A 230,686-nucleotide genomic window follows, 5' to 3' on the forward strand; every position below is an offset into this window, starting at 1 on the left:
AGATTGCACATATCTATCAAAACGATAGTGAGCTGCCTGAGTTGGCTGCGCCGCTGGCAAAGGTGGATGTGAATGCCAAGGTGGGCGATCTCATCCTTGCGATTAATGGTAAGCCGGTGACTAGCGTTGCCGATGTGGCGCGTTATCTGCGCAATCAGGCTAGTAAGCAGGTGTTGCTGACGCTCAAGCGTGGACGCAGTGAGATCAAGACCATAGTGTTGCCTGTATCGAATCGCAACGATGCCAAGCTGAGATACCTGGATTGGGTCAGTAACAATAACCAGAAGGTGACTAAGGCGGGTGACGGCGAGATAGGTTACCTGCATCTTTATGCCATGGGCGCGGGTGATATAGCCAGCTTTGCCCGCGAGTTCTACGCCAATATCGATAAGAAAGGCCTAATTATTGATGTGCGCCGTAATCGCGGCGGCAATATAGATAGCTGGGTGATCGAAAAACTGCTGCGCCGTGCCTGGATGTTCTGGCAGCCGACCCAAGGCACGCCAAACACCAATATGCAGCAGACCTTCCGTGGTCATCTTGTGGTGCTTACAGATCAGCTAACCTATTCAGACGGTGAGACCTTCTCTGCTGGCATCAAGGCCTTAGGCTTGGCGCCGCTTATCGGTAAGCAAACCGCAGGCGCAGGCGTTTGGTTGTCTGGACGTAACGCTCTGACCGATAAGGGGATGGCGCGAGTTGCCGAGTATCCGCAATATGCGATGGATGGTCGCTGGATTGTCGAGGGACGTGGTATCAGTCCGGATATCGAGGTGGATAACCTGCCCCATGCCACCTTCAAGGGACAAGATGCCCAGCTGACCAAGGCGATCAACTACCTTAAGCAGAAATTGGAAGTTGAACCTGTGTTGCCGATCAAGGCACAGCCTATGCCTGCAAAAGGGATGGCCCAAGACATTAAATAAACAGTGCATTAACGCCTTGTGTTAACTAAGTAAGTTTTAGGGGGTTACCGACCAAGCAGTTCCCAGGTCGGTAACCTCCATTTTTATTGAAAGATGGCTTGATTTGAAACGATTGGTTGTCGCGTGGCAGATATCAATCGAAAAGAGCGAAGGCCAAATGAATGGCTAATGGATTGCCATAGCCTCGCTTATCTGCCTGTCTTGACTCGATGTATCGGGGGATGGAACTCAATCCGGACAGCAATGCTGGTTATGTGGATTCTAGCTAGGTGTTATCTTTATCATCAGCTCTTTGGTTAAGGAGTTGGCAATAAAGCAATGTTTATGAGCCAAAGCATGCAGCTTGGCTAACGTCTCTTCGCTCTGCTCTGTGTTAAATATCACTTTAGGATTTAGCGTGATTTGCGTGATTGCCGTGCGCCCCTGGCTATTGCGGCCAAGCTCGGCGCTGGCACAGTCTTGGTAGCTAATTACCTCAAGGCGTTTCTTCTGCGCTATGGTTAGAAAGCTCAACATATGACAGGCAGCAAGTGCGCTAAGCAGGCTCTCCTCTGGATTGACCTTATCCTGGCTGCCTTGATACTCAGGAGCCGCAGAACCTTCAAGTGTTTGGCCACTGGCAAAATCGAGTTGATGATCTTTGCTGCGTTGAGCTTGATCTCTGGTTTGCGGCCAAGAGATGGTGACTGAAAAAGACATCTGGCTTGGGAGTTAGTGACTGAGATGGCCAATATAGCAAAGATTGCTGGCTTTGCCCTCAGCAAAATCTATTGAACCTAAAAGGTTAGATTTGCAAGGCGCCTTTGCGCTGCCAGAGCTCGCTTGGGTTCTCAGTTTTTTTGATGTGCCTGAGCACTTAACTGCAGCGCCAATGGCGACAGTGTGACTTTGTCTTGGGTATGGTCTGCGGCGTTAGCCAATTGCCGATAAAGCCCTACTTGAGCCTTGGACTTAGTTTTTCCATTTGCGCTGGAATCGTGACGCATCCACTTTTGGTAAGCCGTCGCTTTTGAAATTCGCACCTAGATGCCTGTTAATATCTGCCTGAGTATAAGCAGATGATAAACAACAACGACTGAATCCAGGCTGAATGAAATTTGTGCAAACAGGCGATTTAAGTTTAGAGGCTTAAGTTAATCGGCTTAAGTTAACAAGCTTAAGTTAACCGGCTTAAGTTAATAGCTTTAGTTGAAGTGTCTATCAATCGAAACTGATTCTGTGCACTCTGCTTTGTAAACTCAGCTTTGTAAACTAATCCCCTAGCTCCTTTTTAACCTAGCTTGTTATCTCAGAAAACGAGGTTACCTAACGCAATAACTGTCGCGGTTATCATGGCGGTGGGCAGGGTTTTGGCTTGATAGCTGAGTAGCAAGATAACGCCCAGCGCTGCGCCGCTCATGACACCAAAGAAGGTGATACTGGCATAAGCGATATCATACTCTTGAATCAATAGGCTAAAGCTGAGTGCTAATAAGCCCCAGCCCAGCAAGGTGAATATCCTTTGCTGTTTACTGCTGGGGGCCTTATTAAAACAGCTCTTAAAATGAGTGAACATGGCCAGCGCCAGTGCGCCAAAGGCGGTAAAAGTCAGTGACAGCGCTGCGATCATGGGCGTACCTCCTTCATCTTGCCAGTGTGCTTAGCAGGCATAGAGCGCTCAATCAGACCCGGAGCTTGAGATACTCGCTTGGCGGCAAAGCCAGCGATTAGGGCAAACAGCAAACAAGCGATGTCTACTCCGGCCAAGGTCCATTGACCGGCGACGATGTTGCCGACAAGATGCTGTCCTGAGGTCACCGCGTTGAGTAGTGGCACTGCCCCAAACGCAAAGGCGGTCAGCATTAGCCATTGTCGCCAGCGTGCCAAGGATTGTTGGTTTCGTATTGCGTCCCAGATGGCGATACAGGCGATAACCGCTATGGTGATAAAGAAGCTATCGACTTCGCGCTGGGCTCTGTCGCTCAGGTCGACGGACAGTAAACGGTTAGCGTAGAGAAACACAGCACTAGCCAGCGGCAACCCGCAGATGACGCTGATATTGAGGACATTGACTAGCTTAAGACCCACCGAAGGCTTGGCGCCTGCCAGTATCGCTTTTTGCTGTTTCTGAGCAATCTTTACCGCCCAAAGCAGTGTGCCTGTGGCGATCATGGCGCAGCCCATCAGTCCGCAGAGGAAGAACAGCCCCCTTAGTGCCCAGTCGGCAAAGCGCGCGGTATGCAAGGCCATCAGGGTATCATAGGTCTGATAGGTCGCCGTTTTGAGATCTTCTTTAAAGAGTGGCTGGCCGGTGACGCCATCGAAGCTAAGCATAGTGCGGCTGTCTGTCACCTTATGGGCGCTATTGAGGGTGAAGCTGATGCGGCTGTTATCACGTCCTGGCGCGTTTATGGTCACCTGCTTTAATGGCGCCAAGCCCCACTGCTGCTCTACTTGTGGTAATAGCTGCTTTGCTTGAACCAACTCGGCGGATACTTGGCTTGGTTTAATCTGCATGCGGGCGGGATTGAGGTCGGCGCGAAAGGCGCGTACATCGCCATCATATTGAGTTAAGGCGCCCCAAGGCATGAACATAAACATCAGGGTGATGAGGCCTGTATAGGTGATGATCAGGTGGTAGGGCAGCGCCATGACGGCACTCACATTGTGGGCGTCTAGCCAGGAGCGGCTTCCCTTGGCACGTCTGAAACTGAAGAAGTCTTTAAAGATGCGTTTATGGATCACCACGCCGCTGATCAGGGCGATAAGCATCGCCATAGTGGCCAGGCCTACAATCCAGCGCGCAGTCGCTACCGGAAGGTAATGAAGATCAAAGTGTAAGCGATAGAAGAAGTTGCCCCCTTTCGAATCGCGTATTTCGGTGATCATCTGCTGACTATTCTGACTGACCACATGTTCGTGATATCTGCCGCGGCGCTCGCCTTTAAGCGGGGCATCTTGCCAGGCAAAGCTTAGGTAAGGTTTACGCTCGGTAGGCAGACTGATGATCCAGCTATTAGCATCGGGTGCGACTTCGGCCAAGTAGTTCTGGCCTTGTGCGATCTGTTTGTTTAGTAGCTTTTGAGAGTAGCTTTGAAATACTTCCTGGTGTAGCTCAGGTTTGCTCCAAAGGGTGATCTCATGGCGAAAGTAGCTCAAGCTACCCGCAAAGAAGATAAGCAAGAGTAGCCAGCAGACGGCTAAACCCGCCCAAGTATGCAGCCAGGTCATAGAGCGGAAAAAGGTTTCTTTCATGGTATCAACCCAAAGCTAAGGTGAGGCAATAGAGCGCTAAGCAAACTGTCAGGGGTTCCAGTACCACGCGTTTGTGGGATCTCAGGCTAAAAAGTCGAATGATCATGGCAGCAAACAGGCTAAAAGAACTCATGGTTGCAATCAGTACCGCATCGATTCGGCTAAGGGGTAATAACTCTGTCAATAAGACGCAGGCGAGTGCTGCAGTGCCGTAACCGCCGAGAAGAGAGCAGAGTAAACGTATAATGACGGAAGCTGTGGGAGAGAGGTCTCGCTCAAACAGCGACTGATACTTGGCTATGGCGCTATTCACTATCGGTTATGTCATGGTGTGTTAGGTATCCGGTATCTTACCCTTGTTGACATGAATTCTCATTCGCATTTACATGTAAAGCTAACAGATCATCATGAGTGTGGTAGATAAAAGACAAATTGATTAAATTTTGTTTACTTTGTGGGATTTATGCTCGATATACCCCATTTGTGCCTGATATTCTGTTTTGCCTGCTTGCTTTTAACCTCTATGGGGAGTACACATTAGTAGACACTGAATGGATATTTACTTGGATTTCGCCCATGCTTAAATAGGCGTTAAATGAAAAAAAAAGCGTTTCACCCCTTGTTTTTTCTTTCACTCATCCCAAGTTCATTATTGAAGTCATCCTAAAAAGGAAAACCTATGAAAATAAATCTTTCTGGTCACCACGTAGACATTACCGATTCAATAAAAGAGCATGTGAATCAAAAGTTTTCCAAAATCGCGACCCATTTCCCCACGTTAATCTCACTCGATGTCATCATTGCCAAAGAGCATGGAGAGTATCAGGTCGAACTTAGTACGAATTATGAAGGTAGTCGGATATCAGCCTCTGGGAGTGACGATGTTATGTATCCGGCTATAGCGGCTGCAGCCAAAAAACTTGATGCGGCGCTAAAGCATAGAAAAGGTCAGTTGAAGGCAGATTTACATCAAAAGCCAGTAAGTACGACACCAGAGATAGCCCATGAGATCATCCAAGAGATGAAATTGGTCTAATCGGTGTCGAGTTTCATTGATAAAAAACCACCCTCTGGGTGGTTTTTTTATGTCTGAAGATCAGGGCAGACTTATTAATAAGCTGGGGCATTCAAGGTAAGTTGCATCTTCTTTATGGGCCAAACTTTGGATTAGATGCAAAGTCTTGAGCGATATCCGATACTCGCCAGGTGCGATAACGTAGGCCTGAGAAAGCTGCAGCGATGCGGTTAACGGTTTATCCGTTGGTAACAGCAGGTATTCATCGTCACTGGGCTGGCCGCGCTTGGCCAGTGCGCCTTGATACTCGAGAACTGTCTGGCGCTGAGTATCGGTTAGGGTCAAAAATTCACTAAACCAGGCATCGAAAGGTGTGGCACGGCTAAGCAGGTACCATTGGCTATCTGGCGGCGCGCTGATCTCAAAGGTGAGGCTATTTGCCTGGTCTGCCTTATATAGGCGACAGCTGGGCATGGCTTGCTGAGCAAGACTATTCATACTGACCATCCAAAGCATCAAGAGGCTAACTGATAAGTATCCTAAGGGATTTGACATAAGCATTTATCGAACAGACATCTATTGAACTTAAGTTTATTGGAACTGGTGAGAACAAAAAAGGGCGGAAACTTCCGCCCATAATGACAAGAAAGAGTACAACCAGATTAGTTCAAGTTAGGTGTGTTTTCAGCAAAATATTCATGGCTGTCAGCATTTTGTATTGCTTTAGCTGGATCGCTGATCGCCAATGATTTTGCACCACTTTGGCCATAGACAATATCGTCGGTACCGGCCACGACATTAAAATGGCTGGTTTCATGGATAATAGTACCGCCTTTAGAGTCGGTACCTGTTGTCGGGGCAGACCAGAAGGCATTACACATGTAGATCTTATATGGCTGCGTTGGGTAAACATAAGCAAAGTATTGCTTCTTACAGCTGCAGTCGAAGGTGAGGGGCTCGTTGTTTAGCGCGTTATCAATTTTGCTGAAATTGTTGCTCACCGTGTTCCAGCGAGATGAGCTGTAAGCTCCAAACCAGGTGCTGTAACGCTGTGAATTGCTGCTGGCAGTGGCTAGGTGCTGGTTCGCATCGGCTGACATGTTTTTTGCCGCGGCTAGACCCGCCAGAATATCGCTTTGTTGTGAGTTGCTGCAGCGTCCAGTGAAAGAGATGCCGTCTGGCGTCGTACCACCGCCATCACCAGTGCCGGGTTTACCTTTATTGGCACCGCCCTTAAACTCACGACCTTCCAAATAGAAACTGGCAGATTCAGACTGTATCCCTTCGATACCGAGACGAGCCAGTTTTTTCGCCTGACCAGGGTTAGGAGAAAACAGTTGCATAGAGCTGACATCATAACTGATCTCATAGTTGGCGGTTGCCGACATGTCATATAGTGAAGACAGCTCTACTTGGTAAGAGATACTCTCACCCGCTTTTAGCTTGATGTAGTCCTTATGGCTTGGTGCTGGGCGCTTGTAGTGAGCGCCTAAATAAGGACGAGCTTGACCATCTGCTGTGACTTTAAAGAGCGACTCTTCAACACCCTCTGCCGCCGTAAACCACTTAAGTAGTTTTACCGGTACATTCTCTTCGTTGGTTAACGTCAGGGTCACCATGACGTCTTGATCGCTACTAAAGCTGTCTTGGCTCATTTGAAGTTTAGCGGCGATCCCATCGGCAAGAGCCGATTGACTTAGTAAGGTGGTTGCGATGGCGAGTGTTGATAATTTGAATAGTTTGCTCATCAATTTTTCCTTTTGATTGAGGTTATTTTTATTGGTGTTAACAAATGTTACTCAGTTGTTACAATTTCGGAGTTTAATCTTATTAAGGTTTGAATAGCAAGCATTTATTGGTGCTTTATTTTGTATAACACCAATTGGGTAGAGTATTGGTCTTTATCTTTTGGGGTGGGGAGAGGTTCAGTTTGAAGTCAGCTAACTTTTAGAGGTATGGGATGGTTTGCGGTGGGTTATGAAGGTGAGGTTAGTGGTCATTAGCGCCTGTTATCGTTTTCTCTCACAGTACGGTTTTTAGGTTTTCATATTCATCTCATTCAGGGCATCGACTGGGTCTTTCAACTTGGCGTTGTGCAAGCGCTTTGTCGCAGGAATTATAATTTAAGTTGCACACAACTTAATTTGGGGGTATAACTTGGGTCAAATGAATTGCGCGCAATTTAAATTTATCTTTTGAAGTGATCTTAGGAGTTAACATGAAAACCTTATATGAAACCCAAGCAACAGCCAGTGCAGGGCGTAATGGCCAGGTAGCAACCGATGATGGCAAGCTATCTATTGCTCTTAGCTACCCTAAAGAGATGGGCGGAACTGGCGAGGCGAGCAACCCGGAACAGTTATTTGCGGCGGGCTACAGCGCTTGTTTCTCAAATGCCATTTTGCATGTTGCCAAAGAAGCAAAAGTCAAATTGTCTCAGGCGCCAGTCACCGCTAAGGTCGGTATAGGGCCTCGCGCCGAAGGCGGTTTTGCCTTGACTGTGGCCCTAAGTGTCGAGCTGGATTTGCCGCAGGAGCAAGCTTCTGAATTGGTTAAAACGGCTCACCAGATTTGTCCTTACTCTAACGCCGTACGCAACAACATTGACGTAGGACTAATGGTTAATGGTGAGTCTTTGTAAGTGCAAGTTATGAATACTCATTCGATGGATGAACGATTCGCTTCTGCGGGTATCATAGTTGGGCGTATCATGCTTGCGCTCTATTTTCTTGTCCCTGGGCTCATGAAGTTTGTCAGTTGGGATATGCATGTAGCCTTAATGGAGCGACATCAGATGGTGCTAATTCCGCTGCTGCTTGCCAGTGCCGGCGTTAGCCAGATTGTGGCGGGCATTTGTTTAATATTAAACCGTTATACGTCAGTGATTGCTTCGCTGTTAGCTATGATGGTGTTACTGATTAACGTTACACTGCATGATTTTTGGCATTTCGAAGGGCTTGAAGCGGCACATGAGATGCAAAATTTCATTAAGAATCTAGGTATATTCGCAGGTTTACTGGTGTTGGCTGGCCACAGTCACCTTAAGCACCGGGGTAACAAGGGGTTTCGCTAGGTCTAGTATAGATAATCCGTAAGCCTGAATTTGTCAGCCATTGCCTATGGGGGTCAGTTATTGTAACGTTCCCTAATGACCTGGCTTGTATAAATGTCTGCAAAATGGCGCATAGATAAGCTAGATCTTCACCAGGACACAATGAAAGGCCCCATCCTATGGGGCTTTTTTATAGCTTGTGTTTGGCGAGCTCGGTCAGCAACATTTCGCGTCCCTCGCTTTCCACATGGGTCAAAAAGGCCTGGGCGATTGCCGAGGGACGTTTAGATTTTAGCCAGAGGAAATACCAGTTGGAGTTGATCGGCAGCTCCTTAACATTTAGCTGAGCCAATCCGGTATTACCACCAAAGGCGAGGGTATGGGCCGAGAGTATGCTGACGCCTAGCCCTGACATTACAGAGTGCTTGATCGCTTCGTTGCTCTCTATGGTCATCTTGACGTTGAGTTTAACGCCCTGTTTAGCCATAAAGCGCTCGATGGCCAAGCGAGTGCCCGAGCCATTTTCACGCATCAAGAAGGGCGCCTCGCAGAGCTCTGCCAGAGAGACGCCTTCCTGACTGACGAAGGGATGATTCTCGGGGGCTATGGCCACCAGGGGATTGTTGAAAAATTCTATGCTCTCGGTATTGAGCTCTCCTGGCGGGTGACTGAACACATAAAAGTCATCAATCCCTTGTTTGAGTCGCTCGATGATCTGTTGTCGGTTACCCACATTTAGCTGAACGGCGACATTGGGGTAACGCTCGCAAAAGGGGCCCAGCAGATGGGGAATAAAGTACTTTGAGGTGGTCACCACGGCCAGACGCAGGGTGCCCGACTTTAACTCTCCCATATCGGAAAGGGACATTTCTAGCCGCGCAAAACTGTCGAGGATTTCGGTCGCTGCCTTAACGACCTCCAATCCCGCTTCGGTAAATACCACCTTACGCCCGACAATGTTATACAGCGGAAAACCTATCACTTCAGCCAGTTTTTTTAGCTGCATAGAGATGGTGGGCTGAGTGAGGTGCAGTGTTTCTGCCGCGCCACTGACACTGCCACAGTCATAGACAGCCAATAAGATCTCCATCTGTCTGAGGGTGCCTAAGTGTGCCTGTAGCCTAAGAGACATAGTCGTCACTCCATGTATAGATTTTTATCTATATAAAAACATAAAAATATCTATTTTTATATATAAATTATTTTTGGCAAGATCGTCTCTATTGAAAGAACACCGAAAACATTGCGGTATCAGTCGTAAACGGGGGATCTTATGAAACACCTATTTCAATTTGTTTTGGCAGAGAAACAATCACTTTTCAGTATCTTTGTTGGCTTAATGGTTGCGGCACTCGCCTTTGCCACCATGAATGAAGGTCACAACGGTATGGGACTGCTTATTGTTGGCATCAGTCTGATTTCACTGAGTCTAGTGTCAATTGCCATCAAGATGTCATCTAAGCGTCGTGCCGTAAAACCTGCGCCTAGCCTGCAAGTCAAGGGCGCATAAGATGCAGCTCGATATCACGATAGCCTTTTTTATCCTCGGCGCCTTGGCAACGTTATTGAGATCTGACATCCAGTTTCCAAAGGCGCTGTATCAGAGTCTGACTCTATTTCTTATGTTGGCCATCGGTCTTAAAGGTGGCGTGGCGTTGTCTAAATACGGCTCGATAGCCCTTTTGCCTCAGTCACTTTTGGTGATTGGGCTTGGTTTGGTTCTTCCTCTGATCGCCTTTCCCATTCTGCGTTTTATCGGCCAGCTTAAGCTTGAAGATGCGGCCTCTATCGCCGCTCACTACGGCTCTGTCAGTATAGGCACCTATGCAGTGGCCGTGGCCTTTCTCGAGACGCAAAACATCAGTTATGAAGCCTATTTCCCGCTATTTGTGGTGTTGCTGGAGGTCCCAGCCATTGCGGTAGGTATCGCCCTTGCTAGACGTTCGGGTACTAATGTTAAGTGGCGCGAGCTGATTCATGAAGTGTTTTGCAATCAAAGCTTAGTACTGCTCGTCGGTGCCCTAATCATTGGCTACTTGTGGGCTGAGCGTATTGAAGGGATCACGCCGCTCTTCTTCAACCTGTTTCATGGCATATTGGCACTCTTCTTACTTGAGATGGGCATGCTCGCGGCCAGCAGGCTTAAAGATCTCAAGCATATGGGCAACTTTATGCTGGCGTTCGGCGTATTTATGCCGCTGCTCGGCGGTTTATTGGGCTGTATTTTAGGTTTGCAGATGGGGCTGTCGAACGGCGGCGCAACTTTACTGGCTGTACTGGGGGCTAGCGCGTCTTATATCGCGGTGCCGGCGGCCATGCGGGTCGCTATTCCCGAAGCCAACCAGAGTCTGTCGATCACCTATTCATTAGCAATTACATTTCCGTTCAACGTATTGGTGGGCATACCTACCTATGCGCTGTTCACAAATTGGTTATCAAATTAAGAGGCACGTATGAGTAAAGCAAGAGTAGCAATCATCATGGGTTCACAGAGCGATTGGCCGACCATGAAAAATGCCACCACAGTCCTGGATGCCCTGGGTATCGCTTACAGTAAACAGGTGGTTTCGGCCCATCGCACGCCTGAGCGTCTGGTGAGCTTTAGCCATGGCGCAGCAGACGAGGGGATTGAGGTGATTATCGCTGGTGCCGGCGGCGCGGCGCATCTGCCGGGCATGACGGCGGCCATGACACATCTCCCGGTGATCGCTGTACCCGTAATGAGTAAGGCCCTAAAAGGAATGGATAGCCTGCTGTCTATCGTGCAGATGCCAAAAGGAGTCGCGGTAGCCACTCAGGCAATTGGCGATTCAGGCGCCTTTAACGCCGGCCTAATGGCAGCGCAAATCTTGGCGCTGGGCGATGCAGAACTGACCAAGCGTCTATGTGACTGGCGCGCTAGCCAAACCTCAGGTGTGCCGCTGGAGGTAGAATAATGCGCATTGGCATCATAGGTTGTGGTCAGCTGGCGCGTATGATGGCACTAGCGGGCATTCCCTTAGGCCTTAAATTTAGCTTTGTGGCCGATGGTGGCCCTGATACGGATCTCAGTTGTGTCGAAGGCCTGGGTCCTGTGGTTCCCTGGCAGCCAGGACAGAGTGTAAGCGAACTCTTTAAGGCCTTGGGAAATCCGGACGTTATCACGGTCGAGAAGGAGCAGGTGGATCTGGATTTAGTGCGAGCACTCGAAGCACATTGCACTATTAGGCCCAATGTTGACAGTATTGCCAAGTGCAAGAGTCGTATTCATGAAAAGCAGCTGTTAGCCCAGCTTGATATTCCTTGCGCGCCTTTTACCTATGACGTCAGCCTCGAAGAGAGTGCCAAGACATTAGGTTACCCCATGGTGATCAAGTCGCTCGATGAAGGTTATGACGGCAAAAATCAGTGGGTAGTGCGTAGCGATGAGGATCTTGCCAAGGTGTCGCCTGAGCTGAAAGCAGGTCATTATTTGGCTGAGCAATGGATCCCCTTTGACGCCGAGGTATCTATTATCGGTGTGCGTAGTGCAAGTGGTGAGGTGAGCTGTTATCCCCTAACCGAGAACCAACATCAGAACGGTATTCTGGTGCGCTCAATGGCACCGGCTAGAGGGTTAAGTGCCGAGATGGTGCTGCAAGCGCAAACTTATATGAGCAGGTTGCTGGAAGCACAGCAGTATGTGGGCGTACTTGCCATGGAGCTGTTTGTGGTGGGTGATAAGCTGCTGGTCAACGAGTTGGCGCCAAGGGTGCACAATAGCGGTCACTGGACCCAGCTCGGCGCTCAGACTTGCCAGTTTGAGAACCATATACGCGCCGTCGCCGGACTCGCCCTAGGGGCCACTTCGGCCATAGGTAAGACGGGCATGCTCAACCTGTTAGGGGTTGCTGCACCACCTATGGACGCCCTGAGTGCCAACGCTAGCCTGCACTGGTACAACAAGGTCGCCAAGCCCAACCGCAAGCTAGGACACATCAACTTCATGATGGATGATTACGGTCAACTCGCTAGCCAGATGCAAAGCGTCGAACAGTCGCTGGTGAAGTGCTAAGTTAAGTGCCAACGGCTAGCTAAGTGGATTAGGATTGAGAGTCTTAAACCGTTAATGTCAAAAGCCCCGACAAAATATGCCGGGGCTTTTTTGTGTCTTAACATCTGAATTTAAATACTTTATTTGGCTTTAGTGGGTAATGTAAAAGCCGACAGATACAAAAAAGCCGCTAAACCCGTCTGGTAAGGGTTTAGCGGCCTTTGAAGGTCATTGCTAACCTTTGTATTGGTGGGGCGGCGTCACCTGAATTTGAATGATATTTAATTGATATTTAATATTTTTAACGCCAATAAAAATAAAATGTGTACCAATTGGTGTATCTAAAATTTTAATTGCATGGGAATTGCGCTAAATGCGCGCAAACATCTTATTAAAATTTTTGCCCTCCTGATGGAATCTTAGGTGACCTTTGCGATTCAGTTTAACCTTACCTGTAAACGGGTGAGTGATATAGCCCCATTGACCGAACCTGGAAAAGTACAGCACATAATCGATATCGACCCCATCCCACTGTGATTGAACTAGGACGTTTTCATCACAAGTATCGAGAGACTTTACTTGGATTCGATAAAATGAGTTCCCATCCGAAATAAGCAAGTCTGTCTTACTGCCATGGTCGGCCATAGGGAGAAACACTTCCCAACCATCCATCTGGAACCACGAGGCTGCAAGTGTTTCGAAAGAGATGCTTTTGTAAAATTTAGCGGTTTCGGGTTTAGCCTGAGTTTGTTTGATAGGCATAATTATGATCCTGAATTTATGCCACTTGTCTGCTATTGGCTGCATGACTAGGGCCGAAAGCTTCCACGTGGAAATGCTTTCAATCAGGATTCACAACTACTCCATGTGGAATGTAGTCCATAGCAAAGCGGCCAAGCTTGGTTTTCGGACTTTTGCCCATACTACCCATTAATGCCAATTCAGTATATTTTACTGGTGAATCGCGTTCAGATATAACCTAGTTATTGCTTAGCCCTTTGTCAATTACTTGTGATTGCTTCAACTAATCATCTATTCAAATCTACCTAGCATAACTTCCGCGCAAGTTCGCGCAGGTACGTTAAGTGCTATTGCTGTCTTATTCTTTTGTTACTAAAACCGCTAGCTAAAAATATGCTTAGCTTACCTTCGATGCCGGTAACTGTTTGTTCGACTTATCTTGATCCAAATCCTGTGTTTTCTCACATCGTTGTGGCACAATCCTGAGAGGTATTAAACCGTCTGTAAGTGTTTGTTATCTTCTAAGAAGGACCTGGATTGACAATGAGCATCAACAAAGCAAAACTGACTGAAACGGACATCATCACCAAATTCATTATGCCAGCCATTACCAGTGCGGGTTGGGATGATATGACGCAGATACGCCAAGAGGTGAAATTGCGTGATGGCAAGGTGATTGTACGTGGTCAATTAGGCGTCCGTAAGACCGTAAAGTCAGCCGATATAGTGCTCTATCATAAACCCAGTATGCCGCTTGCCGTTATCGAGGCGAAAGCCAATAAGCATGAAGTGGGTAAGGGGATGCAGCAAGGGCTAGATTATGCCCGTTTGCTAGAAGTGCCCTTCATCTTTGCATCAAACGGTGATGGCTTTATCTTTCACGATAAGACCAAGCTTGGAACGTCCGAAGAGCACAACCTAGAGTCCGAAATCCGTTTAGAAGATTTTCCATCACCACAAGATTTATGGGCTAAATACTGTGCCTGGAAAGGTTATACCCAAGCGCAGCTTCCAATAATCAATCAAGAATACTATGACGACGGCAGTGGTAAACATCCTCGTTATTATCAACTGCAAGCTATCAATAAAACCGTAGAAGCAATTTCATCGGGTAAAGACCGCGTGCTATTGGTCATGGCTACTGGAACGGGTAAAACCTATACCGCATTTCAAATCATCTGGCGTTTATGGAAGTCTCGCGCGAAGAAACGTATTTTGTTCTTGGCCGACCGCAATATTCTGGTTGATCAAACCCGTATAAATGATTTTCAACCCTTTGAAACATCAATGACCAAGGTAACAGGTAGAACTGTTGACCCAGCCTATGAGATTCACTTAGCACTATATCAAGCGCTCACTGGCCCAGAAGAAAGCCAAAAAGCCTATAAACAAGTCGATCCAGACTTCTTTGATTTAATCATCATCGATGAGTGCCATAGAGGAAGCGCCGCTGACGATAGCGCCTGGCGTGAAATTCTCGAGTATTTCAAAAGTGCGACCCAAGTCGGATTAACGGCTACCCCCAAAGAAACTGAGGAAGTGTCAAATTCAGACTATTTCGGTGATCCTGTTTATACCTATTCATTAAAGGAAGGTATTGAAGATGGCTTCTTGGCACCCTACAAAGTTGTACGGGTAGATATAGATATCGATCTACAAGGCTGGAGGCCTACTAAAGGCCAAATTGATAACAATGGTGAAGTGATTGAAGATCGTATCTATAACCAAAAAGATTTCGACCGCACCATGGTTATTGATGAACGTACTCAGCTAGTGGCAGAGACCATTACTAACTACTTAAAGCGCACCGACCCCATGGCAAAAACCATAGTGTTCTGTAATGACATTGACCATGCAGAGCGTATGCGCCGCGCGATTGCTAATCTCAACCCAGATCAGATGGCTAAAAGCGACAAGTACGTGATGAAAATTACAGGGGACGATGAAATAGGAAAAGCTCAGCTTGATAATTTTATAAACCCTAAGAAGGCCTATCCTGTCATTGCCACAACCTCAGAGCTCATGACAACTGGAGTCGATGCGAAAACCTGTAAGCTGGTGGTACTTGACCAAAATATTCAGTCAATGACGAAGTTTAAACAGATCATAGGTCGCGGCACCCGTATCGATGACAAATATGGCAAGCTTTGGTTTACCATTCTTGATTTCAAAAAGGCCACTGAGCTATTTGCTGACGAACGATTCGACGGCAGCCCCGAAAAAGTCATTAAAGTCACGCCGACCGATATTGAAGATGAAGATGTTGATATCGATACAATTGGCGATGAATTTCCTAGCGACGATACTGATATTTCTGATGAGGTGCCTGACGATACCATTAATGATTCCATTGACGAAAATGACACTGGCAATGCTGGTTTTGACGATGGTGAATGGAGTGAGGGCGATGATGAGCCACGCAAAGTACATAAATACCGTGTATCAGGTGTTACTGTCAGTAAAGTTGCCGAGCGAGTGCAATATTATGATAGCGACGGCAAATTAGTTACCGAATCTTTTAAAGATTACACTCGAAAAACCATGGCGAAGCAGTTTGCTTCACTCGATGAGTTTGTAAAGCGCTGGAATGAATCTGACCGTAAACAAGCCATCATAGATGAGCTCGCCAACGAAGGTATCATCTGGCAAGCACTAGAGGAAGAAGTAGGCAAAGAGCTAGACCCCTTCGATATGATTTGTCATGTGGTTTACGGCCAACCACCATTAACGCGCAAGGAGCGCGCAAACAACGTCAAAAAGCGTAATTATTTCACTAAATACTCTGAAACAGCGCAAGCCGTATTAGATAATCTTCTGGTAAAGTATGCCGACGTTGGCGTGCAAGAAATCGAGTCCATGCAAGTGCTTAAAGTGCAGCCATTTAACGAAATTGGAAGCTTAAGCGAAATCGTTAAAAAAGGCTTCGGTGGTAAAAAACAATACGAGCAAGCCATTAGTGAATTAGAAGCTGAGATTTATCAAATCCAACAGAAATCTGCTTAACATTACAGCAGGTAAAGCGCCAACCAAAGTCGATATTTTATAGGGCTGATTAACCACTAACTCAGCCAGTTTTTAAATAAGAGAATACTATGTCAATCAGTTCAGTTATCAAATCTATCCAAGATATTATGCGTAAAGATGCCGGTGTCGATGGCGATGCCCAGCGTCTGGGGCAAATGTCATGGTTGCTCTTCTTAAAAGTGTTTGATGCCCAGGAGGAAGAGTTAGAGCTTGAACTGGATGATTACCGAGAGCCAATCCCAAGCCAATACCTATGGCGCAATTGGGCGGCAGATAGCCAGGGCATTACCGGCGATGAACTACTTGAGTTTGTTAACGATGACCTATTCCCAACACTGAAAAACTTAACCGTACCAAGCGATACCAACCCTCGCGGTTTTGTGGTGAAAGAAGCCTTTAGTGATGCCTTCAACTACATGAAAAATGGCACACTGCTTCGCCAGGTGATTAACAAGCTCAACGAAATCGACTTTACTGACTCTAAAGAACGTCACCTGTTTGGTGATATCTACGAGCAAATCCTACGCGACCTGCAAAGTGCAGGTAACGCGGGTGAGTTCTATACCCCTCGCGCGGTGACTCGCTTTATCGTCAATCGTCTTGACCCTAAACTGGGTGAGCAGATTATGGATCCCGCCTGCGGTACGGGCGGATTCCTGGCTTGCTCGTTCGATCACGTCAAAGATAACTACGTAAAGAGCGCTAGCGACCACCAAACACTGCAAAAGCAAATTCATGGTGTAGAGAAGAAACAGCTTCCACACTTACTGTGCATCACCAATATGATGCTCCACGGCATCGAAGTCCCTGTACAAATCAAACACGGCAATACGCTTAACAAGCCGCTTTCAAACTGGGACAGCAATATCAATGTGATTGCGACTAACCCACCGTTTGGCGGCACAGAAGAGGACGGGATTGAAAAGAACTTCCCTGCCGAAATGCAAACTCGTGAAACGGCTGATCTATTCTTGCAGCTTATTGTGGAAGTATTGGATAAAGATGGTCGCGCTGGCGTGGTGTTGCCAGATGGCACACTGTTTGGTGAAGGAGTTAAGAGTAAGATTAAAGAAAAGCTCACCGACGAGTGTAACCTGCACACAATTGTTCGTTTACCAAATGGCGTTTTTAATCCATATACAGGGATTAAAACCAATATCCTATTCTTCACCAAAGGCCAACCAACACAAAATATCTGGGTATATGAGCATCCTTATCCCGAAGGCACTAAGAGCTACAGTAAAACTAAGCCGATGAAGTTTGATGAGTTCCAGCAAGAGATAGAGTGGTGGGGAGATGAGGCTACAGGCTTCGCAGAGCGTCAGGAAAATCAGTTTGCATGGAAGGTAGACTTTCAGGCTATGAAAGACGATGCCAACATGAAAGCAGAACCACATCGTCAAAAAGCCATAGAATTTAAGCAGCAAGAAGATCTACTGAAGTACGATATTGCGAGCTTGAAGGAACGGCGGACAAAGGAACAACTGGATGACAAGCAATTAGAACATATTGAAAAAGAAATTAAATCTTTGCAAAAGAAGGCTAAAAAAGCGTCTGAGTCAGCTAAGGCTGAAGAAAAATCAGCAAGCGATATCTATTACGCCATTTTCAATTTTGATTTTAAAAATCCATATCAGGACGAAGTAGCCAGCCATGACCCTGAAGAGTTGCTGGCGAGCTATCAACAACAGCAACAAGACATTAAAGCACTCCGTGACCAACTGAAAGGCATTCTTGGTGATGCTCTTAGCTCTGCTGTGAAAAGTGGAGAGCAATAATGGCTGTGGACCAATCTCCTATGAATAAGTTAATTACCGAACATCTTGATATTTGGACTTCAGCAGTTAAGACCAAATCAACCTCTGGACGCGGTAGCAGCAAGAAGCTAGAGCTTTACGGTGTTAAAAAGCTGCGAGAGCTAATTCTGGAGTTGGCTGTGCGAGGAAAGCTTGTTCCTCAAGATCCTAATGATGAGCCTGCTTCTATGTTGCTTGAGCGTATCGCGCAAGAAAAGGCTCAATTGGTAAAAGAAAAGAAGATTAAAAAGCCTAAAACACTTCAAACTCTGTCATCAGAGAGTCTTCCGAGACTTCCTGAAAGCTGGACTTGGTCCCACATGCAAGATATCACCGAGTATGTGCAACGAGGGAAAGGCCCAAAGTATGCGGAAGAAGGTAGTGTTCGAGTCATATCTCAAAAGTGCGTGCAAAATTCTGGATTTGATATTGAACCAGCTAGATATATAGAAGAAGAAAGCTTGAAGAAGTATCAAGATGAGCGCTTTTTGAAAGAAAACGATCTACTATGGAATTCAACTGGAACAGGTACTGTTGGTCGAGTTAATGTCCTACCAAGTATCAAGCAAAAGTCTCTTGTTGCTGACTCTCATGTGACCGTTGTAAGACCTCTTATTATGAATAGTCGATATATTTGGTGCATTCTTATGGCTCCTGGAGTTCAAGCGAGAATCGACCCTTTTCATGAACAATCTTTAGTATCAGGTTCAACCAAACAAGTAGAATTAAATACAAGCTCTGTAGTTACGTTGCCTATACCAGTTGCTCCAATCGCTGAACAACACCGTATCGACGCCAAAGTCGATGAGCTAATGGCGCTTTGCGACCAGCTAGAGCAACAAACCGAAGCCAGTATCGAAGCGCATCAAGTGCTGGTAACGACTCTGTTGGACACACTCACCAACTCTGCCAATGCTGACGAGTTGATGCAAAACTGGGCGCGAATCAGCGAGCATTTCGATACCTTATTCACCACTGAAGAGAGTATCGACCAGCTCAAGCAAACCATTCTACAATTGGCGGTGATGGGTAAGTTGGTTCCACAAGATCCAAGTGATGAACCTGCGGCTGAGTTACTGAAAAGAATTGCGGAAGAAAAAGCACAGTTAGTCAAAGAGAAGAAAATCAAAAAGGAAAAAGTGCTACCGCCGATTTCTGAAGATGAAAAGCCGTTTACTCTGCCTAGTGGATGGGAGTGGTGTCGTGTTGGCTCAATTTCTAACTTAAAAGGTGGATTTGCTTTTAAGAGCAAAGACTTCGTTACAAATAGTATCTACCAGGTAATCAGAATGGGAAACATTCGTCCTGATAACTTGAGGCTAAGTGAATCCCCAGCATATATACCTCAGCAAATAGCCGAGGAGGCTAAAGATTATAAACTTGTATCAGGTGACATTTTATTAACCATGACGGGTACTAAAGGAAAAAGAGATTATCTGTATTCTTTACTAATTAATGAGAAGGATATTGTAAGTAATCAGCTATTTCTAAATCAGCGGCTATGCAATATACAACCTATATTTGTGGCACCTAGCTTCGTTAATATGGTAATAAAAGCAGATATAGTCTTAGATGCTATTTTTACTAAATCCACAGGCACAGCAAATCAAGCAAATATCGGTATGGATGCAATCAAGAACTGGGTTTTACCAGTAGCTCCATTAGCTGAGCAGCATCGAATTAATGATATGGTCAACGAACTTATGGATGTATGTGATCATATTAAAACTCGGTTAGTTGATTTACAGGCTACCCAATTGAAGCTAACTGACACTATTATTGAACAGGCTGTGTAGTCATGAGCCTATACAATATCGCCAATAAAAACCTCACCGCACTGACACCAACCACCTTTGCAGCCGAAGGGCTGCAAGAACGGCACGATTTACAAGAAGCGCTGAAAGGCTGTATTGATGCCATCGCACCTGATTGTTTGGTGATATCAGAAGAGTTTTCAGACTGGGAAGACAGCCGTCGCCGTATCGACCTGTTAGCCATCGACAAGAATGCCAACTTAGTCGTCATCGAGCTTAAACGGGATGAAATCGGTGCGCATATGGAACTTCAAGCGCTACGCTATGCCGCAATGATCTCTACCATGACTTTCGATAAAGCATGTGACTACTATGCCCAGTACCTGAAGAAAGAAGGTCAAGAGATTGATGCCCACGAAGCCATTCTGGAGTTTGTTGATCTTGATGAAAACAGCTTGGATGACTTTGGTAACGATGTTCGAATCGTTCTAGCCTCAGCAGACTTCGGTAAAGAACTCACCACTTCTGTCTTGTGGTTGCGTGACAAAGGCATCGATATCAGTTGTGTGCGCCTCACACCCTACCGTTTCAAAGAAGATGTACTGATCAATGCTGAACAGATCATCCCTGTACCCGAGGTGGAAGAGTACCAGGTGAAGTTCCGAGAAAAGCGGGCTGAGCAACGGAGTAGTCAGGCTGGGGGGCGTGATTATTCTCGATTTATGTATAGAGGGCAGGTGTACAACAAAAGAAACCTCGCTTTGGCGTTACTGACTGATTGGATTAAAGCTCATAATCCAAATGCTCTTTCCGATTTATTTGAGGTATTTGGGAAGGGGATTCATCGTAGAATAGCCTTGTCTGTAGCAGACATCAGTGATGGGCAAATAAAGCGATATCATATCAGTGATGATGACCTCATAGAGCTTGACTCTGGTGAAGTAATTGCCATATCTAATCAATGGAGTATTGGTAGCATTACTCGTTTAATAGAGTTGGTTAGGCAGTATGGTTTTGAAGTCATTAAAGCTGATATCTAACACTTAAGACAAAAGACGCATTTAGGAAAAGTATCCATGGTTGGATTAGGTGATATTGAGGCATTCTTTTCATCAATAAAACGCTTCAAGAAGTGGAAATCCTTAACTTGAAGTTATTGCGTGTTATTAGGTTTTTGTAACGTACAGTGTCTTTCGAGCGTGTTGTTATGGTAATAAAAATGGATATTAAAGAACAAATGGATTTTTCTTATTATATTAAATTGCAAGAAGATGTTATCAGTCAAAAAGTAAAACCTATTTATCACCAATATATTCAAGAAGGCATAAGGCTGACTGATGCGGTTGATGACAAGGATTCATTGAAAAAAACGTTACGGTACTTTGAAAAGGCTTTAGCGTTAGCGTCTAAAAATGAATATACAAAGGCTTCTGCATGCCATGAGTTAGGAGTATTTTATTTTACTCATTTTGCGCATTTACCCGGAGCACCTCACTCTAATTTAAATAAAGCGGTTTCATTTTTTTCTCGTGCAATTGAAAGCAAGCAACGACAACAATTTCCAGACAAACATGCATCAAGTTTGTCGCAATTAGGGGCGGCATATCGAAGAGCTGCAAATGAGCATTTGTTTTCTTTAAGCAAGCAGGCTTGCCTAATAAAGTCACAACAGTTACATGAGTCTGCTATTAGGGTATTAGAGGGAGATATCCCGTTATTTTTTCGATTAAATCAGCTTTCTATCGCCTACTATAATTTAGCTGCAACTCTAATCGATGCCGAAAAAGTTGCTGAAGCTTGTGATACTCAAGCTAAGGCTTTCCATTGCTTCATAGGGGCTATTGAGTGGGCTCAAGAAAATGCCCCTCATCTCGGCTTAGAGGGCTCAATGTCCTTAAAACTTGATCAAATATTACCTATGACCTTTGCTCGCTTGTTTCATTTTTCCAACAATGAGGAGCACAAACAGCTTTGTCATTTTATTGGAGAAATAGCACCGTCGTTTGGCCTAGACCCTTTAGATTTTATGAGGGTAAATCCATATTCAGATCTCTCAAATCCTATTGTTGAAATTCAACAACTTGTAATTGAGGCAGAGAGAAGCTGCACTGCTGCTAATATTGAAAAGTTACAAGTAAAGCTACATTCATTGATGGCGAGTAGGCAGTCTACCGAGACGGATCAGGAGTCTGATAGAGTCAGTGTGCTAATTCAACAGGCAAGCTCAGGCTTAGCTCGTATATTAGTAAACAGAGAAGACTATTTACGAGCATTTATCACGCTTGAAAATACCAGTGGAATGCGATTTTGCGAAAGCGCCAGTTCGTGCTGGCTCCATTCTAAAAATCCAGTCAATCAAGTGTTATTGGATGCTTTGAGAAAACTGGGTAGTACGTATTATAGTTTGAATGAACTTGCACTTATGGTTGGTGTTGTGGACAAGGAAAAATTACATCAATCTCTTGCTGAGAGTGCTCATTTACTTAAATCACAAGGCATCCCAAAACTGACTAATATTAATGAGCATGTATTTGATGAAAATCGATATGCAAGAATCGTTGAAATGGCGAGTCAAGCCAGAGACCCAATTAATTATTTACACGAACAAGCAAACTTGTGTTTAGATGATTTCAAAACATTAGGTGAATATACAGACAGATTAGACCCTGATTACTTCAACGCTAGGCAACGTACTTATCAAATTACCTTTGATGATTTAACCGAGGCCGTTCATGCCCATCCCGAGCAAGTACTCGTTAAGATAGATATTGAAGATCACTATGATGATGCTCTGATTATCGTTGTCTATTTGCAAAATGAGGAGATAATTGCTAACGGTTATTCCTTCAACCTACCCCAAAATCTTATTAATAATGTTGCAGCATTTGTGGCTAATAACAAAGAAGCCAATACAGAGTGGGAATTAGATTTTATCGATTGGGCATCTATTATTCCTAACCATTTGGATAAAGTTTCTCTACTACCTTCATTTTTTGCTTCGCATATACCTTGGGTAGCAACTGGTAAAGCGGGAGAGAAGCTGTATCAATTAGTCAGCGAGATCAATTGGCTACCTTCGCTGATATATTTATATCAACAAGTAAAATACTCAGATGAAAAAAGCCAGCGTACTAGCATATGTGGTGGTGACACGTTATTTGAAAAACTCGCGGTGCAAGCCTGTTCAGAAGTTAATGTTACTCAATCTATGGATGACGTTGTTAATCAGTTAACTCACTCTAGTGTTTTTAGTTTCTATGGGCACTGCGAACATAAGCATCCAGACAGACCTTCGTTATTATTTAAAGATTTTGTTATTCGGGACGTTGAGATGCGTTTTGGTGTGAGAGGGGCTGAGCGCATTGAGTTGTGGGCGTGCCAAAGTGGTTCAAACATTCCTCTGCACTTTTTACCCAGCCAAGTGAATGAAGCCTTCGGTATGGATATGAGGATGCTAGAGTATGGCGCTAAAACTGCTATTGGTTCGTTGTGGGCTGTTCCCGAGCTAGTGACGGCACATATTAAGGCTGAATACGATAAGCTTGTTATAAGCGGTTTAGGGGCATCTGAAGCACTGCTTAGCGCTCAATGTTGGTGGGTTGAAAGTGGTGCCGATGAGGAGTTGCGTAAAATCACGGCTGTTGGTGAAAAAGAGTATCTTAAAACGCTTGGTTGCCATTATACCAAAAAACAAGCATTGGAAGCGCTTATGGGTCCAGTGCTTGCGAGTAGTGCTAATAAATCCAAGTTTGATGTAAGTGTTTTGGAGGGTTCATTTAAACATCCTTCAGCTTGGTCAGGCATGCGTTTTTGTGGTTTAAGCGAGCAGCAAAACGTTTTTATTCCTAGAGTAGAGTTGTCTTCGGCTCAAAAGCAGGAGATGAGAGATTTAATTTTAAAAATGAATTTACAGTCAGGCTTTGTAAAAAATGCGTGATAGCGACTTACCCATTACTGATTGGTCTATGATTGGTCGTCAAAACTATGTTGATGAAAATCGATTAGTTATTGAATTGGTCATTGAACAGGCGCTTGAGGAGTTTGAAGAGAAAACAATCTCTGTTACGTTTGGTCATCAAGACACAGCTGTAGATAAGATTATAAACTTATTTTTGCTTAGTCATTTTTGTGTTGAACGGTTGCCAACAGCGATACCCAAAGATATTACATTGTTTAGTGAGTTGTCATTCTGGGTTAGCTTAAAAACAGCAGGGAATGTCAATGCTGGGGGGAAGGCTTATAAGCAAGCTTTCGTTGAAAGCGAGCATGAACTTCCGGATTCTAAAGTCGCTGATATCGATAGGCATGTGCAACCGTTGGCAAGAAACCTGAAAAAACTTAGTAAAAAGGTTGCCCCTGATTTGATTGGTTATTGGCTACAAGCTAATAAAAAACTTTTAAATGAATTAGCTGTATCTGATGATTTATCGTGGGACATCGAAATAGAAAACGAGGTGTCAGCCCCTCAAATAACCCGCTATAAGGTAGATGCCTCCTTTCGGTACTTGTATCAGTTCCTCAATATTAAAGAACACATAAATTCTGTGGAACTCTATGAAAATAAATACTTTGTCAAAGGCCTTAATCGTCCCCAGTATGTCGCAGAACAGTCAGAGACCCATCAAACTAAGCATCAAGTCAGGCAGAAAATTAAGCAAATAATCAATCGATTTCATTCAATCCACACTCAGACAGGTGATAATGATTTTCTAACTCGAGCATTGTTTAAGGCCATTGCCAAAAAAGCAGTGCTTGATGTGTATGAGATAAATAAGAATGAGCCATACTATTCAGATTATGCTCACAAGCTGAAGCAACTAAAAAATAAGCCATCAACAATATTGGAGCAAGTATCATGACATTGGATAAGTTATCACTCGATGAAATGGTCCAAGGTGTAGATAGTTCTGATGAAAACTGGGTTAAGTTGTTACAACATCCAGATGCTGAAAGGGTTTGGGCTGATGCAGTTAAGCGGCGGGAGAGTTTGAATGCGTTTTGCAGTCTAGCGGCAAGATGGCCTGCGATAGTTCATCAATATAAAAAATTAAAATCTTTTACTAAAAAAAGCACCACCTCCCCACAAATTAGTCTTTTTAGTGATAGCTACCAACCATTTAGTGCTGCTTTGAGTAGCAAATCAGATGAAGATCAAGCCTTTTCACTTGACGTTAAATGGGGGGAACAACAGATAGTGGAGCTAGATAAAGACATTCTGATTCAGTTCAATGGGGGCAGGGATATTAATGTCTACTACTCTTTTACTGGCGGTGATGGAGTTATTGGTATGGGTGACTCATGGGCCTTTAAGCTTGACGAGGGGGCTGTATTGCTCACTTTTGTTGAAGGTGAGCGTTTAAGCAATGATTTTGAGTCGATGTTAAGCAATGCAGAATCAGTTGGGAGTGTTGTACTGCTACCGTCAAAATAAAAAGCGAAAAAAAATTAATTAACCTGCGTATAGAAGCACCCATAACAAAAAAGGTGCTTCAAAATGTCAACAAAACAATATGCTTTTCCCTTCACAGAACAGTCTGCTCAAGCGAATACAATTTCATCGCTAGTGTGTCGTATAAACGCTAGAGTGTGGCAAAGTTTATCTTCGAATCAACAGGTTCAAACTATGAGCCTGATTAATGAGATTGCATCAGGTAAACCTTATCCGCTTTTAGGTGGTCGAAAGGTTAAATGTAACAACTCTCTAGTTCGTTTTCGTATAGGCCGAAATCATCGACTTATATTGAGCCTTACTTCAACGAATTTCATTTTTCAGCTATTTAACCGACAAAATTATGAGCGAAACTTTAATAAAAAGTTCAGTTCATTAACTGTTGAAGGTTAAGGGGCTGAGTCATGACATTTATCAATGAAGAAAATAAAAATATTAAAGAATTGGTCATCAACTGGCATATCACAGAAGTGTGCAACTATGACTGCAAGTACTGCTTTGCAAAGTGGGGCCGCCCCAAAGAATTGCATCGTTCTCTTGAGGAACTTGAAAAGCTGCTTGATAACTTAGCTTCATATTTTATCAAAGGCCACTCACCGTTAAAGAGTGAACTCGGTTACGACACTGTACGCCTTAATTTAGCTGGCGGAGAGCCAATGATGCTTGGCAGTACGTTTTTTATTGTACTGATGCTGGCGAAACAAAAAGGCTTTAAAACCTCAATCATTACTAATGGGCATTACCTAATCAATAGCCGCTTAGATTTCCCTAAAAATGTGCTGGATATGGTTGGTATCAGCTTTGATAGTCAGGACTTAAGCACTCGAAAGGCGATTGGCCGAATTGATCGTAAAGGCAATTCGCTGAGCGCTGATGATTTAAAAATTGCGTTAGGGGGTCTAATAGGAACTCAAAAAGGCATCAAAACCAAGATCAATACTGTTGTTAATAGCTTAAATTATGAGGAGGACTTTTCATCACTGATTGGCGAGTTAAAACCTTATAAATGGAAAGTCTTACAAGTGATGCCCTATGGTGATGATGAATTACTGATTTCAGATGACGAATTTAACCAGTTTGTTGAGCGCCACAGTGGTCTGGGGCTCCCAATATTTGCTGAATCGAATTCAACGATGACCGAGTCATATTTGATGATCGACCCTTTGGGACGCTTCTATCAGAACTCAAAAAATGCCAGCGGTTATCAATACAGTAGCAGCATTAACCTGTGTGGTGTAGAAAGTGCGCTTGCACAGATAGCCTTTAATCCTAAAACATTTTTATCAAGATATCGTCCAATTGATATCGATGTTGTTGAGTCTTAGGAGGCCAATGTGAAAAGTGAAACTTGTTTTGGAAAGGCCTCCGGTAAGCCACTAACACAATATTACTCTGAGGAAGAAGCACAAGATGCTGCTTATTTCTCTAAAGAATATTATGGTAATGATTTAAGTCCGTATCATTGCAGTAAATGTGATTTATGGCACTTATCACCCAAAAGTAGACAAACGCCGAGCCAAAAATGCACTCGTTGCACTGGTGGGTATGGCGTCGAAAAAGCATCATATCGCTCTAAAAGCGAGGCGCGTTTACGAGCTGATATCATTTATGATGAACAGGGCGTTAGTTTGCGAGTTTATAAATGCAAGTACGGTTTGGGGTGGCATTTGACTAAGAGTCAATTCTAATCAATTCGCGATAGGTATCGATTAAGCATAGAGCAGCTAGCTCGAAAGAATCTGTAATTTAAACGACGACAATACCAGCTCATCAACTAGTTTTTTGCTCACTAGTTGATGAGTTTGGGTGTTGAGATGATCAAAATTAAGTCTTGTAACTGATTTGTTATCGTCAGAAAATGAAGGTTTTTTTGGGCAAGCCCTTTGATGTTGAGTTATCTATGCTATCGAGTAAATGGGCTGGTTTTGATGGATATTTCATACAAAAAACTTAACAAGATTTGTTGCCAATGAGCTTTCATTATTGTTTGTTATCATTGGCTGAAAGCCCCTTGAAAGCCCCTTGAAAGCCCCTTGAAAGCCCCTTGAAAGCCCCTTGAAAGCCCCTTGAAAGCCCCTTGAAAGCCCCTTGAAAGCCCCTTGAAAGCCCCTTTGTAGCGGCGATTTAATCTAACCTTTCCAGTTGTTAGCTTTAATGCCATTGGCGGCTCATCGAGGTTGTCGAGAAGTGTTGTTTTAGAAGGGCCAGATTTCAATTCTAACCCTTGGTAATGCTTTAGTGCTTTGGTAATAATTACGCAGATGTAGCGAGTCATCCTAATGCGCGCGGGTCATATCTTTTAGTGGCGATACTGATTTTGGATTCGCGGCGATTCGGCTTGAACCATAGTTTTTGGTTTGAGGCGACTTTTTATCTTTGCCACGTGTTTTTGCAAGATAACTTAAGCGATAAATTACCTCGCCAATGATTTGATGATTATGTCGGTGGCTTAGGTAAAAGCAATTATCTGGTCGCCAGTATGAACCGCTCATGTTCGCCCAGACTTCTTCACACATAGCCGAAACGGTTGAAGGGTAGTTGACGCACTTGCCGTCGATAAATAGCACACAATGGTAATGCTGTGCTTTAGCGCTATCTTGTTCACGAGTCCAAAAATAACCCAGTTGCTGTAGCTTATACTTTGCTATTAATCGACGATTGAGTCGCCTGAAAAAGCGAGTGATGCGCTGGTTGCAGTCGGTAAAACTGGGTTGTCTTAAATCAAACCTAAAGACTAGAAGTCGTGCGTGGTAGCTGTGCATATTAAAGAAAAGCTGACAGATTGATCTCAGCATTGGTGTGTAACAGCCAGATGGTGCGCTTTGTATTTTCCAGAACATCCCTTGATACTCATAGTACTTAGACGTTGTTGAATACATAGCAATACCTACCTACAAGTATTTGGAAATTAAAAAGCTTAACTAGATATTATCAATATCCCCCAAGCCCAGGCTCTATTTAATAGCGCTAATGCCTATTGAGTCGAGGACCTACTGCAAACGTGTTTGAAATTAGGGGGTGAAAAACCCGCAATTTTCATCCAGCGTCGTCTAGCGTAAGTCATAGAGCGCCAACAATAACTTGGTGTTTGCTAATAAAAGTCACTGATGTGGCCGTTGGGCTACATCAGTGACATAATCGGTTATGCATCTCGTTTTTCTATACGTTGCTGGATCCAATCTTGGATTTCGTGCTCAAGCCAACCAACTGCTCGTTCACCAAGATCTATCGGCTTAGGGAATTGCTTTTTGGCTATGTAGTCATAAATTGTTGAACGCGCTAAGCCCGTTAACTGAATGACATCTCTCAATCTTAATACTTTCATGGTCTTCTCCGTATGTTAGCAATTTTGCTTGGACGGATGAAGAATACGCTGGACATATCGCTGATTTCTGACAGTATTTATTTAGTTTCTGAAACTAAATTAGTGTCAGATTTTTAATGCTTTATCTAATATCTTTTAATGCTTTACCTAATAATTTTTCAATGGTTGCTCTTGCAAGAGGAGGTTCAGCAGTGTCAGGCCACTTTAGTTGAGCTTTTTCGTCTATGGTTTGTGCCCATTTTGCCGCAGATTCACATTGGTCAGGAAACTTCTTGATTACGTAGAGTGCGAATTCGAGTACCTCTTCTCGAACTTTATTATTTCGTAGTGCATTGCCATGAGGTTTATGTGAAAGCCCATTATCATCCGTCACACCATTTTTTCCTTGGGGCATGATAAGTTTGGCGTAGTTGGGTTTGTCATTTTGTCTAAAAAAAGTAGCGAGGCTTTGTTTTGATGCTTGAGCATCTGAGACCCCCAAGGTTGGTGGTAGGCTTATCTTAATTATGCTGTTTTCAGCACAATTGATGGCAATTTCATATTCTTCAATTAAACATTCATATAGTTCATGTGCCGTTTTATAATCAGGGTCGTTTCTTAATATTGAGTCGAAGTCTCTATCCAATATTAATTCAACTGCCTGAAGGGCTGTAAGCGTTGTTTTAAGTTGATATCTAGCCATGAAATCCCTCTTTAATTGGCAATTAATCGCAAGTTTGTGTTGTTTTGAGCAAGGCTTAAATTACCTTGCGCAGCTTGAGTGATATGCTCACTCCACCAAGCCATCATGACTTTTCTTCTTTCCAAATAAACGCTGCGGTTATAAGCACTGCGAACCTGGTTTTTATCTGTATGCGCTAGTGCGGCCTCTATAACATCAGGATCGAAACCTTGTTCGTTAAGCGTTGTACTCGCAAGCGACCTAAAACCATGAGCGGTTGTGCGACCTTTGAGTTGCATACGAATCAAAGAAGCGTTTGCTGTTTGCTCGCTGTAATGAGTTTTGGGATTACGAGCTGCCGGAAACAGATATTCGCGATGCCCACTTATTGGTCTGAGTATTTCAAGTAACGTAATGGTTTCATCGGTTAGTGGGATTTGATGAGCACGGCGCATTTTCATTTTGCTGGCAGGAATAGTCCAAAGCCGATTTTCCAGGTCAATTTCATCCCATCTTGCGCTAGCGGCTTCGTTAGGTCTGGTCATAGTATGAAGTTGCCATTCAAGTAACAGCCTAGTTAACCTTTGAATACTCGCGTTTGCTATGGCTTGCATTAGCTCGGGTAGTTCATGAGGCTGCATCGCCGATAGGTGATTTTTCTTCGGCTGCTTAAATACCGCTTTAATACCACTTAACGGGTTCGCGTGGATCAAGCCTGTGTTTACTGCAAATACCATTATCTCATTAAGCCTCTGGCATAAGCGTTTCACTGTATCTAAATGTCCTTTGGCTTCTATCGTCCGAAGGATTGTAATGACTTTCGGTGCCGTAATTTGACTGATGGGTAATTTGCCAAGATCGGAAAAAATATGCAGTTCGAGAGAGCTCCAAGTCTTCGCTGCATGTTTTTCAGTTACAGCTTCTTTTTTACACTCCATCCAATCTTTGGCGACATTGATAAGTGTGTGCTCTATGATTGCTGCTTTTTTAGCTATTTGGTCTTCGCGATGAGCTTTTGGATCTATATCTTCAGCTAGCAGTTCTCTGGCTGAAACGGCTTTTTTTCGCGCAAGAGCAAGCGACACTGTGGGATAGGAGCCTAGGCCTAAATTATTACGTTTCTTAGTAAGAGGGTGGGTGTAGTTGAAAAGCCAAAGTTTCGAGCCGTTCGGTTTAATGCGCAATCTTAAACCATGACCATCGAATAGGTGATATTCCTTATCTCGAGGTTTCGCGTTCTTAACTTCTGTGTCACTTAATTGGGTAGTCTGCTTAGCCATATTAGGTACACCGTAGAGTGTGTGTACCTTCAGTGTACCCGCCGATGTATCTATTGCAACCGGATATAATCGGACTAAAAAAGTCCTTACTGGAAGGGCGGGTATTGATAAGTGGTTGATTTTACTTTCTTAAAGGCAGAAAAAAAGACGTCCTAGGACGTCTTCGTTTCTGTTATTGGTGGAGGCGGCGGGGCTCGAACCCGCGTCCAAAAAGCCTACATCCTCGGCGCTACATGCTTAGTCTCTCTTTTGGTTAACCAAGTACACTCCGAAAGACAGGATTGCAATTGGCGAGTTCAGTACTGTTTCGCGGTTCACCCCTGAACGTGGTTCCCTCGCTATCAAATGTAAAGGTGACCATCTTAATACTCTGCCCATTTGAGAAACGTGAGCAAGATGGCTAGCTAGCCTAAGCTGCTAGAGCGTAGTTATCGTCGTTTGCAACTATAACTGTGCGGCTTTTTACGAGGCCAACCGCCCCTCGGCATGCTCCTAGGGTTTCGTGAATCTTGTCGAATCCAGAATCGCCCCCAGTACAATGTTGATTGTAACCTGCTAAATCCTCTAACACCAAGGATAAATCATGTTGTTACAATTGATTGTTCGTTATCCGACCATTTTACCTGTTTAAACAGTAAGCTTACGCTAATTACTGTTGAACGGCTTTTTTCATGGTACGAGATTTTTCAATCTTCCACTCGCGCTCTTTGGTATCGTCGCGCTTATCGTGTTCTTTCTTACCTTTACCCAAACCTATCTCAATTTTAACCCAAGCGCCTTTGCGCCAGTACATTGAGATCGGCACAATTGAGTAGCCTTGACGGTCTACCAGACCTTGCAACTTATCCAGCTCTCTGCGGTTAAGCAGTAGCTTGCGATCGCGCATAGGGTCGCACACCACATGGGTCGATGCGGTGTTTAGAGGTGTGATAGTGCAGCCAAATAGGTAGGCTTCACCGTCTCTGAGAAACACATAGCTTTCAGATAGGTTGACCTTACCGACTCGGATCGATTTCACTTCCCATCCCATCAGGGACAAGCCGGCTTCAAACTTTTCTTCAAATTTATAGTCGAAGTTTGCACGTTTATTACGAGCAATCGTTGCCGGTGGGTTCTTTGATTTTTTTGCGTTTTTCTTTGCCATAGGTGGGCTATTATACGCGCGCTTGATCAATTTGGAATTGGCTACCGCGATTATTTGTTTAATTTGCCCACTTTAAGTGGTCGAGGTGGCGTTTTTTTGTTCGAGGCAAGCTTAATGGTTGAGGTGACCCGCCATGGCTAGCATGTTAAAATCATTTTTTTGCTTTATGGTGTAAAGGCCAAGGTTTCAGGTTAAACAGTCATATGCCCAAGATTTCCCGCAGTGTGTTAGTCCGCTTTAGTGCTATGCAGATGTACGAGTTAGTCAATGATGTTGAATCCTACAAGGAGTTTTTGCCTGGCTGTGTCGGTGGTAAGGTGCTCGAGTTTGATGGCAAAACTATGTTGGCTTCGGTCGATGTGTCTAAGGCGGGGATTAGTAAGACATTTACTACGCGCAATCAGGTGATCCCTGGTAAGCGAATTGAGTTGGAGCTTGAAAATGGGCCTTTTAAACACCTACATGGCCGGTGGGAGTTTACTGAATTAACCGAAGATGCCTGTAAGGTGGACTTTGAGCTTAGCTTTGAATTCTCCAGCCCGATTGCAGATATGGCATTTGGTAAGGTTTTTAAAGAATTGATGTCATCTATGGTTACTGCGTTTACCAGTCGTGCCAAAGTGGTATACAGCCAATAGCGATTTTTAAGATTCCTAGGAAGTAAGATGAGCGATCAAGATAAGTTTGCCGTTGAGGTTATTTACGCTTTGCCCTCGCAGCAAAAGCGTATCAATGTGATGGTGGAGCCTGGCACCACTTGTATCGAGGCAGTTAGACAGAGCGGTATGTGTCGTTTTTTCCCTGAGATAGACCTGGAGACGGTCAAATTGGGAATATTTAGCCGCGCGGTTAAGCATAATGAAGTGTTGCACCCTGGTCAGCGGGTAGAGATTTATCGTCCCTTGATCGCCGATCCTAAGGATGTACGCCGTCAACGTGCTGAAAAGGCTAAAAATGAGGGGCGAGCCAATAAAACCACAGGGGCTAAGGTGAGCTAGCCGAGTGAGTTATCATTAAAAAAGGGTCTAAAGCTAAGCTTTAGACCCTTTTTTAATGTATGCGTAACGCTTCAAGCAATGTTATTCAAACTCTTTGACTTCGTTGAGTTCCTGCGTCTTTTTCTCTTCTACGAGCGGCTTGGTATCTGGACGCTGCTCAGGGTTAAGCGGCACTAGGTCACCTTTGGGGGCGCTAAGTTCAGGTAATTCACTTTGATCAAGCGGCGTATTAAAGTCGGCGGCCAGTTCATAGTCGCCATCGACTTGAGTCAATTTGTCGCCAGTGAAGTGCAGCACGAGTTCTTTGTGGGTAATGCTGGCATCACGTCCATTTTTGTAGTGGTAGACATAGTACCAGGTATCATCTGAGAAGCTGTCTCTAAGAACCGGACGCCCCAAGATATATTCGACCTGCTCTTTGGTCATCTGGATTCTGAGCTTTTCTACTTGCTGGGTTTCCATATAGTTGCCTTGCGGCACGTCAGGTTTGTAAACCAGCCAGTCAAAAGCGCCACATCCGCTTAATGAAAGAGACAGCGCCGCAGCGCCTAATAGAGTCATACTATGTTTTTTTATGGTCATTGAAATGCGCTACTTCCCTAAAAATCTGTCGGCCATGATACCCAAGCATTCCCTATGCTGACAAGCGCTATCGACTTTTTATACGTCTCCTTGCGCTGTCGGTGTCAGCCTGGTGTTAGCCTTGCTAATTGACTAAGGCAGCTTGTGTGAATAGGTCAGACAGATGGTTTGGCATTAAGTTTCTTGTCTAGCGGATAAATTGATATGTAGAAAAGGGCGAGAAGATCAATTTAGTGTTGAAAATTGATTGGGATATTAACTGTTAGTGTTTGTTTTATCCCGAATTGTGGTAAGTTAATTTGGTTTACCCCTCTACGGTATAGCCAGTCGACGCCGTGGTTAAAAAAGGAACAGCAAGTCTGATATCAATGGGTGGTTGTCACAGCGTATGGCACAAGTTGGAAATACATAAATGAATGAAGCCTGTAAAAAAGGTAGTTTAGTTTGTGTCGGCACTGGATTAAACCTAGGCGGTCAGATAACTGTGCTTAGTAAGAGTTATATCGAACTAGCCGATGTCGTGTTTTCCTTGGTACCCGATGCCTTCGCGCTGCAGTGGTTAACAACCCTGAATAGCGACGTCCGTTCATTGCATGGTTACTATGCTCAAGGCGATGAGGTTAAGAGTCGGCGAGATACCTATCAGCAGATGGTTGAGGCAATACTCACTCAGGTGCGAGCGGGAAAGCGAGTAGTGTGCGCCTTGTATGGCCATCCTGGTGTGTTTGCCTGTGTTTCACATCTTGCTATTAAACGGGCTCGGCAAGAGGGCTTTGATGCTAAGATGGAGCCTGGGATCTCGGCAGAAGCCTGTTTGTGGGCCGATGTTGGGATAGATCCTGGTCAATCGGGCCATCAAAGTTTCGAAGCCAGTCAGTTCATGTTTTATTGTCACACACCAGATCCCTCCACCCACTTATTACTATGGCAGATTAGCATTGCCGGTGAGCACACCTTAACCAAGTTTCATACTAACGCCGATTGTTTGCAGGTGTTAGTCGAGCAGCTTAATGAGTGGTATCCCTTAGAGCATGAGGTCATTCTGTACGAGGCGCCGAATTTGCCGGTGCAGTCGCCGAGAATCGATAGGCTATTACTCAAAGATCTGCCTCATGCGAAGTTGACGGCGATAACAACACTGCTGATTCCGCCGTCGCAGTCGTTAAAAGTGAATCATAAAATTTTGGCAAAACTGGGGATTTCTGAAGACTTACTGGGTTAAAAAGCAAATTAAGTTTGATTAGCTGCAAGTGGTCAAACATTTTTCTAGCAACTAGTGTTATTACATAACAATGGAGAATGATATGTCGAAGCTAAGTGATTTTTTTCAAAAATTAGGATCGGATGCCGCGCTATTAGAGGCTTATAAGGCCGATCCTGAAGGGGTGATGCAGGACTATGGATTGTCGGATGAAGAGATTGCAGCTGTTATGTCTGGTGATAAAGAACAGATAGATTCGCTATCAGGTGACAGCAGTGACACGCAAGCTTACTTGATTGTCACTAATCCAGATGACAGCAACTAAGCTGTAGTTAACGGCCATGTATTACCTCAGACTCATATTGGTTTCTCTTTTCGCTCTGTTTGCCAGCTATCAAGCAGTGGCGGACGATGTAGATTATGATGCGGTTATTGATGAGCTAAAAGCCTCGCTGATTGCCGAACCAACCAAATCGTCTGAGGTCATTGCCTACCTCAATGAAAATAGTCAGCACTTGACTAGAGAGCAGCGAGCTAGGGTCTTGACCCTAGAAAGTAATAAAGAAGTTTATAACGGCAACTATCAGCGTGCATTTGAGTTGCTTAAACAGGCCGAACAACTTAGCCAATCCCCTGAGACCCTCAATTCTATCTACCTTTACCAAGCCACCTCACTGATCGCCATGAAAGAGTATCAAGGTGCGTTGGATGCGATGGCAAAAAATCTGGATAGGATAGAACAGATAGATGATGTCACCATCAAGATGACCTCCTATTTAAGATTGGCCAATCTGTACCTGGATCTTGAAGTCTATGATGAATCCAAACGCTATGGGTTAATGGCTTTTGGACTTAGCCAGGGAACATCGCCCAAAGAGCAGTGTTATGCCCAATTACTGTTGGCAGCGGCCGAATTAAAACTTTTAAATTATGAACTTGCAAAACAGCAGTTTACTGACACTCATATTTTTTGTGAAGAGCATAATATTCCATTAATTGTTGCCATGGCAGATAAAGGCAAAGGCACTTCACACCTTAGACTCGGCGAGCTTAAACAGGCACAGACCCTGTTGTTGTCTGCACTCTCTGAATATGAAAAATTTAAATTTAAGCTAGAGATCATCGATGTTAACGCCTTATTGGCGGAAACATATTTAAGTCAGAAAGAGATTGATAGCGCCAAACAATATGCCCAGCGAGTGATTGACGAGCCAGATGAGCCTAGCGTACTTGAAGAGAGAAAACGCGCCATAAAGGTCATGGCCGATGCATTGGCAATGGAGGGGAGCTATCAGCAAGCCTATCAATATCTCGATCAATATATGAAGCTGAGTGAGGCGAGCATAGATGAGACTAAGGCCAAAGCTTATGCTTACCAAATGGCTAAATTTGAAAATGCCGAGAAGACTCGTGAAATTAAGATGCTAAATCAGGATCGGGCACTCTACACCGCACAACAAAAGGTGGTCGAACTCGAAAGATACAATGAAAGTATGGCCTTAACGATCGCCTTGGGCTGTTCCGTGGGGCTTATCATCTTTGGCGCCACCATGTTTGTGCAAAGGCGTAAATATAAGCGTATCTCTCAGCTTGATCCGTTAACCGGGGTGTTAAATCGTGGCACAGGGCAAGATTTTGCTGAGAATCTGTTTATTGATGTGCTAGCCCACCGAAGTGTGTTTAGTGTGATTATGTTCGATCTAGACCATTTTAAGAGCATTAATGATAACTACGGTCATAGCGCTGGAGATTGGGCGCTAAGACGTGTCGTTGAAGCTGTGTCTCCCCACTTGAAGAGCAAAGATCTTTTTGTTCGAATGGGGGGCGAAGAGTTTGCCATTTTCTTACCTTATGTGGGGGAGCAGGAGGCTTTAAAGATCGCCAAGCAGTGCTGCAATGCAATAGAGGCTATTCAAACTCGCCCTCATTATAATGATTTAAGTATCACGGCCAGTTTCGGTGTCTGTAGCAGTCTCGAAGCTGATCTCAGTTTGGATCCCCTGATGAAACGAGTGGATCTGGCTATGTATCAGGCTAAGCGAAATGGTCGAAATTGTGTGGTGACCTATCGTCCTAGTATGGACAGGGTGCTAGAGCAGGCTGCCAACGCTTAACCTTTGGCAGATGAAGCGTAATAAACAAAGTCAAACTGTCACTCTGTCTCGCAGCCGAAATATAAGTCCTAACCTTCGCCTTCTGTTGTAAGCCTTGAGTTTGCTCAAGGCTTACATCTATTCACTTTATTTTTTACTGTGCCTCAGTGATTTTGATTAGGTGGAAAGGGAAATTAAGGTGTTTTAGTTGAGTTAAGTCAGATTGGTGACTCAAGCGTCTAATCTTATTAAACCGTCTCAGATTGATTGCGTTTACCGTTACCATTTTTGCTTTTTCGCTATTAGCTATTAGCTATTAGCTATTGGCTATTGAGGTGAGGGCCTTTGTGCTGACCTTATCACTTACCCTTCTTTTTAAATCACGGCTTTGCTCTGCCGTTTATGCTTCAGACCGTTATATCCCTGGCATGATCTCTTGTTTACCTTGGTTCATTTCTCCCTACCTGCGGGACAGCTTGGATGGAGTTTGTCGCTGAACAGCGGCGATTACCTTTGATGCTATCTATATCGAGCCTCTAAATAGCAACCGGGGAGAGCGTCTCGATAAGAGATTAAGCTCATCACTCGGATAAATATGCAATAACGATGGTTTTTTCTAATTATTTTCGCAGCTAACCAAAAAAAATCGTGATGTTGATCGACAAACGTTACCAATTTGTGACGGACAATTGGAATGGCTTTGAGTGTCGTTAACGTAAACGTAAAATTAAAACGCTTGTTTGATTTTTGTGTTTGTGCATTTTTTGTCAAAGTATTGTTTTTAATGCCTTTTGTGGTGTTGACTGGCGGGGAAAGCAAAACGTAGTAGAGTTTAATTTCTTAGGGGTTAAAGCATTATTTGTGTAATTTTAAATTTACAATACGTATTTAAATTACGTAATAACTTTCAATGGTGGGTGATTGGTTAATTTGTCAGACAACTTTAGTTGCTAGGTGGCGTTTATAAAGTTTGTGATATTTTAAAGTGTTATAAATCAATTATTTAAGTTGTTATTCCTAGCTTGGTATTACCAATTTTTTATCTTGTTTATTGTTATTTTTTGCTGCTTTTATAGACGTTGGTATTGTTGCAATCACAACTGTTTGTTAGTAGGTTTTGTTCAAAACGTACATTTGGAACTTTTAAGACAGTGTTTCAAGGTGTATGACCCACAAGGGTATGGTTCACAGCAGATTAATTGGCTTTATGCGGTAAATAAGCGCTTGGGAGATATCGGGATGACTGAACAAGTAATGAATGAACATCAGCAAGATACGGGATTATCTATCCTAGGGGCGCCTGTCGAGGGTCAAGAGCTTGTGCTTAATGAAGGTGCACTGAGTCTGCTCGACGTCTTGTGTAGCCAGTTTGCGGCAGAGGTTCCGAAACTGCTTGAAATGCGTAAGCAAAAGCAAGCGCTGATCGATGCAGGCGCCTTGCCTGACTTTTTACCAGAAACCCGTGCTATCAGAGACGGTGAATGGCAGATCCGTAGCATCCCAGAGGATCTACAGGACAGACGGGTAGAGATCACCGGACCTGTCGACCGCAAGATGATCATCAACGCGCTCAATGCCAACGTAAAGGTCTTTATGGCCGATTTTGAGGATTCTCTTGCACCTAGCTGGCCTAAGGTGATTCAGGGGCAGATCAATTTGCGTGATGCTGTACGTGGCGATATCGAATACACAGCGCCTGAAACAGGTAAGCACTACGCCTTGAATGACGATCCCGCAGTGCTTATTGCGCGTGTTCGTGGTCTGCACCTTAAAGAAAAGCATGTGACCTTCAATGGTGAAGCGATTCCAGGGTCACTGTTCGACTTCTGCCTCTACTTTTACCACAACTACCGTCAGTTGTTGGAGAAGGGTAGCGGCCCATACTTCTATATTCCTAAGTTAGAGAGCCATGTTGAGGCGCGTTGGTGGGCCAAGGTATTTGCCTTTGTTGAAGAACGCTTCTGCCTTGCACCTGGCACCATTAAATGTACTTGTTTGATTGAGACATTACCTGCGGTGTTTGAGATGGAGGAGATCCTCTATGAGCTGCGCTCTAACATCGTCGCGCTCAACTGTGGTCGTTGGGATTACATCTTTAGCTATATCAAAACGTTGAAAAAACATAGTGAACGTATCTTGCCAGACCGTCAGGCGGTGACCATGGACAAGCCGTTTTTAAGTGCTTACTCGCGTCTACTTATTAAGACCTGCCACAAGCGTGGCGCCTTGGCGATGGGCGGCATGGCTGCCTTTATTCCCGCCAAAGATGAGGCGCAAAACGAAGCTGTATTAGTCAAGGTGCGTGGCGATAAAGAGCTAGAGGCGCGAAATGGTCATGACGGCACCTGGGTGGCACATCCTGGGCTGGCCGACACTGCCATGGGGATCTTCAACGAATATATAGGTGAAGATCACGTTAATCAGCTGCATATCACCCGTGATGTGGATGCACCGATTCTGGCCAGGGACTTGCTGATGCCTTGTGACGGTGAGCGTACCGAATCAGGCATGCGTCTGAATATTCGTATCGCGCTGCAATATGTCGAGGCGTGGATTCGCGGCAATGGCTGTGTGCCCATCTATGGATTAATGGAAGATGCGGCGACTGCAGAGATCTCCCGAACCTCTATCTGGCAGTGGATCCAACATGAGCAGAAGCTGTCAAACGGCAAGTTGGTGACCAAGGAATTGTTTAAAGAGATGCTGGTAGAAGAGTTAGCCAATGTGAAGTTAGAAGTTGGCCCAGATCGCTTTACCCACGGTAGATATACCCAAGCGGCGGTGTTGCTAGAAGAGATAACAACGGCCGATGAGTTGGTGGATTTTCTCACCCTACCAGGCTACGAGATTTTGACCCAGGCCGAAGAGGCTTAACACCTGATTGATTACACAATTGAAAAGGGTCTTTGACCCCTACTTATTTAGCGCCTTTGAATGTGAGTGGTATTAAGGGAGCTGGATGTAAACACCTGAGATGGAGAAGATTATGACTAAGGCAACTACACAAAATTCACGTCAAGCACAGATTGATGCGTTAAAAAAGGATTGGGCTGAAAATCCACGTTGGGCAGGCGTTCGCCGTCCCTATTCAGCAGAGGACGTAGTGGCCTTACGCGGTTCAATTGTCCCGGAAAACACCATAGCGACTCGCGGCGCTGAGAAATTATGGCAACTGGTTAATGGCGGTGCCAAGAAGGGCTATGTCAACTCGCTGGGCGCCCTGACGGGGGGCCAGGCGGTGCAACAAGCTAAGGCAGGTATCGAAGCTATCTATCTGTCGGGCTGGCAGGTTGCCGCAGACGCTAACCTGGCCGGTACCATGTATCCCGATCAGTCTCTCTATCCGGCGAACTCAGTGCCAGCTGTTGTACAGCGCATCAATAACTCGTTCCGCCGTGCTGACCAGATCCAGTGGAGCAACCAGGTAGATCCGCAAGATGAAGGTTACACCGACTACTTCTTGCCAATTGTTGCCGATGCCGAAGCGGGCTTTGGTGGTGTACTTAACGCCTATGAACTGATGAAGAATATGATCGATGCCGGCGCCGCAGGTGTGCATTTTGAAGATCAGCTAGCTTCGGTGAAGAAGTGTGGTCACATGGGCGGTAAGGTGTTAGTGCCGACACAAGAAGCTGTGCAAAAGCTGGTATCCGCACGTTTGGCAGCCGATGTAAGTGGCGTAGAGACTCTGGTTATCGCCCGTACCGATGCAAACGCAGCGGATCTGCTGACCTCAGACTGCGACCCATATGATCGTGACTTCATCACTGGAGAGCGCACTTCTGAAGGTTTCTACCGCGTAAACGCTGGCTTAGACCAGGCAATCTCTCGTGGCTTGGCTTATGCTCCTTACGCCGACCTCATTTGGTGTGAAACTGCCAAGCCAGATCTTGAAGAGGCACGTCGTTTCGCCGAGGCGATTCATGCCCAGTACCCAGATCAGTTGCTGGCTTATAACTGCTCACCTTCTTTCAACTGGAAGAAGAATCTGGATGATGCCACTATCGCTCGCTTCCAACAGGAGCTGTCGGACATGGGCTATAAGTACCAGTTCATCACCTTAGCCGGTATCCATAACATGTGGTACAACATGTTCGACCTAGCCTATGACTATGCTCGTGGTGAAGGTATGAAGCATTATGTTGAGAAGGTGCAGGAAGTTGAGTTTGCGGCGGCTAAGAAGGGGTATACCTTTGTGGCGCACCAACAAGAGGTGGGTACAGGCTACTTCGACAAGGTCACCAACGTGATTCAAGGTGGTCAGTCATCGGTGACAGCACTGACTGGCTCGACCGAAGAGGATCAGTTCTAAAGTTTCGACTTGCTGTCCTTTAGCAGCGGTTGTTCCTCGCACTGTGTTCCTACGTGCAGTGCGAGGTTTTTCTTTCCTTTCAACACTTTTTTATTTTGCTTGCCTTGGCGGTCCCTCTTGAGCCGCCTTTTTTATTTTGTGCTCATCAAATTACCTGCAATGTCGATATAAAGGTGAAATCCTCGCCAAGTAACAGAGCATTGTGGACTAAACACGATTTGCGACTGGCGACTGATGTAATTGTTATGTTATAAGTTTTTCTGCCTATAATTCATCAATCGCGCCGTTTTTCGTTGGCGTATTTGCAAACCCTTCATTAAGAGTAAAAACGCATTGAATAGTGCAACGTCAGGAAAAGGTGCCGAATACTGGACTAAACGCATCAGCGAACAGGAGATGCCGGCGCTGAGCTCGACGGTTAAGACCCTGGAGCAGTTGGCTAAAGATGATGTGTCATCTTTGGCGATATTAGGCCGCAGTGTAATGCATGATAATGCCTTGACCTCGCGTATTCTTAAGGTGGCTAACAGCGCCATCTATAACAAGGGGATCTCCCATGTCACTACGGTGAGCCGCGCGGCGGTAGTCTTGGGTTTCGATACTATTCGCAACATCTGTATTACGGCAAAGCTGCTTAGTAGCCTTCTGGAAAACAAAGGTTTGTCTGAACCTGTTTATCATAGACTACTGACCCTGATGGCCAGAGCATTTCAGGCAGCCATGCTCGCTAAGATGATGCTAAGGGATCACGACGAGGAGTTGCAGGAGGAGGTGTTTATTGCCGCGCTTCTGTATCACCTGGGTGAGAGCGCTTTTTGGAGCATGGGGGGCGAGACCACTGAGAGGCTCGATGCCCGCCTGAATCAGGTAGATGCTAAAGAGGCCAGCGCCGTGGTCAGAGAGGTGCTGGGAACCTCCTTTACTCAACTTTCGATGGGGATCGCCAAAAACTGGGGCCTAGGTGAGGTGCTGGTCAAGTCACTGTCTAATCCTAATGAACGAACCCCTGAGATCCGCTCTATATTCCTTGCTAATAAGATCAGCGAGTTAATGGCTAGTGACGCTAAGGATGATATCGAAGAGCTACACCGCAGAATTAAGCAAGCGGCCGATATGTTGGAACTTGAAGTGGATGAATTCAAGGGGCGTATGATCCAGTGCAGTCACGCCACCAGAAAGCTGGCCGATACCTATGGCGCAAAAGTGTTGGTGGCATTTTTGCCCGATACTCATCAACTTACCTTGGCACCATCGCAACAAGATGAGCCGATAAAGGTACGCGAGTTCAATGTGAGTCTGCAGCTTAAAAAACTGCGTGAATTGACCGATTGCGCCATCAACAAGGCGAACTTCAATGAAGTGATCACTATTACCCTAAGTGGTCTACTCGATGGTATCGGCATGGATCGCTGCGCCGTAATGTTGCTGTCGCCAAATCGGAAACGCATACAACCAAGAGTCGTCCTTGGTGATAATGTCGACAAAATGAAAAATGAATTTATTGTCGAGTTGTATCAGGGCAAGAATGTGTTTGCCGAAAGTATAGATCTTAAGAAGCCGCTGTTTATCGACAATCCACAATCTGAAAAATGGCGCTTGTACCTGGATGAAGAGTTAAAGAAACACACCTCATCCCAGGGCTTTATGTTGGCGCCCATATTGGTTGATTACAAGGTGATCGGCTTGTTATATGCCGACAGACACAGTTCTGAGCGTAAGCTAGCCGATGAAGATTTCGAGCGTTTTACTCACTTTGCCCAGCTGACGAATCTCTGCCTGTCGGTGTCGGTACACTAAGGTCATTTACCCTGAGTCGCCTTAATCTGCGCCGTGATCCGTTTGGCCATGGCGTTGGGGATAGGAAAGCTCAGGTGGTATTGCAGTACCTTCCAGCCAGTATCGGTAAGCACTAAGGTGCCTGTACCCCGGCAGTTACCGTAGGAATTGCTGCTCAGATGCTCATCAAACACAATCACATCACCGTGCTGTTGAAGACTTCTAGAGATTAAGCTATAGCGCCAGCCCTTGGTGGGACGGGCGTACTCGGCAAATTGTGTCATGGTCCAATTTTCACTGGCGTCAGTGCCGATGAAGTGGGCATCTTCCGTGTAGAGATCAAAATACCTGTCCCAGTCGGCGCTCGCCGCGTAGCGATGTAAATTATCTAGGGTCTCGGTTGCCGCCGCTGGAATTTCGGCCCGGCACAGGCTGGAAAATAGTAGGGCACAGCTTGCTAAGAGCAGAGAAAAATGGGGTAGCCTTGCGGTCATGGTGCAACTCCTTTTTGCGAATATTAGTGCCAGTTTACCGGATCTAATTTGAAAAAATGACTCATCTGTTGATAAAGCGCTTGATGTTGCTGGTAAAACTCATGGGGACGTTCGAAGAAGGTTTCAGTGATCACCGCAAAAAACTCGGCCTCATTGGTGGCACCATAGTAGTTGAATAAGCTGGGGAGCTGCCATTTTGCATCGTGGCAAAGCTGCTCAAATTCCTGGGTCATGACGACAGACCAGCTTTGATAATCATGGGGGCTTGCCAGGATAGGTGCACCGTTGGAATGACCGTCCTCCTGGTCTAACTGGTGAGCGAACTCGTGGATCACCACATTATGGCCATCATAGGGTTGGGCGGCATCTTCCTTAGTATTATGCCAAGAGAGGATCACCTTGCCATACTCCCAAGACTCCCCCGAGAGAATGTTTTGCCGCTCCCAAAGCACGCCATCACTGTTTTGTTGATGATGAGTGACAATAAATAGGCTGGGATAGACAAGGATCTGCCTTAACTTTGGATAGTAGTCTGTATCGCGGTTAAGCAGCAGCAAGCACGCCTGAGCGGCAATGGTCACTCGAATCTCATCATCTATCTCTATCCCCTGACAGCCGACAAACTCCTTTTCGGCGATAAAGATTTGAATATGGCGCTTGAGCTGCAATTGTAGATCACTTGGCAAGGCGCGAAAGTAGGGCATGCGGTGCTTTAATATTGCTCGCCAACTGGTGGGAAACGGCCGCTTGGCGATCTGGGCGCGTCTGTGCCTGATATAACTTGGTTTAAACAGTATGTAGCCGATGGCCGCACAACTCACCAAGGCAATAATAAAGAGCGCCAACATAAAAATCTCCTAATGATATAGCAAGATATGTGGCCGTGTGGCAGGAATTCAATCGTAAAGCCGTAAGAAAAAAAAGCTGGCAGCCAGTAAATTTGGACAAATGAAATCTGTCGCTGCCAGAAAAGGGTTGGGAGATTGGAATGAAACTTAGGTCGCACTGGGTGATGCGCAGCCCAGTGCGAGGGGGAAGCGAGATCAGTCGACTATGATGGATTGCTCCTTCTGTTGTCGCTCACCTTCCGACAAGGAATAATGGTGCTCAATCAGAAATCTGATCAGCTTAGATTTGGCCACATCACAGCCACTTGCCAACTCAGCGAGGTGCGCAATGGCTGACTCGCTCAAGGTAAAAGTGGCCTTGCGGTAGGGCCCAGTACCTTTTGGCACCACCTTAGGGGCCGCCTTTATTTGATGACGAGCTTTAAACTCGCCGTCAAATCCGGTTTCTAAAGCAATAATCTCGGCCATCTGCTGAACTTGCGCAGGTTGCCCGGCCGCATAGTGGGTCGCATCGTCGATGAAGTCATCGATTAAGGTGTCGAGCGAAATGTTCAGCAGCTTTCGATTCTGCCTTGCTGCGCTAGACTGCGTAGAGTTTTTCTTGAGATCGGCCAGACCCATAATTACCCCTTAACTTATCCATCTGTTTTTCAGCGAGACGATTACGAATCTCAGTGGCATTGGCTGCCTGAAGCATTTCGCAAGCGATTGCTCGGATTTCATCGGCCGCCTTTCCTTTAGGCTGAGTTTCCATCACAGATAAACCCGACTCTTCGCTGTCGTCATAAATGTTACGGCTATAGGTGATAGCGTCGAGTACGTTGATATCATAAGTTTTACAGACTTCTTTCGCTTCAAAAATGCGGTTGGCCTGATTTGGCAAGCTTGGGCATTGAGTGATAACGAAAGAGGCGCGCATCTTAGGGTTAATCATCATACAGGTGGCGACGATGTCATCCATGTGGCTAACAGTCTTTAAATCTCTGCGCTTAGGACGCAGTGGCATCAAGACGTGAGAGGCAACAGACATGGTTGCACGTAGCGCCAGGTTATCCTGACCACCACAATCGACCAGTACATAGTCATAGTGTTGCTCTAGGCTGAGCAGATCGTTGCGGATCTTACCGTAAAGCTGAACACAGTTGATGCTGGCCAGGGTGCCGTTGTTGTTACGTGCTTGAATCCAATCTGAGGTGGTCCGCTGGGGATCGCAATCGACCATGATGACTGAGGCGCCGCATTCTACTGTGAGAAATACCGCTATGTTTTGGGCTAGACAGCTTTTACCGCTGCCGCCTTTTTCACCGCCAACTAAAATGATCATTCTATTTCCTCTCGACTGCCAATGATTGCCGATGTTTGTTATTAGGTTCCCAAGTGATGTACTTCAGTCTTGTGACTTCACCTGTTTGGGTATGTGCTCAATTTAGGTGTTAATTAATTGTTGGTCAACTACATGAAATTTGACGTTTTTTTTGATTATGGCGCTTGTCATTAACTTGACGTTTTTGGTGTTTTGGCAGATATTTGACGCTACTGGCTTTTAATTAAGCAAAAAGATTTTAAGTTTAATAAAAACAATTGGTTATTGTTGTTTTATGAGTTTTTTGGAGGGGGTTTACGTTCCATGACCTTAAAAGCGTAAGACTTTTATCTTATCGTTATTTCATTTATTGATTAAAAATATGTTGTATAGTTAAAAATGTTATAAGTGTAATAACTAAAACTTTGAACTTGGTTGGCCTACCGCAACAGAAAATTGTCTTATGTTTCAAAGGCACTTATAAAAAAATAACAAGTATTAGGCAATGTCCGCTGTCAGGGCTTGGCCTGGTGGACGCTGTCACGTAAGCTTGGGTTAACAGAGTAACTCCCAGCCATTTAGGATGAGCAGATGGATCAACAGGCCTTAATTGAGGCAATTAATCAAAAAATGCCTTTTGGTAAATATGCCGGATTGCGACTCTTAGAGCTGCCTGAGCCCTATTTAGTCTGGTTTCATGGGAAGGGGTTTCCCGAAGGTAAGTTGGGCCAACAACTGGCGCTGATCTATGAAGTGAAGCTTAATGGATTAGAAGGCATGTTAAAGCCGTTATTAGTTCCGCGGACTCAGGGATAAAAGTCGGTAATGAGAGCTTGATCTAAAACTGATTCATTGATTGCTGTTTTAGAGGGTCTTGGTAGAGATTTATGGTTAACGCCATGTTTTAATGCAGGGGTTAAAGGCAAACACTTAAGGAATGACAATGATAACTAAATTAGTTCGTTTAGCCGCTGCGGCTACATTGGCACTGGGGATTTCAAGTGCCTGGGCTGCTGGTGTTGTGCATCAGGGCACTGTGGTCGATACCATGAACGGTGGCGGTTATACCTATGTTCAGATCAAAGAGGCCGATAAGACTTTCTGGGCTGCTGGTCCTCAGGTTGAGGTCAAAAAAGGCGACGTTGTTGTGGTACAAGAGCAGATGTGGATGAATGATTTTACCAGCAAGACGCTTAATCGTACCTTCGATGAACTCTTGTTTGTGGGTCGCATCGACAAGAAATAAACATAGCGCTGATCGTTCAGCCAGGTTGACGAATAAAGATATAGTGCCGCTAAGTAATTATCGGCACTATTTTTTTGCCTAATCAGCCACTAATATAAGCAGCTATTGGCGGGCCGCATTTTTTCGCTGGCTCATAACATTTTCATGCATTTAGCGATGATTAAAATAATTCCCTATCACAAGGGTTATGCGACTGCAGTGAGTCACCTGTATCATCAGGCGGTACAGGCTATAGATGAGACCCATTACTCAAAGGCGCAGAAACATGCTTGGTCACAGGCCCCGCGCTCTGGCTATCATTGGCATAAACGCCTGACGCGTTCGCAAGCCTGGCTGGCTGTGGATACCCAGCGATTGCTGGGAGGGATGCCGCTTTGTGTGGGGTTTGTGAATGTTGAGACTCACTATCGCTCACGAGGTTATATCGACAGTCTTTATGTGCATCCTGACTATCAGGGACTGGGAGTGGGCACCGAGTTAGTGCGTCATCTAGAAGATTGGGCCTACTCCCAGGCGATAGAAACCTTGAGTGTGGATGCTTCCTGCCTGTCACGCCCCCTATTTATCGCCCGAGGTTTTACCCTGCGCCACAAATGTTATCAGGAGAAATTGGGCCAGGTGTTTATGGCCTATTACCTGGTAAAATCCATGAGTCATGGAGTTTAGGCATTATAAGAACTCTAGGTGACTCGTGTACTGGATATGGGGCGGCATGGCGCCGTGCAATCCCTGTTCTCGCTGCATGAAGCGAATAAAAGCCTCTGGTAGGGTCAGCGAGGCTATCGACTGCTGCTCTTCGGCGCTAAGCAGATCTTGATAACCTTCCTTGCCAGATGCCGTGTAGGCCGATGAGACGCCGCAATACAGTCTGTTGGGCACTACGCTGTGCCATTGCATCTCACCGGAGATTTCGGTCAATACCTCCAGCTGTAGGATCCGTGAGCCCTGAGGTTGCCTGCCGTCATAGCAATATTTAAGACCATAAGTATAGGGAAAACTGCCTGCGCCGGTTCCTGTGATGCTGTTGTTGGTGGCAGAGTTAATGGCCGACTCCAGGGTTTGATAGAGGAAACGACCTAAAATCTTATATCTGACCAAAGGCAGGGCAAAAGGAAGCAGACGGCCAAGCACGTCGGCCATGGTGACCGCGCCTTTATTCAGTGATTGTCTCACGCCGCCGGCATTGTGCAGGGCAAAATCGACCTGAAGATCCAGCTGGCGCGTCTCGTGGTAGATGCTCTTACACACCCAGGGCGCAATTTCACTGCCATGGGGAAGTGCCTTACTGGGCAGACGTGTATGAATAAGGTTTCTTGGGACAAAGCCCAGTACCTGATGTTCCAGTGCACTGATAGCGGGCTGGTATTGCTCTCTGATCACTTGGTTGATCTCTGTCAGCTCTTCGTCCCACAAGACCCCTGGGTGTTCACTGAGTTGCTGCTGTAGTGCTGCGTAGGTCGTGCTGGAGATCTGTTGCTCGCCTTCGATAATTAGATGCTTATCGAGCATGAAGTAGTTGTGTCCGGCTAAGTGAGTGACACGGCCTTGCTGGTCAAATTCGATATCGCACAAGCCTAAGGTTTCGGCATATTTTCCCGCATGCAGTATGGGCGTGTGATTGACGCTTTCACCATAGGGCAGGGCGCTGTGGCCAAGCTGGCTAAATTCTCCCTGCAAGGTGTGAGAGTGACCGCCGACGATAAGGCTGATCCCTGAGACCTCACGGGCTAACACCTTATCTTTGTCCCAACCTAGGTGACTCAACACTAGGATATGATCTATCCCCTCAGCTTTGAGCTTGGCCACAGTATTGGCGGTGGTTTCCATTGCGTTGGCAAAGTGGGTATCTTCATCGGGCCGGGCGATCTCCTTCATCTGATCTAAGGTGATGCCTATGATAGCTAATTGCTTGTCGCCAAGGGGTTTAAACAGCACCTTGGCCGTTTGGCTTTGGGAGCAGTAGTCTAAGAGCCTCGGGTGCCCCGCAAGTCTGGCTTGTTTATGAAGATCTTCCTGGCTGAGATCCATATTACCCGCCAGCAGAGGGAAATTGATGTTATCGAGAAACTGCTTAACAGGTTGATTGCCCGCATCTATCTCATGGTTACCGAGTACCATGGCATCTGGCGCGAGGCGGTTGAGCAGATCGGCGTTGGCCACGCCTTTAAACTGGTTAAAGTAGAGGGTGCCTTGAAAGCTGTCGCCTCCATGCAGAAACAGAAAATCTTGCTCGGCATCTGCCGCTTGCTGACGCGCCTTGGCCACCTGATAGCCGATCCTGGCATAGCCACCACTATGGCAGTAGACCTCATAGCTTTGATGCTGGTGAGTCAGCAGAAATTGAACGCGTGAGGGATCGAAGTGGGAGTGGGTGTCGTTGATATGTGCAAGCTTGAGCGAGTATCTGTTGGTCATGTAGGCCTCATATTGTGAAGCGGGCTAGTATACCTCAGCGGCACTAAATGAAAAAGGGAAGCATTTGCTTCCCTTTATAAACTCATCTTAAGTTATTTACTTATTTTACCCAGAGGTTGAGCCTCTGTGACGCTGCTTTCCTGTGGGTCACTTCTTGGGAGATCATCCTCTTCTGCCGAGCCCTCATCAGAGATGCGTATACCCTTGTGGGTCATGCGGCGCTTCCACAAACGTCGAGCTAACTGCTGCATGTCAGTCACAGGATCGTTGCTGTCGACAATTTCAAGTCCCAATAGCGACTCAATAATGTCTTCCAGAGTGACTATGCCCAGACCACTACCGTATTCATCTACCACCATGGCAATCTTAGTATTGCGCTTAATCATCAGCTGAAATAGGGGTAAGATTTTGGCTGTTTCTGGCACTATGACCAGATTGCGTTTCACCGCCGAGATAGGTGCCTGGGGCGTTTCACGCTCAGATAACAAGATAGTATTACGGTTGACATAACCGACTATATTGTCGCGATCACCATCGAAAACCGGAATGCGGGTGAAGGGGCTCTTCTTGTGCGCCTTGGCAAATGCTGACTGGGTCATGCTTGCTGGTACGCTAAACATCACGGTTCTTGGGGTCATGATGGCAGTTACCGGCATCTCTTTTACCGACAGCATCTGGGTCAGAATCATAGATTCCTGCTCGTCCAGCTCGCCTGATTCATGGCCAATCTTTGCCATGGCGCTCATCTCTTGACGAATATATTGCCCCTCATCGCCTTTACCCAATTTATGGGTTACCTGCTGAGACATCCAAATTAGCGGCCTAGTGATGCGCTCCATCCATAGCAGTGCTAAGGACACGCTTGGTGCCAGGCTACGCCAATAGTTAGCGCCTAGGGTCTTAGGGATGATCTCTGAGAAGAAGAGGATCAAGAAGGTGAGCACACCCGAGAAAACACCCAGCATCTCATCACCGAATACTTTCGCAGCTTGCGCACCGGCAACGGCGGCGCCAACGGTATGGGCAATCGTGTTTAGGGTCAAAATAGAGACCAGTGGCGATTCCACATTCTCTTTTTGACGGCTTAAACGCTCGGCCGCAACGGGGTGAGATTCTTTTAGATTCGCAATAAAGCTAGGTGTAACAGATAGAAGCACAGCTTCAAACACACTACATAGGAAAGAGATCCCAATAGCGACAAAGACAATAACAATAAGGGTTATCATGAGGGAGGTAAAACAACTCCGAGTAGCAAGCCAATATTAGCTTGAGGGCGATTCTAGCATAGTCTATTTCGTTACTGGCTAAAATTTATTGATATCTGTATAATTCGCCGCCCTGTTGCAGGTTTTGGTGTTGAGGTTAGTCAAAATGAGTGAAAAAAAGATCAATTTATTGGATCTCGATCGTAAAGGATTGAGAGCATTGTTTACCGAGATGGGTGAAAAGCCATTTCGTGCCGATCAATTGATGAAGTGGCTATATCATTTTGGCGTAAGCGACTTCGAACAGATGACCAACATCAATAAGGTGCTGCGGGCAAAATTAGCAGAGCGTTGTGAGGTGGTGGCGCCTGAGATCTCTAGCTATCAGAAGTCTGCCGACGGTACCATTAAGTTTGCTATCAACGTAGGCAATGGTCAGGAAGTTGAAACGGTTTATATTCCAGAAGAAGACCGCGCCACCTTGTGTGTGTCATCTCAGGTGGGCTGTGCGCTGGAATGTACTTTCTGCTCTACCGCCCAGCAGGGCTTTAACCGTAACCTCACAGTCTCTGAAATTGTCGGTCAAATCTGGCGCGTGTCGCATTTTCTCGGTTTTCAGAAAGAAACCGGTGAGCGACCTATCTCTAATGTCGTGATGATGGGCATGGGCGAGCCGCTGCTTAACCTCAAGAACGTCATGCCTGCTATCGATATCATGCTGGACGATTTTGGCTTTAGCCTCTCTAAGCGCCGCGTGACGGTATCGACTTCGGGTGTTGTGCCTGCCTTGGATATCTTGGGTGATAACTTGGATGTGGCCTTGGCTGTGAGTATTCACGCGCCTAATGATGAGCTACGTGATGTGCTGGTGCCGGTGAACAAGAAGTATCCGCTGCAGGATTTCCTGGCGGCGATTCGTCGTTACTTAGCTAAGTCTAACGCTAACCGCGGCCGTGTGACGCTAGAGTATGTGATGTTAGATCATATTAACGACAGCACAGATCAGGCTCACGAGCTGGCAAAGTTGATGAAGGATACTCCTTGTAAGATCAACTTGATTCCTTTCAACCCCTATCCGGGTTCTCCCTATGGGCGCTCGTCGAACTCTCGTATCGACAGATTCTCTAAAGTCTTGATGGAATATGGCTTGACCGTGATAGTGCGTAAGACCCGCGGAGACGATATTGACGCGGCCTGTGGCCAGTTAGCCGGAGATATTCGCGACAGAACCAAACGTTTAGCGAAAAAACGCATGCAAGATAGTCAGATTTCAGTCACAATAAACTAACTTATTGTATCTGCTACTAGATAGGCTTGCGTATGTTAAGCAAAAAGCCCACATTGACCCTGTTAGTCATTCTGACTTCTGCGCTGATGTCGGGATGTGTAACCGAAAGAACCTATAGCGGCACAGATGTGCCTGTTACCGAGCGCACTTTTGATAACGTGGCCGCTGCGCGTCAACGGGTGCAGCTCGGCTTGACCTATCTGCAAAAAGGCAATAGTGAACAAGCCAAATACAATCTGGATAAGGCGCTTGAGTTTGCGCCCAACATCGAAGATGTACATGTGGCATTAGCCTATTATTATCAATCGGTTGGTGAGTTCGAATTGACAGAAAAGGCATATCGTAATGCCATTAGTGTCAACGACGCCACCGGTGATTCAATGAACAATTTCGGTGTGTTTCTCTGCCAGCAGGGGAAATACGATGAGTCCGAAAAGATGTTTCTTCGGGCAGTAAAGATGCCCAAATATACCCGCTCTGCCTCTAGCTACGAGAACCTAGGGATCTGTAGCCGCAAGTCGGGTGATCTTCAAAAAGCACAACGCTACTTCGAGATGGCACTTAATTATGACCCCCGTCGTGCCAACTCCCTAATAGAACTGTCTGAGATCGAACTGGATCTGGGGAACTACTCCGCCGCTAAGAAAGGCTTGGCGCGTTACCATAGAGTGGTGCCCGAATCGGCTCAGAGTCTGGCGTTGGGAATTAAAATTGAGCAAGGCCTAAATGACCCAGAAGCGGTGAGAAAGTTTGGTATTCTTCTCCTGGCTAAGTTTCCCGCTTCCAATGAGGCTAAGCAGTATAGAGCAAGTTTGCACTAATGACTGAAAATCAAATTGATATGCTCAAGGATGATGCAGAAAAACCAAAGGAAACCAGTGAAACATTGGGCCAGTGGCTAAAGGCTGAGCGTGAAGCACGTCAGATGACGCTGACCAGCGTTGCTGAGCAGTTAAATCTACGTCCCTCCATTGTCAGCGATATCGAAGCTGATAATTATGACAACATCGCCTCTGTCACCTATGTCAAAGGCTATGTGAAAAATTACGCCCGTATTCTTGGCTTGGATAAGGCCAAGGTCGATACCTATCTTGCAGAGAGCTTTCCTGTGGTCGCCGCGCCGACCATGCAGAGCTTCTCGCGTAAGACCACTCGTCAGGCCAGAGATGGTCGCCTGATGTTAGTGACCTATCTAATCGTCTTCGTGTTGCTTGCCCTACTCGTACTTTGGTGGGTGCAGAAATCGGCCTTGGTGGCCGATGTAGATCTCTCTCAGCCATCGGTTGAAGAGGCTGCCGAGTTATCGATGCTGAGCAGTGATTTGCCTTTGGGTGAGGATCCTCAAGCGATGACAGGTATAGAAGAAGATCGCGAGCCGATAGTCCAAGAGCCACAAGGTGATATAGCCCTGGCGTCACAAGTATCGACACAGAGCGCTAAGGTTTTAGAGCCAACGGCGAGTGAGTCATTGCCGCAACTATCTGACGAACAAGTTAAACCTGCCCAAGCGGTGCAGACCGAGCAGGTAAGCGCAGAGGCTGAGTTAGCCTTGAGCCTCAGCGGTGATTGCTGGATAAAAATCACCGATGCCGAGGGCAAAGTATTGGTTAACGGACTTAAGCAGGCTGGCAAGGAGATGAATCTCTTTGGTCAGGAGCCGTTTAAGGTTATATTGGGCGCTCCCCAGTCGCTGACCATGCGACTTAACGGTGAAGATATCGATCTGGCCAAGTACCCCAGTGGCCGTGTTGCCAGGCTGACGGTAAGTTCCGCCAATCTTTGAAGTAAAAGAGTGAATTAAAGATGTACAACGAGTCTCCAATCATCCGCCGCCCTTCGACACGTATCTATGTGGGTGATGTTCCTATTGGTGATGGTGCCCCCATCGCTGTGCAATCTATGACCAACACTCGCACCACGGATGTGGAGGCGACAGTCGCACAGATCCGCGCGCTGGAAAATGTTGGCGCCGATATAGTACGTGTCTCAGTGCCTACCATGGACGCCGCCGAGGCGTTTAAGCTCATCAAGCAACAGACTAAGATCCCGCTGATCGCCGATATTCACTTCGATTACCGTATTGCATTAAAGGTGGCTGAATATGGCGTGGATTGCTTGCGTATCAACCCAGGTAACATAGGTAACGAAGAGCGCATCCGTAACGTGGTGGAATGCGCCCGTGATAAGAATATTCCTATCCGCATCGGGGTGAACGGTGGTTCATTAGAGAAAGATCTGATGGACAAGTATAAGGAGCCAACCCCTGAAGCGCTGCTAGAGTCCGCTATGCGTCACGTGGATATTCTCGACAGACTCAATTTCGACCAGTTTAAGGTGAGCGTGAAGGCGTCAGATGTTTTCCTGGCGGTGGAGTCTTATCGTTTGCTGGCCAAACAGATTAAACAGCCACTGCACCTTGGGATCACTGAGGCTGGTGGTGCTCGCGCGGGCGCGGTGAAATCCGCGGTTGGCCTAGGCATGTTGCTGGCCGAAGGAATAGGCGATACCCTGCGAGTCTCGTTGGCGGCTGACCCGGTCGAGGAGATCAAAGTTGGCTTCGATATCCTAAAATCGCTGCGAATTCGCTCACGCGGTATCAACTTCATCGCCTGTCCATCATGTTCTCGTCAGGAGTTTGATGTGATTGCCACGGTCAACGAGCTAGAGCGTCGTTTAGAAGATGTCGTGACCCCTATGGACGTCTCTATCATTGGCTGTGTGGTCAATGGTCCCGGCGAAGCCTTAGTGTCAGATATCGGTCTGACAGGTGGCAACCGTAAGAGTGGCTACTACGACGATGGCGTTCGTCAAAAAGAGCGTTTCGACAACGAGCATATTGTCGATCAGCTTGAGGCAAAGATCCGCGCCAAGGTGGCCAGTGTTGACGCACGTATTACCGCCAAAGATATCACTGAATAAAGGGTAAGTTGCTGCGCACAAGATGAGGTGAATAACTTCATTTGTGGCGCAGTTCACTGGCGCATAGCGCCGGTTTTGCGTTTATTGATGATGCGCCTATAATGCGAGGCGCTTTTTTATTTTTTACAGCTAAATTCGGACGAGTTGATACAGTGGCAAAACAGATTCAAGCGATTCGCGGAATGAACGATATTCTGCCGACCCAGAGCCCTCTATGGCAAAAATTAGAAGCCGTGCTGCGTGATACCGTAGCCGCCTATGGTTACAGCGAGATCCGTACCCCCATCGTCGAGAGTACCGACCTGTTCAAACGTTCTATCGGTGAAGTGACAGACATTGTCGAGAAAGAGATGTATACCTTTGCCGACCGCAATGGCGACCTCTTAACTCTGCGTCCTGAAGGCACCGCCTCGACCGTACGCGCGGGTAACGAGCATGGTTTACTGTACAACCAAGAGCAGCGCCTCTGGTATATGGGCCCTATGTTCCGTCATGAGCGTCCTCAGAAGGGCCGTTACCGCCAATTTAACCAGTTTGGTGTTGAGGTTTATGGTATCGCCTCGGCCGATATCGATGCCGAAGTCTTGATGATGTCAGCTCGCCTGTGGCAGAAGCTGGGGATCAGCGAGCATGTCAAACTCGAGCTGAATACCTTAGGCGATGCCGATGAGCGCGCCGCCTACCGTGATGCCCTGGTCGCTTTCCTTGAGCAGCATAAAGAGAAGCTTGATGAAGACAGCCAGCGCCGTATGTACTCTAATCCGCTGCGCGTATTAGACAGCAAGAACCCGGATGTGCAGGCGCTTCTGGGAGATGCTCCAGCGCTGATGGACTATCTGGGCGAAGAAAGTCGCGGCCATTTTTCACATTTATGTGAACTACTTGATGCCGTTGGCATCAAATACGAAATTAACCCTCGCCTGGTGCGCGGTTTAGATTACTATAACCGCACAGTGTTCGAGTGGGTCACCGATAGCTTAGGGGCTCAGGGGACCGTTTTGGCGGGGGGGCGTTATGACGGCCTGGTTGGTCAGCTTGGTGGCAAAGATACCCCAGCTGTGGGGTTTGCCATGGGACTTGAGCGCATCGTGCTGATGCTGGAAACACTCAGCCTGACCGATGACGTATCTGGACCGGTTGACGTTTATGTTACCGCCATGGGTGATGATTGCCGCGTTGCTGCCATTAAGGTGGCGCAGCAGTTAAGAGAAGTTGACGGCCTCAAGGTGATGAGCCATTGTGGCGGCGGAAACTTTAAGAAGCAGATGAAGCGTGCCGACAAGAGTGGCGCTAAGCTCGCGATAGTGATCGGTGAAACCGAACTGGCCAATGGCCAGGTGGCGCTGAAATATCTGCGCGAAGATAAAGAACAAGAATTAGTTGCACAGGATTCGTTAGCAGCTTACGTTGCAGAACTGATTTAAAGAGGAAGAGAAACGTGGAAATTTATAGCACAGAAGAACAACAAGTCGATGCTATCAAACAGTTCTGGAAAGACTATGGCAGCTCGATTGTCATAGGTGCAGTAGTGGGCCTGGGTGGCCTGTATAGCTGGAACTACTATTCAGATTATAAAGTGGCTCAGGCCGAACAAGCCTCTGAAGCTTTCCAAACTATTAGCAATTCGGTGAAGGCCGATTCAAGCATGTTGGCTGCGGCCGAGAGCTTTGCTAAAGATCATGGTAGCCAGCAAGGCTATCAAGCTTTGTTACAACTGATTGTAGCTAAAGCGGCTGTAGAAGCCGGTGAGCTGGAGAAGGCTGAGCAGGCGCTTAAGCAGATCCTGGCCGACAAGCCAGAAGAGGGGCTTGTGGCACTGGCGGCTTTGCGTCTTGCTCGTGTACAAGCTGAGCAAGGTCAGTTGGCCACTGCGCTGGCAACCCTTGAGCAGATCAATACCCCAGCCTTTAGCGTACAACGCGACGAGTTAAAAGGTGATTTCCTGGTACGTCAAGGCGAAGCCGACAAGGCCAAGAGCGCCTATCAATCAGCCCTAGATAATGGCGGTGCGACTTCAAGCCCAGCATTACAGATGAAGCTAGATAACCTGAACAAGGCATAAGGAAGCTGCCCATGAAGTCTTGGTGCAAAACATTACTGGCGTGTAGCCTGAGCCTGGGTTTGCTGTCGGCCTGTTCTTCCAATGATGTCGAAGAAGAGCCGGTCAGTCCGCTGCCGGAGATCGAAGCAAGTGTCTTTCCTGAGGTGAGCTGGAGTACCTCTGTCGGTAAGGGAGTGGGAGATTACTACTCCAATATCCGTCCGGCGGTGCGATACGACAAGTTGTTTGTGATGGATCGTCATGGCGAAGTGGCCGCCTATGATGAGGCCTCTGGCGAGCAGGTATGGTCTATTGATATCAGCTCCTGGTTTAAAGAGCGGGCGCTGGCCAAAAATAAAGGCGCGCGTCTCTCTTCTGGCATCACCGCCGCTCGTAACAAGGTGTTTTTTGGCGGTGAGAGTGGTTTGCTCGCTGCTGCCGATGCTGAAACTGGCGAGATGATTTGGCATGTTATTGCTGGCGGTGAGCTGTTATCTGCACCGACCGTCGGTGAAGATGTGGTCGTGGTTCACACCAGTACAGGTAGCCTAGAAGCCTACAATGTCGACAATGGCGAGAAGCTCTGGGTTTATGAGAATAAGCTACCGACACTGACCCTTAGAGGCACTGGTGCCGCGGCTTATGAAGCTGGTGGTTTCTTCGTTGGTACTGCCGATGGCAAAGTTGCTGTGATAGTGAAAGCCAATGGTCAGGCCGCATGGGAGCAGCCTATCTATACGCCCAAAGGCGGTAACGAGTTTACTCGCATGGCTGATGTGGATATGAAGCCGCTGATCGTGGGCGATAACATCTATGCCGTGAGTTACAATGGTAACCTGGTGTCGATGGAACTACGCACCGGACGTATTGTTTGGAGCCGCAAGTATTCAAGCTTCAATGAGCTGGACTCTGCTGGTCTGAACCTTTATCTGGTGGATGATCACAGCCGTATCTATGCGGTCGACAAGCGCAACGGTCTGGAAAGCTGGAGCAACAGCGAGCTGACTAACCGTGAATTGACCTCACCTATGGTCTATAAAGACTATTTAGTTGTGGGAGATTTTGAAGGTTATCTGCATTTCATCGATCGCGCCTCAGGTAAGCTTGTGGGGCGGGTTGAAGTGGATAATTCAGGTTTGTTTAGCCAGCCACTGGTAATAGATGATAAGATCTACGTCCAGAGTCGCGATGGCAAGGTAGCAAGAATTACGCTTCCCTAAGGCGAGCTTTAACAGTTTTTAAAGCCCCTGGACCTTGTGCTGGGGGCTTTTTATTTAAGATATTCAGATAGATTTGTAAATTAGAGGCAAGAAAATGATTCCAGTTGTGGCCTTGGTTGGCCGACCAAACGTAGGTAAGTCGACCCTGTTTAATCGTCTTACGCGCACCAGAGACGCCTTGGTAGCTGACTACCCAGGTCTGACTCGGGATCGTAAGTATGGTCGTGCACATCTATCTGGTTATGAATTCATCGTAGTAGATACCGGTGGTATCGATGGCACCGAAGAGGGGATCGAAACCCGCATGGCTGAGCAGTCGCTGGCGGCGATCGAAGAGGCCGATGTGGTGCTGTTTTTAACCGACGCCCGCGCCGGTTTGACCGCTGCCGATGAGGCGATTGCCGAGCATCTGCGCCGCCGTGAAAAAACCACCTTCGTCGTTGCTAACAAGGTCGATGGTATCGACGCCGATTCGTCTTGCGCCGAGTTTTGGGCGCTGGGATTGGGTGAGGTCTACCAGATGGCTGCCGCTCAAGGTCGTGGCGTGACTAATATGATCGAATATGCTCTGACCCCTTATGCCGAAGCCTTAGGCCTCACACGCGACGATGAGGGCGATGAGGAAAGCGACGAGCGTGAGTACACAGAGGAAGAAGCCGAAGCCGAACAGAAGCGTCTGCAGGATCTGCCGATCAAACTGGCGATTATCGGTAAGCCAAACGTAGGTAAGTCGACGCTGACTAACCGTATCCTGGGCGAAGAGCGCGTTGTCGTGTATGACGAGCCAGGTACGACGCGTGACAGCATCTATATTCCACTGGAACGCGATGGCCAGGAATATGTGATTATCGACACTGCCGGTGTGCGTCGTCGTAGCAAGGTACATGAAACCGTTGAGAAGTTTTCGGTGATCAAGACCCTTAAAGCGGTGGAAGATGCCAACGTGGTGCTCTTGGTGGTCGATGCCCGTGAAGGGATCGCCGAGCAAGATCTTGGCCTGCTGGGCTTTGCCCTGAACGCAGGTCGCGCGCTGGTGATCGCTGTCAACAAGTGGGACGGTATCGATCAAGAAATTAAAGAGCGGGTGAAGAGCGAGCTCGACCGTCGTTTGGGCTTTATCGATTTTGCCCGTATTCACTTCATCTCGGCGTTACATGGCACTGGGGTGGGGCATCTGTTTGAATCTGTGCAGGAAGCGTACGAGAGTGCGACTTGCCGCGTCAGCACTTCAATGCTGACCCGCATCATGCAGATGGCGCAGGAAGATCATCAGCCGCCATTGGTTAACGGTCGCCGAGTGAAGCTTAAGTACGCTCATGCTGGCGGATATAACCCGCCTATCGTGGTGATCCATGGTAATCAGGTGAAGAAGCTGCCGGACTCTTACAAGCGCTTCATGATGAACTACTATCGCCGCTCGCTCAAGGTGATGGGGACGCCAATTCAGGTGCGCTTCCAGGAAGGGGGCAACCCGTTCGATGGCCTCAACACTAAGAAGTTGACTGTGAGTCAGGAGCGTCGTCGTAAGCGTATGATGAGCCACATCAAAGACAAGAAGAAGTAATCTTCCTTGTCGTTATCTAAGGTCAGCCATTGTGCTGGCCTTTTTTATTGGTCATGCCTGATTGTTTAAAATCGTTGTCTGGGTGTTTTGGTATATTTCGCTGCTTTGTGTTTTGTTCTTGGTTTTACATGCTGTATAAGGTGGTTTTGGCGAGTCTTTGTGGTGATGGCGACTATACTTAAAGTGCAGTATTTAAGGTAGTTAAACTCACCTAAGGATATGTTATGAAACACCAACAACCCCTGTTGCTTGCTATTTTTCTGGCATTTTTGGCTAGCGCCGCTCAAGCAGCAGATAAACAGGCCTTATTGGCGGATGCTCTCAGCGCCGCTCCGCCGACCCTGAGGGATAAGGTCACAGTGATGGATTGGGACAAGAATGTCCTGCAACAAGGCAGCAGCAACTATACCTGCTTTCCAACGCCACCAAGCTTAAAAGGTACGGCGCCTATGTGTATGGATGGCCCCTAGATGGAGTGGGCCGATGCCTGGAGTAACAAGAAGCCGTTTCAAGCCAAGGCGGTAGGTATCTCCTACATGCTGGCTGGTGATGGTGGAGCGAGCAACACAGATCCCTACGCCGAAGGCGAAACCCAAGATAATCAATGGATTGTTGAAGGGCCGCACCTGATGATCATCATGCCTGATCCGGCATTACTCGATAGTCTACCAACCGATCCCTATGCGGGAGGTCCCTATGTGATGTGGAAGGGCACGCCCTATGCTCATATCATGGTGCCGGTTGGCCCGAGAAAGTAAAAGACTCACTGTCTGACTCAAACGCCCGCAAGGGCGTTTTTTGATCTTAACCTGACTCAATTGACCGTAGAGTAAACTTCGCCATCGAGCAGCTTAGTGGTGAGGCGATCGCCTGCTTTAACATCTGAGCAGCGCTGTAGTACCTTGCCCTTGGCATCTAAGGTGATGCTGTAGCCACGGCTTAGGGTCGCTAAGGGGCTGACGGTTTCTAGCTGATGGGCGGCATACTCTAGGGAGCGCTGGGCATCGTTAAGCCTTGCCTGCATGGCGCTATGCAGTCTTTGCTCCTGGTTGGTTAGGCGGTTGCTGGCCAAGGCGAGCTGATGGCTGGGTGAGACCCGATGTAATCTAGCGTGTAGCTGTTGTTGGTTACGCTCTAGTTTATGTAATTTTGAATTTAGCGCGGCGCAAAGCTTAAGCTGCATCTCATCGAAGCGCTGCTCATACACTTGTAAGCGACGCTTGGGATCTTGTCGTTGTAGCCTATGCTCGAGTTGCGAAAAGCGCTGCGCCTGTTTGAGGCCGTAATGCTGCCAGCCCTGTCTGAGGCGGGTCATGGCCATCTTGAGCTTATCAGCCTTACTTAAGGCATCTTGGGATAACAGTTCAGCCGCCGCCGAAGGCGTTGGGGCACGTAGGTCGGCCACATAATCGCTGATGGTGGTATCCACTTCATGACCCACCGCCGAGACCACAGGTAGTGCGCTGTTGTAGATGGTATGAGCCAAGGCCTCGCTGTTAAAGCTCCAGAGATCTTCCAGGGATCCGCCCCCTCGGGTAAGCAGCAATACATCGACCTCCATCCTGTCGTTAGCCTGCATGATGGCGTGACATAAAGATTTGTCGGCATACTCCCCCTGTACCTGGCTCGGATAGATAATCACCTCAATGGAGGGATCACGCCGTTTAAGTACATGGAGAACATCTCTGATGGCGGCACCTGTGGCCGAGGTAACCACGCCGATACGCTGAATATTGCTTGGTAATGGTCGCTTAGTGTCGGCAGCAAAGAGTCCTTCAGCGGCCAGCTTCAGCTTAAGGGCTTCATATTGCTGGGCGAGCAGGCCATCACCTGCGGGTAACATGGAGTCGATAATCAGTTGATAATCGCCTCTGGGTTCGTAGACGCTGATGGCGCCCTTAACTAATACCTGTTGACCATTGGCCGGACGAAAGGTGACAGCACGGTTGCGTCCCTTAAACATGGCGGCGCGGATTTGGGCATAATTATCTTTTAAGGTGAGATACCAATGGCCTGAACTGGGGGCCGAAAAATTGGATATTTCTGCTTCAAGCCAGACTTTACCCAGTTCACCTTCGAGCAATTGCCTGACTTCGCCATTGAGGCGCGAGACGGTGTAAACATTATTTTTCGGCATTTTCATAGATATTTTGCAACTAAAGCGACTTTTTTACTATTTTCCATTTACCAAGCCCAATATGCAAGGTATAATCCCGCCGCAATATTTTACCTCTTATATCACCTACATGGGGAGATGTTGCCATGCTACGTTTAAAAAAAGAAGCACTAACCTTTGATGATGTGTTGCTTGTTCCTGCACACTCGACCGTACTCCCTAACACTGCCGTTCTCAAGACTCGTTTAACCCAAAAGATAGAACTCAATATGCCAATTGTGTCTGCAGCCATGGATACCGTGACTGAAGCGCGCCTTGCCATTGCGATGGCACAGGAAGGTGGTATTGGTTTTATCCATAAAAATATGAGCATAGAGCAGCAGGCCGAGCAAGTTCGCCAAGTGAAGATCTATGAAGCCGGTATCGTTCAGCAACCTGTAACGGTCACGCCAAATACCACACTTGAGCAACTGAAAGTGTTGACGGAGAAAAACGGCTTTGCCGGTTATCCTGTAGTCGATGAAGCCAATGAGTTGGTGGGTATCATCACAGGTCGTGATGTGCGCTTCATTACCGATTGGTCTCGTACCGTCGACCAGGTGATGACGCCTAAAGAGCGCCTGGTAACAGTACCAGAAGGCACTCCGCTGGATGAAGTGCAGAAGTTGATGCATGCTCACCGCGTCGAGAAAGTCCTGGTGGTTGACGCTGACTTTAGACTCAAAGGTCTTATTACCGTAAAAGATTTCCAAAAAGCAGAAGAGAAGCCAAACGCTTGTAAAGACGAATTTGGTCGCTTGCGTGTTGGTGCCGCTGTCGGTGCCGGTGCCGGTAACGAAGCGCGTGTCGATGCACTGGTAAAAGCCGGTATCGACGTCTTGCTTATCGATTCATCTCACGGCCACTCTGAAGGTGTGCTACAGCGTATTCGTGACACCCGCGCCAAGTACCCAGATCTACAGATTGTTGGTGGTAACGTGGCGACAGCCGAAGGTGCTCTGGCACTGGTTGAAGCCGGTGTGAACGCCGTTAAGGTGGGTATTGGCCCTGGCTCTATCTGTACTACTCGTATCGTCACTGGTGTGGGCGTGCCGCAAATCACCGCAGTATCAGATGCCGCCGCAGCGGTTAAGCATCTGGATATTCCTGTTATCGCCGATGGCGGTATCCGCTTCTCAGGCGACTTAGCTAAAGCGCTGGCCGCAGGTGCATCATGCATCATGGCAGGCTCGATGTTTGCCGGTACCGATGAGGCGCCAGGTGAAACTGAGCTATACAATGGTCGCGCTTATAAGTCTTATCGCGGCATGGGCTCTCTGGGCGCCATGACTCAAGGCTCTTCTGACCGTTACTTCCAAAGCGATAACGCCGCCGACAAACTGGTACCTGAGGGTATTGAAGGTCGCGTACCATACAAGGGTAAGCTAAAAGAGATCATCCACCAGTACATGGGTGGCCTGCGTTCATGCATGGGCCTCACAGGTTGTCCTACTATTAAAGATCTTAACGAGAAGGCGGAGTTTGTGAAGGTGACCTCGGCGGGTATGGGTGAATCCCACGTCCATGATGTGACCATCAGCAAAGAAGCGCCTAACTATCGTAGCCGTTCTTAATTATTGAAATCAGGCAGTGTCATTGAAAAATACACTGCCTTTTCTTAAGCCAGGTATCGATAAATGTCGAACATTGGCGAAAATTCTGAAAGATAAAAGGTAAAGCATGAGCAACATTCATGATCATAAGATCCTCATTCTCGATTTTGGATCTCAGTACACGCAATTGATTGCCCGCCGTATCCGTGAGATCGGTGTTTACTGTGAGCTTTGGGCCTGGGATGTGTCTGAAGAGCAGATCAAGGGCTTTGCGCCTAACGGTATTATTCTGGCTGGTGGCCCAGAGAGTGTCACTGCCGACAACTCACCTCGTGCTCCTGAATATGTCTTTAATGCAGGCGTGCCTGTACTGGGGATCTGCTACGGTATGCAGACCATGTCAGAGCAGCTGGGCGGCAAGGTGATCCAGGGGATTGGCGAAGGCGAATTCGGTTATGCCCAGATTGAAATACAGTCTCCTTCAGAGCTGTTCAAGAGCATCGAAGATGCGGTCAGCGATAGTGGCAAGGCGCTGCTTGACGTCTGGATGAGCCATGGCGATAAGGTTTCTGAGATCCCTGAAGGTTTCGTGACTGTGGCTAAGACAGACACCTGTCCTTACGCGGCAATGGCCAACGAAGAGAAGCGTTTCTACGGTGTTCAGTTCCACCCAGAAGTGACTCACACCCGTCAGGGTAAGCGTATGCTTGAGCATTTCGCCCTGGATATCTGCCAATGTGAAGCCAACTGGAAACCTTCTTCTATCATCGAAGACGCGGTTGCTCGTATCAAGGAGCAGGTTGGGGATGACGAGGTTATCCTGGGTCTATCTGGTGGTGTTGACTCATCGGTAGTGGCCATGCTGCTGCACCGCGCTATTGGCAGCAAACTGACCTGTGTGTTTGTTGATAACGGTCTGCTGCGCCTGAATGAAGCCGACCAGGTACTAGAGATGTTTGGCGACCACTTTGGTCTCAACATCGTTCATGTAGACGCCGAAAACCGTTTCCTCGACGCCCTAGCTGGTGAAGCCGAGCCAGAAGCCAAGCGTAAGATCATCGGCAAGGTATTTGTCGATATCTTCGATGAAGAGTCACGTAAGTGTGTGAACGCCAAGTGGCTGGCCCAAGGCACCATCTACCCAGATGTTATCGAATCGGCAGGCAGTGCCACCGGTAAGGCCCATGTGATCAAGTCACACCATAACGTCGGCGGTCTGCCTGATGATATGGAGCTGGGTCTGGTTGAGCCGCTGCGTGAACTGTTTAAAGATGAAGTACGTAAGATAGGTCTGGAACTTGGCCTGCCTTATAACATGCTTTACCGTCACCCATTCCCAGGACCAGGTCTGGGGGTACGTGTACTGGGTGAAGTGAAGAAAGAGTACTGCGATCTACTGCGCCGTGCCGATGCCATCTTCATCGAAGAGCTGCATAAAGCCGATCTGTACAACAAGGTGAGCCAAGCCTTTACTGTCTTCCTGCCTGTGCGCAGCGTAGGTGTAATGGGTGATGGCCGTAAGTACGACTGGGTTGTATCGCTACGTGCGGTAGAGACCATCGACTTTATGACGGCGCATTGGGCGCACCTGCCATATGATTTCCTTGGCAGAGTGTCAAACCGCATCATCAATGAGATCGACGGTATCTCTCGTGTGGTTTACGATATCTCAGGTAAGCCACCGGCAACTATCGAGTGGGAATAATCCTGCGATAGCTTGTAAGCAATAATGGAAGGGGCATAGTGATATGCCCCTTTTTTATCTAAGAGACATTTCTGACACAGGCCATTATCCTAATAGCGTTAGTGACTAAAGATCGACAAAGATGAGTAATCCATTGGAAACCCCTGTCAGCCTGGATGAACAGGCGCTAAAAGATGAAGACTATATGCGTCAAGCCATGACGCTGGCGGCCGAGGCTGAGCTGCAAGGTGAGGTGCCGGTCGGCGCCCTGCTGGTTAAGGATGATAAGGTGATAGCGACAGGCTATAACCTCAGCATCTGTCGTCATGATGCCAGTGCTCACGCCGAGATGGAGTGTATTCGCGCCGCGGGGCAGATGGTGGAGAATTATCGTCTGCTCGATACCACCTTGTATGTCACCCTAGAGCCTTGCGCCATGTGCGCCGGCGCTATGGTGCACGCCAGAATCGGCCGTCTGGTGTATGGCGCCGACGATCTTAAAACTGGCGCGGCCGGAAGTGTGCTGGATCTGGTGAGAAACAGCGCCTTTAATCATCAGCTGAGTGTCACCTCAGGGGTACTCGCAACAGAGTGCGGCGAGCAGCTTAGCGCTTTTTTTCGCCGCCGACGTAAAGAGAAGAAGGCCTTGAAGCAGGCAGAAAAGCAACAAGGGCAATAAGCCCTTGTTTTTGTTGTTTAGCTATCGATTGCTTAAGTTAGCCTAGTCCAGTGAGTTATCGCTGCTGGGCTGCTTGATAAAGGTGAAGAACTGCTTCTGTCGGTTTATCGTGTGTTGATGGCGTATCTTAAGTAGCGTGCGTCGCCGTGAAGACAGATTGTTTAAGGATTTTTTTCTCATTTTGAACCTCCTCTAGGCCTATCACTCTTCTATACCACAAGCCTGTGACTTTTACTCGGGCTGTGCTCCGGAAATCTCGCTTTGTGATTGCTTTTCGGCCGTTTGTTGTTGCGCTTCCATTATGTCATCTTGTAATTCCTGATGCTGGTTGTCAATCCACACTAGGGTGTCGTAATAACGTCTGATGTTATCCACATAATGCACCGCTTCGCTGCCTCGGGCATAGCCATAGCGGGTATGTTTGTAATATTTACGCTTCTGTAGCAGGGGTAGAACTTTTTTTAGGTCCCGCCAGGCACTGGGGTTAAGTCCCATAGACTGCGCCAGCTTGCGAGCATCTTCTACATGACCATAGCCTATGTTGTATGAGGCCAAGGCAAACCACATCCGCTGATTTTCCGGGATCGATTCCGGCAGGCGATTGAGGATGTCGCTTAAGTATTTAGCGCCGCCGCGGATACTCTGCTCAGGGTCGAGGCGGTTATCGATCCCCATCTGTTTTGCTGTCGGCAGGGTGAGCATCATCAGGCCGCGTACCCCGGTCGGCGAGCGGGCATTGGGATTCCAGTGGGATTCCTGATAGGCGGTCGCTGCCAGCTTGCGCCAGTCGAGATCGCCAGCATAATGGACAAAGTCGTCGCGATATTTGGGCAGCTTAGTATCTATGGCGCGCAGGAAGGCGCGGGTATCGACATAATCGAAGCGCTTCACATGGGCGAAATATTTCTCATTGAGGTGAGCCAGAGTGCCGGCGCGTTTCTCTTGATGCCAAAAGCTCAGCAGATCGCTCATCAGTTGATCGCTACCTGTGGGCGGTAACAGCCAGACTACCGCCTGTTCCTCTCTTAGCACTGGGCCGGCTCTAAGCTCAGGCATGTAGCGGCGATTGATCTCAAAGGTGGTTGAGTCGGCGATGGTATAGCTGATCTCATCACGGGCGATCATCGCCAGCAGCTCTTCGCTGTCTTTGTCGCCATGCTGATCCCACACCAGCTCAGGGTAGAGCTTTTGCAGATCCGCCAGCGTCTCGATAAAGGAGGAGTCAGAGATCACCGTAATGTTGTCATCAAGCTGGCTGATATCTGTAGGGTATTTTACCCCCTGCTTGTAGACCAATACCTGATTAACATAATAGAGCGGTGGGCCGAGTCTAAACTGTTCGCGTCGGCTTTGGGTATCGCCCAGCCCAGCGGCGATAAGATCTATCTCACCCGCTTGCATGGCGCGGTAGAGCTCACCTATGGTGGAGTAGGGCTGCATGTTGAGCTCAAGCCCCTGATGGTTAGCAAATCGCTCAGCCATCTCATAGTCGAAGCCGGCTACGCCCTGACCCGTGGTGACATAGATCTGCGCGCCATAGAGGGTGCCGACATTAAGTTGCGTTTTCGGTGCAGGCGTAGAGACTTTTGCTGCGTCCACGCGCTCGCCCTGACAGCCAGTCAGTAGCGAAACACAGAATAGAATCAGCAGGAAAACTCTCATTAAGTTACTATTTTTTAATCCGTTTTATAAAACGCGGCCGACGATTATATCACAAGGTGAACAAACGCAATAATGACGATTTTTTCGGCCGTGAATGGCTTATATTTGTTGGATGATTTTTGCTTTCTGGCAGCTTAATTATGGGGCATGAAATTAGGGCCGCGCCAGTTTCTTTGTTACGTAAAGCTGTTTTCGCGCTATGGTGATAATAAATCGAGGGAAACTCGGTTTTGAAGCGACTCTACGGATGATTTGTGCCCCACATTTCCCTATAATAGCGCCAGATCTGACCCTGCAATTATAATTAATAAGGTGAATAGACGTGATGGAGATCATCCGCGGAGCCCCTGCATTATCAGCGTTTAGAGTTCAAAAGTTAATGGAAGCCTGTAAGAGTGCGGCGCTTCCTGTACAGGACATCTATGCTGAGTTCATTCATTTAGCCGATTTGACAGAGGCGTTGGATGCTGGTGAAACCCAGCAGCTAGCCAAGTTGTTAACCTATGGACCTGCAATCGAAGCACATGCGCCTCAAGGCACTTTGTATTTCGTGACGCCACGTCCGGGCACCATCTCTCCATGGTCGTCGAAAGCGACCGATATCGCACATAACTGTGGTTTGAATAAGGTTAAGCGCCTAGAGCGCGGCATTGCCTATTATGTTCAGGCCGATAATCTGGATGAGTCTCAACAAAAACAGTTAGTCGGTTTACTCCACGACCGTATGGTCGAAGTGATCCTGTCTGATTTCGAACAGGCTGCCAGTCTGTTTGCCCGCACCGAGCCTGCGGTCTTCACCAGCGTCGATGTGCTGGGTGAAGGCAAGGCAGCGCTCGAGGCCGCTAACCTTAAGTTAGGCTTAGCCCTGGCGCCGGATGAAATTGACTATCTGGTTGAAAATTTTACTCGTTTGGGCCGTAACCCTAACGATGTTGAATTGATGATGTTTGCCCAGGCAAACTCAGAGCACTGTCGTCACAAGATCTTCAATGCCGACTGGACCATCGATGGCGAAGTGCAGCCTAAATCATTGTTCAAGATGATTAAAAACACCTTTGAAAAGACCCCGGACCACGTGCTATCTGCCTATAAAGATAACGCTGCCGTAATGGAAGGTTCTGTTGCCGGTCGTTTCTTCCCAGAGCCAAATGGTGTTTATGCTTATCACACCGAGCCGATGCATATCCTGATGAAGGTGGAGACACACAACCACCCGACAGCGATTAGCCCATACCCAGGTGCGGCCACAGGTTCAGGTGGTGAGATCCGTGATGAAGGCGCAACCGGTCGTGGTTCTAAGCCAAAGGCGGGTCTGACAGGCTTTAGCGTATCTAACCTTAAGATCCCTGGTTTTGTTCAGCCATGGGAAGGAGATTACGGTAAGCCAGATCGTATCGTGACTGCACTGGACATCATGACCGAAGGCCCACTGGGCGGCGCGGCATTTAACAACGAATTTGGTCGTCCGGCTCTTTTGGGTTACTTCCGTACCTACGAGCAGGAAGTGTCGAGCCACAACGGTGTCGAAGTACGTGGTTACCATAAGCCCATCATGCTGGCTGGTGGCCTGGGGAATATCCGCGAAGAGCATGTCCAAAAAGGTGAGATCACCGTTGGTGCCAAGCTTATCGTACTTGGTGGCCCTGCGATGAATATCGGCCTGGGCGGCGGCGCGGCATCTTCAATGGCTTCAGGCCAATCAAGTGAAGATCTCGACTTTGCCTCGGTACAGCGTGACAACCCAGAGATGGAGCGTCGCTGTCAGGAAGTGATCGATCGCTGCTGGCAGATGGGTGAAGATAACCCGATCCAATTTATTCACGATGTGGGCGCAGGTGGTCTGTCGAACGCCTTCCCTGAACTGGTTGACGATGGTGGACGTGGTGGCCGTTTCGAGCTGCGTAACGTACCGTCAGACGAGCCAGGCATGAGCCCGCTGGAGATCTGGTGTAACGAGTCGCAAGAGCGTTATGTACTGTCTGTTGCGCCGGAAAATCTTGAGCTATTTACTGCCATCTGTGAGCGTGAGCGCGCGCCATTTGCCGTTGTTGGTGAGGCGACCGAAGAGCGTCATCTGACCCTGTCAGACGAGCACTTCGACAACAAGCCGATCGACCTGCCGCTGGAAGTGCTATTAGGCAAGGCGCCTAAGATGAGCCGTGACGTCGTGTCACAAAAGGCTGATTCGCCAGCTCTGGCACAAGAGACCATTGAGCTAAAAGAAGCGGTGCGCCGCGTACTGCGTCTGCCAACTGTCGCCGAGAAGACCTTCCTGATCACCATTGGTGACCGCACGGTTACCGGTTTGGTGAATCGCGACCAGATGGTCGGTCCTTGGCAGGTGCCAGTCGCCGATTGCGCCGTGACCGCATCAAGCTTTGACTCATACACGGGTGAAGCCATGTCTATGGGTGAGCGTACGCCATTGGCACTGCTAGACTTTGGCGCCTCGGCGCGCATGGCGGTGGCCGAGTCTATTATGAACATCGCAGGCAGTGATATTGGTTCGCTTAAGCGCATCAAGCTGTCGGCCAACTGGATGTCAGCGGCAGGTCACCCTGGTGAAGATGCCGGTCTGTATGAAGCGGTCAAGGCCGTGGGTGAAGAGTTATGTCCTGAGCTGGATCTCACCATCCCAGTAGGAAAAGACTCGATGTCGATGAAGACCGCCTGGCAAGATGGTAGCGAAGAGAAGGCGGTAACCTCGCCAATGTCGCTGGTGATCACAGCCTTTGGTGCGGTGCAAGATATTCGTAAGACGGTAACCCCTGAGCTGAGAAGCGATAAGGGTGATACCGAGCTGTTACTGGTTGACTTAAGTCAGGGTGAACAGCGTCTGGGTGGCTCATGTCTGGCGCAGGTTTACGGTCAGCTGGGCGACAAGGCGCCAGATTTAGCCGATGCGGCGCTGCTGCGTGGCTTCTTCGAGGTGACTCAGTCGCTGGTGGCCGATAAGGCGCTACTGGCGTATCACGACCGTAGTGACGGTGGTTTGTTCACGACTCTGGTTGAGATGGCCTTTGCCGGCAACACAGGTTTAGATGTGGATCTCAGCGCGCTTACGGGCACTCACCTAGAGCGTCTGTTTAACGAAGAGCTGGGCGCCGTCATTCAGGTACGTGCCGCCGATAGCGAAGCGATCAAGGCGCAATACCAAGCGGCCGGTGTGGCTTGTCACTTCGTTGCTAAGCCGGTAGCCGGTGACAGCATTATCATTCGCGATGCATCGAATGAGGTATTGGCCGAGTCTCGTACCGAGCTGCGTACCATCTGGGCCGAAACCACTTACCGCATGCAGGCGATGCGTGATAACCCAGAGTGTGCAGAGGAAGAGTTTAAGCTTAAGCAGGTGGCCGACGCGCCAGGTCTGACGGTGGATCTCAAGTTCGATCCAAGTGAAGACATTGCCGCGCCTTACATTCTCAAGGGTGCTGCACCTAAGATGGCGATTCTGCGCGAGCAAGGGGTTAACTCACACCTTGAGATGGCTGCAGCCTTCGATCGCGCAGGTTTCGAGAGCCGTGACGTACATATGTCTGACATCCTCTCTGGCCGTATCAGCCTAGAAGAGTTCCAGGGCCTGGCGGCCTGTGGTGGCTTCTCTTACGGTGACGTACTTGGCGCCGGTGAAGGTTGGGCTAAGTCGATTCTGTTTAATGCCCGCGCCCGTGAACAGTTTAGTCAGTTCTTTGAGCGCAGCGACAGCTTTGCCCTTGGTGTGTGTAACGGTTGTCAGATGCTCTCTAACCTGAAAGATATCATTCCAGGCACTGAGCATTGGCCACACTTCGTGCGTAACCGCTCTGAGCGCTTCGAGGCACGTTTCAGCCTGGTCGAAGTGCAGAAGAGTCCGTCACTCTTCTTTGAAGGCATGGAAGGCTCACGTATGCCGATCGCTGTGTCTCACGGTGAAGGTCGCGCCGAGTTCGCATCGCCTGAGGCGCTAGCCGCCGCAGAAGCCTCTGGTACTATCGCACTGCGTTTCGTCGATGGTCATGGCCAAATAGCGACTCAGTACCCAGAGAACCCTAACGGTTCTCCGAATGCACTGACAGGGATCTGTAGCACTGATGGTCGTGTGACTATTATGATGCCACACCCTGAGCGCGTATTTAGAACCGTTGCTAACTCATGGCATCCTGACGAGTGGGGCGAAGATAGCCCATGGATGAGAATGTTCAGAAACGTCAGAGCTAAATTAGGCTAACCTAAGTCAGCACGGTTTAGTGACACAAAAAGGGCCTCGAAATTTCGAGGCCCTTTTTTTATAGCCATAAAGGGGTAGATTAAACCGTCTTATATACATGCACTTATTTGTATATCACTACATCTTGAACTACTAAATAGCAATAAAAACGACTTTATTAGAGTTTTTACCTTAAGTGCCAGCAAAGTAGGGCATTAGCTAACTAAAGGTGAAAAGGAGGAATTTAGCCCTTCATTTGTTTAGCTTCTGCTAAACTAAATTCAAACCAACAGTAATGATGCGTTAGATAGTAAAAAGCCACCGCTTTCGAGGAGAAAACGGTGGCCGTTTTGCGCTAACAAAACTTCAAGTAATTAGGGCAGAAGCGCTATTTACAACTCTCTTGCAGTATAGAGTTCAACAAAAGTGCGCTTGTAGCAGTTAACTAGACGTTCAAATAGGTTTTTCATATTGGATTCTCCACACAGTGATTAATGATGTGAGCGGAGTCTTGGCCTACTGGGCTACGTCACCGGGTTGATTGAGGCGTCTCCTTAACACAGGGATATAGTAAGCAAATGTGCTCTTGTCGACAAACGATTAAAATTAGAGCTAACCATTAGTTTTTCTAATTAACTGTGCTTGATTTGATTGTGGTGTCAGTTATTTTAATTATTTAAGTGCATATTTTTATTTGTTTATTTATTTGGCTGCTTGTATTTTGTGTTGAGATATATTGACTCAACATTTGTTAAAACTTGTTAAATATTGGGTTTGGTGTGAATTTGGTTTAAATGTGTAGAAACTATTGGTTTTATCTTGGTTATATTTTCCCCTACCACGTTTTTGGTATTTAGGCAAGCGTGTTGCGGGGTGAAGTGTGGCGCTGTCCGCAAAACCCACTATCCCCGCCGGGATTGATTGATTTGAATCAAATTTGAATGGTATAAAATGGCCAGGGTACGTTTGGTACGCCTTAATGTAAGTTTATGAAAAAAATAATTTAAATTGATTGTGCTGGCTGATTTTTGAGACGCGTGTTCAAAAAGTGTTGGGTTTTGTGAGCCCTGTCTCGAAATTGTTGGTAAGCGTGCTTTTTTTGAGCGTCAGAGACGTTTGAGAAAGGCAAAAAGTTTAATTTTGGCGGTTTGTGAGATTCAGGTCTGACAAATTACTTGAATGATAAAATTCCTAATTAGGCATTTTTCGGGGTTGATGGGGATCTTACCTTGAAGAATGATCGCACCACCTAAGGAGTCACTGATGATTGTTGAAGAGGTTGTAGAGCTCTCGCGCTTGCAGTTTGCGCTGACGGCTATGTATCACTTCTTGTTTGTACCTTTGACCTTGGGGCTGGCGTTCTTGCTGGCCATTATGGAATCACTCTATGTGATGACCAATAAGCAGATCTATAAAGATATGACCAAGTTCTGGGGTAAGCTATTTGGTATTAACTTTGCCCTGGGTGTTACTACAGGTTTGGCGATGGAGTTCCAGTTTGGTACTAACTGGTCATACTATTCGCACTATGTTGGTGACATCTTCGGAGCACCGCTGGCTATTGAAGGTTTGATGGCCTTCTTCCTGGAATCGACCCTAGTGGGTATGTTCTTCTTCGGTTGGGACAGATTCAGTAAGCGTCAACACTTGGCGGTTACCTGGCTGGTGGCGCTGGGCTCTAACATGTCTGCGCTGTGGATCCTGGTCGCTAACGGTTGGATGCAACACCCAGTGGGTAGCGTGTTCAATTACGAAACCATGCGTATGGAGATGACAAGCTTCGCAGAAGTCTTGTTTAACCCTGTTGCTCAGGTGAAATTTGTTCACACTGTGGCTTCTGGTTATGTAGCTGGCGCCATGTTTGTACTGGCCATCAGTTCATACTACATCCTCAAAAAGCGTGACCTGCCATTTGCCCGTCGCTCTTTTGCTATCGCAGCAAGCTTCGGTATGGCGTCTATCCTGTCGGTTATCGTACTGGGTGATGAGTCTGGCTATAAGGTGGGTGAGGCGCAGCGCGTTAAGCTCGCGGCTATCGAAGCCGAATGGCACACAGAACCTGCTCCTGCGGCCTTTACTGCCGTTGGTTTCCCAAATCAGGAAACCATGCACACAGATTATGCCATTAAGATCCCATATGCTATGGGTATCATCGCGACTCGTTCTCTCGATGAAGAGGTTACCGGTATCCGTGACCTAATCGTTGAACACGAAGAGCGTATCCGCAAAGGCATGAAGGCGTACGCCATGTTGACCGAGCTACGTGCCGGCAACGAAACGCCAGAGCTTCGTGCAGCGTTTGAAGAGGCGAAAGTCGACCTGGGTTATGGTTTGCTGCTTAAGCGTTACACAGACAATGTAGTTGATGCTACCGAAGAGCAGATCAAGGCCGCGGCTAAAGATTCTATTCCATCGGTTGCGCCTATGTTCTGGAGCTTCCGTGTGATGGTTGGCCTGGGTGTTGTCATGCTGTTCGTGTTTGCTGCTGCCTTCTGGCAGAGTACACGTCATCAGATCGAAGAGAAGCCATGGGTACTTAAGGCCGCGCTATACAGCCTACCACTGCCTTGGATTGCCATCGAGTGTGGTTGGTTCGTCGCCGAATACGGTCGTCAGCCTTGGACCATCTCTGAGGTGCTGCCAACCTTCATGTCAGCTTCTAGCCTAACGGTGGCAGATCTATGGTTCAGTATCATCTCTATCACGCTGTTCTACACAGTCCTGTTGGTGATTGAGCTTTACCTGATGATCAAGTTTGCACGTAAGGGACCGAGTAGTCTTAAGACGGGCCGCTATCACTTTGAAAATCTAGAAGCTTAAGCCGGAGATCTCATTATGTTTGATTATGAAATATTAAGATTTATCTGGTGGGCGCTGATTGGTGTGCTGTTCATCGGATTCGCCGTTACCGACGGTTTTGACATGGGCGTAGGTGCCTTGCTACCTATCATAGGTAAGGACGATACCGAACGCCGTATTATGATTAACTCTATTGCCCCCCATTGGGATGGCAACCAGGTATGGTTGATCACCGCAGGTGGCGCCCTGTTTGCTGCCTGGCCTATGGTGTATGCGGTATCCTTCTCAGGCTTCTATGTCGCCATGATGTTGGTGCTGTTTGCCTTGTTCCTGCGTCCTGTTGGCTTCGATTACCGTTCTAAAATCGAAGATCCAAGATGGCGTAAGACCTGGGATTGGGCACTGTTTGTGGGTGGCTTCGTACCCCCGCTCATCATAGGTGTTGCCTTTGGTAACTTATTGCAAGGTGTACCGTTTAACTTTGACGAGTACCTGCGTGCAACTTACCACGGTGGTCTGCTTGGTCTGCTCAATCCATTCGGTCTGCTGGCTGGCCTGGTGAGCGTATCTATGATCATCATGCAAGGTGCCTCTTGGTTACAGATGAAGACAGAAGGCGAGCTGCGCGTTCGTGCGGCGACAGCTACCCAAGTGGCTGCGGCTTTAGTCGCTGTGCTCTTTACCCTGGCGGGCGTTTGGTTAGCCAATGGTATCGACGGTTATGTGATTACCTCGACTATCGACACCCACGGTGCATCTAACCCAGCTCTTAAGACGGTTGCTGTAGAGGCGGGCGCATGGCTGGCTAACTACGACAAGTATCCAGTGACTATGCTGTTCCCTATCTTGGGTGTTGCTATGCCGATACTGGCGCTTCTGGCGAGCCGCTTTAACCGCTCTGGCTTTGCCTTCCTGTTCAGTTCGCTGGCAGTGGCTATGGTGATTCTAACTTGTGGTGCAGCAATGTTCCCATTCGTGATGCCATCTTCACTTGAGCCTAACGTGAGCCTGACTATGTGGGATGCGACAGCCAGTCACATGACCCTAACGGTCATGACTTGGGCGGCCGCTATTTTCGTACCTATCGTGCTAAGCTACACCATCTGGACTTACTTCAAGATGTTTGGTCGCTTAAGCCGTAGCTACATCGAAGACAACAAGACGTCACTTTACTAATAGGAGCCGACATTATGTGGTATTTTGCTTGGATATTAGGCATTTTGCTGGCGTGTTCTTTCGGTATTATTAACGCCTTGTGGTTAGAGAATACTGAGAACATGGATAGGGATTCAGAGCATAAAGATTAAGCTTTGAATTCGCAGTCGAAAAACCCCGTATGAGAATACGGGGTTTTTTATTGCCCGTGTTTGGGGCGCACGGGCAAGCGGTTGGGGAATCGGCGTTGAGCTTTTGGCTGCATGGGGATTTAGTAGGGGATTGAAGGTCGTACCTTCACTGTTATTTATCGCCTCCCCGGCGGGGGAATGTGTAAACACGTTTTTGGCACGCTGTGAATATATCCCTATACGCTCCACGGCGGCGTCCATGCCGCCGAGGGCCAAAAACCTGTTTACACTGGTGTCTCAACGTCTCTTCGATTTGGCGGTATTTGGTGCTAGTTGTGAGTTAAAGCGCTAAAATTTACACTTTTGACTAGATATTAATACTCGCCTTTCAACTTATTCATACTCGTTTATCTAGGACGACTCTGTTAGAGTTGTGATTAATCAATAGCTTCTTTGTAGAGAGGCTTAAGATATGGGTTTGTTAGATGCGCATGCGCACTATTAAAATTTTAGGCCAATGGAGTCGTACTATTGACTGAGCAACATATTCAAACGGATTTTAACTCACCTCTATTGTTTCGAACTACGTCTGAGAGCTTGTATCTGAGCACTCTTGAAACTGGTGAGCTATGGCTAAGATCTAACAAATACTATCAGCATATTGAGGATGCTGCGCGAGTAGATAAAGGAGAAGGTGTTAATTCATCAAAAGTTGATTTTCCGTTATCATTGAAAACTGACAATGACTTAACTATCAACATTTTTGGTGATGGAAGAGTGGGTCAAGAAATAGTACCTCACTACATTATCTCCTTACATGGGACTAGTATTTCTAATTCACAAAGAATGGATTTTGGAGGCAATACATATGGCATTAGATCACTATCGAAGCTCAGTGCACAAATTCTTTATGAAGCATCAAAAGTAACTGATGTCATTGGTTATAAATATGGGCAAGTAGCCTATCAAAATACAGCTCTCATGCAAACTCAAAATAAAAATGGTGCAATATTAGGCTTAACCGAAGTTCCACCTCATTATTTAAACGCTTTAAATACAGACGTATTAAGAAAAGAGCCAGTGCTACCGTTCATTGAGCAAGACGAGTGGCGTATTGTTATCTTTACAAATGGTTTTATAGATAATGATTTTGACAAGCCATTAATAGTCAAAGTAGATACAGCACACTTTTACCCGTATATCAGAATAACACCTGGTAATCGGTAAGAATTGTGCACACCAGAACTAAAGAATTAGTTTCACTAAGTAACAATTGAGACATGATGAAAATATTAAAAGAGTTTATATCATCCCTAGTTCAAAATTTGTTTATAACTGTGGTTGTTGCTTTAATAACAGTTCCGGTTCTCGTGTCCTGGATTACAGATTCCTTTGACGTATTACTGAGAGTCTTGGGTCAAGAGTCACCCGTCTGGTTGCTAATGCTTTGCACCGGTGGTTGCGTTATTTATACCAAGTACAAAAAAAATAGCAAAATTGACAGATATGTGCCTGAAGTAGATCGATTCCTTATCGAGGATTCAGGTTTCAAGTGGCGTGTTGTTGATCATAAAAATGGGTATGCCTCAGTCGATCAAATTCCACTGTGTAGCGTTCATGAATCAGATTATGTCTTAACTTCCGGTAAACAATACAAATGCAGGGAATCAGTAAATTCAGAGTGTGACTCAGAAGCTATTGATCATTTGCAGCTTACATTTTACTGGGAGTTGGCGAAGTCAAAAGCCAATTCAATTATTAATAAATACGAAACAAAAAGCTAACCAATTCAGTATTTTTACTGAGGTGTGCTGCGAACAGGCTATCCTTGCAAGGACTGTGTTAGCTGCGTTAGTTGTATACCTTGTCTCTGCTCATGAGGTCGAATTTTGACTGATGTCTCGTTTAAAAAAGTCTATTCAGTGGATCAAATAACTGTACCATTGCTGTGTATTCTGGCTTTCTTACCTTTTTATATTTTTTTAGAAAGATTTCCACCAGATCTAGTGGGTAAAGCTATTGTTATCTCTCTCTATATTCCGATTTTTTTTATTTGGTTATCTTACAGAATTTACAGGATGTATAGCGATCCAAGCCTTGTAGTTTTGAAGCCGGATATGAACAGTGTTGAGATTGATGGTGTTTGTCATGGCGTTGAACGCCTTAAATACCTCAATGTTGTCTTTGAAAATGATCATTTTAAGCTGGAATGGGAGCTACGAAGCGCCAAACAAATTTGGCAAGCTCAAATCATGAAAACTCGCGCGCACTATGTTACCGACGCCCCTTTAAGTGAAATCAAGAGTTTGACCGAATCTTCTAACAAACTGTCTTACTTCGATAATTCGAGTAAGCTGCAATACGGCTAACAAACGCATTAGATTGTATGCTTGGGCAGTCTTAGGGTACCAAAAGGCGCCAAATCGAAGAGACGATAGATACTGGTGTAAACACATTTGTGACCTTCCGAGGCATGGATGCCGAGGTAGAGCTCACAGGGAGGTGCTCGTAGCGTGTCACAAATGTGTTTGCACATAAGGCCTGCGGCAGGCAATTGATACACTATGAAGCCATGGTTAAGGCTTCCTTGCCGATGGCTATGCCGGCAAACGTTAAACATCCATTCCAAGCCACAGCGCTTCAATCGTTAAACTACCTGGGCAATAAATTTCCAAGAGTCGACACCTCGCTACGCAAACTCAGCTACTGCTATGTCAGCCAGACATAAAAAAGCCGCTTTGAAGCGGCTTTTTTCGTTGAGATGAGCGTTAGCCAGAAGCTATGACTTAAACACGCTGATCTTCTGTTTGATGTCGGAGGCGATGAGCGAGAGGCTCTGGGCGGCGTCGACGGTGTCGCTGGCGCGCTGATCACCCTCGCGGGCGAGCTCTGTTATCTCGTGAAGGTTGCGGGTGATCTCATCGGCCACGGCGCTTTGTTGCTCGGTGGCACTGGCGATGCTGCTTGAGGCGACAGCCAGTTCACCTATGCTGACGGTGATCTGGTTGAGCTTGGTTGCAGCCTCCTGGCCTTGGGTGGCCGAGGCTGTACCCAGCTGATGACTTTGCCCCATCTGCTCGGCGGTGACCTTGATCTGCTGCTGCAGCTGAGTGATGGTCTGGCTGATCTCTGCAATCGAGGTTTGGGTACGCTGGGCCAGGGTTCTCACCTCGTCGGCAACCACGGCGAAGCCGCGGCCTTGTTCGCCGGCGCGGGCGGCTTCGATGGCGGCGTTGAGTGCTAGCAGGTTGGTCTGCTCGGCAATGCTGTTGATCACTTCGGTGACCTGGCTGATCGCCTCGCTCTCTTTGCTGACGTTTTCAACGCTCAGGTGGCTGGCATCGAGTTGCTCGCTAAGTCTGCCCAGTCCCTGGACCAGTTGATCTAGTTGTTGATGACCTTCGCGGGAGGCATTGTCGACCTGTTGGCTCTGGGTCGCACCTTCGCTGGCATGGTTGGCCACATCCCGCACCGAGGCAGACATCTCTTCGATGGCGGTGGCGATTTGATCTGTTTGTGCCATTAGCGATTGAGCTTCTTCGCCGTTGAGGCGCGCCACTTCCTGGGCATTTTGGGCTTGCTCTTCTAGGGTATCGACCGAGGTGCGCAGCGCATTGACCAGTTCTCTTAGGCTGATGGCCATCTGGCGGGCACCTAGGGTGATCTTATCGACTTCATTGTTGGAGTCGACGCTGACTTCGTCAAATTCTTGGGTCAGGTTGCCTTGACCCAGCTCGGTGAGCTGATGCTGTAGCTGACGCAGTGGTCGCAGGGTTTTGATCAGCACCATAGAGAGGAGTGTGGTAATGAGCAACACTCCCATGGCCGCGACACCCACGTTGATGGTCAAGAGTTTCAGGCTCTCTTCGTTAAGTTCGCTCTTTTTCACTTGGCCAAGCAAGGTCCATTGCCAACCCGGGATGCTGACGGCGTAGCTATACATGGGTTCGTTGTTACTGTTTAAGTATTCGCTTTCCTGGTCGTTGCGCTTGGCTTGCTCTAAAGGTAAACCATCGAGTAGAGCCTCGGTCAGTTGGGTGCCTGACGCTTGATTCGGGCGTGCGATGATTGAGTTGGAGGCAGTGTGGATAAGGGTAAAGAAACCGGTTTCTTCCAGTTGCAGTTGGTTCATCGAGCTTTGCAGCTCGGTTAAGGCTTCAGAGATATCGAAACCGATATAGAGTATGCCTATGATATCGCCCTGAGGTCCGGTAATGGGGCGATAGACTGTCATATAGTCTTTGCCAAATAATCTGGCATATCCTTCATATTCTTTGCCTGCAATTAACGCGGCATAGCCAGGGTGTTTCTTGCCCAGGTAGGTGCCCAGGGCTCGCTTACCATCGGCTTTTTTTAGCGAAGTAGAGATACGGATAAAGTCATCGCCATCACGGACGAAGACGGTGGCATTGCCGCCGGTGAGGTTAGAGTAGCGATCGACTTTACTCTTGGAAGCATTGATCTGCTCGCGTTCATGAGCCAGGGCGGGTGTTGGTTTACCCAATACCATCACGGTTTTATCGGGTTTAAAAAACTGCCCTGGATACATGGCTCTGAGTACGTCAGCGTTGCGTCTGGCTAGAGATAACAGGCTGTTATATTCCAGCTCAATGAGGTCGGCTGTACTGTGCATCTGCGCCTTAACGGCGGTCATGGCTTTTTCTTCCAACACCTTAGCCGCAGTGAAGTAGGATACGCTGCTGATGATGGCGAATACGATTATGGTTAGGATCAGGGCGAGGGTGCCTATCTGCTTGGCTATAGGCCAATTTTTATAATTCATCTTGTTAATCCACCTTGTGGTTATACTGTCGCTAAATGTAACCAAGGCGATGTAAGATTGTTTTGACGTAGGTCTATTTAAGTAAAGGAAAATATGAGGTCGATGTCGGCAATTAGTCTAAATATGCGCTGGATCACCCATAGCTGGGCGAGCCTGCGCATCTAAGTGTTCACGGCTTAGCTTGGCTGAAAAACGGCGGCTGGCGTGGTATGGCGTTTGGTCATCAGCAGCTGATACATAGTAGGTACCCAGACCAGCGAGAGCAGGGTAGTTAGTGCGGTGCCACCTGCGATGGCGATGGCAAATGGCGGCCAAAATCCGCCGCCTGCGATGATCAGTGGCAGGAAGCCGCCTATGGTCGTGATGGTGGTGGAACCTATATGTCGGCCGCAGCTGCTCACGACTGTTACTATGGCATCGATAGGCGCCTCACGTTTATTGGGCATATCTTCCAGTTCGGCCAAGATAACGATGGCGGCATTAATCGCCAGTCCCATAAGGCCTAATAGACCGATGATCACGGTAAAGCCAAAAGGATAGTTAAACAGGTAAACGGCCAGCAGCCCGAGGCCCGCCGACTGCACCGCGCTGAGTAAGATGATGCCGGTGAGACGGAAGGAGTTAAACGATAGCACCACGGTGGCAAGTAGCAAGGTGATCACCAAGACGATGTTTGATAGCAGGTTGCCCACGGCTTCGTTGCGCTTGGCACTCTCGCCGCCCACTTCGATACGATAGCCCGCTGGAAGCGATAGGGCATCGATTCTAGTCTTGGCCTGATCCAGCACTTGCTGCGGCAATACATCACTTTCAAGGTAAGCTTCTACTGTGTTAACACGCTGACCGTCACGCCTAGGAATAGCGCCCAGGCTGACATCGATGCGGCTGGTGGACAGCGCCGATAATGGAATGCCGACGCCACTGGTGGACAATAGATTGAGCTGCGATAGCTGGGTTTGCTGCTCGCGCATCAGATCTTGGGTGCGCACCCGTATCGGCAGCGATTCGGTTTGCTCCAAGATGCTGCCGCCATTGATCCCTGTGGTGGCCATCTGGATCTGGCTGGCGATATCGGTGAGGCTCAGACCACTCATCTTGCTGGCATCTTCGTCGATTTGAAACCATACCTTAGGCGCGCCGGCGCTCAATGTGGCGCGGGTGTGGATCACATGTTCTGTGGTGATCAGTATGCGTCTCACTTCATCGCCAATTTTACGTAAGGTATCTAAGTTGTGGCCATAGATTCGCAGCTCAACGGGGGCATTAAAGGGAGGCCCTTGCTCGAGTTTACGTACCAGGATCTGCGCCTCGGGGAACTCGGCATCGAGCTCAATTTGAAGCCTGGGGATCAGCTGGTTGGCGCGCTCAAAATTGGCCACTTTAATCATGGCCTGGGCGTAATTAGCAGCGCCTTGTTGACGCTGTAGCAAGTTATAGTAAAAAGAGGGCGCATTACCGCCTATCACCCAGTCAAGCCTTTGCATCTGCCCTGTGGCTCTGAGTTTGGCGTCGATACGCTCCACCAGGGCGCGGGTATTGTCTATGCTGGAGTGCGGCGCTAGATGCACCTCTATCTGAAACATATCTCTGTCAGAAGGCGGAAAAAACTGCTCAGTCATCTGCCCCGAGGCGATAAACCCGCTTACCGGTAGGATGCCGATGATCACACCGGCCAGCAGAGGGCGCTTTAGGGCGATATCCAGGGTCTTGCTAAACGCGCTGGCGATAATGGGAAAGTTGATCCCGCGCTGATACCAATGGCTGGCATCTCCTTTGGCGCCAAAACGGCCGGCAAATCCGGCGATCAGCGTATGGGAGATGAGATAAGAACCCAGCAGGGCGAAGATCACCGAAATGGCGATGCCACTGACAAACTCCCCGGCGGCTCCGGGCATAAGGATGATGGGGGTAAAGGCTAGCATGGTGGTGATAGTTGAGCCTGCCAGCGGCAGCCAGAGATGTTTAAGGGTTTCACCAACGGCGCTGAGGCGATCGAGTCCTTGGCGACGGCGCTGGGCGATGGCGTCGACGATGACGATGGCGTTATCGACCATGATCCCAAGAGCCACCACTAAGCCTGTCACCGACATCTGATGTATCGGTAGCCCGACATATTTCATGCAGGCTAAGGTAAAGAGGGCGGTCAGTGGCAGTGAAAGCGAGACGATCACCGCATTGCGCAGTCCCAGGGTCAGCATAAGTACGACGAGAATGATCACAAAGCCCATTAACAGGCTGGCGATAAGATCGCTAAGGCGGGTGGTGGTGTAGCCTTCTTGATCGAACAGCCACTGGATCTCCACATTTGCCGACAGCTCTCCCTGTACCTGCTCGACCACCTGATGGACTTTTTGCAGCCAGAGATCGACCCTAGTGTTATTGAGCATGCGCGCCGCCACCATGATCCCTTGTGCCTGCTCAATAAGGGCAATGCTGGTCGCCGGTGTCTTGGGCTGCCTGAGTACACTGGCTACCTCGCTAAGGCGAATAATTTGGCCATTGGCGTCGACCTTGAGCGGCACCTGTTTGATACGACTAACCGAGTCCAACTCGCCGGACACTTCGACCAGGGCGCGAAAGCTGTCGTTGGTGATCTCGCCCGCAGAGACTTTAGTGTCGGCACTGGCCAAGATCTGGGCGATGGCCGCAGCGCTCAGGCCAATGCGATTGACCTTCATGCTATCTATCTGCACCAAGATCTCTTCGGTGGGCGCGCCGTAGAGTTTCACAAAGTCTGTGCCAGGGATCAGCCTGAGCTGGCTTTGAAGCTCTTTAGCGTAGCGGTTGAGGATATCCTGGCGCGGATCGCCCGGGCCTTGCCAGACTATGCCTAAGATGGCGGTATTGGCGTAGCCGAGCTGATCATCAAGCAGGGCATCTTGGGCGCCGGGGGGAAGAATATTTTTGGCATCGTTAATCAGATCCCTGGCCCGAGACCAGACGGGGTCTGTGTCGGTTATCCTATCTTTTAGCTCGAGCTGGATGACTGAGATCCCGGGGCGCGAGGTGGATTGCACCAGTTTAAGTTCTTCCAGGCGTCTAAGCTGATTTTCCAGTACCTCGGTAACCAAGGCCTCGACCCGCTCTGCCGAAGCGCCAGGGTAATGGGTGACCACAGAGGCGAATCGGTTGGTGATGCTGGGGTCTTCCATACGCGGCAAACTATTAATGGCGCCAAGGCCAGCGACAATCAGCAGGGCGATGACTAGGCTAGCCAGGCGGCCATTTTCCACTAGAGCTTTAATCATCACTTACCTCGTCGCGACTTGCGTGTTGAGGGTGACCAGCTCGCCGACCACTACCTTGTGTAAGCCTTGGGTGACAAAGTGCTCCTGCGCATTGAGGGCGCCTGTGATATAAGCTTGGTCACCATGGGCGTAGAGGATCTCTATATCGCGCCGCTCGATAAGGTATTGATTTGGGCCTTGCTCGACCAGCACATAGAGGTTCCATAGGCCGCGCAGTCCGTCGGTGAGTGACGAGATGGGTACCCAAAAGCCTTGGGCGGTAACGGTTTTGTTGTGGTGCAGATAGGCTAGCTCACCATTGAGCACCTTGGCATCGGGGGGCAGGGTGAGGCGCACAGGCACGGTGCGGGTTATAGGGTTAACCTCGGCGCCGATACCGGCAACGGTGGCGAGATATGGGCTGTCATTGACCGTAAGCTGCAGCTCCTGCCGATCTTGCAGGCTTTGTGCAAGACTCACAGGCACGCCGACAATCGCTTGAGGATTGTTATGCTGGATCAGGGTAAACAGCGGCGCGCCTAAGGCAACCACTTCGCCTAAATTGTTGTTGCGTTTAGCGATAACGCCATCGAAGGGCGCCACCAATGTCGATTTTTCGATGCGCAGCGCGTTGGCTTCGATAGCCGCTCTTAGCCGCTGCTCGGCGGCTTGCAGGCTGCTTAGCTGTCCTTTGAGCTCGTCAATTTGTTGATCCGAGGCGTAGCCTTGTTGCTTCAGGGCTTGAGTCCGCTTAAGTGTACTCTGTGCCAGTTCTCTATCGGCCTTGTTTTGGGCCAGGTTGGCCATTAACTCACGCTTTTCGGCCTCAAGTAGTGAGGTGTCGAGTTTGGCCAGCAGCTCTCCCTGCTTAACATGGTTACCACTGTCGACCGCCAGTTGTTTGATCTTGCCCGCCAGCTCGAAGCCGATGGCGGTCGTGTTGCCCGCGCGTATGCTGCCGGTAAAGACCTGAGTGGTGTCGTATCCATCGGAGGGGATCAGGCGCTGACTGGAGACTTTGGGAAAATGTTCGCTGCTGGCGCTGGGGTCACTGTCAGGCGTCGGCGCCTGCTGACAACCTGTGATGATGGCGGTGAGGCTGCTCCATAACAAGATGCCCGTGAGGGATTTAGCAGAAAACAAAGTCATACTGATACGCTTCCGTGGTTAACAGCTGGTGAATAAAACGTTAAACTAGACTTGTTAGTCTAATTTGATAAAACTGGACTGTCTAGTCTAGTTTGTGTATAAATTATCTTGTAATAAAAAAGAAACCTTATACGGAGTTTCAATGGCACAAGCCCCCCTTAGCCGCAGCGAACAGAAGAAGGCGCAGATCTTAAACGCCGCGATAGATCTCTTCTGTGGGCAAGGTTTTCCCAATACCAGCATGGATGAGGTCGCAAAACTGGCGGGCGTCTCTAAGCAGACCGTCTATTCACATTTTGGTAGCAAGGATGATCTGTTCGTCGCATCAATCGAATCTAAGTGTGTTGTACATCAGGTAACGGCAGAGTTGTTTACCAGCCCAGAACAGCCCGAGCAGGCGCTGTTGAATTTCGGCAACTACTTTGGCGAGATGATTGTTTCACCCGAGGCGATTGAAGTATTTAAGACCTGCGTGGCTCAGGCCGACACCCACCCGGAAATTTCTGAGCTCTTTTTTAATGCCGGTCCCGAATTTTTATTGAAACTGCTGGAAGCGTATTTCGAACAGGTTGAGAAGCTAGGTCAATATCATTTTGGCGATCTGCGCAGTGCTGCGGTAAGGCTGTGTATGATGTTGTTTGGTGAGATGCGTCTTAAGCTTGAGTTAGGCTTACCTGTGGATGATTTAATCGCGAATCGGTCCAGCTATATTCAAGAGACTGTGACTATGTTCTTGCGTGCCTATCGCTGCCAACCTTTTGCTGACAAACGATAGTTGCCAAGTTTGATGCTCAGTTATAAATGGCAGACTAAGTGATCTTTTAAACGCTTTGTTCGTACTAAGCTATAGAGAGTAAATTGGCGCAACGATATCAAATAGATGTTAGCCAAAATTTAATCCCATCTAAGTATCCCCAGGGAGAGGGTATGAAGCATAGTATTAGCTCTATCATTAAGATTAACACCTTGTTAGTGACTGTTGCCCTAATGGCGAGTGTATCAGCCGAGGCGGCAGAGCGCCGCTATTCGCCGCTGACACTGTCAGTATCGGGGATTGGGGTCGGTGCGGCCGATGTGGGTGATAGCGGACTGGATCTGCAGCGTGATACCTGGCTGTTCAGCGCGCAGACAAGTTATCCCTTGAGCCGTAAGTTGTCTATCAGTGCCAGTCTGAATTACGACAGGTTAGACTTTGACTGGGGCGGACGGGGCGCGACCCTACTCGATGGTGTCCAGCCTTGGTCAAGTGTGGACAGATATGGAGTCGGAATAGGGCTTAGCTACCGTCCTACCGATCGTTGGCTGTTACTGTTTGCACCTAAGCTTCAATATGCCTACGCCGATGGTGCGTCCGGCTCTAATGCCCAGAGCTATGGTCTGGTTGCTTCGGGAATGTACCGCTTTGACGGCGGTAGCATGTTGGGGTTAGGGGTTGCCTACCTAAACGATATCTCAGAGGTGAGAACCATTCCTTACTTGGCGGTGAATTGGCAGATAACCGACAAACTGAAATTGGCTAACCCTTTCTCTGCTGGCTTTAGCGGCCCAGCGGGCTTGGAGTTAAGTTATCAGTGGTATGAGTCTATCGATATCGGTATTGGCAGTTCGAAGCGCACTCAGCGCTTTTTGGTAGAAGATGACGATGTCACTATAGAGATTGACGAGTGGGTTGGTTTTGTCAGGGCCGGTTGGCAAGCCAGTAAGCCGCTGAGTTTTAATGCCTACTTAGGTTATTACTTTAACAGCGAGATAGAGCTCTCGGCGCCCCAGACCCAAGAGTCGCTTGATAACCAAGTCGCACTGGCTTTTTCTGCCCAGTACCGATTCTAGTATGTTGATATTTAATATAAAAATGGCCTGAACATTCGTTGCAGGCCATTTTGGTATCTCAAACTTTTTTACTTAACTTTTTACTTAACTTTTTACTTACCTAGCATAGCTTTCTTTAGGCTTTTTTGGGCCGGCTTGTCGCCCAGCCAGATCTTCAGAAGTGCTTGGCGAAAGGCTTCCCCTTCAACCGTGGCTTGTTTTACGCCATTCTTGTAGGCGGTGACGCCAAGATCTTTGTTTGCTTCCAGAGTAAATTGATCGCCTTTTTCGATAGGTGCCGAAAAGAGGGCCATAAAGGCATCGATCTCAGCTTGAATGCCTTGGGGGCTGCCATTTGTAGCATCATCGAATCCCTCGATAATGGCATCTTGCATCTTCTCTGAAGTGATCATGCCTGAGATGATGTTTAAGCGAATGGCCACCTTAGGAGCTTCTAGGACACTTTGTAGCGAGGTGCTAGGACTCGGGGTGTAGAGGCTACCGACATAGAGATCCATAAAAAACTTGCTACGAACCCCTGCGCCATTTAGTTGCAGACTCTGGTCGCTCAGGGTGAGCTGCTCGTCAAGTGAGACATCGGCGACCGTCTTGGCGGCCAGCGGCATGCTAAAGCAAAGTGAAACGAATAGCAGACTGCGGATGAGTGACTTCATAAAACCTCAAGTTATTGTAAAAGATGATTAGCCGCGTTGGCCGACTTGATATTGACCACTTTGATGAAAGAAAGCCGCTTGTTTTTTCTTAGGGGAGATCAGCAGTGGGCCGTCATCGAAGAAGAGAAAACATTTCCAGTTGCGTACGAAAATGTCCCAGCGAGTTTCTATTATCTGATATTTGTCGTAGCAGAAATAAACCTGAGTATCATCACTCCAATCGAAATGGCCTTGAAACAGTTCAGGTAATGCCGGAGATTCGCTGTCCCAGGCGCTTTGCCAGTGGTCGGTTTCCAGCCAAGCATCGCCTTTTGCGGGCCACTCGCCTTTGGTAAATTGATCGCTTCGGCTGCTCTTATTGCTCACCCACTGATTCCAGACCGTCATCGATGATTTTTGATCAAGTGGCTTGATATGCGCCTTATCTTCATCAGTGACAGGCAGATCTTTATGGTTAAAGATCCATTTACGTTTGTATTGTTCGAGTGGGATATAGGTGTGCGCCACAGGACCTCGCTATCGGCAATAAAATTGGTTAACGGGCGCTATTATACGGTTTGCCGGGGACAAGGGAAACGGCGCCTAGGATAAATTTACCCGAGGCGCCTAAATATTCCTTAGGGCTTTATTTGTTTGAGATAACTGAGCGCTGCTTGATTATTCTCATCCAACATGAGTACGTTTTCGAAGCAGGAGGCTGCGCCGTCGATCTGACCCGCCTGCGCCAGAAATATGCCTAACTTCAACATGACAGGAATATCCTGAGGGTACTTGTCCAGGTAGTCGAGATAGATACCCAGCGCCGCTTGCGGATCGCCACTTAGGCTCAATGCATGGGCATATTGCGGCAGATACTCGTCGCTGTACTCGATTATCTTGGCGTAATGCTCAAGCGCTAGGGGTAACTTGTTAAGCTGTAATGAGAGTTGGATAATCTGTTTTAGCTCCGCCTCTTGTCGATCGGCCAAAGGCGTTTCGAGCACGGCATCCAGAGAGGCCTGTAACTGATTCTCTAGCAGATAGCGATAGCTTAGCGCGAGGTTGTGTAAACGGGCTATCTGAGGATCTTCGCCGGTATAGGGGGCCGTATATTGAATCATCTTGGTGATCCCCAGCAGGTGTTTTTGTTGTCTGAGTACCTGTAGTTTCTTAAAGGCGTTTTCCATCAAAGGGGCGGCGCGATCTGTCGAATCATCGATATACTCTTTGACAGTGAAGAGCTCCTCAAACGCCTGTTGACACTCGAAAAGAGTTTGGCGTTCAGATGCCGATAACTTCTGATATTGCTCGGGGTGCCTCTCTTGCCAAAGTAGGGCGCGTCCCCACTGCTTGTCTTCTTTCCATTTTTGACAAAGGGCATTTATGTCTACATTGTCCTCATACTCTGCTAATCGTAATTCGACCCTAGTGAGTGCCGAATGAACCAATTCGAGTAGCTGCTCCCCCATCTCTTTGAAGGCGCCGTAGTAGATACGGGTGTGTTTGTTAATATCTTCTTGAGACCAGTCATCCAATTTTTGTGTGGACAGGAAATGACTGAATTCGTAATAACCGTAGAATTTGATTAGGTTGGCAAGATCTCCATGCTCTTTGTTGATACTCTGTTCTATTTTTTCCAATTTGTTGGCAAGGGTGGCGATTCGCTCACCAGTTGGTTTTTTTTCCAGTTTGCAGATGATATCGAGTGCGTCGGTATTCTTACGATTAAGTTGTATGAACTCTTTCTGAGCGGCTTTTAGTTTCTCATGAGTATCAGTTAAGTGAGCAACCCACTCGTTATCACTTGCTAGGTGTACTTCAGGTGCTAACAGACTTCGTTGGGCGGCATCGATCGGCGATAAGCAGATAGTATCTGCCGGGTGATAATCGACGCCTTTAACCTTGGCGGCATCGGCAGCGAGATTGATATAGTGAATTTTTTGAGTGTGAGAGGCGATGAGATCCTCCGTGGCGCCTATAGCTTGCAATAACTGCATTGGAGTCTCAGCCATCTGCCCCGAATAGGTTTCAACCCATTCCATGATGGCTCCGAGATTCGGCCCTAAGCTGGCGGCATAAGTGCCTGAGGTGTGGCTGGCACCGCTTTGTGAATGACAAAAATCGACGCCGCTGAATAATATCTGACTGAACCCCATTTCCCGCGCTATTTCCATCGCACTATTGGTCACAGTCGGGCCGACAGATTGAATGTTTCTGTTATCTGCATCATCACTCCAGGGATAGCGGGGCCCTGTATATAGTGCTGCACCTCGCCATTGGCTTAAGATTTGAGGGGTCACATGGTATGAGCATACGAGTAGGGTGTCATGGGGAAGCGACATCATATCCTTGTTAACATCGAAACTAACAGACTGAGGGTCAACGGAGACAACAATATCTGGCTTGATGGCCAATCGATGGAGTTTACCTATGATGCGTGATACGGCAATGATGACTAGGTTGTCACTGTTTGCCTTTATCCATTGCGCATGGGAATCCAGCGAGGGGCCACCGCCTAAGATGATGCAGCTCTTGCCGTTAAAGTGGTCTCTTAAAATGGAAGCAGGTTTAAAGGTTTCACCGACATTTTCCAGTTGAGTTTTGACAAAGATTTTTTGGGTAAAACCAATACTATTTTCAAAATAAGCCTGTCTGACTGTGTTGTCTATCTGAGCGTGGAGCCTGCCATAGTCATCGAGATGATTACCGTCTGCTGCAACGGATCTGTGTAATTTAAACTGCTGTTTTACTATGAACAGATTGTTCTCATAGGATTGAATAAGTGTCGAGAACTCATCGATGGAGACCACCTGTATAGAATCGGATAGGGATGAGGGCAGGTCGATAGACAGTAAAGATAAGATCTCGTCGAGTTCGACAAAGATATATTTGCTACCCGAAGGGATGGGCTGCTCCATCACATAGTTTGCCAGTAGGCCTGAGTCTAACCCTGTGATGATATGAAGCGTGTCCTTTGTTGATAGGGCTTTTTTTAGCTTATTATCGTAGAGGGTTGCCGAATCGATTTTTTCGAAGGTGTGTCGGTTGACGCTCGGTAAATAACATTCGCCAAACTGGCTGACGGCAAAGGTCTTGGTAATTTCAGATTGATTGTTCAGCATTTCACCCTCAATTCAATGTTCTTAGACAATTAATTGACACTCTAGCCGACTATTTGCCCATATGATTTGTCCCATGCCATAAAGTCTGACTTAAATGGGGGATGAGTGCGATACTCATCCTGCATAAATCTAATGTGAATGCGATTTTTGTGCCAGTTAGCTTATTGGTAAGTAGCTGACCTTTAAAAGGAATAAAATTTACGCAAAATGAGGCCACTTAAGGCACAGTTGAAAAATAAGGTTAGACATTAGATATTAAGTTACTAAGATTGAAGGTGTTTATTACATATTGATCGGGGCTGGCCTTTTTGGGGGCGAAAGTCAGTTGGATGTCTGAGTTCTGATAAGTATGGTATGAAATTTGCCTTACATGATTGGCTAATTAATTTAGTCGCAGGCTCGTAACCAACGGCGTGCTTAAATAATTCTTTATTTTAGTGATGCTGCTTTTAATGTGAATATGGAGCGTTAATGTTCGATAATAAATCTATCCTGATCACAGGTGGCACCGGTTCTTTTGGTCAGAAATACACTAAGACCATATTAGAGCGATACAAGCCAAAGCGTTTAATCATTTTATCTCGTGATGAATTAAAACAATATGAGATGCAGCAGAGGTTTAACGCACCTTGTATGCGTTACTTTCTCGGTGATGTACGTGATGGCGACAGGTTGATGCAGGCATTTAAAGAGGTCGACTATGTCATTCATGCTGCGGCGATAAAGCAGGTTCCTGCCGCCGAGTACAATCCGACCGAATGCATCAAGACAAATATTCATGGCGCCGAAAACGTTATCCGAGCGGCGATAGCCAATAATGTTAGTAAAGTGATCGCTTTGTCGACGGATAAGGCTGCAAATCCGATTAACCTCTATGGCGCAACCAAGCTTGCTTCCGATAAGCTATTTATTGCGGCCAATAATATGGTTGGGAGTGGTAAGACACGTTTTGCGGCGGTGCGCTACGGTAATGTTGTCGGTTCTCGAGGTTCAGTGGTTCCGTTTTTTAAGCAGCTGATTGCCGAGGGGGCAACGTCGCTCCCCATTACTCATCCGGATATGACGCGGTTTTGGATCACCTTGCAAGATGGGGTCGATTTTGTACTGAAAAATTTCGAGCGCATGCAGGGGGGGGAGATCTTTGTGCCTAAGATTCCTTCTGTACGAATCGCCGATCTCGCTAAGGCTTATGGTTCTGAGCTAGAACACGATATCGTTGGTATCAGGCCGGGTGAAAAGATGCATGAGATCATGTGTCCAGCCGATGACTCACACCATACCTTAGAGTTTGATGATCATTTTGTTATTACTCCAAGCATTCGATTTTTTGGGCGTGAAACCGATTTTTGTACTAATGCCTTAGGAGAGAAAGGCCAGTTGGTTGAGATGGGCTTTGAGTACAATTCAGGCACGAACCCACATTTCCTCAACGGTGATGACATCATTAAGCTGGATAGCCAGGCATGATCCCTTACGGAAGACAAGATATCAACCAACATGATGTTGATGCGGTTGTCGAGGTGTTGTCATCCAATTGGCTGACTCAAGGGCCTACAGTACCAGCCTTCGAGCAGGCTGTATGTGACTATACCGGCGCTAAGTTTGCGGTTGCGGTAAACAGTGCTACTTCGGCTTTGCATATCGCTTGCCTCGCTTTAGGAGTCGGTCCTGGCGACAGGGTGTGGACCTCGCCCATTACATTCGTAGCGTCGGCTAACTGTGCCCTATATTGCGGTGCCCAAGTCGATTTTGTCGACGTTAATCCCGAAACAGGTAACATGTCTCCCGAGGTGTTGAGGGCTAAGCTCATAGAGGCTAAGCGTCAGGGGACCTTGCCTAAGGTGGTGATCCCAGTCCATCTCTGTGGCCACAGCTGCGATATGGCGGCCATCGCCGCGCTGGGTGATGAATATGGCTTTAAGATCATCGAAGATGCGGCTCATGCCATAGGCAGTCGCCACGGTGGGCATAGGTTAGGTAGCTGTCACTACTCGGATATTACCGTGTTTAGTTTTCACCCCGTCAAGGTGATCACCAGCGCAGAAGGGGGGATGGCAATGACCAGCTGCGCAGACATTGCGGCAAAGCTAGTGGCGTATCGCAGCCATGGTATCGTCAAGGGCCCTAATGAAATGGTGCGTCCCGATGAAGGTGGTTGGTACTACGAGCAGCACGAGTTGGGATTCAATTATCGCATGACGGATCTCCATGCGGCGCTGGGCTTGTCACAGCTGAGCCGACTTGAGCACTTCGTTGCCGAGCGTAATCGTCTAGCGGTTTTCTATGACTGTAAGTTTAGTGATCTCCCCTTAACGCCAGTCGATCCCTTACCGGGCTCAGAGAGTGCCCGACATCTCTACATGATACGTCTACATCAGAGTGAAAGGCGACGTGAAATCTTCGATACCCTGCGCGCCAAAGGGATTCAGGTGCACGTGCATTACTTCCCTGTGCACCTGCAGCCCTATTATCTGGAACGCGGTTTCAAGGAAGGAGATTTTGTTCATGCCGAGGCTTTCTACCAGCAAATTTTAACCTTGCCACTCTATCCAACGCTGACAGAAAAGGAAATGGATTATATATGCTCGAGTGTTACCGATATTATGAGGGCGGATAATTTATGAAAGTGGTGATTTTAGCGGGGGGATTTGGTACCCGTCTGAGCGAGGAAACCGCTATACGCCCTAAGCCTATGGTAGAAATTGGTGGTAAGCCATTACTATGGCACATCATGAAAATCTATTCGGCTCACGGTTTGAATGAATTCATCATATTGTGTGGTTATAAGGCAGAGGTTATTAAGCAGTACTTCAATAATTACCATTTGCTAGGGTGTGATCTTACGCTCGATTTTGCCACTGGTGAGCGTATTGTTCATGACGCGGCTCCGGTACCTTGGCGTGTTACTTTGGTTGATACAGGTATAGACACTATGACAGGTGGTCGTCTAAAGAGGATTGCCCCATTATTGAGTGAAGAAGAAGCTTTTTGTATGACCTATGGTGATGGGCTTGCCGATATAGATATTTCGGCAGCAATTAGCTTTCATCGGGAGCATAAAAAGTTGGCGACACTTAGTGCAGTCGTTCCTCCTCCCCGCTTTGGCGGGTTGAGTTTAGATGGTGATCAAGTGACTCGATTCGATGAGAAGCCAGCCAATGAAGGAGGACGTATAAATGGCGGCTTCTTTGTATTGTCCCCTAAAGTGCTGCAATTTATAGAAGGTGATGAGACTTCGTGGGAACAGGAGCCACTTAGACATCTTACGGAAATTGGAGAGTTGATGGCTTATACCCACAATGGCTTTTGGCAACCCGTTGATACGCTTCGAGATCGAATGCATCTGGAAAATTTGTGGAACTCTGGTGCCGCCCCTTGGAAGGTATGGTAGATGGATAGAGATTTTTGGCAAGGGAAACGCGTGCTTGTTACCGGGCATACTGGCTTTAAAGGAAGTTGGTTAACCCTGTTGTTACACTACTTAGGTGCCGAAGTTTTTGGATTCTCGGATAGAGTAGAGCCTGGCGGGCTATTTGATCTCGCTGAATTATCTAGGGTTTGTCATCATCAGTTAGGGAATATCAATGATGAGGAGCTGTTAAGTAAGAGGGTGCAACAAGTAAGGCCTGACGTCGTGTTTCATTTAGCAGCTCAGCCTTTGGTATCCGAGGGATATAAGTATCCCCTCTTAACGTTGGAAACTAATATCCTTGGAACGGCTCGGTTGCTGGAAAACTTCCGTCAATGGCAGTCTAGGCTGGCGATAGTGGTGATTAGCTCAGACAAGTGTTACCGACCGGACAATGAGACTTTAGGGTTTATAGAGTCAGACCCTTTGGGGGGGCATGATCCTTATTCTTGCTCTAAGGCAGGATGTGAGATGGTCGTTGAGTCTTATAATGCCTCATATTTTTCGCAACAACCTTTGATTGGCTTAGCATCGGCTAGGGCTGGAAATGTCATAGGTGGTGGGGATTACGCCGAAAATCGAATTGTGCCTGATGTTATGGCTGCCATTATTGCTAATGAGCCAGTAGCACTTCGTCATCCAACCGCTGTACGCCCCTGGCAACACGTTCTTGACGCCCTTTACGGATATCTATTGCTAGCAGAAAATCTGTATGCAAATCCGGATGAGTATTCAGGCCCTTGGAATTTCGGGCCCTCAGGCAAAGATGCCTGTAGTGTTGGAGAACTTGTTGCTCGTTGCTATTCGCAGATGGGGCTTAGTTTTCGCTCTGAGAAACAAATGCTTGGATTCAGCGAAACCCAGGTGCTGCTGTTGGACAGCGGTAAATCGAGCAGCAAGCTGCAATGGAAGCCGCGTTGGACTCTAGATATGACGATAAAGCGCCTATTAGAATGGTATGTCGGGGTAGCAAATGATATGGAGCCCAGATTACTCACTGAGCAACAGATTATCGATTTTCTTGAAATAGAGGGTACTCAGTATGAGTAGGTTGGATGAGCTACAGAAGAATATCCTGGCGTTGACTCAGGAGTATGCGAAGATCAAGTATCAGGAGCAGTTATTTATTGGCGGTGAAACCTATGTGCCTGTTTCAGGTAAGGCCTTAGATGGTGCTGAAATGAGTGCTATGGTTGAATCTTGTCTCGATGGCTGGTTGACCGCTGGTAGATTTAACGAAGAGTTTCAGTCTCGACTGGCAAATTGGATAGGTGTCGAGCATCTTTTGACAACCGCATCGGGTTCGGCTGCAAATTTGTTAGCGTTTGCAGCCCTCACTTCGCCAAAGTTAGGTGATAGAGCTATTAAACCTGGTGATGAAGTCATAACGGTTGCAGCGGGCTTTCCTACCACTGTCAATCCTATAGTGCAAAATAAAGCCGTTCCCGTCTTTATCGATATCGAACCGGATACATTGAATATTGATGTCGGCTTATTAGAAGAGGCATTAAGCTCTAGGACAAGAGCTGTGATGATAGCTCATACCTTGGGTAATCCATTTGATCTTTCCGCGGTAAGTCATTTTTGTGAGCAACATGGCCTTTGGCTGATAGAAGATTGTTGTGATGCTCTAGGTAGTAAATATCAAGGGCGGCACGTTGGAACCTTTGGAGATCTGGCTACATTAAGTTTTTATCCCGCTCATCACATCACCATGGGGGAGGGGGGAGCCGTTTTTACCCGCTCTAAAAAATTGGCCAAAATAGTCGAGTCTTTTAGAGATTGGGGCAGAGATTGTTACTGTGCTCCTGGGGCGGACAATAGCTGCAAAAGACGGTTTGATTGGCAACTAGGAGAGCTGCCTCATGGTTATGATCATAAGTATATCTATAGTCATATGGGTTATAACCTTAAAATTACAGATATGCAGGCAGCCTGTGGGTTGGCGCAATTGGATAAGTTGGATGCGTTTTGTGAAACACGTCGACGAAACTATACCTTTCTTGCTCAAAAACTGGCGTCTATTCCTGGGATTGAGATTGGTAAGGCGACGGTTGAAAGTGATCCGTCTTGGTTTGGTCTCCCTGTCACGCTAAAAGGCTCCTTATCGGATCGTCGTCAGGAATTTGTGCAGGCGCTTGAAAATGCCAGAATTGGAACCAGATTGTTGTTTGCGGGGAATTTGACAAAACAACCTTATTTTAAAGACGTGAATTACCGTGTTGCCACGAGCCTGAAATATACGGATGAGGTCATGAATAGTACTTTTTGGCTAGGGGTTCACCCGAGCCTTAGTGAAAGCATGCTTGAATATATGGTTGAAACAGTGACAAATCTATCTAGGAGGCTAATTGTCTAAGCGTTTGGTTATCACTGGTGCCAACGGGTTTTTAGGTCGCCACTTGGTCAGTGCAGCTAAGGGGCTAGGATATCAGGTGCTGGCTATTCAGCGTCAGCAAACCTGTGATGCGTTAGCATTTGATTGCCCAGAACTGGAAGTCACCTTGTCTGATTTTTGTCCCGATGTCGTGATTCATTTGGCGGCAGCTTATGGCGAAGAGGCTAAGGGCGTTGGCTTGAATGCCAATTTTCTATTACCTTTGAGGCTCTTGAATTGGGCGAGTACTCAGGTCGACCTCAAATTTATCACCACAGGTAGTTTTTGGCAGTTTGGCGACCAGAAGCACGCAGCACCCGTCGATTATTACAGTGCCAGTAAACAAGCGTTGGCAGTGTACCTGGAATACTTCCGGCAAAGGGAGAAGCTTGAAGTATATCAGTTAGTTTTATCATCTACTTATGGACCGAACGATACCCGAGGAAAACTAGTCGATTATTTGATAGAGCAGGGTCATAGTGACCTTCCGGCCTATTTAGGTGATGCCAGTAAACGTTTTTCGCTGACGGATGTCAGAGATGTGGTTAGCGCTATCATGATGTTGATAAACTCCTCAACCTGCTTACCTCATGTTAGCTATAGGATCAGGCAAGAACACCTTTATAGTTTCGCTGAGTTATCGACCTTGTTTGCAGAGCTGGGTTGTCCTCTTAAGCTGAATTTCAATGTCAACCAAGATGAGATTGTTGGGATCACTCAACCAGTAGACGACTTGCTTCCAACACTTCCAGGTTGGCATCCTCAATATCAGCTTAAAGACTATGTTAAACAAAGGCTTTGGGAGTTGAGCGCTTTAGCGCCATAGGGCAGAGGATAAGGCGCACCAGTACTTTTAGTCTTGGAGTTCGATCCCAGTTCTCGCAGCTGCTTCTCGAGTATGGCTGTTTGGTGTTGATAATGGCTTGCGGCTTTCGTAATTCCCTGCGAGATCATTTGACTGGCGTAGTGTTTAGCTAGTTTGAGGTTGTTTGCACACGCGGCATGAAGAACATCCTTATTTGTAGTTGCGTATTCAGCCATGAAATCCGTTTTCATGGCGATGACTTCTTCTAATGCCACCAAGTCCCGAACACATCTATGAGTTTCATTTGCGGCATGATGACGGTATAGCAATAGTGGTTCTTTTATGTAGAGTACCTGGTTGGCTGCCGCGCTCATGTGCAGCCAGGCGTGCCAATCAGTACAAAATTGCTTGCCCTCATCGAACCAGCCTATTTTTTCTATTAGATCACGTTTAAACATACAGGCTGACAAAGGGAAATTATTCCCTTTGAGGAATATTTCGGCCTGTTGTTTTCCAGAAATGATGGCGCTAGATTCGTAAAAAGGGGTTTTAGTGACTCTTTTTTGATCGATGAGAAAGTCATATTCAAAGAATATGGCTTGTACATCCGGATTCTGTGCAGCCTTCATTAATTTACTTATTGCACCCGGAAGCAGAACGTCGTCTGAACATAGCATTACAATCCAAGGAGTATCAGCCGATTTGGCCACGGCATTCCAATGTGACGCCATGGGGATTGTCGAATCTTGATGTAATACTTTTAATTGCGCTTGACCACTGAATTTGTTGATCTTGGTAACGCTGTTATCGTTCGAGGCATTATCTGATACTAATACCTGTATGCCTTCGAGTTCTTGAGCGAACACTGCATCGAGTGTTTGTTCGAGCAGGTCTCCATGGTTAAAGTTTGGAATGCAGATAGTAAGGCTTGGGGACATTAGATGATACCTGTGCCGATTTTTCGATTTGACGTAGCATAGACAGGGGCGCACCATTGCCTATCATAAGATGAGTAATGTACGCCATTTTCCTGGTTCTTTTGGTTTATTCGAGCACGGATTTTTGAACCGTACTCAAATGCAGCATCTACTAGTGAAGCGGGATAATCAGGTAAATCTACCATAGAGCCGTAACTGCCATCATAATCGGAAGATGTCGCTATGAGCCAATTGGCTTTCTTGGCCTTGTCAAAAAAAGGAGTGCCTTGTAAAGGGGTATTTATTGACAAGGAAAACTCTTGTATATATCCCTGAGCGTGTAATTTTTCTATTGTGTTTAAAGATTCAATATCAGATTGGTAGTTTGCACCGACAGTACCGACAGACATGGTGCCGTATACTTTAATGCCAAGTTCTTTACAATCATGCAAAACATCCAAAAGCCGGCTGACATTACTTTTGGACCTGAATTTAGAAATGTGTTGCATCACCGATTCGTCAAGGCTCTCAAGGCCAATACGGATCTTGTAATAGCCCGCAGCCTTCATAAGCTTAAGTGTTTCGGTATCGAGGGTGTCATAGTTACCCATGCAATTGAATTTCAATGTATCATTTAATCCTTCATCTATAAGACGTTGGCACAAGGCTCTGAGATAATTTCTATTAATCGTATGTGCCTCTTCATTGAAGAAAATACCCTGTAAATTGGGAATGGTTTTCTGCAGGTATTTGATTTCCGCAATCACACTTTCTAGGTCACGAACCCTGTGGTTGGGTTTGCCATAATAAACATTAGCGACGACACAAAAATTGCACATAACTGGACAACCTCGGGTCACCCACATTTCAACTTCATTGTATTCCGAGCCATATAGACGGCAATAATCCCTTCGCTTTACATCTTCGTTTTCGGGAAAGGGCAAGGAGTTGACGTCTAATAGTTTTCTGCGGTTGTTTGGGTAAATACCTTCCACATTTTTGGATAGGCCAGAAATAATAAGCTCTGTAATTGATTCTTCGAACTCGCCTATAGCCACAAAGTCGGCTCCCTGTGCCAAAGCATCTTCGGGAGTCGCTGTGGCTTGGGGGCCACAGATAACAATTTTCAATGACGGTAGGCTCTGTTTCAGTTCCCGAAAGATCGCCATCTGTTTCCGATAGATAATTGAATCGACTTCCACTATCAGAAAATCAGGCTTGAGTTGCTTGACCAGAGCTAGGTATTCATCACTGTCTACACCATAGTAGTTCATATCTACAAAACGGACTCGGTGCTTGCTGTCTCGTTTTAACATAGCAGTAAGGTAGGCTAGGTTAAAAGGATAGAAGGTTGTTACTTTATACTGACCAGAGCTGCCACTCCATCTGCTGGGAAAGTAGTCTATTTGATCTCCTGTTTCGGTTCGGCCCACGGGAGTTGTTACTAGAATGAACATAATAAATCCTCAGATGCGTTGATCAGCAGGTAGCAGTGCTTTGATTTTTTTTATCATAATTGACACTCCATCTACACCAGCAAAAAGTGAGCCAGCTCTCTCGGAGAGCTGTTTGATCTGCTCAGGTGATGATTGCAATCTAGTTAGGGAGTCAACGGCATCCTCTATGGTATTAGTGATGAGGCAGGAGTTCGTTTCGGTGAGACATGCCAATTCATCTTTTTCACAAAGTTGCAGGGTGGGGAGTAGGATAACAGCAGCTTTTCTGCTCATTGATTCGAATAAGGAGAGTCCGTAGCAGGTTACCACTATCTTTGCTCTTGCTATGAGCTCAGCAAGATCGGGCGGGTTAAGAGCGAGCTCTATATTTTCAGTGCCCGTTAAATCAGGTGTCGGTGCGAGAGGCCCTTGAACCCAGATGTAGTGCCACTCAGGTCGCAACGATTTCTGTATCGCTTTTGTCAGTGACTTTCCAAAGCCTAGCGCGTCACTGCCACCCGTTAAAAACAGTACCAAATTCTCCTTTGGTAAATGAGGTACGGATTCAAAGAGGAAATGATCCCAACCGAAACTCAACTTGGGGTCGTTTAAACGAGTGAAAAAACTGGGCACAAATAAAAGTTTGGCAAAGGGAAGTAGGGAAGACATTTTATCCATGGCCACTATAGATTTGCCTCTTTGCTGTAATTGCTGGCAGATAGGTAGTAGCGCTGCTTCATTGATAAAAGATGGGTGAAAGTCCAATATTAATAGCTGGTTGTCATCATTTTTTAGCAGAGACAACATTTGTGATTCGTCTTTTAACCAGCAAACTTTAGTGTGTAGCCAAGGCAATTCACAGGCTTGGCCTATTACGAAAATTTCGGTGCCAGTTCCCAGTTGCTCCTGAAGGGCTTCCGCGATGAGAGCACAGCGCTTTAAGTGGCCTAAACCTATTGATGGCCCTATGTGGCAAAACAGACTGATTTTGGCATAGTGTTTTTCTGGGAGTTTTTGTTGTACATGACTGTTGATTGCTTGCAATTCAGGGGTGTCGAGCAGTAATTGCTGGACCCAAAGGAGGTTGACTATGGAATTGGTATCATGATCTTGGTACCAACGCTGATACGTCTCGCTCATAAACCGATAGTCTGCCTGAGTATCCACAGATATTCTATGTTTCATTTGGGAGTAATCTGCGCTGTCTTCAATTGCAAGCGTATCGAGTATCGGACTTATCTTGTCGGCATAACCGACGTGCTCTCTGGACATGACGCACTGGCTAGCAGCCATTAATTTGCTCCACCCCGCTCGGCTGTAAAAGGCCAAACCTTCATGTAGACTCTCGATTCCTTCCTTTAATTTGATACTGTCTTTGCCAGATGATTTTAGTGCTTTTAGCCCATGATCGATAAATACGGGATCGATCAGCGGGCAATCACCGCAGACGTAGAGAATATAGTCTGGGTCTTGCCTTTGAATGATCTTATCCAGCCTCGCCATCAGGTCGTTGACGTCTCCTTCAAAGGGGTGACAAGTGATCTGCCGCTCTCTTGCCCAGTCGACAAGTGGCTGGTTGAAACTGTCGGCTGTTGTGGCTAGCTCGCTGCAATCTATTTCCTTGCATCGTTCTAGGCGACGCCAGATGTGGGCAATCATAGGCTCGCCAGCTAACGGCAGCAGATGCTTTCCTGCGAGGCGACTCGAATTGAGCCGGGCACCAACAAGGGCGAGAGTCTTAGTCACTACTTAGGCTCCTTTGTGGGGGTGATGCAAAACTTGAAATCGAGTAACTTTCCGTCTGGTTTAAGGGTTTCATCGGCTTCGGCGAGTGAAAACCAGAGGCGATTTAAATACTGAGAATCTATCTGTTTCGAGGAGAACATAGGTAAGGCTGCGCAATGTGCCGGATCCCAGCAAAGTTGTATTCCTCGATTTTGATTGCCAAAGCGGATCATTCCTTTGGTGGCTCCCAGGGCGCTGCAGCTGGAGACGATAGAGGAGATTGGCGCCCCTTGATCTATATCTTGGTTAAGCTGGAAGAACTCTGCATCCTTGCCGCCGAGGTGAGTCTGATACCAAGCGCGCTGCTGACAATCGAGTAGGGTCATGTATCCAAGGCGTATCGAGGCTTCAGGCCTTCCTGTATCGCCGAAATGAATGCCTGTGTGAAGGCTTTCGCCATCGAGACGATACCATTTCAGTATGCTACCACTCTTGAGTGTTTGTCGGCAGAAGATAACCAGACAGCCGTTTTGTTCGCCTAACTGGTACTCCACTCGGTTAAGATCAGCCACCCTGTCGCGATCTCTAAAACGTTCGAGTAGCAGATGATTACTATAGAAATCGGCGCCATAGCTGATGTGATCGAAGTAACCATGGGACAGGGTCCCTATTACGGGGACAAATTGGTGGCTAGCAAATGCAAGAGAATCGATGGTCAATCCCCGGTGACCATTGAGTGTTAATTTGATCCGTGGCGTGGTGACATGCAGCCTACGGCGTTCATCATCGTACTGAATGTCGATATCCGCTTGGGACTGCCAAGGGGCAAACTCGGGCGCGGTACTTTGAACGGGAGGCAAGGGCAATTCCTGGTAGCGGCACTGGGTCAGATGAGTTCGCAGATCGCTTGCCCAGAAGCGACACAAGTCCCGCCATTGATTGTCATCACTTTGGTTTGCTTCTAATTGCTTTAATCGGCGATGACATAAGGTGTTAAGCAGTAGATCGTTACGACCGCTGATGCCCCAACGGCAGATATTGTATTTTGCCTGTTTTTTCACCGAGATCGGGTGTTGGGCATTAGTTATTGCCAGGGGGTCACCGTTACGCCACAGAGACAGTATCTGTGAAGGGGTTTTCCAGCTATAGACTTTCTGGCTCGACAGATAGATAAAGAGTTGTTTTATTCTTTGCCATTCACCACTTATTTTTTCTGCTTCGGTATGGTATCGACCAGGTCTAAAGTCGAAGACTTCGGCGTCGCTGCCGTAGACGGGAAATGCGAGAGTGTCTGGCTGGAGAATTTTCTCAAGATAATGGCCGTAGTCGGCGAGAGTCAATTCACCATGGACATAGCGCTGAAATTTTTGAAAGGCGATGGCATGGTTCCAGATAGCCTTGATCTTGCGACCGCTGGCACTCTTTAAGGTTTGTGGCCTGTGTAGTAGTTCGGCTTGCCAGTCGCTGTTATGGGAGTAGGGGTTATCCCACTCGACGACGACCGCATCAAAGCCCGTATCTATGTATATATCCAATAGTCCTGCCGAGACGGCCTGTTCATTGATATAGGCTATCTTAGGTGTGATACCCAATACCGATTGATAAGCGGCCTGACCCAGTCTGAGGTTGGCTTGATTCACGCTTACCGGGATCAGGGGGCCGATGATTTGGCTATCACCACTGGCGACTAACTCGCACTTGCCTTGATGCAGTAGCTGTTTAAACCTTTCGACCCAAGCTTCATCGACCGCCTGAATCGACTCCAGCGTATAGGCGGTCATCTCTATACCCAGAGGAATACCTGCGTCGACAATTTCGAGCAGCGGCCAGTAACAGGCGGTGACCACCTCTCTATGGCTGTCGGTATCGATGGACGAAAAGGCCAGGTTGAGGTGAAACACTGTGTAAAGTGAAGAACTCATTGAGTGACAGCCTCATATTTTACCTGGATCTTGCTTAGGGCGTCGCAAGCTCTATCTATGGCTGTTTGCTTGTCATCGGCGCAGGCGATGACAAACCCGGCTCTTTGGGTGTGATTGGCCAATGGCTGAATGTTGCTGCCGGGCTCGATAAAGAGTGTTAGCATCTCGATACCTTCAGCATTCCTAGCCTCTGCTTCTCCGCTTATGGTCTCAATTTTTCCTGGAGGTAAATCTAAGTAACGTATGGCGACGGCTCTGTCTTTTGTTGGCGTAACCTCATGTTCACCTAATGCCTCTCCCAGTGCCAGCTTAATCGCTTTCTCGACAAAATTGACTCCTGTTGCCAGTGGAATTTGAGTGGTGGAAAAGAAGCCGCCAGAAAGCCTCCCAGCTATCTCGATTACTTTGGCACCCTGTTGGGTATATACCATGTCTCCCTTGGCCACGCCTTGCTGAATATTGAGTGCTGCGGCCGCTCGCTCTACTGTAGCTATCACTTCAGTCTTAATATTTGGGCTAACGCCAGTGGGGGCATCACCGCCGTTTTCTATGATAAATGGCTTGGTACGTTGCAGCCATTCGTAGTTGCGATCGGCAAAACCTAAGGTGTGGCAATGTCCCTTATCTATCAAGGTTTCTGTGCTGAACTGTGGCCCTGGCAAATATTCTTCTAGCATCACTCTGCCAGTGGGTGACTCCTTGGATGCCAGTGTCCAGGCTTGCTTTAGTGTATTGAGGTCCTCGATTAGCTGAACGCCTCGGGCACCTCGGCTGTCTACTGGCTTGATGATGAGCGGGAAGCCGATGGCCTTAGCCTTTTCGTTCAGTGATGTGATGTCAGATACATCTGCGAAGCGGGGAATAGGGATACCCTGATCGGCGAGTCTTGTCTTCATGGCAAGCTTGTCTGAGACCCAGAACGCGGACTCCAGTGACAGCCCGGGTAACTTAAGGGCATTGCTTATGGTTGCAACGCTGAGTGGTACATCGGCGCACATGGCGATGACACCATCCACGGCAATACCTTGGGCTATCAGATGTTTAACCTTGGCAAGTATTGCTTCACCGTCGTAGGTGCTTGCGATAATGGACCAGTCGGCCATGGCAAGTCCAGGTGCCTTAGGATTTCCATCGGTAATGATGAGTTTAAGACCCATGGACTTGGCAATGTTAATGCCCTCACAGGCTTCGATCCCTGCCCCTATGATGAGCAAATGTTTGTGTGTATTTGACATTAATGAGCCCGGGTATCGTCGACGTTATGTAGTCTGAGGGTAGCAACGCCTTTTTCTCTCAACCAGGTGAGGGCGTCAAAGATCTCTTTTTCAGAGGCATAGGAGGAGATCAGCACAGTATCTCCCGGTTGCCAGTCGATACTTGCCGGATCTTGGCAAACCCAATCTCCCTGTTTGAGGCCCCATTTTAGTGAAGATGTGTCTGTTAAACCTGTTATGTGACAAGAAGTAATTAGGTTGGTATTGGCTACCAACTGACAGGTATGGATCCCGGCCCCCCAAAGGTAGATGCGTCGGCTCTGTTGCAATCTATCAAGTAAAGTATCCAAACAGCCTTGCCAATAGCCGACTTCTTTGGCCCGGTAGTGGCTTAACCACTGGCGGTTAAGATTGGGATCAACCTGATAGTTTCCGTAATGCGGCTGGGATTTAGTACTGGCAAGTATTCCTATGATGGGAGACAGGTTGCTGTTGAAGTGTTCCACCACTGAGACTGGCGAATAGCCAGCCTGTTGCAGGCTTTGGAGTAGGTTTTCTTTGGTGTAATAGTTGATGTGTTCGAAAGAGAAAAAACCCGGGCATAGACTTTCAGGCTGCGCCATAAGTGGAACTTCTACATAGATAAAGCCTTCGTCGACGCCTTGTTGAAGCGCGCGGCATTTTTCTAGTGTGGTTTGAGGTTGGTACAAGTGCTCGAGTACATGGGTCAAGAGTATCAGTTCGAAGGTCTCATCGGTTTGAAAGTCTTCTGCCGAACCGTGAATACAGTCTATCTGATAGAGTCGCTTGGCAAGCTCTACCGAGGCGTTACCAGGCTCTACTCCCAGCACTCGCTTAACCCCCGCATCGCGAAACCGCGATAGGGTATAACCATCGGAGCAGCCTATTTGTAATATTGAATTTGGCAATTGACCTATGCCGCGTTTGATGAACTGGATTTGCTCATCAAGATCTCTGATCTTGGCTTCGGAGGGTTTTTCCGCCCTGCCAGGGTTAGTGTACACCGCCATTGAGCTGTAGAAGGTCATCATTTCATCAAAACTGACCGTGGGACTTTGGCATACAGAACCGCAATCAGGGCAGACGGAGAATCCAATTTCTCTAGGTGCAAGGCCTGGTAGTGCCCAAGTGGTGGAAAAAACAACCTCGGTGGGGGAATTACAGAGAAAACAGTTTCGAATCATGCTAATACCTTTAACCGAAATACATGCCGCCATTGGCATTGATCGTTTGACCACTCAAGTAGTCGCTCTTAGGGGACGCAAGAAACAGCGCTATGCCACCGATATCTTCCGCGGTGCCGAGTCGCCCGACGGGTATGGCGGCTACTTTTTCTTTGCCTGCCTGGGTATCGAGTTCATTGGCGGTCATCTCAGTGGCGACCAGACCTATGGATATGGTGTTGGCGCGGATGCCATCTCCCGAATATATCTTGGCGATGGACTGCGTCAGGTTGATGAGGCCAGCTTTGGCCGCCGCATAGTGCACCTGATTAAAGCCTCCCCATTGGCCACCTATTGAACCTATATTAATGATTCGACCAAAGCCTGCGTCGATCATGGATGGGATACAGGCTTGCGCCAACAGAAAAGGCCCCCTGAGATTCGTGTCCAACATGTGGCTGAAATCTTCTGGGCTGATTTCGGCAAATGGCTTTTCCTGGGCGATGGCTCCATTGTTGATTAGTACATCTATACCTGTGCCAAAATGTGCCTCGACGGCGCTAAGGCACCTTTTGACGCTTTGAGGGTCTGCTTGGTCCAGTTTAAAGGCCTCGACCCGTTCACCGAGTTCTTTAGCCAAGGCCTCGGCCGCTTGTTTGTGATGGCAGTAACTCAGGGCAACCCGATAGCCGTCATCGGCAAAAGCCCTTGCGAGGCCGGCTCCAATTCCGCGGCTACCTCCACTGATAAATACGAGTTTACTCATTGCCCGGCTCCACTGGATTGCCATGCATGTCGAAATAGGGCCACATCTTGTCTGTGGTCTGACCGCCCAGTAGCATGGGTAATACATCGTGCCTAGCGTCAATTTCTAGGTGCAGCAGCATAGGTGCATCAGATTTGACAAATGTGCTGAGGGCAGACTGAATGTCATCTTTTACGCCACAGTGTATGGCCTTTATGCCATAGCCCTTGGCTATGGTGGCAAAGTCAGGTGAGCATTTGTTACCACATGCCGTATCCGTTTCCCAGTTCATTAACTGGAACTGGGAAACTAGCCCCAGCCTGTGATTGTCGAGCACCAGAATTTTCACCTTGAGCCCGAGCTCCGCTATCATACCGAGTTCTTGAATATTCATCTGTAGTGAGCCGTCTCCGGCAACACAGAGTACAGTGCTTTGTGGCGAATGAATCGCGGCGCCTATGGCTGTTGGGAGATCATATCCCATGGTGCCGTGACCTGCTGAGGTCATCAGACGCCGTCCTGGTAAGACAAAGCGGAAATGTCTGGCGACCCAGTGCTGGTGCGCGCCAACGCCTGTGGTCACAATAGTCTCTCTAGGCAGAGTTTCGCTCAGGTATTCCAGTACCGCCTTAGGGGCCGCCCCGGGATATTCTGGGTATGGCCAGCATAGGTTTTTTCGCCAGTTGCAGATTTTCTCCTGCCAAGGGGAAATATCGGCAATTTCGCAGCTCGGCAAGGCCTGCACTAATGCCTGTAACACTGGCGCAAGTTCAGAACATAGCCCCTGATGATGGGCAATACGGCTATGGGCAAGCTCATTTTCATCAAGATCGATCCTGAAAATTTGTGCCTGCTTGGCAAATTCGGATTTCAGCGTGCCCGTTTGGCGAACATCTAGGCGTGAGCCGAGAACTAATAGAAGATCTGACTCAGCTATGGCATTACCCGCAAGCTGGCTGCCGGTGTGCCCATGAAATCCAAGACAGCCTGGATCTTCTGAGTCGAGCGTTCCAACTCCCAGCAGGCTATGACTTACCGGTGCGGGCCAATAGCTACGAATTTTCTTAAGTAAGTCAGCGTGCTTGCCACTGGCCATGCCATTACCACATATGATGACAGGCTGGTGAGCCGATTTGATGGCTTCGAGTAGCTTGTTGAGGTAACTCTCAATCGGCACGCTGGCCGTTGGTAGAGCAGAACGAGGCAGAATAATACTTTCAAATGCGCTTCGTTGAACATCCATTGGAAGGTCAATTGACACAGGTCCCATGCGACCATTGCTGGCAATCTGCCAGGCTTGCGGGAGAACCTCGACTAATTCAGCGACAGTTTTGGGTTGGAACTGCGCCTTGGTTATGGGCTTCATTAGTGAAGGAGTATCTACCTCCTGAAAACCGGACTGGCGCACCGGCTTACTGCCGTTTAAATCACCGGTACCGACCTGGCCGGTAAAGACCAAGAGAGGAATGCCGTCGAAGTAGGCATCAGCAACAGGGGTGAGTACATTGGTAACCCCAGGACCCGAGGTGACGGCCACTATGCCGGGTAAACCTGTTAACTTAGCCTGAGCCAGTGCGGCGTAACCAGCTCCCTGTTCGTGTCTCGAGGTATAAACCCTGACATTAAAACGGCCGCAAGCATCCAGCAATGGTGCTATGGTGCCGCCGGGATAATTGTGCAGCGAACGTATCCCTTGGCTGGCCAAGAACTGAATAACGGCGTCTGCTGCAACCTTGATGACAGGGTGGTTCATTCATTAACTCCAAAAGTATCTCTGATATGTTTTAGCGGTCTCAAACCATCTTTGGGATCGGCGCGCCAGTCACGATCCGGGGCTTCACTGGGTACCAGTCGTTTTTCCGCTTGGCCATCGATAAACTGGGCTTCTCGGCATTCTGCTATTACCGGTTGTATTTGTTGAGGTAACCAGCAGTGCCCGGCGGCATATTCGGCCCCTTGTTCGTCGAGATCGATGTGAAATTCAATGCAATCAGCTTGCCAACGATTGACGGCGCGGCGGATGACGGCCGGCTGCACACTATGATCGGACCAGCCGACCTTGACGCCATAGCGTTCCCGGAAAGTGCCTAGTACGGCAAGGTTACAGTCTGCCATTGGTGTAGGGTAAGCTGAAACGCAGTGAAGCAGGGTGATCTGCTGACATCCTGCCTCTTGTAGGGTCGCGATGGCGTGATCGATCTCCTCTAGGTTTGCCATGCCGGCAGAGATGACCACAGGCTTACCGGTCTTTGCACAGGCGATAAGTAAGTCGTCCCATAACAATTCATAAGAGGCAATTTTGTAAAAATCGACATAGGGTGCCAGTTCTTTGACTGCATCTAGGTAAAAGGGCGTACAGGAAAATTGGATGCCATAGCTGTCACAACACCGTTTAAGCTCGGGTAAAAAACTAACGGGCAATTCCCATTGTTTTCGTGCTCTATGCATCTCGCTTCTAGCAAGAATTTCAGGGGCAAACAGTTGATCGATTTTAAACAGCTGAAATTTTACTGCATCGCAGCCTATGTCTGCCGATGCCTTGATAAATTCGAAACACCTGTCCAGATCTCTATGATGGTTACTCGAAACCTCGGCAATGAATATAGGTGCTTGTGTTGTCATAATTGCCCACAATATCTTGGTTAAAGTTAATAATGTAATTGCTGATAATAACTGCTTTTAAATGGGGGTTAACTATTAAAAGAGTTGAGGTAACTCATATTCTAAATAATCTGCCAGTGCGAGCCAGTCCTGCCTTTCCTGAGCTTGTAGCATAGGTGAGATTATCTGGCCAAATGATGCCTGTCGAATAATTTCAGGATATTGCTTCTCTATCTCGTCGATGCATTGGCGCAGTGCTGCCGAGCCCTCGGCTTCGTGGCCTAATCGGTATAGATGCGCCGTGTTAATAAAAGATTCAATTATATTCATACACTAGGATCCTTGTATTCGGTTCCCTGTATATCGGCCCCTGAGAGGCTGGCGCGATAGAAGGTAATTTCGGGGTGCCTAGCGATATAGAGTTCTAAATATCTCAGATAGGCTCTTAGATTCAGATCAGTTGCTATTCGATTACCATGGCCATCGAGCACCCAGTGTTGGGCGGATTTCCTTATGTTATCGATTGCCGACACCCAAGCTCGCGTTTCACCATCCTCTTGCTTGAATGAGTGAGAGCTCCAAAAAGCATGGCTCTTGCCGTGGCAATAGCCGAAGTCGCAGCCAAATAAGGTGATCTGCTTAGCCTTCAAATTAACCGCTAAATCTATGGCAGGGTGGATTACGCTACCACTGATATAGAGTCTCAATTTTGGATATTGCTGAGCCAAGGCGTCGTAGACACTGCTCTCACCATAGGCAATGAACCTAGGTCCTCGCCAGGTTTCTAAAACCCTTGGGTTTGCCTTGGGAAAATACACCAGCTTAATGTCGTCAGTGTCCTCGAGCGGAAGATGATAGCTATCGATGAGGCTGTCGATGGTGACGATAATATCGGGTCTGATATCGTTGTGGATTAGCCCCTTGAGCGCCGTATCGGCCGCAATCATCACAGGCTTATTGGGCTGTTTACAGAGTGCTCTGAGGTAATTGTAGTGCTCTTCAAGCGAGGGGCCGCTACCTATCACAATAGCCTCTTCGGTTCTCATCGTCTCAATCAGCGAGGCGGCATCGGGATCTTTGATGATCAGCGCCTCGTTGCACTTAAATCTTTCCTGGGTTAAAGGGTCATCAAACCTATGTCGCTTATTGGCAAAATCTTGGTTTAGCTCTATGACCAATAGATCCCTAAGCCTAGCGTGGGCCTCGTCGCAAAGTGATAGTTCGGGGGTAATCGCGACATAGGGATAATCCAGTCTGGCATCGGGGTTAAGGGATAGGCTCACACTTGGGTGATTTAACCATTCACTCTGATCCGTATAGGCTAACACTAAGGCCAATACCGCTAAGTTCAAGATGCAAACTTTGATCTGGCTATATTGAGGATTGTCAATCAGTAAGCTAGGTACATCGCCCATGCCTATACCGTACACAGTGACTTGCTTGCAGTCGTTAGGAAGTTGCTCGATAAATAGACGTGCTTCAGCCATTCTGTTGTGGCGGCTACTGAGCTGTATGCCGTTAACGCTAATGGTTTGATTTTGGCCGGTAACGAGAGCTGCGTCTAAATGATCAAAAGATGCGTGTTGAAGTGCAGAGGCAATAATTGGCCAACGCTGGCTGATGATGTTGAGATTTGCATTAAAAAGCTCAGTCATTGACACTGTCCCTTGAAGTCATGCTTCATATTATAGGTAAGTTCACTAACTGGTCTCCCCACAGGGACTCGAACCCCGATCGATCGCTTAGGAGGCGACTGCTCTATCCTGTTGAGCTATAGGGAGACGCAAGTGATTATACTGTTTTTCATCACGATGAAAAGGCTTTAGATTTAGTTGCTTAATTAGTGCGCTAAACCAAGCTAGATTTTAATCGCGATGTCGTTAATTTGTATGTTGATGGCCCCATTGGCACCTTGCAACAGTGCGGTAGCGCTCTCTTGGGTGACCTGTTCTATGGTTATTTTTGCGCGAGATTCGCTGGCAACCGCGCGCATATTATCCAGGCGGTCTGGCAGATTTTGCTGAAGTACCAATTGGAACTTATCACCGACTTTAACGCCATGGTTACGGCCCAGATTGATGATCACCCGGTTATCGACGCGTGAAACCACTTGTCCCAATAAGGGACGGCAGTTGAGCACCTTGTCGATATCCTCACCGGCTTGGCTCAATAGGGTTTCGATATTCTTGCCATAGCTAGAGGCCCAGAAACGATTGCTTTGGGCCGGTACTGTGGCCTGACGCTCAAATTCCCATGGCGCTGGAGCATCATAGTACTCACTCCAGATTTGTTCGCCGCTGATACCATGGTAAAGAGAAAGCCTTAGCTGAAATTGACGCTGAGGGTAGTTGTTCCACATTCCAAAAAGACCGCTTTCTACAGGCTCTGTTGATATATCAAGAATTTCGGGTAGCAATATATATTGGCTGTCGGTGATCTCGCTGAGCCAGCTGGGGAGTCGGTAGCCACGAATGTCGATCAAAGACTGCTCAATATCGAGTCGCTCATTGGCATGAACATGGGCAAAGCTTGCTTTACCTTCACGATCTATAATGGTGCCAAGTTTTTCAGACAGCGCCTTTTCAAAGTTTCCCAAATTGCCATACCTTAATTGGGTTCGATCGGCGATTTGTGCCTGAGGCACTAAAATTGCAGCTTTAAGCTGTGGTTGACAGCTGGGGAGGTCATTGTTTTGCATCACGTCGACGCGCAGCTTCAGGGTCAGTTTGTCGCCTTGGATCTGCTCGCTGATCAGCTCGACCTGACCCTGCTGGCTCAGGGAAAGCTCGGTTTGAGTGAGTTGACCATTTTGGGTGCGCTGCACGCTGGTAAACTGGCCGCCAGAGCGTAATGTGACATAGCTTAGAGCCTGTGCAATGGCATCTTCGCGGGCCTTAGTAATATTGCCGTTGATGATTTTGGCTTCGCCCTCAGCCTCTAGCCACTGCGCCATCACATGAGTGTGAAAGCTGGCAAGTAACAGCAATATTAAGTGGAGTCGTTTCATTGTATCGTCTCAATTGAGCAGATTAATCCAGTACGGGGTGCCAAAATGCTGACAGTTTCGCACCCTTTTTCATGTTCCTGATTGATGAATAAGCTCAAAGCAATATCCGTGCCTGAGTTTAACCTCTCTGTCGGAGAGGTTATGCCATTCGATAGTACCTAGGCTTATGACTACGTCACTATGGGTTAATCTTGTATGAGCCAAAGTCGAGCAAGTCTTTGCGCGTAAGGAGAGCATCCATAGGTTATGGCATATATATTGCTGCATAATTGCCAATAGGTTTGGCTGGTCGAATATATGACGCCGCCAAGTTGGTATATTGGTTCACGCCAATATCGAGAAACCATGGGACATCAAGATGCGAAACGCTTTGATAATATCTTCCCTCATGCTGTTAGCAGCCTGTGCGGCAAATGAGAGTGATACGCCGACTTTACAGAGCGGCAATAGTTTGCCTGCCAGTTCGGCAGTGATTCATTTGACCCAGCAGCTGGCTAATGAGCTGGTGCGTCAAAACGATCAGCTGACGCCCAAGCAGCCCCTGTTGGTTGCGACACCTGTATTATTGGACAACCTCAAGAGAACCAATGCACTGGGGTTACAGATACAGCAGGGATTGATCGCGGCCATGCACGACCATCAGTTTAATCTGGTGGATATTAACGTAGGTGAGAACCTGCGGGTGACTGAGCAGGGAGAGCTTATCTTGACCCGTGATTGGCGTCAGCTGCCGACGGATCTGCCCGTAGAGCATGTATTGGCCTCGACCATGAGCCTTAACCCCAATGGGGTGGTGATTAATAGTCGCATAGTGAATGTGACCAATAATCGCGTTGTTTCTGTGGCTGGCGCGAGTGTGGGTCAGTCAGAGCTGGCAGATTATCTTAGCCTGTCAGAAAAGGTGACTTCCCAAGGCGGTGTGCTTTTTCGTTACAGCGCCGAAGGGCAGGCTGATGTGCAGATTAAGGGGGTTAACCAATGAGAATCATGATAGTGGCATTGCTGCTTATGCTAGGTGGATGTGCCTCTCAAGATAGATATATCCAATGGGAAACCCAGGCGCCGGAGAGTTTTCCTAAATTAACCGCTATTGGTTATGCGCCGCTGGCGACCCAGCCAGCAAAAGAGGCCTCTCAACGGGTATTGATGGCTATGCAGGCGTCTAAGATAGCTGCCTACCGAGAGCTGGCCGAGCAGGTGTATGGCCAGCAGTTGTCAGCCTCGAGCAATGTAAAAGATTGGATGTTATCCGATGACAATATTCAGGCCTCGGTGAGCGGGGTGATTCGCGGCGCGAAGGTAGTGAAGAGTTATCCGGCTGGCGATCATTATGTCACTGAGCTTGAGCTTGATTTTCAGCAGGTTTGGGCCTTATACCAACAGCAGAATCGGCCGCAAACAGTGAAGGAAGTGACCTATTTTTAAGTGCGATAGGGAACTGAATTAGTCAACTACATCAGCCAAATAAAAAAGCCTCTTTAAAGAGGCTTTTTTATGTCTTCAGATTTACTATGAGCCGAGACTTTTTGGAAATCTGGCTTCAGAGCAATAACTAGGCTTTCAGGTTATTGCCAAGCGTCGAGATGGTCGAGGTCTTCCCCTTACCATCATAGGTCAGGCTGTTGGCGTTGCGACTTGCCTGTAGGGCCTGTGAGAATCGATTGACACTGGCCATGCTGTGTTCGATAAGCGCGGCATTTTGCTCATTAAGCTGTTTACATTCGGCCAATGCCTGCTTGGCGTCGTCAACTAACGCAATAAGCGCAGGCTCTTGAGTGAGCCTGCCTAGTTCAGGATGCGCAGCTAATTCGGTATCACCTAGTTTGATCTCATTTAACAACTCGGCTTTTTCATTAGCCAGACGCAACAGTTGATCGGCATCTTGCGCGATCAAGGCAGCTTTCTCTGACTCAATGGTTTGCTTTAAGTTGTCTAGCAATTTGTGTTGATTGGCGATGATATCGGTTATCTGCGTCATAACGTCTTAGTTAAGATCCTGGAGTTCCTTTTCAAACTGGGCAATATTGCTGGCCAGTTTATCGGCATCTATTTTATAGCGCCCCTCAGCGATGGCGGTTTTGATCTGCTCAACCTTTTTAATATCGATTTCAGGAATATCGTTTAATTTGGCCTGTGCACTCTGGAGCTGCTGCGCCTGAGAGGTGATAGAGACAGAGTCACCCTTTATCGTATTTGATTGAGTGCTAGCAGTTGCAGCTGAGTCTTTGCCCAGTGACGCTTTGCTTGAATTGGCGCTGCCAATTCGACTGTTAGTATTTGTATTTACGTGTTTTATATCTATAGGCATTTTGGGGTCCAACTTACATAAATGAGATCAACATACTTGTCTATCGGCACTCATGGTCAAAGCTTTAGCAATAAGTTTCAAAAAACAGTATAAATTTTTGCGTGTTAAAGGTCATCAAGATCACATCCTGACTTCCACTTCACCAATGCCTATAACGTGTGCATCAACGCTCTTGTGTGAGCGGCTGTTGCGTACTTGAATCCTGTCACCAAGGTTACCATCATTTAGCGCTTCGCCGTTGGTTTTTATCTCGAAATTATCTGAACGCGCAAAAATTGCCACGCTATCGCCTTTGCAGACGAAACAGAGATTACTGCTAAAAAGAGGCTGGTTGATGGGGATTCTGCGTTTAACTCGGGTCCCGGCAACGCTTGCTGGGTCATCAAATTGTTGGCCTCTGAGTTGGCTCTGCTCGACATAGTCGAGGCGGATCTGATCGGCTTCGATGAGCTCGCCCGGTCCCAATGTCTGGTTGGCGACAACCACGGGAAAAAGAATTTCGACCCGAACCGAAATGAATATCTGCCAGGGATAATCGAGATCTGGGCTGCTGCAACTGATCTTGACAGTGTTGTTTTTACTGATGGCGCGATCACTGGCAATCTCGGCCTTAGGCATACCCAGGCAGGCTGGTGGTGATAGCCTGGTGTCCAAGCTTTGTGGCGTGATGATCAGCTTGGCATCCTTGGGTAAGGTGATTTTTTCTTGCACCACCTCTGTTGCTAATCTTGCTATGGTCGAGACGGAGGGTACGCTGGCTGGCTCCGCTGCCATTGTCGGCAGAGAGGTGAGTAACAAAAACAGAAAATATGCAAAATTTACTTTCATATTGAATTGACTAGCTTGATTAGCCAGATTACACCTATACTTCGTTTGAAGGCTCAGACTTTGCCATTTTTTGTGAGAAATTAGAGTCATAAATTTGACAAAGTAGAGGTCTGGTTGTCATATAACTAGATAAAGCAATTACTATGCCTATACTCATACTTATCATGGGAACGGCTTCGCATTCACCCGACAACAGGGCAAAGGCATTATGTCGAGTATTCTTGAATCAGTTAATAAACGCACCCAACTTGTAGGACAAAACCGCTTAGAGCTGCTGCTGTTTAAGTTAAATGGGCGGCAAAGGTTTGGCATTAACGTATTTAAGGTGAAAGAAGTACTGCAGTGTCCGCCGTTAACCGCACTACCTAAGTTGAATCCTTTTGTGAGAGGCGTGGCCCATATACGTGGGCAAACCATTTCTGTGATTGATCTTAGCGCGGCAACAGGCGGCAAGCCGTTAGAGAATACCGAAGGTTGTTTCATTATTATTTCTGAGTACAACCGTAGCGTGCAGGGATTCTTGGTCAAGTCGGTCGAGCGTATCATTAATATGAACTGGGAAGCTATCATGCCGCCGCCACAAGGTGCGGGGCGTTATTCTTATCTCACTGCGGTTACCGAGATAGAAGGTGAGCTGGTGGAAATTTTAGATGTCGAGAAGATCCTTGATGAGATTTCGCCAGTGAAAACCCAGATCAGTCAGGAAGTGGATGAGCAGCTTACTATCGACAGAGATCGCCATTATCACATCATGGTGATTGATGATTCGGCGGTGGCGCGCAAGCAGATCATTCGTGCCCTAGAGTCCTTGAGCCTGCAGATAGATACCGCAAAAGATGGGCGTGAAGCTTTAGAAAAATTGGTGAGTGTCGCGGCGGAGATGGACAATGTCGCAACCGAAATTCCTCTAATCATCTCAGATATTGAGATGCCAGAGATGGATGGTTATACCCTGACGGCGGAGATTCGTGATAACCCTAAACTGAAAGATATTAAGGTTGTACTGCACACCTCGCTCAGCGGTGTATTCAATCAGGCGATGGTGGAGAAGGTGGGCGCTAATGATTTTATTGCGAAATTTAATCCTGATGAGTTAGCGGCTGCGGTTAACAAGCATCTTAGTTTGTAATTTGACCTAAGTCGGTCCTAAGCCTAAGTTTGATAAGTTTAAACTTGTATCAGTGACTTAGCTAATGTATAACGCTGAGCTCTGTCATGCTTGCTATAGTGTATGTTGTAGCCTGTTTTATTTTTTGATATTGGGATATCAAGGTGCCGAATAAATCACTTGCCGAAGCTGAGTACAACCAATTTAAATTGTTTCTGGAGCAACACAGCGGCATCGTGTTGGGTGACAATAAGCAATATTTGGTTCGTAGCCGACTCGCACCTTTGATGGGTAAGTACAACCTTCCTTCCTTGTCTGAGGTGGTTAAGCATTCCATGAAGCCCACCGAGCGTCAGCTTAGGGCTGAAGTGATCGATGCTATGACCACCAACGAAACCTTGTGGTTTCGCGATCGTTATCCTTTTGAGCTGTTAGGCAATAGTTTACTCCCTGAATATGCCCGTTTAGGGCGGCCGCTTAAGATCTGGTCTGCCGCCTGTTCATCTGGACAAGAGCCTTATTCATTGGCGATGACTATCTTGGAATATCAGCAGCGTAAGCCAGGAGCCTTACCTGGCAGTGCGACCATATTAGCGACAGACTTGTCCCCCTCCATGCTAGAGCGTTGTAAAGCCGCGGAATACGATAACCTGGCCTTGGGACGAGGATTATCTGATGAGCGCAAGCGTCAGTTTTTTGAACCAGGAGCCAACGGCTCTATGGTGGTGAAGGCTAATGTTAAGCGTTTGGTGAATTTTAGAGCCCACAACCTGCTGGAAAGCTACACTCTGCTCGGCAAGTTCGACATTATTTTTTGCCGTAATGTGCTTATCTATTTTGCCCCAGAGGCAAAGGCCAAGATATTGCGGCAATTTGCTGCCGCCCTTAATCCTAAAGGGATACTGTTTTTGGGGGCATCTGAGTCGATTGCCGGTTTGACCGACGAGTTTGATATGGTGCGATGTAATCCCGGGATCTACTATCAAAAGCGTACTTAAGACGCTAATTACCTGAGTTAGCAATAAACCTCTCTAATGCCAGCCTCTGCTGGCATTTTTTATGCCTCGCCTTTATCTCTGCTTTTCGTTTGAATGGTTTTTATTGGCACAAGTATTGCTTTGTTTATGGCATTCGTGTGAGGAGGCAATTTTATGGCGATTAGTTTCGATAAGGCATTGGGGGTACATCAGTATACGCTGGGTATACGCTCGGCGCGTGCCGAGGTGATCTCATCTAACATAGCAAATGCCGATACCCCTCATTACAAAGCTAAAGATCTGGATTTTGATAAGGCACTTCAAGCGGCTCGCACGGCTCAAGGTGGGCTGGAGATGAGTCGCAGCGACGTAAAGCATTTCGACTTGGCGGCCTTATCAAAGCAACACATTAGTTATCGGGTGCCTAACCAACCCGACACAGGCGACGGCAATACCGTAGATATCCAGCAGGAGCAGTCTGAGTTTATGCAGAATGCCCTCGAGTATCAAATGTCGTTGGGTTTTCTTGACGGTAAGTTTTCCGGCTTGAAAAAAGCACTTAAAGGAACCTAATCATGAGCCTCTTTAATATATTCAATGTGGCGGGCTCAGGCATGTCAGCGCAGTCGGTAAGACTAAATACCACTGCCAGCAACATTGCCAACGCCGATTCAGTCTCTAGTAGCATAGATAAGACCTATCGTGCTCGTCACCCTGTGTTTGAGGCTGAGCTGGCCAAGGCAAGCCATGAGCAGCAAACCAGTCAGTCCGTTAAAGTCGCCGGCATAGTGGAGAGCGATAAACCGTTACAGAAAGAGTATTCACCCGATCATCCATTAGCCGATGCTGACGGTTTTATTTATAAGCCTAACGTCAATGTGATGGAGGAGATGGCCAACATGATCTCAGCCTCACGTTCCTATCAGATGAACGTACAGGTGGCTGAAGCGGCAAAATCTATGCTGCAACAGACCTTACGCATTGGCAAATCCTAGGGGGTAGGTTGTGAGCCTAGTTAATCCATTAAATAGCCAGGTTTCTCAGAGCTCAGCTGCGCAGAGCAGTAAATCTGTGTCGCCCCAGGCGTCGAGTAGTCAACAGGCTACTCAGACCACGGGTAATCCGTTTCTTGACAGTATGCGTCTGCAAGAGAAGTCATCAATTCCTGAAGCTAAGAGCCAGGAGCTGACTCAAGAGGATTTCTTCTCCTTACTCAGTCAGCAGCTATCGATGCAAGATCCTTTTAAGCCGGTGGATAACGACCAGATGATCGCGCAGATGGCCTCGTTCTCGACCGTAGATGGCATCAGCAAGCTTAATGAAGAGATTGTTAACCTCAATACTGTGATGACCTCGAGTCAGGCACTGCAGGCATCTGGGTTGGTCGGACAGAAGGTATTGATCCCCTCTGATACCGGGCATATCTCAGCCGAAGACCCGGTATTGAAAGGGGTGATCAGTACCCCAGAGCCGATCGAGTCAATCACGGTACGCATCGAAGATGAAAAGGGGCAACTGATTAAGACCTTTACCGTCGATGGCAGTGATGGCGGCAATATCGATGTAGCCTGGGATGGTCTTGATAAGAATGGCGAACCTGTTGCTAGCGGCAATTACGCCATCAAGGCATCGGGCAAGGTAGATGGTAAGAGTGAAGATTTAGCCGTATCGACTTACGCTCATGTGACGAGTGTTTCCCTAGGAACGGCAAGTACCGGGGCGATTCTCAATCTCAGAGGCATAGGCGGTATCAAACTCGGTGATGTTCTGGCCGTGTCTGAAACCTAGACAAAGCAGAGCGTTAGGGCATTCGGTCCAGAACAGATTACAAATTTTTAGTGAGGTGATTTATGTCATTTAACATTGCATTGAGTGGTATCGCGGCGGCGCAAAAAGATCTCAATACCACGGCGAATAACATAGCCAACGTCAACACCACAGGTTTTAAAGAGTCGCGCGCAGAGTTTGCCGACGTCTATGCCAGTTCAATTTTTGCCAACAGCAAAACGACAGTCGGTGGCGGTGTTACTACGGCGCAGGTGGCGCAGCAATTCCAGCAGGGGAGTCTGCAATTTACCAGTAACGCGCTGGATATGGCGATCAATGGCGGCGGTTTCTTTGTGACCTCCTCTGAAGTGGGTTCACAAGATCTCTCATACACACGTGCAGGGGCCTTTAAGGTCGATGCCGATAGCTATCTGGTTAACTCGGCCGGTAATTATCTGCAAACCTTCCCGGTGGATAAAGATGGTAACTCGACGTCGGTGAGTTTAACCACCACTCAGCCGGTTAAGATCCCTGACACTGCCGGCAGTCCGCAGAAAACTGACAACATTGGCATTCAGATGAACCTTAATGCGGGTGAGTCAACCTTAGATCCTGCGGCCTTTGATCCAAACGATCCCGACACCTACAACAACTCGACTTCGGTGACCATGTATGACTCACTGGGTGAGCCACATATTCTGACGACTTATTTCGTACGTCCACCGCAAGCCGCTTATACCGGCACCAGTAACTGGGTGGCCTTCTACGCGGTAGACGGCAAGCAGGTCGACTTGGCAGGCGCTGCGGGTACATACGGTCGTGATACCACTGGTGATGGCGTAGCAGATTCAAGTGGTACAGCCGTTAATGCCGGTGGTTGGAAAGGTTCAGTGCTCTCGTTCAATGATACGGGCGCCTATACAGGTAGCGATCCGGCCGTCATTACCACTGAGCAGCTGGGCGTGAGCGGCGCCAACGTCTTGGGTCCAGGTACTGACGGCACCCAGACTCTCACGCTTAACTTTAACAGCCCGACTCAATACGCATCGCCGTTTGAGGTCACTGAGTTAAGCCAAGACGGCACCACAGTAGGTCGTTTGACTAACGTGGAAGTCGGCGCGGATGGTTTGATCAACGCCAGCTATAGCAATGGTTCTACTGTTCCTTTGGCACGCGTTGCATTAGCGAGATTCTCAAATGAGCAGGGACTGACCCAAGTCGGCAATACTTCTTGGAAGGAGAGCCTGGACTCTGGCCCGGCACTGGCGGGTGAAGCCAACAGTGGTACCTTTGGTAGCATACGCTCATCGGCGCTAGAGCAGTCAAACGTCGATCTGACGACAGAGCTGGTGGACCTTATTTCGGCTCAGCGTAATTTCCAGGCGAACTCACGTACGCTAGAAGTAAACAACACGCTACAGCAGACGGTACTGCAGATCCGTTAATCTTACCCCGAGAAATGTGTTGCCAAGCGGCAACACATTTCCGCCTCTTTTGCCGCTTTCTCTTATTTGTCCTTTCTTTGCATTTAACTGCTTGATCTTCCCCCTACAACGAATCCTATTGCTTGGCATGATGTTTGCTTTGTTCTGTTATTAGACAGTTTTAGTTGAAACATTGACGGAGCAGCAAGTGGATAAATTACTCTACGTCGCCATGAGTGGTGCCAAGCAGAATATGCATTCGCTGGCGGTGCGTGCCAACAACCTTGCTAACGCCAACACAGATGGCTTTAAGTCAGATATGGAGCAAGCCAGATCCATGCAGGCCTTTGGTGAAGGGTTGCCAACGCGGGTGTTTTCCATGACAGAGAATCCGTCGGCCAACTATGCCGCCGGACCGATAAAGACCACGGGGCGTGATCTTGATATCGCGGTAAAAGGTGATGGCTGGATAGCCGTGCAGGCTGTCGATGGCAGCGAGGCTTATACCCGTTCAGGTAGCTTGAGTTTCGATACCACAGGCCTACTACGTAATGACAGAGGCAACCCTATTATGGGTGACGCAGGTCCTATCGTATTACCGCTTCCTATCGAAAAAATCGAGATCGCCCAAGACGGCACTATTTCGGTGAGACCGCTTGGCTCAACGGCCGAGGTGATCGAAGAGGTCGGTCGTATCAAATTAGTTAACCCTGGTAATCAAAACCTGATGCGCGGCGAGGATGGTTTGTTCCGTCAAATGTCTGGCGTTGTCGCCGCAGCCGATCCCAATGTCAGTGTGGAGAGCGGCGCTATCGAAGGCAGTAATGTTAATGCCGTCGATGAGATGGTCTCTTTAATCGATCTGCAACGACAGTTTGAGATGCAGGTCAAGATGATGAAAACCGCCGAAGAGATGGATCGTGCCTCTTCGTCATTAATGCGCATTAGTTAGGAGATAGATTATGCATCCGGCGTTATGGATTAGTAAGACTGGCTTAGATGCCCAGCAAACAGATATCTCGGTGATCTCCAACAATGTTGCCAATGCCAGCACTGTTGGTTACAAAAAAAGCCGAGCCGTTTTCGAAGACCTGCTCTATCAAACTGTGAATCAGGCGGGCGGGATCAGTGCCTCCAATACCAAGTTGCCCAATGGTTTAAACATAGGCGCAGGTACTAAGGTGGTCGCGACTCAGAAGATGTTTACCCAAGGTAATATGCTGACCACAGATAACTCACTGGATCTGATGATTGAGGGCCCAGGATTCTTCGAGGTGCAGTTGCCAGATGGCACAACGGCCTATACCCGAAATGGACAGTTTACCTTAGATGATACCGGGCAAATCGTGACTCCAGGCTCAGGCTATGTACTGCAACCTGCTATCACTATTCCCGATGATGCGACCAGCATTACGGTGTCCGCCGAAGGGGAAGTCTCGGTGAAGACACCCGGCGCGGCTGAAAACCAAGTGGTGGGTCAACTGAGTATGTCTGATTTCATCAATCCGAGTGGCCTGGATCCTATGGGGCAGAACCTCTACTTAGAAACGGGCGCCAGTGGCACACCTATTCAGGGGACAGCATCACTGGATGGTATGGGCGCTATACGTCAAGGGGCGCTGGAAACCTCTAACGTTAACGTGACCGAAGAGCTGGTCAATCTGATTGAGAGTCAGAGAATCTATGAGATGAACTCTAAGGTGATCTCGGCCGTCGACCAAATGCTCTCTTACGTCAATCAGAATTTGTAGAGGTTTGAGATGACTAAGTCGCTTATTTTAGTGGTCGCCATGGCGCTGGTGGGTTGTAGCTCAACCATTCAGAAGCCGATTGCCGATGACCCTTATTATGCGCCAGTGTATCCCGAGGCGCCGCCGACAAAAATTGCGGCAACTGGCTCCATGTATCAAGACAGCCAAGCATCTAGCCTCTATTCAGACATCAAGGCGCTTAAGGTTGGCGATATCATTACCGTGATATTGCAAGAGTCGACTCAGGCGAAAAAGAGCGCCAACAATGAGATCAAGAAGGGCTCGGATCTGAGTTTAGATCCCATCTATGCCGGTGGCGGCAATGTGACCATAGGCGGTACGCCTATCGATCTGCGCTACAAAGACAGCATGAATACCAAGCGTGAGTCAGATGCGGATCAGAGCAACAGCCTGTCTGGTAGCATCTCCGCCAATGTGATGCAGGTGCTTAACAACGGTAACTTGGTGATCCGCGGCGAAAAGTGGATCACCATCAATAATGGCGATGAGTTTGTCAGGGTAACCGGGATAGTGCGCTCACAAGATATTCGCCCCGATAACACTATTGATTCTCAACGCGTGGCCAATGCCCGTATTCAATACAGTGGTACAGGCACCTTTGCCGATGCTCAGAAAGTGGGCTGGCTAAGCCAGTTCTTTATGAGTGACTGGTGGCCCTTCTAAGGAGCGATGCCATGAAGATCAAAATAATTTTGGCCTGTGCCCTGATGGTGTTTTCAAGCGTCAGTTCGGCCCAGCGCATTAAAGATATTGCTAATGTACAAGGGGTGCGTAGCAATCAGCTGATTGGCTACGGCTTAGTGGTGGGTTTGCCTGGTACGGGTGAGAAGACGCGTTATACCGAGCAGACCTTTAAGACCATGCTGAAGAACTTCGGCATCAATTTGCCCGATAACTTCCGCCCTAAGATTAAAAACGTCGCCGTTGTCGCGGTGCACGCTAATATGCCGGCGTTTATCAAGCCGGGTCAGACCTTGGATGTGACCGTCTCAAGTCTTGGTGAAGCCAAGAGCCTGCGCGGTGGCACCTTGCTGCAGACTTTCTTAAAAGGGGTCGATGGTAATGTCTATGCCATAGCACAGGGCAGTATGGTGGTCAGTGGCTTTAGCGCCGAAGGGCTAGATGGCTCAAAGGTGATTCAAAATACCCCCACTGTCGGCCGAATTCCTAATGGCGCCATTGTAGAGCGCACTGTCGCGACTCCATTTTCGACCGGGGATCATCTGACCTTTAACCTACGCCGCGCCGATTTTTCGACCGCAAAACGTCTGGCCGACTCTATTAACGAGCTGTTAGGTCCAGGCATGGCCCGTCCGTTAGATGCCGCCTCTGTGCAGGTGAGCGCGCCGCGTGATGTCTCTCAGCGTGTGGCATTTTTGGCGACACTTGAAAATATCGAAGTAGAGCCCGCCTCTGAGTCGGCAAAGGTGATAGTGAATTCCCGCACCGGCACCATAGTGGTGGGTAAAGATGTACGACTACTCCCAGCGGCTGTGACCCATGGCGGCCTAACCGTAACCATTGCCGAGGCGACTCAGGTATCTCAGCCTAATCCGCTGGCGGGAGGCAATACAGTCGTGACCACTGACAGCACCATAGATGTCTCTCAAGAGGATAACCGTATGTTCCTGTTCAATCCCGGCACTACGCTGGATGAGTTGGTTCGTGCGGTGAATCTGGTTGGCGCCGCGCCTTCAGATGTGTTGGCGATACTTGAGGCGTTAAAGGTGGCAGGTGCTTTGCATGGTGAACTTATCATCATCTAAATTTTGTCACAGACGATTTAGTCGTCGCAAAGGCATCGGGACTCAACATGGATAAGCTGTCAAACGCATCGCATTTCTTGGACATAGGGGGCTTGGACTCCCTACGTGCCAAGGCGCAAAAAGATGACAAGGCAGCGCTTAAAGAGGTGGCGCAGCAGTTCGAAGGTATCTTTGTGCAGATGCTGATGAAAAGCATGCGTGACGCCAATGCCGTGTTTGAGTCCGATAGCCCCATGAATAGCCAATACACCAAGTTTTACGAGCAGATGCACGACCAGCAGATGTCGGTCAACCTGTCGGACAAGGGGATGCTGGGCCTTGCTGATCTCATGGTGCAGCAACTTTCGCCGCAGACCAGTCAGCTGACGCCGGCTTCTGTGCTGCGTGGTGGCATGGTGAGTCCGATTGCCAATAGTACTCAACAAGCAGTGCCTCAACCTGAGCCTCAGAGCAAGGCATCGAGTGCCGACAAGCCTCTGCCTCACATATTTGATGAGCTAGTGAGCGGCAAAGTATTGCCGTCGCAGGCACCGACTGTTCTGGCAAATCAGGGCTTTGAGAGCCGCGAGGCGTTTGTGAAGGCGATTTATCCCCATGCCGAGCAGGCTGCGAAAGCGCTGGGTACCAGCCCAGAGGTATTGATTGCCCAGTCGGCACTGGAAACCGGTTGGGGACAGAAAATGGTGCGCCGCGCCGATGGTCAGCCCAGCAATAATCTATTCAATATTAAGGCCGATCGCCGCTGGGATGGCGAACGCGCCGGTGTGAGTACCCTGGAGTTTGAACATGGGGTTGCGGTGAAACAGCGCGCCGACTTTAGGGTGTACCAGGATATTAAACAAAGTTTTGACGATTTCGTCTCATTCATTTCCGAGGGCGCTCGTTATCAAGAGGCGATGGAGCAGGCCGCTAATCCGGCTGCCTTTATCCGTGGCCTGCAAGACGCCGGTTATGCCACAGATCCAGATTACGCCGATAAGGTGATCAAGGTGATGCAGGCCGTAACCAAAGAACTCGGCGCAGCCATGCTTGGCGAGTAATGAGCGGAGAGTGATAGGTGATGAATTCTCAATTAACAACAGGTGAAACAAGGGGTAAAGCATAATGTCGATGGATCTGCTTAATATCGCCCGTACCGGCGTGCTTGCCTCACAGTCACAGCTGGCGGTGACCAGTAACAATATCACTAACGCCAATACGCATGGTTATCATCGTCAGGTGGCAGAGCAATCTAGCCTGGAATCTCAACGTCTGGGCAATAGCTTTTATGGTGCCGGTACCTATATTACCGACGTGAAACGTATCTATAACGAATACGCTGCGCGTGAGCTGCGCATCGGTCAGACGGCGATGAGTCAGGCGCAGACGACACAGACCAAGATGAGCGAGCTTGATCAGCTGTTTTCTCAGATAGGCAAGGCAGTGCCTCAGAGCCTTAACGATCTCTTTGCCGGGCTGAATAGTTTGGCGGATTTACCTGATGACATGGGTATTCGTGGCAGTTTGCTGGGCAATGCCGATCAGATCGCCAAGGCGCTAAACCAGATGCAGTCGCATCTCGATGGTCAGATGAAACAGACCAACGACCAGATCTCGGCGATGACAGATAGGATTAACGAGATCAGCACTGAGCTTGGTCATATCAACCAAGAGTTGATGAAGTCCCAGGGTGCTGATATGCAGTTGCTCGACAAGCAAGATTCCTTGATCCAGGAGCTCAGCGAATACGCTCAGGTTAACGTGATCCCACTCGAATCTGGCGCTAAGAGCATCATGCTGGGCGGCGCTGTGATGCTGGTGTCTGGTGAGGTTTCGATGCAGATGGGCTCAACCACTGGCGATCCTTATCCTGGCGAGTTGCGCATCACCAGCACCGCTGGCAGCCAGACGTTAGTTGTCGACCCTAGCAAGATGGGTGGCAGCCTAGGGGCATTGTTTCAATTTCGTGATGACACTTTAATTCCGTCTCAGCTGGAGATGGGGCAGTTAGCCTTAGGGATCGCCGACAGTTTTAATCAAGCCCAGTCTCAAGGCTTCGATCTTAATGGTGAGGTGGGGAGCGATCTCTTCTTGGATATCAATGATCCCGCCATGTCCGTGGGCCGTGTCGGGGCTTATGAGAACAACACAGGCAATGCAGCACTTAGGGTCAACATTGATGATGTCAGTGCCCTGTCTGGCGGCAGCTATGAGCTGAGCTTTACTGCGCCAGCTACCTATGAACTCAGGGATCAAGAAACCGGCACTGTGACGCCATTGACCTTAAATGGCACTCAGTTGACCGGCGGCGATGGCTTTAGCATTAATATCGATTCTGGTGCCATGGCGTCGGGTGACAGATTTGAGATACGTCCAACATCAGGCGCCGCAGCCGGTATCAAGGTGGTGATGACAGATCCTAAGGGGATTGCCGCTGCCGCACCCAAGATAACAGAAGATGCCAGTAACTCTGGTAATACTCAGGTGAAACTGGTGAGTATCGATAATCGCAATGCGGCTAATTTTCCGTTAACCGGCAGTGAGCTGACCTTTGCGATAGATACTACGGCAAATACCTTTGAAGTGTTTGATGCAGCGGGAAATTCTCTTGGTACGGCAGCCTTTACTCCGCCGTCTATCAGCGCTTATGGCTTCACCTTTGAGGTGGATGCCAGTGCGCCAGCCACAGATAGATTTACCTTCGATCTCAGCTTTGCCGAAGGGGATAACACCAATGTGGTCGCCATGGCTAAGCTTGCGGAAACCAAGCTGATGAACAATGGCGGTTCGACCCTTGCCGATGTCTATGAAGGCACCAAGTTGCAGGTTGGCGGCAAGGCAAAAGCTGCCGAGGTCGCTCTAGGGTCAGCCGAAGCGGTTTACTCCCAAGCTTATACCCGAGTGCAGAGTGAATCAGGGGTCAACCTGGATGAAGAAGCTGCCAACTTGATGCGTTTTCAACAGTCATATCAGGCATCGGCTCGTATTATGACCACGGCCACTGAAATTTTCGACACCTTATTTAGTTCGGTGAGATAGGAGCTTTTATTATGCGGATCTCAACGGCGCAGATGTTTAATCAAAACATTAATAGCGTGCTTAACAAGCAATCGGCAACCAGCAAGATCATCGATCAGATCGCCAGCGGCAAGCGAGTCAATACAGCGGGTGACGATCCTGTGGCGGCGATTGGTATCGATAACCTCAATCAGCAAAATGCCTTGGTCGATCAGTTTATGAAGAATATCGACTATGCCACCAATCGCCTGGCCTTGACCGAGAGCAAGCTAGGCAGTGCCGAGACATTAACGGGATCTGTTCGAGAGCAAATTTTGCGTGCAGTGAATGGCAGCTTGTCAGAGTCGGAGCGGCAAATGATTGCCGATGAGCTCAAGGGGACATTGGAAGAGTTGATTTCGGTGGCTAATACCCAAGATGAATCGGGCAACTATATGTTTGCCGGTTATGAAACCGATAAGCAGCCTTTTGCTTTCGATGCCGCCGGTAATGTGGTGTATAGCGGTGACAGCGGTGTACGCCAGGCCATAGTGGCATCAGGGGTGACCTTAGGAACTAATATCCCCGGTGATCTTGCCTTTATGAATGCACCTGCTGGCCTTGGAGACTTTGGCGCCAATTATTCGGCGGGTCAGGCCGGGGATTTTCGGGTGCTGAGCGCTACCAACAGTAACCCAGCTGCACTCGATACGTATAGCTTTACCATGAATGGTGCCAATCTTGAAATCCGAGATTCGTCCGCGACCCTGGTAACGACTGTTCCTAATTTTGACGCCGCCGATCCCATTAACTTCAACGGTATCGAGGTGAAACTCGACGGTCAGCCAGCCCCAGGGGATAGCTTTAGCATTATGCCGCAAGCTGAGGTCAGTATTTTCGACACCATCAATCAGGCAATTACTCTGCTTGAAGATCCTAACAAGGTGAATACCCCACAAGGTAAAGCTGAGTTGGCACAGATGTTGAATAATATCGACAGTGGTGTCAATCAGTTGAGCATTGCCCGTGGTGAAGCCGGTAATAGCTTAAAGCAGATCGAGCGTTACAGTTCGACCCATGTGGAAGAGAAGTTAGTTAACAGTTCGGCGCTCTCACTGCTTGAAGATTTAGATTATGCCTCGGCGATAACTGAGCTCGAGAAACAACAGTTGGCCTTGAATGCCGTATCGAGCGTGTTTAGCAAAGTCGGGTCGACGACACTATTTGATTATATCTAAACGGGCTCAGGCCCCTGACTAACTTAACTTTGAATTTATTAGCCAAGCTCAACGTCTTGGCAGTGCAACCAAGAAGAGGAAAACACAATGGCTATTAATGTTAATACCAATGTCACATCAATGAAGGCGCAGAAGAACTTAAATACATCTTCTCAAAACCTGGCAACCTCTATGGAGCGTTTGTCTAGCGGTCTTCGCATTAACAGTGCGAAAGATGATGCTGCAGGTCTAGCAATCTCAAACCGTTTGAACTCTCAGGTTCGTGGTCTTGAGGTGGGAATGCGTAACGCTAACGATGCAATCTCTATCGCCCAGATCTCAGAAGGTGCGATGCAAGAGCAGACCAACATGCTGCAGCGTATGCGTGACCTGGCTATTCAATCTGAAAACGGCGCCAACAGCACTGCCGATTTACAAGCGTTGAAAGATGAGATGGATCAGCTGGCAGAAGAGATCACAGCGATCGGTAACAGCACTGCCTTTGGTAATACTAAGTTGTTAACGGGTGAATTTTCTGCGGGTAAGTTGTTCCAAGTAGGTCACCAAGATGGTGAAGATATCACTATCTCTGTAGGCACATTGAATGCCGGCGTACTATCGGTAAATTCGTTAACGGTATTGACGTCAGCCGGTCGAGATGCTGCTATCGGTCAGATTGATGACGCGATCAAGGTTATCGATACTCAACGTGCTAAGTTAGGTGCGGTGCAAAACCGTTTGGCACATAACATTAGTAACAGTGCTAATACTCAGGCCAACGTTGCCGATGCCAAGAGCCGTATTGTGGATGTCGATTTCGCCAAAGAAACCTCGACTATGACAAAGAATCAGGTACTACAACAAACTGGTTCTGCCATGTTGGCACAGGCTAATCAATTACCTCAGGTTGCCTTGTCATTACTGGGATAAGAACTTGCTCTTAGTCGATAAGAACGGTGCAAACTCTGTTGTTGCACCGTTTTTCTATTGTCTATCTAAAAATAAGCTAATGATTTTTATGGTTTATTTAAAATAGTCTATTTTTTATAAAAAATTTTCTAAAGATCGAAAACCCTCTGCCGCTAAATATACTGTAACCCAGTAAGACCGGCCTGGCTTAAGTAGACAGGCTTAGTTTTAAGCCAGGTATAAAGAGGAATCGATTATGGCTATTACAGTAAACACCAACGTAACATCTCTAAAAGCACAGAAAAACCTAAACGCTTCAGGTAGCAACTTAGCGACTTCTATGGAACGTCTGTCTAGTGGTCTTCGCATTAACAGTGCAAAAGATGACGCCGCTGGTCTTGCGATTTCTAACCGTTTGAACTCTCAGGTCCGTGGTCTGGAAGTGGGTATGCGTAACGCTAACGATGCTATCTCTATCGCTCAGATCTCTGAAGGTGCGATGCAGGAGCAGACTAACATGCTGCAACGTATGCGTGACCTGACTATCCAGTCTGAAAACGGCGCCAACAGCACTGCAGACTTGCAAGCTCTGAAGGCTGAGATGGATGAGTTAGCCCTAGAGATCACCGAAATTGGTGATAACACAGCTTTTGGTAACACTAAGCTGCTAAATGGAGACTTTGCTGCTGGTAAAACATTCCAGGTGGGTCACCAAGATGGTGAAGATATCACAGTTTCAGTGGCTAAATCTGACGCGACATCACTTGGTGTTAATGCATTGAATAACTCAACTGCTGCAAATCGTGGTTCGGCGCTTGCAGCTATCGATGCGGCAATTACCTCAATCGATACACAGCGTGCAAAACTTGGTGCGATTCAGAACCGTCTGTCTCACAATATTAGCAACAGCGCTAACACTCAGGCTAACGTGGCTGACGCTAAGAGCCGTATCGTAGATGTGGATTTCGCGAAAGAAACCTCTACTATGACTAAGAACCAAGTACTTCAACAAACTGGTTCAGCTATGTTAGCTCAGGCTAACCAGCTACCTCAGGTCGCCCTATCACTACTCTAATAGAGTAATGGGATAGACTGAGTTTGATGAAGACAAGGGAGGTTCGGTGACGGATCTCCCTTTCGTGATTTTAAGGATAAATTAACGAAGTAGAGGTATAGGTCATGGATATTAATACTGTTAATTCATCCAATGCTACAGCTGCTAAAATTGATATAGGCATGACGCCTGTTAAAGCAAATGCTGCAGAGGATGTTGAGCTGAGTAAACGTGCTGCGATAAAGGCGGTTGAGCAGAGTAACCAAGCTGAAGCAGAGCAGGCGAAAGAGCAAGAACAGTCGCCTGAAGAGATGCAGAAGTTAGTCGACGAATTATCGAATATGATGGCGGTAATGCGTAAAGGCTTAGCTTTTAAAATTGATGAAGATTCTGGCACAAATATTGTTAGCGTAATGGACATTGATTCGGGTGATATTATTCGTCAAATTCCAAACGAAGAAGCGCTGAAATTGGCGCAGAAACTTTCTGAAGTCACTGGATTATTAATGAAAACTGAAGCCTAGGTTTCAGCTGGCGTTTTAGTAGAGGTTATTATGGCATTAACGGCAACAGGCATAGGTTCAGGGCTTGATATCAACACGATTGTGGGGGTGCTGGTTGATGCTGAAAAGGTGCCTAAAGAAGCGATCTTTAATAAAACAGAAGACACCATAGATGCGAAAGTCTCCGCTATGGGCTCGCTTAAGAGTGCGCTTTCTACTTTCCAAGATGCGCTTGAAAAGCTTAAAGATGGTGAAAGCTTAAACCAACGTCAGGTGTCTACAGGTGATAGCAGTTTCTTTACTGCTACTGCCGATAAGAATGCCCAGACGGGTAGCTATAATATAGTGGTTGAACAACTCGCTCAGCGTCACAAAGTTGCAGGGGCCTTCACGGCCGATGCCAGCGCCGCAGTGGGTGAGGGCAGTTTAGGTTTCACCGTTAATGGTCAAAATTTCTCGGTCGATGTAGCCGCTGGCGATTCTCTGTCAGCCATTGCCGATAAGATTAATAACGCCGATGATAACGTCGGGGTTACTGCAACTATAGTGACTACCGATGGCGGTAGTCGTTTGGTGATCAGTTCCGATACCGAAGGGCCGGACAACAATATCAGTGTCACCGCCACGGATACCACAGGTACCGGCCTTAGCGATATGTTCGGCGCAGGAAATCTGAGCGAAGTTCAAGCCGCAAAAGAGTCTATCGTCTATATCGACGGTCAGAAGTTACAATCTCAAACCAATGAAATCAAAAATGCGATTGCAGGTGTCACCCTAAATTTGACCGATGCCGATCTGAATAAGACCTCTGTGCTTAAGATTGAGTTAGATGAGGATGCAGTAAAAGAGAACGTTCAGGGATTTGTTGACGCCTATAACAGCCTGATGAGCACCATAGACAAGGTGTCATCCTATGATGCGGATAAAGAAAAGGCCTCAGCACTGCAGGGTGACTCTATGATTCGCTCTATAGAATCTCAGATGCGTAATATGATCTCTACGCGCGTCGATCTTGGTGGCGGTCAGTCGGTTGCCCTTTACGATATCGGAATCGAAGCAGATCGCTACGGTAAACTATCAGTCAATAGCACCAAGTTAGATAAAGCTATCAGTGAAGATATGAGCAGTATCGAAGGCCTGTTTGCTACTGATACCACAGGCTTAGCAAATAGATTAGATACTTTAGTCGAAGGGTATGTAAAAAGCGGCGGACTGATCGACTCCCGTAATAATGCCTACACTGCGGATAAGAAACGCTTAGATGCACAGCGGGAAGCTTTTTCTCTGAAAATGGAACAGTTAGAAGCTCGTTTGTTTAAGCAATTTAATGCGATGGATTTAGTTGTCGGCAAGTTAAACCAGCAGTCGATAGGTATAGTTAATGGACTTAACTCCTTACCGGGAGTGGTTTCTCAAAAAGGCTAATGGCCAATTGGATGTAAAGGAAAGGTATTGGAATCCTTAGATAAACTAAATCAAGAAATTAACCAGGTAATGCATCAACTGCAGCAGATGCCTGCTGAACAGGATGATGCAGATGAGTTGGTATCAAAATTGCTTGATTTAGTTGGAAAGCGTCAACTTTTGCTTGATGAGGTGCTTGCCTCGCCCAGTGAGGAAGACAGAGCATTGTTACAGTCTCAACTGGAACTGACCACAAGTTTTACAACGCAGGCAGTTAGCCTGCTGAAACATCGTCAGGAACTGCTGCATTTGGGACGTAAAAGTCAGCGCCAACTTAATGTTTATAAGTCTATAGATTCAGATAGGTAGGTTATTATGAGAAGTTCACTGCAGTCGTATCGAAAAGTGTCATTGGAGAGCGAAATCTCAGTCGCTTCACCGCACCGAATTATTCAGATGATGTTTGAAGGGGCTTTACAGCGCCTCGCACAAAGCCGTTATGCCATTGAAAATAATGATATCGAAAATAAGGGAATCTACATAGGCAAAGCGATTGGCATTATTACCGGATTGAACAACAGCCTGAATATGGAAGCGGGTGGTGAGATAGCCAATAACCTTAGTGACCTCTATGACTTTATGCTGCGCAAGATATCTGAGGCCAATTTAAACAATGATGTACAGGCCATTGACGATGTCAGTGAGATCATTCGTACCATCAAAGAAGGTTGGGATGCGATTCCTCAAAATGAGCATCATTTGGCATCGCACACAGAAGCAATTTAGCCTTAGTTACTACCTTTCTGAACAATAACTTTTTGGCAGGCGTCAATTGATTGGCGCCTGTTGCTTGATACGTTGAGAATTTGCTCTAAAATCAGATGAGTTTGTCAGAAAATGAATCTGATACTTGCTAATATGCTGCTGATAATACACTATTCCGTGTGATAGTCGTTTTTTGCAAAATTGAATTAAAACGATTATCTCGCTTTCGAAGCAACTAACACTAATAATTAATGCGAATAACACTGAGTGCTTTACGGCCTTCTTAAATGATGCATACAGATCAACGAATTCTACTTGTCGGTAATCAGTCAGAGCGAATTAATCGCTTATCTTGTGTTTTTGAGTTTCTTGGTGAGCAAGTCGAATTGCTTCCTGTCGATAAACTCGAATCTCGAATGTCGAATACCCGCTATAGAGCGCTTGTCATTGCACAAGAGGCTCAGTCTAAGACCTTGTTGCAATCTATTGCTACTTCCATGCCTTGGCAGCCGATTTTATTGCTGGGTGCTAACGGTGATGTCTCAGCAAGTAATATTTTAGGTTGTATCGAAGAGCCGCTGAACTATCCCCAGCTGACAGAGTTATTGCATTTTTGTCAGGTGTTTGTGCACACCAAGCGTCCCGATGTGCCAACCAGTGGTAATCAGACCAAGTTATTTCGTAGCTTAGTGGGCCGCAGTGAAGGTATTGCTCAGGTTCGCCATCTGATTAATCAGGTCGCGGGTTCAGATGCCACAGTATTAGTTTTAGGCCAGTCTGGTACGGGAAAAGAGGTCGTTGCCCGTAATATTCATTATATTTCTGATCGCCGCGATGGCCCATTTATTCCAGTGAACTGTGGCGCTATACCGCCAGAGCTGCTGGAGAGTGAGCTATTTGGTCATGAGAAGGGCTCGTTTACTGGCGCTATCAGCGCCCGTAAGGGGCGTTTTGAACTTGCCGAAGGTGGCACTCTATTTCTCGATGAGATAGGCGATATGCCGCTGCAGATGCAGGTTAAGCTGCTCAGGGTTTTGCAAGAGCGCGTGTTTGAAAGGGTTGGTGGCAGTAAGCCCATACATACCAATGTGCGTGTTATCGCCGCGACCCACAGAGAGCTAGAGACCATGATCGCCAATGGCGAGTTTAGAGAAGATCTCTTCTATCGCCTCAATGTCTTCCCTGTAGAGATGCCGGCTCTGTGTGAGCGCAAAGACGATATTCCATTACTGTTGCAAGAGTTAGTCAGCCGCGTCTACAACGAAGGTCGTGGCAAGGTGCGTTTTACCCAGCGGGCTATTGAGTCTCTTAAAGAACATAGCTGGTCGGGTAATGTGCGTGAGCTGTCTAACTTGGTTGAGCGTCTTACCATCCTTTATCCTGGTGGCTTGGTCGATGTGAACGATCTGCCGTTGAAATACCGCCATATTGATGTGCCGGAATATCAGGTGCAGGTCAGCGAAGAGGAGCTGGAGCGCGATGCGTTGGCGTCTATCTTTAGTGATGAGGTAGCGGTCGATATTCCAGAGAGCCGTTTCCCTAGCGAGTTGCCGCCGGAAGGCGTTAACCTTAAAGATCTGCTGGCAGAGCTTGAGATAGACATGATTCGCCAGGCATTGGATCAACAAGACAACGTCGTTGCCCGCGCTGCTGAAATGCTTGGTATCCGCCGCACCACGCTGGTTGAGAAGATGCGTAAGTACGGCATGAGTAAAGATTAATTCCAGCTCGCCACAATGCAACAAACAAAGGCCCATTTCAGGGCCTTTGTCGTTTCTTAACTATAATTCTTTGTTAATTATGATTTTTTAATTGGCATATTATCTGCATTCACTCGGTTAGCAGCAATTTATTGACGGAGTGGTTATGGCCGCAAATCCCAAGGTGGCATATTCAGCACAGGCGCAGGCAACACGGGGACCTTCTATGGTCGCCGGTGTCGTTGCCAATGATGCTATGTCCAGTCGCATGGAGCATATCTTACAGGCCATGCCTTCAGGCGTAGTGATCATCAATGGGGATGGTGTAGTTACCGATGCCAATCCTGTCGCCGTGCAACTGTTGGGACAGCCCTTAACTGGAATTCGCTGGTTGCAGATCATCAATCGCGCCTTTTCTCCACAGGATGATGATGGCCACGAGGTATCATTGAAAAATGGTCGCCGAGTTAAACTGGCTATCACCCCACTAACGCCAGAACCCGGTCAGCTTATTGTTTTGACAGACTTGACCGAAACCCGCTTGCTACAAAAAAATCTCTCCCATCTGCAGCGACTCTCAGCTCTTGGCAAAATGGTGGCCAGTTTAGCTCATCAAGTTCGCACGCCTTTATCGGCGGCGCTGTTATATGCGGCTAATCTCGGAAGTCCTAGTTTGGCACAACCGGCCAGAGAACGTTTCCAAGGTAAGCTGATTGATAGGCTCAACGAGTTGTCACAGCAGGTAGATGATATGTTGCTGATGGCCAAGGGGCGTCAGCAGGAGTTGAGCGAGGTCTGTGATATGCAGCAAGTCATGGGCCCTGTGATGGCAAACTGCGAGCCCATTGCCGAGCGAAAATCTTGTCAGTTGCATTTAAATCTTGCATCCACTCAGTTATTTAAAGCTAATCCTGCCGCGCTTAGCTCAGCGATTAATAATTTGGTGATCAATGCCATAGAAGCCGGCGCCAGTCAGGTATGGCTAAATGCCGTCGATGATGGGCAGGCGATAGCCTTTGAAGTCGTCGATAACGGAAAAGGGTTAGACACTGCAATGCAGGAGAAGGTGCTTGAGCCTTTCTTCACGACCAAGGCGCAAGGTACAGGTCTTGGCTTGGCGGTTGTGCAAACTGTGGTTGCTAACCACCAAGGGCGCCTGCAGCTCAATTGTATTGCGGGGAAGGGATGCCGCGCCTCATTTAATTTGCCAGCGGTCCAAGCCGAGTCGACCCCGGAGGTGAGCCATGGCTGAAGCCAAGATACTACTCGTTGAAGATGATGCTTCGCTGCGCGAAGCATTAGTGGATACTCTGTTACTTGCTCAATATGAATGTGTCGATGTCGAGTCGGCCGAAGCGGCGATAATCGCGCTCAAGGGGCACGATTTCGATATGGTGATCAGTGATGTGCAGATGGAAGGCATAGGTGGCCTGGGTTTAGTGGCTTACCTACAGCAGCACTGCTCACAGATCCCCATCTTGCTCATGACAGCCTATGCGACCATAGACAGCGCCGTCAGCGCAATTAAATTAGGGGCGGTGGATTATCTCGCCAAACCCTTTGCTCCTGAGGTGCTGCTTAATCAGGTCTCTCGTTACCTCAAGCCTAAACTCATTGAGGATCAACCCGTGGTCGCCGATGAGCGCAGCCTAGCGCTACTCTCGTTGGCGCAGAAAGTGGCCCAGTCCGACGCTTCTGTGATGATCATGGGACCAAGTGGATCGGGTAAAGAGGTACTTGCACGCTACATACATCAGCACAGTCAAAGGGCTGAGCAGCCGTTTGTGGCGATAAACTGCGCCGCGATCCCTGAGAATATGTTAGAAGCTACGCTATTTGGCTATGAGAAAGGAGCCTTTACCGGGGCTTATCAGGCGTGTCCGGGTAAATTTGAACAGGCTCAGGGCGGCACCTTGCTTCTCGATGAGATCTCAGAGATGGATCTGGGGTTGCAAGCCAAATTACTGCGGGTGTTGCAAGAGCGTGAAGTTGAGCGCCTCGGTGGGCGTAAGACCATTAAGCTTGATGTGCGCGTTTTAGCAACGTCGAACCGAGATCTCAAGTCGATGGCCACTAAAGGAGATTTTAGGGAAGATCTCTATTATCGCATCAATGTGTTCCCTTTGACTTGGCCAGCCTTGCATCAACGTCCGGCCGATATTTTACCTTTAGCGCGGCACTTAGTGTTGCGTCATGCTAAAACGGCGGGCTTGGCTCAGGCACCAACCTTGGACGATCAGGCGTGTCGGCGTTTGTTAGGACATAGGTGGCCTGGCAACGTACGTGAACTGGATAACGTGGTACAGCGCGCGCTGATTTTACAGTCAGGTGATGCCATTGGTGCCAAGGATATCATTATCGATACACAGGATGTGATGCTGGAACCACTGAGTGACAGTGAGCATAAGCAAACGGAGCCCGATGGTCTCGGAGATGAGCTTAAGGCCCAAGAGCATGTGATCATTCTTGAAACTCTTAACCAGTGTAATGGCAGTCGTAAGCAGGTGGCTGAAAAGTTGGGGATCAGTGCCCGGACGTTAAGGTATAAGATGGCGCGAATGCGTGATATGGGGATTCAGATCCCCGCATGAAGTCGATAAAAGCGTAAAAAGAGAAAAGCGAAATGCTCACCTAGTGCCTGCATTTCGCTTTTCTTGTTGCCCATCATTTTCTCTATTTCTCTCCTTATTGTCTGTTTCATTCTCGCCTATGCCCTTGTTTAAAGGTGCTGGCGTCACGCTATTTCCATTTTTGGCAAACATATTGCATTGGACTGAATAAGAATAGATTTCGTCAAATTCACGACGATAGCGGAGGCCAATATGCAGATAGGTGCCAATTCATTACTGCAAGAGATGCAGTCACTCACAGGCGAGATTAAGCCTGGTGCGATCACGCCCAATATCACTCAACAAGTGGCTAATACCAGTGGCAGTGACTTCGGTAACTTGCTGTCGCAGGCTGTCGGAAACGTTAATGCCCTGCAGGCAGCCTCTTCCTCGTTACAGACACGTCTCGACATGGGGGACACTCGTGTGACCTTGTCTGATACCGTTATCGCTCGCGAAAAGTCCAGCGTTGCCTTTGAAGCGACCGTTCAGGTGCGTAATAAGTTGGTCGAAGCCTATAAAGAGATCATGAGTATGCCTGTCTAGGCATGGCTGGTGACTATCACCCTAAGATGATTCAAAACAGCAGGTATTTATCGTGAGTACAGATATGGTAGTCGGAACAGGCGCTGGCACAGCACAGGATATGTTGGCTGGCGGCGTACAAGAAGAGCATAAGCCAAGCGGCGGCATGTTTGGCGGTGTCGATATGCTTAGGCAGATCACCATGATCCTGGCGCTGGCTATCTGTTTAGCATTGGCGGTTTTCGTCATGCTGTGGGCACAGGAGCCTGAATACCGTCCTCTGGGCAAGATGGATACCCAAGAGATGGTGCAGGTGCTTGATGTGCTGGACAAGAACAAAGTCAATTACCAAATTGACGTCGATGTGCTTAAGGTGCCTGAAGATCAGTATCAAGACGTCAAGATGATGCTCAGCCGCGCAGGCATCGACAACTCGCCTGGTCGTGATGATTTTCTTACTAAAGACAGTGGTTTTGGCGTTAGCCAGCGGATGGAAGCGGCGAGACTGAAGAACAGTCAGGAGCAAAATCTGGCGCGCACTATCGAAGAGCTTAAGAGTGTCAGCCGCGCCAAGGTGATCCTGGCGATTCCTAAAGAAAATGTTTTTGCCCGTAATCGTTCTAAGCCAAGCGCAACTGTGGTCGTCAATGCCCGTCGCGGTGGACTAGGTCAAGAAGAGGTTGACTCGATTGTTGATATCGTCGCTTCAGCCGTTCATGGTTTGGAGCCGACCCGTGTGACAGTGACTGATTCTAACGGTCGCTTGCTAAACTCGGGAAGTCAGACGGCAGTATCCGCCCGAGCGCGCCGCGAACTTGAGCTAGTACAGCAAAAGGAAGCCGAGTATCGCAACAAGGTTGAATCGATTTTGATGCCTATTTTGGGACCAGAAAACTTTACCGCTCAGGTGGATGTCAATATGGACTTCACTGCCGTCGAGCAGACCGCCAAGCGTTATAACCCTGACCTTCCTGCAGTACGCAGTGAAATGACGGTGGAGAATAACTCAACCGGCGCCAGCACTGGCGGTATTGCCGGAGCGCTGAGCAATCAGCCGCCAATGGAAGCCAATATTCCTCAGCAAGCCACTGGAAGCTCTCAGGAAAAAATCCTGCCAGGATCCAGTCATAAAGAGGCAACTCGTAACTATGAGTTAGACACCACTATTAGCCATACCCGTCAGCAGATAGGTGTGGTTAGACGTGTGAGCGTTTCGGTGGCGGTCGACTTCAAGACTGGGCCTGCTGGAGAAGATGGTCAGGTGACGCGCGTTGCCCGTACCGAGCAGGAGCTGAGCAATATTCGTCGCTTGCTTGAAGGCGCTGTGGGCTTCAATACCCAGCGCGGTGATATGATTGAGGTTGTGACAGTGCCCTTTATGGATCAGCTGGTCGAAGAAGCGCCTGCGCTTGCTATCTACGAAGAGCCTTGGTTCTGGCGAGCGATCAAATTGGTGATGGGCGGCTTAATCATTCTGGCGCTTATCCTCTTCGTCGTGAGGCCAATGCTGAAGCGTCTCATCTACCCAGATGGACAGAAGATGCCTGACGCACCAACACTGGGTGATGAATTGGCCGAGATTGAAGATCAATACGCCGCCGATACGCTGGGTATGCTCAATCGTCCCGATGCGGAATACAGCTATGCCGACGATGGCTCGATTTTGATACCGGATCTGCATAAAGACGATGATATGATAAAGGCGATACGTGCATTGGTAGCTAACGAGCCTGAGCTCTCTACCCAAGTCGTCAAGGGATGGTTACAAGAAAATGAGTAATGATAAAGAGATCGACACAGCCAGTGGTGAGTTCAATACCAAAGATCTTACTGGCATCGAGAAGACTGCCATCCTACTACTTAGCCTGAGTGAGGCCGATGCAGCCTCGATTCTAAAACACCTCGAGCCTAAACAGGTTCAGAAGGTGGGCATGGCAATGGCCGCCATGAAAGACTTTGGGCAAAGTAAGGTGATCGGTGTGCACAAGCTGTTTCTGGAGGAGGTACAAAAATACTCCTCTATCGGCTTTAACAGTGAAGAGTTTGTGCGTAATGCCCTTACTGCGGCCCTGGGTGAAGACAAGGCCGGCAACCTGATCGAACAGATCATCATGGGCGGTGGCGCCAAGGGGCTAGAGTCGCTCAAATGGATGGACGCCCGTCAGGTGGCGACTATCATTCAAAACGAACACCCACAAATTCAGACCATAGTGCTCTCATATCTGGAGCCGGATCAGGCCGCCGAGATTTTTGCTCAGGCGCCAGAGAATACCCGTCTCGATTTGATGATGCGTATCGCCAACCTTGAAGAGGTGCAACCGGCAGCGCTGCAAGAGCTTAATGACATCATGGAGAAACAGTTTGCCGGTCAAGGCGGCGCACAGGCGGCTAAGATGGGCGGCTTGAAGGCGGCGGCCAATATCATGAACTATCTCGACACAGGTGTTGAGAGTCAGTTGATGGAGACGTTGCGCGAAAGCGACGAAGAGATGGCGCAGCAGATCCAAGATCTTATGTTCGTATTTGAAAACCTTGCAGATGTTGACGATATGGGTATTCAAACCTTGCTGCGTGAAGTGCAGCAGGATGTCTTGATGAAAGCGCTTAAAGGCGCCGACGACCAACTTAAAGAGAAGATACTGGGTAACATGTCAAAACGTGCCGCCGAGCTGCTTAAAGATGACCTTGAGGCCATGGGGCCAATACGGATCAGCGAAGTGGAAGTGGCTCAGAAAGAGATCTTATCGATTGCACGTCGTTTGAGTGATGCCGGTGAGATCATCCTCGGTGGTAGCGGCGGAGATGAGTTCCTCTAATGAGTAATGCCGACGATAAGAAAACCCCGCATGCTAGTGGCTCATCCCAGGCCGATTTTAGCCATTGGCAGTTGCCCGATGTCACTCCTGTTATCGAAGAGCCCAAAGAGAATATGTTTGGGCGTTTCGATGCACAAAAAGAGAAGAAACCGCTCGATGAGCCTGTGATGCCGCCAACCCTGGAGGAGATAGAGTCGATTCGCGCCGAGGCCGAAGCTGAAGGCTTTGCCCAGGGGAAAGAGGCCGGTTTTGCCCAAGGGCTCGAAGAGGGACGACTGCTAGGGTTAGAGCAGGGGCATCAAGAAGGTTATCGCCAGGGAGAAGAGCAGGGTTTAGCTTCGGGATTGGCGCAGGCGGAGCAAAATGTTGCCCAGTTTGAAGCCATAATGCAGCAATTATCGGCGCCCTTGTCCTTGCTGGATACCGAAATAGAACAAGCCCTGGTGCAGCTCAGTATGACCTTAGCCAAGGCGGTGATAGGTCACGAACTACACACACATCCCGAGCATATTCTCGCCGCCCTGCGTCAAGGGGTTGATGCCTTGCCACTTAAAGAGCAAGGGGCGCATCTGCGTTTGCACCCTGAGGATATCGCCATCGTCGAGCGACTCTACGAGAGTACGCAATTAACCAAGAATCACTGGGAACTAGAGTCCGATCCAACTCTTAGCCGCGGTGAGTGCATCGTCAGCAATAGCCGCAGCAGGATAGATATGGGGCTGGAGCATCGCATCAAAGCCGTATTCGAAGGTTTAGTGCAGAGTGAGCAGCGTCTCGAGCAGCAAAGATTACAACAGATAGCCGCGATGGAGAAAATGCCAGAGGCGGACTCAGCAGAGTCTGGGTCGCAGCCTTCAGTCACTGAGCCAAGCGATAGCGAGTCGGCAGACGATACTGCTTCAAGCGATGCACCACAAGAGACCAGTCAAGATGAAGACCCGCCAAAGCCGACTGCTTGATAAGCTAAGGCAGCACACCCATAGCGTTGTCCCATTTATGCCAGAGGCCAGTGGTCAACTGGTGCGCGTTGTCGGTCTCACCCTTGAGGCGACGGGTTGCAAGGCACCGGTGGGGAGTCTGTGTAGCATAGCCACCATGGCAGGAGATCTTGTTGCCGAGGTGATAGGCTTTGACGATAAATTGCTGTATCTCATGCCCATCGAAGAGCTAAATGGCGTGATGCCAGGGGCCAAGGTCACCCCGCTTGGTGAGCAGGCAGGAATTAATGTCGGTATGGGGCTGCTTGGCCGCGTGCTTGACGGCAATGGCGCCCCAATCGATGGTTTGGGGCAATTGCACACAGATCAGAAAGCGACTCGTCGTGCTCCTATGTTAAACCCTCTGGCTCGCCGCGCCATTAGCGAGCCGTTGGACGTTGGGGTAAGGGCTATTAACGCCATGTTAACCGTGGGTAAGGGGCAGCGTATGGGCCTGTTTGCCGGTTCAGGCGTGGGTAAGAGTGTGCTTCTGGGGATGATGACTCGCGGCACCACCGCCGATGTGATTGTGGTGGGGCTGGTTGGTGAGCGTGGCCGCGAAGTGAAAGAATTTATCGAAGAGATCCTGGGGGAAGAGGGCCGCGCCCGCAGCGTGGTGGTGGCGGCGCCAGCCGATACATCGCCCTTGATGAGGCTAAGGGCTTGTGAAACCTCGACCCGTATCGCCGAGTATTTTCGTGACCTTGGCTATAACGTGTTGCTTCTGATGGACAGCCTGACCCGCTATGCTCAGGCGCAGCGAGAGATCGCGTTGGCCGTTGGTGAGCCGCCAGCAACCAAAGGTTATCCGCCTTCGGTGTTTGCCAAATTGCCTAAGCTGGTGGAGCGTGCCGGTAACGGCGGCGCGGGCCAAGGTTCAATTACCGCTTTTTATACCGTATTAACCGAAGGCGACGATCTGCAAGATCCCATCGCCGATGCAGCGAGGGCGATCCTCGACGGCCATATCGTACTGTCGCGTACGTTGGCCGATTCGGGTCATTACCCGGCGATCGATGTCGAAGCGTCTATTAGCCGTGTGGCACCCATGGTGATCAGCGAGGCGCATCTGGAAGCGACACGACGAGTAAAGCAGATGTACTCTCTGTATCAACAGAACCGGGATCTTATCTCCATCGGCGCCTACACTCAGGGCAGCGACCCGCGTATCGATAACGCGATTCGGTTGCAGCCGGCCATGAATGCCTTCCTACGGCAAACCATGAAAGAGGCGATCAGTTTCGATTCCAGTGCCTTGATGTTGGGGCAGTTAAGTGCCCAGTGTCAGGTTTAGCGCTAAGTTGACCGGAGAGATTAACGCTTATGGCAAAACATGATCCCCTGGAGACTGTGCTTAAGTTGGCGCTTGAGGCCGAAGAACAGGCGGCAATTCAGCTTAGAACGGCACAATTGACGCTCAATAAATGTCGTCAGCAGCTTGATGCCTTGCAGCAATATCGTCTCGATTATATGAAGCAGATGGAAGGTCAGCAGGGGCAAGTGATTGCCGCTAGTAGTTATCATCAATTTCATCAATTTATTCGCCAGATCGATGATGCTATCGAAAAGCAGTTATTTGCCGTGTCAGAGACAGACAAGCAGCGGCTGAAAGCACAGCAGTTTTGGCAGACTAAGCAGCAAAAGCGAAAGGCGGTGGAACTCCTGCTCAGTCACAAGGCGGAAGCGAAACAAAAGTTTGAGGCTAAACAGGAACAGAAGATGATTGACGAATTTGCCTCGCAGCAGTTTTTCCGCCAGTCCAGTCGTTAACCCCATTGGCTTTCGCCTGGCGCAACTCCTAGCGCTAGTCTCCTATCTAATCCCTTATTTCCTGCTTGCTGAGCTTAACTTGGCATTTTTATTGCTTTGTAATTAATAATGAGTTTATCGCGACAGCGAATAATTGACGCTTAGGTGTAGCCGCATAATGTTGGCTCCCGCGACGAGTGTTGGAGGAAGCATGCCACAGATGACCCAAATACTCCTCTCTAAAGCCGAGTCAGGCAGAGACAAAGGTGGAGTAAAGCCTAACCCGTCAGATGTTAGTTTGGTAGGTGAGTCAAAGTCAGAAAATAACGATTTTTCAGAGGCTTTGGCGAAAGCCAGTACAAAAGAGATTGAGCATAGTCAGGCCAAAAAGGGAGCGGATACCCAGGTTGAGCTGAGCCAAGGTGCGGACAATAGCGCCAAGGGTTCGAGTTCCGACCAAGTACAGTCTCAGGACAAGGCCAATGAAAGTGGTGATGTCGCCAATGTGTTGGCGCAGATTGACCTTGCCTCTAAGCTCGGCGTTGATGCTGAAACGGGCTCTGAGATTGCCGCTGGCGGCGCCATTTTGCCGCCGGATGAGAGTGAAGCTGATATGGCTGGCGACGATGAGCTGATGCCCAGCATAGTAAAGGGGCAGGCAGATAAATTTGAGATGAGAGATGGCGAACTGGAAGAGGGGGAGCTGAAAGAGATAGTGGCGCTCGTCCCTCCCATTGTTACACCACCCGAGATCTTACCTGTGATCACACCAAATGGCCAAGGCTTAGGAAGTGAGGCCGGATTAGGCAGCGAGGCCATAGTCGCCCAGTTGCCCGAGGCATCACTCGATCAGATCATGGCGCAAAGCGGATTGACCAAGGAGGAGTTAATCGCCTTGCCGCCGCAGATGCTACAAGCCATTATTCATGGTATTGAAGGTCTTGGTTCACAGGCCGCTAATGGCCAAAGCGCTGCTAGCCAGAATGATAATGCACTGACAAGCGCTCAGCAGGATATTAAAGCTCTGATTGCTCAAGCAAAACAGTATTTGGCAGCCAATAGTGTGCAATCTGGTACTGTTTCCATCGCGCCGAGTTCGCAACATGGTGACTTAGCAGGGCAGGATAAAACCTTTGCTGCAGGTCTTGCCGCCGGTAAAGAGGCGCAATCTATATTGGCTGATGCAAAGCCAGAGATTAAACCAAGCGCAGAGCAGAGTCGTCAGACTGAGTTTATCGCGGCGACTTCAATGCAAACTCGCGGCGTTAAGGCCGCAGTCGATGCGCTAAAGGATGCCAATCTCGCGGTGAGTATGACGCCTAAAGCGGGTGAGGGCTCTGATATCTCTGGTTTGGATAAATCAGGGCTCATTTCTGCTCAGTCGTTAACAGGGCTCAGGGCCGAGAGTGCGCCTCAGTACCAGCTATCCATCAAACCCCAGGGTGAGCCTGCCGCCCAGATGCAGGAGATGATTCAAAAGTTCTCTCCTGTGATGCGGCAGCAGTTGGTGGCTATGGTGAGTCAAGGGGTGCAACAGGCAGAGATCAGGCTCGATCCTCCAGAGCTTGGGCATATGATGGTGCGAGTGCAGGTACAGGGTGAGCATACTCAGGTGCAATTTCATGTGACCCAGACCCAGACTCGGGATCTGGTCGAACAGGCTATTCCCCGTTTACGCGAGATGCTTGCCGAGCAAGGGATGCAACTGACCGATAGTAATGTCTCCCAAGGTGGCCAAGAGCAAGGTGATGGTTCAGAGCAGGGGGAAGCTTCAGGCCAAGGTTTATCTGATATGGATGAAATTTCGGCAGAAGAAAGCCTGCTAGCGTCGAATAACGCAACAAGTTACCGTTCGGGTATAGATTATTACGCATAAGCAGGTAACCTATAGGCAGAGATGATTGCTCAATCGTTTGATATGCGCTAAAAAATCATGACGATGCAGCGTGTTATAGGGATAAGAGATGGCTGAAGAAGAATCGTTAGAACTTGAAGAAAATGTAGAGCCCAAGAGCAAGAAAAAGCTCATTATCTTCGCCGCGATCGGTGCAGTGTTGGTGATCTTATTGGCTGTTGGTGCCTGGTTTATGTTTTCGGGTAGTGAGCCCAGTGAAGAGGTGGGCGCCGAAGGCGAGCAAACCGAGCAGAGTGAGCCGGTCAATAACCGCGAAGCCTTCTATGTGGGGATGCCCAGACCATTTTTGTTTAATCTGCCGGGGCAGAATCGCTCGCGTTTGGTGGAGATCAAGGTGCAGCTCATGGTACGTGGTTCGGACGACGATGTTTTGATTAAGAAACATATTCCGCTGATTGAAGATGCGCTGCTGACTACCTTTAGTAGTGCCGACGTGCAGAAACTCAGTTCCCTGGCGGGTAAAGATGAGCTGCGTCAACTGGCTTTGCTGAATGTACAAAATACCTTGCAGCCAGTGACCGGGCGTAAAGTGGTTGAAAAGGTGCTCTTTACCGGTTTTGTAATGCAATAAGCCGGCGCCATCGAGGGTAATAAGTATGATAGGACGATATTGTGAGTGATCTATTAAGCCAAGACGAAATTGATGCGCTGCTTCATGGTGTCGACGATGTCGAAGAGGAAGAGCTAAGCGATTCCGCTTTAGATGCCCGCTCTTACGACTTTTCGTCACAAGATCGTATTGTCCGTGGGCGCATGCCGACCCTGGAGATCGTCAACGAACGCTTCGCGCGGCATCTGAGGATCAGCATGTTTAACATGATGCGTCGTGCTGCCGAGGTGTCGATTAACGGCGTGCAGATGCTCAAGTTTGGCGAATATGTGCATACGCTGTTTGTGCCGACCAGCCTAAACATGGTGCGTTTTAGTCCCTTAAAAGGCACGGCACTTATCACCATGGAAGCCCGTTTGGTGTTTATCTTGGTGGATAACTTTTTCGGCGGCGATGGCCGTTTTCATGCCAAGATTGAAGGACGCGAGTTTACCCCGACTGAGCGACGTATCGTTCAGCTGCTGCTGAAGATTATCTTCGAAGATTATAAAGAAGCCTGGGCGCCAGTGATGGACGTGGAGTTTGATTACCTAGACTCTGAGGTCAACCCCGCCATGGCTAACATAGTGAGTCCGACAGAGGTGGTGGTAGTAAGTTCGTTCCACATTGAGGTCGATGGTGGTGGCGGCGATTTTCATATCACCATGCCGTACTCCATGATAGAGCCAATCCGTGAACTGCTCGATGCCGGGGTACAAAGCGATACCCAAGACACCGACATGCGTTGGTCCCAGGCCCTTAAAGATGAGATCATGGATGTCGAGGTGGGGCTTGACGCCACCATAGTCGAGAAACAGATCTCGCTAAAAGAGGTGATGAACTTTAAGGCGGGTGACATTATTCCGGTGGAGATGCCCGAATATATCGTGCTGCGGGTAGAGGATTTGCCGACCTACCGCTGTAAGCTTGGCCGTTCACGAGAGAATTTGGCACTCAATATCCGTGAGAAAATTCCAAGACCTGAGACGGTAAAGACAGAATTACAACTGGTGACTAAGAAGAGTAAGTCTCGGGATCTCAACAATATTTAACCAAAGCGTTTAAGGTAAAAATCAATGAGCAAAGAAGATACAGGTGACGATTGGGCCGCAGCCATGGCCGAACAGGCGCTGGAGGAGGCTCAGGCTGTCGAACTCGATGAGCTGGCCGATAGCGGCAAACCGCTGACCGAAGAGGAAGCGGCCAAACTCGATACTATCATGGATATTCCTGTAACCATCTCCATGGAAGTGGGTCGCAGTTTTATTAATATCCGTAACCTGCTGCAACTGAACCAAGGCTCAGTAGTGGAGCTGGATCGTGTTGCCGGTGAGCCATTAGATGTGATGGTCAATGGTACCCTGATCGCCCACGGTGAGGTGGTCGTGGTCAACGATAAGTTTGGTATCCGTCTGACCGACGTTATCAGCCAAACTGAGCGGATTAAGAAACTCAAATAAGGAAGGTCTATGGGGATCTCATCCTTGATGGTCGTTGCGGCCGCCGCGACGACTACTCAGGCGAGCATAGAGCGAGAGCCGGCGTTAACCACCATGACCAATATGCTGGGTGGATTGATCTTGGTCATTGCCTTGATCTTTCTGCTCGCTTATCTGGTGAAGCGCTTGAAGTTGGTTCCTAGTTCACACGGGGTGTTGAAAACCCTGGCCGTTACACCTTTGGGGCAGAGGGAAAAGATGGTGTTGGTCGAAGTCGACGGTCAACAATATCTGTTGGGAGTAACGCCGCAGCAAGTCTCACTTATCGATAAGCTCGATAATCCAATCACCATAGAACAGGACTCCTTTGCCAGCCGTCTGCGCCAGGCAAAGTCATCACAGTCATGAACCTAATTAAAAACATGAAACGGATCTTGACCTCATTCTTGCTACTCCTGGCCGTGATGGCGCCGCAACTGGCGCTGGCGCAGGACGGGATACTCCCAGCGGTAACCGTAACTACAGGCGCCGATGGCTCGACTCAATATTCTGTCACTATGCAGATATTGCTGCTAATGACGGCGCTAAGCTTCCTGCCTGCCATGGTGATCATGCTAACCTCTTTTACCCGCATCATAGTGGTATTGTCGATTTTGCGACAAGCCATTGGTTTGCAGCAGACACCGTCAAACCAGGTGTTGATCGGCATGAGTCTGTTTATGACTTTCTTCATCATGGCGCCGGTGTTTGACAAAATTTATGATCAGGCGGTCAAACCCTATATCGATGACGGCATGACCATAGAGCAGGCCTATGACAAGGGCAAAGAGCCGCTGCGGGCCTTTATGTTGGCGCAGACGCGACTGACTGATCTGGAAACCTTTGTCGAGATCTCTGGCTATCAGAATATTCAGTCGCCGGAAGAGGCGCCGATGAGCGTGTTGATCCCAGCCTTTATCACTAGCGAACTTAAGACCGCCTTTCAGATAGGCTTTATGCTGTTTGTGCCTTTTTTGGTGTTGGATTTAGTGGTGGCCAGTATCTTAATGGCCATGGGTATGATGATGTTGTCGCCAATGATTGTTTCACTGCCATTTAAGATCATGCTATTCGTGCTGGTGGATGGCTGGAGCCTGGTTATGGGCACCCTAGCCAATAGTTTTGGGATTTAGGAGCGCTTATGTCACCCGAAGCCCTCGTCGACATCTTTCGTGAAGCACTCTCGGTTATCGTGACCATAGTGTCGATGATCATTGTGCCTGGGCTGGTGATTGGTCTGGTGGTGGCTGTGTTTCAGGCGGCGACCTCGATCAACGAGCAGACCTTGAGCTTCTTGCCGCGCCTGCTGACGACACTCTTTGCCCTGATGTTCTTAGGTCACCTGCTGATACAGACCATGATGGAGTTTTTCCTAGAGATGGTAAATCTGATCCCTCAGGTGGTGGGCTAGCCATGAATAGCCAGGCGTTGCTGAGCGGCGAGTCTCACTGAGATGGAGATCTTGCTGTCGACCATAATGCAGACGCTGTCGGCCTATATGTGGCCCTTGTTCAGGGTGTCTAGCATGTTGATGGTGATGGCGGTGTTTGGCGCTAACACCACACCGACCCGAGTGCGTTTACTGCTGTCTGTCGCGATCACCTTCGCCATAGCGCCAGTGTTACCCGTTAATACCGAGATAGAGCTGTTTTCCTTGGGCGCAGTTTTCGTGACCGCGCAGCAAATCTTGATCGGTGTCGCCATGGGGTTTGTCACTCTACTTATCATGCAGACGTTCGTCTTGACCGGTCAGATCATAGGTATGCAGACCAGTTTAGGTTTCGCTTCCATGGTCGACCCAGGCTCAGGGCAACAAACTCCGGTGATTGGTAACTTTTTTCTGTTGCTGACCACCATGATTTTTCTGGCAGTCGATGGGCACCTGGTGCTTATCCGGATGCTAGTAGCCAGCTTTGACACCATTCCAGTGTCTCTACAGGGGATCAGCATTGCCAGTTATCGCCGTTTGGCGGAGTGGGGCGCCTATATGTTTGGCGCGGCATTGACTATGTCTATCTCCGCAATCGTCGCTTTATTATTGATTAACCTCTCTTTTGGTGTGATGACGCGAGCATCGCCCCAGCTTAATATCTTCGCCATCGGTTTCCCTGTGACCATGGTGAGTGGCTTGATTATTCTTTGGCTAACGCTCACGCCTATTATGGCTCATTTCGATGAGGTTTGGCGTTCGGCCCAGTTGTTGCTATGCGATCTGGTGCAGCTGCAATGTAGTACAGACGGGAGCTTCTGATGGCAGATAATGATACCAGTCAGGAGAAGACCGAAGAGGCGACCCCCAGGCGACGCGAACAAGCGCGAGAAAAAGGTCAGGTCGCCCGTTCTAAGGAGTTAGGAACCTCTGCCGTATTGATGTCGGCGGCGGTCGGCTTCGCTATCGTAGGGCCCAGTTTGGGTCAGTCGCTGATGGTTGTGATGAGCAACCTGTTTACCATGGACAGAAGCGAGATCTTCGACACCAATAGCATGTTTAATATCTGGCAGATGGTGCTCAGTGAACTGGCGATCCCTATGGGCAGCTTTGTGCTGTTTCTGGCTTTTATTGCCTTTTTGGGGAACGTGGTACTGGGGGGGATCACCTTCTCGGTTAAGGCCTTTATGCCCAAGGGCAGCAAGATGAATCCTGTCAGTGGCTTTAAGCGGATGTTTGGCGTGCAGGCGTTAGTGGAGTTGACTAAGGGGATCGCCAAGTTTTCTGTTGTCGCCATCATGGCTTATCTGCTGCTGAGTTATTATTTTGTCGATATTCTCACGCTCTCCCAGGGCCATCTTCCTGGGAATGTCTATAACGCGTTAGATCTGTTGGTGTGGATGTTTATTATCCTCTGCTCTTCAACGGTCATCATAGTGGTAATTGATGTGCCATTTCAGATCTGGAACCACAACAAGCAACTGAGAATGACCAAGCAAGAGATCAAGGATGAATATAAAGATACCGAGGGTCAGCCGGAGGTGAAAGGTCGGGTGCGCCAAATGCAGCGTGAGATGGCTCAGCGTCGCATGATGGCAGAGGTGCCCAATGCCGACGTGATAGTCGTGAACCCTGAACACTATGCGGTGGCGGTTAAGTATGACGTCACCAAAGCGGCTGCGCCTTATGTGCTGGCGAAAGGAGTCGATGATGTGGCCTTTAAGATCAGGGAGATAGCACGTGAACATGATGTGGCGATTGTGTCGGCGCCGCCGCTTGCCAGGGCTATCTATCATACTACCAAGATAGATCAGGAGATCCCCGAGGGGCTATTTACCGCCGTGGCTCAGGTGCTGGCCTATGTATTCCAGCTAAGACAGTACCAACAAAAGGGGGGCAAACGCCCGACGCCTATCCCGCTTAATCAGCCAATCCCAGACGACCTCAAGTATTAATGGGCGGCTTTCTTGGTTGAACATCATTTTATGGCGACCTGTGTTTAATCTTTAAGCGATTGTTGTTGCCTTGTTTAATCACCTCTTAAGTTGGCGTATTTTTTGCTGAACCATCACTAGATGTCAAAGTTCAGGCGCTAGATTGATGGATTTGAAAGCAACGCTCGGTCAGATTAAACAGGTAAAACCTGCCAACTTCAAAGGTATAGGTACTCCTATACTGGTGCTGGCTGCATTGGCGATGATTGTTTTGCCTATGCCAGCTTTCCTGTTGGATATTCTGTTCTCTTTTAATATTGCCTTGGCTTTAGTGGTGCTCTTGGTGGCCATTTACACCGACCGTCCATTAGATTTTGCCGCATTCCCGACCGTACTTTTGGTAGCGACCTTGCTGCGCTTGGCGCTCAACGTTGCCTCGACCCGTATCGTCTTGCTCGAAGGTCATAATGGTGGCGACGCCGCCGGTAAGGTGATTGAGGCCTTTGGTTCAGTGGTCATTGGCGGTAACTATGCCGTGGGTTTGGTGGTGTTCTTGATCCTCATCATCATTAACTTTGCCGTGGTCACTAAGGGCGCCGGACGAATCTCAGAAGTGAGTGCTCGTTTTACCTTGGATGCTATGCCGGGTAAGCAGATGGCGATCGATGCCGACCTTAATGCTGGCGTGCTGAATCAAGATCAGGCGCGTATTCGCCGCGCCGAAGTGACCAAAGAAGCCGACTTCTATGGCGCGATGGATGGTGCCTCTAAGTTTGTGAAAGGCGATGCTATCGCGGGCATCATGATCTTAGTGATCAATATCTTAGGTGGTTTCGTTATCGGTATGGTCCAGCATGGGCTGGACTTTTCCTCGGCAGTTGAGATCTACACCCTGCTAACCATAGGTGATGGCTTGGTGGCGCAGATCCCAGGCCTCTTGCTGTCGATCGCGGCGGCCCTCATGGTGACACGCCAAAATGAATCTGGGGATATGGGACAGATGGTGATGAGCCAGATGTTCGATAATCCTAAGTCGCTGATCATTGCTTCTGGCGTGTTATTGATAATGGGTATAGTGCCCGGCATGCCCCATTTTGCTTTTCTCAGTTTTGGCTTGATCACTGCGGCAGGCGCCTATTTTCTGCATCGTAAAAAAGATCTCGACAGACAACGCGCCTTGGAGATTGCCAAGACCTCACCTGTCACGCCGGGTGATGCTAAGCCCAAAGAGCTTAGCTGGGACGATGTGCAGCAGGTTGATACCATTGGTCTGGAAGTGGGTTACCGTCTGATCCCCTTGGTCGATAAGGGGCAGGGTGGTGAACTGCTTGGACGTATCAAGGGCGTCCGCAAAAAACTGTCACAAGAACTGGGCTTTTTGGTGCCGGCGGTGCATATTCGCGACAATTTAGATTTGGCGCCAAACACCTATCGCATCTCTTTGATGGGAGTGGCCTCGGGTGAAGCTGAGATCCGTCATGACTGTGAACTGGCGATTAACCCTGGTCAGGTCTACGGCAAGCTCGATGGTGTAGAGACAACAGATCCCGCTTTCGGGTTAGAGGCTGTGTGGATCGCTCCAGAGCTCAGAGAGCATGCTCAAACCTTAGGTTACACCGTGGTAGATGCCGCGACCGTAGTGGCCACTCACCTGAGTCAGCTGCTAACCAATAACGCCTCTAAGCTGCTGGGTTACGAAGAGGTACAACAGCTGATGGATATGCTTGCCAAGCACTCGCCTAAGCTGGTCAGTGGCTTTATTCCCGATGTCTTGCCGCTGGGTACTGTGGTGAAGGTGATGCAAAACCTGCTCAATGAAGGCGTGTCGATACGCGATCTTAAGACCATAGTTCAGACCTTGCTTGAGTATGGGCCTAAGAGCAATGATACCGAGGTGTTGACAGCAGCAGTGCGCATCGCACTTAAACGCATGATTGTACAAGAGATAAGCGGTCCAGAGCCGGAAATCCCTGTCATAACTTTGGCGCCCGAATTGGAACAGATGTTGCATCAGTCTATGCAGGCAACGGGAGGCGAGGGGCCGAATATAGAACCTAGCCTTGCCGAGAGGATGCAAAAGTCGTTACTTGACGCATCCCAGCGTCAGGAGATGGTGGGTCAGCCAGCCATCTTACTGACTTCGGGTATGTTACGTTCGACGCTGTCGCGTTTTGTTAAACATACGATTCCAAACTTAAGGGTGATCTCTTATCAAGAGGTACCCGATGAGAAACAAATTCGTATCGTATCAGCGGTCGGCCAGTAGAGGGTATTTAAGTGAAAATTAAACGTTTTTTGGCAAAAGATATGCGCTCTGCATTGGCCCAGGTTAAAGAAACATTAGGCTCAGATGCGGTGATCATGTCTAACAAGAAGGTCACTGGCGGCATCGAAATTGTGGCGGCGGTCGATTATGACGAGCCTAAGAAAGCTAGCGTAACTAAGCCTAGTGTGTCCTTGGCAAGTGAAGCCAGTGCTATTCCCCCCAGTTTTCTCGACCTGGCTGAAGAGAAGGTTTCTATTGGTCGTCAGCCCATTAAGGCGGAGTCAAAAAAACAACCTGCACCGGTGGCTGATTCGCTGCAGGCTCTATTAGAGCGTCAACAAAATCGCGTCAGTCAGCAATTGAATCAGTCAAGCGACGAGCTCGAGATGCCTGCATGGGCACAAGGTTTGAAGGCGCCAAAAGCAGAGGCTACCGCTCCCTCTCAGGTTGAAACCCAAAGCCGACCTAAGCGTGATAAGCATAGTGTCGCCAGTGGTGAGATTGAATCTATGCGCGAAGAGCTGGCATCTTTGCGTAACCTATTGACCGATCAGGTCACCTCTTTGCTCTCTGAGCAGAAGAGACGTTTGGACCCTGTGGGTGCCATGTTAGAGAGCCGCCTGCTCGATGCTGAGTTTAGTCCAGAGGTCGCCGCTAAGTTATCGGCCTTGAGTGAACATTACACCCCTGCCGATTTGGTGAAAGCGCTGCCCCGTAGTCTGGCTAACCTGCTGGATAACCAGGGAGATGACATTGTTCGTCAGGGAGGCGTCGTTGCGTTTGTGGGTCCTACAGGTGTGGGCAAGACCACAAGTGTTGCAAAATTAGCCGCTCGATTTGCTGCACATCATGGTTCAGATCAAGTTGCGTTAATAACAACGGATCATTATCGCATTGGAGCCTATGAGCAGCTGGCAACCTATGGCAAAATAATGGGGTGCCCGGTCAAGCAAGCACATGATCTCAATGAGTTGGAACAAATTCTTTATCAGTTTCGCAATCGCAAGCTAGTATTGATAGATACGGCGGGAATGGGACAAAGAGATGTGAGATTGTTCCAACAACTTGATAATTTAACTGCAAATAGCAGATTACCTATTCGCAGTTATCTGGTACTGTCATCTACAAGTCAAAGAAGAGTGCTTGAAGATGCCGTCGCGCAGTTTACCCGGATCCCATTGTCCGGCGCGATTTTAACCAAATTAGACGAATCAGTGGCCTTGGCTCCGGCATTAAGTGTTTTGATTCAAAGTGGGTTACCATTGAGTTATGTCACTGATGGACAAAGAGTTCCAGAAGATATGCAAGTCGCCGACACCTTAGCCCTGGCCAACAAGGCGTTGTCGGTACTCGAAAAGAAAGTGCAACCAATACAGAATAACGAAAGGTCATATGAACGGGCCTACGCATTTGAGTAATATAATGAGTCGGGATCAAGCAAGCGGTTTACGTATGATGAATCAACCATATAACGAAAAAGTAAAAGTAATTGCCGTAACCGGTGGTAAGGGTGGCGTGGGTAAAACCAGCGTTTCGATCAATACCGCGGTCTCCCTGGCTGAGAAGGGCAAGCGCGTGCTTGTACTTGATGCTGACCTAGGTTTAGCGAACGTCGACGTCATGTTGGGGCTCAGAGCTGAACGCAATCTCTCCCACGTATTATCGGGCGATGCAGACCTTGACGATATTATCGTTCGTGGGCCTAAGGGAATTGGTATTATTCCTGCCACCTCAGGCACTCAGGCTATGGTCGAATTAACACCAGCGCAACACGCGGGTCTTATTCGTGCCTTTAGTGAGATGAGAACTCAGTTTGATATTCTTGTCGTCGATACGGCTGCCGGGATCTCAGATATGGTGCTAAGCTTTTCTCGCGCCTCACAAGATGTCCTGGTGGTTGTGTGTGATGAGCCTACCTCAATTACCGATGCCTATGCTTTAATTAAGATTCTTAGCCGAGAGCATGGTGTATTCAGATTTAAGATTGTGGCCAATATGGTCAGAAGTTTACGAGAAGGAATGGAGTTATTTGCTAAACTTAGCAAAGTAACCGACCGTTTTCTCGACGTGGCGTTGGAGCTGGTTGCGACAATCCCCTTCGATGAAAACCTTCGCAAATCAGTTCGTAAACAAAAATTGATTGTCGAGGCATTTCCTAAGTCGCCGGCATCAATTGCTTACCATGGTTTAGCTAACAAGATTATTAGCTGGCCAGTGCCGCAACAGCCCGGCGGACACCTAGAGTTCTTTGTGGAAAGATTAGTTCAACGCCCAGAATATCAAGAGGATCGTACGAGTGAGTAAAGCCGCTGCGTATACTTGTTTAGATAACAAAGCTTCTATTGTCGAACAGTATGCACCGTTGGTTAAAAGGATTGCTCACCATTTACTTGCTCGTCTGCCCGCTTCGGTGCAATTGGATGATCTTATACAAGCAGGTATGATGGGCCTGCTTGAGGCCTCAACCAAGTTCGACGGCAGCAAGGGCGCCAAGTTTGAAACCTTTGCTGGTATTCGTATCCGTGGCTCCATGTTGGATGAGATTCGTCGTGGTGACTGGGTGCCCAGGTCAGTACATCGTAATCAGAGACGTGTTGCCCAGGTGATAGATGAGCTAGAACAAGAGCTTGGGCGAGATGCAAAAGACAATGAAATTGCAGATCGACTTGATATGACGCTCGATGAGTACCATCATATTCTTAATGATGTTTCTGTCGGGAAAGTAGTTGGAATTGAAGATCTTGGTGTATCGGTCGATGTAGTAAGAGACGAAGACGATCATCAAGACGATGCTTTTGAAGCACTGGCAGAGACACAGTTTCATGAGGCCCTTGTGGAGGCGATTAAGTTACTGCCAGAAAGAGATGGATTAGTTTTGTCGTTATATTATGACGAAGCATTAAATTTAAAAGAGATCGGTGCCGTACTTGATGTCAGCGAATCCAGAGTTAGCCAGATTCATAGCCAGGCGATGCTCAGACTCAAAGCGAAACTCAAGCATTGGACCAAAATATAACGATTACATGAGCAATATAAAAACAGCTCCGCGGAGGAAACCTTGGACAAGAATATGAAGATTCTCGTTGTTGACGACTTCTCAACAATGAGACGCATCATCAAGAACTTGTTGAGAGACTTGGGTTTTAATAACACTCAGGAAGCAGATGACGGTTCGACAGCCCTGCCTATGTTGCAAAAGGGTGATTTTGACTTTGTCGTAACCGATTGGAACATGCCAGGTATGCAGGGGATCGACCTGTTAAAGGCTATCCGTGCTGATGACGACCTGAAACACATTCCAGTGTTAATGGTCACTGCGGAAGCAAAAAGGGAACAGATCATTGCGGCGGCTCAGGCTGGTGTGAATGGCTATGTAGTTAAACCTTTTACTGCGGCGACATTGAAAGAGAAGTTAGACAAAATTTTCGAACGACTCGGTTAATCAAGGTTGGGCTATGCAGGCAGATACTTCAGGGCTGATCAATCTAGCACAGGCTAAGGAGCTTGTGGACTTCCTAGAAGCTGGTCAACAAGAGCAGGCCGACGAACTCATACGTGATATCGCCAGCCCGATTCAGAAAGAGCTGTTTGATGAGGTAGGTCGTCTTACCCGTCAGCTTCACAGTGCCATTGTGGACTTTCAAGTGGATGGTCGCCTCATTGAGTTGGCGAACAGTGAAATCCCCGATGCAAAAGAGCGCCTCAATTATGTCATTGATATGACAGAGCAGGCCGCTAACAAAACCATGGACGCCGTTGAAGAGTCTCTGCCCCTTGCAGATGCCCTCACCATGAATGTTCAGTCGGTGAAACCCTCATGGGATCGCTTGATGAGACGTGATATTGAGCTGCATGAATTTAAGGCGCTTTGTCACGATGTTCAGCAGTTTATCGAGCGAAGCGAATCGGATTCTAATCGGTTAAAAGAGTTACTCAATAACATCCTGCTTGCCCAAGATTTCCAAGATCTGACCGGACAGATGATCCGTCGGGTCATTGAGTTGGTGCGAGAGGTAGAGAGCAACTTGGTCTCTATGTTAACCGTGTTTGGCGAACAGCCAGCAACGGACAAGCCTCGTGCGTCAGAGAAGTGTGTCGAAGCAGAAGGTCCTATTATGAACGCTGATCAGCGTGATGATGTCGTGACAGGGCAAGATGAAGTCGATGACTTGCTTTCGAGTCTGGGTTTCTAAGTAGGAGTCATATGAATGTCCTTTGATGTTGATGAAGAGATACTGCAGGACTTTTTGATTGAAGCGGGTGAGATTCTTGAGCTTCTCTCTGAACAGTTGGTGGCGTTAGAAAATAATCCTGACGATACCGAACTACTCAATGCCATTTTCCGCGGATTCCATACCGTAAAGGGCGGGGCAGGCTTCCTTAGTTTGACGCCCATGGTAGATGTCTGCCATGAAGCAGAAAATACCTTCGATCTGCTGCGCACCGGTAAGCGCAGTGTTTCTGCCGAGCTGATGGATATCATTCTTCAGGCGGTAGACTCCATCAACTCAATGTTTGCCGAAACCCAAGCGGGTGTTGAGCAGAGCCCTGCCGATGACGCCTTGTTGGCTAACTTAAAGTTATTAAGTTCAGGTGAATTATTGCCTTCAGAGCAGGGCGGTACAGCGTCGCAGGCCAGTAGTGACAGTACTCCTGTCGCTGATGCACCTGTTGACGATGGCATTGAACTGTTTGACCAACCCGTCGATGACGGCGTCGAACTCTTTGACGAGCCAGTTAGCGATACCCCTGTGACTTCCATCGCCGGTGAAGGCGATATCGATGAGATTGACGAATCTGAATTCGAAGCCCTTTTAGATGCACTGCATGGCAGCGGTAAGGGGCCGTCAACGGCATCAAATGGTGAGAGTACGCCAGTAGCGGCCAGCGACAGCGATGACATCACTGACGATGAGTTTGAATCACTACTTGATGAACTTCATGGATCTGGGAAATTTAAGGCACCATCGGCCCCCATTGCCAAGGTCCCAGAGCCAAGCGCACCGCCGGTTGACGCAGATGAGATCACCGACGATGAATTTGAAAAACTGTTAGATGAATTACATGGTAGCGGCGCGGGTCCTGGTAAGGAAAACAGTAAAGCGGTAACCGCTCCTGCGGCGAAAGCCCCTCAAGCGTCCCCAGCCAAAGCCAGTACTCCTCCTCCAAGTGTGCCTAAAGCTCAGCCTGCCGAGGCGCCAGCAGCTAAACCTGTGGTAAAAGAGAAAGTGGCTGCTAAAGCCCCAGCTGCCAACATGCCACAAGCTGAAACCACAGTGCGTGTTGATACGGCAAGACTCGATCAGATCATGAATATGGTGGGCGAGCTGGTATTGGTGCGTAATCGCCTGCTTAGCTTAGGGATCTCCCGTGATGACGAGGATATGTCTAAAGCGCTGGCTAACCTGGATCTGGTGACGGCGGATCTTCAAGGCGCGGTGATGAAGACCCGTATGCAGCCAATCAAGAAAGTGTTTGGCCGCTTCCCTCGAGTGGTACGCGATTTAGCCCGTAGTCTGAATAAAGAGATCGATCTTCGCATGATAGGCGAAGATACAGATCTGGATAAGAATTTGGTCGAAGCGCTTGCCGACCCGTTAGTGCACTTGGTGCGTAACTCGGTGGATCATGGTATCGAGATGCCTGACGAGCGTGAGGCCAACGGTAAATCCCGTACCGGTACCATTACACTGTCGGCGAGTCAGGAAGGCGATCATATCCTGCTTAAGATCGAGGATGATGGCGCCGGGATGGACCCTGAAAAGCTTAAGCAGATCGCCATTAGCCGTGGTGTTTTAGATGAAGACGCTGCTGCGCGCATGTCTGATGCAGAAGCCTACAATCTTATCTTCGCGCCAGGCTTTTCCACTAAGGTTGAGATCTCTGATATCTCGGGCCGTGGCGTAGGTATGGATGTGGTCAAGACACGCATTACCCAGCTAAACGGTACTGTGCATATTGACTCCATGAAAGGTAAGGGAACTTGCCTCGAGATTAAGGTGCCACTCACGTTGGCGATTATGCCGACCCTGATGGTGGAAGTGGCGCAGCAAGTGTTTGCCCTGCCGTTATCCAGTGTTAGCGAAATCTTCCACCTGGATCTTACCAAGACCAATATCGTCGATGGTCAATTAACTGTGATCGTTAGAGATAAGGCCGTGCCGCTCTTCTATCTAGAGCATTGGCTAAGCCGTAAGGCGGTGACCTTTAAGCATGGTGACAAGCAACATGGTCACGTGGTGATTGTTCAGTTAGGTACCATGCAGATCGGTTTTGTGGTCGATGCTCTGATTGGTCAGGAAGAGGTGGTCATTAAGCCGCTGGGAACCTTGTTACATGGAACTCCCGGTATGGCGGGCGCCACCATTACCTCGGACGGTGGCATTGCACTGATTTTAGACGTGCCTGGATTATTAAAGCATTACGCCAAAAACAAAAAATAACAGTTAGTGATACAGTGACGTATAGGAGCAGCGTGATGCCATATGGCGTCACGCTTTGTTTCGGCAAAGGTCCTGCTCTTCATAGGAATTTGAATGGCCATAAAAGTATTAGTTGTCGATGATTCAAGCTTTTTTCGTCGCAGAGTCAGTGAAATAGTCACTAAGGATGCGGATCTTGAAGTCATTGGTACAGCCTCTAATGGCGCCGAAGCTGTCAAGTTGGCGCAGCAACTTAAACCACAAGTGATCACCATGGACATCGAGATGCCTGTGATGGACGGTATCAGCGCCGTACGTGAGATCATGGCAAAATGTCCAACTCCCATCTTGATGTTTTCATCGCTGACCCACGACGGGGCGCAAGCGACACTGGATGCTCTGGAAGCCGGAGCACTGGATTTCCTCCCTAAGCGTTTCGAAGATATTGCCACTAATAAGGATGACGCGATATCGCTGCTGCAGCAGCGCATTAAGGCATTGGGTCGCCGTCGTTTGTTCAGGCCCATTTTGCCGAGAACGCCCCAGCCTAAAGCTACCACGGCACCGACGAGAGAGTTGGCTCAGCCCCAGCGGCCAGCACCGCGTTCGAGCGCGCCGGTAACCAGAGCCAGCGGTAAGAAGTATAAAATGCTCGTCATTGGTACCTCTACCGGCGGACCGGTTGCCTTGCAGCGCATATTGACCAAGTTTCCTGCAAATTACCCTCATCCTATTCTGCTCATTCAACATATGCCGGCAGCCTTTACGCCCGCCTTTGCCACTCGTTTAAATGGCTTGTGTGCCATAGAGGTTAAAGAGGCGCAAAATGGCGACCAACTCAGGGCTGGTTGTGCCTATCTGGCTCCGGGTGGCATGCAGATGATGCTTGAGCGCGGCGGTACCTACGGGCGCATTAAGATAGTGGCGGGCAGTGCCGATATGAATTATAAGCCCTGCGTTGATATCACCTTTGCATCTGCGTCTAAATTGAGTGGCGGCGAGACGCTTGCCGTGGTCTTAACCGGTATGGGTGCGGACGGTCGTGAAGGGGCGCGTATGCTGAAAAATGTTGGCGCAACCATTTGGGCACAAGATGAAGCCAGCTGCGTGGTTTATGGTATGCCTCAGGCAGTGACTGCCGCTGGAATAGCCAGCCAGTCGATCGCGCTTGATGACATGGCCGAGTCTATCTTACGTGAGAGCGGCCGTGGCTAAGCAACGACAGGGCGTCAGTAGCATAGTCTTGCTGCTGTTTTTCTTGTTGTTGGTTTGTAGTTTTACTACTGGCTTGCTTTATCTGGAGTTACGCCACAAAAACGCGCTGCTCGAAGAGAAGATAGCCGAGCTGGAAAAGAGTCAGGTTCTGCTAATGGTACCCGACGAGCAGGCACAGGCACTCGCTGACTGGATGGAGTCTAACCCTGAGTTTACCCAATCTTTGCTTAAACAGGCAGAGCCTGGAGCCGAGGTGAGGGTGCAGATAGGACCTGAGGAGGCTGAAGTGCCAGAAGCGATTGCGCTGACGGCGACGGAGGTTCAGCCCAATCTGTCGCCACTGCTCCCTATGGGAGATGATGAGCAAGCGAGTAATGAAATTAAAGCACCACAAAAGGTGGTGAGCGCCGCAAATAACGGCGATCAGGATAGTCAAACGCCGTCTCAAGCGGTTAAGCTGTCAGAAAATAAAGATGGTGTTAAAGTAATAAGTCTGCCCCATGGCGGCATTCGAGTCACGACTCGCGAAGATAACTAAAACAATAACCTGATGGCGATAAGCTTGCGGATTTAAGGGGTTTTTCTTGAAGATCTGGACCATTGCAAATCAAAAAGGGGGCGTTGGTAAGACGACCACAGTGGCGAGTCTGGCTGGCGCTTTGGCTAAGCGGGGCAAACGTGTCTTGATGATAGACACAGATCCCCATGCTTCCCTTGGATATTACCTAGGTATAGATTCGGAAGAGGTACCAGCGTCACTCTATGATCTCTTTTTGAAACACAAGAGCCTGACCCGAGAGCTGGTGCTTGACCATATAGTGCCGACTAAGGTTGAAGGTATCCATCTGTTGCCAGCAACCATGGCGCTCGCCACACTTGACCGTTCTTTAGGTCATCAAGAAGGGATGGGGCTGATCCTCAAGCGGCTACTTAATCTGGTTGCCGACCAATATGATGTCGCGTTAATCGATTGCCCACCCGTGCTGGGTGTCTTAATGGTCAATGCTTTGGCAGCCAGCGAGCATATCATTATTCCGGTGCAGACAGAGTTTTTGGCGATTAAGGGATTAGATCGCATGGTTAAAACCATGACCCTGATGGGACGATCAAAAAATACCACTTACAGCTACACCATTATTCCAACCATGTACGATCGACGAACCAAGGCCTCTCCGGCGGCTTTGCAACAACTTGGCGAGGACTACGGTGACGTTCTCTGGCCCGATGTTATTCCCGTCGATACTAAGTTTCGTGATGCCAGCTTGGCGCATCTTCCGGCCTCCCATTACGCCAGCCACACTCGCGGTGTAAAAGCCTATGAGAGGTTACTCGATCATCTGCTGAGTAAGGAGTTTGCCCATGTCAAACTCGGCTGATGAGGCGGTTTTTGATTATTTTGCGCTTCTTTTATCAGAAGGTCCTGAAGATGAGGTCAAAGAGGCGCCATCGGTCCAACAACCAAAGAGTGAGCCACAAGTAAAATTGCAGCCGCAATCTCGTCAGGCAGAGGCGCGTCCGGTCAATACCCAGGCATTACCCGCTACGACGTCGTTAAATAAGCGAGCTCTTGAGCAGCTCCTTGCCCCGGTTGCCGAGGCCGATGCTAAGACAGAGACTCAAGTACAGACAGAGACGGCCGCGCTTGAACAGCTAAAGGCTGCAACTCATGTCAAATCGACTCATATCAAACCAACAACGGCTAAACCGACTCAAGTTAAAACCGAAACTAGCACAGTTACATCGACGCAAGTAAAGGCAAAAATAGAAGAAAAATTAGAAACTTCGGCTAATATTAAGCTAAAGGATAAGACAGTCGAAGAACTTGATTTAACCAAGGCGCCACAGACACAAGTTGGGGCGACACCGCCCGGTGTGACTGAGCAGTTGGTTGAGCAGCTGGATGATGAGTTCCAGGTGCTGTTTTTCAAGGTCGCCGGACTGACTCTGGCGGTTCCCTTAGTGAGCTTGGGCGGCATAGTGAAGGTGGAGCGCATCAACCATATTATGGGGCGACCTGCTTGGTATCTTGGGGTGCAGACCCATAGGGATTCACAACTTAATGTTGTCGATTCCGGCGCCTGGGTGATGCCGGAAAAATATGACGATAAACTGGCGCAATCTGTTGATTACCAATATATTGTACTCTTAGAGGACAGCAATTGGGGACTGGCCTGTGAGTCCTTGGTTAATTCGGTAAAAATTTTAAAGTCAGAAGTAAATTGGCGCACCAAAGCGGGCAAACGCCCTTGGCTGGCCGGCGTCGTAAAAGAACAGATGTGCGGCATATTACATGTGCAGGCATTGATTGAGTTGTTAAATTTGGGTTTAGGTAGTCAGGACTCTATTGGCTGAGGTTTATATGGCAGATGCAAAAAACGTCGCGGCAGTTGCCGCAGGTAAAGATGATGAAGTGTTACAGTGGGTCACTTTTCGTTTAGATAACGAAACCTATGGCATCAATGTCATGCAGGTGCAAGAGGTGTTACGTTACACTGAAATAGCGCCTGTACCAGGGGCTCCTCACTATGTATTGGGTATCATCAACCTTCGCGGTAATGTGGTGACTGTGATTGATACCCGATCTCGCTTTGGTCTACCTTCTGCCGAAGTGGATGACTCTACCCGTATTGTGATCATTGAGGCTGAAAAGCAAGTGATCGGTATCTTGGTCGATAGTGTGGCAGAGGTGGTTTATCTGCGCGGTTCTGAGATTGATAATGCGCCGAACGTGGGTACCGAAGAGAGTGCCAAGTTTATTCAAGGCGTCAGCAACCGTGATAATGAGCTGCTCATTTTGGTGGATCTTGATAAGTTACTCTCAGATGAAGAGTGGATGGAACTGGCGCAGCTTTAAACTATCTACTGTTAAGTTGTAAAAAAGCCGTCGCTGGATTCGATGGCTTTTTTAATGGTGAAAGTAAAATATTGCTTATAGCGACCTTTGGCTCAAAGGATATCGGAGTAGCGCATCTATGATAGGTGATGAGATCTTAATTGCGGCATTACTGTATGTGGTTGCTTGTCTTGGTTTGGTGTTGTATCAGCAGAAACAGACCAATAAGCTCAGGGCGAAGATTGACGCCTTAACCTTGCTGGTAAAAGAAAATGATCGCCAGCGCGAGGCTGTTAAACAAGAGTTACAGGAACTAAGATCAGGCACCATAGGGGTGGGGCGTCGTATGCTTGAGCTTGAGAAGCGGGTGACGAAACAAGAGGCCCGCATCGACGAGTCGGTTGCCGACGAGCCTCAAGCCAGGCTCTATACCCGCGCCATGAAGATGGTGGAGCTGGGTGCCGATATCGATGAGTTAGTTAAAGAGTGTGAACTGCCAAAAGCCGAGGCAGAGTTATTGCTAAGACTGCATGGCAAGGGGCGTTAACGCGCACCTAGGCTTGATTATACCTCCTGCATGATACGTTTATGCATGTTATCCCACCGCTCGGGGAATTTTCCATCGAGCATATAAACGAAGGCGATGAGCTCTGCAATGAGCAGATATAACTCCTTGGGGATCTCTTCGCCAATCTCGAGTTTCTGTAAAAAGTTACTCAAGTTAGCATCCTGATGAATATAGATCCCCGCCTCTTTGGCGATGGCGATGATCTCTTCGGCAACTAGGTCTTCGCCTTTAGCGGTGATCTGTGGCGCCGTTTTCCCGTCATACTGTAAGGCGACAGCCTGTGTGGGTCTATGGTCCTTGTCTGATATCGTCATCATTAAGCCTTTACTTTAACCAAATAGTGATCGCCTGGGAGCAGTGACGCCGGGACCTGAGAGGCCTTTGTGTGAATATGCTCTGGTGTTAAGCCGATGGCGATTATCTTCTGTTCCAGGGCGGTAAGCCTTTTCGCTATGCTATCAAGTAGGGTCTGACTCTCTGAGGTAAACCCTAAATTCAGCCTACCTTGCTTCACCTCGGCATTGATCAACAGACTAGCGTCTGACAGGTTAAACTTGAGCTGCAGCCGCCAACGAGTTTGAGTGTCTTTGTCTTGATGTTCTTGTTCAAAATGCCCCTCTAGCTCCTCATGCCTGTGCTCTATCAAATAGGGGAGGGTGAAGTACCAGTTAGTCGACTGAGGTGTATCGCCACTTGCCTGCTGGTATAAAGAGAGGTTTGAGAGCAATTTACCCATTAACTCTAAGCCTCCGGCCTTTTCCAGTATGCCGAGCAGTTGGCTACCCGAGGCAAGCTTTTGTAGTCCCTGTAAACTTGCTGGCGTCTTTGCAGACGTATTTGTTTGTACCTGCCTGCCCAGGAGTAATTGAAACAGCACCCCTATGGTACCCGCATGACTACTAATACTGGATAGTGAGGAGACGGGCGCGGCGCCATTGGTGATGCCCGCAAGGCTATCGATGAGTTCCTGCTTTAAAAAGCTAGGACTTGCTAACTGGCTGAGAGGGCGGGGAAAGGCTAGCGGTAGCATTTGCTGCATTAGATTGAGCAGGGAAAGTTTTCCGCCCATCGCTTTTTGGGCGACCAGCGCCTTATCGGCCAACTGCCCGAGTGCTAGGTTAAGGCCTCTATGATTAAGACCTTTGTCATTAAGTCCCAGTTGGTTAAGGGACATATCCGCTTGGCTCTCTTTTATGCCTACTGCTTGCAGTGAGGTTAAATTGGCATTTTGGCCTAAGTTTGCTTTCACGCCAGTACCTCGCTGGCTGGTTAAATCGGTTTGCAGTTTGATACCGGTTTGCATGCTTGCTATCTGTTTAAAGAGCAAGCTTTGACGGATCTCGCTGACGTTTGCTAATGCCTGAGTATTGATGCGAGTCTCGCTTAACCGTAAAGCGCTTTCAGGGCTGTTGATGGGCATTTTGGCTAGCGCGGTTAATCCCAGACTATCCCTCTTGTTTGGTGTTTGATTGCTAACAGGCCCAAGGGTTTGAAGGGAGCTATCTGGCTGTTTGTTTATTAGCGGCTTTTCAACAAGTGGGGGGAGACTCTGTTGCACAGCTTGTTTAATTGACTCCACAGCTGGCGATTGCGGCGTGGTCGTTGTTTTGATTGAGGTTAACTCTCGCGCTAGTGCTTGATACATCTCCCGGCCTAAGGCTTGCCCAGATAACTTTTGGGTAAGCATCTGGTAAGCACTTGCTAACTCAGGTTTACTCACCAGGGTTTGGGTCAGCAGTGATTCAATCGCCTGAGCACTGGTTGCCGTGGTTGTGTTAGTCACGAGAGCCGATGTAGCTGAAAGCTGCAGATTAGCCTGAGCAAGTTTTGGTGTAAGCGTTAAGGCTAACTGACCTTGGTGCAGCTCTATTTTGGCTATGTACTGGCCTGCGGGTAATTGCGCGCCCATTAACCTGACGAGTTGTGACTCATTAAAATAGAGGTTATTTGCCGATACCCGCACCTCTCCTAACGGATAGCCCTGAGGGCGGGAAGCGAATGCGGTGAGTTGCTCTAGGCTTATTTGATTACCATGAATGTAGGCGAGTAATCCCTTGGGGATTGTCATGGTCTGGGCTTCACCTAAAGCCATGACTTGCCCACTAAATTGGCTGGTTGAATTCGCGGCGGCGCTTAATTGGGTCAATACTGTAAGACGAATGGCATCTTGGCTAAGTCGCTGTTGGTCTTTAGCATCGATATAGGTGATGAGCAGTTCACGACCATTGAGCCTGAGTCTATCGCCAGCGGGGGAGGGCAATATTTCAACGGGGATATTTTGCGCTTCCACCTTAGCCGCAGGCACAGGCGAGGCATTGGCAGCTAGACCATTGGCTGTGGGTAAATCGATACGATTATGAGTCAAGCGTTACCTCAAAATTGATGCGCTGTGAATGTCTTATTACAAATTTCAATTTGACCTACAGTTATAGCTGAGTATCCTTAGCGAACTGAAAAGGAAAACCAAACTGTGTAGTCTAGTATTGATACTTTATCGTCAACCTAGGGTTGGGACTTTAGCCGTGATCAATACTAATTAGGAAACTAATTTATATGAAGTGTAAATGGATTGCGTTGAGTCTGCTATTGGTTGGTCCCCTGGCGATGGCCCAGGCAGAGACAAACAGCGAGGGTGCAACGGACGGCACTACAGCAGATGTGAAGATTATCTACAATGATGAGCGAGATCCCTGGGAAGGTTTTAACCGCGCCATGTGGGATTTTAACTATCTCTATCTGGATAGGTACTTTTACCGCCCAGTGGCTCATGGTTATAACGATATTCTACCTAGGCCGGTAAAGACGGGTGTTAATAATTTTGTGCTCAACTTCGAAGAGCCTAGCTCAATGGTGAATAACGCCTTACAAGGCAAGTGGGGTTGGGCTGCAAATGCCGGTGGACGATTTACCATTAACACCACCATAGGTTTGCTGGGAGTGATCGATGTCGCCGACATGATGGGCCTGCCGCGCAAACAGGATGCTTTTAACGAGGTGTTAGGTTATTACGGCGTGCCCAATGGTCCCTATTTTATGGCGCCGTTTTTAGGGCCTTACGTTACCCGAGAGATCGCCTCGGATTGGGTAGATGGTCTCTATTTCCCCTTGTCTGAGTTAACCCTGTGGCAATCGCTAGCCAAGTGGGGGTTAAAGAACCTGCATAATCGTGCTTCAGCTATCGACCAAGAAAGACTTGTCGATAATGCACTTGACCCCTACACTTTTGTTAAGGAAGCGTATTTTCAGCATCTTGACTATAAAGTGTATGACGGCGATATACCTGAATCGACAGATGACGATGAATTGCTCGACGAGTATATGACTGAGCTTGATTAACATCAGTGTTTCGCATAACCCATTGTTTTATATTAGGCGAGTAAATAAGTGATAAGATGTTGCTTATCTAGGCGTATAGGGATGTACTAGATTTTTCGGCTTAGCCAGAGTGCAAGCCCGGGGAAGCTTAATGGCGTTAGAAGATCTAGTGATTTTGTTGGTGGAAGACGATCCGGTATTTCGGAGCATTGTGGCTGCCTTTCTGGTCAATCGCGGCGCAACCGTGGTGGAGGCCGATGACGGTCAGCAGGGGTTAGAAAAGTTTAGCCAGCAGGATTTCGACATTGTCCTCGCCGATTTGAGTATGCCTATTTTGGGTGGATTAGATATGCTCAAACAGATGATCAAGCGTAAACCGGACACCCTTTCTATTGTGATTTCAGGCAACCAGGTGATGGCCGATGTCGTTGAGGCGCTGCGAGTCGGTGCCAGTGACTATTTGGTAAAGCCGGTCAACGATCTTTGTCTTATCGAAAACGCTATCCGCCAGTGTGTGGGTGGCTCGAGTCAACAAGATGTGCAGCTTGAAGAGTTCGATGAATTATCCTATCAAGAGTTAGAGGAGCACTTGAGCCTTCTTGAGCAAAATGCCGAGGCTGCCAGGAGTGTTCAACAACAGCTTTTCCCCCCATCGGTGATTGATTACCCCAAAGCTAAAATAGATTACAGCTTGTTCAAGCATGATGAAGTGAGCGCCTATTTTATTGATAGCGTCAATGTAGGCGAACAGTATTTGATCATGTATATGGCTCATTTTCATCCTCAGGACAACCGCTGCGCCTTTGCCAGCGTGCTACTGAAGAGCTTCGTCAACCAGAAACTAAAACGTTTTCGCAGTGGTGAAACAGAGACCATCATTGAGCCCTTTAACATGCTCAGTTATCTCAACGAGCGGATGAGTAAGTCGGGTTTAGATATCTATGTCGATATCGTCTACGCCGTGGTTGAATTGACGCACTATCGAGCATCTATTGCTCAGGCAGGTAAGGGACTGAGATGTTATATCCGTAACGAGGAAGGCTTAATGCCTCTGGCATTACCTGATGCGCTGCAACTGGGGATTTTAGAGTGGGGCCAACCCAGTACGCAGTTTCGTAATTTAATGCCGGGAGAGAGCCTGTGTGTGGTTTCCAGTATCGCCGAGCATAGAGACATGTTATTGAATAATGAGTTTGTTGGTTTGAGCTACAGTCCTGAGGTCGCCGCCGGTGGCTATATTCAGATGAGCTTTTAGTCGTCTTCACCAATCGCGAATAGCCGGTTAAGCAATGGGCTGAAAGCATCAAGCTTGTGATTCGAAATTCAAAAATAAAAAAGCCTGGCAAATCATTGCCAGGCTTTTTTAGTAACGTTTGTCTCGTCCTGAAATGTGTTTACACATTGAGGACTAATTATGGCTACTTATCGCTTAATTGCTTCATGTTCAGCAGTCACAGCGATCTCTTCTTCTAAAGCTTCTTCTTCAGTGTGATGTTGGCTATCTTCAGCACCGTGCATCCAGTCAACCAGCTTGTCAGCCATGAAGTAAAGGATGATACCTGATAGCGCAGCTGTGACCGCGATACCTGCGAAGATAGACATAGCGTTAGCTAGCTGCTCTTCTTTCGCGCCGCCATGGCCGATGAAAGAACCGATGATGCCACCAATCTTGTTAGCTGCGGCAACAAACAGGAACCAAGCACCCATCATAAGTGATGCAATGCGAAGTGGAGCCAGCTTGGTCACCATAGACAGACCGATAGGAGACAGACATAGCTCACCCATGGTGTGGAAGAAATAAGCACCAACCAACCACCACATGCTTGATTTAGCATTGGCGTCGCCACCCATTTCAAGTACTGCACCGATCATGAATAGGAAGCCAATGCCCAGTAATACCAGACCTAAGGCGAACTTAACCGGAGAGTTTGGCTCTCTAGCGCCTAAACGTACCCAAATAGAGGCCACGACTGGGGCGAAGATCACGATGAACATGGCGTTCAAAGATTGGAACCAAGTGGTTGGCACTTCCCAGCCGCCTATCATACGGTCGGTGAAGTCGTTGGTGAATAGGTTCATCAGGCCGCCGGCCTGCTCAAAGCCTGCCCAGAAGATGATGGTGAAAAGACCCATTATCATGATCACCTTGATGCGATCACGCTCAACTTTAGTTAGTGGCTCTTTACGGATTTCACCTTTTTCTGCCGCTCTTTGCTTTTCAAGCTGGGCTGCCGGCGTACGACCGATATCGCCAAGTAGCTTTTGGGCAAACATGAACTGAATAATTAGCGAGATAACCATACCGATACCGGCACAGATGAAACCTGCTTGGAAGTTACCATCGAAGTAGGCTACGACTGAACCCACTATGATACCCGACAGGAAAGCACCTACGTTGATACCCATGTAGAAGATGGTGAATGCACCGTCACGGCGATGATCGCCTTCTTCATACAGGTCACCTACCATGGTAGAGATGTTTGGCTTGAATAGGCCGTTACCTAAGATAAGCACACCTAAACCTACATAAAAGACTTCGGTTTCCATGCCCTGCACCCAAGCATGGGGTGTACCTAGGATAAATTGACCAGCGGCCATAAGCGCACCACCAATTATGATGGCTTTACGTTGACCGAGGAAAGCATCGGCTAGCCAGCCACCGATGAGAGGGGTTAAATAAACAAGACCTGTGAATGTTCCGTAGAGGTTAAGGGCGTCGGCCTGGGTCCAACCTAGACCATGGCCCCCTTGGGATTGTACTGCGTCGACGAGATAAAGTACCAAAATGGCTCGCATCGCATAGTAACTGAAACGTTCCCATAACTCTGTTGTAAATAACAGGAACAGTCCCTTAGGATGCCCGAGCATCGTACCTTGGGGTTTTGCTGCGCTCATGTAAGTCTTCCACCTTCAGCTTGTGATTGCCTACATAACAAAAACTATGTAGAAAAATGGTTGTTGCTAATATTCATCGCTTTATGGATAGAACAGCCAGTTTTTACTTAACCATATGATAATGTTGATTAATATGGTTGGCGGCGTTCTACATGTGTTGCGAGAATTTATTATTTTTTAATATTTAGCGTATTAAATTTTATCAAACCCACCTTATATACCCTTTTAATCGCCTAAAAGTCAATTTAGCTGGCCTAAGTGACTAACAAATCGCCACTGGAATTACCACTCGTTGAAAGCCAGGCTGCCTGAATCTATATCAGTCTCTAGTGAAAATTTGCATCTTGAACTGATTACAAAATGGGTACACCAAAAAGAGTGTATTTGCTCTTTTCTTTGCACTAGAGTATTTGCTATGATTTCGGCCGTGAATTGGATGTCACCTGAATTATCTCGTTATCTTTGCATTACGCGTTAATCTGATGCGTCTTGCAAAACACTCTCAGAGTGTAAAGTAAGACCACTGTGGATCCTGCCACAGCGGAAACTAACCTGTTAGCTAACGATAAAACTAGGTCCTTAAGGAAATTATGAAGTCTTGGTATCTTGTATATTGCAAACCTCGCGGTGAAACCCGCGCGCAGCAAAATCTTGCAATGCAACAGATAGAGACTTACTTACCTACGCTTCCCCAACAGATCACCAAGGCCGGCAAAACCAGCGTTAAGCGTTTGCCCCTATTTCCCTGTTACCTGTTTATCTATTTTGATCCACTTGAGGTTAGCGTGAGCAAAATCCACTCTACTCGTGGTGTTTCGCGCATCATTGGCTGCCGAGAAGAGATGACAGCGATCGACGATGCCATCATTCATTCGATTAAGATGCGTGAGGCTAAGATGCTTAACGCCTTACAACTGCCCAGTGATGATCTGCTTGATGAAAATGCTGAACCTAAGTTAGCAGTTGGTGACAAGGTGAAGTTTGTCGAAGGACCGTTTGTAGATCTGGAAGGGATTTTCGAGGAGCAGAACGGCGATAAGCGTTGTCATATTTTGTTTGAAATCATGGGGCAACAAAAAAGGGTGTCAGTACCCAGAGCCAGTATTAAGGGGATTTGATCTAATTTAGGCAAATGAAGCTTCATTTAGCAGTAAGAAGTAGGTTGTTGACGCTAATGTTTGTAAGAGATCTGCCATAAGACTATGCAAAATGCATTTTTATTTGTGGGATTTGTTGACATCTTGCTCTGAAAAGTAACGCAAGAGTAGGACTGAGTGGCAATGTTGTACAGCTTTTGTATTGATACATTTCTCGCAATCACTTTTTAGCGTCGACTGGTGCATATATAAGCAGTATTTGTCTCATCGTTCTATTACAATGAGTCGCTTTGCTACAAGGTAGTACAAAATACTTTGATTAGTATGTCAGCTTTCTGGGCATCTTAATCAAAGTGTTTTAGACAAGACGAAGTTTAAATTTGATGTTTCGCGAGAGCGAAGGGCATGTTGGGAGCCGCAACCTATGGGCGGTAGCGTGCCCGCAGGGCATCGAATGAAAAGTTTCATTCGTTAAGCGATAGCCGAAGGCCTCTGGCCGCCACGCGGGTCGGTAGCGTGCCTGAAAGGCAAAGGACAGAACAGTTTCTGTCCTTTAGTGGAAGCCGAAAATGATTGTCGGGAACAATCATGAACAGCTTAAGCTGGCTCGAAGAGCGAAGTACAGGATGTACTAGTCAGGTCGCCACCACGCGAGCGTCCCTTAAAGCAACTGCTTGGAAGTATGGGGCTGGCACATTGACTGATCGCCAGCGTTGCCTTGAATTCTTGAATTGAGCCCTGAGTCTTAAAACTTATCGCTTCATACGTACAGATTAAAAATTTAAAACTCGAATCAATATTTAAACCTTGCCTTTATCAACGGAGATTATCGGTGTTACAACGAACCAAAAAAATCATAATAACGGCGGTTGCAGCCCTATTTTTGATGGGGACGCAGGCGCAGGCGATCACTCCTTCGCCGCAAATGATAGAGCAGTTTAAAAATCTGCCTGCTTCTGAGCAGCAACGATTAGCACGTCAGTACGGCATAGATCCCTCTATTCTAGGAGGCGCTAATGCTTCGCAGCAGAAGCTTGATAACCCCCAGGTAGTGCAGCCTCGAGCGACCAATGATGTGGTTGACCACTCTGCTGAGGCTGAGAGTGCATTTAACTTTTCACAAGATAAACAGAAAAGTGAGTTAAAGCGCTTCGGTTATGAGCTTTTTCAAGGTGAACCAACCACCTTTGCGCCAGTTTCCGATGTCCCCGTGCCTAGTGAGTACCTAGTGGGTCCTGGTGACGGCATTAAGGTGCAGCTTTTTGGTAAAGAGAATAAAGAGTATGACCTAGTCATTAATCGTGAAGGGGTTATTCAATTTCCCGAGCTGGGGCCTATTTCTGTTGCCGGTTTAAGCTTTGCTGAGCTAAGAGAGACACTCAGTTATCGCATTTCGCAGCAGATGATTGGTATCGAGTCAAATATCACTATGGGTGAGCTGCGTTCTATTCGTATATTTATTGCCGGTGATGCTTATAAGCCTGGTTCTTATACTGTTTCTAGCTTGTCTACTATTACTCAAGCATTATTTGTTGCCGGTGGCGTAAATGAAATTGGTTCACTACGTAACATTCAGGTCAAGCGCAACGGTCAGTTAGTCGGCAGCATGGATCTTTATGATCTCTTGATGCGCGGTGACGCGTCGGGTGATATTCGTCTGCGTTCTGGCGATGTGGTGTTTGTTCCTCCAGTAGGTGGATTAGTTAGCATTACGGGTGAAGTGCGCCGCCCAGCCATTTATGAGTTAAAACGCAATGAAACGATTGCCGATATTGTTGCTATGGCAGCTGGCGTAAAACCCGGTGCCTATCCAAAGAGCAGCAGCATTGAGCGCTACAATAGCAATGGTCTTCGTAGCATCGTTAATGTTGATCTGACTTCCTCAAAAGGAAAATCAACTAAGGCGCAGGCTGGCGATTTCATTCGCGTTAAAAACGCCTCGGGTCAGTTTGAAGAAGCTATTACCGTTGTTGGCGCGGTAGTTCGTCCTGGAAAGTACCAATGGTTTGACGGCCAAAAAATCAGTGATCTTTTGCCGTCTCTTTGGGGTGATCTATCAATATCGGCCGATCTTAACTACGCCATTGTCGTGCGAGAGGTCAATCGCTACGGCAAGGTCAAGGTATTACAGTTTTCGCCAAGTCGCGCTATTGCTGAGAAAGACGTCACTCAAGACTTGCGATTAGCGCCTCGTGATAAGGTGATGCTATTTAACTATAGCGATGACACCCAAAACCGTTATGAGTTAAATAAGTTAGTAAAGCAGAGAGTTAAAAAGGTCACCTCTCTCACGGGTGACAGCCTGGTGGGTAACGATCTGTTTAAAGCGGGATTTTCTCAGTTAGACAAGATGCAGTTATCAAAGCGTAGCCAACTTGGTGGCGTGGTGATTGCTAAAGAAGCACCCGATGATAAAGAGCAATTAATCAAAGGTGAAGTTAGTAAGATGTTGGCCAACTTGTTCGACGACAAGGAGCTTATTAAGCTCAGTGGCGTTATGAACCGCAGTGAACTGTTGTATCCGGTTGTTGCTCAGTTGGCCTCACAAGGCAACTCAGATAACGGCACGCAAGTTGTTGCGATAAGCGGCAAGGTGCGTCATCCAGGTGTGTATCCGCTTACGCAAGGCGCCAAGGTTAAGGATTTAGTTGCCGCAGCCGGCGGACTGGTAGAAGGTGCCTATACTGCGCGAGCAGAGTTAACCTCGACTGTATTGGGTAATGAGGAGTCGACTGTTAGTCATTCGAGTATCAATTTGGATGAAGCTTTAGCTGAAAGTGCTGAAGCCAATGTGCTTCTTAGTCCGAGAGATATCCTCACAGTGATGACAACGCCTGACTGGCAGGAAAGCAAAGCGGTAGAAATCCGTGGTGAAGTGAAATTCCCTGGTGTTTATAGTATTCGCCGAGGTGAGACGCTAGCCGATGTTATCGACCGTGCGGGTGGCTTTACTCAGTACGCCTATCTGCCTTCCTCAGTCTTTGTGCGTGAATCAGTGCGTCAGCAAGAGCAGTTAGAAATTAAAAAGTTAGCCGATCAACTTAGACGTGATATTGCAACCCGCGGAGTATCGAAAGATGGATCTGTGGTGAACTATAGCGATGCTAAGATGATGCTAGATGATCTAGAAAACATCAAAGCAGTAGGGCGTTTAGTTGTTGATTTATCCGCCATATCAATTGGTATTGAACAGGCAGATCTTCAACTTGAAGATCAAGATATTCTTTATGTGCCGTCAGTTAAGCAGACGATTGCCGTAATGGGCGAAGTGCAACACGCTGCTACCCACAGGTTTAAGGAAGGTCTAACGTTAGATCAATACCTTGAAATGTCAGGTGGCGCCAGAGAACGTGCCGATGAAGATAGAACTTATATTGTTAAGGCTAATGGGTCAGTGCAGATCCCTAATCGCTCTGTGTGGTTTAGCAATAAGACTGAGCTTAATCCTGGTGACACGATTATTGTGCCATTAGATACAGAGTATAAAGATAACCTAACACTCTGGACGCAAGTGACAGGTATTATTTATAACAGCGCCGTTGCGTTAGCGACTATTGCCAATTTATAGCCCTTATATATGAGCACTTTGATGAGCATCTCATTAAAGTGCTTAGTTTCTTTTTAGGATAATGAGACTCCGAGACACAAAATCTATGTCCACCGAGATAAAAAACTACGGCGATGCCCAATTTTCCGATATGCGCGCCCAAGTACAACAAGCAGATGATGAAATCGACCTTCGAGAGTTGTTTTCCGTTATCTGGCAAGGCAAATGGCTAATAATTGCGATAACCGCCATATTTGCCATTGGCTCAGTTATTTTTGCCATTAAACAGCCTAATATCTACAAGTCTGAAGCGCTTTTAGCACCAGCCAGTGAGGAGCAAGGCGGCGGCTTAAGTGCTTTAGCTTCTCAGTTTGGCGGCTTAGCGAGTATGGCTGGTATTAACTTAGGTAGCGGTGGTGGTGTTGATAAAACTCAGATGGCCATTGAGGTCATGAAATCACGCCAATTTGCGAGTGATTTTATTAAAAAGCACAATCTTTTACCTGATTTGATGGCCGTAGAAAAATGGAACATGGGCGATAACAGCATTGTATATAACGCTGAGCTTTATGATGCAGCATCAAAAAAATGGGTGAGAGAAGTTAAAGCACCTTTTAAGCCTGAACCATCGATGCAGGAAGCCTACAAAGAGTTTAGTAAGATGGTTAGCGTTAATTCTGCAAAGGATACTGGCATGGTAACCATATCTGTTGAGCATTTGTCGCCAGCTATAGCTCAGCAGTGGGTTAATTGGCTAGTTGAAGATATCAACAAAGTCATGAAAGAGCGTGATGTCGCAGAGGCTATCCGAAGCAGTGACTTTTTAAACAAGCAAATTGCACAAACTAACGTAGCTGATATCCGAACAATTTTGTACAAGCTGATTGAAGAGCAAGCTAAAACCATCATGTTCGCTGAAGTTCGTGACGAATACGTTTTTAAAACAATAGATCCTGCATTGGCGCCTGAAGAAAAGGCTAAACCAAAACGTGCACTCATTTGCGTACTCGGTACCATGTTAGGCGGTATGTTAGCTGTAATGCTGGTTCTTATAAGATATTTTGTAAGAAAAGAAAGTTAGAGCGAAAATTTTAAGGGCCTATTGGGACCGTTTGCGAAAAAACGGTAAAACCTAGGTTCTACAAGGGATAACGAATTTTCGATTGTCTCAAATTGGACGAACAGTGGCTCAGCTAGGTTCAAAAGGCTGAGATGAAAATGTGAAATACAACGATTTGAATATAGTTAAATCGTCAGAAAAAGGCCAGATGTAATGACAAAAAAGAAAGTGCTTACCGTTTTTGGCACCCGTCCAGAAGCAATTAAAATGGCCCCTCTAGTTCATGCTTTAGCATCCGATGACCGTTTTGAAGCAAAGTGTTGCGTAACAGCTCAACACAGGGAAATGCTCGATCAAGTACTTGAATTGTTCGAAATAACACCTGATTACGATCTTGATTTGATGAAAGCGGGGCAGACACTTAATGATGTCACCGCCGGTATTATTCAAAAATTAAAACCAGTCCTTCAAGACTTTAAGCCTGATGTCGTGCTTGTGCATGGTGATACCGCAACCACTTTTGCTGCGAGTCTTGCCGCTTACTATGAACAAATTGCTGTAGGGCACGTAGAGGCTGGCCTTCGTACTGGCAATATTTACTCTCCTTGGCCAGAAGAAGCAAACCGCCGCTTGACGGGAGTGCTGACTAAGTATCATTTCGCCCCGACAGAAACATCTAAGCAGAATCTTCTCAAAGAAAACTTTGAACCAAGCAATATCATAGTAACAGGTAATACTGTTATTGATGCGTTATTGATGGTGAAAGACAAAATTGACTCAGACATAGATCTTAACAATACGATAGCCGAACAGTTTCCTTTCTTAGATGAAAACAAAAAGCTGATCTTGGTCACTGGCCATCGCAGGGAAAGTTTTGGTGGTGGATTTGAGCGTATTTGTGAAGCGTTGGCAACTGTAGCTAAAATGCATCCTGACGTACAAATTCTATATCCAATGCATTTGAATCCCAATGTAAGAGAACCAGTAAATCGTATTTTGGGTGATATCGACAATATTTTGTTGATTGAACCTCAGCAGTATCTTCCTTTCATTTACCTCATGGACAAGGCGCACATCATTCTTACGGATTCTGGCGGAATTCAGGAAGAAGCGCCTTCATTAGGTAAGCCAGTTTTAGTCATGCGGGATACGACAGAGCGCCCAGAAGCCGTTGAGGCAGGGACAGTTAAGTTGGTTGGTACTGACGTTAACCAAATAGTGACTAACCTAGATGAGCTCCTGAGTGATGCAGATGCATACCAAAAGATGAGTTATGCGCATAATCCCTATGGTGACGGTAAAGCCTGCCAAAGAATTTTAGAAGAATTAGTTAAATAAGAATTTAGGAAAAGAAATGTCATTCGAAACGATTTCAGTCATTGGACTTGGTTATATCGGTTTACCTACTGCTGCAATGTTTGCTTCTCGCAAGAAGAAGGTTATTGGTGTTGATGTTAACCAACATGCAGTAGATACAATCAATCAGGGGAAAATTCATATCGTAGAACCTGATTTAGATATGATTGTGCATTCAGCTGTAACTGAAGGCTATTTGAAGGCCGTAACGACTGCTGAACCAGCGGATGCATTCCTTATTGCAGTGCCTACACCATTTCTACCATGTGAAGAAGGCGAGATTCCTGAGCCCGACTTAAGCTATATTCAATCTGCTTGTAATGGAATTGCGCCTGTATTGAAAAAGGGGGATTTAGTTATTTTGGAATCAACTTCCCCTGTTGGTGCGACAGAGCAAGTTGCTGAGTGGTTGGCTGATGCTCGACCAGATTTATCTTTCCCACAAACAGCAGGTAATGAAGCAGATGTAAACGTGGCTCATTGTCCTGAACGTGTTTTACCTGGTCATGTGGTTCGTGAGCTTGTAGACAATGATCGTGTGATTGGTGGAATGTCTTCTCGTTGCTCTAAGCGTTCAGTTGAGCTTTACAAAACATTTGTTCAAGGTGATTGTGTAATCACGAATGCGCGTACAGCAGAAATGGCAAAGCTTACTGAAAATAGCTGTCGTGATGTACAGATTGCATTTGCTAATGAGTTATCGGTTATTTGCGATAAATTAGATATTGATGTGTGGGAGTTGATTGCTTTAGCTAATCGTCATCCTCGTATCAATATTTTGCAGCCAGGTCCAGGCGTGGGCGGTCATTGTATTGCTGTTGACCCTTGGTTCATAGTGTCTAAGACTCCTGATGAAGCCCAATTAATTCATACAGCGCGTAAAGTGAATGATGCAAAACCTGATTGGGTAATTAATAGAGTAAAATTAGCTGTCGCAGATTTTTTACAAGAAAATCCAACTAAAACAGCATGCGAGATAAGAATTACTTGTTTTGGATTAGCTTTTAAGGCAGATATTGATGATTTAAGAGAAAGTCCAGCTCTAGATATCACAAGAAAAATTGCAAATTCACATCCAAGACCTATAAATTGTGTTGAACCAAATATATCAAAGCTACCTAATATAGAAAATGCAGCGCTTATAGATTTAACTGATGCACTAAAGGAAACTGATATAGCGGTACTATTAGTAGATCATAAAGAGTTTAAAGGCTTGAACCTAACGTTTGAATTTTTGATTGACACAAAAGGATGCTGGAAATGAGTGTAAAATATGACTACATTATCGTAGGTTCAGGATTGTTTGGTGCGGTATGTGCAAATGAGCTTAAGAAATTAAATAAAAAAATTCTAGTATTAGAAAAACGCAATCATATTGCTGGTAATATTTATACGGAAAATAACAACGGCATACAAGTTCATAAATATGGCGCTCATATATTTCATACTAACAACGAAAGAGTCTGGAATTATGTGAATTCGATTGTAGAATTCAATAGGTTTACTAATTCGCCATTAGCGAAATATAAAGGTGAGTTATATAATTTACCTTTTAATATGAATACATTTTATAAGCTTTGGGGGCTAACAACTCCTGATGAAGTGAGAGAGAAACTTGAAGAGCAAAGATCGGAATTAGACGGAAAAGAACCTGAAAACCTAGAAGAGCAAGCAATTAGCTTAGTAGGTCGTGATATATATGAAATACTAATTAAAGGTTATACAGAAAAACAGTGGGGCAGAAAAGCTACAGATTTACCGTCTTTTATTATAAAAAGATTACCAGTTAGAATGACCTATGATAATAATTACTTTCAAGATCGTTTTCAGGGAGTTCCGATAGGTGGGTATACAAAACTTATAGAAAAAATGTTAGATGGTGTTGAGGTTCAATTAAATACGGATTTTTTGTTGAACATTGAAAAGTATAAAGCAATGGCCAATAATATTATCTATACAGGTGCTATAGATGAATACTTCGGATATGAATTAGGTATGTTAGAGTATAGGTCTCTTAGGTTTGAATCAGAAACGCTAAGCTGTTCTAACTTTCAGGGTAACGCTGTAATTAATTATACTGAATCAACTATTCCTTACACTCGAATCATTGAACATAAACATTTCGATACTGTTGATACTAAACATACAGTAATAACAAAAGAGTATCCAGTAGAGTGGAAGTTAGGAGATGAAAGATATTATCCTGTTAACGATGAAAGGAATTCAGCTTTGTTCAAAAAATATAGGGAAAAATCAAAATCTGAGAAAAATGTTATTTTCGGCGGGAGGCTAGCTGAGTATAAGTATTATGATATGCATCAAGTCATTGCGTCAGCATTACATCAAGTTGAAAAATTAAAATAAAATAAAATAATAGGATTGGTTTTGAAAGTAATTAACTACTTCGGTTATCTACGTCCTGGTGGAGGACCGTCAGGATATCTTTATAATTTAAATTCAGCAATAGAAAAAAACGGAAGCAAAAAAGTTATTGTCTTGTGTGATTCGATTGGTGATGTTAGAACTGTAAAAAATGGGGCTGTACAGAAGTATAAACTTTTTGCGTCTGTATTTTTTCTGTTTAAAACAATATTAAGACAATTCAGACCCATGTCTGTTGAGTTGCGAAATAAATTAAAATCTTTTGATTCAGATGATATCTTGGTTTTTCATTCAGTTCCGGATGTTACTAAATATAGAGCGACTAGGAAAATTAACAATAAATACCTTTTGATGATTCATTCACCAAAAGAACCGAATTTAGAAACGTTTGATTTGGTTAAAAATACCTACGGTAACAATATATTTATTAGACTTGCGCAGCGATTAGTTAAGCATGAAGAGTTTAATGCTATTAAAAATGCACATGCTATAAATATTCCAGCCGAAGGTGCAATGGATGCTTATTACAGGGAAGATGAAAGAATGAGGGAATTACTTTTATCTAAAAAAATAAATAAGGTTGTTAGCGGTGTACCTAATGTCGAACCAACCGTACATAAAAAAATAGTACGAAAAGAACTTTCTTTGCCTGAAAATAAACGAATAGTCGGCTATTTTGGGCGGTATAACGAAGATAAAGGTTATGACCGCTACTTAAAATATACCGATGCATTTAGTAAAGATGATGATTTGTTTTTTATTTCAGCTGGCGCAGGAAGTTTGAAACCTGTAACAACAAATAGAAACTATTTAGATTTAGGTTGGCGAACAGATGCTATTAACTTAATAAATGCTTGTGACTTTATTCTTGTTCCTAATAAAATTTCATACTTTGACTTGATTATTCTTGAAGCTTTATCTTTAGGCAAAGAAGTGATTACAACTAATGTCGGTGGTGCAAAAGGACTTGTAAGAGATAGTGTTCAATACGTTAATTTAAGTGGTGATATTGAAAATGAAATTCATGAACTGTCAGTAATTCTTCGTGGCGAAATTAGGTGTAGTGAAGAGATAAAAAGTATTTATAATAAAAATTATAGTATGGATGCTTTTTTACTAGAGTACGAGTCTCTGTCAATTAAACTTTCTAAAGAAATTTTAAATGAAGATTAGCGATGTTGTTTACTTATTTATTCAGTATTTTTGCAAGTTAGGAGTCCCTTTAGCTACAATCCCTATTCTTTCTCGTACTTTATCTGTTGAGCAGTTTTCTATAAACTTAACTTTCCAATCAATTGTTTTATGGTTAAGCATAATTGTAGAGTTTGGATTTATTTACACTGCTACACGCGATATAGCACAAAGCAATAGAGTTGAAAATGTTATAAGTAAAGTGCTCTCTGCTCAAGTACTTTTATTTATATTATCGTCCATTCTAATGCTTTTTTGTGTATTTTTAATGGAGAGTGTTCAAGGATTATGGCTTGAAGCATGTTTCGCATTATTGACTTTGTTCTTTTTTTCAATCACACCAAATTATGTATTCCATGGTTTAAGTGATTTTAAACGTATTACGCAGTTTGATATTGTTGGAGCTATAATATTTCTTATTTTAGTTATAGCAATCTACTATTTTAAACTAGATCGTGCTTATTATGCACTTGGGGCTTTCGCTATCGGGAGAATGTTTACATTCCTGTTAAGTTTTTATTCTATTAGGCGGTATCTGAATTTTAAAGAAATATCTATTGCAAATGGTATTTCGCAAATAAAAAGTGGGTTATCAGCATTTTTATTTAAAGCTGGAGCAAGCCTATATGGTAGTGCTGCTGTTATTATCATGGGAGCAAGTTTACCTGTTAAACAGGTTGCTTTATATCTAGCAGCTGAAAGAATGGTAAGGGCTTATCAAGGGTTATTAGGGCCTTTATCTCAGGTTTTGTATCCGATGGTTGTCAAATCAAAAAACGCGACAGATAAAAGCTTCAGTACTGCGCTAGTTATTCAGTTACTTATAGGGTTTATTGGTGTAGTTACTTTTTATTATTTAATTGATAAGGTTATTTTACTTTTCTATGGTGAAGCATTTTCTCATAGTGCCAAAATTGCCATGTTGTTAATATGGATTGTTCCTATAATAGCTTGTAGCAATATGTATGGCATAAATGGGCTACTTGCTAGAGGATTTGACAGGGTTTTTACCAATATAATTCTATTTTGTGGAATAGTTTCAATTCCAATGTCTATAGTATTTGTGAACTATAAAGGAGCATTTGGAATGGCATTATCTATTGTATTAACGGAACTTGTAATTTTACTGCTCTTAAGAGTCAGCTACTCAAAATGTATCAAATGAAGGGAGGCGGATTTGAACAATCTTATTTTAGTTGGTAAAAGTCAGTTTGGTTACCACCTTGATTCATATAAATACTGTCAATATCTCTCTTCAATGTATAATATAACGTTTATATGTTTTGACCTAGGGAAAAGGAAAATAGAGCTTGAAGGAGTAGATGTCATCTATGTTAATTATAAAGGAGGTAAAATATCTAGGATTCTGGATTTGATAAAGATCGTATTAGTTCAAATTGCAGGAAAGAATGATTGCTTCGTCTTTGTTAATTACTTTTTGGGGTGTTCTTTATTACCTCTTATAAGTTTTTTTTCCAGAAATAAATGTATTCTTCATTGCGATATACGAACTTTGCAAGTAAATGCTGGCTGGCTTCAAACTACTATTTCAAATTCTATTCTTAATATTGAGTTGCTTTTATTTTCGTCGAAGTCAGTTATTTCTCAAGGTATAAAAAGAAAACTTTTTTTCATCGGTGATGCATCAATCCTTCCGTTAGGTGGAGATGCTATTAGCCATAAGGTTACTTTAGAGGGGAGACCTACTCTCTGTTATATAGGCACTTTTAATGGAAGGCATCTTATTGAAACTGTTAAAGGCTTTCATAAGCTGATATTAAAAGAAAAAAATCGTGGTTTGACTTATGACATTATTGGTTCTGGGGATCCCATAGAGGAAGAAGTATTAACGAGCTATATATCACAAAATAATCTATCTAATGTTATTAGATTGCATGGCTATTTAACTCATGAAGATTGTTCAAAAATAATTGAAAAAGCTACAATTGGAGTATGTTTTTATCCTATAAATGACTCATATCAACACCAACCTCCAACCAAGCTTTTTGAATATATACTTAGCGGTTTACCATGTGTATCTGTAGAAACTGTTGAAACTAGAAAATATATTAATAAATATAATGGCGTTTTAATAAAAGACAATGCTGAGTCATTTAGTAGTGGAGTCCAGGAAATACTTGATTATCGCGATTGGGATACTGAAGTGATTAAATCATCTCTAAAACACTGTATGTGGAAAAGAATAGTAGAATCTAAATTATTGCCTATATTAGGCTCGGCTTTCAAAAATAGATAAGTTATGACTCCTGCATTTAACCATCAGTATCTCAAGTGGTCAATTTATACTCTCGTTGTTTTTATATTTTTACAAAGTGTATTATCTTTTTCTTTTGGGAATGATTTTTTATCGATACACGGTTTTCTGCATCTATTTGTGCTCGTACTTTATTTTGTTTTGGTTTATTTGTCTTTAAAGTCAAATGTCCAGGTTTCAATATTTTATATAGTAATCTATCAAATATATTTTACTTTAGCCTTATATTTCTATTACTCCGCTTTAGGTACACCTTTAGGTATCGGAATACCTGATGCACTTTTTTATGACCAATTGGCAAGGGAAAGTGTAGATTTAAGTATTTACGATTCAATTATAGGTACCCTAAGTAGTCACGATTTAGGTGATCTTGGTTTTACGCAGTTAACTCGTATTATTTATATGTTCCCTGGTGAACCAGTAATAAATATGAAACTGGTAAACGTATTTTTACATATCCTATCTGGCATATTCTTATTTAAAACCGCGAGGTTGCTTAAGTTTGATATCACAAGTGCTAAGTTTATAACTGTCCTGTTTTGTTTGAATCCTGCTTCTTTATATTTTAATTCAACGGGTTTGAAAGAGGCATCTTTTCTATTCGTAGTAACGATTTCTATTTATTTATGTTATGCTGCAGTTCATAAAAAATCATTAATATGTGGTGCGTTAGGCATTATTTCTATAGTATCAACGGCATTTTTTCGTGTTCCATACCCGTTGTTTTTACTATTTGGGTTTAGTGTATATTTTTATGGAGTTACCTCCGGTAGATTTAAAATAGTAATCAAGCTTTTAATTATTATATTGTTGCCATTTGTTTTAGCGATACTCTGGTCACTTTTAAAATCAAGTCTTGAACTTTGGTTTGCACTAGATTTAGGGAGGTTACAAGCACATAGACTGGGCAAAGAAAGTGTAGGTTTAGTTGAATATATCCTTCTGATCTTAGTCGGTTTAATTGGTCCAATTCCATCGTTTAATTATGAACTATCTCAGTCTAGTAGTATCCTATTAACAATACCAAACTTTATAAAAATGTGTCTTTCGGGCTACTTCATAATATCAATTTTTGAAGTGGTAAAGTTTAGGGAGTTTCAGTGGTATCCACTGTTGATTGTTTTTTTTATTAATTTTTTAATGTTAGTAATTGCAGCTTCTACTTTTGATATGCGATATGTTTATCCAATAATGCCTGTTTTTTACCTACTGGCTGGTAGGAAGTTGATAGATGGTTTTGAATTGAAATCACCTTTGTTTTTAGGTTATATGCTTTTGTGTACACTTTTGATTGTATTATACAATCTCCGATAGTTGTCGAATTGTGGTTAACAGTTTAAGGAAAGATTTACTGGTGAAGATCTTAATTAACACTCCCGATACATCACAGTTAGGAGGAGTCGCAAGTCATTATAATGGTTTGTTTAAACATTGGAACTCAAGCGTTAAGTATAATTTTATTTCAGGTAGAAATGGTGTTCCTGGTGTCATACTTTTACCTTATGATTTATTGGCTTTTTTCCTTCGGTTGTTATTTGGAACATATGACGTAGTTATACTAAATCCGTCTTTGAGAAATAAAGCTCTAAAAAGAGATGCACTATTTTTATTGTTGGCTTCATTTTTCAATGTGAAAAAAGTTGTTTTTTTTCATGGTTGGAGTGATGAGCTTTCTTCTAGAATTGATGATAATCCAATATGGTTTAATAAATTTTATGGTAAAGCTGATTGTTTTTTTGTTCTTTCTCGAAGATTTAAATTAAAATTAAATCAATGGGGGGTGAATAAGCCAGTTTATTTGACGAGTACAAAAGTAGATACTACTTTGTTGGAATATGATTTAATAAAAAAAAATGCTGATTTCTTTACGGTTTTATTTCTTGGTAGAGTTGAGGAATATAAAGGGATATTTATAGTTTTAGACACATTTAAACTTCTTAAAGAAAGTTTTCCTACTCTAAAATTAATCATCGCTGGTGATGGTTCGTCATTAAAAAACTGTATAGATAAAGTACACGAAGAAAACATTTTGGATGTTACATTTCTAGGGGAGATTAAAGGAAAGGAAGTTGCTGATGTATATACTAATGCGGACCTTTATATTCTACCTAGTTATAGTGAAGGGATGCCAACTTCTATGTTAGAGGCTATGGCTTTTGGTTTACCAATAATCACTACACCCGTAGGTGGTATCCCTGATTTTTTTGATACTAATAATATGGGATCGTTAGTTGATAGTAGAGAACCCCTAGATTTTTTTATTGCAAGTAAAAAATATTTGGATGCTCCTGATGAAATGAAGCGTATTTCAAATTTTAACAAAGAGTATGCGCAAAGTCATTTTCTCGCGTCTGCAGTTGCTTTAGATATTGAAAGGAAATTAGAAAGTTTATTTCAGGGTTCTGTTTAAAGAGTTTACCTGGTGATGGTCCATGTTCTTCAGTTAGAATCGTTGTCTTTTTGTTAAATTTTTATGGCTGTTCTAGAGGTTTGTATTGAAAAAAAATTTATTTTGGTATCTAAACCGCTTGCGTAAAATGAGTGTTCTTGAATTGTTGTCTAGAATTCAAGAGTCAATATTATTATATATAGATTCCTTCCTTGTTTATAATCACTCCATTGATTTTGGTGGTGTCGATTCGGTACGAATTGAAAATATAAAAAGCTCTCTTGGCAATGATGTTTTAAATAATACAAGTGGAATATTATCGGTGCTTTCAGATGTTGAGCAGTCTACTTTGAATTTCGATAATACTAAGCATTTTAAAAAAATACAACTTCCGCTGGAATTTGATTTGCGTGCTTATTGGGAATCCCAAAGGTTTAATCAAGTTATCATAATGGCATTGTCCGATGATTGTTCGAATCGTATTTTTGATTTTGTTTCAACGTGGATGAAAGACAATCCTCCATTGAAAGGATGCAACTACATATCTACTATGGAATGTGCGATTCGGTGTATAAATTTATATTCATCACTGGCTGTTTTAAAAGAGAAAGGGACTTTGACAGACAATTTATTACAGTTAAGTTATGATTTTTTTAATGTTAACTATAAATTGATTAAGCATAGGATTTCAAAATTTTCTTCACGAGGTAATCATACTATTTTTGAATATGCTGGCTTGGCAGTATGTTGCGAAGCTATGTCCTTGGAGAATAAAAATGAATGGGTGAAAAAAGCAATAGATGAATTTGATGCTCAAACAAATTTAGACGGTTCTGGAATCGAGCAAAGTACAGCATATCATTTATTTAATATAGAAGTTATATGGTTTATTCAACAATACTTTTCATTGAATGACTATAAATCACTTAGAATTAGTCAAGCTATAAACTTTTGTTCGTATTTCCTCCTAAAGGATAAGCTTCTTCGGATCGGCGATAGTGATAGCAGCTGTCTTTTTTCACACGTTTTTATAAAAAATAGTCTTGCAAGGAATCATACCCCAAATACCTTATTACATTTTAATGATTCAGGTATAATTATCATGTCTAACCAGAAAGCGAGCATGTATAATAAATATGGTAAACTTGGTTTGAGACCTCTTTATGGCCATGGGCATTACGATTTTTTAAGCCTTGTCATTGTTGATGAATATGGGGAGCTAATTACTGCTGATTCACAAACATATTTATATAATTCATCTAGACGCAGTAAGATGAGATCATCATATTACCATTCAATGCCAATTTGTGGTGTAGACGATTTGAAACAGGTAAGTGCTTTTTCATGGGATAGAAGCGGTTGCGGTCAGTTAGTGAGCTTAAATAAGTATTCTTTTATTGTAAAATACGTTAGGAACGACAGTGTGGAAATTGTTCGCGAAGTTCACTCTGGTAAAGATTTTTTCGTGGTCGTAGATTATGTAATTAATAGTAAGAAACCATTTTCAAGTAGTTTTTTAGTGATCCAAGATGTTTCATTGTTTAAGTTTTACTCTTTAGAGCAGAACTTTGATCTTTCCTTAACTTCATATGATAGTATAGCAGTAGAATATTCGGAAAGTTATGGCTCTATAAGTGAGAACCCTATTAGTAGAATAGAAGTAAAATCTCAGCCAAATTGCAAGTTAGTAACAGTAATTAATTTCCGAGATCAAAATATATCTAAGGGCGAAATAGTTAATTTGTTAAAAAGTAATTGAGTCAGAGAGTTTAGAGGGGGGGCGATGTATAAGGTTAATATAGCAGGACTGCCAATAGATTGTTTTAAAAGCATGGAGCAAATAGTAAATTATATTTTTGAGGATGGCAAAGGTAAAACTGCAGTAGCAATCAATCCTGAGAAAATTTTGGCATCACTAGAAGATATTAATGTTAGAAATGCTATATTAGATTCAGATATAAGGTACTTAGATGGTATTGGAGCTGTAAAATTAGCTGAGTCAAAATCAAATATGAAGTTAGTAAGAATTCCCGGTTGCGAACTATGGGAAAGGTTAATGGAGGTAGCTGGTAGTAGGCAAGCTTCAGTTTTTTTATTAGGATCTTCTTTGGATGTTGTTGTTGAAACTAAGAAAAAACTAGAATCGCAATATAATGTCAATGTGGTTGGCTTCAATGATGGATATTTTAAAGATGATACATTAATTATAAAAAAGCTTTTGCTTTTACAGCCCGATATAATAACAGTTGCGATGGGATCACCTCGCCAAGAACTCTTCATGAAGCTTTGTAGGGATGCGGGCGTTAATTCTTTTATGATGGGGGTCGGGGGAACTTATAACGTTTTTGTTGGCTCAGTCAGAAGAGCTCCAAAAGTTTTTTGTGATCTTCATTTAGAGTGGTTCTATCGTTTAATATCTGAACCCTCGAGGATCTTTCGACAGCTGCGATTACTCAAATTTGTAAAGCTTGCGATATTAAGGAAATTGTAAAGTAATTTTCGTCTGTAAGGAGTTTTCAGTGAATGCTTTTCTTTTAAATTACCATAGATTTGTTTGTTTTTTGCACGAAAAAAAAATTCCGGTTATTCCTTTTTTATTAAACAAACTCGTGTTTAGATTTTTGCTGAGTTGTCAAATAGGTATAAATACAAAGCTAGGTCGTGGTGTAGTCTTAGGCTATGGTGGCTTAGGTACTGTTATTCACGATAGAGCAATAATAGGTGATAATGTAAATATTGGTACCGGAGTGACTATCGGTGGCACTTCAAATAAGGTCGGAGCTCCAGTAATAGGTGATAATACAATACTTTCTACAGGTTCAAAAGTTATTGGCCCTATAAAGGTGGGGCGTAATTGTGTCGTAGGTGCAAATTGTGTGGTTATTTCTGATATACCTGATAATTCTTTAGTTGTCGGCGTGCCTGGTGTAATCAAGAAATGTAATATTAATATCTCTGACTACAATTAATGCTGAATCTATGTATTTGTCTGGGCTTTGTTTCTTAAGTCGATTGATCTAAACCTTTGTCTGATGTTCAGAAACGTATCAGTTACGGACTCTAAAACCAACTAAGCTATAAATCAACCAAGGCTTGCTGAACTTCTTGATTGGCGAGAAAGCCATCACCACCTTGAAAGCGACAACCTAAAAAGGAAAATAGGATAGGTCGCTTTTCTTTAGTGACTTAGCTATTACCACCTCGCTTATAGAAAAATGAACTTTTCTCTGCCACTGCGGGGCTACAAGGTTTTATAAATCCGGTGTTTCGACTTGCATAAGTGCATTAATGCTATAAAGTTTCACTTGTATCAGTAGTGCGTCAAGGTTGTTAAAAATTTATTTAAAGCTAAGACTTGGAGCGCCATCAATAACTTGGCCATTGATGCCACAGAGTAAAGTTTATGGCGAAGAATAACGGAAAGTGAAGTAAGTATGGTACAGATGGTGAACGTCGAATTTTGTACAAACTTCACATTGCAATCGATACACATAGTCACATTATCATAGCGGCTGAGCCAGTTTATAGAATTAGAGTCACGCTTAAGTGCTGCTCAATTTATAGAAACTAAGTCATCTAATAATCCACACTAATTCTGGTTAAAGCTCCTATGACCCATAACCGTACCATGAAATTATCCGTCGAAAATGTGCTTTTAATTTTTTTTAGCCACGCGAAGGCGTAGTTTATGGGTATCAAAGGGATTTATGCAATGTGGTGGCGAGCTTCCGAAAATTACAATGTAGGTAAACGCTATAGCTACCTTCGTTGTTCCATCTAGGAAACTGTTATGTATAGAAAAAGTGAGTACTGGCTGGAGGGGGGAGCAAGAAGAAATTATAACATTCAAGTAGTGAAAGGGATACCATGGTAAAAAAATTAAACAAAACAACTGGGCTAGGTATTCCTGAATTCCATCTTCTTGCTCGATATTGAATAACTTAAACTGGGGCGACTGATTCGATTTAGGAAACAAATCCTTTTTATCTTTGCTATCGTGTGAGCATCGGCGTCATCAATAGGAACATCATCGAGTATAAAACTATTGCTTTTTAATATATGAAAATTTCCATTAGCCTGTTTTGTGACCATTAATCAATGGGATGCCGAACTAATGAGACGGTTTAGAGACACAATCTCACGACTGTCTCATTTTTGTGCAAATCACGGTTACTTGATTATTTTGTTAGACTTTTCTGCGTTATAATCGCCTAGTTATCTATTGGGATGTCATTGCATTACAGCTTTTTTTGTTTGTTGTGAAGCCCTCTCAGTATTGACTAACTGATTGAAATTAAAGACATGGATGTTTTGTTCAGTATGCTTTTCGTGCTGGTATAGAGCATGCTTTGTAACCGAGCATGATGAGTCCTACTTTTAATTATCATTTTGGTTTAGAAAACCATCGAGTTTAGTATGTCGACCAGTTTATCCGTAGTCAGTGTATTTTTAAGTTCGTTTGTCTTTTTGTTTGTATACCGTAAGTTAGCTAAAAAAATTGGCTTGGTCGACAAGCCTAATGAGCGCAAGTTACATGTAGGCCAAGTGCCATTGATTGGTGGCATTTCAATCTTTACCGCTATCATGCTGAACATCTGTTTGGTGTTCGATGTGACGAGTAATGTGATGCTTTACATGGTTTGCTCCACGGTACTGATTGTACTAGGTGTGCTTGATGATCGATTTGATCTCAGCTTTAAAGCCCGTTTGTTGGTGCAGGCAGTGATTTCGATGGCGATGATTTTGATCGGTTATAAGAGTCTATATTACTTAGGCTTTATTGCTGGTGATGATGCGTTGATCCTACCAACTTTTGTCAGTTATGTCGTGACTATTTTTGCCGTGATCGGGGCCATTAACGCCTTTAATATGGTTGATGGCATTGATGGTTTGTTAGGTGGATTAGCTTTGGTGACCTTTGCTGCACTGGGTTATATGTTTTATGGTGCAGGGCAGATAGAGTTAGCACACTTTTGTTTATTGCTCATGGTGGCGATGCTGCCTTATATCCTGCTGAATTTAGGTTTTCCATTTGGTCGCCGTTTTAAAGTGTTTATGGGCGATGCCGGCAGTATGTTTATAGGTTTTACCGTTATTTGGTTGTTGATTGAAGCGAGTCAGGATCAACAAGAGGTCGTCATTCGTCCAGTTACTGCTTTGTGGTTTATCGGGCTGCCGTTAATGGATATGGTGTGTATCATGTCGCGCCGAATCAAGAAAGGTCAATCACCGTTTAAGCCCGATAGAGAGCATTTGCATCACATCTGCCAACGTGTCGGCATGTCGCCAAGAGTATCATTATTGGTGATTTGTTTGATTGCGACCATGATGGCGGCTGTAGGCGTTTGGTCCGAGTATCTCGAGATTAATGAAACTGTGATGTTTGTCTCATTTTTGTTGGTATTTGCTTTGTACTATCTCGCGATAAGTTATGTCTGGCGCATTACTGCATTCATGCATCGATGGTTTAAATTCACAAAGCCATCGTAAAATATACCTGACTTCAGTTACAAAGTTACAGTGTTTTATGTTGAACCGTTTTTACCTTGTCATATAGAGGTTATACTGTATGACTGGTAGTTGTTGGCGGTAGGGATCGGTATGGATCCTCGTCATTCTGTATTGGCTTAGGGAAGAGAGTTTATGGAATACTTTATACCGTTTGTGACGGTGTTTTGCTTAACGTGTGCTGCGATTAAGTTGTTTCACCCAATTGCGGAAAAAGTCGGCTTAGTAGATTTACCCAATGAAAGGAAAACACATGTTGGCGCCATACCGTTAATTGGTGGGGTGGCTATTTATTGTAGTGTCCTGCTTGTTTCCAGTATTGTGTTTGAACAAAATCAGGTATTTAACCTTTACTTGATTTCTGCTGCACTGATATTGTTTTTGGGGGTACTGGACGACAAATATGATTTGTCTGTCCGCGTTAGAATCGTGGCGCAAGTGATCACAGCTTCGATCCTGGTCTTTGGTGCAGGGTTTTATCTTACATCACTGGGTCACATCACTTATTTCTTTGAGTTAAAGCTTGGATATTTAGGTGTTTTTGTCACCATATTGGCTGTTATTGGTGCAATTAATGCCTTCAATATGGTGGATGGTATCGATGGCTTAGCTGGCATGTTGAGTCTCGTCACTTTTACCTCACTCGCATTGCTGTTTTACGCTGCTGGTAATGACTGGTTTATTCTTCCTTTACTTTTTATTGGCGCAATAATCGGTTACTTGATATTTAATTTGAGATGGCCTTTTGAAACCGTTCAAAAAATCTTTATGGGTGATGCAGGGAGTATGCTGATTGGGTTGACTGTCGTATGGCTGCTCGTGTTGGGGGTTGAAGCGGATGTTCGGGTATTTGCACCCGTTACTGCCCTGTATCTGATTGGTATACCGTTAATGGACATGGCTGCAATCATGTACCGCCGAGTTAAAAAAGGGATGTCACCTTTTAAGCCTGACCGGGATCACCTCCATCATATATTTGAAAGAGCGGGTTATAGTCGAAAACAAACCCTGCTACGGATCTCTCTGGCTTCTATAGCGCTGGCTGCACTAGGTATTTCGGGAGAATGGTTGCATGCACCTGAATGGATTATGTTTTTGGGTTTTGTCGGGATTTTTGTGGCCTATAACTGGGCATTAGCACACATTTGGCAAATATTGACCTGGCTTCGTAAAGCTTAGCTTATTGAGTTATTGGGGAAAAATCCTCTCATGAGGATTTTTTTGTGCGTTTTATATAACCGGAATGTTTATGAAAGTTGTTATTCCCGTAGCGGGCCTTGGTACCCGTATGCTTCCTGCTACCAAGGCTATCCCGAAAGAGATGCTGCCATTAGTAGATAAACCGCTTATTCAATATATAGTGAATGAGTGTGTTGCTGCTGGTGTGAAAGAGATTGTGTTGGTGACTCACGCCAGTAAGAACGCTATCGAAAACCACTTTGATACCTCCTATGAGCTAGAGTCGACGCTTGAGAAGCGTGTAAAGCGTCAGCTGCTTGAAGAGGTGCAATCAATTTGTCCTAAAGACGTGACAATTATGCATGTACGTCAGGGGGAAGCTAAGGGGTTAGGTCATGCGGTGCTTTGCGCTAAACCTTGTATTGGCAATAACCCTTTCGCTGTCGTATTGCCGGATGTGATCTTGGATGAGTACAGTGCCGATCAAAGCTCCGAAAACCTGGCTGCGATGATCAAACATTATAAAGCGACTCAAGCTAGCCAAATCATGGTAGCGCCAGTGGCTCTAGATGAAGTAAACAAATACGGGATTGCCGATTGTGGCGGAGTGGATATCGCACCTGGTAAATCATCAGTCATTAAGGCTATGGTTGAAAAGCCGGCCATCGATGAAGCTCCATCTAATCTTGCTGTTGTAGGTCGTTACGTTTTGTCTGAAAAAATCTGGGACTTGCTGGCAAAAACTCCCGCAGGTGCAGGTGATGAGATTCAATTGACAGATGCAATCGACATGTTGATTGAATCTGACACAGTCGAAGCCTTCAATATGACAGGTAAGTCTCATGATTGTGGTGATAAGCTTGGTTATATGACCGCTTTTGTTGAATATGGCCTGCGTAATGAAAAGCTGGGCGCGGAGTTTGCTAAACAGATTAAGAAACTGATTTAGTTTGTAGCTGCAATTTTGGTAAACGATTTTTAATTGGTATTTAGGTTTTATATGTCCCGTAAATATTTTGGAACCGATGGCGTCCGCGGCAAAGTCGGTGAGTTTCCTATAACCCCTGATTTTGCCATGAAGCTAGGTTGGGCTGCCGGTACTGTTTTAGCTTCATCTGGCACTAAAGAAGTATTAATAGGCAAGGATACTCGTATCAGTGGCTATATGTTAGAAACCGCTATGGAAGCAGGTTTATCTGCGGCAGGAATTGATGTGGCTTTGGTTGGCCCAATGCCGACACCAGCTGTTGCCTATCTAGCCTCAACTTTCCGAGCTGATGCGGGTGTTGTGATTAGCGCCTCTCATAATCCGTACTATGACAACGGCATTAAATTCTTCTCAAATTCGGGTACCAAGCTCAATGATCAGCAAGAGCTTGAAATCGAAGCTTTACTTGAGCAAGCACTTAACCACAATGCTATGCAATGTGTGCCCTCTGCTGAGTTAGGTAAGGTTCGCAGGATTAATGATGCCGCTGGTCGTTACATTGAATTCTGCAAGGGCGTTTTTGCAAAAGATCTCAGCCTGTCTGGACTTAAAATTGTTGTAGATAGTGCTAACGGCGCCGCTTATCACATTGCGCCTAACGTATATCGTGAACTTGGTGCAGAAGTTATCAGCATCAATGAAAAGCCTGATGGTTTAAATATTAATGAACATTGTGGCGCGACCAGTCTCGATAGTTTGCAGACCGCAGTGATGGTGCATGAGGCAGATTTAGGCATTGCGCTAGATGGTGACGCTGATAGGGTTATGTTCGTTGACCATAACGGGCATGTTGTTGATGGTGACCAAATTCTCTTTATTCTAGCGAGTGCCGGCAAAGCCAATGGTACCTTTGAAGGTGGTGTCGTTGGCACTTTGATGTCAAACCTGGGTCTTGAGCTCGCGTTAAAAGAGCTAAATATTCCGTTTGTTCGGGCCAAAGTGGGTGACCGCTACGTGGTTGAGCAACTTAAAGAAACGGGCTGGAAGCTTGGTGGAGAAGGTTCTGGTCATATTTTAGATCTTAACTATGCTTCAACCGGTGACGGGATTGTAGCTTCGTTATTAGTATTGCAAGCCGTTTTGAAAGCACAAACCAGTTTGGCTGAAGTTGCATCGGGTATGAAAAAACTGCCGCAGGTGTTAATTAATGTTCGTTTGACACAAAACAATGCCGATCAAATCATCGAGTCTCAAAGTGTTAAACAAGCTGTTGCTGAGTCAGAAGCCATTTTGGCTGAAAATGGTCGCGTGCTATTACGTAAGTCGGGCACAGAGCCATTAATTCGCGTTATGGTCGAGTCCACTGATGTTGAAATGAGTCAACAGCAAGCTGAAGCGATTGCACAGGCTGTATCTACGGCAGGTGTTTAAAAAGCTTAATTTTTACTAGTTGTAGACCTATTGATGCCACTATCCTCTAAGGTAGTGGCATTTTTTATTTTAAACTCATTTTTTACACGGCTGTTGTTCTGGGTTTGCTTGGTCAATTCAGTTTTAAAGCTTATTGAAGAGAGCGTACTTTGAAAGGTATTTTACTCGCCGGTGGCACTGGCACGCGGTTGTATCCCATCACACGTGGCGTATCTAAGCAGCTGCTGCCTGTGTATGACAAGCCAATGATCTATTATCCGCTCTCTGTTCTTATGCTAGCGGGGATCCGCGATATTTTGATCATCACGACTCCAGATGAGCAGATGTTGTTTCAACGTTTACTCGGCGATGGCAGTGATTTTGGTATTTCGCTTTCCTATCAAGTACAGCCAAAACCTGGAGGGATAGCACAGGCCTTTATTATTGCCGAGGAGTTTATTGGTACCGACAGCGTGTGTTTAGTGCTGGGAGATAATGTTTTTTATGGGCTGGGGTTCAGTCTCACGCTGAAACAGACTGTAGCTGACCTTAGTAATGCAGATTCAGTAGGAGCGACTATCTTTTCCTATCAGGTCGACCATGCAGAAAGGTTTGGCGTGGTGGAGTTTGATGCTGATTTCACCCCCTTGGCAATCGATGAAAAACCAGCTTTCCCTAAATCTAACTGGGCGGTAACCGGACTCTATTTTTATGACAATCAAGTCATCGACATCGCTAAAGAGTTAAAGCCATCAAAACGTGGCGAGCTTGAAATTACTGAAATCAATCAATCCTATTTAGAGTGCGGGCAGCTAAAGGTTGAATTATTGGGACGGGGTTTTGCCTGGCTCGATACCGGTACGTTCGACAGTCTGCAGCAGGCTTCATCTTTTGTTCAAACCATAGAAACTGTGCAGGGTCTAAAAGTGGCTTGTCTTGAGGAGATAGCCTGGCGTAATGGCTGGCTGACTAATGAGGATATTTATCGTCTTGCCAAGCCTATGTTGAATAACAGCTATGGTCAGTACTTACGTTCACTCGTGACCCCATAGGGCTTAGTAAAGGAAAGGTGTGCTAGGTTTGTATTAGTCATGAGGGAGCTGAGAAAGCGACTGGCTAAGACTACTGACAATGGATATCAGTGCTTGCTTCAATGTTTTGCATAGGACTCGTTGAACAGTCAGCTTTGTCGGTTGCGCCACCCAAGTACAAGCCACTCATTTAGTGTTCGATGGGAGAGAGGAACCAACTGGAACAATTGCCCACTCAATTTCAGTGAGCAATTGAATAAACCAGTTGATTGCGGATTTACGACGCGACGGCTTCTGAGCTCATGAGTTGATCAAAAGCATTTCCGTCATTGCGAGACGCATTAGCGACATAAGGGGCATAGACGTCAAACAGTAACCGTGTATCACTGTGGCCCAGTAGCTGAGATATGTAGAGTGGGTTTTCAAGGGCTGCGATATGTAATACCGCAGCCGTATGACGGGTTTCATAGGGGCGGCGCTTTTTTAACCCCGCGCTTTTCAATGTCGGGTACCATAATTTTCGACTGACATAGTGGGTTTGCAGTGGTGTACCTGAAGGCCCTGTGAACACAAAATTACTGCCTGAGCGATTGGCGGCTTTGATCCGCTTAAATGCATCATACACAGTGTCGCACATTTTCAGATCTCGACGCGATTTCGGTGTTTTCACATCACATACCACCCCGTTGACCCAGTTTTGTCGAATACGGATCAATCGGTGCTCAAAATCGATATGTTCCCATTCCAATCCATGCACCTCACAGCTTCGCATGCCAGTCCAAAACCGGATAATGAAATAGTCTTTCCACTGCTCAGGGACCACAGAAAGAAAGCAGCGCACTTCGGCAATGGTCATGGGGTAAGACTCTGCCTTTTCTTCTTTCAAGGAGCGGTAGCGCCGTAATGGGTACTCAAACTTAAACTCTTCAGATGCTAGGCTGGTAATGGCGATGAGTGGCCACAGAATGTTATTCACGCGGCGATTGGAGAGTTGCCGAGTTCCATCTTCCTTCTTTATATCCAGTAATTTCTGACGAAAGAAATCAATTTGAGTCAGACTGACTTCATTGACTAAGGTATTGCCAAACTCTGGGATGAGATATTTTGTCAGCGCTGTTCGAACACTGCCTTGATAACTTTGCTTCCACTTGGCCTTTTGGCGTTCAAACCATTGGTTGGCGTAGTTATCAAAGAAAGGGTACTGACGGTCGGGATGTCGCGTTCGTTGCAGTTGTTCAAACAGAGCGACCTTTTTACTGTTGGGGAAGTAGTCTCGGTACTGAAAGCTACCTAAGTCTATCTCAGCATTCATCTGCTTTAGGGTGGCTTTAGCGCTGGCCAAGTTTTTCGGGGTGGCCATCATTTTAGTGCCTTCACGAAAGCGTTGGCCGTAAAGGTGTAGGTCGAACTGAATACGCCCATTAGGGCGAATACGAATATGAGCCATAATCGTCTCCATCAAATAGATCTGTCCCTATCCGATGGAATTCGTTAAGATCTCGCCATCGGCTGGGGGTGCTTAATAGTCCGTCGCAGCCGGTACGGGGCAGGGTGGTTGCCGCCATCCTGTCCCAACTGCTTCTTTACCAGGTTAACCGGGTTATGAAAACCCGCAACTGAACCTGAAACGCCTCATTTCCCAATAGTCCGCACATTGCAAGTATTGGTTAAAAAGACAGCTACCAATATATCAACCACTGGTTTTTTGTCCAGTGGTTTCTGCTTGAATTCATCACTTCATAATGACTTTTCTAATATCGAAACGGTGCTAAAGATCAGCACTTGAAAATAAGCTTAAGTAAACGCCCTTCGATGACTTGAGTACTGGCTTACAGACCCTAACAGAAGCGATGAAGTGCCTCTTGCCCTCAATCATGACCCTATCGCTGCTGCAATTTAAAGAAACGAAGGGATGACGTTTCATTTCTGAGCGGTAAACGCTGGTCAACTAGCATCTGATTTTATTCTTGCTGGTGCAGTACACTCGCTGGTAAACCGTATACCGCAATCACATCCAATACTTTAAGGGAGTACTTGGTTTCATATACTGCCCTACCCATCAGTTTGCCGTACATGGTGCCAGCCTCATTGGAAGATAAGCCGCTTTTTGAGAAGTCGAAGTTATTGATGGGCATTTGTCTTATTTGTTCGATATAAAGCTGGTCTATCACTTTTTGGCTTTCACTGCGTAGGTCCTCTTTTTTATAACCCCAGCTTTCTTTTGCTATCACGCCAACGGGTAGGTTGGATAGGTCGTATATTTTTCTATCTCTAAGAAAGATCTCTGCTTGTTTCAATTTATAATCGCGGTGTTCATAGTTGAGTGGTATAGCACCGTTCATGAGAGCGTTCGCTAAAAAGACTGTGGCTAGACTGAGCATGGTCGGATCCTTTTAAGTTCATAAACATTGCGATTTCAATCATAGAGGCAAGTCAAGATCCGGCAACTGTGTGGAAAGTCAACCAGCTCACGTAGGATACGCAGAGAGTTTAATGATGTGGCTGGCGCATTTAGTAAAAACGTTCTTTGGAGTCGTAGCTATTTCACAGGAACGTGCGGGGGGGCGCCATTAACGGTGATCAAGCAATACATCGAGCAACAGGATAGACCGTATTAAGATCCTACGCATCTTTGGCTATTCCCCTCCCTGCTGCTTCGCAGGGAGGGGAATAGCCATTTAGGATGGCAGCGATTGAAAAGTGTACAGCGCTATACATCCCCAAAGCCAAACATATCACCTTGGCTATCTTCATCGCCTGCTGCATCTTGTTGTTTAAGCTTTGTTTCTAACTTATTTTTTGATTGCTGTACCAGATCCATTTGGGGGGAGGCGTATTCGATATCAGTGACACTTTGACAAGGAGCTGTATTATCTCGGTTGTTATAAAAACCCAGCTTTAGCTCACCTTGAGCATTCACAAGTACCGCGATTTTCATGTGGTCAGCACTGGTAATATCTTTGATCTTCACCTTGCTCAGCTGGCTTAGATTGATACTGTATAACATGGGCTTGTCACATTCGATATGCTTAGTACGGATAAAACGGTTACTACCAGTTTCTTCAACTAAACTAGCAAGCATGACATAGTCTTCATTGACATAGAGTAGGGCCTGATTGGCTTTTTTTAACGGCGTAATTGACAAGTATTTTTCGAGATCTTCCTTAAAATCATAAATGTTGATGGTCATTTTCGCCTCTGTGCGATAAGAGGTTGCTTTTTTTAATCGATATTCGCGTAACGATGCCAGTGAGCTTGAGCTCACGAAGTTGTCGTTACTAAATATCGCACGCTCATCATCAAGGTAATACAGGATCTGTTCAGCATCCGTGGTGTGGCAGATCCTATCTAGTTGTAGCATGCTTTGTTTGTTGAGCAATATCCCATCCGTTACTTGCATATTCTCAGGCAGTGCACTGATTTGGATGTTATTGTCACGCTCAATGCGGACTTTTTGTTGTTCTTTATTGAGCTCAAACACGTCGAAAGGTCGATGCGCATCAGCTACCTCAAGGATCATCCTGGCGGAATTTGTGGGTAAAGCTTGATAAGCTAGATTTTTATGTTGTTCAAGAAAAGTGAGATGTTTCTCTATTGGCGGTTTAGCTTGAATATATATAAGTGATACTTGTGCCATCAGACCGTTGAGCAAAGGTAACTTTGGCTGTTTACCGTACTCAACTTCTAGGTTCATTGGCGGGTGGTCTTCGGTGTTTTTTAGCTCAGCCAGCCACCAAGTTTTAAAACTACTGGCACATAATGACCATTGACCCTTTTTGAGCCCCCAGTTGCTGTTAAGGGGTAACTTAACTAGCATGGGGAAGTCGCTCGGGCCACCGATCAAATAGCCTTCCTCTCGGCTTTCTATCACAACCGTGACATACGCAATAGGATCTTTATGGCTGATCGCATCGACGAGGTAGCTTATGCTTTTTTTACTGTCAGCATGAAATTCAAGTTTTGCCATGATGTTTTCCTTTTTTTAAGCGGTGATAGTTAATCAATCTGCAAAATACTGAGCGAGTGGGCCCTGAAATATTGCTGCGGATAAGGGAGTGTGCAGTGTGATGTTAAGGCTGGTGTCACCAGTCGGTATCACGTTATGCAACACGGTGTCTTGTTTGCGAGCAAAACAGCTTTTAACTAATGCGAGCTTATGACTATTAAGACTTTTCCGGTTGTGAATTAAAGTCAGTGTCGCAGCGAAATATTTAAGTGGGCCGTGATGGCATAAAGTCTGAAATGCTTTAAGCGTGCGTTGGTTACAAGGGCAGTTAAATACAATATCCAGCTGGCGTGGTTCGGTGCGTCTTGCCGCGTTTTCACTCGTGAGCGCTTCAACGAACGTTGCTCCGCCGAGGTGATTAATCGCTGTACGCTGCTTTTTATTCACAACCAACCGCTGATGTTGTCCTAAGAGTTGCCATGCTTGGCTAAGGGCCTTCATCGTAAGCTCACCAGTTGTTAGCATGCGCAAAGCCTGAGCATTCATAAGTTGAAATGCTTGACCGCTATACCATTGCTTTGGTGTGTGAGTTGTCCATTGCTTCAGCCACTCATCGTCATTCCAATGCTGCTTATGACGAGATGCAGGTAGGTTGGGAACGATCCTTTGTAGTAGTTGCGCCTCGCTGAAGTAGGGTTGATAAGACTTTTTGTCTTGTTCCGACAATGCAGCATAGTCCGGGCTGAGCTCCGCAAGCACTCTGGATACATCATTAGATCCTGCAGGCATATCCAACAGATAGCGCAACTCGTCGCGGCTATAGTGACGTTTGTGTGGTTTAAACAGCAGAATGATCCGTTCAAGCCCATGCAAATAATGGCGACGTGTGGTTGCATAGTGTGCATGACCAAATTGGGCGCTGATCACATCAAGAAGCAAGCTGTCGTTGACCTGGCTAAAATCGCGGCCCTCGAGCCAAAATTGAAAGCGTGCCAAGCAACTCTTTTCAGTCAGCATGGTTTGCATTACTTTGTCATTAAGTATTGAAGCCAAATGGTTATCTTCACGTTCATATGCCAAATGCAACCCTTGCAGGTAGGTAAGTTCAACACCTGAATGACGTAAATGATGAAAACGTACTTGTTGTCCGAACAACCCTTTCAGTACTTGGGTCACGGGGTATAAATAGTGATTTGCGCGTGAAGTGATAGACTCACCGCACAATGCCAAAAGTGGTTGGGCGTTATCACTCTCTGCATGGACCTTCAGCACAATACGTACAAGTTTTGCCGCAACTTCGGGCATGACGACATATAAGTGACGTGTTTTCCGGTCTTTTGTTTCCCCCTCTATCGTCCCGGTGATCGTCAGCTGAAAATGGTTTGTCTGATTGACGACTTGACGAATATCCCCCACTCGAAGACGTAATACCTCTCCTCGGCGTAAGGCGCCGTAAAATCCGAGTAAAGCGGCGACACTCGCAAACAGTCTTTGCAAAGGATGACCATTGCTAGATGACAGTAAATAGTCGACAACGTGATGTACCTGGGAGACGCTGAGTCTGAAAGCGTCAATTCGTGCGGGTAAACTTGGCTTTTCAAATTGACTCAAATCGAGATGATCGGTTAAAGGCTGTTGTGCCACGCTGCGTAAAAATTGGTAGAAATGCCACTGCTGAGAATCTTTGGCATTAAGCGTTTCAAATGCTTGTTGCGCCCAGGTGGCTAATTTTTCTGGCTCACAGGCCGCTTGATACGATAAGGGAGCAAGGTTTTTATAAAAATTGCTGTAGCGGTCGACCGTATCCGCTGGAAGGTTGTCACGTTTAATTCCGCCTTCGATGAACAACGACTCACAAAAGTGAAACAGCAGTTTGGACAGGATGTTATCTTGACGCCAACAGGGCTCCGCTGGCACTACGGCAGATGTGTTGTTTTTACTGCGGTAATACTTGATTAACGCTTTGTGCGGCCAATAAGTTTTGCCAGATTTTGATTGACTACCATCCTGCTTTTCTTGCGTATGGAATACGATCGGTTGATAGAGTGTTTTTTTGATTGCGAGTGGCAGCTTGGGGCTGCAATGTTGAGGTAACGTTGCGACATGCCGTTGCGGATCGGAAATATCGCGCAGCAACTCGACTGGTACTTGATAGTAGTGGTGCCACAGTGATTGAAATGTGCGCTGCCATTTCGCCGCTGTGCGTGCAGCGAGATAATAAGGCTGTGCTGATAATGCATGATTTAACGTTTGTAACAGTGCATTCGTCGTTGGCCCTTGAGTTTGCTGCTGCAAATATTGGTGTAATAGTCGATAAGCAAACAGCGGCAGTGGCAAACGAGTAAAGCTTGGATGAGTGTTGCTAGCAAAGGCGGCGATAGGCGTTGGGTGCGGTACCTTAAGGGTATATTGACCTTCAAAAAATTCAATCGGCTCAGCACTACTGAGAACCGCTTGCCAGTAGCTCAATGGCAGTGGCGCGACTTCGATGTAGAGCGCGGTAAGTAACCAAGCAAGGTCATTTTTAAGTTCGTTTTTTGGGTCAGCGATAAAGCGTCGGCGAAGTTGTTGGTAGCTTCGTACTAACTTGCCAGCATCGTCGTTGAACACTTGTATTTCGCGGTTCCATTTGAGTGCACTATCTTGACAACGTGACTCTTGCTTTGGTGGCAGGGTCCAATCACAGACATCATAAAGATATTGTAAGACTTGATCTCGTGCTTGCTTAAGTCGACGTTGTCGCCCAGTGGGAATGCTGCTTATCGCATGATTAATTTGCTTGAGACTTTCTTCACTGAGTTGGCGTTGGCTTGAGTGTTGCTTAAGCTGCAGACATACCCATTTGATATCAGTCCGAGCTTCTATCGTTACTCCCAGATCGTCAAGATAGCGTTGTAGCGTGTTGTGATCGAGCATATCAGTACTCCTCCGTGACTGGTGCTAGCTGTAAGAAATCACTAATGTCGTTAAGGTGTTTAGTGAGTTTTCTTTGCGACGCTGGGAAATGCATGTCACTGCCAAGGTGCTCACCAAAAGAAGAATGCCCCATAAGTTGATCTACATCTTGAGTCGATAACACGGGATCGAGCGCCGCTCTCGCATGCTGAGCAAAAAAGTGGCGTAGCTGGTATGGCACCACATGATCGTTTGGGAAGCATTCAGACCAGTGTTGCATCATAAATTGACGTAGTGATTTTGCGTTGAGTGGCAACGGCTCACCCTGTTCATTGATTTGAAACCACAGTAATTCAGAGGGGATATACTTTGGAAAAAGTTGATTAACTTGATGTTTGAGCCGTTCAAATCGTTGGACTGCTTGCTGAAGATAGTCAGGTAGCAACACACTGCGCCAGCGCCCTTTGTCTCTAACAATAGCGTGTTGAAAGTTAAAGCAATAAGTTTGTTCAAGCGTAATAGCATGAGTAGGGCGAACCCCCGTTAATGCGATGAACAATAATGCGAGTTCATTTGCACGAAAATTAAATAACTCGCGCAAGGTTGCTGCGGTGTACTGTGCATGACTCAGTTGCAACCCGTGTTGATGTAAATGTCGGAAAAACTGCCGTAGATGGTCTACATCCAGCATACGCTGTGAGCCAATTTCGAGCGCTGAGAGTTTGATATAGGTTTTAGTTGCTTTAGTCAGATCAAGGTGGAGCGCTGTAATTCGACCAGCTACCTGTAAATGTTCCGGCATTGGATCATTTTTATGTAACAGTGAACGCTCATTTGCTGTGATTGGAAGTGGCACGTTGAGCATCGGTGCGAGTTTTGGGTCCATTAGTACTTGACGCAGTCTGTCTAGATATCGCGTTTGTGCGTGAAAGATCTCATAACGTAGTTGATCGCTGTCTTGAGATTGATAAGCACTGGCTGAGTGATGATGCAAGCCTTCTTCACCGAGCAGTACCCGTTTACTAAGTGTTGACAGACTATTATCAAGATTGGCCAAGGTGTTGAAGTAGCCAAACAGTCCATCACGGCGCATGCGATATCGTCCGAATAATGATGTAGGTGTGCGCCACTTTGTCGTCAACCAATCAATGAAAGCCACTTTTTCTTGGATAGACAGTTCCCAATGCTCGGTAGACTGGGTTAATGCATGGCTAAAGTAGGCATTGAGTCCATTTGGCAAAGGCTGCCACTGCCATTTAATACCATAAGGAGTCTCGTGCATTAATGCATACTCTACCCAAGAGATATTATTCATACGGACTCGTCGCAGTGCATTTGCTTGGCACGGTTCACTGCCCGTGAGGATGGCTATTGTGGGGATATCTGCAGTAGTTCGGCAATCAACAAGCTCGCCTTTTAGCCAGAGATAAACAAAATAAAACAGGTGTCGATCGTACGAGTTAATCTTTTTGCTAATGCTCTGTTTTACGTGCGACTTTAATCGCGACAAAGCAGTAAGTAGTGTTAACGCTACGCTCATAGCCTCTGGGTATACACCGCCGCTATTACGGTGTCGCGCTTTACGTTTAATGGCACTTAATTTACTCATGCTTTGTCCTCAACTTTACTGTTAGCTAACTTGCTGTTGTCAGAACGGATTGCCGCTGGTGATACGCCAGCGAATAATGCTAATAGTTTTTTTTTAGGGAGCGATTGAGTGGTTAGCTTAGGGCTGGATTTAGCCGCAGTGAGCCGGGTGGCGAGCGTTTTTAGCGTTGAAGATTGATAGTTATATTGTAGAGCTGGGAACTTGAGCATTAATGTCAGAATAATCTGATCAATATTATCTGCTGAATCGTGATGCTCACAGAGTCTGATTTTTTGTTTTTGAACAAAGGGATGTTGTCGAAGTCTTGCAAACAGTGGGTCAGGCATTAAAAGCAGATAGCGCTCTGGAGCCGTAGGTATGACATGAAGAGTGATTGTCTGCAGTAAGAGCTGTATTTCGTGCTGCTGAAAATGTTCAAACACAATGGGGTTGAATCGTAGGGTTATCTCTTCGCTGAGCAAACGAGCAACTAGCGGGTGATACTCGAGGGTAAAACTGCAAATCAAACGTTGTGTTGTTTTCATATCTAGAGCCTAAAAATTACTGATTGCCCTCGATTGTATATTTAGAAAATTTTGGAATTTTGATTTTCAATGTACATTTTGAGCATTGAAAATATTTTTTCTGAGTTAGTAGGATTGATGGAAAACATGGGTAAGACTTTCGGCTACTGTGCGGGGAAGGGCTTGATTAGTGGTGATTATCATTGTCGCTAAAGCTTATTGAAGGAAGATTGGCCAAGGCCTCGTACGTAAATCAGGCTTTTAGGTGTCGCCTAGGTTGGGAGTTTTGGGTGTGGTTCAGTACTAGGAATAGGGGTAAGCGCGAATTCAACTCCGAAGTGCCCCACTCGCTAAATTAGCAATTGCGCCGTAAACCCTCGCCCGATAGGGCGGTGAGAAGTCACAAATAGACGGTACTGAGCAACCGTGACCAGCCGTCTGAGCTGTCGTTGATCAGTGCCTGACAGCAGATGACGCAACCTGGGCCATGCTAATCAGCGCCAGAATGAAGATTGAGTAGCTTAACGCCAGCTACCGTGATGATGTTTCTTTGGTGAGTAAAGAGGAGTAAACTGATTAAATAATCAACGAGGATTGTATGAAGTTCTTAGTCGCTTTTGGATTGTGTACCATGACTTTATTATACGCAGTACCTGCAAGTGCTGAGGTCTACCGCTGCGCCGATGGCGTATACCAAGCCGATCCCTGTGACGAACAAAGTAAACCCTTAGTATTGGAGAAAGGGTCAACGGTCGACATGGTGGTACCAACCCCAAGAGACCCCATCACGCCAGTGCCTGAGCAACCTCCCCAAGTTGTTGCTGTCGATGAACACCCATGTAAGCGAGTAAAAGTCGACAAAGATGCCATTCGCTTTCGTCGTCTCACGACTTGCATGACAGAGAGTCAGATGCTCAAAGCAGCGGGTCCGCAACAATATACTGTTTATGAATATTTTGATGAAGGTCGGCATTATCGAGAGTACCGTTTTACCGAACCGCGTGCAGGTTTTGGTTCTTATGCACTCGTAGAAGGGGGCTATGTCATCGATGCCGTTAGCCGTAAGAGTTATATCAACAACCAGTGAACCCAGATAGCCTTCCAACAGGCAGAATAGACATCATGGTCAGGGGCAAGTGCGTGACACAAAATTCATTTTCGCTTTTCTGTTCGAAGAGTTGGTCAATGGGGAAAAGTGTTAATATCGGAAGACATATCTGAAAAAGAGGTTGCGAGCGATGTTGGAAACAATAAGTGGCATGATGCCTTTTATCACCTTAGGGACCATTGTCGTTGGTGGTCTAGCGCTAGGGATTTACCACATTTTGACCTTCAACACTTCGAAAAAAAGCACGAAGTAGCAATAGCCCCAGAATAATTAATAGAAGCCCTAGGGTTATGCTGGTATCAGTCGTCTTATTTAGAGACAGCAAAACCTAGCCGAGCGCTAGGCGCTGTCTTTTCTCTCATGGTGTATGTTTATGGCAACATAAGAGCACCACGCTAAAGTGATCTCAGTAGTAATTTGAGATTGGAAACCCCAAGGGAATTGTCTAGTTTTGTTAAGTCTAGATACGACTAGAGCCACTATTGGTAAAAGGTGGTAAGTCATTAGATCAGGTGTTTGGGACGTCATTGGTGGTGTTCTTTCTAATTTGGCGACATAAACCCATTGTTAAACAACAGCTTTTAGGAATATTCGAAGGAGAATAATGAGGCAGCACCCTAGTCGTTTTCCTGTTTGGGTTGTTTTATTTTTTAAGAGGTTGTGTTTTTAGACGTAGTGTTATTGACTCGCTTCGGTAAATTGACCCGCTTTATTTAAGGTGTTAGTTAACCTAATGTTCCATATTGGGTACTTTATTTGTTTATTTCATCAATATGTAACCATTTGGGGTCTTTATATGTGGGTGGAGAGTCCGCGTCAGCGCCTGCGTACGATTTGGCTTACAGCTATAAACCTGGTAGCAAATGGGTTAACAATCATTGGATGAGTTTAAACGGCAAAAGGGATGGTTTTACACGCGCTGATTTCTGCAGTCTAGAAAAGCTAAGTCCATTATTCAGTAAAAATAAAATTGACGTTATCATCGATGAAACCATTGAGCATGTCGCTAGCTGGCCTGCATTAGCTAAAGAGTGGGGCGTGCCTAAAACGCTTATTGAAGAAATAAACTCGAATTTACGCCTAAGCATATAGATGTGTAGGAGTAACAAGATAAAAGAGCATTACTATAGCGTCGTCCCAGCGGATGGGCCTTGCTTGTTGCCAGTCAAAGATGTTGTGCGACTCCGAAAGTAGGCTGCTTTTGTTATAATGGATAGTGGGCTTAACATGGGGAGCGGCATTATGTCACCTGAAACATTCATATTGTGTTCGTTAGCAGTATTTACGCTAGCCACGTTATTCATTGTTGCAGTGAGTTACTTCGCTAGCAGGAAGAAGAAAGGTTAGCGATCAAAGTGGTGTCGTTCATTGTTTTTTCGGTGTTATGGGAATTAAGACAGAAGTGATAATCAAGAAGCTTTAGCGTGTTTATCACATTTCGCAGGATCCCTATCTAACCATGTGCGAATAACAGACAAACTTATCGATCAGCTACTCGTTGGCTGTAATTCTCCAGATGATATTTTCGGTGAAGCTGGATTACTCAAACAACTCACCAACAAGGTTGCTGAGCGTGCCTTAAATGCCGAAATGGAGCAGCATCTTGGCTATGCTAAACATGCATCAGAAGGTAAAAACTCCGGCAACTCACGTAATGGGATGTCCACGAAAACAGTACGCAGAGTTCACGGTGAAATCGACCTGGATATTCCTCGTGACCGCAACGGCAGCTTTATCCCGCAGCTGATAAAGAAAGGTGAAAAGCAATTAGGTGGTTTCGATGACCGCATCATTTCTCTCTATGCTCGAGGCATGACGACTCGCGATATTCAGGCTCATTTCGAGGAATCTTACGGTGTCGAAGTCTCTGCAACATTTATCTCGCAAGTCACCAATGAAGTGCTGGATGAAGTGAAGCAATGGCAACAGCGGCCCCTCGATTCAGTGTACCCTGTGGTGTATCTTGATTGCCTGGTTGTCCGTAGCCGCGATTCTGGCGCTGTACAGAATAAATCTGTGTACTTGGCCTTAGGTATCAACACAGAAGGCGAGAAGGAGTTACTTGGCCTTTGGATGGCGCAGACCGAGGGTGCGAAGTTCTGGTTGTCGGTGATGAACGAATTAAGAAACCGTGGTGTACAATATATCTTGATTGCCTGTGTCAATGGCCTCAAGGGCTTCCCGGAAGCTATCGAAGCCGTATTCCCTAAGACTCAAGTGCAATTGTGTATCGTCCATCAAATTCGCCACTCCCTGCGATATGTAAGCTGGAAACAACGCAAAGCCATCGCAGCCGATCTGAAACGGATTTACGGTGCAGCAACCTTAGCTGAGGCGGAAATAGCCCTGACTGAGTTTGCAGAGAAGTGGGATGATGAACATCCGACCATAAGCTTATCTTGGCGTAACAATTGGGAGCATCTAAGCGTGTTCTTCGATTATCCGCCGGAAATCCGCAAGGTGATTTACACCACGAACGCCATTGAATCGCTGAACGCCAGTCTGCGAAAAATCACCAAAACCCGACGCTCGTTCCCGACGGATGACGCTGTAATGAAGATACTGTATCTGGCACTTCACCAGATATCGAAGAAATGGACGATGCCCATAAGGGACTGGAAAGCGGCCATGAGCCAGTTTATGATTATATACAGTGACCGTGTATCACTAAGACAAACAGCCACTTACACAAAAGATCTTACAGTCTCATAATAGAAGCCTCAGGAATCTGTTCTGACGGATAACCTTCATACCCTTAGCGTGATTTTAGAGCGCTTGCCAGGTTAATCTATCTGAATCATTGGTTTATAATTTTTTGCAGTAGAGTTTTATTTACGAGTGAGCTAATGTTGCTTCGAGTTAGAAGTTTCTTAGGAATTTAAATGAAGATAGTGGTTGTAGGGACGGGTTATGTTGGTTTGTCGAATGCCGTTTTGTTGGCGCAGCACAATCAGGTTTGGTCGTTAGACATATCTTCGCATCGAGTGGCAATGGTGAATGCCGGGCGTTCACCTATCGCCGATGACCTTATTGAAGAATATCTGCAAAACAAAAAATTACAGTTAAAGGCTACCACTGACAAAGACGTCTATCGGGGGGCTGATTATGTCATTATCGCTACGCCAACAGACTATAACCCCAAGACCAACCACTTCGATACGACGACGGTCGATGAAGTCACACAAAACGTTTTTGCCGTAAATCCTTCAGCTTGTATCGTCATAAAGTCTACTGTCCCAGTAGGGTTTACCAGAGTGCTAAGGAAAAAATACAACTCATCTAATATCATATTCTCTCCCGAATTCTTAAGAGAGGGTAAGGCCTTGTACGATAACCTTTATCCATCAAGAATTGTCGTCGGTGAACGTTCAGAGCGCGCCGAACGCTTTGCTCAGTTACTCACCCAAGCTGCACTTAAACCTGATATTCCACTTCTTTTTACGGGAAGTACCGAGGCTGAGGCGATTAAGTTATTTGCTAATACTTATTTGGCTATGCGAGTCGCTTATTTTAATGAGCTTGATACCTATGCCGAAACTCATGGTTTAGATCCTCGACAAATCATTGATGGTGTATGCCATGATCCAAGAATAGGGGATCATTATAACAACCCCTCATTTGGTTATGGTGGATACTGTCTACCTAAAGACACTAAGCAACTTTTAGCTAACTATGATCAGGTTCCCAACAATTTGATTGCAGCTATTGTTGATGCAAATCGAACTCGTAAAGACTTTATCGCAGATGCCATTATTGCCAAAAAACCTCGAGTAGTTGGCGTATATCGGTTGATTATGAAAGTGGGCTCAGATAATTTTCGAGCCTCAGCAGTGCAAGGCGTGATGAAACGAATTAAGGCCAAAGGGATCGAAGTGGTAGTTTACGAGCCTGTGCTTGAGGAAGAAGAGTTTTTTCGCTCTCGAGTTATACGTGATTTAGCAGAGTTTAAAGCGACGTCTGATGTTATTATTTCCAATCGAATGGTTGACGAGTTACAGGATGTTAGCGAAAAAGTATATACCCGAGACCTTTTTGGTCAAGATTAAGCGCGTTGCGCACAGTGGCAAAGAAGTGTGAGAAGAATAATATGAAGTACTTGGTTACTGGTGCGGCGGGTTTTATCGGTGCACGTGTCTGCGAGCGTTTGTGCGAAGCAGGTTTTGAGGTCGAAGGTATAGATAATCTAAATGATTATTATGATGTTAGCTTGAAGCTGGCTAGGTTAGATAAATTGACTGATTTAACTAACTTTAAGTTTAATCGAGTTGATCTTGCTGATAGGGAAGCCATGGCTGAGCTTTTTGCTAACGGTGGTTTCACTAGGGTTATTCACTTAGGCGCGCAGGCTGGTGTTCGCTACTCAATCGAAAACCCATATGCCTATGCCGATAGTAACCTGGTTGGTACGCTTGCTGTGTTAGAGGGGTGTCGACAACATGATATAGAACATCTGGTTTTTGCCTCTTCCAGTTCTGTGTATGGTCTAAACAAGAAGATGCCCTTTGCAACGTCGGATTCTGTCGATCATCCTGTTTCTTTTTATGCTGCAACGAAAAAAGCTAACGAGATGATGGCCCATAGTTACGCCCACCTTTATGACCTTCCTACAACAGGGCTGAGATTTTTTACTGTGTATGGTCCTTGGGGACGTCCCGATATGGCGCCAATGTTATTTGCCGATGCCATTACCTCTGGCAAGCCTATTAAGGTGTTTAACCAAGGGGACATGAGTCGCGACTTTACCTTCATTGACGATATTGTCGAAGGCATTCTTCGGGTCGCCGATAAAGTGCCACAGAAGCAGATTGATTGGACCGTAGAAAAGGGCTCCGCTGCTACCAGTAGTGCCCCCTATCGAATTTATAACATAGGCAATGGTTGTCCAGTTCGCTTATTGGATTTCATTAGCGAGTTGGAGGATGCCCTTGGGCTAAAAGCAGAGAAGGTTATGTTGCCTATACAGGATGGCGATGTTCAAGCCACCTGGGCCGATACTCAAGACCTCTTTAGTGCTGTTGGTTATAAACCACAAGTTGGTATCAGTGAAGGGGTCAAAGCCTTTGCTGAATGGTTTAAAGGTTATTATAAAAAGTAAATGCAAACGGTTAATGGGGCTTAAGGGCTAAGATACTTTGTTTTAGGAGAGTTGTATGTGTGAGTCGCATTCTAAAAGACTAAGAACAAGTAGCAAGCCTCGCAGCGTTATGGAGTAATGCGGTTGAAATGAGTAGACTAGTCCCTCTATTGTCATTCTTCTTTAACCTGGCCCCATGCTAACGGATTCGCCGATGAAATTCCTTGTTGATGTTCATGCCCATACCATTGCCTCAACCCATGCCTATAGTACGGTCCATGATTATCTGGCTGTGGCAAAAGAGAAGGGCATTAAGCTGTTTGCTATCACTGATCATGGCCCAGATATGGCTGATGCACCTCACTTTTGGCATTTCGTCAACATGCGTGTATTGCCTCGGATTGTCGATGGTATCGGTGTGCTGAGAGGCATTGAAGCCAATATTAAAAACGACAAGGGTGATATTGATTTCTTTGGTGACTACCTTGATGAACTAGATATCGTGCTAGCCGGGTTTCATGAGCCCGTTTTTCCACCATCCACTCAAGCCGCCCACACTCAAGCATTAGTCAATTGCATTGAAAGTGGCAATGTAGACATCATCAGTCATCCGGGTAATCCTGCTTATCCCATCGATATCCAACGTGTTGCCAAAGCGGCGGCGACTCACAATGTTGCCCTTGAGATCAACAACTCCTCATTTTTGACGTCACGAAAAGGTAGCTTGAAAAACTGCACCGCGATTGCCCAGGCAGTCAAAGAAGCTGGAGGCTGTTTGGTTCTGGGATCAGACTCCCATGTTGCTTTCAGTTTGGGTGATTTCGAGAAAGCTATCGAGTTGATTCAAGCAGTTGATTTTCCGATTGAGCGGATCTTGAATCGCAGTCCCAAAGCGCTGCTAGATTTCTTAACTGCAAGAGGTCATAAAGGGCTGGATGAGTACGCGGGGATTGTTTAAGGGAGTATGCTTCAATTAATGAGAGTAGTCTCGTCATGAGTAAAAGCACAACTGCGCTATCACTTATGGTTAAGTGAGGCTGCCGACCGAAACTCCACGTTCCACGACCCAAGCCCCAAGACTCACGACCCAAGCCGCCACTCCTCGACATCTAGGTAGCAAACTCCTCGACTCCCCCATCTTCCCTTCGATTACTTGTTATTTCTTTTTGGTATAAATAAATTAATATTTATAACTTCTAAAAGGGCTCCGTGCTGGTATTATCCTGTTATATGCCGAATTTTGGTTAACCATGCTTAGATTTTATGTTGAATGAAATGTAGAGTAGGTTGGCGTATCGGTTAATAGCAAATTGATAACATTGGAATAAAACGGAAAGCCATATGTCGACACAGCAAACCCACCTTAAACAACTCGAGGCAGAATCGATTCAGATCATGCGTGAAGTTGCCGCAGAGTTTGAGAATCCCGTGATGCTATATTCCGTAGGCAAAGACTCCTCGGTGTTGCTGCATCTGGCGCGCAAGGCATTTTATCCTGGCAAAATTCCGTTTCCTTTACTGCATGTCGATACCAACTGGAAGTTCAGGGAGATGATTGAGTTTCGCGATCGCATGGCTAAGCAGCATGGTTTCGACCTTATCGTGCATAAGAATCCTCGCGGCCTGGAGATGAATATCTCGCCCTTTACCCATGGTAGCGCCAAACACACGGATATCATGAAGACACAAGCGCTTAAGCAGGCACTTGATATGCACGGCTTCGATGCCGCTTTTGGTGGCGCGCGCCGCGATGAAGAGAAATCTCGTGCCAAGGAGCGCGTCTACTCGTTTCGTGACAGCAAGCACCGCTGGGATCCTAAGAACCAGCGCCCTGAGCTTTGGAATATCTACAACGGTAAGGTCGACAAGGGCGAGAGTATCCGTGTATTCCCGCTGTCTAACTGGACCGAGCTGGATATTTGGCAATACATCTATTTGGAAAATATTGAGATCCCATCACTGTATCTTGCCGAGCCGCGTCCTGTGGTGAAGCGCGATGGGACGTTAATCATGGTCGACGATGATCGCATGGAGCTTGAACCCGGTGAAACCGCAGAACATAAGATGGTGCGTTTTAGAACCTTGGGCTGTTATCCGCTGACGGGCGCCGTCGAGTCTCAGGCAACCACGTTGCCGGAAATTATTCAGGAGATGTTGTTGTGTACTACCTCAGAGCGACAAGGACGGGTGATCGATAATGACTCCGCCGGCTCGATGGAAAAGAAGAAGATGGAAGGTTACTTCTAACTCAAGGCTTTGAGGTTTTAAGCATCGACGGCCCATAGGCCAGGTACGCAGCAGATAACGAATACGAGAAACACCATGACTACTGAAAACACATTATTGCAGACTGACATTGAAGGTTACCTAAAGCTTCACGAAAACAAAGATATGTTGCGTATCTTGACCTGTGGCAGCGTGGACGATGGTAAGTCGACCCTGATCGGACGCTTGTTGTTCGATAGCAAGATGATCTTCGAAGATCAGATGGCGGCCATTGAAAAAGATTCCAAGCGTTTTAACACCACAGATGAGGCCTTCGATTTGGCCTTGCTGGTTGATGGTTTGCAGTCAGAGCGAGAGCAGGGGATCACTATCGATGTGGCCTACCGCTACTTTGCCACCGAGCAGCGTAAATTCATCATTGCCGACACCCCAGGCCACGAGCAGTATACCCGCAACATGGCTACAGGTGCCTCAACCTCTGATCTGGCGATTATTCTGATCGACGCCCGTCACGGGGTGCAGGTACAAACGCGTCGTCACAGCTATATCTGCTCACAGCTGGGCATCAAGCATGTGATTATTGCCATCAATAAGATGGACGCCGTGGGCTATGACCAAGGTATCTATCAAGGGATCAAGAAGGCTTATCGTGAGTTTGCTAAAGATCTCGCCTTTACCGACGTGCGCTTTGTGCCGATCTCGGCGCTTAAGGGCGACAATGTGGTGAACGAAAGCGAGAACATGACCTGGTACCCGGGCTCAACGCTGATTAAACTGCTCAATACCGTTTCTGTGGAGCAGGACAGAAGCGAGTCATTCCGTTTTCAGGTGCAATATGTCAATCGTCCAAACCTCGACTTTAGAGGCTTCTGCGGCACGGTTGCGTCGGGCGAGATCCGTGTCGGCGATACGATTGCCGCCTTGCCATCAGGCAAAGAGAGCCGCATCAAGTCTATCGTCACCTTCGATGGTGAGCTGGAAAAAGCGGTAGCGGGGCAAGCGGTAACCCTTACGCTCACCGATGAGATAGATATCAGCCGCGGTGACATGTTGGTGCGTCCTCACGATAAACCCAATTCGACCACTCATTTTGAGGCCGATGTGGTGTGGATGACTGAAGAACCCTTGTGTGTCGACCGAGAGTATGCGCTCAAGTTAGGCAGCAAGGCGGTATACGGTTATGCCGATGCCATCAATTACAAGGTGGATATCAATCACCTGACCCAGCATAGTACCCAGCAACTGGCGCTGAACGAGATGGGTAACTGTCACTTCTCGGTCACCGAGCCGGTGCAGTTTGATGCCTATGACGACAATCGTGCAACGGGCGCCTTTATCATCATCGACAGGCTCACCAATGTGACAGTGGGCGCGGGAATGATCCGCAAGGCGATTGACGCTGGTAAGGGCAAGCAACGTGAGATCTCCGCCTTCGAGCTTGAGATGAACGCCTTAGTGCGTAAGCATTTCCCGCATTGGGGTGTTAAGGATATCTCCAAGGCATAAGCGAATCTAAACCGATGCTGCTCGCATTAGCGCAGCAGCATGTTGCCGGATTAAGATAGGACACTATGACATTAGGACACTATGACATTTAACGCTTATCTCACCATCGCCATCTTTGTCGCGACTATCGCGGGCTTGGTGCGCTTTCAAAACCGGCCTGCGCTGGTGTTTGGCGTGACCCTGCTGGTGTTGGTGGCGTTTAACCTGGTGACTAAAGAGCAGCTACTCTCCAGTATGTCGAACCCGGGTTTGGTGACCTTGGTGCTCTTGATCCTCTGCTCTTTTGCGCTAGAGAAGACCCGGCTATTGCGGGTCATCGCCTCTAAGGTGATCGTGAGCGGTTATCGTACCACCTGGCTGCGTCTGTTTGGCATGACGGCGCTGAGCTCTGCCTTGCTCAACAATACAGCTGTGGTGGCCACCTTGTTGTCGCCGATCCGCAATAACCCCCATCATGTGGCGAGTAAGTTATTACTACCGCTTTCTTATGCGGCAATTCTGGGGGGCACACTGACCCTGGTCGGTACCTCGACCAACTTAATCGTCAACAGTATGGTGATTGATGCATCAGGTCAGTCGCTCTCTTTCTTCTCTTTTACTGCGATAGGGGCCTTGCTGGTTTTGGGCTGTGGCCTGGTACTGCGTTTGGTGTCACGCTGGCTGCCGGATATCGCCCATCAGGAGACCTGCTCTAAAGGTTATTTCATCGATGCCAAGGTGGTCGAGGGCTCAGAGCTCATCGGCCGCTCGGTAGAAGATAATGGCCTAAGGCACCTCGAATCGCTGTTCTTAGTTGAGGTGGTGCGAAACGGGCGCCTTATCAGTCCGGTCACGCCTACCGAGGTACTACAACTCGACGACAGACTAATCTTCAGCGGCGATATCACTAAGGTGATGCAGCTCAGCCAGTTCTCTGGCCTTGAGATGTTTGCCGAAAAAAATGGTCTGCTTGACACTAACCTCACCGAAGTAGTGGTGAAACAGGAAAGTGTGCTGGTGGGCAAGACCATGAAGAAGGCTGGCTTTCGCGCCCTGTTTGACGCCGCTGCGGTGGCCATTCGCCGTGATGGCGAAGAGATCTCCGGTAAGCTCGGTGAGGTGCAGATTAAAGCCGGTGACTTTTTAGTGCTGGCGGTCGGTAAGGACTTCCTTACCCGCCACAATATCAGCAAGAACTTTATTGTGATCAGTGGCGTTGAGCCTGAGACCCGCATTAATGGCAAGAAAGCCTGGATCTCCATAGGCGGCTTTATGTTGACCTTGACCCTTGCCGCCACTGGCGTGGTCGAGATGCTACAAGGCATGTTATTACTGCTGGGCGTATTGATCTTCAGTCAGTGTCTCAATGTCAATGAGGTGGTGCGCCGTTTCCCTGTGGATATCTGGCTGGTGGTCGCTTCGGCCATCTTGCTGTCTCACGCGCTGGTTAATAGCGGCGTGGCAGAGTTAGTTGCCAACTGGGTAGAGAGTAGCGCAGATAGCGATCATCTGATGTTAGCGTTACTGCTGGTCTATCTGGCCACCTGGCTGATGACCGAGCTTGTGACCAATAACGCGGCGGCAGCTTTGATGTTTCCCATCGCCTACAGTATCGCCTTAGGCTTTGGAGTCGATTTTCTGCCCTTTGTCATGACGGTGGCCTTTGCGGCGAGCGGTAGCTTCATCAGCCCTTACGGTTATCAAACCAATCTCATGGTGTATAACGCCGGGCGTTATCGTCTGATGGACTTTGTCAAAGTAGGTGTTCCTGTGAGTTTGGCCTATGGTGCGATTGTTTTGTTAGCCGTGCCTGTGTTCTTCCCATTTTAGTCATGGGTTTGCTCAGTCTTAACTCACTGCCTAGCAGTAAAATTTGATTTTTAAGGAAAGCCGATGTCCCCCTATAAGACAGTCGATGTAAATGTGAAATCCAGCGATGTCCAATGGCATCAGGCCAGCGTGTCTCATGATGAGCGTACGCAGGCCAATGGTCATAAAGGTGCCGTGCTTTGGTTTACCGGTCTCAGTGGTTCAGGTAAATCCACCATTGCTAATGCGGTTGATCGTCTGCTGCATGACAAAGGCTGTAAGACCTATGTGCTCGACGGTGACAATGTGCGTCACGGACTTAATGGCGACTTGGGTTTTTCTGACGAGGACAGGGTTGAGAATATTCGCCGTATCGGTGAAGTGGCTAAGTTATTTGTCGATGCTGGCTTGTTGGTTTCAACCGCCTTTATCTCGCCTTTTAGCGCCGATCGTAAGATGGTGCGTGACCTGCTGGGCGCGGGGCAGTTTATCGAGATCTTCATCGATACGCCGCTTGATGTCTGTGAGCAGCGCGATCCAAAGGGGCTCTACAAAAAGGCCCGAGCAGGGGAGATTAAACACTTTACCGGCATAGACTCAGCCTACGAGGCGCCACTGTCGCCAGAGGTGCATGTCAACACTGCTGAGCAATCGGTGCAGCAGTGCGCCGAGCAGGTAGTGGATTATCTCGCCGAGCAGGGGCTGCTGAGCGCGGTTGCTACAGAGCTATAGCGTCCTAATACCGATTAACCAAGCGTCCAACTCCTACTCCGTATAAGAGTATGAACCTTATAACCTTTCCCTAGCTAAAAGTTATATAGTGCAGTAGCGGATATTCACAATGCTGCTTTCACTTCTACTCAAAGCTAAAAAACGGTCTTCTGTTGCCAGAAGACCGTGCCAACATGCTAATAATGTTTATTCACTATCGCAGTGATTGTCCTCATTGAATGCGGTATTGCTTGAACCTGCGCCAAATACTCTTATATCAGCTTTGCTTCCAATATTATCAAAGTCTGAGTTACTTAATGCTATACATTAGGGTACATCAAGTTGTCGTAAAGGTATCCAAAATAATACCTTATTGCCTACTAATTGTTGGTGGTGTACTATTAATATAAAGTAACTCCGATAATCGGGACAGATGATGAAAATTGATGGCGCGATTAATAAACTAGACAAATTCGATAAGAAAGGTATACACGTTTTTACTAAGCGAGATCTGCGTCGTCTGTTTTTTGAAGATACGGACACAGGCTTTAAACAGAGCGTCACTCGCCTCGTAAGACGCAATATTTTGGAACAACCCGTGAAAGGGGTTTACGTTTATGTGCTTAGCAAGAACAAAGGGCGCCGAATGATTGAGATGATCGCGAGTGCTCTTCGGAAGTACGATTACAACTACGTTTCTCTTGAATCAGCGTTGTCGCAATACGGAGCTATTTCACAAATTCCAATTGACCGTATCACTATCATGACTACTGGAAGAAAGGGCATTTTCAAAACGCCTTACGGTGTTATTGAGTTTACTCACACTAAGCGAGATCCGCTGGATATCATCGATAACACGATCAAAACTGATCACCCGTTGAGAATCGCGACGCCTGAAGCTGCGTTTAGGGACTTGAAGAGGGTAGGACGAAATATAAATATGGTGGATAGGAGAGTACTTAATGAATGAAAGTTTTTCGGCTTTAGTTCACCGAATTATGGAACAAGGCAATTTGTCTCAGATGCAACCAGTAGTCGAAAAAGAGCTGTTGCATTACGACATCATTTACTGCCTGGAGAAGAAAGGACTATTAGATGACTTGGTATTCCAGGGCGGGACATCTTTGCGTCTTTGTCGCGGTGGTAGTCGATTCAGTGAAGATTTAGACTTTGCGGGTGGCGTAGATTTTTCTGCGGATAAGCTTAAAGAAATCAAGACTTGTATCGAAGAGTACATTGGTAAGCGGTACGGACTTGAGGTTACCGTTAAAGAGCCTTCAACATTGAAGGAGCTTCCAGAGTATGCAGAGTTGCGTGTAGATAAATGGCAAGTCGTAGTGGTGACTGCACCAGGTCGAAAGGAATTGCCGAAGCAAAAGATTAAACTAGAGATTGCGAATGTTCCTGCTCATCAACCTGAGCCAGTTGCGCTAAATATTAACTACGAGTTTTTGCCCGAGGGCTACGCTCAAACTATCGTTGTAGCGGAGAGTATAAATGAGGTGTTTGCAGACAAAATTATCTCGTTACCAGCCACTCAAAACTACGTGCGCTATCGTGATATATGGGATTTAGTTTGGTTGACTCAACATAACGCTAAGTTCGATGAAGATTTGGTGCGACGTAAGATTGAGGATTACCGACTTGACAATTACCAAGCGATGTTAGACCGGGTTCTGGAACGTATCCCATCGATGATTGGTGATGCAGCTTTCAAAGAACAAATGGTTCGATTTTTACCGACTGACATCGTAGAAAGAACTTTGGAGTCATCGAAGTTCATTCAGTATCTTGAAGCAACGCTGATCAGTTTATTCAAGGATGTTAAGTCAACGTTGTTCGAAGCAAGACAAGAGTTCGAATTTAAGATGTAGCGCTGCAGCATTTAAGTACTCACAAAGATATCTAAAAAGATACCTTTGTGAGTACTTTGTACCTATGATCATCGCGCTCCAAAGGGCTCTACAAAAAGGCCCGAGCAGGGGAGATCAAACACTTTACCGGTATAGACTCAGCCTACGAGGCGCCCGGTTCGCCAGAGGTGCATGTCAATACCGCCGAGCAGTCGGTGCAGCAGTGCGCCGAGCAGGTAGTGGATTATCTATCCGAGCAGGGTCTGCTGAGCGCGGTTGTTACAGAGCTATAGCGTCCTAATACCGATTAACCAAGAGTCCAACTCCTACTCCGTATAAGAGTATGAACCTTATAACCTTTTCCTAGCTAAAAGTTTTATAGTGTAGTAGCGGATATTCATAATGCTGTTTTCACCTCTACTCAAAGCGAAAAAACGGTCTTCTGTTGCCAGAAGACCGTGCCAACATGCTAATAATGTTTATTCACTATCGCAGTGATTGTCCTCATTGAATGCTGTGACGGCTTGAATAAATGCCGAATACTCTGATCTATCCGCTTTGCTTACTACATCATTAAAGTCTTTCTCGAATAAGAAAGCTTCAGCGTCATTAAGTAACTGTACTGTGTAAGAATTATTTGTATTGAGTTTAGCCGCTATCAACTGGGCATAGAGCATGCTGTAGGTTTTACCTTTAGCACTCCAAAGTGATCCATTATAGGGTTTATCACCTTCCTCTTTATCACCGAAACGGCCAATGATTTCATCGATTAGCAAGCCGTTAATGGTAACCGTGGCGCCATTCCAAGCGTGGTTCTTCCAATATCCAATCGTTTTACTGCACATGACTAATGGGCCTGTAGTCATGTCACCATAAAGGTGATCAAATGGCAGATCATCTTTGTACATTGGATAATTACCGTTAGCTACGGCAGAAGCGTCAACGACGCTTAACTCTCTAATAGCGTTACCTATACCGTTTGAGCCTAAAAGGTTGCCCAGGCCTCCAGCACGAAATGCCAGCCCCGTGTAGCGGTCAGAAACAGGACCGATAAGTTCTACGCCTACTGTTTCTGAGGGAGGAATGGGAAGGGTAAGCTCGAAAAGACCATTCTGGTTGACCATATACAGTGTGCCGTATTGATCAAATGCGATATCACCACCATTACCTACGGTTAATATCCCGACTAAAGTAGCCTCTGCTGTAGACTTGTTTATTGAATAGAGTCCGCCTGTAGTCTTATTGGTAACATATAGCGTCCCATCTGGAGATACGGCAGCTTGATCAGAGTCTCCTGAAAAGTTCGCTAGTGAGCCTATTAGATCTACTGTAGCGGTGGCGACTTCATATTTAATGAGGGAATTGTTATCGATTAACCATATGATACTGCCGTCTTGTTCTGCGGCGAGTGAATCGACATGGTTGAAATCAACGATGCCGTCTGGCAACAACGACAGGTTTGCGTGCCCACTAACTGAGTCTATATCAACGCGATATAAGGCTGATTTTCCATCAGCAGGTCCCATGGTATCTGAAAGATAAATAACATCATTCACTGCGAGTGCGGAAAGCGAGAAACTCGCAATTACTGACGCTAGTAACACATTACTCTTTTTCATTTCTTTAGCTCCTTGCTTGTCCGAAAGCTATCGGTGCATATTACGCCGATAAAAAACGGGCTCCGTTATAATGTAGTTAACGGTAACCCGGCTATCTCGAACTTGGAGGAGACCCGTGGTTTTGCGTCTCTGTATTGCTACAGGTTTGCCTTTTCGTCCATAAGGTATAGCAGCAATTTGAACAAGTGCAATTTGTTTAGGATGGCTAAAAAGCGATAGCAGATGGTTGAGACCGAAATTACTCGACTGCTATCAGAAAGATATAGGTGCGCTAACTCTACTGGCGGCATCTCATTATATTGCCAACCATCCCCAACCAAGCTTCAGTTAAACTGCTATAGCCACAGCTGAAACGGTCATATCTTTTGTGTAAGTGGCAGTTGCTCAGCGTGATACATGATTAAATCGCTTATAGCATTATTAATAGCATCAGAGGCATGCCAATGGGGCAGTCACCACAATGCAATTGATTTTACAGATGCTTAGGGTTCTTTTATCTCGATACAGGCCTGATTGCGCCCGAGGCTTTTGGCACGGTAAAGTAGCTTGTCTGCCTCCCCAAGCAATGTCTCTTTGCTTTGGTAGTCATTGAGCCAAATCATTCCGCCAATACTCACTGTCAAAAAGCCGCTGGCCGATGCGGCGTGGTTAATCGCAAGCTTGGCGATGGCCTTTTGAATCCGCGCTATAACGTTTTCTACTCCGGCTCTTTGGGTATCGGGGAGCACTATCACAAACTCTTCGCCGCCATAGCGCGCCACTAAATCCGCAGGTCGTCGACAGCTTTCTCCCAAAGCCTGTGCCACTGAGCATAGCGCCTCATCTCCCATTTGATGTCCGAAGTTATCGTTGTATTGTTTGAAGTAGTCGATGTCCACCATCAGTACACAAATTGCGCTGGACTGGCGTTGTGCCAGGATCAGCTGGGTTTCAATATATTGGTCAAAGAAATGGCGATTCTTCACACCGGTTAGGCCGTCTAGAAAGGCAAGCCGACGTAATAAATCGCTCTGCCGCTTGAGCATCAAGTGGGCCTTGATACGGTTTTTCAAAGTATTGGCGTTAAATGGCTTGGCGATAAAGTCGACTCCACCGGCTTCCCAGCAGGCATTTTCGTCATTTTGCCCCTGCAGACCGGTGATAAAGATAACCGGGATATTTGTGAGGTTAGGATGCTGTTTCATCAATTTACAGGTAGCCAGACCATCCTGTTCGGGCATCATGACGTCCATCAATACTAGGTCTGGCAGCATCTCAAGGCATATTTCAATGGCTCGGCGACCAGAGGTGGCCATTAGCACCTGGTATTGGTTTTTGATAATGTGATTAACTATCTGAATGTTGGATGGTTTATCGTCAACGATCAGTATCTTAGCAGAGCTATCTTCGGAGTCGTTAAATGGCTGTTCCTGATTCATCATCCTATTTCCTCTACTCCTTGGAAGGCCGCCAGTAACACAAGTGATTGATTAAAATCCAAGCTATTAGCGGCATTCATTATTTTTTTTGTCAGCGCAGCATCCTGTTGTGCAAGTGATCCGCGCAGACTTTCAAGTAAATCCAGCGCTGCCATGTCAGATTGACTCAATAGCTGCTTTAACACATTGAGTTGTGCCGCCAGCTCTGCATTAGGTATTGAGGTGTGTGTTGTGACCTCAGGCTTTTGGGCGTGTGTCGAAAGTAACTGTTGCAATTGTTCCAGTTGTAAAATAGTCTCAGCGAGCGCTCTGACCACATCTCCATCGGGGGACACGTTCTGTTCACCTTCCTGACGGCTGCTGTCTTCGGCTTGCTTTAAGAGCTGAGCTAACGCTGTAAACCCACAGCTGGCTGCTCCACTTTTGAGGCTATGGTACTGAATTATAGCGTCTTTAATCGGTAACTGATGTAAGGATAGTCTAGTTTGTGTATGGCGAATATCCAGCAAAAATTGATTTATCACCTCGGTAAATAAAGCACGGTCGCCCAAACGCTTGCAGGCATATTTTAGATCTAGGCCATTGGCCTGTGAAAAGTGTATGACGGCTTTCGGCAATGCATCTTTCGGCAACTGAAACGGCTCGGCAGTGTCTAACGTTCCATCGTTCGTGTCCATTAAGGATGTCGTACTAATATGCTTCTCTTTTCCTGAAGAGCCATTTGGCATGCTCAGGTACTGGTGCAGTTGCTCCGCTACTCGTTCTATCTCAAAAGGTTTAGAAATATGATCATTCATGCCAGCATCTCGGCAAGCCTGCTTATCTTCCGGCATGGCGTTAGCTGTCATGGCGATAATAGGTAAGTCGGTCAGCTTGAGTGCTGTGCGAATATTTCGGGTAGTTTCGTAACCGTCCATTCCAGGCATCTGGATATCCATAAGTACCAAATCAAACTGTTGCCGAGTGAGGATTTCCAATGCCTGAAAACCATCAAAGGCCTCGGTGACATCGGCGCCAAGCTGACTCAACAGACTGGAGGCAACTAAGCGATTGGTGGCATTGTCTTCTACCAATAGCAACCGCCTGCCAACCAGACTGGGTGCCAATGGCAGGTGAGGTAACATATCCAAACAATCGTCGCTGTGATTGTCCAATACTCTTTGTAGGCAGACGCTCAACATATCACGGGTAACAGGTTTAATCAGAGTGGCATCAAACTCTTCTTCGCTGTGTTTAAGTTGCTCTTCTAGTACGGTTTGGCTATAAGCTGTCACAATTATGATGCCGGGCTGTTTGGCTAACGACTCTAGTCGTCTTATCTGTGACGCCAGCGTTAGCCCGTCCAACCCCGGCATCTGCCAATCAAGTAGCAAGACGTCAAAGGATTCCGGCGCCAGATCCTCGATGGCCTTCATGGCGGTTAAACCATTGTCGAGCGCAGTAACTTCGCAACCCATATTCTGCAGCAATTCTTTGATCACCAAGCGAGAAGTATCGTTATCTTCCACCAGTAATACTTTCACACCGCGAAAGCGGCTATCCTGACTAATGGAAGTATTGTTAAATCTTAGTTGTACGTCGATGAAAAAGGTACTGCCTACTCCAGGGCTACTGGTGACACGGATGTCACCACACATCAAGTACACCAGTTCACGGGTAATGGCAAGACCAAGCCCCGAGCCTCCGAAGCGCCTTGAAATTGATGAGTCTGCCTGAGAAAAACCCTTGAAAATGATTGCTTGCTGAGGGTCTGTCATACCAATTCCAGAGTCCTCGATTTCAATGTGTAAGTGACAAATGCCAGTCGGGTCAAGGTTGGCATCGATACGAATGATAATGTTACCCGTTTCGGTAAACTTAATAGCGTTGCTGGTGACGTTAAGTAAAATTTGCCTTAGTCTAAGACTGTCGCCAATCAGCTGGTCTGGCACAGACGGAGCAACCTGATATACCAATTCGATATCTTTTTCCTGCGCCTGTGAAGAAAGAATACTGCTCATTTCCCCCAGCAACTGTTGTAATGAAAAGTCTTGTTGCTCGAGTTCTATGCGGCCAGCTTCAATTTTGGAAAAGTCCAGAATGTCGTTTAATAGCGCCAACAGCGATTTGGCCGCTTGTTGGGTCTTTTGCAAATAGTCCCTAGAGCGGGGGGGCAGATCGGTTTGCAGCGTCATTTGTAACAGCCCAAGCACGGCATTCATGGGGGTACGAATTTCGTGGCTCATATTGGCCAGAAATTCTGATTTGGCCTGACTGGCTCGCAGCGCTTGTTCACGGGCATCAGCCAGCTCTTGCTCACGCTTCAGCTGGTCGGTTAGGTCGTAGGCAATCCCTAAATATCCCATGATGTCCTTGTCTTCACCGTATAGGGTGGTCACACTTAGTTTGACCGTAATATGGGTGCCAATTTTACTGACATAGGTCCAATTATTGGTGTCGACTTTGCCAATTCTCGCCTTGACGATAAAGGCATCAAAACCAGGCTCAACAAGGGTGCCCAATTCCTGAGAGAGCTGTGCCGCCCTACGTACCACTTCTTCTTCCAAATGGAAAATAGCTGGTGTCTGGAGTCCAATCATTTCCTTGGCACTGTAGCCAAGAAGTCGTTCGGCAGACGGATTAAACACGGTGATCATTCCATCGGGATCTGTGGCAATAATCGCGTAGGCTGCGGCGTCCAATATAGTTCGCTGCAATATGCCCATTTTTTCAAGCTGTGAAGTGCGCTCATGAACCAGTTGTTCAAGCTTGGCTTTAGCACTGAGTAAGGCTTTTTCTTCGGCGCTAGCCAGATCACGACGATGTTGTAAAACTGCTGCCCGGCGCATCCATGCAAGTTGGCCGGTGTATACTAGTACGGCAATCAAGAGGCTGACCAACCAGGAATTGATTAAGGAAGAGGAAGGTTCAGGCAAGCCCATTTGCTCTAGGAAAGTGGGATTCGGTGACAACCTTAAATGCCAGTCTCGCCCGAAAAGAGCGATATAGGCGTCTACTTGATATTGGGTTAGGGCTTCTTCATGGGCACCGCGCTGAAAAAATTGCTGGGTCGTTCCTTTGGTCACATCATTAATCGTTAATGTCAGATGTTCTTCCAAGCCTGAAATGGAGTTGAGTACCTCGTCAATGAGAATGGGAGCGTAGCTCCAGCCAATAAGGTTGGCCAAACCAAGATCTTTGGGAGCTTCAGGAGCAGCGGTTCGATAGATCGGCATTAGTATCAAAAAGCCCTGCAGACTTTTCTGAGTCGCCTGTACGAGTGTAATGGGGCCAGTTAGAGTAACGCTGTTTTCCCGTGCCGAACGCAGGGCGGCCTGACGACGGTTCTGCTCTGAGCCAATGTCTAGGCCAACCGCCTGCCTGTTACGGGATTCAGGCTCTATAAAACGGATAATAAAGAGGTCATCTTTGTGGGGACTAAGCTGACGAAGTTCAAAGCGTCTATCGGGGCGTTCTCTAGCACTGGTATCAAGAAACGTATCTAATGCCGAAACCGGTACATACTGAATAAAACCAAAACCGCGAGCCCCAGGAAACTCATAGCTGTAGTCTCGGCTTTGGGTGTACATCTGCATGCGAGTATAGTCAAATTTATCAACACCATAAGTGAGCATGGCGCCCCGCACACCTCTGAGGCCGTATTGATAGAGTGATACTTTTTCAGTCACGCCAGTGGTTATCTGTTTCAGCCTTTCCTGCATGACCTCTTGAACACGCTGCTGATTTTCAAGCTGTTGTCGTTCTGCTAATAGGCTGCCAACCACGTAACCAACGATTAGGATTAAAATGGGCACCCAGAGTGAGAACAATGACTGACGTGATAAAGATGGCTTCAACTAGTGACTCCCTGACATGCGTTCCTCTATTCGATGAGGCAGTGAAAAATCGCTGAAAAAACATGAGGTTTAAATAATAGTCCTATTCACAAAACATCGCTACTTTTCTCTTACTTGCATTGTGGATTATTAGGTGGACAAACAATGTTCTTAAGTGTGATTTTGCTTGTGTTCCTAAAAACATGGTTTGTAGCAAGGAAGGCGCAAAAGGTGGAAGGTTTAAGCCCTCCGATGAAGTGTTGAGAGGTCAGAACAAGCTGGCGCGTCCCCTAATCAATAGGTTGGCGCCAGTGTATGGAGGAGGTGGCTCACGGGGAAAGCCTTAATGCCTGTTGATGCTAAGGCTTAAAAACTTCTCTCCCACAGGGCATACAGTGTGGCGTCCCAATCGTCATTGCTTGCTCGTACAAACTCACGATAACTCACTGTGCCGCCAAGTTTTAGCGTGCCCTTTAGCAAAGGCCTATGGTAGCTGGTATCAAGTTGGTATACCCGCTCATATTCACCTGGCGAAACGGGGTTGCCGCCAGCCTCGTTGCCGGTATCGATTGCATCGGTGTTGAGTCTAAGCCAGCGCAATTTATTGGTAATACTGTGGCCGCGCCCTAACTGAGTGATCCCACCAATGACTAAGGTTTCAGAGTCATTGTCATAGGTACTGCCGAGGCTTTTGCCATAATAGCGGTAGCCGCTTTTATAAAAACCATGTTCATACAGACAGTTGTACGCATTGGGGTCAATGCCGCAGGCAACCTTGGTATTGGAATATTCAACAAAGAAGCGAGTATTAATTTCGCTAATCATAAAATCGACTCCACCCATGTTGGCGGCGTTGATCAACCTGTTTTTGCCGTGGTGGTAGTCTTCATGAATGCGTTCATAGTAGATACCATAGGGGATGCCAAAGGCGGTGTCTGACCAGCGAAAATCATAGCCAGCGAGCATGTTCTCTTGGCCATTTTCAATTTCGCCTTCCGATTGTCCGCCATTAAACAAGCCGTCCCACCAGTCACCCAGACTATTGCCATATCCTTCGCCGCCCCATTGCATGGTCCAGGAGAAGCCTACCTCGAGTTGAGAAATAGGTCTGAATGTGCCTCGAGCGCCCCAATGTTTGGTGTCAGGCACATAGCGGTCTCTCTCCATCTCACTGAAACTGGTGGTAAAGGTCCAAGGGCCTATCCAGTTAAGCCAAGGCGTCTCGAAGGCAGCGCTATTATGGCGACTAAAAGTAATGCCCGGCATAGGGCGAGCATTGGTCGTTTGGATTAGACCTGAATCCCAGCCCGGTCCCCAGTATTTCTGCTGAGCGCCGGCGCTGATAATCCAGTTACCTAGCATTACCGCAGCAAAGCTGTTGTCCAGTCGAGTGCTTTTACCATCTATTGGATCTTCATGGTAGCTGGCAGAGAGTCGGCCGCTAAACCATTCTTTAGTGACCTCGACATCTACCGTGGCTTGCGCCTTATCTCGGTAGTCATGGCCAAACCCCAAAAAGCGCGCGGTATCGGTTGCGGCGCTCAGGGTAAAGCTGGTATCTAAGCCTTGATGATCTTTGGCATAAGCGTTTATCACCCTGTCGTAGGCAGCAGCCTGAGCGGAAGTGAGCTTAGAGAGCTCAGCGCTATCGAGATCTTGTTTGATACCAGCCCACATCAAGGGATAGGTCGTCACAGGTTGCTTGATGATCCCGGTATCGGCAAGCAATTGAATGTCAGCGCGTAGCGGTAGATCTGTCGGCTCAATCCACCAAGCCGCTTGGCTGGAGAAACTGCACATAAGCAGTAGGCCTGCCGGGAGATATTTGTTCATATGAAGGCGAAATTTCTGTCATTTAATCATGGGCAGATTTTATAAGTAATCAATTAATATACAAGGTAATTGTACATTATTGTGCGATGAGAGCGTATTTGTCATTTAGCTGTTTCAAAGCAGTGGCCTATCGGTATTGTATTTGTGAGACTTGAGTTGGTGAGTCGTTGTCGGTATTACGTAGCAGAGTAGAAATGAAGCCGTGTATAAGCCAGCTTTAGCCCACAGCGACCATGCCTGAATACGAATGCAAGTCGTGTTAAAGGCTTTTCTTGGGGTAGTGGCTAGCTTAGTATCTTTTAAACAAAGTATGATCAAATTGTTATTAAATTCTTGGGATCAGAGATGGCATACTAAAAGGCATCGAGCAAAGAAGAGAATTCATATTGTGAGTCATACATTTAAGCAAGAATGGTTAGCCGAGTTGGTCGAGATTGCCAAACAAGCGGGCGAGGCAATTATGGCCGTTTACGGCACCGATGAGGTCGAAGTCACGGCCAAGGCTGATGATAGTCCTGTGACGGCTGCCGACCTGGCCAGTCACAAGGTGATTGTTGATGCGTTGGCGCGTTTAACCCCTGAGATCCCCGTGATGTCAGAGGAGGCGGCCGATATCCCTTGGGAGACCCGTCGTCAATGGCAGCAATATTGGCTAATAGACCCGCTTGATGGCACCAAAGAGTTTATTAAGCGTAATGGCGAGTTTACCGTCAATATCGCCTATATCGAAAATGGTCGCGCCGTGGCCGGTGTGGTTTACGCACCTGTATTGGATAAGTGCTATTACGGCGCTCTGCACCTGGGAGCCTGGTTAGCCCACGGCGATCAGCTGGTTGAGTTGACACAAGAGCAAGTTAAAGCGCCGAGTGTGCCAAGAGTCGTAGGAAGCCGCTCCCATGTGAGTCCTGGCTTAGCCGCCTATCTCGATGAGCTGGGCGAGCACACTATGACCAGTATCGGCAGCTCGCTTAAGTTCTGTCTGCTGGCAGAAGGTAAGGCAGATATCTATCCCAGATTGGGCCTCACCAGCGAATGGGATACTGCGGCGGCTCAGGCTGTATTAGAGAGTGTTGGCGGTAGTGTGATCAATGCTGATACGGGTCAGCCGCTGGATTACAACCAGAAAGAAGACATTTTAAATCCCTACTTTATTGCCACGGCGAAGCATTGGCTCGAAAAGTAAGATAAAGAGAATAAGATTGGAGCAGAGAATGATGAGAATGGGTGTTGATTTGGGCGGAACCAAGATAGAGCTGGTGGCCCTGAGCGAAGCGGGCAAGGAGCTGTTTAGAAAGCGGGTCCCCACACCACGAGAATACAATGCCACCCTGGATGCTATCGAGGCACTCGTCAACGAAGCTGAATCCACATTGGGCCAAAAGGGCACAGTGGGTGTCGGTATCCCTGGGGTGATCTCGCCTTTCTCTGGTCTGGTAAAGAATGCTAACTCTACCTGGATCAACGGCCATCCCCTCGATCTGGACTTAGGTGCACGCTTAGAGCGTGAGGTTCGCGTGGCCAATGACGCCAACTGTTTCGCCGTTTCCGAGGCTGTGGACGGCGCCGCGGCAGGTAAGGGATTAGTGTTTGGGGTGATCATAGGCACAGGCTGTGGCGGTGGTATTGCCATCAACGGCAAGGTGCATGGTGGCGGTAACGGTATCGGCGGCGAGTGGGGGCACAATCCGCTGCCTTGGATGACCCCTGATGAATTTAATTCGACCGAATGTTTCTGCGGTAACAAAGATTGTATTGAAACCTTTATCTCTGGTACCGGCTTTGTGCGCGACTATAAGGCCGCTGGCGGCGATGCCCCAAGCGGTATCGAGATTGCCCGTAGGATGGAGCAGGGCGAGGAGCTGGCAACTGCAGCATTTGAGCGCTTTATTGATCGTCTGGCGCGTTCACTGGCGCATATGATCAATATGCTCGACCCGGACATTATCGTGCTCGGTGGCGGTGTGTCTCACATTGAAGCCATCTACCCGAGACTACCAGCCGTACTGTCTAAGTATGTGCTTGGCGGCGAGTGTCGTACTCCTGTGGTGCAAAATATGTATGGCGGCTCATCTGGCGTGCGCGGCGCCGCTTGGCTGTGGTAATGACTTACGTCCGGCGCTAGGTTACACTTGCCCCCACTTTTCATTGGGGGCAAAGGATAGCCATGTTCTGGGTAAAAAAACTAATTTCACAACTGTTAATGCCGATCCCGTTATCGGTATTTCTTCTGTTTATCGCCATCGTAATACTCAGGCGACGTAAACTGGTCAAGACGCTGATTGCTTCATCCTTTACTATCCTCTTGCTGCTCAGCAGTCAGTGGGGCAGTTATCAGCTGGCCAATACCCTTGAGCAACAATATCCGGTGAATAATACGCCCATGGCGCAGGGCTGCGTGGTGATGGTGCTGGGTTCTGGCCATGACTCAAGCATCTCTGAGCGGGCAACGCTGCAGCTGTCGGCTACGGCGCTGGCTCGCCTAACAGAAGGCGTGAGGCAACTCGGTCTTGGTCAGCAATGTCAGCTGGTGGTTAGCGGTTGGGGAGGCAGCGACGCCATTCCTCAGGCTCAGGTAATGGCCAATGCAGCCATGGAGCTTGGGGTAAAGCCTGAGCAGATCATTCAGTTTCCGCTGGCAAAGGATACCCTGGAAGAGGCACAATTTCTCGAGTGGGAAATTGGTGATAGGCCCTTTAGGCTGGTGACCTCGGCGACTCATCTGCCTAGAGCTATGATGATATTTCACCAAGCAGGCATGCATCCTCAAGCGGCGCCTGCCGATTTTATTGCCCGTGGCGGCTATTGGTGGCAGTTAGATGCCCGTAATCTGTTGGCTTCTCAGCGGGCCATTCATGAGTATGTGGGACAGGTTTGGCTGAAGATTAAATTTGCCCTAGCAGATTAACGTTTGGAGATTATGGAACAAGAAGCTGTTGTCATTCGCGCAATGACTAAGCGCAATGCGCGTACATTCACCTTAGTTGGCATCATCGCCTTGGCCTGTGCTTTGGTGATGTTTATCCTCTCCAAGGCGCTTATGGGGCCGGGAATGGTATGTTTTATTTTCGGCATGATCTTTACTGTGCTGGGAGCGGCTAAGTGGTTGCAACCAGATGTGAGTATAGAGCTGCGCCGTAGAGGCTTGGTGTATCACCATCACAGGGGCACCATCTACATGGAGTGGCAGAACATACAGCGAGTCGATATTCCGCGAAGTATTCAGTCTTTTGATAGCCATGATCTCCCCTACATAGGGGTAAGGTTAAAGTCTTTGTGGCCGTTGATCGATGATATTCCGCCAAGACTGGCTACCGGGCTATTGAGTGAGCAGCGCCCGCTGTTAATGTCTTCGCTGACCTTAGATGGTGAGCTGGCGGATCTGGAGCGTTATCTTAACTCTGAGTTCACCCCATTTACCCTGGAAGGAGAGCAGCTTAAGGGGGTACAGGCAATGTTTGCCCGGCGCTGCGAGCAGCTCAACACGCAACTGGGTTACCATGTCTATCTGCCTGTGGATTGTTTAGACCGGGAGCCGAGGGAGTTTATCGCCCTGGTTCGGGAATATAAAAACAAGGCCACACAATAGTGTGGCCTTGTTACTCAAGCCATGCTGGGCTTTTATAGAAAGCTTGGAGTCTATGAAGAGGTTGTCAGTTCTTTAATATAATTATCTAGCTGAGACTCGCCTTGATGTTCTGTTTTGCTCTGAAAGTCTGTGTTGTCAGGCTCACTGGAGAGCAGGGCGACTTCTTCTCGCACTCGCATACCAATAAACTGGCCGCCTTCGAAGATCTCCATCGAGTTACAGGCAATCTCGCCTTCGACACTGCCCGTGCTGGTAATGTTAAGCTTTTCACACTTCATCTTACCCTTAAATACGCCAGAGACTTTAAGCTCTTTGCACTGCAGCTCGCCTTCGATATAACCATCGGCTTCAATGGTCAATTTACCGGTAGCACTGATCTTACCGTGCACTTCGCCGCCAATAAGGGCTTCGCCCGCAAAATGCGTTTCCCCGGATAATTTAGTCCCTTGTGCGATAAAAGTGAGACCCGCGTTGTTATTTTTCTTTCCAAACATAATGATTAACTTTTTGGCCCGTTTGGACCAATAGTACCCTTAAATTTTGTGCAGCAAAACCACTAATATTTGGCGCTCGCTGTCAGATTTTTGGCAACCTTGCCCAAGGCTCAAGCCAGCTTGATTGACTGGTTAGGGCAGGGGGCAACACAGGCGCCGCAGCCGGTACACAGCTCAGTGTCTATCTCAGGCTTGGGGGCTCGACCTATGCCTGGGGTAAAGGTGATCGCTCTGGGATCGCAGGCATCTTTACAGGTCTGACAATAGATGCCGCTATTGGCCAGACAGGTGTCGTTGACCGATGCCTTTATCTGCCATGGGCTTTGCTC

206 protein-coding genes, 1 tRNA gene, 1 other RNA gene, 3 pseudogenes and 1 riboswitch (2 of these 212 cut by a window edge) are annotated in these 230,686 nt (G+C 46.9%); of the genes and pseudogenes, 149 read left to right on the plus strand and 62 right to left on the minus strand.

The window, feature by feature from the left end; all coding sequences use genetic code 11:
* On the plus strand, positions 1–926 hold the 3' portion of the coding sequence (locus tag L2712_RS03685; RefSeq protein WP_248976901.1) for a S41 family peptidase. Its footprint begins 2,383 nt before the window's first position; 926 of the gene's 3,309 nt are visible here — the last part of the coding sequence; its start codon lies off the left edge, out of view; it ends in the stop codon at positions 924–926.
* Between the two features lie 261 nt (positions 927–1,187).
* Here the strand turns inward: L2712_RS03685 and L2712_RS03690 are convergent, their stop codons facing one another.
* From L2712_RS03690 to L2712_RS03710, 5 genes are all read right to left on the minus strand, one after another.
* On the minus strand, positions 1,188–1,625 hold the full coding sequence (locus L2712_RS03690) for an OsmC family protein (protein WP_248976902.1): 438 nt from the start codon (positions 1,623–1,625) through the stop codon (positions 1,188–1,190).
* 131 nt (positions 1,626–1,756) lie between these two features.
* Positions 1,757–1,948 carry a hypothetical protein gene (locus L2712_RS03695; protein ID WP_248976903.1) on the minus strand — a complete coding sequence of 64 codons (192 nt, stop codon included), beginning with the start codon at positions 1,946–1,948 and terminating at the stop codon, positions 1,757–1,759.
* Between the two features lie 266 nt (positions 1,949–2,214).
* Positions 2,215–2,535, minus strand: a complete 321-nt coding sequence (locus tag L2712_RS03700) for a DUF3325 domain-containing protein (RefSeq protein WP_248976904.1) — start codon at positions 2,533–2,535, stop codon at positions 2,215–2,217.
* The gene (locus L2712_RS03705) at positions 2,532–4,160 is read right to left on the minus strand and encodes a PepSY-associated TM helix domain-containing protein (RefSeq protein WP_248976905.1); all 1,629 of its coding nucleotides are present in this window, start codon (positions 4,158–4,160) and stop codon (positions 2,532–2,534) included. The genes L2712_RS03700 and L2712_RS03705 overlap by 4 nt, the downstream gene beginning before the upstream one ends.
* 4 nt (positions 4,161–4,164) lie before the next feature.
* Positions 4,165–4,473: a hypothetical protein gene (locus L2712_RS03710; protein WP_248976906.1), complete on the minus strand. Its 309-nt coding sequence runs from the start codon at positions 4,471–4,473 to the stop codon at positions 4,165–4,167.
* A 366-nt stretch (positions 4,474–4,839) separates the two neighbouring features.
* On the opposite strand from L2712_RS03710, the gene hpf reads away from it, so the two are divergent.
* Complete coding sequence (gene hpf, locus L2712_RS03715; RefSeq protein WP_033538551.1) at positions 4,840–5,196, plus strand: ribosome hibernation-promoting factor, HPF/YfiA family; 357 nt, start codon at positions 4,840–4,842, stop codon at positions 5,194–5,196.
* A 60-nt stretch (positions 5,197–5,256) separates the two neighbouring features.
* On the opposite strand, the gene L2712_RS03720 is transcribed toward hpf, so the two are convergent.
* Together L2712_RS03720 and L2712_RS03725 are read right to left on the minus strand one after the other, a co-directional pair.
* Positions 5,257–5,673: a hypothetical protein gene (locus L2712_RS03720; protein ID WP_248976907.1), complete on the minus strand. Its 417-nt coding sequence runs from the start codon at positions 5,671–5,673 to the stop codon at positions 5,257–5,259.
* A 164-nt stretch (positions 5,674–5,837) separates the two neighbouring features.
* On the minus strand, positions 5,838–6,923 hold the full coding sequence (locus tag L2712_RS03725; protein ID WP_088905101.1) for a M35 family metalloendopeptidase: 1,086 nt from the start codon (positions 6,921–6,923) through the stop codon (positions 5,838–5,840).
* 470 nt (positions 6,924–7,393) lie between these two features.
* Between L2712_RS03725 and ohr the strand changes: the two genes are divergently transcribed.
* Together ohr and L2712_RS03735 are read left to right on the plus strand one after the other, a co-directional pair.
* On the plus strand, positions 7,394–7,816 hold the full coding sequence (ohr, locus tag L2712_RS03730; RefSeq protein ID WP_248976908.1) for an organic hydroperoxide reductase Ohr: 423 nt from the start codon (positions 7,394–7,396) through the stop codon (positions 7,814–7,816).
* A gap of 9 nt (positions 7,817–7,825) precedes the next feature.
* Complete coding sequence (locus L2712_RS03735; RefSeq protein ID WP_248976909.1) at positions 7,826–8,248, plus strand: DoxX family protein; 423 nt, start codon at positions 7,826–7,828, stop codon at positions 8,246–8,248.
* Positions 8,249–8,417: 169 nt separating this feature from the next.
* Here L2712_RS03735 and L2712_RS03740 read toward each other — a convergent pair whose 3' ends face one another.
* The gene (locus L2712_RS03740) at positions 8,418–9,359 is read right to left on the minus strand and encodes a LysR family transcriptional regulator (RefSeq protein ID WP_248976910.1); all 942 of its coding nucleotides are present in this window, start codon (positions 9,357–9,359) and stop codon (positions 8,418–8,420) included.
* 141 nt (positions 9,360–9,500) lie between these two features.
* Here L2712_RS03740 and L2712_RS03745 point away from each other — a divergent pair, with 141 nt between their 5' ends.
* The 4 genes from L2712_RS03745 to L2712_RS03760 are packed head-to-tail and all read left to right on the plus strand — an operon-like array spanning position 9,501 to position 12,260.
* On the plus strand, positions 9,501–9,737 hold the full coding sequence (locus L2712_RS03745; protein ID WP_088905098.1) for a hypothetical protein: 237 nt from the start codon (positions 9,501–9,503) through the stop codon (positions 9,735–9,737).
* A gap of 1 nt (position 9,738) precedes the next feature.
* The gene (locus L2712_RS03750) at positions 9,739–10,671 is read left to right on the plus strand and encodes a sodium-dependent bicarbonate transport family permease (RefSeq protein ID WP_033538546.1); all 933 of its coding nucleotides are present in this window, start codon (positions 9,739–9,741) and stop codon (positions 10,669–10,671) included.
* Between the two features lie 9 nt (positions 10,672–10,680).
* Positions 10,681–11,163: a 5-(carboxyamino)imidazole ribonucleotide mutase gene (gene purE, locus L2712_RS03755; RefSeq protein ID WP_248976911.1), complete on the plus strand. Its 483-nt coding sequence runs from the start codon at positions 10,681–10,683 to the stop codon at positions 11,161–11,163.
* Positions 11,163–12,260: a 5-(carboxyamino)imidazole ribonucleotide synthase gene (locus L2712_RS03760; RefSeq protein WP_248976912.1), complete on the plus strand. Its 1,098-nt coding sequence runs from the start codon at positions 11,163–11,165 to the stop codon at positions 12,258–12,260. Before purE ends, L2712_RS03760 begins: the two co-directional genes overlap by 1 nt.
* Positions 12,261–12,608: 348 nt before the next feature.
* On the opposite strand, the gene L2712_RS03765 is transcribed toward L2712_RS03760, so the two are convergent.
* Positions 12,609–13,001 (minus strand): PDDEXK-like family protein, encoded by a 393-nt coding sequence (locus L2712_RS03765; protein WP_248976913.1) that lies wholly within the window; start codon positions 12,999–13,001, stop codon positions 12,609–12,611.
* 522 nt (positions 13,002–13,523) lie between these two features.
* Here L2712_RS03765 and hsdR point away from each other — a divergent pair.
* From hsdR to L2712_RS03810, 10 genes are all read left to right on the plus strand, one after another.
* Positions 13,524–15,983, plus strand: a complete 2,460-nt coding sequence (gene hsdR / locus L2712_RS03770; RefSeq protein ID WP_248976914.1) for an EcoAI/FtnUII family type I restriction enzme subunit R — start codon at positions 13,524–13,526, stop codon at positions 15,981–15,983.
* 89 nt (positions 15,984–16,072) lie between these two features.
* Positions 16,073–17,782: an N-6 DNA methylase gene (locus L2712_RS03775; protein ID WP_248976915.1), complete on the plus strand. Its 1,710-nt coding sequence runs from the start codon at positions 16,073–16,075 to the stop codon at positions 17,780–17,782.
* A complete protein-coding gene (locus tag L2712_RS03780; protein ID WP_248976916.1) occupies positions 17,782–19,596 on the plus strand; it encodes a restriction endonuclease subunit S in 1,815 nt (604 codons plus the stop codon). The genes L2712_RS03775 and L2712_RS03780 overlap by 1 nt, the downstream gene beginning before the upstream one ends.
* A gap of 2 nt (positions 19,597–19,598) precedes the next feature.
* Positions 19,599–20,594, plus strand: a complete 996-nt coding sequence (locus tag L2712_RS03785; RefSeq protein WP_248976917.1) for a PDDEXK family nuclease — start codon at positions 19,599–19,601, stop codon at positions 20,592–20,594.
* 179 nt (positions 20,595–20,773) lie between these two features.
* A complete protein-coding gene (locus tag L2712_RS03790; RefSeq protein WP_248976918.1) occupies positions 20,774–23,491 on the plus strand; it encodes a CHAT domain-containing protein in 2,718 nt (905 codons plus the stop codon).
* Positions 23,484–24,413, plus strand: coding sequence for a hypothetical protein (locus L2712_RS03795; RefSeq protein WP_239849994.1), 930 nt, complete (start codon positions 23,484–23,486; stop codon positions 24,411–24,413). The genes L2712_RS03790 and L2712_RS03795 overlap by 8 nt, the downstream gene beginning before the upstream one ends.
* Positions 24,410–24,985, plus strand: coding sequence for a hypothetical protein (locus L2712_RS03800; RefSeq protein WP_239849995.1), 576 nt, complete (start codon positions 24,410–24,412; stop codon positions 24,983–24,985). The genes L2712_RS03795 and L2712_RS03800 overlap by 4 nt, the downstream gene beginning before the upstream one ends.
* A gap of 192 nt (positions 24,986–25,177) precedes the next feature.
* Positions 25,178–25,396: a ParE family toxin-like protein gene (locus L2712_RS19175; RefSeq protein WP_428848608.1), complete on the plus strand. Its 219-nt coding sequence runs from the start codon at positions 25,178–25,180 to the stop codon at positions 25,394–25,396.
* An 11-nt stretch (positions 25,397–25,407) separates the two neighbouring features.
* Positions 25,408–26,328, plus strand: a complete 921-nt coding sequence (locus tag L2712_RS03805) for a viperin family antiviral radical SAM protein (RefSeq protein WP_248976919.1) — start codon at positions 25,408–25,410, stop codon at positions 26,326–26,328.
* Between the two features lie 9 nt (positions 26,329–26,337).
* Positions 26,338–26,691, plus strand: coding sequence for a hypothetical protein (locus tag L2712_RS03810; protein WP_239849997.1), 354 nt, complete (start codon positions 26,338–26,340; stop codon positions 26,689–26,691).
* Between the two features lie 588 nt (positions 26,692–27,279).
* Here L2712_RS03810 and L2712_RS03815 read toward each other — a convergent pair.
* From L2712_RS03815 to smpB, 6 genes are all read right to left on the minus strand, one after another.
* Positions 27,280–27,882 (minus strand): YagK/YfjJ domain-containing protein, encoded by a 603-nt coding sequence (locus tag L2712_RS03815; protein ID WP_248976920.1) that lies wholly within the window; start codon positions 27,880–27,882, stop codon positions 27,280–27,282.
* A gap of 263 nt (positions 27,883–28,145) precedes the next feature.
* Entirely contained in the window at positions 28,146–28,328 is a 183-nt protein-coding gene (locus L2712_RS03820; protein WP_220058682.1) for a helix-turn-helix transcriptional regulator, read from the minus strand.
* Between the two features lie 121 nt (positions 28,329–28,449).
* The gene (locus tag L2712_RS03825; protein ID WP_248976921.1) at positions 28,450–29,010 is read right to left on the minus strand and encodes a hypothetical protein; all 561 of its coding nucleotides are present in this window, start codon (positions 29,008–29,010) and stop codon (positions 28,450–28,452) included.
* An 11-nt stretch (positions 29,011–29,021) separates the two neighbouring features.
* Positions 29,022–30,269, minus strand: coding sequence for an integrase domain-containing protein (locus tag L2712_RS03830; RefSeq protein WP_248976922.1), 1,248 nt, complete (start codon positions 30,267–30,269; stop codon positions 29,022–29,024).
* A 176-nt stretch (positions 30,270–30,445) separates the two neighbouring features.
* Positions 30,446–30,801: a transfer-messenger RNA gene (gene ssrA, locus L2712_RS03835) on the minus strand.
* Between the two features lie 117 nt (positions 30,802–30,918).
* Positions 30,919–31,413, minus strand: a complete 495-nt coding sequence (smpB, locus tag L2712_RS03840) for an SsrA-binding protein SmpB (protein WP_033538531.1) — start codon at positions 31,411–31,413, stop codon at positions 30,919–30,921.
* Between the two features lie 203 nt (positions 31,414–31,616).
* Here smpB and L2712_RS03845 point away from each other — a divergent pair, with 203 nt between their 5' ends.
* Both L2712_RS03845 and L2712_RS03850 read left to right on the plus strand, forming a co-directional pair.
* Positions 31,617–32,051, plus strand: a complete 435-nt coding sequence (locus tag L2712_RS03845) for a type II toxin-antitoxin system RatA family toxin (protein WP_088905095.1) — start codon at positions 31,617–31,619, stop codon at positions 32,049–32,051.
* 27 nt (positions 32,052–32,078) lie between these two features.
* The gene (locus L2712_RS03850) at positions 32,079–32,411 is read left to right on the plus strand and encodes an RnfH family protein (RefSeq protein WP_248976923.1); all 333 of its coding nucleotides are present in this window, start codon (positions 32,079–32,081) and stop codon (positions 32,409–32,411) included.
* Between the two features lie 81 nt (positions 32,412–32,492).
* Here L2712_RS03850 and L2712_RS03855 read toward each other — a convergent pair whose 3' ends face one another.
* A complete protein-coding gene (locus tag L2712_RS03855; protein WP_033538528.1) occupies positions 32,493–32,993 on the minus strand; it encodes an outer membrane protein assembly factor BamE in 501 nt (166 codons plus the stop codon).
* Between the two features lie 412 nt (positions 32,994–33,405).
* Between L2712_RS03855 and L2712_RS03860 the strand changes: the two genes are divergently transcribed.
* The 6 genes from L2712_RS03860 (at position 33,406) to L2712_RS03885 (ending at position 42,396) form a co-directional block, all read left to right on the plus strand.
* Entirely contained in the window at positions 33,406–34,215 is an 810-nt protein-coding gene (locus L2712_RS03860; protein ID WP_248976924.1) for an SAM-dependent methyltransferase, read from the plus strand.
* 82 nt (positions 34,216–34,297) lie between these two features.
* Positions 34,298–34,519: a hypothetical protein gene (locus L2712_RS03865; protein WP_248976925.1), complete on the plus strand. Its 222-nt coding sequence runs from the start codon at positions 34,298–34,300 to the stop codon at positions 34,517–34,519.
* 16 nt (positions 34,520–34,535) lie between these two features.
* Positions 34,536–36,308, plus strand: a complete 1,773-nt coding sequence (locus L2712_RS03870) for a GGDEF domain-containing protein (protein WP_052125528.1) — start codon at positions 34,536–34,538, stop codon at positions 36,306–36,308.
* A 1,218-nt stretch (positions 36,309–37,526) separates the two neighbouring features.
* The gene (aceB, locus tag L2712_RS03875) at positions 37,527–39,161 is read left to right on the plus strand and encodes a malate synthase A (protein WP_248976926.1); all 1,635 of its coding nucleotides are present in this window, start codon (positions 37,527–37,529) and stop codon (positions 39,159–39,161) included.
* 112 nt (positions 39,162–39,273) lie between these two features.
* Positions 39,274–40,599: an isocitrate lyase gene (gene aceA / locus L2712_RS03880; RefSeq protein WP_033538525.1), complete on the plus strand. Its 1,326-nt coding sequence runs from the start codon at positions 39,274–39,276 to the stop codon at positions 40,597–40,599.
* 396 nt (positions 40,600–40,995) lie between these two features.
* Positions 40,996–42,396 (plus strand): HDOD domain-containing protein, encoded by a 1,401-nt coding sequence (locus L2712_RS03885; protein ID WP_248977067.1) that lies wholly within the window; start codon positions 40,996–40,998, stop codon positions 42,394–42,396.
* 2 nt (positions 42,397–42,398) lie between these two features.
* On the opposite strand, the gene L2712_RS03890 is transcribed toward L2712_RS03885, so the two are convergent.
* The 4 genes from L2712_RS03890 to L2712_RS03905 form a co-directional block, all read right to left on the minus strand.
* Positions 42,399–42,869: a nuclear transport factor 2 family protein gene (locus L2712_RS03890; protein WP_088905090.1), complete on the minus strand. Its 471-nt coding sequence runs from the start codon at positions 42,867–42,869 to the stop codon at positions 42,399–42,401.
* A gap of 23 nt (positions 42,870–42,892) precedes the next feature.
* Positions 42,893–43,717, minus strand: coding sequence for a M90 family metallopeptidase (locus L2712_RS03895; RefSeq protein WP_248976927.1), 825 nt, complete (start codon positions 43,715–43,717; stop codon positions 42,893–42,895).
* Positions 43,718–43,912: 195 nt separating this feature from the next.
* Positions 43,913–44,338 carry a hypothetical protein gene (locus L2712_RS03900; protein ID WP_033538521.1) on the minus strand — a complete coding sequence of 142 codons (426 nt, stop codon included), beginning with the start codon at positions 44,336–44,338 and terminating at the stop codon, positions 43,913–43,915.
* A complete protein-coding gene (locus L2712_RS03905; protein ID WP_033538520.1) occupies positions 44,298–45,041 on the minus strand; it encodes an AAA family ATPase in 744 nt (247 codons plus the stop codon). The genes L2712_RS03900 and L2712_RS03905 overlap by 41 nt, the downstream gene beginning before the upstream one ends.
* A 570-nt stretch (positions 45,042–45,611) precedes the next feature.
* On the opposite strand from L2712_RS03905, the gene L2712_RS03910 reads away from it, so the two are divergent.
* The 3 genes from L2712_RS03910 to L2712_RS03920 all read left to right on the plus strand — a co-directional run bounded on the left by L2712_RS03910 (position 45,612) and on the right by L2712_RS03920 (position 46,932).
* Positions 45,612–45,836: a DUF3820 family protein gene (locus tag L2712_RS03910; RefSeq protein WP_033538519.1), complete on the plus strand. Its 225-nt coding sequence runs from the start codon at positions 45,612–45,614 to the stop codon at positions 45,834–45,836.
* Positions 45,837–45,963: 127 nt separating this feature from the next.
* Positions 45,964–46,266 (plus strand): hypothetical protein, encoded by a 303-nt coding sequence (locus L2712_RS03915; RefSeq protein WP_033538518.1) that lies wholly within the window; start codon positions 45,964–45,966, stop codon positions 46,264–46,266.
* A gap of 156 nt (positions 46,267–46,422) precedes the next feature.
* The gene (locus L2712_RS03920; protein ID WP_248976928.1) at positions 46,423–46,932 is read left to right on the plus strand and encodes a GNAT family N-acetyltransferase; all 510 of its coding nucleotides are present in this window, start codon (positions 46,423–46,425) and stop codon (positions 46,930–46,932) included.
* A gap of 3 nt (positions 46,933–46,935) precedes the next feature.
* Here L2712_RS03920 and L2712_RS03925 read toward each other — a convergent pair whose 3' ends face one another.
* Positions 46,936–48,681: a bifunctional metallophosphatase/5'-nucleotidase gene (locus tag L2712_RS03925; protein ID WP_248976929.1), complete on the minus strand. Its 1,746-nt coding sequence runs from the start codon at positions 48,679–48,681 to the stop codon at positions 46,936–46,938.
* A gap of 92 nt (positions 48,682–48,773) precedes the next feature.
* Positions 48,774–49,907 (minus strand): CNNM domain-containing protein, encoded by a 1,134-nt coding sequence (locus L2712_RS03930; RefSeq protein WP_088905086.1) that lies wholly within the window; start codon positions 49,905–49,907, stop codon positions 48,774–48,776.
* Positions 49,908–50,052: 145 nt separating this feature from the next.
* Here L2712_RS03930 and rlmN point away from each other — a divergent pair, with 145 nt between their 5' ends.
* The 10 genes from rlmN to L2712_RS03980 all read left to right on the plus strand — a co-directional run bounded on the left by rlmN (position 50,053) and on the right by L2712_RS03980 (position 59,676).
* The gene (gene rlmN / locus L2712_RS03935; RefSeq protein ID WP_248976930.1) at positions 50,053–51,174 is read left to right on the plus strand and encodes a dual-specificity RNA methyltransferase RlmN; all 1,122 of its coding nucleotides are present in this window, start codon (positions 50,053–50,055) and stop codon (positions 51,172–51,174) included.
* 32 nt (positions 51,175–51,206) lie between these two features.
* Positions 51,207–51,995 (plus strand): type IV pilus biogenesis/stability protein PilW, encoded by a 789-nt coding sequence (gene pilW, locus L2712_RS03940; RefSeq protein ID WP_033538514.1) that lies wholly within the window; start codon positions 51,207–51,209, stop codon positions 51,993–51,995.
* Entirely contained in the window at positions 51,995–52,957 is a 963-nt protein-coding gene (locus L2712_RS03945; RefSeq protein ID WP_248976931.1) for a RodZ domain-containing protein, read from the plus strand. Before pilW ends, L2712_RS03945 begins: the two co-directional genes overlap by 1 nt.
* Positions 52,958–52,977: 20 nt before the next feature.
* The gene (gene ispG, locus L2712_RS03950; protein WP_248976932.1) at positions 52,978–54,093 is read left to right on the plus strand and encodes a flavodoxin-dependent (E)-4-hydroxy-3-methylbut-2-enyl-diphosphate synthase; all 1,116 of its coding nucleotides are present in this window, start codon (positions 52,978–52,980) and stop codon (positions 54,091–54,093) included.
* A 152-nt stretch (positions 54,094–54,245) separates the two neighbouring features.
* On the plus strand, positions 54,246–55,517 hold the full coding sequence (hisS, locus tag L2712_RS03955) for a histidine--tRNA ligase (RefSeq protein ID WP_033538635.1): 1,272 nt from the start codon (positions 54,246–54,248) through the stop codon (positions 55,515–55,517).
* Positions 55,518–55,531: 14 nt separating this feature from the next.
* The gene (locus L2712_RS03960) at positions 55,532–56,155 is read left to right on the plus strand and encodes a tetratricopeptide repeat protein (protein ID WP_088905083.1); all 624 of its coding nucleotides are present in this window, start codon (positions 55,532–55,534) and stop codon (positions 56,153–56,155) included.
* An 11-nt stretch (positions 56,156–56,166) separates the two neighbouring features.
* Positions 56,167–57,354 (plus strand): outer membrane protein assembly factor BamB, encoded by a 1,188-nt coding sequence (gene bamB, locus L2712_RS03965; protein WP_033538510.1) that lies wholly within the window; start codon positions 56,167–56,169, stop codon positions 57,352–57,354.
* Positions 57,355–57,448: 94 nt separating this feature from the next.
* Complete coding sequence (gene der / locus L2712_RS03970; RefSeq protein ID WP_248976933.1) at positions 57,449–58,918, plus strand: ribosome biogenesis GTPase Der; 1,470 nt, start codon at positions 57,449–57,451, stop codon at positions 58,916–58,918.
* Positions 58,919–59,142: 224 nt separating this feature from the next.
* On the plus strand, positions 59,143–59,388 hold the full coding sequence (locus tag L2712_RS03975; protein ID WP_248976934.1) for a hypothetical protein: 246 nt from the start codon (positions 59,143–59,145) through the stop codon (positions 59,386–59,388).
* A complete protein-coding gene (locus L2712_RS03980) occupies positions 59,389–59,676 on the plus strand; it encodes a hypothetical protein (RefSeq protein ID WP_248976935.1) in 288 nt (95 codons plus the stop codon). It abuts the gene before it with no gap.
* 56 nt (positions 59,677–59,732) lie between these two features.
* On the opposite strand, the gene xseA is transcribed toward L2712_RS03980, so the two are convergent.
* A complete protein-coding gene (xseA, locus tag L2712_RS03985; protein WP_248976936.1) occupies positions 59,733–61,061 on the minus strand; it encodes an exodeoxyribonuclease VII large subunit in 1,329 nt (442 codons plus the stop codon).
* A 119-nt stretch (positions 61,062–61,180) separates the two neighbouring features.
* On the opposite strand from xseA, the gene guaB reads away from it, so the two are divergent.
* The 3 genes from guaB (at position 61,181) to tadA (ending at position 64,989) form a co-directional block, all read left to right on the plus strand.
* On the plus strand, positions 61,181–62,647 hold the full coding sequence (gene guaB / locus L2712_RS03990; protein ID WP_088905080.1) for an IMP dehydrogenase: 1,467 nt from the start codon (positions 61,181–61,183) through the stop codon (positions 62,645–62,647).
* A gap of 106 nt (positions 62,648–62,753) precedes the next feature.
* The gene (gene guaA, locus L2712_RS03995) at positions 62,754–64,331 is read left to right on the plus strand and encodes a glutamine-hydrolyzing GMP synthase (protein ID WP_033538505.1); all 1,578 of its coding nucleotides are present in this window, start codon (positions 62,754–62,756) and stop codon (positions 64,329–64,331) included.
* 121 nt (positions 64,332–64,452) lie between these two features.
* Positions 64,453–64,989: a tRNA adenosine(34) deaminase TadA gene (gene tadA / locus L2712_RS04000; RefSeq protein WP_088905079.1), complete on the plus strand. Its 537-nt coding sequence runs from the start codon at positions 64,453–64,455 to the stop codon at positions 64,987–64,989.
* 42 nt (positions 64,990–65,031) lie between these two features.
* On the opposite strand, the gene L2712_RS04005 is transcribed toward tadA, so the two are convergent.
* Positions 65,032–65,169, minus strand: coding sequence for a hypothetical protein (locus L2712_RS04005; RefSeq protein WP_157705001.1), 138 nt, complete (start codon positions 65,167–65,169; stop codon positions 65,032–65,034).
* A gap of 51 nt (positions 65,170–65,220) precedes the next feature.
* Entirely contained in the window at positions 65,221–66,651 is a 1,431-nt protein-coding gene (gene mltF / locus L2712_RS04010) for a membrane-bound lytic murein transglycosylase MltF (RefSeq protein WP_033538504.1), read from the minus strand.
* A gap of 325 nt (positions 66,652–66,976) precedes the next feature.
* On the opposite strand from mltF, the gene purL reads away from it, so the two are divergent.
* From purL to L2712_RS04045, 7 genes are all read left to right on the plus strand, one after another.
* Positions 66,977–70,858 carry a phosphoribosylformylglycinamidine synthase gene (gene purL, locus L2712_RS04015; protein WP_248977068.1) on the plus strand — a complete coding sequence of 1,294 codons (3,882 nt, stop codon included), beginning with the start codon at positions 66,977–66,979 and terminating at the stop codon, positions 70,856–70,858.
* A 1,242-nt stretch (positions 70,859–72,100) separates the two neighbouring features.
* Positions 72,101–73,657: a cytochrome ubiquinol oxidase subunit I gene (locus L2712_RS04020; protein WP_033538502.1), complete on the plus strand. Its 1,557-nt coding sequence runs from the start codon at positions 72,101–72,103 to the stop codon at positions 73,655–73,657.
* A gap of 15 nt (positions 73,658–73,672) precedes the next feature.
* The gene (gene cydB, locus L2712_RS04025; RefSeq protein WP_033538501.1) at positions 73,673–74,812 is read left to right on the plus strand and encodes a cytochrome d ubiquinol oxidase subunit II; all 1,140 of its coding nucleotides are present in this window, start codon (positions 73,673–73,675) and stop codon (positions 74,810–74,812) included.
* Positions 74,813–74,826: 14 nt separating this feature from the next.
* Positions 74,827–74,943: a cytochrome bd-I oxidase subunit CydX gene (cydX, locus tag L2712_RS04030; RefSeq protein WP_248976937.1), complete on the plus strand. Its 117-nt coding sequence runs from the start codon at positions 74,827–74,829 to the stop codon at positions 74,941–74,943.
* Between the two features lie 510 nt (positions 74,944–75,453).
* Positions 75,454–76,149, plus strand: a complete 696-nt coding sequence (locus L2712_RS04035; RefSeq protein ID WP_248976938.1) for a hypothetical protein — start codon at positions 75,454–75,456, stop codon at positions 76,147–76,149.
* A 56-nt stretch (positions 76,150–76,205) separates the two neighbouring features.
* On the plus strand, positions 76,206–76,706 hold the full coding sequence (locus L2712_RS04040) for a hypothetical protein (RefSeq protein WP_248976939.1): 501 nt from the start codon (positions 76,206–76,208) through the stop codon (positions 76,704–76,706).
* 138 nt (positions 76,707–76,844) lie between these two features.
* Positions 76,845–77,291 carry a hypothetical protein gene (locus L2712_RS04045; protein WP_248976940.1) on the plus strand — a complete coding sequence of 149 codons (447 nt, stop codon included), beginning with the start codon at positions 76,845–76,847 and terminating at the stop codon, positions 77,289–77,291.
* A gap of 410 nt (positions 77,292–77,701) precedes the next feature.
* Here L2712_RS04045 and L2712_RS04050 read toward each other — a convergent pair whose 3' ends face one another.
* From L2712_RS04050 to L2712_RS04060, 3 genes are all read right to left on the minus strand, one after another.
* Entirely contained in the window at positions 77,702–79,705 is a 2,004-nt protein-coding gene (locus L2712_RS04050; RefSeq protein WP_248976941.1) for a methyl-accepting chemotaxis protein, read from the minus strand.
* Between the two features lie 176 nt (positions 79,706–79,881).
* On the minus strand, positions 79,882–82,953 hold the full coding sequence (locus L2712_RS04055) for an efflux RND transporter permease subunit (RefSeq protein WP_248976942.1): 3,072 nt from the start codon (positions 82,951–82,953) through the stop codon (positions 79,882–79,884).
* Between the two features lie 3 nt (positions 82,954–82,956).
* The gene (locus L2712_RS04060; protein WP_248976943.1) at positions 82,957–84,081 is read right to left on the minus strand and encodes an efflux RND transporter periplasmic adaptor subunit; all 1,125 of its coding nucleotides are present in this window, start codon (positions 84,079–84,081) and stop codon (positions 82,957–82,959) included.
* 142 nt (positions 84,082–84,223) lie between these two features.
* Here L2712_RS04060 and L2712_RS04065 point away from each other — a divergent pair, with 142 nt between their 5' ends.
* Both L2712_RS04065 and L2712_RS04070 read left to right on the plus strand, forming a co-directional pair.
* Positions 84,224–84,856, plus strand: coding sequence for a TetR/AcrR family transcriptional regulator (locus L2712_RS04065; protein WP_033538494.1), 633 nt, complete (start codon positions 84,224–84,226; stop codon positions 84,854–84,856).
* A gap of 152 nt (positions 84,857–85,008) precedes the next feature.
* Positions 85,009–85,911, plus strand: a complete 903-nt coding sequence (locus L2712_RS04070; RefSeq protein ID WP_248976944.1) for a DUF6268 family outer membrane beta-barrel protein — start codon at positions 85,009–85,011, stop codon at positions 85,909–85,911.
* A gap of 92 nt (positions 85,912–86,003) precedes the next feature.
* On the opposite strand, the gene L2712_RS04075 is transcribed toward L2712_RS04070, so the two are convergent.
* From L2712_RS04075 to L2712_RS04085, 3 genes are all read right to left on the minus strand, one after another.
* Entirely contained in the window at positions 86,004–86,564 is a 561-nt protein-coding gene (locus L2712_RS04075) for a chalcone isomerase family protein (RefSeq protein ID WP_248976945.1), read from the minus strand.
* 27 nt (positions 86,565–86,591) lie between these two features.
* Positions 86,592–87,071, minus strand: coding sequence for a DUF2947 domain-containing protein (locus L2712_RS04080; protein ID WP_248976946.1), 480 nt, complete (start codon positions 87,069–87,071; stop codon positions 86,592–86,594).
* Between the two features lie 110 nt (positions 87,072–87,181).
* On the minus strand, positions 87,182–89,665 hold the full coding sequence (locus L2712_RS04085) for a 6-hydroxymethylpterin diphosphokinase MptE-like protein (RefSeq protein WP_248976947.1): 2,484 nt from the start codon (positions 89,663–89,665) through the stop codon (positions 87,182–87,184).
* Between the two features lie 471 nt (positions 89,666–90,136).
* Between L2712_RS04085 and pseB the strand changes: the two genes are divergently transcribed.
* Genes pseB through L2712_RS04115 form a run of 6 tightly spaced genes read left to right on the plus strand, consistent with a single transcriptional unit; the run spans position 90,137 to position 96,277 of the window.
* Positions 90,137–91,132 carry a UDP-N-acetylglucosamine 4,6-dehydratase (inverting) gene (pseB, locus tag L2712_RS04090; protein WP_248976948.1) on the plus strand — a complete coding sequence of 332 codons (996 nt, stop codon included), beginning with the start codon at positions 90,137–90,139 and terminating at the stop codon, positions 91,130–91,132.
* A complete protein-coding gene (pseC, locus tag L2712_RS04095) occupies positions 91,129–92,289 on the plus strand; it encodes a UDP-4-amino-4,6-dideoxy-N-acetyl-beta-L-altrosamine transaminase (protein WP_248976949.1) in 1,161 nt (386 codons plus the stop codon). Before pseB ends, pseC begins: the two co-directional genes overlap by 4 nt.
* Entirely contained in the window at positions 92,286–93,056 is a 771-nt protein-coding gene (rfbF, locus tag L2712_RS04100; protein ID WP_248976950.1) for a glucose-1-phosphate cytidylyltransferase, read from the plus strand. Before pseC ends, rfbF begins: the two co-directional genes overlap by 4 nt.
* The gene (rfbG, locus tag L2712_RS04105; RefSeq protein WP_248976951.1) at positions 93,057–94,124 is read left to right on the plus strand and encodes a CDP-glucose 4,6-dehydratase; all 1,068 of its coding nucleotides are present in this window, start codon (positions 93,057–93,059) and stop codon (positions 94,122–94,124) included.
* On the plus strand, positions 94,117–95,433 hold the full coding sequence (gene rfbH, locus L2712_RS04110; protein ID WP_248976952.1) for a lipopolysaccharide biosynthesis protein RfbH: 1,317 nt from the start codon (positions 94,117–94,119) through the stop codon (positions 95,431–95,433). Before rfbG ends, rfbH begins: the two co-directional genes overlap by 8 nt.
* The gene (locus tag L2712_RS04115; RefSeq protein ID WP_248976953.1) at positions 95,426–96,277 is read left to right on the plus strand and encodes an NAD-dependent epimerase/dehydratase family protein; all 852 of its coding nucleotides are present in this window, start codon (positions 95,426–95,428) and stop codon (positions 96,275–96,277) included. Before rfbH ends, L2712_RS04115 begins: the two co-directional genes overlap by 8 nt.
* On the opposite strand, the gene L2712_RS04120 is transcribed toward L2712_RS04115, so the two are convergent.
* From L2712_RS04120 to L2712_RS04180, 13 genes are all read right to left on the minus strand, one after another.
* Positions 96,232–97,194 (minus strand): glycosyltransferase family 2 protein, encoded by a 963-nt coding sequence (locus tag L2712_RS04120; RefSeq protein ID WP_248976954.1) that lies wholly within the window; start codon positions 97,192–97,194, stop codon positions 96,232–96,234. The genes L2712_RS04115 and L2712_RS04120 overlap by 46 nt on opposite strands.
* Positions 97,194–98,630 carry a B12-binding domain-containing radical SAM protein gene (locus L2712_RS04125; RefSeq protein ID WP_248976955.1) on the minus strand — a complete coding sequence of 479 codons (1,437 nt, stop codon included), beginning with the start codon at positions 98,628–98,630 and terminating at the stop codon, positions 97,194–97,196. The genes L2712_RS04120 and L2712_RS04125 overlap by 1 nt, the downstream gene beginning before the upstream one ends.
* 9 nt (positions 98,631–98,639) lie before the next feature.
* Complete coding sequence (locus L2712_RS04130; protein WP_248976956.1) at positions 98,640–100,355, minus strand: cytidylyltransferase domain-containing protein; 1,716 nt, start codon at positions 100,353–100,355, stop codon at positions 98,640–98,642.
* The gene (locus L2712_RS04135) at positions 100,355–102,256 is read right to left on the minus strand and encodes a glycoside hydrolase (protein ID WP_248976957.1); all 1,902 of its coding nucleotides are present in this window, start codon (positions 102,254–102,256) and stop codon (positions 100,355–100,357) included. The genes L2712_RS04130 and L2712_RS04135 overlap by 1 nt, the downstream gene beginning before the upstream one ends.
* Positions 102,253–103,491, minus strand: coding sequence for an ATP-grasp domain-containing protein (locus L2712_RS04140; protein ID WP_248976958.1), 1,239 nt, complete (start codon positions 103,489–103,491; stop codon positions 102,253–102,255). The genes L2712_RS04135 and L2712_RS04140 overlap by 4 nt, the downstream gene beginning before the upstream one ends.
* The gene (locus L2712_RS04145; RefSeq protein WP_248976959.1) at positions 103,491–104,675 is read right to left on the minus strand and encodes a class I SAM-dependent methyltransferase; all 1,185 of its coding nucleotides are present in this window, start codon (positions 104,673–104,675) and stop codon (positions 103,491–103,493) included. Before L2712_RS04145 ends, L2712_RS04140 begins: the two co-directional genes overlap by 1 nt.
* 10 nt (positions 104,676–104,685) lie before the next feature.
* Positions 104,686–105,420: an SDR family NAD(P)-dependent oxidoreductase gene (locus L2712_RS04150; RefSeq protein WP_248976960.1), complete on the minus strand. Its 735-nt coding sequence runs from the start codon at positions 105,418–105,420 to the stop codon at positions 104,686–104,688.
* The gene (locus tag L2712_RS04155; protein WP_248976961.1) at positions 105,413–107,152 is read right to left on the minus strand and encodes a thiamine pyrophosphate-binding protein; all 1,740 of its coding nucleotides are present in this window, start codon (positions 107,150–107,152) and stop codon (positions 105,413–105,415) included. Before L2712_RS04155 ends, L2712_RS04150 begins: the two co-directional genes overlap by 8 nt.
* On the minus strand, positions 107,149–108,021 hold the full coding sequence (locus tag L2712_RS04160) for an N-acetylneuraminate synthase family protein (protein WP_248976962.1): 873 nt from the start codon (positions 108,019–108,021) through the stop codon (positions 107,149–107,151). The genes L2712_RS04155 and L2712_RS04160 overlap by 4 nt, the downstream gene beginning before the upstream one ends.
* 75 nt (positions 108,022–108,096) lie before the next feature.
* The gene (locus L2712_RS04165; protein ID WP_248976963.1) at positions 108,097–108,330 is read right to left on the minus strand and encodes a hypothetical protein; all 234 of its coding nucleotides are present in this window, start codon (positions 108,328–108,330) and stop codon (positions 108,097–108,099) included.
* Entirely contained in the window at positions 108,327–109,655 is a 1,329-nt protein-coding gene (locus L2712_RS04170) for a motility associated factor glycosyltransferase family protein (protein WP_248976964.1), read from the minus strand. Before L2712_RS04170 ends, L2712_RS04165 begins: the two co-directional genes overlap by 4 nt.
* 50 nt (positions 109,656–109,705) lie before the next feature.
* Positions 109,706–109,781, minus strand: a tRNA-Arg gene (locus L2712_RS04175).
* Between the two features lie 77 nt (positions 109,782–109,858).
* A complete protein-coding gene (locus tag L2712_RS04180; protein ID WP_248976965.1) occupies positions 109,859–111,007 on the minus strand; it encodes a flagellar assembly protein FlgT in 1,149 nt (382 codons plus the stop codon).
* A gap of 358 nt (positions 111,008–111,365) precedes the next feature.
* Between L2712_RS04180 and L2712_RS04185 the strand changes: the two genes are divergently transcribed.
* Both L2712_RS04185 and L2712_RS04190 read left to right on the plus strand, forming a co-directional pair.
* Positions 111,366–111,989 (plus strand): FlgO family outer membrane protein, encoded by a 624-nt coding sequence (locus L2712_RS04185; RefSeq protein WP_248976966.1) that lies wholly within the window; start codon positions 111,366–111,368, stop codon positions 111,987–111,989.
* Positions 111,986–112,432: an LPP20 family lipoprotein gene (locus L2712_RS04190; RefSeq protein WP_033538481.1), complete on the plus strand. Its 447-nt coding sequence runs from the start codon at positions 111,986–111,988 to the stop codon at positions 112,430–112,432. The genes L2712_RS04185 and L2712_RS04190 overlap by 4 nt, the downstream gene beginning before the upstream one ends.
* Positions 112,433–112,559: 127 nt before the next feature.
* Here the strand turns inward: L2712_RS04190 and L2712_RS04195 are convergent, their stop codons facing one another.
* The 3 genes from L2712_RS04195 to flgA all read right to left on the minus strand — a co-directional run bounded on the left by L2712_RS04195 (position 112,560) and on the right by flgA (position 114,143).
* Complete coding sequence (locus L2712_RS04195) at positions 112,560–112,985, minus strand: flagella synthesis protein FlgN (RefSeq protein WP_248976967.1); 426 nt, start codon at positions 112,983–112,985, stop codon at positions 112,560–112,562.
* A 6-nt stretch (positions 112,986–112,991) separates the two neighbouring features.
* Positions 112,992–113,315 carry a flagellar biosynthesis anti-sigma factor FlgM gene (gene flgM, locus L2712_RS04200; protein ID WP_248976968.1) on the minus strand — a complete coding sequence of 108 codons (324 nt, stop codon included), beginning with the start codon at positions 113,313–113,315 and terminating at the stop codon, positions 112,992–112,994.
* A gap of 120 nt (positions 113,316–113,435) precedes the next feature.
* Positions 113,436–114,143 carry a flagellar basal body P-ring formation chaperone FlgA gene (gene flgA / locus L2712_RS04205; protein WP_248976969.1) on the minus strand — a complete coding sequence of 236 codons (708 nt, stop codon included), beginning with the start codon at positions 114,141–114,143 and terminating at the stop codon, positions 113,436–113,438.
* Between the two features lie 208 nt (positions 114,144–114,351).
* Here flgA and L2712_RS04210 point away from each other — a divergent pair, with 208 nt between their 5' ends.
* From L2712_RS04210 to L2712_RS04455, 50 genes are all read left to right on the plus strand, one after another.
* The gene (locus L2712_RS04210; protein WP_248976970.1) at positions 114,352–115,272 is read left to right on the plus strand and encodes a chemotaxis protein CheV; all 921 of its coding nucleotides are present in this window, start codon (positions 114,352–114,354) and stop codon (positions 115,270–115,272) included.
* A 137-nt stretch (positions 115,273–115,409) separates the two neighbouring features.
* A complete protein-coding gene (locus L2712_RS04215) occupies positions 115,410–116,249 on the plus strand; it encodes a CheR family methyltransferase (protein WP_033538476.1) in 840 nt (279 codons plus the stop codon).
* 153 nt (positions 116,250–116,402) lie between these two features.
* Positions 116,403–116,801, plus strand: coding sequence for a flagellar basal body rod protein FlgB (gene flgB, locus L2712_RS04220; RefSeq protein WP_033538475.1), 399 nt, complete (start codon positions 116,403–116,405; stop codon positions 116,799–116,801).
* A 2-nt stretch (positions 116,802–116,803) separates the two neighbouring features.
* Positions 116,804–117,223, plus strand: a complete 420-nt coding sequence (flgC, locus tag L2712_RS04225; RefSeq protein WP_033538474.1) for a flagellar basal body rod protein FlgC — start codon at positions 116,804–116,806, stop codon at positions 117,221–117,223.
* A gap of 10 nt (positions 117,224–117,233) precedes the next feature.
* Entirely contained in the window at positions 117,234–118,016 is a 783-nt protein-coding gene (gene flgD / locus L2712_RS04230) for a flagellar hook assembly protein FlgD (RefSeq protein WP_248976971.1), read from the plus strand.
* A 62-nt stretch (positions 118,017–118,078) separates the two neighbouring features.
* A complete protein-coding gene (gene flgE, locus L2712_RS04235; RefSeq protein ID WP_033538472.1) occupies positions 118,079–119,440 on the plus strand; it encodes a flagellar hook protein FlgE in 1,362 nt (453 codons plus the stop codon).
* A gap of 187 nt (positions 119,441–119,627) precedes the next feature.
* Positions 119,628–120,371, plus strand: coding sequence for a flagellar basal-body rod protein FlgF (flgF, locus tag L2712_RS04240; RefSeq protein ID WP_033538471.1), 744 nt, complete (start codon positions 119,628–119,630; stop codon positions 120,369–120,371).
* 10 nt (positions 120,372–120,381) lie between these two features.
* Positions 120,382–121,170: a flagellar basal-body rod protein FlgG gene (gene flgG / locus L2712_RS04245; protein WP_011865151.1), complete on the plus strand. Its 789-nt coding sequence runs from the start codon at positions 120,382–120,384 to the stop codon at positions 121,168–121,170.
* A gap of 9 nt (positions 121,171–121,179) precedes the next feature.
* Positions 121,180–121,854 carry a flagellar basal body L-ring protein FlgH gene (gene flgH, locus L2712_RS04250; RefSeq protein ID WP_033538470.1) on the plus strand — a complete coding sequence of 225 codons (675 nt, stop codon included), beginning with the start codon at positions 121,180–121,182 and terminating at the stop codon, positions 121,852–121,854.
* A gap of 11 nt (positions 121,855–121,865) precedes the next feature.
* The gene (locus tag L2712_RS04255; RefSeq protein WP_033538469.1) at positions 121,866–122,957 is read left to right on the plus strand and encodes a flagellar basal body P-ring protein FlgI; all 1,092 of its coding nucleotides are present in this window, start codon (positions 121,866–121,868) and stop codon (positions 122,955–122,957) included.
* 47 nt (positions 122,958–123,004) lie between these two features.
* Positions 123,005–123,997, plus strand: a complete 993-nt coding sequence (gene flgJ, locus L2712_RS04260; RefSeq protein ID WP_248976972.1) for a flagellar assembly peptidoglycan hydrolase FlgJ — start codon at positions 123,005–123,007, stop codon at positions 123,995–123,997.
* Between the two features lie 64 nt (positions 123,998–124,061).
* Entirely contained in the window at positions 124,062–125,975 is a 1,914-nt protein-coding gene (gene flgK / locus L2712_RS04265) for a flagellar hook-associated protein FlgK (protein WP_248976973.1), read from the plus strand.
* Positions 125,976–125,986: 11 nt separating this feature from the next.
* Positions 125,987–127,171, plus strand: coding sequence for a flagellar hook-associated protein FlgL (flgL, locus tag L2712_RS04270; protein ID WP_248976974.1), 1,185 nt, complete (start codon positions 125,987–125,989; stop codon positions 127,169–127,171).
* 87 nt (positions 127,172–127,258) lie between these two features.
* Positions 127,259–128,080 carry a flagellin N-terminal helical domain-containing protein gene (locus L2712_RS04275; protein WP_248976975.1) on the plus strand — a complete coding sequence of 274 codons (822 nt, stop codon included), beginning with the start codon at positions 127,259–127,261 and terminating at the stop codon, positions 128,078–128,080.
* Between the two features lie 235 nt (positions 128,081–128,315).
* Positions 128,316–129,134: a flagellin N-terminal helical domain-containing protein gene (locus L2712_RS04280; protein ID WP_248976976.1), complete on the plus strand. Its 819-nt coding sequence runs from the start codon at positions 128,316–128,318 to the stop codon at positions 129,132–129,134.
* A 104-nt stretch (positions 129,135–129,238) separates the two neighbouring features.
* The gene (locus L2712_RS04285) at positions 129,239–129,637 is read left to right on the plus strand and encodes a flagellar protein FlaG (protein ID WP_248976977.1); all 399 of its coding nucleotides are present in this window, start codon (positions 129,239–129,241) and stop codon (positions 129,635–129,637) included.
* A 30-nt stretch (positions 129,638–129,667) separates the two neighbouring features.
* Complete coding sequence (gene fliD / locus L2712_RS04290) at positions 129,668–131,041, plus strand: flagellar filament capping protein FliD (RefSeq protein ID WP_248976978.1); 1,374 nt, start codon at positions 129,668–129,670, stop codon at positions 131,039–131,041.
* A gap of 27 nt (positions 131,042–131,068) precedes the next feature.
* Positions 131,069–131,389, plus strand: a complete 321-nt coding sequence (locus L2712_RS04295) for a hypothetical protein (protein WP_248976979.1) — start codon at positions 131,069–131,071, stop codon at positions 131,387–131,389.
* A gap of 6 nt (positions 131,390–131,395) precedes the next feature.
* Complete coding sequence (gene fliS / locus L2712_RS04300; protein WP_248976980.1) at positions 131,396–131,806, plus strand: flagellar export chaperone FliS; 411 nt, start codon at positions 131,396–131,398, stop codon at positions 131,804–131,806.
* Positions 131,807–132,072: 266 nt separating this feature from the next.
* Complete coding sequence (locus L2712_RS04305; protein WP_033540695.1) at positions 132,073–133,506, plus strand: sigma-54 dependent transcriptional regulator; 1,434 nt, start codon at positions 132,073–132,075, stop codon at positions 133,504–133,506.
* A 205-nt stretch (positions 133,507–133,711) separates the two neighbouring features.
* Positions 133,712–134,737 (plus strand): sensor histidine kinase, encoded by a 1,026-nt coding sequence (locus tag L2712_RS04310; RefSeq protein ID WP_248977069.1) that lies wholly within the window; start codon positions 133,712–133,714, stop codon positions 134,735–134,737.
* Positions 134,730–136,076, plus strand: coding sequence for a sigma-54-dependent transcriptional regulator (locus L2712_RS04315; protein ID WP_248976981.1), 1,347 nt, complete (start codon positions 134,730–134,732; stop codon positions 136,074–136,076). Before L2712_RS04310 ends, L2712_RS04315 begins: the two co-directional genes overlap by 8 nt.
* 231 nt (positions 136,077–136,307) lie before the next feature.
* On the plus strand, positions 136,308–136,640 hold the full coding sequence (fliE, locus tag L2712_RS04320; protein ID WP_088905040.1) for a flagellar hook-basal body complex protein FliE: 333 nt from the start codon (positions 136,308–136,310) through the stop codon (positions 136,638–136,640).
* A 64-nt stretch (positions 136,641–136,704) separates the two neighbouring features.
* On the plus strand, positions 136,705–138,399 hold the full coding sequence (gene fliF / locus L2712_RS04325) for a flagellar basal-body MS-ring/collar protein FliF (protein ID WP_033540691.1): 1,695 nt from the start codon (positions 136,705–136,707) through the stop codon (positions 138,397–138,399).
* Positions 138,392–139,435: a flagellar motor switch protein FliG gene (gene fliG / locus L2712_RS04330; protein WP_033540690.1), complete on the plus strand. Its 1,044-nt coding sequence runs from the start codon at positions 138,392–138,394 to the stop codon at positions 139,433–139,435. Before fliF ends, fliG begins: the two co-directional genes overlap by 8 nt.
* Entirely contained in the window at positions 139,435–140,394 is a 960-nt protein-coding gene (fliH, locus tag L2712_RS04335; RefSeq protein ID WP_248976982.1) for a flagellar assembly protein FliH, read from the plus strand. Before fliG ends, fliH begins: the two co-directional genes overlap by 1 nt.
* Positions 140,366–141,706 (plus strand): flagellar protein export ATPase FliI, encoded by a 1,341-nt coding sequence (gene fliI, locus L2712_RS04340; protein WP_088905037.1) that lies wholly within the window; start codon positions 140,366–140,368, stop codon positions 141,704–141,706. The genes fliH and fliI overlap by 29 nt, the downstream gene beginning before the upstream one ends.
* Before the next feature lie 29 nt (positions 141,707–141,735).
* Complete coding sequence (gene fliJ / locus L2712_RS04345; protein ID WP_248976983.1) at positions 141,736–142,182, plus strand: flagellar export protein FliJ; 447 nt, start codon at positions 141,736–141,738, stop codon at positions 142,180–142,182.
* Positions 142,183–142,372: 190 nt separating this feature from the next.
* Entirely contained in the window at positions 142,373–144,037 is a 1,665-nt protein-coding gene (locus tag L2712_RS04350) for a flagellar hook-length control protein FliK (protein ID WP_248976984.1), read from the plus strand.
* A gap of 88 nt (positions 144,038–144,125) precedes the next feature.
* Positions 144,126–144,647, plus strand: coding sequence for a flagellar basal body-associated protein FliL (gene fliL / locus L2712_RS04355; protein ID WP_033540686.1), 522 nt, complete (start codon positions 144,126–144,128; stop codon positions 144,645–144,647).
* 41 nt (positions 144,648–144,688) lie between these two features.
* Entirely contained in the window at positions 144,689–145,717 is a 1,029-nt protein-coding gene (gene fliM / locus L2712_RS04360) for a flagellar motor switch protein FliM (protein ID WP_033540685.1), read from the plus strand.
* A 24-nt stretch (positions 145,718–145,741) separates the two neighbouring features.
* Complete coding sequence (fliN, locus tag L2712_RS04365) at positions 145,742–146,125, plus strand: flagellar motor switch protein FliN (RefSeq protein WP_248976985.1); 384 nt, start codon at positions 145,742–145,744, stop codon at positions 146,123–146,125.
* Positions 146,126–146,134: 9 nt separating this feature from the next.
* On the plus strand, positions 146,135–146,512 hold the full coding sequence (gene fliO, locus L2712_RS04370; protein WP_033540683.1) for a flagellar biosynthetic protein FliO: 378 nt from the start codon (positions 146,135–146,137) through the stop codon (positions 146,510–146,512).
* 56 nt (positions 146,513–146,568) lie between these two features.
* Positions 146,569–147,276, plus strand: a complete 708-nt coding sequence (gene fliP / locus L2712_RS04375) for a flagellar type III secretion system pore protein FliP (protein WP_232479565.1) — start codon at positions 146,569–146,571, stop codon at positions 147,274–147,276.
* A gap of 8 nt (positions 147,277–147,284) precedes the next feature.
* On the plus strand, positions 147,285–147,554 hold the full coding sequence (locus tag L2712_RS04380; RefSeq protein WP_248976986.1) for a flagellar biosynthetic protein FliQ: 270 nt from the start codon (positions 147,285–147,287) through the stop codon (positions 147,552–147,554).
* Positions 147,555–147,596: 42 nt separating this feature from the next.
* A complete protein-coding gene (gene fliR / locus L2712_RS04385; RefSeq protein ID WP_248976987.1) occupies positions 147,597–148,394 on the plus strand; it encodes a flagellar biosynthetic protein FliR in 798 nt (265 codons plus the stop codon).
* Complete coding sequence (gene flhB, locus L2712_RS04390) at positions 148,394–149,527, plus strand: flagellar biosynthesis protein FlhB (RefSeq protein ID WP_248976988.1); 1,134 nt, start codon at positions 148,394–148,396, stop codon at positions 149,525–149,527. Before fliR ends, flhB begins: the two co-directional genes overlap by 1 nt.
* Before the next feature lie 145 nt (positions 149,528–149,672).
* Positions 149,673–151,772 (plus strand): flagellar biosynthesis protein FlhA, encoded by a 2,100-nt coding sequence (gene flhA, locus L2712_RS04395; protein ID WP_248976989.1) that lies wholly within the window; start codon positions 149,673–149,675, stop codon positions 151,770–151,772.
* A gap of 11 nt (positions 151,773–151,783) precedes the next feature.
* A complete protein-coding gene (flhF, locus tag L2712_RS04400; RefSeq protein ID WP_033540678.1) occupies positions 151,784–153,190 on the plus strand; it encodes a flagellar biosynthesis GTPase FlhF in 1,407 nt (468 codons plus the stop codon).
* A gap of 4 nt (positions 153,191–153,194) precedes the next feature.
* Positions 153,195–154,076 carry a MinD/ParA family protein gene (locus L2712_RS04405; protein WP_088905029.1) on the plus strand — a complete coding sequence of 294 codons (882 nt, stop codon included), beginning with the start codon at positions 153,195–153,197 and terminating at the stop codon, positions 154,074–154,076.
* Positions 154,069–154,788, plus strand: a complete 720-nt coding sequence (locus L2712_RS04410; RefSeq protein ID WP_088905028.1) for an RNA polymerase sigma factor FliA — start codon at positions 154,069–154,071, stop codon at positions 154,786–154,788. The genes L2712_RS04405 and L2712_RS04410 overlap by 8 nt, the downstream gene beginning before the upstream one ends.
* Positions 154,789–154,830: 42 nt before the next feature.
* Complete coding sequence (gene cheY / locus L2712_RS04415) at positions 154,831–155,214, plus strand: chemotaxis response regulator CheY (protein WP_081953870.1); 384 nt, start codon at positions 154,831–154,833, stop codon at positions 155,212–155,214.
* A gap of 13 nt (positions 155,215–155,227) precedes the next feature.
* On the plus strand, positions 155,228–155,965 hold the full coding sequence (locus L2712_RS04420) for a protein phosphatase CheZ (RefSeq protein WP_248976990.1): 738 nt from the start codon (positions 155,228–155,230) through the stop codon (positions 155,963–155,965).
* Between the two features lie 15 nt (positions 155,966–155,980).
* Positions 155,981–158,215, plus strand: coding sequence for a chemotaxis protein CheA (locus tag L2712_RS04425; RefSeq protein ID WP_248976991.1), 2,235 nt, complete (start codon positions 155,981–155,983; stop codon positions 158,213–158,215).
* A gap of 93 nt (positions 158,216–158,308) precedes the next feature.
* The gene (locus L2712_RS04430) at positions 158,309–159,409 is read left to right on the plus strand and encodes a protein-glutamate methylesterase/protein-glutamine glutaminase (protein WP_248976992.1); all 1,101 of its coding nucleotides are present in this window, start codon (positions 158,309–158,311) and stop codon (positions 159,407–159,409) included.
* Positions 159,402–159,947, plus strand: coding sequence for a membrane anchored protein in chemotaxis locus (locus L2712_RS04435; protein WP_248976993.1), 546 nt, complete (start codon positions 159,402–159,404; stop codon positions 159,945–159,947). The genes L2712_RS04430 and L2712_RS04435 overlap by 8 nt, the downstream gene beginning before the upstream one ends.
* A gap of 46 nt (positions 159,948–159,993) precedes the next feature.
* Positions 159,994–160,785, plus strand: a complete 792-nt coding sequence (locus L2712_RS04440) for a ParA family protein (protein ID WP_033540670.1) — start codon at positions 159,994–159,996, stop codon at positions 160,783–160,785.
* Entirely contained in the window at positions 160,769–161,761 is a 993-nt protein-coding gene (locus L2712_RS04445; RefSeq protein ID WP_248976994.1) for a chemotaxis protein CheW, read from the plus strand. The genes L2712_RS04440 and L2712_RS04445 overlap by 17 nt, the downstream gene beginning before the upstream one ends.
* Positions 161,762–161,768: 7 nt before the next feature.
* A complete protein-coding gene (locus L2712_RS04450; protein ID WP_011865192.1) occupies positions 161,769–162,263 on the plus strand; it encodes a chemotaxis protein CheW in 495 nt (164 codons plus the stop codon).
* 121 nt (positions 162,264–162,384) lie between these two features.
* Positions 162,385–162,789 (plus strand): DUF2802 domain-containing protein, encoded by a 405-nt coding sequence (locus L2712_RS04455; protein ID WP_181404219.1) that lies wholly within the window; start codon positions 162,385–162,387, stop codon positions 162,787–162,789.
* 17 nt (positions 162,790–162,806) lie between these two features.
* Here the strand turns inward: L2712_RS04455 and L2712_RS04460 are convergent, their stop codons facing one another.
* Together L2712_RS04460 and L2712_RS04465 are read right to left on the minus strand one after the other, a co-directional pair.
* Positions 162,807–163,127, minus strand: a complete 321-nt coding sequence (locus L2712_RS04460) for an EscU/YscU/HrcU family type III secretion system export apparatus switch protein (protein ID WP_235363966.1) — start codon at positions 163,125–163,127, stop codon at positions 162,807–162,809.
* On the minus strand, positions 163,127–165,175 hold the full coding sequence (locus tag L2712_RS04465) for a hypothetical protein (protein ID WP_248976995.1): 2,049 nt from the start codon (positions 165,173–165,175) through the stop codon (positions 163,127–163,129). Before L2712_RS04465 ends, L2712_RS04460 begins: the two co-directional genes overlap by 1 nt.
* Positions 165,176–165,414: 239 nt before the next feature.
* Here L2712_RS04465 and L2712_RS04470 point away from each other — a divergent pair, with 239 nt between their 5' ends.
* Together L2712_RS04470 and L2712_RS04475 are read left to right on the plus strand one after the other, a co-directional pair.
* Entirely contained in the window at positions 165,415–166,146 is a 732-nt protein-coding gene (locus tag L2712_RS04470) for an MlaA family lipoprotein (protein WP_408640519.1), read from the plus strand.
* Positions 166,147–166,276: 130 nt separating this feature from the next.
* Positions 166,277–167,380: a response regulator gene (locus L2712_RS04475; protein ID WP_033540664.1), complete on the plus strand. Its 1,104-nt coding sequence runs from the start codon at positions 166,277–166,279 to the stop codon at positions 167,378–167,380.
* Between the two features lie 167 nt (positions 167,381–167,547).
* Here L2712_RS04475 and L2712_RS04480 read toward each other — a convergent pair whose 3' ends face one another.
* Positions 167,548–169,020, minus strand: a complete 1,473-nt coding sequence (locus L2712_RS04480; protein WP_248976996.1) for a peptide MFS transporter — start codon at positions 169,018–169,020, stop codon at positions 167,548–167,550.
* Positions 169,021–169,610: 590 nt separating this feature from the next.
* On the opposite strand from L2712_RS04480, the gene rfaH reads away from it, so the two are divergent.
* The 20 genes and pseudogenes from rfaH (at position 169,611) to rfbA (ending at position 194,394) form a co-directional block, all read left to right on the plus strand.
* The gene (rfaH, locus tag L2712_RS04485; RefSeq protein WP_248976997.1) at positions 169,611–170,138 is read left to right on the plus strand and encodes a transcription/translation regulatory transformer protein RfaH; all 528 of its coding nucleotides are present in this window, start codon (positions 169,611–169,613) and stop codon (positions 170,136–170,138) included.
* Between the two features lie 811 nt (positions 170,139–170,949).
* Positions 170,950–173,685, plus strand: a complete 2,736-nt coding sequence (locus L2712_RS04490; protein WP_248976998.1) for an SLBB domain-containing protein — start codon at positions 170,950–170,952, stop codon at positions 173,683–173,685.
* 85 nt (positions 173,686–173,770) lie between these two features.
* The gene (locus L2712_RS04495; protein ID WP_248976999.1) at positions 173,771–174,745 is read left to right on the plus strand and encodes a Wzz/FepE/Etk N-terminal domain-containing protein; all 975 of its coding nucleotides are present in this window, start codon (positions 173,771–173,773) and stop codon (positions 174,743–174,745) included.
* A 192-nt stretch (positions 174,746–174,937) separates the two neighbouring features.
* Positions 174,938–176,062 (plus strand): non-hydrolyzing UDP-N-acetylglucosamine 2-epimerase, encoded by a 1,125-nt coding sequence (wecB, locus tag L2712_RS04500; RefSeq protein ID WP_248977000.1) that lies wholly within the window; start codon positions 174,938–174,940, stop codon positions 176,060–176,062.
* Positions 176,063–176,078: 16 nt separating this feature from the next.
* A complete protein-coding gene (gene wecC / locus L2712_RS04505; protein WP_248977001.1) occupies positions 176,079–177,344 on the plus strand; it encodes a UDP-N-acetyl-D-mannosamine dehydrogenase in 1,266 nt (421 codons plus the stop codon).
* On the plus strand, positions 177,341–178,444 hold the full coding sequence (glf, locus tag L2712_RS04510) for a UDP-galactopyranose mutase (RefSeq protein ID WP_248977002.1): 1,104 nt from the start codon (positions 177,341–177,343) through the stop codon (positions 178,442–178,444). Before wecC ends, glf begins: the two co-directional genes overlap by 4 nt.
* 21 nt (positions 178,445–178,465) lie before the next feature.
* The gene (locus L2712_RS04515) at positions 178,466–179,635 is read left to right on the plus strand and encodes a glycosyltransferase (RefSeq protein WP_248977003.1); all 1,170 of its coding nucleotides are present in this window, start codon (positions 178,466–178,468) and stop codon (positions 179,633–179,635) included.
* Entirely contained in the window at positions 179,625–180,818 is a 1,194-nt protein-coding gene (locus L2712_RS04520) for an oligosaccharide flippase family protein (RefSeq protein ID WP_248977004.1), read from the plus strand. The genes L2712_RS04515 and L2712_RS04520 overlap by 11 nt, the downstream gene beginning before the upstream one ends.
* Before the next feature lie 12 nt (positions 180,819–180,830).
* The gene (locus tag L2712_RS04525; protein ID WP_248977005.1) at positions 180,831–181,910 is read left to right on the plus strand and encodes a glycosyltransferase; all 1,080 of its coding nucleotides are present in this window, start codon (positions 180,831–180,833) and stop codon (positions 181,908–181,910) included.
* Positions 181,911–181,913: 3 nt separating this feature from the next.
* Positions 181,914–183,242 (plus strand): hypothetical protein, encoded by a 1,329-nt coding sequence (locus tag L2712_RS04530; protein ID WP_248977006.1) that lies wholly within the window; start codon positions 181,914–181,916, stop codon positions 183,240–183,242.
* A 40-nt stretch (positions 183,243–183,282) separates the two neighbouring features.
* Positions 183,283–184,338, plus strand: a complete 1,056-nt coding sequence (locus L2712_RS19155; protein WP_248977007.1) for a glycosyltransferase family 4 protein — start codon at positions 183,283–183,285, stop codon at positions 184,336–184,338.
* 85 nt (positions 184,339–184,423) lie between these two features.
* On the plus strand, positions 184,424–186,076 hold the full coding sequence (locus L2712_RS04540) for a heparinase II/III domain-containing protein (protein ID WP_248977008.1): 1,653 nt from the start codon (positions 184,424–184,426) through the stop codon (positions 186,074–186,076).
* 24 nt (positions 186,077–186,100) lie between these two features.
* Positions 186,101–186,808 carry a WecB/TagA/CpsF family glycosyltransferase gene (locus L2712_RS04545; RefSeq protein ID WP_248977009.1) on the plus strand — a complete coding sequence of 236 codons (708 nt, stop codon included), beginning with the start codon at positions 186,101–186,103 and terminating at the stop codon, positions 186,806–186,808.
* A gap of 28 nt (positions 186,809–186,836) precedes the next feature.
* Entirely contained in the window at positions 186,837–187,286 is a 450-nt protein-coding gene (locus L2712_RS04550; protein WP_248977010.1) for a serine O-acetyltransferase, read from the plus strand.
* A gap of 112 nt (positions 187,287–187,398) precedes the next feature.
* A pseudogene (locus L2712_RS04555) lies at positions 187,399–188,253 on the plus strand (transposase).
* A gap of 480 nt (positions 188,254–188,733) precedes the next feature.
* Positions 188,734–189,807: a UDP-N-acetylglucosamine--undecaprenyl-phosphate N-acetylglucosaminephosphotransferase gene (gene wecA, locus L2712_RS04560; protein WP_248977011.1), complete on the plus strand. Its 1,074-nt coding sequence runs from the start codon at positions 188,734–188,736 to the stop codon at positions 189,805–189,807.
* A gap of 153 nt (positions 189,808–189,960) precedes the next feature.
* Positions 189,961–191,004 (plus strand): UDP-N-acetylglucosamine--undecaprenyl-phosphate N-acetylglucosaminephosphotransferase, encoded by a 1,044-nt coding sequence (wecA, locus tag L2712_RS04565; RefSeq protein WP_248977012.1) that lies wholly within the window; start codon positions 189,961–189,963, stop codon positions 191,002–191,004.
* 70 nt (positions 191,005–191,074) lie between these two features.
* The gene (gene galU / locus L2712_RS04570) at positions 191,075–191,953 is read left to right on the plus strand and encodes a UTP--glucose-1-phosphate uridylyltransferase GalU (RefSeq protein ID WP_248977013.1); all 879 of its coding nucleotides are present in this window, start codon (positions 191,075–191,077) and stop codon (positions 191,951–191,953) included.
* A gap of 51 nt (positions 191,954–192,004) precedes the next feature.
* Positions 192,005–193,363: a phosphoglucosamine mutase gene (gene glmM, locus L2712_RS04575; protein WP_248977014.1), complete on the plus strand. Its 1,359-nt coding sequence runs from the start codon at positions 192,005–192,007 to the stop codon at positions 193,361–193,363.
* Positions 193,364–193,512: 149 nt separating this feature from the next.
* Positions 193,513–194,394, plus strand: coding sequence for a glucose-1-phosphate thymidylyltransferase RfbA (rfbA, locus tag L2712_RS04580; RefSeq protein WP_248977015.1), 882 nt, complete (start codon positions 193,513–193,515; stop codon positions 194,392–194,394).
* 256 nt (positions 194,395–194,650) lie between these two features.
* Here rfbA and L2712_RS04585 read toward each other — a convergent pair whose 3' ends face one another.
* Positions 194,651–195,820, minus strand: a complete 1,170-nt coding sequence (locus tag L2712_RS04585) for a tyrosine-type recombinase/integrase (protein ID WP_248977016.1) — start codon at positions 195,818–195,820, stop codon at positions 194,651–194,653.
* Positions 195,821–196,334: 514 nt separating this feature from the next.
* A complete protein-coding gene (locus L2712_RS04590) occupies positions 196,335–196,754 on the minus strand; it encodes a hypothetical protein (protein ID WP_248977017.1) in 420 nt (139 codons plus the stop codon).
* Positions 196,755–196,829: 75 nt separating this feature from the next.
* Here L2712_RS04590 and L2712_RS04595 point away from each other — a divergent pair.
* A pseudogene (locus L2712_RS04595) lies at positions 196,830–196,991 on the plus strand (transposase); the annotation flags it as partial.
* A 92-nt stretch (positions 196,992–197,083) separates the two neighbouring features.
* On the opposite strand, the gene L2712_RS04600 reads toward L2712_RS04595, so the two are convergent.
* From L2712_RS04600 to L2712_RS04615, 4 genes are read right to left on the minus strand one after another with little or no spacing between them, the layout of a single operon-like run.
* Positions 197,084–198,340 (minus strand): hypothetical protein, encoded by a 1,257-nt coding sequence (locus L2712_RS04600; protein ID WP_248977018.1) that lies wholly within the window; start codon positions 198,338–198,340, stop codon positions 197,084–197,086.
* 33 nt (positions 198,341–198,373) lie between these two features.
* A complete protein-coding gene (locus L2712_RS04605; protein ID WP_248977019.1) occupies positions 198,374–201,235 on the minus strand; it encodes a site-specific integrase in 2,862 nt (953 codons plus the stop codon).
* Position 201,236: 1 nt separating this feature from the next.
* A complete protein-coding gene (locus L2712_RS04610; protein WP_248977020.1) occupies positions 201,237–202,823 on the minus strand; it encodes a site-specific integrase in 1,587 nt (528 codons plus the stop codon).
* Positions 202,820–203,347, minus strand: a complete 528-nt coding sequence (locus L2712_RS04615; protein ID WP_248977021.1) for a hypothetical protein — start codon at positions 203,345–203,347, stop codon at positions 202,820–202,822. Before L2712_RS04615 ends, L2712_RS04610 begins: the two co-directional genes overlap by 4 nt.
* A 610-nt stretch (positions 203,348–203,957) precedes the next feature.
* On the opposite strand from L2712_RS04615, the gene L2712_RS04620 reads away from it, so the two are divergent.
* The 13 genes and pseudogenes from L2712_RS04620 to L2712_RS19120 all read left to right on the plus strand — a co-directional run.
* Positions 203,958–204,413, plus strand: a complete 456-nt coding sequence (locus tag L2712_RS04620; RefSeq protein WP_248977022.1) for a hypothetical protein — start codon at positions 203,958–203,960, stop codon at positions 204,411–204,413.
* Between the two features lie 777 nt (positions 204,414–205,190).
* On the plus strand, positions 205,191–205,526 hold the full coding sequence (locus L2712_RS04625) for a HipA domain-containing protein (RefSeq protein ID WP_248977023.1): 336 nt from the start codon (positions 205,191–205,193) through the stop codon (positions 205,524–205,526).
* Between the two features lie 369 nt (positions 205,527–205,895).
* Positions 205,896–207,146 (plus strand): IS256 family transposase, encoded by a 1,251-nt coding sequence (locus L2712_RS04630; RefSeq protein ID WP_248977024.1) that lies wholly within the window; start codon positions 205,896–205,898, stop codon positions 207,144–207,146.
* Positions 207,147–207,316: 170 nt separating this feature from the next.
* A complete protein-coding gene (locus L2712_RS04635; protein WP_248977025.1) occupies positions 207,317–208,480 on the plus strand; it encodes a nucleotide sugar dehydrogenase in 1,164 nt (387 codons plus the stop codon).
* Positions 208,481–208,521: 41 nt separating this feature from the next.
* On the plus strand, positions 208,522–209,529 hold the full coding sequence (locus L2712_RS04640; protein WP_248977026.1) for an NAD-dependent epimerase: 1,008 nt from the start codon (positions 208,522–208,524) through the stop codon (positions 209,527–209,529).
* A 193-nt stretch (positions 209,530–209,722) separates the two neighbouring features.
* Positions 209,723–210,466, plus strand: coding sequence for a phosphatase (locus L2712_RS04645; protein ID WP_248977027.1), 744 nt, complete (start codon positions 209,723–209,725; stop codon positions 210,464–210,466).
* 383 nt (positions 210,467–210,849) lie between these two features.
* Positions 210,850–211,755: a sulfate adenylyltransferase subunit CysD gene (gene cysD, locus L2712_RS04650; protein WP_088904985.1), complete on the plus strand. Its 906-nt coding sequence runs from the start codon at positions 210,850–210,852 to the stop codon at positions 211,753–211,755.
* A gap of 75 nt (positions 211,756–211,830) precedes the next feature.
* Positions 211,831–213,240, plus strand: coding sequence for a sulfate adenylyltransferase subunit CysN (cysN, locus tag L2712_RS04655; protein WP_239884948.1), 1,410 nt, complete (start codon positions 211,831–211,833; stop codon positions 213,238–213,240).
* An 81-nt stretch (positions 213,241–213,321) separates the two neighbouring features.
* Complete coding sequence (locus L2712_RS04660) at positions 213,322–215,049, plus strand: SLC13 family permease (RefSeq protein ID WP_248977028.1); 1,728 nt, start codon at positions 213,322–213,324, stop codon at positions 215,047–215,049.
* Between the two features lie 63 nt (positions 215,050–215,112).
* The gene (gene cysC / locus L2712_RS04665; RefSeq protein WP_248977029.1) at positions 215,113–215,760 is read left to right on the plus strand and encodes an adenylyl-sulfate kinase; all 648 of its coding nucleotides are present in this window, start codon (positions 215,113–215,115) and stop codon (positions 215,758–215,760) included.
* 412 nt (positions 215,761–216,172) lie between these two features.
* Complete coding sequence (gene abiEi, locus L2712_RS04670; protein ID WP_235363982.1) at positions 216,173–216,709, plus strand: type IV toxin-antitoxin system AbiEi family antitoxin; 537 nt, start codon at positions 216,173–216,175, stop codon at positions 216,707–216,709.
* Positions 216,702–217,613 (plus strand): nucleotidyl transferase AbiEii/AbiGii toxin family protein, encoded by a 912-nt coding sequence (locus L2712_RS04675; RefSeq protein ID WP_033540872.1) that lies wholly within the window; start codon positions 216,702–216,704, stop codon positions 217,611–217,613. The genes abiEi and L2712_RS04675 overlap by 8 nt, the downstream gene beginning before the upstream one ends.
* 80 nt (positions 217,614–217,693) lie before the next feature.
* Positions 217,694–217,885, plus strand: a pseudogene (locus tag L2712_RS19120) (adenylyl-sulfate kinase); the annotation flags it as partial.
* Between the two features lie 186 nt (positions 217,886–218,071).
* Here L2712_RS19120 and L2712_RS04685 read toward each other — a convergent pair.
* The 4 genes from L2712_RS04685 to L2712_RS04700 form a co-directional block, all read right to left on the minus strand.
* Positions 218,072–219,211 carry an NHL repeat-containing protein gene (locus tag L2712_RS04685; protein WP_248977030.1) on the minus strand — a complete coding sequence of 380 codons (1,140 nt, stop codon included), beginning with the start codon at positions 219,209–219,211 and terminating at the stop codon, positions 218,072–218,074.
* 78 nt (positions 219,212–219,289) lie between these two features.
* Positions 219,290–219,371: riboswitch (cyclic di-GMP riboswitch) on the minus strand.
* Positions 219,372–219,693: 322 nt separating this feature from the next.
* Complete coding sequence (locus L2712_RS04690) at positions 219,694–220,632, minus strand: GGDEF domain-containing response regulator (RefSeq protein WP_248977031.1); 939 nt, start codon at positions 220,630–220,632, stop codon at positions 219,694–219,696.
* Entirely contained in the window at positions 220,629–224,465 is a 3,837-nt protein-coding gene (locus L2712_RS04695; protein ID WP_248977032.1) for a response regulator, read from the minus strand. The genes L2712_RS04690 and L2712_RS04695 overlap by 4 nt, the downstream gene beginning before the upstream one ends.
* A gap of 345 nt (positions 224,466–224,810) precedes the next feature.
* Entirely contained in the window at positions 224,811–226,277 is a 1,467-nt protein-coding gene (locus L2712_RS04700; RefSeq protein WP_248977033.1) for a capsule assembly Wzi family protein, read from the minus strand.
* Between the two features lie 388 nt (positions 226,278–226,665).
* Between L2712_RS04700 and cysQ the strand changes: the two genes are divergently transcribed.
* From cysQ to L2712_RS04720, 4 genes are all read left to right on the plus strand, one after another.
* The gene (gene cysQ, locus L2712_RS04705; RefSeq protein WP_248977034.1) at positions 226,666–227,460 is read left to right on the plus strand and encodes a 3'(2'),5'-bisphosphate nucleotidase CysQ; all 795 of its coding nucleotides are present in this window, start codon (positions 226,666–226,668) and stop codon (positions 227,458–227,460) included.
* A gap of 28 nt (positions 227,461–227,488) precedes the next feature.
* Positions 227,489–228,379 carry a fructokinase gene (mak, locus tag L2712_RS04710; protein ID WP_033540072.1) on the plus strand — a complete coding sequence of 297 codons (891 nt, stop codon included), beginning with the start codon at positions 227,489–227,491 and terminating at the stop codon, positions 228,377–228,379.
* Between the two features lie 62 nt (positions 228,380–228,441).
* The gene (locus L2712_RS04715) at positions 228,442–229,182 is read left to right on the plus strand and encodes an ElyC/SanA/YdcF family protein (RefSeq protein ID WP_248977035.1); all 741 of its coding nucleotides are present in this window, start codon (positions 228,442–228,444) and stop codon (positions 229,180–229,182) included.
* A 12-nt stretch (positions 229,183–229,194) separates the two neighbouring features.
* Positions 229,195–229,863, plus strand: coding sequence for a DUF2982 domain-containing protein (locus L2712_RS04720; RefSeq protein WP_248977036.1), 669 nt, complete (start codon positions 229,195–229,197; stop codon positions 229,861–229,863).
* Positions 229,864–229,913: 50 nt separating this feature from the next.
* Here L2712_RS04720 and L2712_RS04725 read toward each other — a convergent pair whose 3' ends face one another.
* On the minus strand, positions 229,914–230,357 hold the full coding sequence (locus L2712_RS04725) for a bactofilin family protein (RefSeq protein WP_088904977.1): 444 nt from the start codon (positions 230,355–230,357) through the stop codon (positions 229,914–229,916).
* Between the two features lie 110 nt (positions 230,358–230,467).
* A protein-coding gene (napF, locus tag L2712_RS04730; RefSeq protein WP_248977037.1) for a ferredoxin-type protein NapF crosses the window boundary here: on the minus strand, positions 230,468–230,686 show its final stretch. 258 nt of this gene lie beyond the right edge of the window; only the last 219 of its 477 coding nucleotides appear in the window; its start codon lies off the right edge, out of view; the stop codon is at positions 230,468–230,470.

This window comes from Shewanella marisflavi (assembly GCF_023283925.1).
Lineage (GTDB): Bacteria > Pseudomonadota > Gammaproteobacteria > Enterobacterales > Shewanellaceae > Shewanella > Shewanella marisflavi.

Coding starts and splice junctions, on each gene's coding strand:
- L2712_RS03690 (WP_248976902.1), bottom strand. CDS start 1,625: ATGTCTTTTTCAGTCACCATCTCTTGGCCGCAAACCAGAGATCAAGCT.
- L2712_RS03700 (WP_248976904.1), bottom strand. CDS start 2,535: ATGATCGCAGCGCTGTCACTGACTTTTACCGCCTTTGGCGCACTGGCG.
- L2712_RS03705 (WP_248976905.1), bottom strand. CDS start 4,160: ATGAAAGAAACCTTTTTCCGCTCTATGACCTGGCTGCATACTTGGGCG.
- hpf (WP_033538551.1), top strand. CDS start 4,840: ATGAAAATAAATCTTTCTGGTCACCACGTAGACATTACCGATTCAATA.
- L2712_RS03720 (WP_248976907.1), bottom strand. CDS start 5,673: ATGAATAGTCTTGCTCAGCAAGCCATGCCCAGCTGTCGCCTATATAAG.
- L2712_RS03725 (WP_088905101.1), bottom strand. CDS start 6,923: ATGAGCAAACTATTCAAATTATCAACACTCGCCATCGCAACCACCTTA.
- ohr (WP_248976908.1), top strand. CDS start 7,394: ATGAAAACCTTATATGAAACCCAAGCAACAGCCAGTGCAGGGCGTAAT.
- L2712_RS03735 (WP_248976909.1), top strand. CDS start 7,826: ATGAATACTCATTCGATGGATGAACGATTCGCTTCTGCGGGTATCATA.
- L2712_RS03740 (WP_248976910.1), bottom strand. CDS start 9,359: ATGTCTCTTAGGCTACAGGCACACTTAGGCACCCTCAGACAGATGGAG.
- L2712_RS03745 (WP_088905098.1), top strand. CDS start 9,501: ATGAAACACCTATTTCAATTTGTTTTGGCAGAGAAACAATCACTTTTC.
- L2712_RS03750 (WP_033538546.1), top strand. CDS start 9,739: ATGCAGCTCGATATCACGATAGCCTTTTTTATCCTCGGCGCCTTGGCA.
- purE (WP_248976911.1), top strand. CDS start 10,681: ATGAGTAAAGCAAGAGTAGCAATCATCATGGGTTCACAGAGCGATTGG.
- L2712_RS03760 (WP_248976912.1), top strand. CDS start 11,163: ATGCGCATTGGCATCATAGGTTGTGGTCAGCTGGCGCGTATGATGGCA.
- L2712_RS03765 (WP_248976913.1), bottom strand. CDS start 13,001: ATGCCTATCAAACAAACTCAGGCTAAACCCGAAACCGCTAAATTTTAC.
- hsdR (WP_248976914.1), top strand. CDS start 13,524: ATGAGCATCAACAAAGCAAAACTGACTGAAACGGACATCATCACCAAA.
- L2712_RS03775 (WP_248976915.1), top strand. CDS start 16,073: ATGTCAATCAGTTCAGTTATCAAATCTATCCAAGATATTATGCGTAAA.
- L2712_RS03780 (WP_248976916.1), top strand. CDS start 17,782: ATGGCTGTGGACCAATCTCCTATGAATAAGTTAATTACCGAACATCTT.
- L2712_RS03785 (WP_248976917.1), top strand. CDS start 19,599: ATGAGCCTATACAATATCGCCAATAAAAACCTCACCGCACTGACACCA.
- L2712_RS03790 (WP_248976918.1), top strand. CDS start 20,774: ATGGATATTAAAGAACAAATGGATTTTTCTTATTATATTAAATTGCAA.
- L2712_RS03795 (WP_239849994.1), top strand. CDS start 23,484: ATGCGTGATAGCGACTTACCCATTACTGATTGGTCTATGATTGGTCGT.
- L2712_RS03800 (WP_239849995.1), top strand. CDS start 24,410: ATGACATTGGATAAGTTATCACTCGATGAAATGGTCCAAGGTGTAGAT.
- L2712_RS19175 (WP_428848608.1), top strand. CDS start 25,178: ATGAGCCTGATTAATGAGATTGCATCAGGTAAACCTTATCCGCTTTTA.
- L2712_RS03805 (WP_248976919.1), top strand. CDS start 25,408: ATGACATTTATCAATGAAGAAAATAAAAATATTAAAGAATTGGTCATC.
- L2712_RS03815 (WP_248976920.1), bottom strand. CDS start 27,882: ATGTATTCAACAACGTCTAAGTACTATGAGTATCAAGGGATGTTCTGG.
- L2712_RS03820 (WP_220058682.1), bottom strand. CDS start 28,328: ATGAAAGTATTAAGATTGAGAGATGTCATTCAGTTAACGGGCTTAGCG.
- L2712_RS03825 (WP_248976921.1), bottom strand. CDS start 29,010: ATGGCTAGATATCAACTTAAAACAACGCTTACAGCCCTTCAGGCAGTT.
- L2712_RS03830 (WP_248976922.1), bottom strand. CDS start 30,269: ATGGCTAAGCAGACTACCCAATTAAGTGACACAGAAGTTAAGAACGCG.
- smpB (WP_033538531.1), bottom strand. CDS start 31,413: ATGGCAAAGAAAAACGCAAAAAAATCAAAGAACCCACCGGCAACGATT.
- L2712_RS03845 (WP_088905095.1), top strand. CDS start 31,617: ATGCCCAAGATTTCCCGCAGTGTGTTAGTCCGCTTTAGTGCTATGCAG.
- L2712_RS03850 (WP_248976923.1), top strand. CDS start 32,079: ATGAGCGATCAAGATAAGTTTGCCGTTGAGGTTATTTACGCTTTGCCC.
- L2712_RS03855 (WP_033538528.1), bottom strand. CDS start 32,993: ATGACCATAAAAAAACATAGTATGACTCTATTAGGCGCTGCGGCGCTG.
- L2712_RS03860 (WP_248976924.1), top strand. CDS start 33,406: ATGAATGAAGCCTGTAAAAAAGGTAGTTTAGTTTGTGTCGGCACTGGA.
- L2712_RS03865 (WP_248976925.1), top strand. CDS start 34,298: ATGTCGAAGCTAAGTGATTTTTTTCAAAAATTAGGATCGGATGCCGCG.
- L2712_RS03870 (WP_052125528.1), top strand. CDS start 34,536: ATGTATTACCTCAGACTCATATTGGTTTCTCTTTTCGCTCTGTTTGCC.
- aceB (WP_248976926.1), top strand. CDS start 37,527: ATGACTGAACAAGTAATGAATGAACATCAGCAAGATACGGGATTATCT.
- aceA (WP_033538525.1), top strand. CDS start 39,274: ATGACTAAGGCAACTACACAAAATTCACGTCAAGCACAGATTGATGCG.
- L2712_RS03885 (WP_248977067.1), top strand. CDS start 40,996: ATGCCGGCGCTGAGCTCGACGGTTAAGACCCTGGAGCAGTTGGCTAAA.
- L2712_RS03890 (WP_088905090.1), bottom strand. CDS start 42,869: ATGACCGCAAGGCTACCCCATTTTTCTCTGCTCTTAGCAAGCTGTGCC.
- L2712_RS03895 (WP_248976927.1), bottom strand. CDS start 43,717: ATGTTGGCGCTCTTTATTATTGCCTTGGTGAGTTGTGCGGCCATCGGC.
- L2712_RS03900 (WP_033538521.1), bottom strand. CDS start 44,338: ATGGGTCTGGCCGATCTCAAGAAAAACTCTACGCAGTCTAGCGCAGCA.
- L2712_RS03905 (WP_033538520.1), bottom strand. CDS start 45,041: ATGATCATTTTAGTTGGCGGTGAAAAAGGCGGCAGCGGTAAAAGCTGT.
- L2712_RS03910 (WP_033538519.1), top strand. CDS start 45,612: ATGGATCAACAGGCCTTAATTGAGGCAATTAATCAAAAAATGCCTTTT.
- L2712_RS03915 (WP_033538518.1), top strand. CDS start 45,964: ATGATAACTAAATTAGTTCGTTTAGCCGCTGCGGCTACATTGGCACTG.
- L2712_RS03920 (WP_248976928.1), top strand. CDS start 46,423: ATGATTAAAATAATTCCCTATCACAAGGGTTATGCGACTGCAGTGAGT.
- L2712_RS03925 (WP_248976929.1), bottom strand. CDS start 48,681: ATGACCAACAGATACTCGCTCAAGCTTGCACATATCAACGACACCCAC.
- L2712_RS03930 (WP_088905086.1), bottom strand. CDS start 49,907: ATGATAACCCTTATTGTTATTGTCTTTGTCGCTATTGGGATCTCTTTC.
- rlmN (WP_248976930.1), top strand. CDS start 50,053: ATGAGTGAAAAAAAGATCAATTTATTGGATCTCGATCGTAAAGGATTG.
- pilW (WP_033538514.1), top strand. CDS start 51,207: ATGTTAAGCAAAAAGCCCACATTGACCCTGTTAGTCATTCTGACTTCT.
- L2712_RS03945 (WP_248976931.1), top strand. CDS start 51,995: ATGACTGAAAATCAAATTGATATGCTCAAGGATGATGCAGAAAAACCA.
- ispG (WP_248976932.1), top strand. CDS start 52,978: ATGTACAACGAGTCTCCAATCATCCGCCGCCCTTCGACACGTATCTAT.
- bamB (WP_033538510.1), top strand. CDS start 56,167: ATGAAGTCTTGGTGCAAAACATTACTGGCGTGTAGCCTGAGCCTGGGT.
- der (WP_248976933.1), top strand. CDS start 57,449: ATGATTCCAGTTGTGGCCTTGGTTGGCCGACCAAACGTAGGTAAGTCG.
- L2712_RS03975 (WP_248976934.1), top strand. CDS start 59,143: ATGAAACACCAACAACCCCTGTTGCTTGCTATTTTTCTGGCATTTTTG.
- L2712_RS03980 (WP_248976935.1), top strand. CDS start 59,389: ATGGAGTGGGCCGATGCCTGGAGTAACAAGAAGCCGTTTCAAGCCAAG.
- xseA (WP_248976936.1), bottom strand. CDS start 61,061: ATGAAAATGCCGAAAAATAATGTTTACACCGTCTCGCGCCTCAATGGC.
- guaB (WP_088905080.1), top strand. CDS start 61,181: ATGCTACGTTTAAAAAAAGAAGCACTAACCTTTGATGATGTGTTGCTT.
- guaA (WP_033538505.1), top strand. CDS start 62,754: ATGAGCAACATTCATGATCATAAGATCCTCATTCTCGATTTTGGATCT.
- tadA (WP_088905079.1), top strand. CDS start 64,453: ATGAGTAATCCATTGGAAACCCCTGTCAGCCTGGATGAACAGGCGCTA.
- L2712_RS04005 (WP_157705001.1), bottom strand. CDS start 65,169: ATGAGAAAAAAATCCTTAAACAATCTGTCTTCACGGCGACGCACGCTA.
- mltF (WP_033538504.1), bottom strand. CDS start 66,651: ATGAGAGTTTTCCTGCTGATTCTATTCTGTGTTTCGCTACTGACTGGC.
- purL (WP_248977068.1), top strand. CDS start 66,977: ATGGAGATCATCCGCGGAGCCCCTGCATTATCAGCGTTTAGAGTTCAA.
- L2712_RS04020 (WP_033538502.1), top strand. CDS start 72,101: ATGATTGTTGAAGAGGTTGTAGAGCTCTCGCGCTTGCAGTTTGCGCTG.
- cydB (WP_033538501.1), top strand. CDS start 73,673: ATGTTTGATTATGAAATATTAAGATTTATCTGGTGGGCGCTGATTGGT.
- cydX (WP_248976937.1), top strand. CDS start 74,827: ATGTGGTATTTTGCTTGGATATTAGGCATTTTGCTGGCGTGTTCTTTC.
- L2712_RS04040 (WP_248976939.1), top strand. CDS start 76,206: ATGAAAATATTAAAAGAGTTTATATCATCCCTAGTTCAAAATTTGTTT.
- L2712_RS04050 (WP_248976941.1), bottom strand. CDS start 79,705: ATGAATTATAAAAATTGGCCTATAGCCAAGCAGATAGGCACCCTCGCC.
- L2712_RS04055 (WP_248976942.1), bottom strand. CDS start 82,953: ATGATTAAAGCTCTAGTGGAAAATGGCCGCCTGGCTAGCCTAGTCATC.
- L2712_RS04060 (WP_248976943.1), bottom strand. CDS start 84,081: ATGACTTTGTTTTCTGCTAAATCCCTCACGGGCATCTTGTTATGGAGC.
- L2712_RS04065 (WP_033538494.1), top strand. CDS start 84,224: ATGGCACAAGCCCCCCTTAGCCGCAGCGAACAGAAGAAGGCGCAGATC.
- L2712_RS04070 (WP_248976944.1), top strand. CDS start 85,009: ATGAAGCATAGTATTAGCTCTATCATTAAGATTAACACCTTGTTAGTG.
- L2712_RS04075 (WP_248976945.1), bottom strand. CDS start 86,564: ATGAAGTCACTCATCCGCAGTCTGCTATTCGTTTCACTTTGCTTTAGC.
- L2712_RS04085 (WP_248976947.1), bottom strand. CDS start 89,665: ATGCTGAACAATCAATCTGAAATTACCAAGACCTTTGCCGTCAGCCAG.
- pseB (WP_248976948.1), top strand. CDS start 90,137: ATGTTCGATAATAAATCTATCCTGATCACAGGTGGCACCGGTTCTTTT.
- pseC (WP_248976949.1), top strand. CDS start 91,129: ATGATCCCTTACGGAAGACAAGATATCAACCAACATGATGTTGATGCG.
- rfbF (WP_248976950.1), top strand. CDS start 92,286: ATGAAAGTGGTGATTTTAGCGGGGGGATTTGGTACCCGTCTGAGCGAG.
- rfbG (WP_248976951.1), top strand. CDS start 93,057: ATGGATAGAGATTTTTGGCAAGGGAAACGCGTGCTTGTTACCGGGCAT.
- rfbH (WP_248976952.1), top strand. CDS start 94,117: ATGAGTAGGTTGGATGAGCTACAGAAGAATATCCTGGCGTTGACTCAG.
- L2712_RS04120 (WP_248976954.1), bottom strand. CDS start 97,194: ATGTCCCCAAGCCTTACTATCTGCATTCCAAACTTTAACCATGGAGAC.
- L2712_RS04125 (WP_248976955.1), bottom strand. CDS start 98,630: ATGTTCATTCTAGTAACAACTCCCGTGGGCCGAACCGAAACAGGAGAT.
- L2712_RS04135 (WP_248976957.1), bottom strand. CDS start 102,256: ATGAGTTCTTCACTTTACACAGTGTTTCACCTCAACCTGGCCTTTTCG.
- L2712_RS04140 (WP_248976958.1), bottom strand. CDS start 103,491: ATGTCAAATACACACAAACATTTGCTCATCATAGGGGCAGGGATCGAA.
- L2712_RS04145 (WP_248976959.1), bottom strand. CDS start 104,675: ATGATTCGAAACTGTTTTCTCTGTAATTCCCCCACCGAGGTTGTTTTT.
- L2712_RS04150 (WP_248976960.1), bottom strand. CDS start 105,420: ATGAGTAAACTCGTATTTATCAGTGGAGGTAGCCGCGGAATTGGAGCC.
- L2712_RS04155 (WP_248976961.1), bottom strand. CDS start 107,152: ATGAACCACCCTGTCATCAAGGTTGCAGCAGACGCCGTTATTCAGTTC.
- L2712_RS04160 (WP_248976962.1), bottom strand. CDS start 108,021: ATGACAACACAAGCACCTATATTCATTGCCGAGGTTTCGAGTAACCAT.
- L2712_RS04165 (WP_248976963.1), bottom strand. CDS start 108,330: ATGAATATAATTGAATCTTTTATTAACACGGCGCATCTATACCGATTA.
- L2712_RS04170 (WP_248976964.1), bottom strand. CDS start 109,655: ATGACTGAGCTTTTTAATGCAAATCTCAACATCATCAGCCAGCGTTGG.
- L2712_RS04180 (WP_248976965.1), bottom strand. CDS start 111,007: ATGAAACGACTCCACTTAATATTGCTGTTACTTGCCAGCTTTCACACT.
- L2712_RS04185 (WP_248976966.1), top strand. CDS start 111,366: ATGCGAAACGCTTTGATAATATCTTCCCTCATGCTGTTAGCAGCCTGT.
- L2712_RS04190 (WP_033538481.1), top strand. CDS start 111,986: ATGAGAATCATGATAGTGGCATTGCTGCTTATGCTAGGTGGATGTGCC.
- L2712_RS04195 (WP_248976967.1), bottom strand. CDS start 112,985: ATGACGCAGATAACCGATATCATCGCCAATCAACACAAATTGCTAGAC.
- flgM (WP_248976968.1), bottom strand. CDS start 113,315: ATGCCTATAGATATAAAACACGTAAATACAAATACTAACAGTCGAATT.
- flgA (WP_248976969.1), bottom strand. CDS start 114,143: ATGAAAGTAAATTTTGCATATTTTCTGTTTTTGTTACTCACCTCTCTG.
- L2712_RS04210 (WP_248976970.1), top strand. CDS start 114,352: ATGTCGAGTATTCTTGAATCAGTTAATAAACGCACCCAACTTGTAGGA.
- flgB (WP_033538475.1), top strand. CDS start 116,403: ATGGCGATTAGTTTCGATAAGGCATTGGGGGTACATCAGTATACGCTG.
- flgC (WP_033538474.1), top strand. CDS start 116,804: ATGAGCCTCTTTAATATATTCAATGTGGCGGGCTCAGGCATGTCAGCG.
- flgE (WP_033538472.1), top strand. CDS start 118,079: ATGTCATTTAACATTGCATTGAGTGGTATCGCGGCGGCGCAAAAAGAT.
- flgG (WP_011865151.1), top strand. CDS start 120,382: ATGCATCCGGCGTTATGGATTAGTAAGACTGGCTTAGATGCCCAGCAA.
- flgH (WP_033538470.1), top strand. CDS start 121,180: ATGACTAAGTCGCTTATTTTAGTGGTCGCCATGGCGCTGGTGGGTTGT.
- L2712_RS04255 (WP_033538469.1), top strand. CDS start 121,866: ATGAAGATCAAAATAATTTTGGCCTGTGCCCTGATGGTGTTTTCAAGC.
- flgJ (WP_248976972.1), top strand. CDS start 123,005: ATGGATAAGCTGTCAAACGCATCGCATTTCTTGGACATAGGGGGCTTG.
- flgK (WP_248976973.1), top strand. CDS start 124,062: ATGTCGATGGATCTGCTTAATATCGCCCGTACCGGCGTGCTTGCCTCA.
- flgL (WP_248976974.1), top strand. CDS start 125,987: ATGCGGATCTCAACGGCGCAGATGTTTAATCAAAACATTAATAGCGTG.
- L2712_RS04275 (WP_248976975.1), top strand. CDS start 127,259: ATGGCTATTAATGTTAATACCAATGTCACATCAATGAAGGCGCAGAAG.
- L2712_RS04280 (WP_248976976.1), top strand. CDS start 128,316: ATGGCTATTACAGTAAACACCAACGTAACATCTCTAAAAGCACAGAAA.
- L2712_RS04285 (WP_248976977.1), top strand. CDS start 129,239: ATGGATATTAATACTGTTAATTCATCCAATGCTACAGCTGCTAAAATT.
- fliD (WP_248976978.1), top strand. CDS start 129,668: ATGGCATTAACGGCAACAGGCATAGGTTCAGGGCTTGATATCAACACG.
- fliS (WP_248976980.1), top strand. CDS start 131,396: ATGAGAAGTTCACTGCAGTCGTATCGAAAAGTGTCATTGGAGAGCGAA.
- L2712_RS04305 (WP_033540695.1), top strand. CDS start 132,073: ATGATGCATACAGATCAACGAATTCTACTTGTCGGTAATCAGTCAGAG.
- L2712_RS04310 (WP_248977069.1), top strand. CDS start 133,712: ATGGTCGCCGGTGTCGTTGCCAATGATGCTATGTCCAGTCGCATGGAG.
- L2712_RS04315 (WP_248976981.1), top strand. CDS start 134,730: ATGGCTGAAGCCAAGATACTACTCGTTGAAGATGATGCTTCGCTGCGC.
- fliE (WP_088905040.1), top strand. CDS start 136,308: ATGCAGATAGGTGCCAATTCATTACTGCAAGAGATGCAGTCACTCACA.
- fliF (WP_033540691.1), top strand. CDS start 136,705: ATGGTAGTCGGAACAGGCGCTGGCACAGCACAGGATATGTTGGCTGGC.
- fliG (WP_033540690.1), top strand. CDS start 138,392: ATGAGTAATGATAAAGAGATCGACACAGCCAGTGGTGAGTTCAATACC.
- fliH (WP_248976982.1), top strand. CDS start 139,435: ATGAGTAATGCCGACGATAAGAAAACCCCGCATGCTAGTGGCTCATCC.
- fliI (WP_088905037.1), top strand. CDS start 140,366: ATGAAGACCCGCCAAAGCCGACTGCTTGATAAGCTAAGGCAGCACACC.
- fliJ (WP_248976983.1), top strand. CDS start 141,736: ATGGCAAAACATGATCCCCTGGAGACTGTGCTTAAGTTGGCGCTTGAG.
- L2712_RS04350 (WP_248976984.1), top strand. CDS start 142,373: ATGCCACAGATGACCCAAATACTCCTCTCTAAAGCCGAGTCAGGCAGA.
- fliL (WP_033540686.1), top strand. CDS start 144,126: ATGGCTGAAGAAGAATCGTTAGAACTTGAAGAAAATGTAGAGCCCAAG.
- fliN (WP_248976985.1), top strand. CDS start 145,742: ATGAGCAAAGAAGATACAGGTGACGATTGGGCCGCAGCCATGGCCGAA.
- fliO (WP_033540683.1), top strand. CDS start 146,135: ATGGGGATCTCATCCTTGATGGTCGTTGCGGCCGCCGCGACGACTACT.
- fliP (WP_232479565.1), top strand. CDS start 146,569: ATGGCGCCGCAACTGGCGCTGGCGCAGGACGGGATACTCCCAGCGGTA.
- L2712_RS04380 (WP_248976986.1), top strand. CDS start 147,285: ATGTCACCCGAAGCCCTCGTCGACATCTTTCGTGAAGCACTCTCGGTT.
- fliR (WP_248976987.1), top strand. CDS start 147,597: ATGGAGATCTTGCTGTCGACCATAATGCAGACGCTGTCGGCCTATATG.
- flhB (WP_248976988.1), top strand. CDS start 148,394: ATGGCAGATAATGATACCAGTCAGGAGAAGACCGAAGAGGCGACCCCC.
- flhA (WP_248976989.1), top strand. CDS start 149,673: ATGGATTTGAAAGCAACGCTCGGTCAGATTAAACAGGTAAAACCTGCC.
- L2712_RS04405 (WP_088905029.1), top strand. CDS start 153,195: ATGAGTCGGGATCAAGCAAGCGGTTTACGTATGATGAATCAACCATAT.
- L2712_RS04420 (WP_248976990.1), top strand. CDS start 155,228: ATGCAGGCAGATACTTCAGGGCTGATCAATCTAGCACAGGCTAAGGAG.
- L2712_RS04425 (WP_248976991.1), top strand. CDS start 155,981: ATGTCCTTTGATGTTGATGAAGAGATACTGCAGGACTTTTTGATTGAA.
- L2712_RS04430 (WP_248976992.1), top strand. CDS start 158,309: ATGGCCATAAAAGTATTAGTTGTCGATGATTCAAGCTTTTTTCGTCGC.
- L2712_RS04445 (WP_248976994.1), top strand. CDS start 160,769: ATGTCAAACTCGGCTGATGAGGCGGTTTTTGATTATTTTGCGCTTCTT.
- L2712_RS04450 (WP_011865192.1), top strand. CDS start 161,769: ATGGCAGATGCAAAAAACGTCGCGGCAGTTGCCGCAGGTAAAGATGAT.
- L2712_RS04460 (WP_235363966.1), bottom strand. CDS start 163,127: ATGATGACGATATCAGACAAGGACCATAGACCCACACAGGCTGTCGCC.
- L2712_RS04470 (WP_408640519.1), top strand. CDS start 165,415: ATGGCCCAGGCAGAGACAAACAGCGAGGGTGCAACGGACGGCACTACA.
- L2712_RS04475 (WP_033540664.1), top strand. CDS start 166,277: ATGGCGTTAGAAGATCTAGTGATTTTGTTGGTGGAAGACGATCCGGTA.
- L2712_RS04480 (WP_248976996.1), bottom strand. CDS start 169,020: ATGAGCGCAGCAAAACCCCAAGGTACGATGCTCGGGCATCCTAAGGGA.
- rfaH (WP_248976997.1), top strand. CDS start 169,611: ATGAAGTCTTGGTATCTTGTATATTGCAAACCTCGCGGTGAAACCCGC.
- L2712_RS04495 (WP_248976999.1), top strand. CDS start 173,771: ATGTCCACCGAGATAAAAAACTACGGCGATGCCCAATTTTCCGATATG.
- wecB (WP_248977000.1), top strand. CDS start 174,938: ATGACAAAAAAGAAAGTGCTTACCGTTTTTGGCACCCGTCCAGAAGCA.
- wecC (WP_248977001.1), top strand. CDS start 176,079: ATGTCATTCGAAACGATTTCAGTCATTGGACTTGGTTATATCGGTTTA.
- glf (WP_248977002.1), top strand. CDS start 177,341: ATGAGTGTAAAATATGACTACATTATCGTAGGTTCAGGATTGTTTGGT.
- L2712_RS04520 (WP_248977004.1), top strand. CDS start 179,625: ATGAAGATTAGCGATGTTGTTTACTTATTTATTCAGTATTTTTGCAAG.
- L2712_RS04530 (WP_248977006.1), top strand. CDS start 181,914: ATGACTCCTGCATTTAACCATCAGTATCTCAAGTGGTCAATTTATACT.
- L2712_RS04545 (WP_248977009.1), top strand. CDS start 186,101: ATGTATAAGGTTAATATAGCAGGACTGCCAATAGATTGTTTTAAAAGC.
- wecA (WP_248977011.1), top strand. CDS start 188,734: ATGTCGACCAGTTTATCCGTAGTCAGTGTATTTTTAAGTTCGTTTGTC.
- wecA (WP_248977012.1), top strand. CDS start 189,961: ATGGAATACTTTATACCGTTTGTGACGGTGTTTTGCTTAACGTGTGCT.
- galU (WP_248977013.1), top strand. CDS start 191,075: ATGAAAGTTGTTATTCCCGTAGCGGGCCTTGGTACCCGTATGCTTCCT.
- glmM (WP_248977014.1), top strand. CDS start 192,005: ATGTCCCGTAAATATTTTGGAACCGATGGCGTCCGCGGCAAAGTCGGT.
- L2712_RS04585 (WP_248977016.1), bottom strand. CDS start 195,820: ATGGCTCATATTCGTATTCGCCCTAATGGGCGTATTCAGTTCGACCTA.
- L2712_RS04590 (WP_248977017.1), bottom strand. CDS start 196,754: ATGCTCAGTCTAGCCACAGTCTTTTTAGCGAACGCTCTCATGAACGGT.
- L2712_RS04600 (WP_248977018.1), bottom strand. CDS start 198,340: ATGGCAAAACTTGAATTTCATGCTGACAGTAAAAAAAGCATAAGCTAC.
- L2712_RS04605 (WP_248977019.1), bottom strand. CDS start 201,235: ATGCTCGATCACAACACGCTACAACGCTATCTTGACGATCTGGGAGTA.
- L2712_RS04610 (WP_248977020.1), bottom strand. CDS start 202,823: ATGAGTAAATTAAGTGCCATTAAACGTAAAGCGCGACACCGTAATAGC.
- L2712_RS04615 (WP_248977021.1), bottom strand. CDS start 203,347: ATGAAAACAACACAACGTTTGATTTGCAGTTTTACCCTCGAGTATCAC.
- L2712_RS04620 (WP_248977022.1), top strand. CDS start 203,958: ATGACTTTATTATACGCAGTACCTGCAAGTGCTGAGGTCTACCGCTGC.
- L2712_RS04635 (WP_248977025.1), top strand. CDS start 207,317: ATGAAGATAGTGGTTGTAGGGACGGGTTATGTTGGTTTGTCGAATGCC.
- L2712_RS04640 (WP_248977026.1), top strand. CDS start 208,522: ATGAAGTACTTGGTTACTGGTGCGGCGGGTTTTATCGGTGCACGTGTC.
- L2712_RS04645 (WP_248977027.1), top strand. CDS start 209,723: ATGAAATTCCTTGTTGATGTTCATGCCCATACCATTGCCTCAACCCAT.
- cysD (WP_088904985.1), top strand. CDS start 210,850: ATGTCGACACAGCAAACCCACCTTAAACAACTCGAGGCAGAATCGATT.
- cysN (WP_239884948.1), top strand. CDS start 211,831: ATGACTACTGAAAACACATTATTGCAGACTGACATTGAAGGTTACCTA.
- L2712_RS04660 (WP_248977028.1), top strand. CDS start 213,322: ATGACATTTAACGCTTATCTCACCATCGCCATCTTTGTCGCGACTATC.
- cysC (WP_248977029.1), top strand. CDS start 215,113: ATGTCCCCCTATAAGACAGTCGATGTAAATGTGAAATCCAGCGATGTC.
- abiEi (WP_235363982.1), top strand. CDS start 216,173: ATGATGAAAATTGATGGCGCGATTAATAAACTAGACAAATTCGATAAG.
- L2712_RS04675 (WP_033540872.1), top strand. CDS start 216,702: ATGAATGAAAGTTTTTCGGCTTTAGTTCACCGAATTATGGAACAAGGC.
- L2712_RS04685 (WP_248977030.1), bottom strand. CDS start 219,211: ATGAAAAAGAGTAATGTGTTACTAGCGTCAGTAATTGCGAGTTTCTCG.
- L2712_RS04690 (WP_248977031.1), bottom strand. CDS start 220,632: ATGATGAATCAGGAACAGCCATTTAACGACTCCGAAGATAGCTCTGCT.
- L2712_RS04700 (WP_248977033.1), bottom strand. CDS start 226,277: ATGAACAAATATCTCCCGGCAGGCCTACTGCTTATGTGCAGTTTCTCC.
- mak (WP_033540072.1), top strand. CDS start 227,489: ATGATGAGAATGGGTGTTGATTTGGGCGGAACCAAGATAGAGCTGGTG.
- L2712_RS04715 (WP_248977035.1), top strand. CDS start 228,442: ATGTTCTGGGTAAAAAAACTAATTTCACAACTGTTAATGCCGATCCCG.
- L2712_RS04720 (WP_248977036.1), top strand. CDS start 229,195: ATGGAACAAGAAGCTGTTGTCATTCGCGCAATGACTAAGCGCAATGCG.
- L2712_RS04725 (WP_088904977.1), bottom strand. CDS start 230,357: ATGTTTGGAAAGAAAAATAACAACGCGGGTCTCACTTTTATCGCACAA.